The organism is Anoxybacillus sp. B2M1 (assembly GCF_001634265.1).
Taxonomy (GTDB): domain Bacteria; phylum Bacillota; class Bacilli; order Bacillales; family Anoxybacillaceae; genus Anoxybacteroides; species Anoxybacteroides rupiense.
Window position 1 is genome coordinate 748012 of sequence record NZ_CP015435.1, and the last position, 230686, is coordinate 978697.

The 230686-nt window shown below is 42.7% G+C and carries 209 protein-coding genes, 8 pseudogenes and 3 riboswitches (1 of these 220 cut by a window edge); of the genes and pseudogenes, 66 read left to right on the plus strand and 151 right to left on the minus strand.

Annotated elements, in window-relative coordinates; translation table 11 throughout:
• On the plus strand, nucleotides 1–1126 hold the 3' portion of the coding sequence (locus GFC28_RS03625; protein WP_172798637.1) for an Nramp family divalent metal transporter. The gene continues 230 nt to the left of window position 1, outside the view; 1126 of the gene's 1356 nt are visible here — the last part of the coding sequence; its start codon lies beyond the left edge, outside the window; it ends in the stop codon at nucleotides 1124–1126.
• A 477-nt stretch (nucleotides 1127–1603) separates the two neighbouring features.
• Here GFC28_RS03625 and GFC28_RS03630 read toward each other — a convergent pair whose 3' ends face one another.
• Nucleotides 1604–1918, minus strand: a complete 315-nt coding sequence (locus tag GFC28_RS03630) for a hypothetical protein (RefSeq protein ID WP_044742456.1) — start codon at nucleotides 1916–1918, stop codon at nucleotides 1604–1606.
• A gap of 634 nt (nucleotides 1919–2552) precedes the next feature.
• Between GFC28_RS03630 and GFC28_RS03635 the strand changes: the two genes are divergently transcribed.
• Nucleotides 2553–4130: a Vga family ABC-F type ribosomal protection protein gene (locus tag GFC28_RS03635; protein ID WP_044742455.1), complete on the plus strand. Its 1578-nt coding sequence runs from the start codon at nucleotides 2553–2555 to the stop codon at nucleotides 4128–4130.
• A gap of 198 nt (nucleotides 4131–4328) precedes the next feature.
• Here GFC28_RS03635 and GFC28_RS20225 read toward each other — a convergent pair.
• Together GFC28_RS20225 and GFC28_RS19180 are read right to left on the minus strand one after the other, a co-directional pair.
• Nucleotides 4329–6069: pseudogene (locus GFC28_RS20225) on the minus strand (ABC transporter ATP-binding protein).
• Complete coding sequence (locus tag GFC28_RS19180) at nucleotides 6056–6205, minus strand: hypothetical protein (RefSeq protein ID WP_156487506.1); 150 nt, start codon at nucleotides 6203–6205, stop codon at nucleotides 6056–6058. The pseudogene GFC28_RS20225 and the gene GFC28_RS19180 overlap by 14 nt, the downstream one beginning before the upstream one ends.
• Before the next feature lie 576 nt (nucleotides 6206–6781).
• On the opposite strand from GFC28_RS19180, the gene GFC28_RS03645 reads away from it, so the two are divergent.
• On the plus strand, nucleotides 6782–7534 hold the full coding sequence (locus GFC28_RS03645) for a YqcI/YcgG family protein (RefSeq protein WP_044742454.1): 753 nt from the start codon (nucleotides 6782–6784) through the stop codon (nucleotides 7532–7534).
• Nucleotides 7535–7536: 2 nt separating this feature from the next.
• Entirely contained in the window at nucleotides 7537–8172 is a 636-nt protein-coding gene (locus tag GFC28_RS03650; protein WP_044742453.1) for a LysE family translocator, read from the plus strand.
• Between the two features lie 84 nt (nucleotides 8173–8256).
• On the opposite strand, the gene GFC28_RS03655 is transcribed toward GFC28_RS03650, so the two are convergent.
• Both GFC28_RS03655 and GFC28_RS03660 read right to left on the minus strand, forming a co-directional pair.
• Nucleotides 8257–8610, minus strand: coding sequence for a MerR family transcriptional regulator (locus tag GFC28_RS03655; RefSeq protein ID WP_052660934.1), 354 nt, complete (start codon nucleotides 8608–8610; stop codon nucleotides 8257–8259).
• A gap of 247 nt (nucleotides 8611–8857) precedes the next feature.
• A complete protein-coding gene (locus tag GFC28_RS03660; RefSeq protein WP_044742452.1) occupies nucleotides 8858–9304 on the minus strand; it encodes a carboxymuconolactone decarboxylase family protein in 447 nt (148 codons plus the stop codon).
• 122 nt (nucleotides 9305–9426) lie between these two features.
• Here GFC28_RS03660 and GFC28_RS03665 point away from each other — a divergent pair, with 122 nt between their 5' ends.
• Both GFC28_RS03665 and GFC28_RS03670 read left to right on the plus strand, forming a co-directional pair.
• Complete coding sequence (locus GFC28_RS03665; protein WP_044742451.1) at nucleotides 9427–9894, plus strand: Lrp/AsnC family transcriptional regulator; 468 nt, start codon at nucleotides 9427–9429, stop codon at nucleotides 9892–9894.
• Nucleotides 9895–9983: 89 nt separating this feature from the next.
• A complete protein-coding gene (locus tag GFC28_RS03670) occupies nucleotides 9984–10427 on the plus strand; it encodes a PH domain-containing protein (protein ID WP_044742450.1) in 444 nt (147 codons plus the stop codon).
• Between the two features lie 129 nt (nucleotides 10428–10556).
• On the opposite strand, the pseudogene GFC28_RS18705 reads toward GFC28_RS03670, so the two are convergent.
• The 3 genes and pseudogenes from GFC28_RS18705 to modB form a co-directional block, all read right to left on the minus strand.
• Nucleotides 10557–10830, minus strand: a pseudogene (locus GFC28_RS18705) (cytochrome P450); the annotation flags it as partial.
• A 474-nt stretch (nucleotides 10831–11304) separates the two neighbouring features.
• A complete protein-coding gene (locus GFC28_RS03675; protein ID WP_044741786.1) occupies nucleotides 11305–11970 on the minus strand; it encodes an ATP-binding cassette domain-containing protein in 666 nt (221 codons plus the stop codon).
• 53 nt (nucleotides 11971–12023) lie between these two features.
• Nucleotides 12024–12698: a molybdate ABC transporter permease subunit gene (gene modB, locus GFC28_RS03680; protein WP_044741787.1), complete on the minus strand. Its 675-nt coding sequence runs from the start codon at nucleotides 12696–12698 to the stop codon at nucleotides 12024–12026.
• 286 nt (nucleotides 12699–12984) lie between these two features.
• Here modB and GFC28_RS03685 point away from each other — a divergent pair, with 286 nt between their 5' ends.
• Both GFC28_RS03685 and modA read left to right on the plus strand, forming a co-directional pair.
• The gene (locus GFC28_RS03685) at nucleotides 12985–13920 is read left to right on the plus strand and encodes a helix-turn-helix transcriptional regulator (RefSeq protein WP_044741788.1); all 936 of its coding nucleotides are present in this window, start codon (nucleotides 12985–12987) and stop codon (nucleotides 13918–13920) included.
• A gap of 203 nt (nucleotides 13921–14123) precedes the next feature.
• Complete coding sequence (gene modA, locus GFC28_RS03690; RefSeq protein ID WP_369818763.1) at nucleotides 14124–14924, plus strand: molybdate ABC transporter substrate-binding protein; 801 nt, start codon at nucleotides 14124–14126, stop codon at nucleotides 14922–14924.
• Between the two features lie 358 nt (nucleotides 14925–15282).
• On the opposite strand, the gene GFC28_RS03695 is transcribed toward modA, so the two are convergent.
• Complete coding sequence (locus GFC28_RS03695) at nucleotides 15283–17322, minus strand: molybdopterin oxidoreductase family protein (protein ID WP_044741791.1); 2040 nt, start codon at nucleotides 17320–17322, stop codon at nucleotides 15283–15285.
• 384 nt (nucleotides 17323–17706) lie between these two features.
• Here GFC28_RS03695 and GFC28_RS03700 point away from each other — a divergent pair, with 384 nt between their 5' ends.
• The 5 genes from GFC28_RS03700 to GFC28_RS03720 all read left to right on the plus strand — a co-directional run bounded on the left by GFC28_RS03700 (nucleotide 17707) and on the right by GFC28_RS03720 (nucleotide 24185).
• Nucleotides 17707–18414, plus strand: coding sequence for a GNAT family N-acetyltransferase (locus GFC28_RS03700; protein ID WP_044741792.1), 708 nt, complete (start codon nucleotides 17707–17709; stop codon nucleotides 18412–18414).
• Nucleotides 18415–18673: 259 nt separating this feature from the next.
• A complete protein-coding gene (locus GFC28_RS03705) occupies nucleotides 18674–19189 on the plus strand; it encodes a hypothetical protein (RefSeq protein WP_044741793.1) in 516 nt (171 codons plus the stop codon).
• 620 nt (nucleotides 19190–19809) lie between these two features.
• Entirely contained in the window at nucleotides 19810–22023 is a 2214-nt protein-coding gene (gene katG, locus GFC28_RS03710; protein ID WP_044741794.1) for a catalase/peroxidase HPI, read from the plus strand.
• Nucleotides 22024–22327: 304 nt separating this feature from the next.
• Nucleotides 22328–23593 carry an MFS transporter gene (locus GFC28_RS03715; protein WP_231883438.1) on the plus strand — a complete coding sequence of 422 codons (1266 nt, stop codon included), beginning with the start codon at nucleotides 22328–22330 and terminating at the stop codon, nucleotides 23591–23593.
• Nucleotides 23586–24185, plus strand: coding sequence for a TetR/AcrR family transcriptional regulator (locus GFC28_RS03720; RefSeq protein ID WP_044741795.1), 600 nt, complete (start codon nucleotides 23586–23588; stop codon nucleotides 24183–24185). The genes GFC28_RS03715 and GFC28_RS03720 overlap by 8 nt, the downstream gene beginning before the upstream one ends.
• Before the next feature lie 352 nt (nucleotides 24186–24537).
• Here GFC28_RS03720 and GFC28_RS03730 read toward each other — a convergent pair whose 3' ends face one another.
• Nucleotides 24538–26751, minus strand: a complete 2214-nt coding sequence (locus GFC28_RS03730) for an MMPL family transporter (protein WP_044741797.1) — start codon at nucleotides 26749–26751, stop codon at nucleotides 24538–24540.
• A 126-nt stretch (nucleotides 26752–26877) separates the two neighbouring features.
• Between GFC28_RS03730 and GFC28_RS03735 the strand changes: the two genes are divergently transcribed.
• The 19 genes and pseudogenes from GFC28_RS03735 (at nucleotide 26878) to GFC28_RS03825 (ending at nucleotide 43040) form a co-directional block, all read left to right on the plus strand.
• Nucleotides 26878–27492 (plus strand): TetR/AcrR family transcriptional regulator, encoded by a 615-nt coding sequence (locus GFC28_RS03735; RefSeq protein ID WP_044741798.1) that lies wholly within the window; start codon nucleotides 26878–26880, stop codon nucleotides 27490–27492.
• A 49-nt stretch (nucleotides 27493–27541) separates the two neighbouring features.
• Complete coding sequence (locus tag GFC28_RS03740) at nucleotides 27542–27895, plus strand: DUF2200 domain-containing protein (RefSeq protein WP_044741799.1); 354 nt, start codon at nucleotides 27542–27544, stop codon at nucleotides 27893–27895.
• Between the two features lie 259 nt (nucleotides 27896–28154).
• A pseudogene (locus tag GFC28_RS03745) lies at nucleotides 28155–28634 on the plus strand (anti-sigma factor C-terminal domain-containing protein).
• A 19-nt stretch (nucleotides 28635–28653) separates the two neighbouring features.
• Nucleotides 28654–28917: a hypothetical protein gene (locus GFC28_RS03750; RefSeq protein ID WP_044741800.1), complete on the plus strand. Its 264-nt coding sequence runs from the start codon at nucleotides 28654–28656 to the stop codon at nucleotides 28915–28917.
• A gap of 292 nt (nucleotides 28918–29209) precedes the next feature.
• The gene (locus GFC28_RS03755) at nucleotides 29210–29557 is read left to right on the plus strand and encodes an ArsR/SmtB family transcription factor (RefSeq protein ID WP_044741801.1); all 348 of its coding nucleotides are present in this window, start codon (nucleotides 29210–29212) and stop codon (nucleotides 29555–29557) included.
• Nucleotides 29558–29582: 25 nt separating this feature from the next.
• A complete protein-coding gene (arsB, locus tag GFC28_RS03760; protein ID WP_044741802.1) occupies nucleotides 29583–30644 on the plus strand; it encodes an ACR3 family arsenite efflux transporter in 1062 nt (353 codons plus the stop codon).
• Nucleotides 30645–30665: 21 nt separating this feature from the next.
• Nucleotides 30666–31088 (plus strand): arsenate reductase (thioredoxin), encoded by a 423-nt coding sequence (gene arsC / locus GFC28_RS03765; protein ID WP_044741803.1) that lies wholly within the window; start codon nucleotides 30666–30668, stop codon nucleotides 31086–31088.
• A 136-nt stretch (nucleotides 31089–31224) separates the two neighbouring features.
• Nucleotides 31225–31671: a MarR family winged helix-turn-helix transcriptional regulator gene (locus GFC28_RS03770; protein ID WP_044741804.1), complete on the plus strand. Its 447-nt coding sequence runs from the start codon at nucleotides 31225–31227 to the stop codon at nucleotides 31669–31671.
• 81 nt (nucleotides 31672–31752) lie between these two features.
• The gene (locus tag GFC28_RS03775; RefSeq protein ID WP_044741805.1) at nucleotides 31753–32619 is read left to right on the plus strand and encodes a permease; all 867 of its coding nucleotides are present in this window, start codon (nucleotides 31753–31755) and stop codon (nucleotides 32617–32619) included.
• Between the two features lie 13 nt (nucleotides 32620–32632).
• Nucleotides 32633–32791: a hypothetical protein gene (locus GFC28_RS19185; protein ID WP_156487507.1), complete on the plus strand. Its 159-nt coding sequence runs from the start codon at nucleotides 32633–32635 to the stop codon at nucleotides 32789–32791.
• A gap of 644 nt (nucleotides 32792–33435) precedes the next feature.
• A complete protein-coding gene (locus GFC28_RS03785; RefSeq protein ID WP_066329438.1) occupies nucleotides 33436–34590 on the plus strand; it encodes an S-layer homology domain-containing protein in 1155 nt (384 codons plus the stop codon).
• 346 nt (nucleotides 34591–34936) lie between these two features.
• On the plus strand, nucleotides 34937–35971 hold the full coding sequence (locus GFC28_RS03790; RefSeq protein WP_044746792.1) for a DUF3231 family protein: 1035 nt from the start codon (nucleotides 34937–34939) through the stop codon (nucleotides 35969–35971).
• Nucleotides 35972–36305: 334 nt separating this feature from the next.
• A complete protein-coding gene (locus GFC28_RS19680; RefSeq protein ID WP_231883437.1) occupies nucleotides 36306–36443 on the plus strand; it encodes a hypothetical protein in 138 nt (45 codons plus the stop codon).
• Between the two features lie 353 nt (nucleotides 36444–36796).
• A complete protein-coding gene (locus GFC28_RS03800) occupies nucleotides 36797–38932 on the plus strand; it encodes an alpha-amylase family glycosyl hydrolase (RefSeq protein ID WP_044746791.1) in 2136 nt (711 codons plus the stop codon).
• A gap of 511 nt (nucleotides 38933–39443) precedes the next feature.
• A pseudogene (locus GFC28_RS03805) lies at nucleotides 39444–40040 on the plus strand (Type 1 glutamine amidotransferase-like domain-containing protein).
• Nucleotides 40041–40295: 255 nt separating this feature from the next.
• A complete protein-coding gene (locus GFC28_RS03810) occupies nucleotides 40296–40985 on the plus strand; it encodes a M15 family metallopeptidase (protein ID WP_044746790.1) in 690 nt (229 codons plus the stop codon).
• Nucleotides 40986–41116: 131 nt separating this feature from the next.
• Nucleotides 41117–41569, plus strand: a complete 453-nt coding sequence (locus GFC28_RS03815) for a GNAT family N-acetyltransferase (RefSeq protein WP_044746789.1) — start codon at nucleotides 41117–41119, stop codon at nucleotides 41567–41569.
• 215 nt (nucleotides 41570–41784) lie between these two features.
• A pseudogene (locus tag GFC28_RS03820) lies at nucleotides 41785–42304 on the plus strand (GNAT family N-acetyltransferase).
• A 163-nt stretch (nucleotides 42305–42467) separates the two neighbouring features.
• Nucleotides 42468–43040 (plus strand): GNAT family N-acetyltransferase, encoded by a 573-nt coding sequence (locus GFC28_RS03825; RefSeq protein WP_044746788.1) that lies wholly within the window; start codon nucleotides 42468–42470, stop codon nucleotides 43038–43040.
• Between the two features lie 1241 nt (nucleotides 43041–44281).
• Here GFC28_RS03825 and GFC28_RS03835 read toward each other — a convergent pair.
• The 9 genes from GFC28_RS03835 to hmpA all read right to left on the minus strand — a co-directional run bounded on the left by GFC28_RS03835 (nucleotide 44282) and on the right by hmpA (nucleotide 53351).
• Nucleotides 44282–44476: a hypothetical protein gene (locus GFC28_RS03835; protein ID WP_044742125.1), complete on the minus strand. Its 195-nt coding sequence runs from the start codon at nucleotides 44474–44476 to the stop codon at nucleotides 44282–44284.
• Between the two features lie 98 nt (nucleotides 44477–44574).
• Entirely contained in the window at nucleotides 44575–45180 is a 606-nt protein-coding gene (locus tag GFC28_RS03840) for a DUF3298 and DUF4163 domain-containing protein (protein WP_044742126.1), read from the minus strand.
• Between the two features lie 174 nt (nucleotides 45181–45354).
• Complete coding sequence (locus GFC28_RS03845) at nucleotides 45355–46599, minus strand: DHH family phosphoesterase (protein WP_044742127.1); 1245 nt, start codon at nucleotides 46597–46599, stop codon at nucleotides 45355–45357.
• Between the two features lie 29 nt (nucleotides 46600–46628).
• Nucleotides 46629–48551 carry a vWA domain-containing protein gene (locus GFC28_RS03850; protein ID WP_044742128.1) on the minus strand — a complete coding sequence of 641 codons (1923 nt, stop codon included), beginning with the start codon at nucleotides 48549–48551 and terminating at the stop codon, nucleotides 46629–46631.
• Between the two features lie 10 nt (nucleotides 48552–48561).
• Nucleotides 48562–49440, minus strand: coding sequence for an ATP-binding protein (locus tag GFC28_RS03855; protein ID WP_082063521.1), 879 nt, complete (start codon nucleotides 49438–49440; stop codon nucleotides 48562–48564).
• 138 nt (nucleotides 49441–49578) lie between these two features.
• Nucleotides 49579–49953: a replication termination protein gene (locus GFC28_RS03860; protein ID WP_044742130.1), complete on the minus strand. Its 375-nt coding sequence runs from the start codon at nucleotides 49951–49953 to the stop codon at nucleotides 49579–49581.
• 161 nt (nucleotides 49954–50114) lie between these two features.
• Nucleotides 50115–51017, minus strand: coding sequence for a formyltetrahydrofolate deformylase (purU, locus tag GFC28_RS03865; protein WP_044742131.1), 903 nt, complete (start codon nucleotides 51015–51017; stop codon nucleotides 50115–50117).
• A 67-nt stretch (nucleotides 51018–51084) separates the two neighbouring features.
• A complete protein-coding gene (gene msrA / locus GFC28_RS03870) occupies nucleotides 51085–52035 on the minus strand; it encodes a peptide-methionine (S)-S-oxide reductase MsrA (protein WP_044742132.1) in 951 nt (316 codons plus the stop codon).
• 77 nt (nucleotides 52036–52112) lie between these two features.
• On the minus strand, nucleotides 52113–53351 hold the full coding sequence (gene hmpA, locus GFC28_RS03875) for an NO-inducible flavohemoprotein (RefSeq protein ID WP_044742133.1): 1239 nt from the start codon (nucleotides 53349–53351) through the stop codon (nucleotides 52113–52115).
• 175 nt (nucleotides 53352–53526) lie between these two features.
• Between hmpA and GFC28_RS03880 the strand changes: the two genes are divergently transcribed.
• The 3 genes from GFC28_RS03880 to speE all read left to right on the plus strand — a co-directional run bounded on the left by GFC28_RS03880 (nucleotide 53527) and on the right by speE (nucleotide 55296).
• Nucleotides 53527–53967, plus strand: coding sequence for an Rrf2 family transcriptional regulator (locus tag GFC28_RS03880; protein WP_044742134.1), 441 nt, complete (start codon nucleotides 53527–53529; stop codon nucleotides 53965–53967).
• 216 nt (nucleotides 53968–54183) lie between these two features.
• Complete coding sequence (locus GFC28_RS19190) at nucleotides 54184–54333, plus strand: hypothetical protein (protein ID WP_156487508.1); 150 nt, start codon at nucleotides 54184–54186, stop codon at nucleotides 54331–54333.
• Nucleotides 54334–54429: 96 nt separating this feature from the next.
• Complete coding sequence (gene speE, locus GFC28_RS03885; protein ID WP_044742135.1) at nucleotides 54430–55296, plus strand: polyamine aminopropyltransferase; 867 nt, start codon at nucleotides 54430–54432, stop codon at nucleotides 55294–55296.
• 162 nt (nucleotides 55297–55458) lie between these two features.
• Here the strand turns inward: speE and GFC28_RS03890 are convergent, their stop codons facing one another.
• The 13 genes from GFC28_RS03890 to GFC28_RS03950 all read right to left on the minus strand — a co-directional run bounded on the left by GFC28_RS03890 (nucleotide 55459) and on the right by GFC28_RS03950 (nucleotide 71876).
• Entirely contained in the window at nucleotides 55459–56622 is a 1164-nt protein-coding gene (locus GFC28_RS03890) for an acyl-CoA dehydrogenase family protein (RefSeq protein ID WP_044742136.1), read from the minus strand.
• Between the two features lie 139 nt (nucleotides 56623–56761).
• The gene (locus tag GFC28_RS03895; RefSeq protein ID WP_044742137.1) at nucleotides 56762–58261 is read right to left on the minus strand and encodes an aminotransferase class V-fold PLP-dependent enzyme; all 1500 of its coding nucleotides are present in this window, start codon (nucleotides 58259–58261) and stop codon (nucleotides 56762–56764) included.
• A 95-nt stretch (nucleotides 58262–58356) separates the two neighbouring features.
• Nucleotides 58357–58788 (minus strand): acyl-CoA thioesterase, encoded by a 432-nt coding sequence (locus GFC28_RS03900; RefSeq protein WP_044742138.1) that lies wholly within the window; start codon nucleotides 58786–58788, stop codon nucleotides 58357–58359.
• Nucleotides 58789–59065: 277 nt separating this feature from the next.
• A complete protein-coding gene (locus GFC28_RS03905) occupies nucleotides 59066–60475 on the minus strand; it encodes a Na+/H+ antiporter NhaC family protein (protein WP_044742149.1) in 1410 nt (469 codons plus the stop codon).
• Between the two features lie 123 nt (nucleotides 60476–60598).
• Nucleotides 60599–61333 (minus strand): trehalose operon repressor, encoded by a 735-nt coding sequence (gene treR / locus GFC28_RS03910; protein WP_044742150.1) that lies wholly within the window; start codon nucleotides 61331–61333, stop codon nucleotides 60599–60601.
• Nucleotides 61334–61356: 23 nt separating this feature from the next.
• Complete coding sequence (treC, locus tag GFC28_RS03915) at nucleotides 61357–63042, minus strand: alpha,alpha-phosphotrehalase (protein WP_044742139.1); 1686 nt, start codon at nucleotides 63040–63042, stop codon at nucleotides 61357–61359.
• Nucleotides 63043–63159: 117 nt separating this feature from the next.
• Nucleotides 63160–64575, minus strand: coding sequence for a PTS system trehalose-specific EIIBC component (gene treP, locus GFC28_RS03920; RefSeq protein WP_044742140.1), 1416 nt, complete (start codon nucleotides 64573–64575; stop codon nucleotides 63160–63162).
• Nucleotides 64576–64609: 34 nt separating this feature from the next.
• The gene (locus tag GFC28_RS03925; RefSeq protein ID WP_044742141.1) at nucleotides 64610–65095 is read right to left on the minus strand and encodes a PTS sugar transporter subunit IIA; all 486 of its coding nucleotides are present in this window, start codon (nucleotides 65093–65095) and stop codon (nucleotides 64610–64612) included.
• 528 nt (nucleotides 65096–65623) lie between these two features.
• Complete coding sequence (locus tag GFC28_RS03930) at nucleotides 65624–66124, minus strand: PTS sugar transporter subunit IIA (protein ID WP_044742142.1); 501 nt, start codon at nucleotides 66122–66124, stop codon at nucleotides 65624–65626.
• A gap of 337 nt (nucleotides 66125–66461) precedes the next feature.
• On the minus strand, nucleotides 66462–66830 hold the full coding sequence (locus GFC28_RS03935) for a PilZ domain-containing protein (protein WP_044742143.1): 369 nt from the start codon (nucleotides 66828–66830) through the stop codon (nucleotides 66462–66464).
• Nucleotides 66831–66891: 61 nt separating this feature from the next.
• Nucleotides 66892–69321, minus strand: a complete 2430-nt coding sequence (parC, locus tag GFC28_RS03940; RefSeq protein WP_044742144.1) for a DNA topoisomerase IV subunit A — start codon at nucleotides 69319–69321, stop codon at nucleotides 66892–66894.
• Nucleotides 69318–71297: a DNA topoisomerase IV subunit B gene (parE, locus tag GFC28_RS03945; protein ID WP_044742145.1), complete on the minus strand. Its 1980-nt coding sequence runs from the start codon at nucleotides 71295–71297 to the stop codon at nucleotides 69318–69320. Before parE ends, parC begins: the two co-directional genes overlap by 4 nt.
• Nucleotides 71298–71456: 159 nt before the next feature.
• A complete protein-coding gene (locus GFC28_RS03950) occupies nucleotides 71457–71876 on the minus strand; it encodes a CoA-binding protein (RefSeq protein WP_044742146.1) in 420 nt (139 codons plus the stop codon).
• 321 nt (nucleotides 71877–72197) lie between these two features.
• Between GFC28_RS03950 and GFC28_RS03955 the strand changes: the two genes are divergently transcribed.
• Nucleotides 72198–72722, plus strand: a complete 525-nt coding sequence (locus GFC28_RS03955) for a DinB family protein (RefSeq protein ID WP_044742147.1) — start codon at nucleotides 72198–72200, stop codon at nucleotides 72720–72722.
• Nucleotides 72723–73004: 282 nt separating this feature from the next.
• Here GFC28_RS03955 and GFC28_RS03960 read toward each other — a convergent pair whose 3' ends face one another.
• From GFC28_RS03960 to GFC28_RS03975, 3 genes are all read right to left on the minus strand, one after another.
• On the minus strand, nucleotides 73005–73448 hold the full coding sequence (locus tag GFC28_RS03960; RefSeq protein ID WP_044742148.1) for a GNAT family N-acetyltransferase: 444 nt from the start codon (nucleotides 73446–73448) through the stop codon (nucleotides 73005–73007).
• A gap of 1277 nt (nucleotides 73449–74725) precedes the next feature.
• Nucleotides 74726–75571, minus strand: a complete 846-nt coding sequence (locus tag GFC28_RS03970; protein WP_044743504.1) for a TIGR03943 family putative permease subunit — start codon at nucleotides 75569–75571, stop codon at nucleotides 74726–74728.
• 14 nt (nucleotides 75572–75585) lie between these two features.
• Nucleotides 75586–76587 (minus strand): permease, encoded by a 1002-nt coding sequence (locus GFC28_RS03975; protein WP_044743512.1) that lies wholly within the window; start codon nucleotides 76585–76587, stop codon nucleotides 75586–75588.
• A 406-nt stretch (nucleotides 76588–76993) separates the two neighbouring features.
• Between GFC28_RS03975 and GFC28_RS03980 the strand changes: the two genes are divergently transcribed.
• Nucleotides 76994–78175, plus strand: a complete 1182-nt coding sequence (locus tag GFC28_RS03980; protein WP_044743503.1) for a GTP-binding protein — start codon at nucleotides 76994–76996, stop codon at nucleotides 78173–78175.
• A gap of 247 nt (nucleotides 78176–78422) precedes the next feature.
• Here GFC28_RS03980 and GFC28_RS19685 read toward each other — a convergent pair whose 3' ends face one another.
• On the minus strand, nucleotides 78423–78512 hold the full coding sequence (locus GFC28_RS19685; RefSeq protein WP_231734645.1) for a putative holin-like toxin: 90 nt from the start codon (nucleotides 78510–78512) through the stop codon (nucleotides 78423–78425).
• Nucleotides 78513–79068: 556 nt separating this feature from the next.
• On the opposite strand from GFC28_RS19685, the gene ylbJ reads away from it, so the two are divergent.
• Together ylbJ and GFC28_RS03990 are read left to right on the plus strand one after the other, a co-directional pair.
• Entirely contained in the window at nucleotides 79069–80271 is a 1203-nt protein-coding gene (gene ylbJ, locus GFC28_RS03985) for a sporulation integral membrane protein YlbJ (protein WP_044743502.1), read from the plus strand.
• A 559-nt stretch (nucleotides 80272–80830) separates the two neighbouring features.
• The gene (locus tag GFC28_RS03990; RefSeq protein WP_063504914.1) at nucleotides 80831–81346 is read left to right on the plus strand and encodes a VanZ family protein; all 516 of its coding nucleotides are present in this window, start codon (nucleotides 80831–80833) and stop codon (nucleotides 81344–81346) included.
• A gap of 392 nt (nucleotides 81347–81738) precedes the next feature.
• On the opposite strand, the gene GFC28_RS04000 is transcribed toward GFC28_RS03990, so the two are convergent.
• The 3 genes from GFC28_RS04000 to GFC28_RS04010 all read right to left on the minus strand — a co-directional run bounded on the left by GFC28_RS04000 (nucleotide 81739) and on the right by GFC28_RS04010 (nucleotide 83435).
• Entirely contained in the window at nucleotides 81739–81999 is a 261-nt protein-coding gene (locus GFC28_RS04000) for a hypothetical protein (protein ID WP_044743500.1), read from the minus strand.
• 175 nt (nucleotides 82000–82174) lie between these two features.
• Nucleotides 82175–82555 (minus strand): hypothetical protein, encoded by a 381-nt coding sequence (locus tag GFC28_RS04005; protein ID WP_044743499.1) that lies wholly within the window; start codon nucleotides 82553–82555, stop codon nucleotides 82175–82177.
• Between the two features lie 115 nt (nucleotides 82556–82670).
• Complete coding sequence (locus GFC28_RS04010) at nucleotides 82671–83435, minus strand: DUF1189 domain-containing protein (RefSeq protein ID WP_044743498.1); 765 nt, start codon at nucleotides 83433–83435, stop codon at nucleotides 82671–82673.
• Between the two features lie 508 nt (nucleotides 83436–83943).
• On the opposite strand from GFC28_RS04010, the gene GFC28_RS04015 reads away from it, so the two are divergent.
• A complete protein-coding gene (locus GFC28_RS04015) occupies nucleotides 83944–84234 on the plus strand; it encodes a YqzG/YhdC family protein (protein ID WP_044743510.1) in 291 nt (96 codons plus the stop codon).
• A gap of 171 nt (nucleotides 84235–84405) precedes the next feature.
• Here GFC28_RS04015 and GFC28_RS04020 read toward each other — a convergent pair whose 3' ends face one another.
• Nucleotides 84406–84663 (minus strand): cupin domain-containing protein, encoded by a 258-nt coding sequence (locus GFC28_RS04020; RefSeq protein ID WP_231883436.1) that lies wholly within the window; start codon nucleotides 84661–84663, stop codon nucleotides 84406–84408.
• 38 nt (nucleotides 84664–84701) lie between these two features.
• Nucleotides 84702–85271 carry an RNA polymerase sigma factor gene (locus GFC28_RS04025; protein WP_044743497.1) on the minus strand — a complete coding sequence of 190 codons (570 nt, stop codon included), beginning with the start codon at nucleotides 85269–85271 and terminating at the stop codon, nucleotides 84702–84704.
• 426 nt (nucleotides 85272–85697) lie between these two features.
• On the opposite strand from GFC28_RS04025, the gene GFC28_RS04030 reads away from it, so the two are divergent.
• The gene (locus tag GFC28_RS04030; RefSeq protein WP_044743496.1) at nucleotides 85698–86180 is read left to right on the plus strand and encodes a GyrI-like domain-containing protein; all 483 of its coding nucleotides are present in this window, start codon (nucleotides 85698–85700) and stop codon (nucleotides 86178–86180) included.
• An 81-nt stretch (nucleotides 86181–86261) separates the two neighbouring features.
• Complete coding sequence (locus GFC28_RS04035; RefSeq protein ID WP_172798638.1) at nucleotides 86262–86486, plus strand: DUF3892 domain-containing protein; 225 nt, start codon at nucleotides 86262–86264, stop codon at nucleotides 86484–86486.
• A gap of 184 nt (nucleotides 86487–86670) precedes the next feature.
• Here the strand turns inward: GFC28_RS04035 and GFC28_RS04040 are convergent, their stop codons facing one another.
• The 5 genes from GFC28_RS04040 to GFC28_RS04060 all read right to left on the minus strand — a co-directional run bounded on the left by GFC28_RS04040 (nucleotide 86671) and on the right by GFC28_RS04060 (nucleotide 89714).
• Nucleotides 86671–87201 carry a YcxB family protein gene (locus GFC28_RS04040; RefSeq protein WP_044743494.1) on the minus strand — a complete coding sequence of 177 codons (531 nt, stop codon included), beginning with the start codon at nucleotides 87199–87201 and terminating at the stop codon, nucleotides 86671–86673.
• A gap of 51 nt (nucleotides 87202–87252) precedes the next feature.
• On the minus strand, nucleotides 87253–87837 hold the full coding sequence (locus GFC28_RS04045) for a nucleotidyltransferase family protein (protein ID WP_044743493.1): 585 nt from the start codon (nucleotides 87835–87837) through the stop codon (nucleotides 87253–87255).
• Nucleotides 87837–88301 carry a YjdJ family protein gene (locus GFC28_RS04050; RefSeq protein ID WP_063504915.1) on the minus strand — a complete coding sequence of 155 codons (465 nt, stop codon included), beginning with the start codon at nucleotides 88299–88301 and terminating at the stop codon, nucleotides 87837–87839. The genes GFC28_RS04045 and GFC28_RS04050 overlap by 1 nt, the downstream gene beginning before the upstream one ends.
• A 479-nt stretch (nucleotides 88302–88780) precedes the next feature.
• Nucleotides 88781–89281 carry a GNAT family N-acetyltransferase gene (locus tag GFC28_RS04055; RefSeq protein WP_044743491.1) on the minus strand — a complete coding sequence of 167 codons (501 nt, stop codon included), beginning with the start codon at nucleotides 89279–89281 and terminating at the stop codon, nucleotides 88781–88783.
• A complete protein-coding gene (locus tag GFC28_RS04060; RefSeq protein ID WP_044743490.1) occupies nucleotides 89253–89714 on the minus strand; it encodes a GNAT family N-acetyltransferase in 462 nt (153 codons plus the stop codon). The genes GFC28_RS04055 and GFC28_RS04060 overlap by 29 nt, the downstream gene beginning before the upstream one ends.
• 316 nt (nucleotides 89715–90030) lie before the next feature.
• On the opposite strand from GFC28_RS04060, the gene GFC28_RS04065 reads away from it, so the two are divergent.
• Nucleotides 90031–90642, plus strand: coding sequence for a molybdopterin-dependent oxidoreductase (locus GFC28_RS04065; protein WP_044743489.1), 612 nt, complete (start codon nucleotides 90031–90033; stop codon nucleotides 90640–90642).
• Nucleotides 90643–90680: 38 nt separating this feature from the next.
• On the opposite strand, the gene GFC28_RS04070 is transcribed toward GFC28_RS04065, so the two are convergent.
• Complete coding sequence (locus tag GFC28_RS04070; protein WP_044743488.1) at nucleotides 90681–91259, minus strand: ECF transporter S component; 579 nt, start codon at nucleotides 91257–91259, stop codon at nucleotides 90681–90683.
• A 148-nt stretch (nucleotides 91260–91407) separates the two neighbouring features.
• A riboswitch (FMN riboswitch) is annotated at nucleotides 91408–91542 on the minus strand.
• Nucleotides 91543–91859: 317 nt separating this feature from the next.
• Here GFC28_RS04070 and pepT point away from each other — a divergent pair.
• From pepT to GFC28_RS04095, 5 genes are all read left to right on the plus strand, one after another.
• Nucleotides 91860–93092: a peptidase T gene (gene pepT / locus GFC28_RS04075; RefSeq protein ID WP_044743487.1), complete on the plus strand. Its 1233-nt coding sequence runs from the start codon at nucleotides 91860–91862 to the stop codon at nucleotides 93090–93092.
• Between the two features lie 148 nt (nucleotides 93093–93240).
• A complete protein-coding gene (locus GFC28_RS04080) occupies nucleotides 93241–93471 on the plus strand; it encodes a DUF2339 domain-containing protein (protein ID WP_044743486.1) in 231 nt (76 codons plus the stop codon).
• Nucleotides 93472–93724: 253 nt separating this feature from the next.
• Complete coding sequence (locus tag GFC28_RS04085; RefSeq protein ID WP_044743485.1) at nucleotides 93725–94345, plus strand: DUF2238 domain-containing protein; 621 nt, start codon at nucleotides 93725–93727, stop codon at nucleotides 94343–94345.
• A 109-nt stretch (nucleotides 94346–94454) separates the two neighbouring features.
• Nucleotides 94455–95039 carry a glycerol-3-phosphate 1-O-acyltransferase PlsY gene (gene plsY / locus GFC28_RS04090; RefSeq protein ID WP_044743509.1) on the plus strand — a complete coding sequence of 195 codons (585 nt, stop codon included), beginning with the start codon at nucleotides 94455–94457 and terminating at the stop codon, nucleotides 95037–95039.
• A 124-nt stretch (nucleotides 95040–95163) separates the two neighbouring features.
• The gene (locus tag GFC28_RS04095) at nucleotides 95164–96528 is read left to right on the plus strand and encodes an RsmF rRNA methyltransferase first C-terminal domain-containing protein (protein WP_082063650.1); all 1365 of its coding nucleotides are present in this window, start codon (nucleotides 95164–95166) and stop codon (nucleotides 96526–96528) included.
• A 344-nt stretch (nucleotides 96529–96872) separates the two neighbouring features.
• Here GFC28_RS04095 and GFC28_RS04100 read toward each other — a convergent pair whose 3' ends face one another.
• The 15 genes and pseudogenes from GFC28_RS04100 to GFC28_RS04170 all read right to left on the minus strand — a co-directional run bounded on the left by GFC28_RS04100 (nucleotide 96873) and on the right by GFC28_RS04170 (nucleotide 108342).
• Nucleotides 96873–97436 carry a YpmS family protein gene (locus tag GFC28_RS04100; protein ID WP_044743484.1) on the minus strand — a complete coding sequence of 188 codons (564 nt, stop codon included), beginning with the start codon at nucleotides 97434–97436 and terminating at the stop codon, nucleotides 96873–96875.
• A complete protein-coding gene (locus GFC28_RS04105) occupies nucleotides 97433–98209 on the minus strand; it encodes an SGNH/GDSL hydrolase family protein (RefSeq protein WP_044743483.1) in 777 nt (258 codons plus the stop codon). Before GFC28_RS04105 ends, GFC28_RS04100 begins: the two co-directional genes overlap by 4 nt.
• Before the next feature lie 65 nt (nucleotides 98210–98274).
• On the minus strand, nucleotides 98275–98853 hold the full coding sequence (locus GFC28_RS04110; protein WP_044743482.1) for an SCO family protein: 579 nt from the start codon (nucleotides 98851–98853) through the stop codon (nucleotides 98275–98277).
• A 54-nt stretch (nucleotides 98854–98907) separates the two neighbouring features.
• The gene (locus tag GFC28_RS04115) at nucleotides 98908–99750 is read right to left on the minus strand and encodes a DegV family protein (protein ID WP_044743481.1); all 843 of its coding nucleotides are present in this window, start codon (nucleotides 99748–99750) and stop codon (nucleotides 98908–98910) included.
• A 118-nt stretch (nucleotides 99751–99868) separates the two neighbouring features.
• Nucleotides 99869–100120: a YpmP family protein gene (locus GFC28_RS04120; protein ID WP_044743480.1), complete on the minus strand. Its 252-nt coding sequence runs from the start codon at nucleotides 100118–100120 to the stop codon at nucleotides 99869–99871.
• A 277-nt stretch (nucleotides 100121–100397) separates the two neighbouring features.
• Nucleotides 100398–101669: a threonine ammonia-lyase IlvA gene (gene ilvA / locus GFC28_RS04125; RefSeq protein ID WP_044743479.1), complete on the minus strand. Its 1272-nt coding sequence runs from the start codon at nucleotides 101667–101669 to the stop codon at nucleotides 100398–100400.
• Between the two features lie 99 nt (nucleotides 101670–101768).
• Nucleotides 101769–102215, minus strand: coding sequence for a YndM family protein (locus GFC28_RS04130; RefSeq protein WP_044743478.1), 447 nt, complete (start codon nucleotides 102213–102215; stop codon nucleotides 101769–101771).
• A gap of 245 nt (nucleotides 102216–102460) precedes the next feature.
• Nucleotides 102461–102982 carry a dihydrofolate reductase gene (locus tag GFC28_RS04135; RefSeq protein ID WP_044743477.1) on the minus strand — a complete coding sequence of 174 codons (522 nt, stop codon included), beginning with the start codon at nucleotides 102980–102982 and terminating at the stop codon, nucleotides 102461–102463.
• 12 nt (nucleotides 102983–102994) lie between these two features.
• The gene (thyA, locus tag GFC28_RS04140; RefSeq protein WP_044743476.1) at nucleotides 102995–103789 is read right to left on the minus strand and encodes a thymidylate synthase; all 795 of its coding nucleotides are present in this window, start codon (nucleotides 103787–103789) and stop codon (nucleotides 102995–102997) included.
• Nucleotides 103790–103827: 38 nt separating this feature from the next.
• Entirely contained in the window at nucleotides 103828–104532 is a 705-nt protein-coding gene (locus tag GFC28_RS04145) for an anthrax toxin lethal factor-related metalloendopeptidase (RefSeq protein ID WP_044743475.1), read from the minus strand.
• A 103-nt stretch (nucleotides 104533–104635) separates the two neighbouring features.
• Nucleotides 104636–105820 (minus strand): LL-diaminopimelate aminotransferase, encoded by a 1185-nt coding sequence (locus GFC28_RS04150; RefSeq protein WP_044743474.1) that lies wholly within the window; start codon nucleotides 105818–105820, stop codon nucleotides 104636–104638.
• Nucleotides 105821–106199: 379 nt separating this feature from the next.
• Nucleotides 106200–106331, minus strand: a pseudogene (locus GFC28_RS19690) (YuzL family protein); the annotation flags it as partial.
• Between the two features lie 4 nt (nucleotides 106332–106335).
• A complete protein-coding gene (locus tag GFC28_RS04160; RefSeq protein WP_044743472.1) occupies nucleotides 106336–107157 on the minus strand; it encodes a class I SAM-dependent methyltransferase in 822 nt (273 codons plus the stop codon).
• Nucleotides 107158–107195: 38 nt separating this feature from the next.
• The gene (locus tag GFC28_RS04165; RefSeq protein WP_044743471.1) at nucleotides 107196–107633 is read right to left on the minus strand and encodes a BrxA/BrxB family bacilliredoxin; all 438 of its coding nucleotides are present in this window, start codon (nucleotides 107631–107633) and stop codon (nucleotides 107196–107198) included.
• 310 nt (nucleotides 107634–107943) lie between these two features.
• The gene (locus GFC28_RS04170) at nucleotides 107944–108342 is read right to left on the minus strand and encodes a DUF4183 domain-containing protein (RefSeq protein WP_044743470.1); all 399 of its coding nucleotides are present in this window, start codon (nucleotides 108340–108342) and stop codon (nucleotides 107944–107946) included.
• Between the two features lie 427 nt (nucleotides 108343–108769).
• On the opposite strand from GFC28_RS04170, the gene GFC28_RS19195 reads away from it, so the two are divergent.
• Complete coding sequence (locus GFC28_RS19195; RefSeq protein WP_156450532.1) at nucleotides 108770–108919, plus strand: hypothetical protein; 150 nt, start codon at nucleotides 108770–108772, stop codon at nucleotides 108917–108919.
• Between the two features lie 215 nt (nucleotides 108920–109134).
• Nucleotides 109135–109518: a DUF4183 domain-containing protein gene (locus GFC28_RS04175; RefSeq protein ID WP_044743469.1), complete on the plus strand. Its 384-nt coding sequence runs from the start codon at nucleotides 109135–109137 to the stop codon at nucleotides 109516–109518.
• A gap of 101 nt (nucleotides 109519–109619) precedes the next feature.
• Here the strand turns inward: GFC28_RS04175 and GFC28_RS04180 are convergent, their stop codons facing one another.
• From GFC28_RS04180 to GFC28_RS04200, 5 genes are all read right to left on the minus strand, one after another.
• Nucleotides 109620–110750, minus strand: a complete 1131-nt coding sequence (locus GFC28_RS04180; protein ID WP_044743468.1) for a conserved virulence factor C family protein — start codon at nucleotides 110748–110750, stop codon at nucleotides 109620–109622.
• Nucleotides 110731–111414 carry an HD domain-containing protein gene (locus GFC28_RS04185; protein WP_044743467.1) on the minus strand — a complete coding sequence of 228 codons (684 nt, stop codon included), beginning with the start codon at nucleotides 111412–111414 and terminating at the stop codon, nucleotides 110731–110733. The genes GFC28_RS04180 and GFC28_RS04185 overlap by 20 nt, the downstream gene beginning before the upstream one ends.
• A 54-nt stretch (nucleotides 111415–111468) precedes the next feature.
• Nucleotides 111469–111945 carry a glutathione peroxidase gene (locus GFC28_RS04190; protein ID WP_044743466.1) on the minus strand — a complete coding sequence of 159 codons (477 nt, stop codon included), beginning with the start codon at nucleotides 111943–111945 and terminating at the stop codon, nucleotides 111469–111471.
• Between the two features lie 66 nt (nucleotides 111946–112011).
• A complete protein-coding gene (locus GFC28_RS04195; protein WP_044743465.1) occupies nucleotides 112012–112527 on the minus strand; it encodes a hypothetical protein in 516 nt (171 codons plus the stop codon).
• Nucleotides 112528–112695: 168 nt separating this feature from the next.
• The gene (locus GFC28_RS04200; RefSeq protein WP_044743464.1) at nucleotides 112696–114384 is read right to left on the minus strand and encodes a formate--tetrahydrofolate ligase; all 1689 of its coding nucleotides are present in this window, start codon (nucleotides 114382–114384) and stop codon (nucleotides 112696–112698) included.
• A 144-nt stretch (nucleotides 114385–114528) separates the two neighbouring features.
• Between GFC28_RS04200 and metA the strand changes: the two genes are divergently transcribed.
• The 3 genes from metA (at nucleotide 114529) to crcB (GFC28_RS04215) (ending at nucleotide 116837) form a co-directional block, all read left to right on the plus strand.
• The gene (metA, locus tag GFC28_RS04205) at nucleotides 114529–115437 is read left to right on the plus strand and encodes a homoserine O-acetyltransferase MetA (protein WP_044743463.1); all 909 of its coding nucleotides are present in this window, start codon (nucleotides 114529–114531) and stop codon (nucleotides 115435–115437) included.
• Nucleotides 115438–115946: 509 nt separating this feature from the next.
• Nucleotides 115947–116006: riboswitch (Fluoride riboswitch) on the plus strand.
• 52 nt (nucleotides 116007–116058) lie between these two features.
• Nucleotides 116059–116475, plus strand: a complete 417-nt coding sequence (crcB, locus tag GFC28_RS04210; protein ID WP_044743507.1) for a fluoride efflux transporter CrcB — start codon at nucleotides 116059–116061, stop codon at nucleotides 116473–116475.
• Nucleotides 116475–116837: a fluoride efflux transporter CrcB gene (gene crcB / locus GFC28_RS04215; RefSeq protein WP_044743462.1), complete on the plus strand. Its 363-nt coding sequence runs from the start codon at nucleotides 116475–116477 to the stop codon at nucleotides 116835–116837. The genes crcB (GFC28_RS04210) and crcB (GFC28_RS04215) overlap by 1 nt, the downstream gene beginning before the upstream one ends.
• Nucleotides 116838–117419: 582 nt before the next feature.
• On the opposite strand, the gene GFC28_RS04220 is transcribed toward crcB (GFC28_RS04215), so the two are convergent.
• The 23 genes from GFC28_RS04220 to GFC28_RS04330 all read right to left on the minus strand — a co-directional run bounded on the left by GFC28_RS04220 (nucleotide 117420) and on the right by GFC28_RS04330 (nucleotide 138767).
• A complete protein-coding gene (locus GFC28_RS04220; protein ID WP_044743461.1) occupies nucleotides 117420–118103 on the minus strand; it encodes a class I SAM-dependent methyltransferase in 684 nt (227 codons plus the stop codon).
• Nucleotides 118104–118277: 174 nt separating this feature from the next.
• On the minus strand, nucleotides 118278–118817 hold the full coding sequence (gene cobO / locus GFC28_RS04225; RefSeq protein ID WP_044743460.1) for a cob(I)yrinic acid a,c-diamide adenosyltransferase: 540 nt from the start codon (nucleotides 118815–118817) through the stop codon (nucleotides 118278–118280).
• A complete protein-coding gene (cobA, locus tag GFC28_RS04230; protein WP_044743459.1) occupies nucleotides 118804–119580 on the minus strand; it encodes a uroporphyrinogen-III C-methyltransferase in 777 nt (258 codons plus the stop codon). Before cobA ends, cobO begins: the two co-directional genes overlap by 14 nt.
• Nucleotides 119577–120614, minus strand: a complete 1038-nt coding sequence (gene cobT, locus GFC28_RS04235) for a nicotinate-nucleotide--dimethylbenzimidazole phosphoribosyltransferase (protein WP_044743458.1) — start codon at nucleotides 120612–120614, stop codon at nucleotides 119577–119579. The genes cobA and cobT overlap by 4 nt, the downstream gene beginning before the upstream one ends.
• Before the next feature lie 5 nt (nucleotides 120615–120619).
• Complete coding sequence (locus GFC28_RS04240; protein ID WP_044743457.1) at nucleotides 120620–122125, minus strand: cobyric acid synthase; 1506 nt, start codon at nucleotides 122123–122125, stop codon at nucleotides 120620–120622.
• Nucleotides 122118–123476, minus strand: a complete 1359-nt coding sequence (locus GFC28_RS04245) for a cobyrinic acid a,c-diamide synthase CobB (RefSeq protein ID WP_044743456.1) — start codon at nucleotides 123474–123476, stop codon at nucleotides 122118–122120. Before GFC28_RS04245 ends, GFC28_RS04240 begins: the two co-directional genes overlap by 8 nt.
• The gene (locus GFC28_RS04250) at nucleotides 123461–124558 is read right to left on the minus strand and encodes a cobalt-precorrin 5A hydrolase (protein WP_044743455.1); all 1098 of its coding nucleotides are present in this window, start codon (nucleotides 124556–124558) and stop codon (nucleotides 123461–123463) included. Before GFC28_RS04250 ends, GFC28_RS04245 begins: the two co-directional genes overlap by 16 nt.
• Before the next feature lies 1 nt (nucleotide 124559).
• A complete protein-coding gene (cobM, locus tag GFC28_RS04255) occupies nucleotides 124560–125330 on the minus strand; it encodes a precorrin-4 C(11)-methyltransferase (protein WP_044743454.1) in 771 nt (256 codons plus the stop codon).
• Nucleotides 125327–126028, minus strand: a complete 702-nt coding sequence (cobI, locus tag GFC28_RS04260; protein WP_044743453.1) for a precorrin-2 C(20)-methyltransferase — start codon at nucleotides 126026–126028, stop codon at nucleotides 125327–125329. Before cobI ends, cobM begins: the two co-directional genes overlap by 4 nt.
• Nucleotides 126025–127233, minus strand: a complete 1209-nt coding sequence (locus GFC28_RS04265; RefSeq protein ID WP_044743452.1) for a bifunctional cobalt-precorrin-7 (C(5))-methyltransferase/cobalt-precorrin-6B (C(15))-methyltransferase — start codon at nucleotides 127231–127233, stop codon at nucleotides 126025–126027. Before GFC28_RS04265 ends, cobI begins: the two co-directional genes overlap by 4 nt.
• Nucleotides 127220–128314, minus strand: a complete 1095-nt coding sequence (locus tag GFC28_RS04270) for a cobalt-precorrin-5B (C(1))-methyltransferase (RefSeq protein ID WP_044743451.1) — start codon at nucleotides 128312–128314, stop codon at nucleotides 127220–127222. Before GFC28_RS04270 ends, GFC28_RS04265 begins: the two co-directional genes overlap by 14 nt.
• A gap of 4 nt (nucleotides 128315–128318) precedes the next feature.
• Nucleotides 128319–128966, minus strand: coding sequence for a precorrin-8X methylmutase (locus GFC28_RS04275; protein ID WP_044743450.1), 648 nt, complete (start codon nucleotides 128964–128966; stop codon nucleotides 128319–128321).
• 18 nt (nucleotides 128967–128984) lie between these two features.
• The gene (gene cobK, locus GFC28_RS04280; RefSeq protein WP_044743449.1) at nucleotides 128985–129755 is read right to left on the minus strand and encodes a precorrin-6A reductase; all 771 of its coding nucleotides are present in this window, start codon (nucleotides 129753–129755) and stop codon (nucleotides 128985–128987) included.
• Nucleotides 129756–129766: 11 nt separating this feature from the next.
• Nucleotides 129767–130597 carry a sirohydrochlorin chelatase gene (locus GFC28_RS04285; RefSeq protein WP_044743448.1) on the minus strand — a complete coding sequence of 277 codons (831 nt, stop codon included), beginning with the start codon at nucleotides 130595–130597 and terminating at the stop codon, nucleotides 129767–129769.
• Between the two features lie 12 nt (nucleotides 130598–130609).
• Nucleotides 130610–132175: a precorrin-3B C(17)-methyltransferase gene (gene cobJ / locus GFC28_RS04290; RefSeq protein ID WP_044743447.1), complete on the minus strand. Its 1566-nt coding sequence runs from the start codon at nucleotides 132173–132175 to the stop codon at nucleotides 130610–130612.
• 259 nt (nucleotides 132176–132434) lie between these two features.
• Nucleotides 132435–133271 (minus strand): energy-coupling factor ABC transporter ATP-binding protein, encoded by an 837-nt coding sequence (locus tag GFC28_RS04295; protein WP_044743446.1) that lies wholly within the window; start codon nucleotides 133269–133271, stop codon nucleotides 132435–132437.
• Between the two features lie 16 nt (nucleotides 133272–133287).
• A complete protein-coding gene (cbiQ, locus tag GFC28_RS04300; RefSeq protein WP_044743445.1) occupies nucleotides 133288–134001 on the minus strand; it encodes a cobalt ECF transporter T component CbiQ in 714 nt (237 codons plus the stop codon).
• Nucleotides 133998–134282, minus strand: a complete 285-nt coding sequence (locus GFC28_RS04305) for an energy-coupling factor ABC transporter substrate-binding protein (RefSeq protein ID WP_044743444.1) — start codon at nucleotides 134280–134282, stop codon at nucleotides 133998–134000. The genes cbiQ and GFC28_RS04305 overlap by 4 nt, the downstream gene beginning before the upstream one ends.
• Before the next feature lie 3 nt (nucleotides 134283–134285).
• Nucleotides 134286–135026, minus strand: a complete 741-nt coding sequence (locus GFC28_RS04310; protein WP_044743443.1) for an energy-coupling factor ABC transporter permease — start codon at nucleotides 135024–135026, stop codon at nucleotides 134286–134288.
• Entirely contained in the window at nucleotides 135023–135412 is a 390-nt protein-coding gene (locus GFC28_RS04315; protein ID WP_044743442.1) for a (2Fe-2S) ferredoxin domain-containing protein, read from the minus strand. Before GFC28_RS04315 ends, GFC28_RS04310 begins: the two co-directional genes overlap by 4 nt.
• 130 nt (nucleotides 135413–135542) lie before the next feature.
• Nucleotides 135543–135733, minus strand: a riboswitch (cobalamin riboswitch).
• Between the two features lie 64 nt (nucleotides 135734–135797).
• Nucleotides 135798–136277, minus strand: coding sequence for a ribonuclease E activity regulator RraA (rraA, locus tag GFC28_RS04320; RefSeq protein ID WP_044743441.1), 480 nt, complete (start codon nucleotides 136275–136277; stop codon nucleotides 135798–135800).
• A gap of 485 nt (nucleotides 136278–136762) precedes the next feature.
• Nucleotides 136763–138439 (minus strand): 2-polyprenylphenol 6-hydroxylase, encoded by a 1677-nt coding sequence (gene ubiB / locus GFC28_RS04325; protein ID WP_044743440.1) that lies wholly within the window; start codon nucleotides 138437–138439, stop codon nucleotides 136763–136765.
• A gap of 37 nt (nucleotides 138440–138476) precedes the next feature.
• Nucleotides 138477–138767, minus strand: coding sequence for a phasin family protein (locus GFC28_RS04330; protein WP_044743439.1), 291 nt, complete (start codon nucleotides 138765–138767; stop codon nucleotides 138477–138479).
• 397 nt (nucleotides 138768–139164) lie between these two features.
• Between GFC28_RS04330 and GFC28_RS04335 the strand changes: the two genes are divergently transcribed.
• Nucleotides 139165–139599: a GNAT family N-acetyltransferase gene (locus GFC28_RS04335; protein WP_044743438.1), complete on the plus strand. Its 435-nt coding sequence runs from the start codon at nucleotides 139165–139167 to the stop codon at nucleotides 139597–139599.
• Between the two features lie 144 nt (nucleotides 139600–139743).
• On the opposite strand, the gene GFC28_RS04340 is transcribed toward GFC28_RS04335, so the two are convergent.
• Nucleotides 139744–141888, minus strand: coding sequence for a DNA topoisomerase III (locus GFC28_RS04340; RefSeq protein ID WP_044743437.1), 2145 nt, complete (start codon nucleotides 141886–141888; stop codon nucleotides 139744–139746).
• A 244-nt stretch (nucleotides 141889–142132) separates the two neighbouring features.
• Between GFC28_RS04340 and pepF the strand changes: the two genes are divergently transcribed.
• Complete coding sequence (gene pepF, locus GFC28_RS04345; RefSeq protein WP_044743436.1) at nucleotides 142133–143998, plus strand: oligoendopeptidase F; 1866 nt, start codon at nucleotides 142133–142135, stop codon at nucleotides 143996–143998.
• 42 nt (nucleotides 143999–144040) lie between these two features.
• Here pepF and yidC read toward each other — a convergent pair whose 3' ends face one another.
• The 3 genes from yidC to GFC28_RS04360 form a co-directional block, all read right to left on the minus strand.
• Nucleotides 144041–144799, minus strand: coding sequence for a membrane protein insertase YidC (gene yidC, locus GFC28_RS04350; protein WP_044743435.1), 759 nt, complete (start codon nucleotides 144797–144799; stop codon nucleotides 144041–144043).
• Nucleotides 144800–144826: 27 nt separating this feature from the next.
• On the minus strand, nucleotides 144827–145099 hold the full coding sequence (locus GFC28_RS04355; protein WP_044743434.1) for a hypothetical protein: 273 nt from the start codon (nucleotides 145097–145099) through the stop codon (nucleotides 144827–144829).
• 84 nt (nucleotides 145100–145183) lie between these two features.
• Nucleotides 145184–145702, minus strand: coding sequence for a metal-dependent hydrolase (locus GFC28_RS04360; RefSeq protein ID WP_044743433.1), 519 nt, complete (start codon nucleotides 145700–145702; stop codon nucleotides 145184–145186).
• A 304-nt stretch (nucleotides 145703–146006) separates the two neighbouring features.
• On the opposite strand from GFC28_RS04360, the gene GFC28_RS04365 reads away from it, so the two are divergent.
• A complete protein-coding gene (locus tag GFC28_RS04365) occupies nucleotides 146007–146360 on the plus strand; it encodes a hypothetical protein (RefSeq protein WP_044743432.1) in 354 nt (117 codons plus the stop codon).
• A gap of 73 nt (nucleotides 146361–146433) precedes the next feature.
• On the opposite strand, the gene GFC28_RS04370 is transcribed toward GFC28_RS04365, so the two are convergent.
• Both GFC28_RS04370 and GFC28_RS04375 read right to left on the minus strand, forming a co-directional pair.
• Complete coding sequence (locus GFC28_RS04370) at nucleotides 146434–147231, minus strand: uroporphyrinogen-III synthase (protein WP_044743431.1); 798 nt, start codon at nucleotides 147229–147231, stop codon at nucleotides 146434–146436.
• Nucleotides 147232–147711: 480 nt separating this feature from the next.
• Nucleotides 147712–147960 (minus strand): hypothetical protein, encoded by a 249-nt coding sequence (locus GFC28_RS04375; RefSeq protein WP_044743430.1) that lies wholly within the window; start codon nucleotides 147958–147960, stop codon nucleotides 147712–147714.
• Between the two features lie 246 nt (nucleotides 147961–148206).
• On the opposite strand from GFC28_RS04375, the gene GFC28_RS04380 reads away from it, so the two are divergent.
• The 3 genes from GFC28_RS04380 (at nucleotide 148207) to GFC28_RS04390 (ending at nucleotide 151453) form a co-directional block, all read left to right on the plus strand.
• A complete protein-coding gene (locus GFC28_RS04380; protein WP_044743429.1) occupies nucleotides 148207–149493 on the plus strand; it encodes an ATP-binding protein in 1287 nt (428 codons plus the stop codon).
• A 122-nt stretch (nucleotides 149494–149615) separates the two neighbouring features.
• Nucleotides 149616–150368 carry a type I methionyl aminopeptidase gene (gene map, locus GFC28_RS04385; RefSeq protein WP_044743428.1) on the plus strand — a complete coding sequence of 251 codons (753 nt, stop codon included), beginning with the start codon at nucleotides 149616–149618 and terminating at the stop codon, nucleotides 150366–150368.
• 161 nt (nucleotides 150369–150529) lie between these two features.
• A complete protein-coding gene (locus GFC28_RS04390) occupies nucleotides 150530–151453 on the plus strand; it encodes an MBL fold metallo-hydrolase (protein ID WP_044743427.1) in 924 nt (307 codons plus the stop codon).
• Nucleotides 151454–151531: 78 nt separating this feature from the next.
• On the opposite strand, the gene GFC28_RS04395 is transcribed toward GFC28_RS04390, so the two are convergent.
• Both GFC28_RS04395 and GFC28_RS04400 read right to left on the minus strand, forming a co-directional pair.
• Nucleotides 151532–152386, minus strand: coding sequence for a TIGR03943 family putative permease subunit (locus tag GFC28_RS04395; protein ID WP_044743426.1), 855 nt, complete (start codon nucleotides 152384–152386; stop codon nucleotides 151532–151534).
• A 209-nt stretch (nucleotides 152387–152595) separates the two neighbouring features.
• On the minus strand, nucleotides 152596–153459 hold the full coding sequence (locus tag GFC28_RS04400; protein ID WP_044743425.1) for a permease: 864 nt from the start codon (nucleotides 153457–153459) through the stop codon (nucleotides 152596–152598).
• Between the two features lie 368 nt (nucleotides 153460–153827).
• Between GFC28_RS04400 and GFC28_RS04405 the strand changes: the two genes are divergently transcribed.
• Complete coding sequence (locus tag GFC28_RS04405) at nucleotides 153828–154079, plus strand: hypothetical protein (protein WP_044743424.1); 252 nt, start codon at nucleotides 153828–153830, stop codon at nucleotides 154077–154079.
• 251 nt (nucleotides 154080–154330) lie between these two features.
• Here GFC28_RS04405 and GFC28_RS04410 read toward each other — a convergent pair whose 3' ends face one another.
• The 8 genes from GFC28_RS04410 to GFC28_RS04445 form a co-directional block, all read right to left on the minus strand.
• Complete coding sequence (locus GFC28_RS04410; RefSeq protein WP_044743423.1) at nucleotides 154331–156193, minus strand: PTS fructose transporter subunit IIABC; 1863 nt, start codon at nucleotides 156191–156193, stop codon at nucleotides 154331–154333.
• Between the two features lie 15 nt (nucleotides 156194–156208).
• Nucleotides 156209–157120 (minus strand): 1-phosphofructokinase, encoded by a 912-nt coding sequence (pfkB, locus tag GFC28_RS04415; RefSeq protein WP_044743422.1) that lies wholly within the window; start codon nucleotides 157118–157120, stop codon nucleotides 156209–156211.
• Entirely contained in the window at nucleotides 157117–157869 is a 753-nt protein-coding gene (locus tag GFC28_RS04420) for a DeoR/GlpR family DNA-binding transcription regulator (protein ID WP_044743421.1), read from the minus strand. Before GFC28_RS04420 ends, pfkB begins: the two co-directional genes overlap by 4 nt.
• Nucleotides 157870–158123: 254 nt before the next feature.
• On the minus strand, nucleotides 158124–159959 hold the full coding sequence (locus GFC28_RS04425; protein WP_044743506.1) for a diguanylate cyclase: 1836 nt from the start codon (nucleotides 159957–159959) through the stop codon (nucleotides 158124–158126).
• A gap of 157 nt (nucleotides 159960–160116) precedes the next feature.
• Entirely contained in the window at nucleotides 160117–160698 is a 582-nt protein-coding gene (locus GFC28_RS04430; protein ID WP_044746831.1) for a DUF5317 domain-containing protein, read from the minus strand.
• Between the two features lie 702 nt (nucleotides 160699–161400).
• Nucleotides 161401–162360: an endonuclease I family protein gene (locus tag GFC28_RS04435; protein ID WP_082063882.1), complete on the minus strand. Its 960-nt coding sequence runs from the start codon at nucleotides 162358–162360 to the stop codon at nucleotides 161401–161403.
• Between the two features lie 552 nt (nucleotides 162361–162912).
• A complete protein-coding gene (locus GFC28_RS04440) occupies nucleotides 162913–164382 on the minus strand; it encodes a Na+/H+ antiporter NhaC family protein (protein ID WP_044746832.1) in 1470 nt (489 codons plus the stop codon).
• Nucleotides 164383–164477: 95 nt separating this feature from the next.
• Complete coding sequence (locus GFC28_RS04445; protein WP_044746833.1) at nucleotides 164478–164777, minus strand: MerR family transcriptional regulator; 300 nt, start codon at nucleotides 164775–164777, stop codon at nucleotides 164478–164480.
• A 300-nt stretch (nucleotides 164778–165077) separates the two neighbouring features.
• Between GFC28_RS04445 and GFC28_RS20085 the strand changes: the two genes are divergently transcribed.
• A complete protein-coding gene (locus GFC28_RS20085) occupies nucleotides 165078–165263 on the plus strand; it encodes a hypothetical protein (RefSeq protein WP_172798624.1) in 186 nt (61 codons plus the stop codon).
• 171 nt (nucleotides 165264–165434) lie between these two features.
• Here GFC28_RS20085 and GFC28_RS04455 read toward each other — a convergent pair whose 3' ends face one another.
• The 4 genes from GFC28_RS04455 to GFC28_RS04470 all read right to left on the minus strand — a co-directional run bounded on the left by GFC28_RS04455 (nucleotide 165435) and on the right by GFC28_RS04470 (nucleotide 170124).
• Nucleotides 165435–166166 (minus strand): LytR/AlgR family response regulator transcription factor, encoded by a 732-nt coding sequence (locus GFC28_RS04455; RefSeq protein WP_044746835.1) that lies wholly within the window; start codon nucleotides 166164–166166, stop codon nucleotides 165435–165437.
• Nucleotides 166132–167913: a sensor histidine kinase gene (locus tag GFC28_RS04460; RefSeq protein WP_044746836.1), complete on the minus strand. Its 1782-nt coding sequence runs from the start codon at nucleotides 167911–167913 to the stop codon at nucleotides 166132–166134. Before GFC28_RS04460 ends, GFC28_RS04455 begins: the two co-directional genes overlap by 35 nt.
• Nucleotides 167914–168135: 222 nt before the next feature.
• Complete coding sequence (locus GFC28_RS04465; protein WP_044746839.1) at nucleotides 168136–169188, minus strand: NAD(P)H-dependent flavin oxidoreductase; 1053 nt, start codon at nucleotides 169186–169188, stop codon at nucleotides 168136–168138.
• Nucleotides 169189–169359: 171 nt separating this feature from the next.
• Complete coding sequence (locus GFC28_RS04470) at nucleotides 169360–170124, minus strand: enoyl-CoA hydratase (RefSeq protein ID WP_044746837.1); 765 nt, start codon at nucleotides 170122–170124, stop codon at nucleotides 169360–169362.
• A 308-nt stretch (nucleotides 170125–170432) separates the two neighbouring features.
• On the opposite strand from GFC28_RS04470, the pseudogene GFC28_RS04475 reads away from it, so the two are divergent.
• The 3 genes and pseudogenes from GFC28_RS04475 to GFC28_RS04485 all read left to right on the plus strand — a co-directional run.
• Nucleotides 170433–171119, plus strand: a pseudogene (locus tag GFC28_RS04475) (MFS transporter); the annotation flags it as partial.
• Nucleotides 171120–172153: 1034 nt separating this feature from the next.
• A complete protein-coding gene (locus GFC28_RS04480) occupies nucleotides 172154–172798 on the plus strand; it encodes a YczE/YyaS/YitT family protein (protein WP_156487510.1) in 645 nt (214 codons plus the stop codon).
• Nucleotides 172799–172859: 61 nt separating this feature from the next.
• Nucleotides 172860–173444 carry a TetR/AcrR family transcriptional regulator gene (locus GFC28_RS04485; protein WP_044745387.1) on the plus strand — a complete coding sequence of 195 codons (585 nt, stop codon included), beginning with the start codon at nucleotides 172860–172862 and terminating at the stop codon, nucleotides 173442–173444.
• A 372-nt stretch (nucleotides 173445–173816) separates the two neighbouring features.
• Here GFC28_RS04485 and xylB read toward each other — a convergent pair whose 3' ends face one another.
• The 22 genes and pseudogenes from xylB to GFC28_RS04595 form a co-directional block, all read right to left on the minus strand.
• Nucleotides 173817–175316 (minus strand): xylulokinase, encoded by a 1500-nt coding sequence (gene xylB / locus GFC28_RS04490; protein ID WP_044745388.1) that lies wholly within the window; start codon nucleotides 175314–175316, stop codon nucleotides 173817–173819.
• Nucleotides 175317–175332: 16 nt separating this feature from the next.
• On the minus strand, nucleotides 175333–176667 hold the full coding sequence (xylA, locus tag GFC28_RS04495) for a xylose isomerase (RefSeq protein WP_044745389.1): 1335 nt from the start codon (nucleotides 176665–176667) through the stop codon (nucleotides 175333–175335).
• 473 nt (nucleotides 176668–177140) lie between these two features.
• A complete protein-coding gene (locus GFC28_RS04500; protein WP_044745390.1) occupies nucleotides 177141–178619 on the minus strand; it encodes a glycoside hydrolase family 5 protein in 1479 nt (492 codons plus the stop codon).
• A 38-nt stretch (nucleotides 178620–178657) separates the two neighbouring features.
• The gene (locus GFC28_RS04505) at nucleotides 178658–179323 is read right to left on the minus strand and encodes an SGNH/GDSL hydrolase family protein (RefSeq protein ID WP_044745391.1); all 666 of its coding nucleotides are present in this window, start codon (nucleotides 179321–179323) and stop codon (nucleotides 178658–178660) included.
• 50 nt (nucleotides 179324–179373) lie between these two features.
• Nucleotides 179374–180168, minus strand: coding sequence for a Nif3-like dinuclear metal center hexameric protein (locus tag GFC28_RS04510; RefSeq protein WP_044745392.1), 795 nt, complete (start codon nucleotides 180166–180168; stop codon nucleotides 179374–179376).
• A gap of 295 nt (nucleotides 180169–180463) precedes the next feature.
• Entirely contained in the window at nucleotides 180464–181105 is a 642-nt protein-coding gene (locus tag GFC28_RS04515; RefSeq protein ID WP_044745393.1) for a YesL family protein, read from the minus strand.
• Nucleotides 181106–181255: 150 nt separating this feature from the next.
• Nucleotides 181256–182101: an SDR family oxidoreductase gene (locus GFC28_RS04520; protein WP_044745394.1), complete on the minus strand. Its 846-nt coding sequence runs from the start codon at nucleotides 182099–182101 to the stop codon at nucleotides 181256–181258.
• Nucleotides 182077–183192 (minus strand): mannonate dehydratase, encoded by a 1116-nt coding sequence (gene uxuA / locus GFC28_RS04525; RefSeq protein WP_044745395.1) that lies wholly within the window; start codon nucleotides 183190–183192, stop codon nucleotides 182077–182079. Before uxuA ends, GFC28_RS04520 begins: the two co-directional genes overlap by 25 nt.
• A gap of 17 nt (nucleotides 183193–183209) precedes the next feature.
• Nucleotides 183210–184613, minus strand: a complete 1404-nt coding sequence (gene uxaC, locus GFC28_RS04530) for a glucuronate isomerase (RefSeq protein ID WP_044745396.1) — start codon at nucleotides 184611–184613, stop codon at nucleotides 183210–183212.
• 28 nt (nucleotides 184614–184641) lie between these two features.
• Nucleotides 184642–185343 (minus strand): GntR family transcriptional regulator, encoded by a 702-nt coding sequence (locus GFC28_RS04535; protein ID WP_369815498.1) that lies wholly within the window; start codon nucleotides 185341–185343, stop codon nucleotides 184642–184644.
• A 363-nt stretch (nucleotides 185344–185706) separates the two neighbouring features.
• Nucleotides 185707–187215 carry a GH39 family glycosyl hydrolase gene (locus GFC28_RS04540; RefSeq protein WP_044745397.1) on the minus strand — a complete coding sequence of 503 codons (1509 nt, stop codon included), beginning with the start codon at nucleotides 187213–187215 and terminating at the stop codon, nucleotides 185707–185709.
• Between the two features lie 21 nt (nucleotides 187216–187236).
• A complete protein-coding gene (locus tag GFC28_RS04545) occupies nucleotides 187237–189291 on the minus strand; it encodes an alpha-glucuronidase family glycosyl hydrolase (RefSeq protein ID WP_044745398.1) in 2055 nt (684 codons plus the stop codon).
• Between the two features lie 16 nt (nucleotides 189292–189307).
• Complete coding sequence (locus tag GFC28_RS04550; RefSeq protein WP_044745399.1) at nucleotides 189308–190198, minus strand: carbohydrate ABC transporter permease; 891 nt, start codon at nucleotides 190196–190198, stop codon at nucleotides 189308–189310.
• Between the two features lie 13 nt (nucleotides 190199–190211).
• Nucleotides 190212–191159 carry an ABC transporter permease gene (locus GFC28_RS04555; RefSeq protein ID WP_044745400.1) on the minus strand — a complete coding sequence of 316 codons (948 nt, stop codon included), beginning with the start codon at nucleotides 191157–191159 and terminating at the stop codon, nucleotides 190212–190214.
• 128 nt (nucleotides 191160–191287) lie between these two features.
• Nucleotides 191288–192931: an extracellular solute-binding protein gene (locus tag GFC28_RS04560; protein WP_044745401.1), complete on the minus strand. Its 1644-nt coding sequence runs from the start codon at nucleotides 192929–192931 to the stop codon at nucleotides 191288–191290.
• Nucleotides 192932–193312: 381 nt separating this feature from the next.
• Nucleotides 193313–194009, minus strand: a pseudogene (locus GFC28_RS04565) (endo-1,4-beta-xylanase); the annotation flags it as partial.
• Nucleotides 193987–196110 (minus strand): glycoside hydrolase family 52 protein, encoded by a 2124-nt coding sequence (locus GFC28_RS04570; protein ID WP_044745402.1) that lies wholly within the window; start codon nucleotides 196108–196110, stop codon nucleotides 193987–193989. The gene GFC28_RS04570 and the pseudogene GFC28_RS04565, both read right to left, overlap by 23 nt.
• 281 nt (nucleotides 196111–196391) lie before the next feature.
• Nucleotides 196392–197201, minus strand: a complete 810-nt coding sequence (locus tag GFC28_RS04575) for a carbohydrate ABC transporter permease (RefSeq protein ID WP_044745486.1) — start codon at nucleotides 197199–197201, stop codon at nucleotides 196392–196394.
• 80 nt (nucleotides 197202–197281) lie between these two features.
• The gene (locus GFC28_RS04580) at nucleotides 197282–198160 is read right to left on the minus strand and encodes a carbohydrate ABC transporter permease (RefSeq protein ID WP_044745403.1); all 879 of its coding nucleotides are present in this window, start codon (nucleotides 198158–198160) and stop codon (nucleotides 197282–197284) included.
• 76 nt (nucleotides 198161–198236) lie between these two features.
• Entirely contained in the window at nucleotides 198237–199556 is a 1320-nt protein-coding gene (locus GFC28_RS04585) for an extracellular solute-binding protein (RefSeq protein WP_044745487.1), read from the minus strand.
• A gap of 83 nt (nucleotides 199557–199639) precedes the next feature.
• Nucleotides 199640–200422: a response regulator transcription factor gene (locus GFC28_RS04590; RefSeq protein WP_082063780.1), complete on the minus strand. Its 783-nt coding sequence runs from the start codon at nucleotides 200420–200422 to the stop codon at nucleotides 199640–199642.
• The gene (locus GFC28_RS04595; RefSeq protein WP_044745405.1) at nucleotides 200422–202167 is read right to left on the minus strand and encodes a sensor histidine kinase; all 1746 of its coding nucleotides are present in this window, start codon (nucleotides 202165–202167) and stop codon (nucleotides 200422–200424) included. The genes GFC28_RS04590 and GFC28_RS04595 overlap by 1 nt, the downstream gene beginning before the upstream one ends.
• Nucleotides 202168–202586: 419 nt before the next feature.
• Between GFC28_RS04595 and GFC28_RS04600 the strand changes: the two genes are divergently transcribed.
• Complete coding sequence (locus GFC28_RS04600; protein ID WP_335340434.1) at nucleotides 202587–203786, plus strand: ROK family protein; 1200 nt, start codon at nucleotides 202587–202589, stop codon at nucleotides 203784–203786.
• Between the two features lie 88 nt (nucleotides 203787–203874).
• On the opposite strand, the gene GFC28_RS04605 is transcribed toward GFC28_RS04600, so the two are convergent.
• The 19 genes from GFC28_RS04605 to GFC28_RS04700 all read right to left on the minus strand — a co-directional run bounded on the left by GFC28_RS04605 (nucleotide 203875) and on the right by GFC28_RS04700 (nucleotide 228917).
• The gene (locus tag GFC28_RS04605) at nucleotides 203875–204858 is read right to left on the minus strand and encodes an aldo/keto reductase (RefSeq protein ID WP_044745407.1); all 984 of its coding nucleotides are present in this window, start codon (nucleotides 204856–204858) and stop codon (nucleotides 203875–203877) included.
• Nucleotides 204859–204891: 33 nt separating this feature from the next.
• A complete protein-coding gene (locus tag GFC28_RS04610; RefSeq protein ID WP_044745408.1) occupies nucleotides 204892–205941 on the minus strand; it encodes an aldose epimerase family protein in 1050 nt (349 codons plus the stop codon).
• A gap of 45 nt (nucleotides 205942–205986) precedes the next feature.
• Complete coding sequence (locus GFC28_RS04615) at nucleotides 205987–206985, minus strand: Gfo/Idh/MocA family protein (protein WP_044745409.1); 999 nt, start codon at nucleotides 206983–206985, stop codon at nucleotides 205987–205989.
• A 273-nt stretch (nucleotides 206986–207258) separates the two neighbouring features.
• Nucleotides 207259–208242 carry an ABC transporter permease gene (locus GFC28_RS04620; protein WP_044745410.1) on the minus strand — a complete coding sequence of 328 codons (984 nt, stop codon included), beginning with the start codon at nucleotides 208240–208242 and terminating at the stop codon, nucleotides 207259–207261.
• Complete coding sequence (locus GFC28_RS04625; RefSeq protein ID WP_236782862.1) at nucleotides 208239–209798, minus strand: sugar ABC transporter ATP-binding protein; 1560 nt, start codon at nucleotides 209796–209798, stop codon at nucleotides 208239–208241. The genes GFC28_RS04620 and GFC28_RS04625 overlap by 4 nt, the downstream gene beginning before the upstream one ends.
• Before the next feature lie 20 nt (nucleotides 209799–209818).
• A complete protein-coding gene (locus GFC28_RS04630; protein ID WP_044745412.1) occupies nucleotides 209819–210787 on the minus strand; it encodes a substrate-binding domain-containing protein in 969 nt (322 codons plus the stop codon).
• A gap of 81 nt (nucleotides 210788–210868) precedes the next feature.
• Nucleotides 210869–211384 (minus strand): D-lyxose/D-mannose family sugar isomerase, encoded by a 516-nt coding sequence (locus GFC28_RS04635; protein WP_044745413.1) that lies wholly within the window; start codon nucleotides 211382–211384, stop codon nucleotides 210869–210871.
• Nucleotides 211385–211786: 402 nt separating this feature from the next.
• Nucleotides 211787–213277 (minus strand): L-arabinose isomerase, encoded by a 1491-nt coding sequence (gene araA / locus GFC28_RS04640; protein WP_044745414.1) that lies wholly within the window; start codon nucleotides 213275–213277, stop codon nucleotides 211787–211789.
• Between the two features lie 20 nt (nucleotides 213278–213297).
• Nucleotides 213298–214983 carry a ribulokinase gene (locus GFC28_RS04645; protein ID WP_156487563.1) on the minus strand — a complete coding sequence of 562 codons (1686 nt, stop codon included), beginning with the start codon at nucleotides 214981–214983 and terminating at the stop codon, nucleotides 213298–213300.
• Between the two features lie 10 nt (nucleotides 214984–214993).
• On the minus strand, nucleotides 214994–215680 hold the full coding sequence (gene araD, locus GFC28_RS04650) for an L-ribulose-5-phosphate 4-epimerase (RefSeq protein ID WP_044745415.1): 687 nt from the start codon (nucleotides 215678–215680) through the stop codon (nucleotides 214994–214996).
• Nucleotides 215681–215772: 92 nt separating this feature from the next.
• Nucleotides 215773–216867 carry a GntR family transcriptional regulator gene (locus tag GFC28_RS04655; RefSeq protein ID WP_044745416.1) on the minus strand — a complete coding sequence of 365 codons (1095 nt, stop codon included), beginning with the start codon at nucleotides 216865–216867 and terminating at the stop codon, nucleotides 215773–215775.
• A 218-nt stretch (nucleotides 216868–217085) separates the two neighbouring features.
• Nucleotides 217086–218306, minus strand: coding sequence for a multiple monosaccharide ABC transporter permease (mmsB, locus tag GFC28_RS04660; RefSeq protein ID WP_044745417.1), 1221 nt, complete (start codon nucleotides 218304–218306; stop codon nucleotides 217086–217088).
• 5 nt (nucleotides 218307–218311) lie between these two features.
• Nucleotides 218312–219847 carry a multiple monosaccharide ABC transporter ATP-binding protein gene (mmsA, locus tag GFC28_RS04665; protein WP_044745418.1) on the minus strand — a complete coding sequence of 512 codons (1536 nt, stop codon included), beginning with the start codon at nucleotides 219845–219847 and terminating at the stop codon, nucleotides 218312–218314.
• Between the two features lie 72 nt (nucleotides 219848–219919).
• A complete protein-coding gene (gene chvE, locus GFC28_RS04670; RefSeq protein ID WP_044745419.1) occupies nucleotides 219920–220996 on the minus strand; it encodes a multiple monosaccharide ABC transporter substrate-binding protein in 1077 nt (358 codons plus the stop codon).
• A 185-nt stretch (nucleotides 220997–221181) separates the two neighbouring features.
• Complete coding sequence (locus GFC28_RS04675; RefSeq protein WP_044745420.1) at nucleotides 221182–222405, minus strand: response regulator transcription factor; 1224 nt, start codon at nucleotides 222403–222405, stop codon at nucleotides 221182–221184.
• A 12-nt stretch (nucleotides 222406–222417) separates the two neighbouring features.
• Nucleotides 222418–224217, minus strand: a complete 1800-nt coding sequence (locus GFC28_RS04680) for a cache domain-containing sensor histidine kinase (RefSeq protein WP_044745489.1) — start codon at nucleotides 224215–224217, stop codon at nucleotides 222418–222420.
• Nucleotides 224218–224263: 46 nt separating this feature from the next.
• Complete coding sequence (locus GFC28_RS04685) at nucleotides 224264–225268, minus strand: substrate-binding domain-containing protein (RefSeq protein ID WP_044745421.1); 1005 nt, start codon at nucleotides 225266–225268, stop codon at nucleotides 224264–224266.
• A 1039-nt stretch (nucleotides 225269–226307) separates the two neighbouring features.
• Nucleotides 226308–227186 carry an AraC family transcriptional regulator gene (locus tag GFC28_RS04690; RefSeq protein ID WP_044745422.1) on the minus strand — a complete coding sequence of 293 codons (879 nt, stop codon included), beginning with the start codon at nucleotides 227184–227186 and terminating at the stop codon, nucleotides 226308–226310.
• Between the two features lie 291 nt (nucleotides 227187–227477).
• Nucleotides 227478–228917, minus strand: a complete 1440-nt coding sequence (locus GFC28_RS04700) for an aldehyde dehydrogenase family protein (protein ID WP_044745424.1) — start codon at nucleotides 228915–228917, stop codon at nucleotides 227478–227480.
• Nucleotides 228918–229310: 393 nt separating this feature from the next.
• On the opposite strand from GFC28_RS04700, the gene GFC28_RS04705 reads away from it, so the two are divergent.
• On the plus strand, nucleotides 229311–230615 hold the full coding sequence (locus GFC28_RS04705) for a globin-coupled sensor protein (RefSeq protein WP_044745425.1): 1305 nt from the start codon (nucleotides 229311–229313) through the stop codon (nucleotides 230613–230615).
• Nucleotides 230616–230686: the final 71 nt, after the last annotated feature.

Sequence of the window (230686 nt, forward strand, 5' to 3'; positions counted from 1 at the left end):
GCTTCTTTCCGTCATTTTACTTTCTAATTTAATGGCAATCTTGCTTCAAGCCTTAGCCGGGAAGCTTGGAATTGTAACAGGAAGAGATTTAGCACAAGCCTGCCGCGATCATTATAGCAAACCTGCTGCGATCGTATTGTGGATATTATGCGAGTTGGCTATTGCGGCATGCGATCTAGCAGAGGTCATCGGTTCAGCCATCGCGCTGAATTTATTGTTTGGTCTTCCATTAATATATGGAGTCCTGATCACCGCCGTGGATGTACTGGTCGTACTGATTTTGCAAAATAAAGGGTTTCGTTATATCGAAACATTGGTGATCGTTTTAATTGGAACGATTGGCGCTTGCTTTGCAACAGAAATCTTTCTTTCCAAGCCGGATGTCAGCGGTATATTGAAGGGATTTGTTCCAAGTGCCGAAATCATCCACAATCCATCGATGCTTTATATCGCAATTGGTATTTTAGGTGCGACCGTCATGCCGCATAATCTATATTTACATTCTTCCATTGTACAAACGCGCCAATATGAGCAAACACATGCAGGAAAACGGCAAGCCATTCAATATGCTACATGGGATTCGACCATTGCCTTGTTTTTTGCTTTATTTATTAATGCCGCCATTCTCATTGTTTCAGCTGCTACCTTTCATCAAGCAGGAATGAAAGAGGTGGCAGAAATCAGTGATGCTTATCATTTGCTTGCGCCGCTGCTCGGAACGACGATGGGAAGCATTTTGTTTGGAGTTGCTTTGTTAGCTTCTGGACAAAACTCGACATTAACAGGAACGTTAGCGGGACAAATTGTGATGGAAGGCTTTCTCAACATTCGTCTTCCTGGTTGGTTAAGAAGACTTATTACCCGATTGATCGCGATTATCCCAGCTGTGATCGTTACAGCTCTTTATGGTGAAAGCGGAACGGCTCAATTGCTTATTTTCAGTCAAGTGATTCTCTCTTTGCAGCTTTCTTTTGCCGTTGTCCCTCTTGTCCAATTTACAAGCGATAAAAAGAAAATGGGGGAATTTGCAAACCCATTATGGCTCAAGGCTCTTGCTTGGGCCGTAGCGATCATCATTATCGGCTTAAACGGATACTTGCTGTTTCAAACGTTCTTCGGAGCGTAACTCACGTACATAAAGCGATGGAACAGGGAGTTTTCCATCATGGCTGCGATGAGACTATCACAAGAATAAGGTTTGCAAAAACAGGGAAACTCTTTCTCCATTGTTTCCATCTATCGATGAAAAGCCGAAAACGTGCAGCTGCACAGTTAATCGGCTTTTCATCATTTAATGCAACTTTGAACCCTGTTTGAAGTCGAATGATAGAGGCAAACTGGTGATGTGTGATCATTTGAGAGTGAATGTTTAGCCTTTTTCGCTTGACACATTCTCATATTCCTTGATACAAAATAACGGATATGAAATGTGGAAAAGCGCTTTGGCGGTTGAAGCGGGAAAAGATTCCAGTAGTCGGACGCTATTGAGAAGAAAGCAGTGGCTAATGCAAAGTAGAAGCTGATTTTATGCTCCGTTTGTGTTTCACGGTACCATTCGTTTGCAAGAGTCCGCACAGAGAACCGTTCAATAGGCGGAATGAAATTAGTATATGTTGAGGACATTTTTGACTCGCTTTATTTCTTTTTTGTTTTCAAACAACTCTTCCACGAGAATTTTTTGCCCGTTCGCTACATCAGTCAGCTGTTTATCCATCTGGACAATCTTTTGCTCAACTTGGCTGAGCCGCTCATTGATTTCCGTCAGCTGATGATTTGTTTGTTCAAAGCGTTGATCCATTTGTTCAAACCGTTGATCCATTTGTTCAAACCGTTGATTGGTTTCTTCCTCATGATTTTTTAGCTGCTCCGCCAGCTCTTTAATCGCTTGCAAAATCATTTCATTTGTAATTTCCGCCATGAATATGCTCCTTTCTTCGTTTTCAGTATCTTGATTATTATAACATATTCCCGTCATTTCAACATGAATCTATTGACATGACAATCAGGCGATCAATGGTGTCTCTCATAGGCTTATTGCGTCTTAACAATTTAACTAGCTTAAGAATCCCAGATAAGCTCAGCAAACATCCAGCCAGTACCGTTTCAAATCCGGAAACGGACAAATTAGTTCGATCTGATTGATGAATTTGCGGGGTGTATGCTGGAATCGATCCTCCTGATGATGGAAGAACATCACTCTTCGTTTATGTATAAGAGAGCCCGTTTGGATATACAACATTTGACAATGATTAAGATATTGTTTAAAATCAAGGTGAATCAATACGAACGGAAGGGTGAATCGACGAACATGAAGTGCTAATCCTATTTTGAAAAGACGTTAATTGAAGGCATTCTTTAGCGGAAGACGATTTCTGTTTTCTTTGTGTTGCCTTCAGTTAAAGTTTTCAGAATAGGATTGCATTTCTATCGTTTGTTGCACCCAAATAGAGTGTGCCTCTTTTTGGTGTCTGACGATGTCTATGCCTCCTATTCTGGAAACGGATAGGGGGCCTTTTTGTCCCCACAAAACACAGAAAAATGGGGATGATGATATGATTCTTTTAGAAGCATTGAATGTGAAGCACTATGTAAAAGACCGATTATTGTTTGAGATCGAACGATTAGCCATTTATGAAAATGACCGAATTGGCTTAGTTGGCAAGAATGGCAGCGGAAAAACGACATTGTTGAACATATTAGCGAAAAAGATTTCTCCAGAACAAGGGAGCGTGTTATGTCGCGCTCAATGCGGGCTTTTGCCGCAGCTCAAAAGAATCGATGCGATCAAAAGCGGGGGAGAAGTCACACAGTCATACATGAATGCCCTCTTTTCAAAAGCGCCGAAGCTCTTATTGGCGGATGAACCAACAACCCATCTGGATCGAGAGCATATTGAATGGCTGGAAAAGAAACTAAGCCAATGGAAGGGAGCTTTTGTCATTGTATCCCATGATCGGGCCTTTCTTGATGCCCTTTGCACAACCATTTGGGAAATGGACGAAGGAAAGATCAAAGAATATAAAGGCAATTACAGCGATTACTTAGAACAAAAAGAGTTGGAACGCCGCAGACAGCAATCCGCTTATGAACAGTATGAAAAAAAGAAACAAGCGTTAGAAAGAGCATTGGAATTAAAAAAACAAAAAGCAGAAAGAGCAACAAAAGCTCCCAAAAAGGTGAGCCGATCAGAAGCAAACATCATGGGTGCCAAACCATACTTTGCCAAAAAACAAAAGAAGCTGCAAAAAACAGCCAAAGCGATGGAGACCCGATTAGAAAAGCTGGAAAAAGTGGAAAAAATAAAGGAAACGGCTCCTATCAAAATGAGTTTGCCTCATGAAGACACCTTTCAAGATCGCATCATCATTCGCGTTGAGGAGGTTACGGGTGTCATTGGCCAACGTGTTTTATGGGAAAAAACCAGTTTTCATGTACGCGGCGGAGATAAACTGGCAGTGATCGGTCCGAATGGGAGCGGAAAAACGACACTTCTAAAAAAAATGATTCATCGGGATGACGGGATTGTCATTTCGCCAATCGTGAAAATCGGATATTTTAGTCAAAACTTAGATATTTTAGAGGTTGAGAAGTCGATTTTGGAGAATGTACAATCCACTTCCAAACAAGAGGAAACGCTGATTCGTACCATTCTTGCAAGATTGCATTTTTTCAGAGATGATGTGTATAAGCCAGTAGGAGTTTTGAGTGGCGGCGAACGGGTAAAAGTAGCGCTGGCCAAATTATTTGTCAGTGATGTGAATACACTCATTTTAGATGAACCGACGAATTTTCTCGATATTGAAGCAGCTCGTGCATTGGAATCGCTGCTACAAGAATATAAAGGAACCGTCATCTTCGCCTCGCACGACCGCCGATTCATTGAAAATGTCGCGACAAAAATGCTGGTCATCAAGGACAAAGTCATTCAATGGTTTGATGGCACCTATCAACAATATGAACAACATGTCCGTCAAAAAGATCGCCATGCGGATACGCAAGCAGATCAACGGCTCTTACTTGAAACGAAAATGTCAGAGGTGCTCAGCCGACTAAGTATGGAGCCAAGTGAAGAACTCGAGAAGGAATTTCAGTTGCTTTTAGAGAAAAAACGGAAGTTGGATCAGGCGTAGACAAATGGTACAGACGGGCGGTCCATAGATGGAAAAATGCTCATCACAGATTTACGACTTTGCATAAAAAGAAGCTTGGCATACCAAGCTTCTTTTTTGCGCGTTGTTGCGATCGTGCAGTCGAGGAGGGGCGAGAAACTATTGGAACAACATGGAGGCGAACTTGTGACCATGCTTGTCTTTTCGGAATGCTTCCTACTAACCTTGCAAAAATTGATGGTGGACAAGCTTCTGATACAAAGGATGGGTGGCTAGTAATAATTCGTGGCTTCCTTGCCCGGTAATCGAACCGTCTTCGACGACGAAGATGGTGTCTGCCCCGGTGACCGTCGACAGCCGATGGGCGATGACTAATGTCGTGCGGCCTTTCATCACATTTTTTAGCGCCTCCTGTACGAGCGCTTCCGATTCCCCGTCCAAATTGGAAGTGGCCTCGTCCAAGAGCAGAAGTTTAGGGTTTCGCAAAATGGCCCGGGCGATCGCGATTCGTTGTTTTTGTCCACCGGAAAGTTTAATGCCCCGCTCCCCGACGGCGGTTTCATAACCATCCGGGAATTGCTGGATGAACTCATGGGCATGGGCCAAACGGGCGGCTTCTTCTATTTTGCTATATTCTGGTTTGTTTTTTAAACCATAGCAAATATTTTCTTGAATCGTTCCAGCTAAAATCGGCGTCTCTTGGGAAACATAGCCAATCGCTTGCCGCCACGCGCGCAAATCCGTCTCGCCAATCGGAACATCCCCTAGTAAAATCCTGCCCTCATCCGGTTGGTAAAAGCGCTCGATGAGGGAGAAGATTGTCGTTTTCCCTCCGCCACTCGGCCCGACAAACGCGTATGTTTTCCCGGATTCAATCGTAAAATTGATTTGTTTCAATACAGGCTTATCTTTTTGATAAGAAAAGGAAACGCGCTCGAAGGTAAGCGGCTGGTTCCAATCAAGTTTTGTTTGCCGACCGGAAAGCTCTGGCTGTTCCCGAAACATTTCATTGAGCCGTGCTGTCGCGCCCAAAGCTTTTTGGAAATGTGTGAAAAAGGAAGCCATTGAGGTAAACGGCATGACAATCTGGAAAATATAAATCATCATTGCGACTAATGTTCCCGCTGTCAACTCTCCTGATGCGACCCGCGCGCCGCCATAACCGACGATGATGACGACAACGAGCATCATGACGGTAGCAATCATCGGCGAGATAAATGCGTAAATTTTCGCTCCTTCAAGCCGAAATTCATGACATTTTTAATTTCGCGGCGCCCTTTTTGTGATTCGGCTTGTTGACCATTATAAGACTTTACGAGACGAATGTCTTGCAAAATTCTTCCGAGATGGCCGGAAAATTTGGCGAGTTCATCTTGTGTGCGCAACGAAATTTGATACATCTTTCTTCCTAAGGGCATGACGACAAGCATCGTGATGGGAACGGCCAAAAGGATAAACAACGTGATGCGCCAATCCAAGATCAGCAGCAAGATTACCGAACCAACGACGGAAACCGCGCCGCTAAAAAAAGTGACAAGATGATCGGAAATGAGCGTTTTGATAACCGCCGTGTCTTGCGTAATCCGACTCATCGTTTCCCCGATTCATGGCGGTCAAAAAAGGGGAGAGACAATTCAAGAACGTGCTCCCATAATTTGCTGCGGATTTCGGCGACCATCGCTTCACCGACGTAGGCCATCAGATAAAACGAAAAACCGCCTGCCGCTGTCTGGACGAGAAAAGCGGCCAACAAGAATACGATTGACTGCCATTCGATTCCGCCATCGGCTAGCAAATCGATCAAGTCGCGAGTGAAAAGCGGGATGACTAAACCGGCACCGCTTTCCAACAAGGCAAGCACAAGCGCAAACAAGATAAGAGGTTTGTTCAGCCGTCCTTGTTTCAGTAAATGAAAAAGTTGTGCGGGCTTTCCTTTTGCATGATCCTTAGTTTCTTTCATCCTTCTTTTTCCTTTCCTCTTTTTCAAATTTTTCATACCGTTTCATATAGTACTCCATCGCTTCTTGCAGCCATTGTTCCTCTTCCTTAGAAAAGGGGAGAGGAGTTAACTCGTGCCACTTTTTTTCAAACTCCATCGGTTCTGTCGCCTTTTCGTCCAGCTTCTCGATCTCTTTAATGCTTCAGCAATGTTATTTTTGGTTTAAAAGGAACTCCAGGATATTTGCAAGAATATCGTCTTAAATGTTCAAGCACTCTAATATCATTCTTTTTTAATTCGTTTTGGTATTTTTGTTTATAGTATTTGACTGCTTTATTTAATTCTTGAACACTCTCAAAGGTTTGTCAATTAGTGGATGTTTCTTCATTTGATATGATGGTGATTGCTTGTTTTCTCATTTCTTCGTCTCCTTCTAATTTTCCGGAAACGAAAAAGGACACGCCGCCATCGCTTGGCAAACACGTCCTAAATATTCTAAAATGTTCTAAATTCCACCCTTGCGCAACTCACTGTTTCCAATGTACAATATGAATATAAAAACAGTAATAAAAACCGTAGTTAATGCAGGGTTCTCACGAAGTGTTTGCCGTAGGGTGGTTACGGCGCACTCTTAAACACAAAAATATTGTAAAATAGTATAAATTTTTAAATAATTGGCATTATTTTATTATTATCACCATACACACGGTTGATAAAATAGGGGGGGAGCTTAATGATTAAAATTAGTTCACTTTTGGATCAAGAAAAAATCAAAGAGGGAATGGAAAAAGGTATTCTAAAGGAATGGATGATTACCACCTATTCTGATTTTCGAAACTCGTTACTTGATGATTCTGCTCCATATCCTTGTTATTTTGCAGTAGAAGCAGAAAAAAATGGGCTTATTCGTTATATATTTGCTGAATCGGCTTACGATACGCATGAATTATTAAATATTAGAGACGGAGTTTATGAATACATAAAAAGCTACAAATCTATAGGTAAAAGAACGACACTAGTTATCTTTTTTAAACCTTCAGAAAATGAATTGCGAGCAGAAGACTATAAAAAAAAATTTTGGAATGTTGTTAAATTTTTGAATGAAAATGATCCGGAACCTTGGCCTTCCGAAATTCCAAAAGATCCAAATCATCCTGAATGGGAGTTTTGTTTTGGAGGAGAACCTATCTTTTTAGTTTGCCGGGCGCCGTTTTATTCGGATAGGAAAAGTAGATTTACTGCTAATGGGCTTGAAATTACGATGCAACCTCGTGGTACACTTGACGATATTACGGCTGATACGAAATTGGGTCAACAAGTAAGAAAAGTAATTCGAGAACGATTGAAAAATTATGATAAAATAGATGCACATCCTGACATTGGTAATTATGGTGACCCAACTAACAGAGAATGGAAGCAATACGTACTACCAGAAACCAATGAGGAAAGTGTAGTAAGATGTCCAATCACAAGGAGAACGGTTTAATTATGAATATTTTCAGTTACATCATTCTCGGTCTTTCGCTTTCTATACCCGTTGGCCCCATTAATATAGAAATGATAAAAAGGGGTATAAAGAACGGATTTTGGCATTCTTGGGCGGTCGGTTTAGGAGGAATGTCAGCAGACATAGTACTAATGTTTTTAATCTATTTTGGCGTATCTACTTACTTGACTACGCCAATAGCCCAGTTAATCATGTGGATTTTCGGATTCCTCATACTAGTCTACTTGGGATATGAAAGTATAAGAGATGCATTTAAAGAAGTCCATATATCCAATGAAATACAAAAAGAAAGTATATCGAAGTCTTTTTTATCAGGATTTTTAATCGCTATCTCTAATCCTCTCAATATTATTTTCTGGATAGGTATTTATGGCTCTGTTCTTACAACTACTCTAAATACTGTAAGTCAAGAACAGTCTTTCCTTTATAGTAGTGCTATTTTTATTGGAATTGCTCTTTGGGATCTAACCGTTGCCACATCAGTCCATTTCGGACGCAAATTTACGAATCAGCGTTTCTTAAAATGGTTATCAGTCATTGCAGGAGTGATTTTAATAGGATTTGGCATAAATTTTGGTTATCGAGCAATCAAAAGCTTGCTGCTTATTATAAGTTAGCAAAAAATGAGCAGGCTTAATTGTCAATTACTTTGATGGTTTGATGTCCAAATTAAATAATGACCGTTTTAAAGCTTATAAAAACTATATAGAATGATATATAGAGTTCACATAGAAAACTGAAATAATTTGTCCCCATCGTTTTATCAGGCATCGCCTGATTCCACACCTTTGGTGGGGGCAAAAACTCCTTGTTTCTTTTAAAGAAAGGTCGTATGTCGGCTGGTCAATATATTGGCGAATTTCATCCAAACGGAGCCCGATAAACTTTAAGCTCATAATTTTATATAGACGGACAATATCTTCTTCCGTATACATACGATGCCCGGATGAGGGGGCTTTTGCCGGTTGCAGCAGGCCGATTTCGTCATAATATCGCAATGTTCGGATCGATACCCCTGTTTTTTTAGCGATTTCGCTGATCGAATAAGTTTTCATCCCCTAGTCTCCTTTTCTGTCGGCTTTTTCTTTATCATACATCGTAACGTAACGGGAGGTTCAAGGGTAAAAAATTGGTGTCAGGATTATGATAATTCTGTAGAATTGATCATTGTCTTTAAACGGCTTTTTCAAGTTGTCCCCCTGGTGTTGGCAAAAAAAAAAGCAGGGAGATCTGGGAAAAGAGATGGAAGAAAATTGAGGAATATGCTTTTGTGTGCAAAAAAAGCAGGGAGATCCTGCTTTTTCAGTTTGTTGAATGGCTGTTATCATTATTCGTTTTTTCTTCCGGTTTAAGCCCCATAATGGCGCCAAAATATTGCGAGGCCGTTGTAAAACAAATAAATGCGCATAGTTCGCTAATTTCCGCATCGCTAAAATCTTTTTTTAAGACGGAAAAGAGCGAGTCCCCGATTTGTCCTTGTTGTTGGACAAACACCTCCGCAAATCCGATAGCCAGTGATGTTTTTTCATCAAATAAATGCGGTTCGGGCTTTCCTTTTGCTTTGCAGTACTCACAACCATTGTTTTGAGCAAGCATGCGTCGCACTTGTTCTTTCAATTGGGAAGAAAGAAGACCATCTTTTTCAAGTTCTTCGCCTAGCCGTCTCCAAGCTTCCATAATTGTTGGATTGTGGCCGAGCAGTCGTTGAAATGGGGTTTCTCCGTGGTTGGCGAATGAAATTCTAGCCATTGATATCCTCCTTTCGTTTTCTTTTATTTTAAAGGATTTTGACGAAAAAAGGCATTTGATATAAAATGTAATTTTGATAGATACTATTCGTTTGAAACATAAAGTAATAAGGAGGTTTACAATTGAAAATAGATGAAATTGATCTGCAAATTATAGCGGAATTGAAAAAAGATGCACGTTTGTCCATGAGAGAGTTAGGAAGGAAAGTCCGCTTATCGCCTCCTTCGGTTACCGAAAGAGTGAAAAGATTAGAGGAACATGGAGTGATTGAGGGATACACCATTCAAATCAATCGCAAAAAACTGGGATTTACGATCGACTGTATGATGGAAGTGACGATCAAAAACGGGGAATATAAGCGATTCAAAGAGTTTATTGAACAGTACCCAACCGCATTATCTTGTTATCGTATTGCCGGACGAGCATGCTATATGGTGATGCTGACGGTAAGTCGATTAGAGGAAATCGAAGAGTTTATTAATGACATTTCTGCCTTTGCCACCACTCTTACCCATATCATCTTCTCGGAAGTGAAAATAAACAATCATTTAGAAGCACGCACTCCTTTACTGGATTCGGATGAGAAATAAGATATAATTAGATTGAATCGCTTAAATGAATAGATCCATACAAAACCTTCGCTCAGACAGAAGGATAGTCGTTAGGAGGTATATAATCAATGACTTTCCGTTCAAAAATCGACGCTTATTTTATAACATTTATCGTGATTGCTATTCTCTTTATCGGCATCGTCACAATCGCTCCTTTAATCATAGATAAAGAAATCACAACATCGACTATAGTTATCATGCTATCCATCTTTTTGTTTTCAGTTGGTTTCTTATTATGGTCCATATTTTCTATTAAATATATTTTTTACGAAGACTATCTTCTAGTAAAAGGAGGACCCTTCAAAAGCAAAATTGCCTATCAAGAAATCACCAAAATTGCGCCAACGAAAGATATTTTTACAGGATATAGATTGTTAACCTCTAAAAACGGTATTGAAATATTTTATAAATCAGCCACTCTTGGAAGTGTGAAAATTTCACCTGAAGAAACGGAACGATTTATGTCTGAAATCAGAAAGCGTTGTCCCCATATACAAATTTCAAGCCTCTAACCACGTAGACTCTTTTCCATCAAAAAAAGAGAGGGATTAGACTCCCTCTCTTTTGGATATCTTCCCGGTTAATAAAATGCTTTAGCATGCTTGCAAGCAAGGGTGAACTTATAGGACGAAACGCCATTCTTATTGATAAACCTTCATTGGCAGATAAGTTAAGGACTGTCCCGGGGCAGAAGCCGTCAAATTTTTTTCTAATTCATATCCTTCCACTGGCTCGATATGTGAAAATCTTTCTAAGAAGGTTTCTAGAGCCATTTTCATTTCAAGTCGCGCCAATGGGGCTCCTAAACAGAAGTGTGGCCCATTCCCGAATGTTAAATGTCTTTTATATTTGAACGGTGAATGTCTAGAGAAAAAGGGGTTCAAACACGCTTTCATCAAAGTTGGCCGCGCTCACTAACGTTTTTCATCGAGAAACCTCCCGTCTCTAGACGAAGGATGATTCCTGATGATAAGAGGGGAGGTTTTCTCATGATTTAACATTCTTCAGTCGAGAAGTCTCCCACTTCTAAATCTTGCGAAGCTTGATGAAAGTGGGAGATGAATCGACTTCGGACAAGGACAGGCTTTTGCCTGTTCAATTGTCTGACCCTGTGGTAAAATAAACCTATGTCGTTCTTTCATAACTGGATATAGGAGGTTGCATGGAGAAAATAAAATGCGAAAACCAAGCTGATCCTTCCATGCGTAAAATATCCAAGGTACAAAAGAACTCCGAATTGTCGGACATCTAGGGTTGGAACGACCCGAAGTCACGCTCAGGGAGACGAAAGGCGGCTTTCGTCGTGGAACTGAGAAGCTCCCACTTCAAGCTTTAGCTAAGTGGTGAGTAGTTCACGAGATGGATCTTTTAGAATATGAGAAAGCATTTTCAGTTTGTTGAGGATGAATAAGTCAGGGAAAGGTCCGCTTTCATTTTATCGTCATGAATTTTTCCTTCATGTAAATATAAGATTCGATCCCCTAATTTTTTTGCTTCCTCATTATGGTGTGTTACGAGTATAATAGGAATCCTCCAATGTTTATGGATACGTAATAATTCCTCATGGCCTTTTAACCTTGTTTGTTCATCTAAAGCAGAAAAAGGTTCGTCTAAAAGCAAAGCATCCGGCTCGGTGGCGATGGCTCGAGCAATAGCGACCCGTTGTTTTTCACCACCTGAAATCTCAGATGGATAGCTGTCTCTAAGATGATCAATTCGCAGCTCTTTCATTAATTCTTTTGCAAAGCTTTCGTTTTTCATACCATAAGCAATATTTTTCCAAACCGTCATATGCGGAAAAAGCGCGTAATCCTGAAATACATAGCCAATATTTCTTTTTTGGATCGGAACAAACACCTTCTTATGTTGAAATAAAATCGTGTCATGGAGCTGGATGATTCCGGAAGTGGGCTTACTGATTCCAGCAATACAATTTAAGATGGTCGTTTTCCCAGATCCAGAAGGGCCAAAAAGGACAACAATCTCATTCGCTACCGAAAAGTTGACATTTAATTCAAAATGGGAGAGTTGTTTTTGGATATCGACGACAAGCATAAGAAAAACTCCTTTGCGCAATACCAATAAGGTTTCGGATTCACGTGCTGATTTTATTTGTGTATATGTTTCATCATGTTCTTTTTGCTCCACCAATTAAGCCATAAAATAGCACTAAAGCCAAGGCAAACGATCATTATCACCCAAAATTTTGCTGCCTCCATATTTCCTGACTCCACGGCAAAATAGATGGCGAGAGGAATGGTGTCGGTAACGTTCGGAATATAGCCTGCGATCATGAGGGTAGCGCCGAATTCTCCTAACGCTCGGGCAAAGGATAAAACGAAGCCAGATAACAAACCCGGCCATGCAAGCGGAAAGGAAATCGTCCAAAATACCCTCCATTTAGAGGCTCCCATCGTATAAGCCGCATTTTCAATATTTTGGTCATACTGCTGGAACGCTGCAGCGGCACTTTGATACATTAAAGGGAAGGATACAACTACAGCTGCAATCACTACACCATACCACGTGAAAACAATCTGGAAATCAAACCAATCAAGCAGTAATCGGCCTATAAACCCGTTTTTACCGAATACATATAATAAACCAAACCCCACAACGGTAGGGGGAAGCACAAGCGGCAATAAAATGACCGCTTCTATCATACTTTTTCCTTTAAAGGAACTACGGCTGATCAATCGCGCCAACACAACCCCGGTAATAAAGACGATCAGCGTTGCGATGGTAGCTGTTTTCAACGAGAGTATAAGCGGAGAGTAATTCATGGTTTCCAGTCACCTTTTAAATATTATCATCAGCTTCGGCGTAGAAGGAATGATATAATAAAACACAAGTTTGTTTCTGCTCTTTCCTTGGACAAGACCGCCATCGTTCATTATTCGGCCGCCAGGGCAGACGAAAAATCAAACGGTCGCTTCATCGAAAAAGAGATACATGACAGATGATCTATATCATCAACTATAAATGATGGTATGGAGGTTATCAATATATTATATAAAATTAAATTTAATTACTTATAATCAAACTTTTCAATGGAGGAGTTAAGTGGTTATGGAAAAAAATCATTCTTATACAACCGAGGAAGTTGCTAACATATTAAAAGTTTCCAAATTAACTGTATACGATTTGGTGAAAAAAGGGCGATTGCCTGCTTATCGTGTCGGACGGCAAATGAGAATCGATCCTTCTGATTTAGAAGAGTATATCAAACGGTCAAAAGGAAAGCTACAGCCATTCCATCATAAAGAAACAACAAGCGACACACAAGAGTATTTGCAAGTAAGGCGATTAGTCATAAGTGGTCAAGATATCAGTTTAGATATTTTGGCTAACTACTTAGAAAAATCCTCGAAAAAGTTTCGTCCGCTGCGTTCTTATACCGGGAGCTTGGAAAGTCTTATTTCCATGTATCAGGGCTATTCAGACATTGTCAGTACACATTTAATAGAAGGTGTTTCTGGTGAATATAATGTTCCCTATATCAATAAGATACTCGTGAATTTTCAGTATATCGTCATTCGACTGCTGGCTAGGAGGGCAGGCTTTTATGTCAAAAAAGGAAATCCATTGAATATAAAGCATTGGGAAGATTTAAGAAAAAAAGATATAAAAATGGTGAACCGTGAAAAAGGAGCTGGCGCTCGAGTTTTACTGGATGAAAGTTTGAAAAAATATCGCATCCCTGTATCTGGAATCAATGGTTACGATGACGAGGTAACCAATCATGTCAGTGTCGCAAGTGCTGTCGCTAAAGGGAGAGCGGATGTCGGCGTCGGAATTGAAAGGGGCGCTAATCTAGTGAAAGAGGTTGATTTCATTCCGCTTGTCAACGAAAAGTATGATTTGGTGATTTTAAAGAATGAGGAGAATCGAGAATTAATAAGTCAAGTGCTGCAAATTTTAAGCTCTGACAGCTTTCGAAATGATTTGGAAGCATTAGGCGGCTACGATTTATCACAAACAGGACAGGTGGTTTATGAAACATGAATCGAGTGATATCCAGCCAATTTAAAGCTGGAATAAATGATGGCCAGAGTTCTTTCTCGAAAACTCTGGCTTTTGTTTTCCGTATGATTTCATATTTTTATATTTAGTTATATCTTATATGATTTAATTATATAATGTACAAAATGATTTTAAATAATTATAATTAGTTTTATTGATGACAAATGAAGAAAGGAAGGGGCAGAATCATGAAGCATTCGATTCGCGTGATCATGAGTATGTTTTTGTGTGCTTCTTTCCTCTTTCTTTTTGGTTGTACGAATCAAGAGGAAAAACAGGAAGCGAAGCAGACTGTAAAGCTAACCATCTCAGCAGCATCCAGTTTACAAGACGCGCTGACGGAAATCCAGAAACAGTATGAGAAAGAACACAAAAATATCAAATTATCCTTTAACTTTGGAAGTTCTGGTGCACTACAGCAGCAAATCGAACAAGGAGCGCCAGTTGATTTATTTTTCTCAGCTGCTGAAGATAAATTTCGCCCTCTCGTAGACAAAGGATTGATTAACAAGGAAGAGAGTAAAAATTTGTTAGGAAATGAACTCGTTTTAATCGTTCCGAAAGACAAAGCAGGTACTATAAAAGATTTTCCGTCTTTAGGAGACGGCAACATCAAGCAATTGGCCATCGGGAATCCTGAAACAACTCCAGCAGGCCAATACGGAAAGCAAACATTGTCCAAGTTAAATCTTTGGACAAAATTAGAAGGGAAAATCGTGTATACGAAGGATGTGCGTCAAGTATTATTGTATGTAGAAACAAATACGGTGGATGCGGGGATTGTATTCAAAACGGATGCCCAAATCTCTGATAAAGTAAAAATGGTTGACACAGCAGCTGGTAATACGCATGATCCGATTATTTATCCGGTCGGGATCATAAAGAATACGAAGCATAAAACAGAAGCGACAACTTTCTACCAATACATACAGACAAAAGAGGCTCGCCGAATCTTTGAAAAATATGGATTTAAGATTTTGAAATAAGCGATGTCCCAACAGCGGTTAAGAACACGATAACGCACATGTGTTCAAGATGAATCGATCCATTAACGGCTATTTATTATATCGCATAAGTGATTTTACCAGTTAAGGATAAGTAGAAATTGGAACGGATCACCCATGCAAAGGCAGCATCCTATTGTTTCAACGAACAAAGGCAAGCCATTGACTTGCATCACATCAAAAACAAACAGTCCAAGGAAGAGAGATCCTTAGACTGTTTGTTTTTATTGCGTAAGCAAAAACAAGCAAAAAGATGCATCCTCGATTTCACCCTTTGTGTTTGGTGTGAAAAGAGGGGAGCCATGGTGCACCTATTCACGCCAATAATCCTCTTTTCATCCTAACATTTCTCCACATCGACACGTCCTGAAAAAAAAGTGGCTCCACCGCCCATATCGGCGATCCGATCTGGAGTAAGGGAGTTTACTAAACGCTTCGCTCCTGGAGAATCTGCCCAAAGCCCTTGCGTGACAACGACACCAGGAAGCACATATTCTCCAACAGAAGCTTTCAATATACATTCCCCGCGCTCATTCCACACCCGGACTTGGTCTCCATCCTGAATTCCTTTCGCTAAAGCATCTTGGATATTCATATATAAACGCGGTTCTTTTTCGAAAGAAATGTGTTTTTCGTGATTCGAAAAAGTGGTGTTTAAGAAATTATGATTAGGACCAGGCACAAATAAAAAAGGAAAGTCTCCATCATCAGCAATCGGTGTATAGGTTGGCAACGGTGGATAGCCATGTTGTTCCATTTTTTTTGAATAAAGCTCAATTTTTCCGCTTGGAGTCGGCAGCTTTCCCGGCAGCAACGGTTTGACATTTGCTTTTATATACTGCTTTTCCACCAATGTTTCATAATCGATTCCTTGTAAAAAAGGATGATTTGGGTTATCCAAGGCTTGCCTAATCATTTCCTCTTCGGTTTCGTATAAACACGAATCCTCAAAGCCCATGTTTTTCGCAAGCAATTGGAATACTTCGACATTGGATTTGGCCTCTCCATACCGTTCAATTACAGGCTGCTGGATTTGAATATAATGGTGCCAGTATGAGGTATAAAGATCCGTATTTTCGAATGAAGAGGTGGCAGGAAGCACAATATCTGCATATTTGGCTGTTTCTGTTAAAAATAAGTCATGCACGACGACAAAAAGATCTTCTCTTGCCAATCCTCTCCTTACCTTATTGCTATCCGGGGCGACCACTGCCGGGTTTGTACCATACACGAATAAAGATTTGATCGGCGGATCTTGTTCCAATAATGCCCGGCCGAGCAGATTCATGTTAATGATTCGCGTATCCTTCTTTTGCAGCAAATCCGGGCGCTGCAAGCTCTTTTGATTAAGCGCCAAATAGCCGCTATTGGATTTGATCGCTCCGCCGCCTTTGACAAGCCATTGTCCGGTCAAGGCAGGAAGGCAAGCGATGGTCCGGATACACATGCCTCCATTGTCGTGATGCTGAAGGCCATTGCCAATTCGAATAAAAGAAGGTGTTGTTTGCCCATACCATCTAGCAAGCTGATAAATATCTGCAACAGGAACACCTGTCACTTTGGAAACCGTGATAGGGTCGTATTGGACGACATGCTCACGCAATTCTTCATGTCCGACTGTATATTTCGCCAGAAAGTCATCGTCTACCATATTTTCCATAAACAAAATATGCATCACGCCTAAAGCAAGAGCCGCATCGGTACCCGGCAAAATCGGAATGAACCAATCGGCGAACTGGCCGGTTTGATTTTTATGAACATCAATAACAATGATCTTTGCTCCGTTTTTTCGGGCTTTTTGGGCCAATACCACTTGATGCATGTTCGTGCTGACCGCATTGATTCCCCAGAAGATGATGAGTTTTGCATGAATCGTATCTTCCGGATCTGTTCCAAAGCCGCCTCCCATTGTATATTGAAGTCCTTCTGATCCAGCTGACGAACAAATGGTTCGATCCAACAGAGAGGCGCCCAACCGATGGAAAAACCGCCGATCCATTCCTTCGGCGCTAAGTCTCCCCATATTGCCATAAAAGCTATACGGAAGAATGCTTTCAGGTCCTTCTGTTTCAATCAGCTCTTTCCATTTTGCCGTAATGGTCTCCATCGCTTCGTCCCAGCTGATCCGCGTAAATTTTCCTTCACCTTTAGCCCCTGTACGTTTCAATGGATATTTCAAGCGCTTGGGATCGTAAATTCGTTCGGTCATATTCCGCACTTTATTGCATATATTTCCTTTTGTCACAGGATGATCCGGATCTCCTTGGATTTTCACGATTTTTCCATCTTGCTTATGTACGAGCAACCCGCATTGATCGGGACAATCCAGAGAACAAACGGACGGAAATACACCTGTTGGCTGCTGCACAAATGGTTCCATCTTTTTCTCCTTTCCATTATTCCAGATTGTAAATAAAGCCATGTTTACACATCAGTTAAGATGCTTAATATGATAAAATAATTTGAAAAGGAAGGCAATCATAATCGATAGGCTTTTTAGATCTCTCATTTGTTTTACAGAAAAAATGCAGAAAGCATGAAGGAAAGATTTATAGACGTAATGGAAAAGTGATGAACTTGTATGAAAAAATATGTTTTTAAATACAGAAAATAAGAGATTAAGTGTAGCCATCTTTCGTGTTATAAAGTTTATTGATATCATTATTACGTATTTCCTGACAAAAGCCTCTCGCCTCTAAAAGCGGAAGAACATTCTCTCGATGATTAGAAGGGGATGGATGACAGTCGGCATTAGCCAAAATGATTGAAGAATAAGAACATATGTACTATTGTCCCTTATGACGCTTCTTTAGCTTCTATTGGCATGGTAATCGTTCATGAAGCATACAGGGGAATGGGGCTTGGGAAAATTGTTACACAAATGTGTATAGATACGGTTTCAAAGGATACTACTATTATGCTAATCGCGACGGAACAAGGAAAACCTTTATATGAAAAAATGGGGTTTAGTGCAGTGGATTGTGTCCAAAAATATCTTTGTGATCGTTATATCCCTATTCAATCAAACGATAAAATGGAGATGGAAATACATACTTTTAGTCCAAAAGATTTAGCGCAAATAGTAACATTAGATGAAAGAGCGGTTGGAGCGAAAAGAAAAAAATTCCTTATTAATAGGATTGAACAAGCAAAAGAATGTTTAACTGTAAAAGATAGGGACGGAACCGTGATCGGCTATGGACTTTCGATTCTAGGACCTGTCAATCTTATCTTAGGTCCAATTGTAGCTCCTAATTTTGAAATAGCGTGTTTATTGGTAGATAAATTAGCTCGCAATCATCAAGGAAGAGTAAGAATTGATGTTCCATCAGGACATGAAGAATTTATGTTATTTCTGGAACAGCATGATTTTTATAAAGTAAGCCAGCCTTCAGTCATGATTATAAATTCAAAGCAACTACCCCCACGAAACGGGACGTTATATGGAATCGCAGCACAGGTGTTTGGATGATGTTTATGTAGGGTTACAGCAGATGAATAATGGCCGATTCCATTCTAACTTATCCTAAAAACTAAACGATGGATCGCATCCAAAAAGAAAAACCTAAGAAATCCTCCTAATTGAGGAGGATTTTATGTAGAGTATCCCGAATTAATACATATTCATGTGATTCTAATATTTAAGCCTCAAGATAACACATTCATTAATAGTTGGTATTGAGCGTTGAAAAGTATAAACCATTGGGAGACGTTCAAAGGGGACAAACGAAATGATAACCAAAGCAGAGTTAATCAATCAACCTTATTCAGGGCAATACAAGGAGAAGATATATGATATTTCGAGTCCATGGAACTCTCAAAATTGGAGTTGGATAAAGTTCACAAATGATGATTTAACAGAATGGTGTGGAAACTTTCGAGGGTTTCCGCGAGATGTTGCAGTATCAAATAAGTATAACATCGTTCTTGTTCTCACTTCGGATTATTTATTTAAGCTTGATTGTTTTAGTGAAGAATTAGTCGAATATGAGTCTCATCCCCAATATCGAAGTCTAACTGTAACTCCTTTAGGAGATTTTGTAATAGCTGATTATTATGATATTGAAATTATAAAATCGAATTTAGAAGACAAGATTCCAGTACATAGTCCAATAAAAATGGATAATATCCAGTTTCATGGTTGGTCTAATAATAAATTATCCATAATATGCGATGAATTTCTAACCGGGAACCATCATGTGGAGTTAGAGCTTGATGGCGAGACATTCGAAATAACTTTTAAATGACAACATGAGAAAATATGCAAAAAAACAAACATGATTCAGCACTCCTGCGTAATCAAAAAGAGGAAAGAGAAGCTTTTACTTTTATTTTATTATAATGAACGGAAGAAGAGCGTCTTTCTATTCTCCTTCATTGCTGCTTGTATCTGTTCGAAGTGGTCTATCGTTTTCGATTCCGCATCATCCACCAATGACTTCCCTAACCAATAAAATGATTTATACAATGGAGCGTTTGATGAATAAAACGCACCTCAAAAGACTTGGCCCGCCTTTACAAAAATATCTTAATGATCATGGCCGATCATACTGCGGTTGCGGCTATGGAGGAAAGATTATAAATCACATTAAAATAAATAGCTAAAGAAAAAGAATTGCGGGGCATCATACTTTGTCCATTATGTTGTTCGCATCGATACGTTTTCCCCAGTGACGCTAGATTCGTTAAGGGGAAAGCCAGCATCACTCATAGAAATCATAGTTGTTAAAAATACTGAATCTTTTTTCTTTACTACTAAGTATTAATTTAATATAATTTTAATGTAGTAATCATTATCAATTAAGTTGTTAAAGGATAACAACGAAAACAGATAATGATTGAATTTACGATTGAAAGGAGAAGAGTGATGGAAAACAAAAATCATCACAACGCATCCCAATGCCCGTTTTCTCATGGCAGTGTAACAAGTCATACCTCTAAGAGAACAACAAATAAAGACTGGTGGCCTAACCAGCTGAATTTAAGCATTCTTCACCAACATGACCGAAAAACCAATCCTCATGATGAAGAGTTTGAATACGCACAGGAATTTCAAAAACTAGATTACTATGCATTAAAAGAAGATTTGCGCAAACTCATGACGCAAAGCCAAGATTGGTGGCCAGCTGATTATGGCCATTATGGTCCGCTGTTTATTCGCATGGCCTGGCATTCTGCAGGAACGTACCGCATCGGTGATGGACGAGGCGGCGCTGCTACGGGTTCGCAACGTTTTGCTCCTCTGAACAGTTGGCCGGATAATGTCAACTTAGATAAAGCGCGCCGGCTATTGTGGCCGATCAAGAAGAAATATGGCAACAAAATTTCCTGGGCTGACCTGATCGTATTAGCTGGCAATGTGGCTATTGAATCCATGGGAGGGAAAACGATCGGTTTCGGCGCCGGCCGTGTCGACGTTTGGCATCCGGAAGAAGACGTTTACTGGGGAGCTGAAAAGGAATGGCTTGATGAGAAACGTTACACAGGAGAGCGCGATCTAGAAAATCCGCTTGCGGCTGTTCAGATGGGGCTCATTTATGTCAATCCCGAAGGTCCTGATGGGAAACCAGATCCAATTGCGGCGGCCCGTGACATCCGGGAGACATTCAAACGCATGGGGATGAACGATGAAGAAACAGTTGCGCTTATTGCTGGAGGGCATACGTTTGGCAAGGCGCACGGTGCCGGTGATGCCTCGCACGTAGGTCCTGAACCTGAAGCGGCGCCGATTGAAGCACAAGGATTAGGATGGATCAGTTCCTATGGAAAAGGAAAAGGCCGTGATACGATTACGAGCGGGCTTGAAGGCTCTTGGACCCCAACTCCTACCAAGTGGGATATGTCTTATTTTGATTTGTTGTTTGGATATGAATGGTGGCTGACAAAGAGCCCGGCCGGAGCATGGCAATGGCAAGCTGTGAATCAGGATGAAAAAGACTTAGCCCCAGATGCTGAAGATCCTTCGAAAAAAGTTCCAACGATCATGTTTACAACAGATCTGGCGCTTCGTTTTGATCCGGAATATGAAAAGATTGCCCGCCGGTTCCATCAAAATCCAGATGAATTTGCGGATGCTTTTGCCCGCGCCTGGTTTAAACTGCTTCATAGAGACATGGGACCAAAAACGAGATATCTCGGTCCGGAAGTGCCAAAAGAAGATTTCGTTTGGCAAGATCCGATTCCTGAAGTTGACTATGAATTAACCGATTCCGAAATTGAAGAAATCAAAGCGAAAATTTTGAATTCGGGACTAACCGTCAGCGAGTTGGTGAAAACGGCTTGGGCTTCTGCCAGCACGTTCCGCAACTCTGATAAGCGCGGTGGAGCCAACGGTGCCCGTATTCGCCTTGCTCCCCAAAAAGATTGGGAAGTAAACGAACCGGAACCATTAGCAAAAGTGCTAGCTGTTTATGAAGATATTCAAAGCGAGCTACCTAAAAAGGTAAGCCTTGCCGATTTGATCGTTCTTGGTGGCAGCGCGGCAGTGGAAAAGGCAGCCCGCGATGCCGGCTTTGATGTCACGGTGCCTTTTATTCCAGGACGGGGTGATGCGACACAAGAACAGACAGATGCGGAAAGTTTTGCGGTATTAGAACCAGTTGCAGACGGTTTCCGCAACTATCAAAAGAAGGAATACAGCGTCGGTCCTGAAGAGTTGCTGCTAGACAAGGCGCAGCTGCTGGATCTGACCGCTCCTGAAATGACGGTGTTAATCGGCGGTCTGCGGGTGTTGGGGGCTAATTATCGTGATCTGCCTCATGGCGTATTCACGCACCGCGTTGGCGTGCTGACCAATGATTTCTTTGTTAACTTGGTAGATATGAACAATAAATGGGTACCGGTGGAAGGCGGTATTTATGAAATTCGCGACCGGCAAACAGATGAAGTGCTGTGGACGGCTACCCGGGTGGACCTCATTTTCGGCTCTAACTCGGTGCTCCGTTCCTACTCCGAATTTTACGCCCAAGATGATAATCAAGAAAAATTTGTCCGTGATTTTATTAAAGCTTGGGTCAAAGTGATGAATGCTGACCGCTTTGATATTCATTTAAAAAACGTAAGAGCGTCGGTGCCTGTTTGATCGATTTAAACCCAATCCTATAACAAAATGGGGTGATAGACATTCGTCTATCACCCATAGTTTTGGGAGAAAAACGATTGAACTTGGTTCTTTATACTGTTTCCATACCGGATATGACGTAGGACTATTTTTTCTTTATTGTGGAATCTCGGCCATCTTTAACATTTTTCCTCATATTCATGATGGCCATGCTTTTGTAAACTTGATGGTTTGAAAACGTTTTTGATAGAATATAGAATGAACGTTCAGTATAATAATAATGTATACCGATCACAGTGACAAAATTGACTTGGAGGAACACAAGATGATGGAATTGGCAACAAGGAACAGAGGAGCCATACTCATCCTTATGTTGAACATTTTTTTGGCTTTTGTCGGTGTCGGCCTGGTTATCCCGATTATGCCGACATACATGAACGTGCTTGGGATTTCTGGAACGGTTGTCGGCTTTCTGGTGGCCGTTTTTTCTTTAACCCAATTTTTGGTGGCGCCTTATGCAGGAAGTTGGTCAGACTTATATGGGAGAAAATGGGTGATTGTGATTGGTATGTTGATTTTTGCCGTTTCCGAATTCATTTTTGGTCTGGCCAATGACGCTCTTCTCCTGTTTCTATCGAGAATGTTGGGCGGTGTGTCAGTCGCCTTCATTATGCCAGCTGTCATGGCGTATGTGATTGACATTACCTCAGAAGAAGAGCGGGGCACAGGAATGGGCTGGGTCAATGCGGCTATTTCGACTGGTTTTATCATCGGGCCGGCGATCGGCGGATTTTTGGCGGAATACGGTTTGCGAGTACCTTTCTTCGCAGCAGCCAGCGCCGCCGCTGTTGCTGGCGTTGTTTCGACCATTCTTCCTGAATCGCTCGACAAGAGTAAACGCTTTGACATGATGGCGTCTCAAAAGAAACGAACCAATCAGATGGCACAACTCGCTCGGTCTTACCGCACGCCATACTTTACCGGATTGGTGATTATTTTGATCATCTCGCTTGGAATCTCTCAATATGAAACCGTGCTTGGGCTCTTTGTCGATCACAAGTATGGATATACCCCGAGAGAAATTGCCTGGTTGATCATGATCGGCTCCATCATTGGAGCCGTCGCGCAGTTGACACTCTTTGGACGATTAATCAATTGGATCGGCGAGAAGAAGCTGTCGGCCTATTGTCTATTGCTGATCGTCGTGTTCATGGTGGTGACCCTTTTTTCGTTCCGTTATTGGATGATGGTCACTTCAGTCACTCTTGTCTTTTTAGCAGTTGATTTTGTACGGCCAGCCATCAGCACGTATTTCTCTAGAATCGCAGGTGATGACCAAGGATTTGTGGCTGGAATGAACGCATCGTATACGAGTCTTGGAAATATTGCCGGTCCTTTGCTGGCCGGAGCTTTGTTCGATATTCAAATGAATTCGCCATTTCTAATCGGCAGTCTGATTATGCTGGCTGGTTTTTTGTTGAATTTGTACTGGATTCGCAAGGAGAGGAAAGAGCACCGGCCGGTTCACCAAAGCAACACCAAAACAAAAAACTATTATGATGAAGGTGGCAGGAGGGCATACAATGAATAAAAAGAAGCTGCAGAGCGAACAGACGAAAAAATGCATTGCCGAAGCAGCCCTGCCATTGTTTGCCCAAAAAGGATATAAGGGGACATCTATCGAAGATATCGTCGCGGCAACAGGAAAGAGCAAGGGCAATATTTATTATCACTTCGGCAATAAGGAACAGCTGTTTCAATATTTGTTGGATGAATGGGATCGTGATTGGCGGGAGAAGTGGAAGCAAAAAGAGTCGCAGTGGTCGACGTTTGCCGAAAAGCTTCTCGGATTGGCAGAGCATATTGTTACAAATGATGTAAATCATCCCTTGACAAACGCGATGGATGAATTTCTCAATAGTGAATGGAATAACAGTGAAGTGCAGGAAAGGGTAACGAAGTTCTATTCCGATCAGATTGCTTTTTTTCAAGAGATGATACAGACAGCGATGGACGACGGAGAGCTACAACAGGATCAAGCGCAGATGTTGGCGGTTATTCTTGGAGCGATGATAATGGGATTGGGGGAAATCTCACGGCGTATCCAGTTTCAAGAGGCATTGAAATTATATCACAAAGCGATTGATGTTTTTTTGCATGGAACGTTGACACGCGATTCCTAAGTGAAAACAAAATCAAATGATGAAATGAACAATGTCAATTGTTTAGAGAACGTCGCTAGCTCCGGCGTTCTCTTTTTTATTCGCTGCTTTCCCAACAGACCAACCCTCTCGTTCGATGAAGATCCAAACGGGGACTCACAATAAAATTTCCCTTTCCTCTGTTGAGGCGTCCTTTTGTTTTGCATCGGTTTTTCAATAAGGAATAGGTTGAGGAGAGGGACAAGTGGTATAATAGAAACATTCCTGTGCAGAGGCTTGATCAAAAAAGCTCCCTGAGTGTGATGCAGGGGTGTCGGTAGACAAAACCCCGTCATCACACCAAGAGAATTTGATATGCTTTGGATGGCTGATTTTACTTGGCTCGTGTTTTCAACGAAGATTCCTGCTGTTTTGAACGACTCGGCCAAAATGCCATTTTTCCCATAAGCGCCGTCAAGGAAGGCACCAGCAATGCTCGAACGACAAAAGTATCTAAAAGTACGCCAAGAGCCGTGATTAAACCAAATTGAACAAGGACTTGTATAGGCATGGTGATCAATACAGCGAAGGTGGCCGCTAGGATCAGACCTGCTGATGTAATGACACCGCTCGTTTGTGTCACCCCTTCTTTAATGGCTTCTTTTAACGGCATAGTCTTGGCTTTTTTCCAGATACTCGAAATCATAAAAATATTATAATCTTCGCCAAGAGCAATCAAGAAGACGAAAGCATACAGAGGAATGGCTCCTTGAATCGCTGCTACGCCAAATCCGTAATGAAGGATAATCCAACCCATTCCCAAGGCCGCAACATAAGAAAGTAAAACAGTCAATATTAGATTAATCGTCGTTATGAGCGAGCGCAAGTATGCAAAAAGCAAGACCGCGATCAGACCGATCACAAGGGGAATGATCACGTGGCTGTCCCGATCGGTCCATGATTTCACATCATATTGCTCCGCTGTTTGTCCAGCAAGCCAAATAGAAGGGTCATTCTGTACGGCTCCGCTAGTTTCCAGAGCCTCTGCGGCAATGTTGCGCAGCTCCGGAATAACCTTCATCGCTTCTTGTGAATAAGGGTTTGTGTTAAGAACTAGACGGTATAAAGAGTAGGCGGGATCAATGGTGCTGATTTGACGCTCAGCAACCTCATTCACCGCAGGATGTTCCGCCAGAGTTTTGCTTAGATCGGGACCGTTTTTGACGATCACGGAAACCGGAGCAAGCTCCCCAGGGGAATAGCTCTCGGCTATGCGTTCAAACCCCTCGCGGGAAGGCATATCTTTCGGGAACGATGACAGCAAATCATACGTAAAGGTTATTTGATTGGCGAATGCGGCCAAAAGCCCAAGCGTGATGGTGCAGGCAATGACGACTCTTCGCGGTTTGGTAACGACTAGTTGACCGACAGTGGCACTCAAGGTACGTCTAGCTTTTTTAGGTTTATAATCCTTGCCCTTCTCAACGGCACGCTGCTGCTCTTCTTCTGGTGTCCGAGGAACAAATGGGAAGAAGGCGACGCGTCCGATGATGGCCAGCAACGCCGGCACCAACGTCAGACTGGCAAGCATCATGATCAGAATAGATAAGCTAAACGGCACTGCGAAACGTTCGTATGCACCATATTTAGCTACAAGCAATGCTAGCAAAGCTAGCATCACGGTGAAGCCGCTCATGGCTATGGCACCTGAAGCTTCCCGGAAGGTGCGGCGCAGTGCATGAAAACGATTGCTGTCACGCATCAGCTCTTGCCGGAAGCGGGTAATGAAAAATAGACAATAGTCTGTCCCAGCGCCGAAAAGAAGGACGGTCATGATCGCAAGGCTTTGAGAGTCGACTACAATCCATCCTTTCTTGGCCATCCAGCCCAATAGGGGACTGGTTACAGCATAAGCGAAACCAACACCAATTAACGGGATGATCGCTAAGAGAGGAGAACGGTAGATCAAGAGCAAAACGACTAACACTAACAAGATGGTGGCGATCAATAAAACGAAATCAGCATTCAGAAACAAATCGGTAGCATCCACCGCAATGCCTGCGGGACCGCTAATGCGAAGACTCAATTTGTCCGGCGCGTCCATTGTTGTGGTAAAAGGATCGGTACCAGAAGCTTTCTTGATTCTGTCCTGAAGAGCATGTAAACTCTTTTTAAGCTGCTCCGGCTCCATACTCTCATCAAATATGATCGGCTGAACAAGTGTGCTGCCATCCTCAGAAACCATTTGTTTCAAGGCAGGAGGAGGAAACTGATGCAAGGAAAGCAAGCTTTTTTGGCCTTTCAGCGGTTTTTCTTTGAGCTGTTGAGAAATTTCTGCCATCAGACGAAAATCCTGTTCGTTCAAACCGTCAGGCCGATGCCAAACCACTAAAGCAGGGAGCCCTGACTCCCCAGGGAAATACTTTTCCATGACACGAGCCGCCTGTAAAGAGGAACTGTCTTTATGAAGATTGCCGGCGTTGTTTTGTTTTTGATCACCTGCGGCTGGTAAGGAAACCGAGAGAATGATGGCCATGGCTACCCAGACAATCAGCGTTGCCCAACGTGTTTTCGGTCCGCTAACCAGCGCTCCGATCGAATGAAACATATTACTGTCCTTCCTTTCTTTACGCGTTTTGACACTATTTACGTATCTTTTATGTGGAGATGATATAATTATATATACCAGAAGGTTAATTAATCAAGTTTTATTTTAGAGCGGGAGGGAGCAACTGTGAATCAATCCAGAGAAAAACGTAAACCAGGCCGTCCAAAAGCAACCGAGTCTTCACAAACGATGATACAAATATTGCGGACTGCTTCCGCTTTATTTATGGAACATGGGTTTGAAAAGGTGTCCCTTGAAACCGTAGCTAAAACATGCGGTTTAACCAAAGCAAGTGTTTATTACTATTTCAGTAACAAATCCATGTTATTTACCAAATGTCTGTTGTTTGTGTTAAAGGTTGCACACGATCAAACCGTTGCCATTATGAACGGTCCCGGGACATTGCAGGAACGTCTGCGGGAGGTCGCTATACGCTATATGCAAAATACGTATGTGGATTTTGAAACGATGATGCGTGAAGCCTCGTCGGAGTTATCGGAGGAACAAACTGCAGAAATTCGCAATGCTGAACGGAAGTTGCATGAAGTGCTTGAGCACGCCTTTCAAAAAGCAATGGAAAAGGAGGAGATTGTGCCGTATGATCCTTTCTTGCTTTCCCATCTTTTTGTCGCCATGTTGACCGTTCGCAATCGCCAAGAAGTAATGAATAAGCGCCAAATGGTGGAAGAAGTTGCCTCTGAAATGGTCCGGTTGTTATTTAACGGTCTTTCTCCACGTTAAAAAGACGGTGGTTCTCATATAATAAAAAACGATAGAAAGGGGAGATATTATGGACAAGCATCGGATTTATACAACAAGTGTCGCCAGTGTCTATCCTCACTATGTGACAAAGGCAGAGAAAAAAGGGCGCTCGAAAGAGGAGGTTGATACAATCATTTGTTGGTTGACTGGATACAGCCAGGAAGAGTTAAATACACACTTAGAAAAAAAGACAGACTTTGAAACTTTCTTTACAGAAGCCCCGCACTTGAACCCTTCGCGAACTCTCATCAAAGGTGTGGTCTGCGGTGTCCGGGTGGAAAATATCGAAGAACCCATCATGCGAGAAATCCGCTATTTAGATAAGCTGATTGATGAGCTAGCAAGAGGGAAGGCGATGGAGAAGATTTTACGGAAATCATAATCGAAAACAAGAGCGTGCGTGTGGGAAAGACACATGAAACCAAAGTAGACAGTTGACCAAATGGGTGATCGACATTCGTCGATCACCCATAGCTTTTGGAGGAAAACGATTTAGCTTAATGGCTTCTTTATGCTTGACACGTGATCCTTTTCTGTTTTTCTCTGTTCGATGAAAGGGGATTGCGCACATTTCATTTGGTTAGATTTACATTCACGTTATCTTTGTCTGGTTGTCGTCTTTGCCATTCGGACAGATAGATATGTGCATTCTGTTCTTGACTTTGTGTTCTCCGTTAATCCCTCTTCCATTCTATATTTCTTTGAATCGGTCCTATTCCTTAAAAGAAATCAATGAAAAATTCAAAGGATACCATATCACGTGGCTTGCATTAGATACAGGAGTTGAGAAACAAATGAAGGATGATTTAGATTTTATGCAAACACCTGTCATTGGCTTTCCATACAAAAAAGTGCATGTAGATTCTGTATTCAATCGCTCGTTTACTGATTACGAAGAAGTAGTCAAAGGGCTCGAGCTATTAACCAAAAACGAAAAATAGGCAACACAATTAACGGAATATAAAAACTTAAAGATGGCCGAGCGACTGAAATGGGTGAAAAAGAATAAAGAATTGAAGGTTTATGGAATCGCTATAACAGGAACCGCTAAAGATGTATTATCTTTGGAAAAGATGAAGGAAGTTCATGTGATTCGCTTAGGACAGATCTATTGGCCGTAATAAAGGGAGATGATTAAAAATGAAAATGCTATCCATCCATCTGCTCAATACATTAGTCGCTATATTTTTGCTGATTTTGTTAAATGTGCAAGCGATAGTGGATATCCCTGTTTTTCGTATTCGTTATATTTGGATTTCATTGTTTGGAATGCTTATCTGTTTGTTTGGATGGGTCAAAAATGATCGATTCTATTCTTATTTAGCCGGCGTTCTTCACCTTATTCTCATCGTTTCTTGCATGGGCATCATTTGGTTTGGTTTAGGAATTCATCCCCATCCATAAGAAAACACGTCTTACAGATTCACTTCTGCTTACAAAATATATTAGGGGATTTTTTAACATCATCCATTGAGAAGTCTCTCACCTCTAAGCAAAGTGTAGGTGAGGGAGATTCATATAGCGACAGAAGCAAGAAGACTTCTGTCTTTCTGCTTTTTTATGTTAAAAGTATGTTAAGATTTCTTATCCTCACTTGCTTTATATAAGTATATGCTTATATGATTATATTCAGTGATTAGAGAATGATTTTACGTCTTCTATTTCTACAGCAAGACTTAAAAAGGGAGGAGAGTTGATGAGTGAGACCGCTTGGGAAATCGAAAAAGCAGCGCATATTTTAAAATTGTTAGGCGATAAAACCCGCTTAACCATTGTCGCTATTTTAAAACAGCGGGAATGTTGTGTTTGTGAGCTTCTTGAAGTGTTTAATATGAGCCAGCCATCTGTGAGTCAACATCTTCGTAAGTTGAAGGATGCCGGATTAATCAAAGAGGAGAGAAGGGGACAGTGGATTTACTATTCTCTTCATCCACAAAACAAGGAATATGATTTGATCGAGGCTATTTTACAACATATTCCCGATCAAACCGAGAATATCCGTAGGATCGAAGAAACCAATCCTACGCTTCGTTGCGGCTGTTAATCGATATGAAATGAGGAGAGGAAAGATGAATAATACGAAAAGAAAGCGGCTATCGTTCTTGGATCGATACTTAACGCTTTGGATTTTTCTCGCGATGGCAGCGGGAATGGGGATGGGTTTCTTCTTTCCAGACTTTGTAGAGAAGATGAACCGTTTACAGACGGGAACGACATCCATTCCAATTGCTGTTGGTTTAATTTTAATGATGTATCCTCCGTTAGCTAAAGTTCGTTATGAAGAGATGGGACGCGTATTTAAAGATCTAAAAATATTGGTTTTGTCCCTTATCCAAAATTGGATCATTGGACCAATTTTAATGTTTGTATTGGCCATTGTATTTTTGCCGGATAAGCCTGAATATATGGTCGGACTGATCCTGATTGGCCTGGCTCGTTGTATTGCGATGGTGATCGTCTGGAATGATTTAGCAAAGGGAGATCGAGAGTATGCAGCTGGACTCGTAGCATTTAATTCTGTATTTCAAATGCTCTTTTTCTCGATTTACGCGTATGTGTTTGTAACAATCATTCCAGAATGGCTAGGATTAGAAGGTGTTGGCATTCATATCACGATGATGGAAGTCGCGAAGTCCGTGTTCATTTACTTAGGAATCCCGTTTCTCAGCGGAATGATCACGCGCTTTATCTTGGTACAAGCAAGGGGAAAGCAATGGTACGAAAACGTATTCATTCCAAACATCAGTCCGATTACATTCATTTCACTGTTATATACGATTATCGTCATGTTCTCATTAAAAGGAGAGGTTATTGTCAGCTTGCCATTGGATGTCGTGAGAGTGGCCATTCCATTGCTCATTTACTTTGTGTTGATGTTCTTTGTTTCCTTCTTCTTGGGAAGGAAAATCGGCGCGAGCTACCCTATAACGACAACCCTTGCCTTTACAGCCGGAAGCAATAACTTTGAATTAGCCATTGCCGTCGCTGTTGGTGTATTTGGAATCCATTCGGGCGCAGCCTTTACAGCTGTTATTGGACCGCTTGTGGAAGTGCCGATTATGATCGCGCTGGTCAACGTGGCACTACGGTTTCAACGAAAATACTTCAAAACAGAATCTGTATCATACTAACAACAAAAGGTGGGATAAAAATTGCAAGATAAAAAGACCATTTACTTCTTATGCACAGGAAACTCTTGCCGTAGCCAAATGGCCGAAGGATGGGCCAAAAAATACCTTGGTGATGAATGGGACGTTTATAGTGCAGGTATCGAAGCTCACGGACTTCATCCGAACGCAGTAAAAGCCATGAAAGAAGTAGGAATTGATATTTCTAGCCAAACATCCGACGTCATTGATCCTGAAATTTTAAATCAAGCAGATTTAGTCGTAACATTATGCGGCCATGCAGCCGATCACTGTCCGGTAACACCGCCACATGTGAAGCGCGTACATTGGGGATTTGATGATCCTGCGAAGGCGGAAGGAACCGAGGAAGAAAAATGGACTGTATTTCAGCGTGTTCGCGATGAAATTGGCGCCCGCATCAAAACATTTTCTGAAACAGGAGAATAACACTGAAAAACAGCCGAGAAGAATCTTCTCGGCTGTTTTTATTGAAGTTGATACAGTCAAAAAGCTGCTTTTTTTACATAAAAAAATGTTGCAATTTACAAATAAAATGATATAAATAATGATAGAGGTGAAAAAAATGGAAAACATTAGAGAGCTGTTTCAGGTGATGACACGTCGTTTCGGATTGCTGAATAAAAATTGCTGTTCCATTGATCCTGTAGATATTTCGCTGGCTCAAAGCCATATTCTTTATGAAATTGATAAGCATCATTCTCCTTCCATGCAGCAAATAGCCGATATATTAGCAATGGATATCACAACATTCAGCAGGCAAATTCAAAATTTAGTGAAAATGGGGCTTGTAAAAAAAGAGCCATCCCCTGAAGATAGACGCGTATACACGCTGTCCTTAACAACCCAAGGAAAGTTTATTGCAACAACCATTGATCGAGAAATCAATCAATATTTAGCCGAGGTATTTTCGCATATGACTGAATTTGAGAAAGAAACCGTGATTCGTTCGATTAAATTACTGAATGAATGCATGGCGAAATCGAGCGTTTGTTGTAAACCCTTGTTTTAAGGCAAGTCTAATAAGGCTTGCCAATCATTAAAACAAATATTTGTATTTTGCAAATAAAATAAACGCAATGGGGGAGTGTCCATGAGCATAGCTGCTCTTCAAGATTTTCTTTATATTATGTTTGAATTGACTCTTTTGTTTTTTAGTATTTCATTCATCATTAACTTTTTAGAAGGCTATATCCCTTATGCCAAAATGACATATTTCTTAACAAAGCATCACCCATTATTAGGAGCAGGGATTGCTATAGCATTTGCTTTTATTACGCCGTTTTGCTCCTGTTCAACGATACCGGTTGTTGTATCACTTCTAAATCAGCAAGTCCGTTTTGGGATTGTAATGGTATTTCTATTTGCTTCGCCTGTGCTAGACCCAACCATATTAACCCTCATGGCAACGATACTAGGAGTAAAAGTAGCGCTTGCTTATACGATAATCACCGCTATCATGTCCATTCTCATTGGTTTTGCACTTGAAAAATTCCGATTCGAACATCAAGTGAAACAGGTCATTGTGAAAGGAGAAATGCGCCTTGGCAAAAAGCGCAACATAAAAGAAGCTCTTCAAGAGACGTTTCAGCTCATGAAAAACGTTTATCCATATTTACTTGTTGGCGCAGGCATTGGGGCCATAATTCATGGAGTGGTGCCGTCCGAATGGATTTCGACCTATATGGGAGGTGATAAATGGTGGCTTGTTCCGCTGGCAGCAATCATCGGAATTCCATTGTATATTCGTCTTTCCACAATGATTCCTATTTCACAAATGTTGCTCGCCAAAGGGATGGCATTGGGACCTATCATGGCGTTGATGATTAGTTCAGCCGGTGCAAGCTTGCCAGAGATTACATTATTGCACAGCATCTTTAAAAAGAAGCTTATTGCTGCGTTTATCGGTTCTGTCATAACAATGGCCACATTATCAGGATGGTTATTTTATGTGATATAAGGAGGGATTTTAAATGAACATGTTGAAAGTTCTATTTGGCAAATCTGAAGAAAGCAAAGACTGTTGCGATATCCAAATTGTTGAAGTGAAAGAAACGGAGAAAAATTTGGACAAAAACAAGCAGATGGATCGGGAATGTTGCTCTCCTGCATCTAGCCGTGAGTGCTGCTAATAGGACAAAAAAGCATTCGAGCGACTCGACTTGAAAATCACCTGAAGAAAATATCAGGAGCGTCGAATGGATAGATTTAGAGTGTGCCATGTCATCCAGAAGGAATAATACAAAACAAATAGAGCCATGGCAGGTAAGATTTACATATAATGTAAAATAGATCCTTCTTTTTATCTACATCGCTTATTTAAAATATAGAACTATGTGCTAAATAATCAAAAAACTAGATAAACACCAACTATTAGAAATGGGGGGAGTTACATGAAAAAAATAGTTCCTGTGATTTGCGGCTTAAATCTTATAGTGGGAGGGGGATCGGCTTTCCCAAATATTCAGCAGCCTACACGTGTGTGACCGCTAAATAAAACTGAACAGAATTCGATTGATTAAATTGAACAGTTTTTAACCAGTTAGAAGCGTGCACTTTACATGGAGTGGCGTACATGATAGCCTCGTTTCATGCGGCTGATTCTTGTTGTTGCTCGCTTTTTAGGAAATATCTTGTACGCAGAGGCTCCATGTCAAGTGATAGGGATTACGCTGGAATTTCCAGAAAAGTGTTCACTCTTATTTAGCGAAAACTGTTCAATTTTTCTCGTCGGTTACAACGTGTTGAAGCCGCTCAAATCAAGGCATTTAACGACGTGAATTCGACTTATTGGGCTTTTGAAGAAATTCAATATTTGTTGAATCAAGGGATTGCAGAAGCTCTAAAGGGAAACAACTATTATCCGAATGAGAATATTACACGGGCAAAAGCCGCTAGAATGCTCGTTAAAGCCTTAAAACTAAATATCAACAATCCGAAGTATAAGGATGTTCATTTCCCTGATATGGCCAAAGACCATCCGGATTATGATTATATCCAAGCGGCCGTTAACGAAGGAATTTTCAAAGGGGATGATAGCGGCAAATTCGGTCCGGATAAACCGTTAACTCGCGCGCAAATGGCCAAAGTGCTTGTAGAGGCCTTTCATTTAAAAAGCGACTATCCGGTAGATTTTAAAGACGTGAACGCTAAGTTCTGGGCATATTCCTATATCGATAAGTTGGCCGCAAGCGAGGTCACTAACGGATATATGGATCTGACCTTCAAGCCCAACCATTATGTCACGCGAGCCCAAATGGCAGCGTTCATTTATCGCGCTTTAACGGGTAGTCCTTTTAAGGTGGAAAAATACAAAGATCATCTCTCATTTGAAACCTTCCAAGTGAAAAATGGCGCTTTCTATTTTGACAACATGAACCCAAAATTGCCTGGCAGCAAAATCAATCCGTACATCCAGCGGCAAATTTACAGTGTGGTACAGTCACTGGTAGATACCCGCTATTACACAAAAGTATCCTACAATTCTAGCAACGCGGCAGAGTCGAGAGTGGCGATTCAATTTGGGAGAAATCCCGCTTTTATAGCAAAAGCTAATTATAATTTTTCTTTTCTAATGTGGGACCAAGCCTATCAAAAGCCTCATTATTCTAATCACAGTGATAAAATTGTCATCTCCTTGTTCATCAATCGTCTGTGGGATGACTATCACAATCGGATAAAAGGGGAATACGCCGAAACATACATCAAAGACAAATTAAAAAACAGTTTGGCAGCCTTGTTTGGACAAGGAACAGGGGAAAAGGTATTTGCGTATGTGTACCCTCTTTATCACTCACATCAGGAGTTTTGGATGAATTACAATAGCCTAGAGACTTTCATGAAAAATTTAGGAACTAAAAAAATTGATAACCTTCAAGTAAACGTTGAAGCTTTTCAGTCCGAAATCATTGTTACATTTAGTTATAGATAAGAGGAGAAGAAATGGGTCAAATTCATACAATAAACGAGGAATCGAAAAGCAGAATTGTTATCTAACTTTCCCATCATATATGATCCCTAATTGGTTATTTTTCTTTTATAAACTAAAATCCATGTTTTAAAAAATAAACTTGACAGGAGCAAATAAGCTTCCTGTCTTATTTATTTAGGAATGGCCAAATCGTGCTTAATCCATAATTAAAAGTAGTATGCATAAACGACATGATTTTTATTTATGTTATTTTACAAATCAACGGGAATAATACCACATATGAGAAATCTGTTTCTGTGCATAATAATACATACACGAAACAAAGATTGGTGGAGGGATACAACATATGAACCAGCAGATTGACAATGTAAGCAAACAAACACCCCATTATATAAGGCTAACCGCCCCAGAAATTGCTGCCCTTTGGTCGCAATATCAAAGTGACACAATGGCCGTCTGTGTTTACAAATACATGCTGAATATTGTGAAGGATGCATCTATTCGTCCTATTCTAGAGTTTGCCTTTAAATTAGCAGAAAGTCACATAACAAAAGTAAAGGACTATTTAAGTCAAGATGAGTTCCCGATTCCTCACGGATTTAATGAGGCCGATGTCAATCTGAGTGCTCCTAGGCTGTTTTCAGACGAAATTTGTTTAACTTACACGTACTTAATGGCGGTTAACGGAATGGCTTTGTATGCTGGTGCCATTGCTACAGCGATACGTAAAGATGTAAGGGATTACTTTATTCAATGTGAAGATGAATCGATGGAACTCTTTAATCAGTCCATCGATCTACTATTGCAAAAAGGATTTGTATCAAGGCCCCCATACATCTATCCTCGTAAAGAGGTGGAGTTTATTGAAAGTAAACGTTTTATGGGAAGTTTTCTAGGAGGAAAAAGGCCGCTCAGCTGTATAGAGATTAGCCATGTATATTGGGATTTGAAAAAAATTCAGCTAAGCAAAGCCTTTACGATGGCTTTCGCTCAAGTAGCTCAATCCAAAGAAGTCAGCAAACATTTATGGAGAGGGGTAGAAATTTACACGAAACAAATTGAAGTCATGGAATCCATCTTATCTCAAGAACAGCTCTCTACTCCAAAATCAGAGGAAGCGGAAATTACAAATTCTACTGTTGCCCCTTTTTCTGATCGCTTGATGATGTATCATAAGACACTTTTTGGTTCTACTACCTTATCTCTGTATGGAACAGCGATAGGATCTTGCCAGCGTGCGGACTTATCCCTTCATTATGCAAGGTTCATGGCGGAACTTGCGCAGTATATGGAGGATGCGTTTAGTCTGATGATTAAAAACAAATGGGTGGAACAGCCACCAATGGCGGAGGATAGAGAAGCACTTGCCACAGAACAATAATGAGGAAGAGGATTGTAATCTCAAAAAAGCGAAAGTCACCAAATTAACCATCACGTGATTACTTTTCAAGACGTTCACCATCAGCGGTTGATGTTTTTAGCTTCGTTTATATTTTTAGCCATGCGGAGGTTCCCTTCAAATAGGCAGAAGGGAACTATAATTGTATTTAAAGGGAGATGCTAAAGAAGCAAAAAGTTTGATAAACAAATTAGAACATGAATGAAGTTATATGAATGGTCAAAGTGTATAAAGATATCTTACAAAAATTAAGATTAAAATAATGACATAATGCTTACAAATTTAGCGAAAATGAAAATAAGGAGGGATTTTTAATATGAATATTCGTAGCAAGGAATTGCGCGGCAGGACAAGCAACGTTGAAACGACAGTACCGTCATTAGAAAAATGGGAATCGACTATTGCCGCAAATTTATGTGTAGTCGCTGAAGATGAAGAAGGCATTAAAGGCTAGTGTAAAAGTAAGGTATCAGATCGCTGAGAGGTGAGTGCGTATGTTCGAGATGTGAGCCGGGGAAAGGGAGTTGGAAAACAACTTCTTAAGACGAAATAATAATTCTTGTTCCTTTTTACCTTCCTTGCCACTTACCGTCTTGACAAGAAATAACAGACAGAATATTATAAAAATGACTTCGTTGTTGGTGTTTCAATCTGAGGGCAATGCTTGTTTTCATTGATTGGAGATGGAAACACAACCCCGTCGTATCTTTATTGATATGACGGGGTTTTTATATATTAGGAGGTGAGGTCATCCTTAGCAACTCTACCATTTTAAAAGCTATTATTAAGTATAAGGAGGATCATTGCATGAAAAGATGGCTTTCGGTGGTTTTGAGCATGTCACTTGTATTCAGCGCATTTTTTTTGGTTTCTGATACACAGAAAGTTACCGTTGAAGCAGCTGGAAATCTTAATAAGGTAAACTTTACATCGGATATTGTTTATCAAATTGTGGTAGACCGCTTTGTGGATGGAAATACATCTAATAATCCAAGTGGATCCTTATTTAGCTCAGGATGTACGAATTTACGCAAGTATTGCGGTGGTGATTGGCAAGGTATTATTAACAAAATTAACGATGGATATTTAACAGAAATGGGTGTAACAGCGATATGGATATCCCAACCAGTGGAAAATGTATTTGCTGTTATGAACGATGCCGATGGCTCTACATCATACCACGGTTATTGGGCACGTGACTTTAAAAAGACGAACCCCTTCTTCGGTACCCTAAGTGATTTCCAACGCTTAGTCGATGCCGCACATGCTAAAGGAATAAAAGTAATCATTGACTTTGCACCGAATCATACTTCTCCTGCTTCAGAAACTAATCCTTCTTATATGGAAAATGGTCGTCTTTATGATAACGGTACGTTAATTGGTGGTTACACAAATGATACCAATAGTTATTTCCATCACAATGGCGGAACGACGTTTTCAAACTTAGAGGATGGTATTTATCGGAATTTGTTTGATTTGGCAGACTTTAATCATCAAAATCAATTTATTGATAAATATTTAAAAGATGCGATAAAATTGTGGCTCGATATGGGGATTGACGGTATTCGCATGGATGCGGTTAAGCACATGCCATTCGGCTGGCAAAAATCGTTCATGGATGAGGTTTATGACTATCGTCCTGTCTTTACATTTGGGGAATGGTTTTTGTCAGAAAATGAAGTTGATTCCAATAATCACTTCTTCGCGAATGAAAGTGGAATGAGTTTACTTGATTTTCGTTTCGGACAAAAGCTTCGCCAAGTATTGCGCAATAACAGCGATGATTGGTATGGATTTAACCAAATGATTCAAGATACAGCATCGGCATACGATGAGGTTATCGATCAAGTAACATTCATAGACAATCATGATATGGATCGGTTTATGGTTGACGAGGGAGATCCACGCAAGGTTGATATAGCACTCGCCGTTTTATTGACATCCCGTGGTGTGCCGAATATTTATTATGGTACGGAACAATATATGACTGGAAACGGTGATCCTAATAACCGTAAAATGATGACTTCATTTAATAAAAATACCCGTGCTTATCAAGTAATTCAGAAACTATCTTCCCTTCGACGAAGCAATCCGGCGCTCTCTTATGGCGATACAGAACAGAGATGGATTAATAGTGATGTATACATTTATGAGAGACAGTTTGGAAAAGATGTTGTGTTAGTCGCTGTTAATCGCAGTTTAAGCAAAAGCTATTCGATTACTGGCCTATTTACAGCATTACCATCAGGAACCTATACGGATCAGCTTGGCGCTCTTTTAGACGGAAATACAATTCAAGTCGGTTCAAATGGGGCAGTTAACGCATTTAACTTAGGACCAGGGGAAGTTGGTGTATGGACATATAGTGCAGCAGAAAGTGTGCCAATTATTGGTCATATTGGACCGATGATGGGGCAGGTCGGTCACAAATTAACCATTGACGGTGAAGGATTCGGAACAAATGTTGGTACCGTGAAATTCGGAAACACAGTCGCATCCGTAGTGTCTTGGTCTAACAATCAAATCACTGTAACTGTACCGAATATACCTGCAGGAAAATATAACATTACCGTCCAAACATCCGGAGGGCAAGTGAGCGCTGCCTATGATAATTTTGAAGTATTAACGAATGACCAAGTATCTGTTCGTTTTGTTGTAAACAACGCCAACACAAACTGGGGAGAAAACGTTTATCTTGTCGGTAATGTGCATGAACTTGGCAATTGGAATACAAGCAAAGCAATTGGTCCATTATTTAACCAAGTTATTTACTCCTATCCTACATGGTATGTTGATGTCAGCGTACCAGAAGGAAAGACAATTGAGTTTAAGTTTATTAAAAAAGACGGAAGTGGCAATGTTATTTGGGAAAGCGGTTCCAATCACGTTTATACTACACCTACGAGTACAACAGGAACAGTAAATGTAAACTGGCAGTATTAATTAAGAAAGATATACAATCCTTTGTCCGAAGAATAGCTGAAGCTTCCTTGTATCCTCACAAACATATAAGCAGTAAGGATATCAAAATCCCCTTTAGGCTAACTAAAGGGGAGGTCTTTTATCTTTTCTTCTCTTTTTCATTGGGATAAAACTCATGAAACATCTTCATCAGTAACTCATCGAGATCGAGATTATTTATGTAAACATTAGCAAATGCGTTCTTATTTGTCTATATACAAGATAGTAAAATATGTAAAATTCAGAAACTAAAAAGAACAAAACAGGCTGTTGCTTATAAAGAAAGGGAAGTTAAGTAGCGAATAACTACTTTTATATTTTCAGATTTTAGTTTACATAATATAAAGTGAAACGATAAAAAAATGATAAAAAAGTAAGTTAACTTAATAATCGCGTATAAACTTTGATAATTCGTATAAAAAAATGATAATTACGCCAAAAAATTGGATAAGATTACTAAGATAATAGTTCTTTTTAGAAAGGAAGGAATAAGATGCGGCAAATCATTGTTCTAGGCGGTGGAGGTTTCTCAATGGAACCGGATAACCCGTTATTAGATCTTTACATATTGAAACAAGCAAAGAAAACTACTCCAAAGATTTGTTTTATCCCCACTGCCAGCGGGGATTCAGATCATTATATATATGTTGGTGGGGGAAATACAAGGAACTTATTAGTTTTATGGAAAGAGTGGGGTTTAGATAATATTTTGAGAAAAGCTTGGAACCAAGGGATTGTTTTAGCTGGCATTAGTGCTGGTTCTATATGTTGGTTCGAGGAAGGCGTCACAGATTCATTTGGAGAGTGATTAGAACCAATTAAATGCTTAGGTTTTCTAAAGGGGAGTAATTGTCCGCATTATGATGGAGAGTTAGACAGAAGACCTTCGTATCATAAACTAATTTATTCTGGAGCCATACAAGCTGGTATTGCAGCAGATGATGGAGTTGCCATCCATTATATTGAACAAAACATAAGTAATATAGTTAGTTCTAGACCAAAGGCAAAGGCTTATAAAGTTTATTTGGATAACAAGGTGAGGAAGGTTATAGAGGAAGAGCTTCAAACGAATTTTTTGGGTTCCTATTAAGCCCCTCTATTAAGCCCCTATGGAAAAACAAATTAACTCCAACATCTGTGGTGAAGCCCACTTCATGGGTAGCCAACGGAGCAGTATAGTTCTACGATAGAATTTTCGGAATGTTTTAGAGAATATGGGTTGAATCATATATAATAGAAAATGTTGTCGGTCATATTAAAGATTTAGATTTGTTTGCTGAGAGATTGAACGGAGGAATCTGGAGTTTTTGTAGGTAGCTAAATCATTACAAGAAGGGGATATTTTATGAAAGAATTAAGAAAAATTTTAATGAGTGATCCATTAGTTTCCTCAATGAATGTACATCCTTCTCAAGAACCATTTGTTGACCTTGTTCACTTTGATCCAGATATCGCTGTGGATCCATCTCTTTCTAACAGGAGTCGTTACTTTTCTTTTGTCCGTCTTTCCGTAGCTAATAAACTGTCCTTAGCTAAAAAATTCCTTCCAAAAGGTATCCGTTTTCTCATTAAGGAAGGATACAGGCCTTTACATATTCAACAGCGAGCCTTTGAGCGGGCATTACAACGGGTAAAAGAAAATTCTTCAAATCAAGATTTAGATCATTTAATGGCTGAGGTATCCAAATACGTAGCACCTCTTGATGTAGCACCTCATCCAACAGGTGGTGCAGTAGACTTAACCCTGATTGACTCCAATGGTAGCGAATTGGATCTTGGCACACCATATGATGCCATACCACAAGAAACGGACAACACAACTTTTTTTGATGCAACCAACATCAGCGTACAAGCAATGCAAAATCGCCAGATCCTCGCACACGCTCTTCAGTCTGTTGGTTTTGTTAACTACTTCACGGAATGGTGGCACTGGTCATACGGTGACAGATACTGGGCTGTAATGACTAATGCGGATCATGCCCTTTATCATCCCGTTTCAGAACAAGAATTGTTGAATCTGTTGCAAAAGGCATGACTAGAACATAATCAACCTTTTTATGAATAAACGATTCCATTGGGGTTGCTGTGGCAACTCTTTACTTCTCAAGCTAACGAGGCAGGAATGTTTAAAAGAAATTTATAAAGATACAATGGAGGGGAAAAGAGATGGGGGATTTAGCTATCAGAACAGCTAATCAAGAAGATATTCCGCAACTTTTAAATTTAATGTATCAATACATTGTTGATTTTTATAAAAGACCTAGACCGACTGAAGAGTCACTTAAAGGATTGATACAGCATTTATTGGATAACCCCGCGAATGGAATACAATTTGTTGCAGAACAAGATGGAAAATTATTAGGTTTTACAACCCTGTATTTCTCCTTTAGCACTCTTCAGGTGAAAAGAATGGCTATTTTAAATGACTTGTTTGTGATACCAGAAGCAAGAGGGCAAAAACTAGGCGAGAAACTGTTTCAAACATGCTTGTCTTATATAAGAGAGAATGATTTTGCCTACATGACATGGGAAACTGCAAAGGATAATTTAGTTGCTCAATCTCTTTACAACAAAATGGGTGGTCAATTGTCTGAATGGTTAGTTTATGAAATCAGTTAGTGTATCCAGTAGTTTTTTTATTAAGCTATCCTTTTTCATTCTCCTGATGGTGCCGTATAGATGCGACATGATTGTCTCCCATGGAAGAACTAGTTACCTTCCATCATCTGTGGTGAAGCCTGCTTCATGGTTGGCTAAGGGAGCAGAAAGGTTGAAGGAGCAAGGAATTCATTATCTTAAATCAAATAAAACGTTAAACAAAAGGGGATGGGGAAATGGTTGTTCTTGAAACACAAAGGTTGATATTAAGACAGTATGAAGATGAAGATATTACTCCTCTACATCATATTTTTTCTGACCCAGAAACCATGAAGTTTTATCCAGCTCCCTTTAGTATTGAGCAAACTCAAGACTGGATTAAACGAAATCAAGATAGATATCGGAATGATGGTTATGGATTATGGGCGGTTTGTTTGAAGGAAACGAATGAATTGATAGGTGATTGTGGTCTTGTTAAACAAAAAATAAATGACAGTATTGAGGTGGAGATTGGATATCACATGAATAAAAAAGTATTGGTCAAAGAGATTCGCAACAGAAGCAGCCAAAGCGTGCAAGGAATATGCGTTTTACAAATTGGGTTTAAATAAGCTGATCAGTATTATTGATCCAAGAAATGTTCCATCCATTCGTGTGGCAGAGAAGATTGGTTTCACTAAGGAAAAAGAAGTATTTATTTTCGGTAAGAACCATTATATATACTCGGGGTTAAAGAAAGTAACGAAGGGTTATTGAACTAAGGGTCCGATATTTAAATAAAATATGTACAAAAAAGCTACCTTACATCATAAGGTGGCTTTTTCATTTGGTCGAAAATCAATAATTAACGATAATAAAGTCTTTTATAGAAGGGATAATAGCATGGATTGTTGAATTCTGTAAGATAGGGGGTGGATATATGTTACAAAAGTTGTCGCTGACAGGAAAAAGAATATCTCTGCGCACACCAACACAGGATGATCTGCCAATTCTATATAACCTGATATACGGTGTGGAGAATCCAGAATGGAAAAAGTACGACGCTCCTTATTATCCGCTTGAATTTTGCACCTTTGAAAAGTTTTCTAAGAGAATGAAAGAAAAAATGAATGTTACGGATGTACCAAGTCAAATGATTATAGAATATCAAGGTCAAATTATAGGTATGGTTAGCTATTATTGGGAGGATCAACGTACACGATGGCTTGAAATGGGAATCGTCATATATTCTCCTGAACATTGGAATGGTGGATTTGGAACGGAAGCAATGTCTTTATGGATTGACTATCTCTTTGAAAATCTAACCATCGAGAGAGTGGGTCTGACGACTTGGTCTGGAAATCCACGAATGATAAGATGTGCAGAAAAATTGGGAATGCGATTAGAAGGTAGAATGAGAAAATGCCGCTACTATAATGGTGAATACTATGATTCCATCCGAATGGGTATTCTTCGTGAGGAATGGAATGAGTGTGAACTACTCACCACTTAGCTAAAGCTTGAAGTGGGAGCTTCTCAGTTCCACGACGAAAGCCGCCTTTCGTCTCCCTGAGCGTGACTTCGGGTCGTTCCAACCCTAGATGTCCGACAATTCGGAGTTCTTTTGTACCTTGGATATTTTACGCATGGAAGGATCCGCTTGGTTTTCGCATTTTATTTTCTCCATGCAACCTCCTATATCCAGTTATGAAAGAACGACATAGGTTTATTTTACCACAGGGTCAGACAATTGAACAGGCAAAAGCCTGTCCTTGTCCGAAGTCGATTCATCTCCCACTTTCATCAAGCTTCGCAAGATTTAGAAGTGGGAGACTTCTCGACTGAAGAATGTTAAAAAGAATAATCCCTTATTCAATTCCCATGAAAGAACGAGTTAACTTTTATCATCTGTGGTGAAGATCGCTTTATGTCTGTCTCACAGGACAGGTTGATTAAGTAAAAGGATTTGTAACTTTTGATGATTTTACCGATATTGATGTGTTTTTGCCTTGGGATTTATTAAATCGCGTTAAAGAACGTGGATGGACCGTCAAAATTTACAGAACGAAAGATTTTCATCGGTCTGTCACCGGCTTAACAGTACCAGTCCACTCTATAATTGATCAATTAGGAAATGCAGATGCCATTCTGTTTGCGAGTGGTCCGGGAACAAGAAAGCTTTATTAAAGATGAAAATTACCTCAAAAGACTTAAATTAAATAGTTCGGAGCAATTAATAGGTTCTATGTGTTCAGGAGCTCTCATCGTAGCAGCTCTTGGTTTTTAACGTTGTTGAAGAATCGTTTATTAGGTGGCAGACCTGCTTTTTGTAAGATTTCTTTAAATATCTTATGTAAACCACGCGAATTCAAATTCATCAATGTCTTGTCGAAACAACATAAAAAACACCTCCAGCTGATAATCGGTAAAAAAACAATGATAATTCGTAGACACAAAAAATTATTCGGAACTTAGGTTAACAAGTTCCGAATAATTGATTTTATGGGCACTTGAGGGAAGAAACCCTCTATTTGTGCAGAAATCATTTAGTTTACATAATATAAATTATAGGAAGTTATACGAGAATTATCTCAAATATGAAGTAAACTCATTAAATTGAGACAAAAAAGAAAAATGAAACGTGCAGCGGCTTTCCATGATGATTTCTACACGGATCCACTGCACGTCAATGTCTTTTACGCTGTTGATGTATGGATGCGTTTGAAGCATTGCGATTCAATCCTTCCAAGCGAATTAAGCAATATCGATACTGTGGTAGCGCACACCTTTATATTGAACACGAACGGAAGCCTGTTTTTCTTTTTCATATGCTGCTAAAAGTTTTTTGGCTTTTAAAAACGCTTCCATCATGCCAGCTGCATGAATCGTTTCCTCCCACATCGATCCCTTCGGATGATCTGTATAAAAAATAAATACATACTGTTTCAATAATCTCACCTCCCATCTACTATTATAGAGAAAATCTGTGTCCATTAAAACTAATAAACTGTTACAGTTGTGTTAACTTTTTATCCACCATTTTTACATTAAAGCATTTTTCCTAATGGAGACTGCTCGTTAATGAGCGGTTGAATTTCATACACAGAAATCGGAAAGTAAGGGATTCCATATGCATAGGCGGTTAATTCATACAATTGATAAAAAAGCACAAGAGCCTTATCTGAGATATAAAAGTCTTGATTTGAAGATATCTCCTTAAAAGGCGGATTTAAAAGAAAAATATCCCGCTCTTTAATTTGTTTTGCTACGATACTTGATAATGCCTTAACATAATCGGCTTGAGGTAAAAATAACTCATGAAGGGAATATTTCTTGCCTGTTTTCGTATCAAAGGTCAGACCTTTTACAACGGTCATTCCATGAGCTCCTCCTGAATAAGCATAGTTGCTCATAGTTAAGCTTAACACGCCTCTTTCGTTCGTTTTCAACTCATAGCTTCCTGTGATCTCCGTTAGCGGATTTTGATAAAATCCTTGCTGAACCATTAATTTTTTCATTAACGACGTAATTTCATAATTGATTTTGTGCTCTGCCTCTTTATTTGGCAATCCGTATACAATCGGATAATATAACTCCATTCGCTTTTGTTTTACATGTGCAGTCCGAATTTGGACAGGTATATCTACAACCATATGTGGTTTCCTCCCTTTCCATTATTTATTATTAATATTAAGAAAAAAACGATCTCTTCCGCTCCAAGCTTTTCGTGTTGTGCTACTTCCCTGTTTTCCACCATATTCAATCGCAATAAAAAACGTGTAGCGAAAGCGCCACACGTGAAAAAAGTTGCTGAGATCTTTTCACTCTCAGTTGTGTTGGTTTTTATATTGTTCCACAGCTTCTGTATAGCGGGCCATTACTTCATCCTTTGACCACGATAATTGCTGGCATAAATAATCGATCACCAACGCATCATCCGCTATGCCTGCGGCAAAGCTTCGTTTCATCCATCGTTCCGCTTCTTCAAATGTAGAAAAAGAAACCGCAGGCACTAAAGCAGCTCCCCATACCTTCCATTTTTTCTGCTCATCGCAAAAAGCAGTCAAAAGCCACTGATCTTGATGATTTTTAAAGAAGATTCCCGCAGCATGCTCCTTCTGATTGAAACGGTTTTGTTCAGCATCAAGATAAACCGAAGGAAGCTGAAAAGCAGGTACGGCAAAGCGCAGAAACGCATCCGCATCGGCTGAACAGCCTGAAGCTTTTGGATGACCGCCTCCGCCAAATCTTTGGGCAAATTCTGCGACGTTCACCTCATCATGGATAGTGCGAAAGCCGATATGCTTTGTTCCCGGATTGACCATCGCAATCATATCTAGATGAGGAAGTCGTTTAGATAAAGCATTTCCTAATTCTGATATATACTGTTCTGCAAAAACAATCCCGACACAACGACCTTCAATCCATGTTTGAACGATTTGCTTTTGTTTAAGGCGAATATAGCGTTGGATTTTCTTTTCTTCGATTTGCAGCACAAACGCTTCTAAATCAGTAAACGCAAACGATGACTCCTTTTGTAGTCGTTCGAGCATTTGCCTAACAAACTCATCAATGCCAAGCATAGATAATAAATCATTTAAATGCTTCGCCCGTACATTGTTATTTTCATCCCATTCCCACGTGTCATATTGACGGACAAGTTCAACGAATTCATCCAATATTTCTTTTCTTTCTAATTTTTGTTCCCGGATGAGATATTCATAAAACAAAGAAGTAGCACATGTCTTCTTTCCGCATTCATCTACAGGTACCACCCATCCCCATGGATGTCGATTAAAATGAAGAGCCGTGATGTGATGATCAATCATTTGTACATGCTTGCCGGTTTTAAATCGGTGGTCCAGCATTTCTTCTATCTCATGATTGACAGCTAAATCGGTGATCCATACAAATGCGGAATCATGCTGACGATTCTCAAGAAAACTCCTTACCCGTTCGTTCAAATTTCGATACGAACAGTAGGAAACATCAACCTCGCTTCCAAAGGCAAGAGTAGCTAATAAGCCGCAACCTACCCCATCTAAATCACTGTCAGTAAATAATTTCATCATCAGCGAAACATCCCCCTTATCTTTTTTATTTATACCAAGCTTTTATGCAGTAATTTTTTCAATAGAGGGAACAGAATGTCTGGCAGCTGTTCAACATTCGAGACGATAATGCAATGTTTTCCATAAATATTCTGGATCGTTCGCTGCTGTTCTTCCGTAATTTCTCCATTTGCTAAAAATACATTCAGCACTTCAATTCCTCTTTTTCGTGCCTCAAGCACTGCTTCATGAGTGTCGATAATGCCGTTTTGTTCATAGTGATATGCCGCCGGCTCTCCATCTGAAAACACTAATAAAAATTTTTGTTTCTCCGTACGCCGCAGCAGCTGCTCTGTCATAAGCCGGATGGCAAAACCGTCGCGATTATCCTCTTGAGGCTCAAGCTGAAGAATTTCTGGTCCTGTCTGTTTCTTTAACGATTCGGAAAAGGAGATCACCGTTTGGAAATAATTCGGTTGCTTCGTTTCCATCGCTTCGTTGGAATCTTCCCAAAAGCCGACAACTTCGTGGAACACCCGCACGGATTTTAGTGATTCATGAAATAAAATAATTCCCCGCTTCGTTTCCTCCATCTTATCGTACATGGAGGCGGAACAGTCGACTAAAAGGGTAAAGACCGCGTCCAGTTCCGGAGAAGGGGTTCGCTTTTTATAAAAAAGGCGCGGCTGCTCATCTGTCCAAAGCCGGAGAAGCTTTTTATGCAAGCGGCCAAAGTGCAGATCGGTTCGTGGCAATGCTTGCTTATGCTCTAACGTTTTTTCTATCATTTTTTTCAACTTTTTTTGATAAGCGATAATCTCAAGCTTCTTTTTCTCATATTCTGCCTGTTCTTGGACAGAAGGAGAATGCGGAGTGAGAAAGATCGCTTCCGCATGCCGGTTTTCTTTGCCATAAGCTTCACCGCCGCCGGATTGTCGGGCATCCTGCTTCCTCTCAAGGCTGATTGGTCTTGTGTACTCATTCCGGCTGCTTTTTTGTGCAGAGCCTTGAACCATTCCTAACGCCTGGTCACCATCTTCTCCCGGCCGGCCGCCTTTTCCTAACAAATGGGTCCGAGATCCTTGTTCCAATTCAAACTGCAAAAAGCTTTTTGTCATATCGCTCGTTTCGCGGTGCCACGTCGGCAGCTCTTGATCGTGAATGTCTTCATCCCCGCTTTTTTGCTTATCAAGCACATCGCAGTTGTTTAAACGGCTGCTTCGTTTAAGATCTGCCAATGTCATATGTGCTTCTTCTTGATTATACGCATGCTGCGGCAAATAAAAATACGTGTTTAACATATCATGTTCCAACACATCCTCTAGTGCTTCCGTAAGCAACAAAACGATACGAGCGATGTCTTTCGTGGAAGAAGCATCAAACAAATGGCCGATCGTCTGCCGAATCCATGGGATCATTGGATCGATGCGTTCATGGATGAACGGTACATCCTCAAGCGGGGATGCAGATGTCAAAAGCAAGTACAGCACTGCAAAAAGAGCATCCGTATAGACGCTCTTTGTCAGGTTGGCTTGCGCTTGGCTTTGAAAGTAGCGGCGATACACATCTCGGCGAGTATTAAACCACTTTTTCGTGCCGGGTCGCTCTTTTTTGCAAAGCTCCTCTAGCCGCAAGTCTTCAGCTAGCATCAATAGTTGCTTCGCAAAGCTGGGCATCGATAATCGATTGGTTTTTTGGATAAAGGCTGTCACTGCGTCGATATCGGTATAATAAAGGGTTCCGATGGCGCGAAGGCATACATCCGTTTTTAAGCCATGCAGCTTTTCTGTTTCCGGCCGATTATCCCAAAAATAGCTCACATACAGCTTTCGAGCTGGGAAGTCAACATATGATTGAAAGCCGAACTCAACTTCCCACTCACTTTGTTTTGTCAGCGTCTTCGCTAAATCAGACAGCTGCATGAATAAAAAGGAATCGATTTTTTTATCGTTAAACTGAATGAACCGTTTCATTTTCACACCCTCACTCAAAGAGAGTTTCTGCGATGTTTCTTACAGCCGCCTTTTCACGCTCGTCCTCAAGTTTATCGATAATGGCCCGTTCAATGGCTCTGAGCGGCGGCAAATAGACGGCTAAATCACACGCATCGATTAAAGCGCGGATCGAAGCGGCTTCTTCGGAAATTTGTCCATTTCTTACTTGAGCGATTAAATCAGACGATAGAGTAACAAAACGATGGATTAAAGCTTCGTCTTTCAAAAGGCTCTGTGTCTGTAACACATTTTTCAATGCACCACCTTGAACATATGGAACATCGATGACAACAAAACGGTTTTTCAACGCTTCATTGAGCGGAACCGTTCCCACATATCCCTCATTGATCGCCGCAATGACGCCAAATGTTTTTTCTGCCTTTACTACCTCTCCAGTAAACGGGTTTGTAATCATTTTTCGGTAATCAAGCACACCGTTTAAAATAGGAAGCGTTTCTGGTTTAGCCATATTAATTTCATCAATATACAATAAATGCCCCTTGTTCATCGCTTGGATCACTGGACCAGGGATAAACTCGATCGCTGTTTTTCCATTATGTTCATTAATTGTCTTAAAGCCAAGAAGCGCTTCTGCATCCAAGTCCACCGAACAATTCACACTATGCATCGGCTGTCCGAATAAGTGGGACAGCGTCTCGGCAAGTTTTGTTTTTCCTGCCCCTGTGGGACCTTTTAGCAGCACGTTTTTCCCGAGTGCCAAAGCAATGATCGCATCATACACAATCGTTTCATTTTCGGCTGTATAGCCGCCTTTTCCAATGAGATACGCATCTTTCTCACAAGCAAACTGCTCGTTTCGCTCTTGAATCATTTGCTCAATCATTGGAGGCAATGATAGAACGTTCATGGTGTCTGTCGCCCTTTCTTTATAAATGCATACCATATCATTCTACTAAATGCCAAGCCTAGATGCAAAGAAACCGTAAGTATCGCATAAACACATTATGTAAACAATCAGTGATATGGAGGAGAACAAGTCCTCCTCTCAACTAAAATTATCTTGAATGGCTTTGCGAATCAATGCCTCACAGCGGTCTAATTCGGCTTTTAATTGCCGCTTGTATAGCTTTGCTTTCTCATATCCTCCATCAGCAAAACGGTAATACACTACCTCTTGATACTTCATTCCTTCTTTTTTTTGTTTCATTTGCTTCAAAATTCCGTCCTCAATTAAATCATGAAGCGCTTTATATACTTCGGAGTGGTTCGGCTTATATCCATACGGTTTAAATTCTTGGCGCAGAACATCTAATATTTTGAGGCCATAAAGGCGTTCCTGCTCAGTTAATGTAATTAAGTACAGCTTTAAAAAGGCTCGCTGCTTCAGCAAAAACCCGCTTGACGTCCGCTTTTCCCGCATTTGCCCTCCTCCTTTTGCTTTTCAGGTTGTATTTATATTCATTCCATTTTATTTATAGAAATCCTGCTTTTTTCTTATGTTTTTATTTAGAACATAGTTTATTTTAACATAAAATAAAACGGAACGCCTCGATCATGGGGACATTCCGTTATTGGTCAATATCAAGAAAATACAATGGTTTTATTTTCATGGATGATGACTCTGTCTTCTAAATGCCATTTCAAGGCTCTGGCAAGGACCGTTTTTTCAATAATGCGTCCAACCCGTTTTAAATCTTCTGGATGATAGCGATGATCCACTCTCGCCACATCTTGTTCAATAATCGGTCCTTCATCTAGGTCATCCGTAACATAATGAGAAGTGGCTCCGATCAGTTTCACTCCTCGTCTGTAAGCTTGTTCATATGGTCTGGCGCCAATAAAGGCCGGTAAAAATGAATGATGGATGTTAATAATTTGAAACGGGAATTCCGCTACAAAGGCTGGTGTTAAAATTTGCATATAACGGGCAAGGACAATCGTATCTACCTTATGTTCCTTCAATAACGCGATTTGCTTTCTTTCCGCTTCGTTTTTTCCTTCCTTCGTCACGGGTATGTAATAGTAAGGAATCCCGAGAGCTTCCACGCTCTCGCGCATATGTTCATGGTTGCTTATCACAAAAGCGATATCGGCCAGCAGTTCTCCTGCCTCCCATTCCCATAACAGCTCGAGCAAGCAATGCTCTTCTTTTGAAACAAAAATGGCCATTTTTTTTAAATCGTTATGTAAACTTAAACGCCACTTCATTTCAAATGTCTCAGCAATTTTCGCAAATTCCTTTTCCATTTCTGCTTTCTTTGCCGTCATATCCGGGCAGTCAAATTCAATCCGCAAGAAAAAGGTGCCTCCCTGTGGATCGGTCGAATACTGGCTTGATTCGACAATATTGGCTCCTTGCTCGTATAAAAAGCTCGTCACCGCCGCTACGATGCCAAGCTGATCTGGGCAAGAAATCAATAAACGGGCACGATTTTGATAGTTTTGCAGAAACGTCTGCAAACGACGTTCTCGAAAAATATGCATAAAAAAATCCCCCTCTTTTTTCATTTCTTCTCATCATACAAAAAAACAGTTGGCATGCCAACTGTTTTTACTGAAATAACGATACATATTCGCCATAGCCCTCTTTTTCCAAATCCTCTTTTGGAATAAACCGCAGTGCTGCTGAGTTGATGCAATAGCGCAGTCCAGTTGGCGCCGGTCCGTCATTAAACACATGCCCCAAATGCGAATCGGCTCCGCGGCTGCGCACTTCGGTCCGAATCATGCCGTGGCTTACATCTAGCTCCGTTTGGATATTTTCCGGACGAAGCGGTTGCGTAAAACTTGGCCACCCGCAACCTGAATCAAATTGGTCGAGCGTGCTAAATAACGGCTCTCCCGATACGATATCGACGTAAATCCCTTCGCGTTGGTTATTCCAGTAAGGATTATCAAACGGAGGCTCTGTCGCGTTGCGCTGTGTCACCTCGAACTGAAGCGGCGTCAGTTTTTTTCTTAGCATTTCCTCTCTTTTTTCATCACGCCAATGCTTTTTCAAAAACGCATCTCGGCCGGAACCGACCCGATAAAGCTTATAACGAAGCGGATTTTTTTTATGATAGTTTTGATGGTAATCTTCCGCCGGATAAAATATAGAAGCAGGCAAAATTTGCGTCACAATCGGTTTCGAAAACCGGCCGCTCGCTTCCAGCTCCCGTTTGGATTGCTCGGCTAATTGACGCTGTTGCTCATGATGATAAAAAATGGCCGTACGGTAGGATTCCCCTCGATCGTGAAATTGCCCGCCAGCATCCGTTGGGTCGATTTGCTGCCAATAAATATCCAGCAGTTTTTGATAAGGGAAAATAGCAGGATCAAATGTAATTTGGACAGCTTCGTAATGCCCTGTCGTATGCGTACACACTTCTTCATATGTAGGATTTTCTTTATGACCGCCTGTGTATCCAGATACGACCTTCATAATCCCCGGCTGCTCCTCAAACGGAGACACCATGCACCAAAAGCAGCCGCCAGCAAATGTAGCAAGCTCATATTCCATGTGGACCATCCTCCTTTATTTTTATCATACCAAAATAGGCAGCTTCCTTAAACAAAGAAGCTGCCTTAAACGTCACGCTATTTTGTTAAATCGCCGGCTGGACCGAAAAATTCGTAGTGAATCCTATCATCTGCTATGCCCCATTGTTTCAGTGCATGATAGACGGTTTTCATAAATGGGACGGGTCCGCATACATAAAAGTCGGCATGAGAATCTGGAACCATGGATTGGATCAGTGTCAAATCAACGAATCCTTCCTTCACAAAGTAAGGATTTTCGCGATCATGATTTTCAGGCGTTTGATAGCAAACTCCATATGAAAACGATGGATGTTCCTTCGCTAGGCGTGCAAGGTGAGCATCAAACGCGTGAACACGGCCATTGACAGCAGCATGAATGAACGTTACACATCGCTGTGGCTGTTTCGCTACTAATGTATTCGCCATGCTCAATAGCGGGGTCATGCCGACACCTCCGCTGATCAATACAACCGGTGTTTCTTTTGTCAAATCAAGGGTAAAATCGCCAGCTGGCGCGCTCAGCTCAAGCACGTCGCCTTCCTTCACCGAATCATGCAAATAATGAGACACAATGCCAGCCGGCTGAGCATCCGTTCCTGCTTCCCGCTTGACACTAATGCGGTAATATCCTGTTCCTGGGGCGTCAGACAAACTGTATTGGCGAATATGTGTATACTCTTCTCCAGGAATATGGACTTTCACGCTCACATATTGTCCCGGCAAAAAATCGCTAATGCCCCCGCCGTCTTCCGGTGCAAGATAGAAAGAGGTAATCAATGAGCTTTCTTTGACTTTCTTTTGTACGACGAATCTTCGAAAATCTTTCCATCCCCCTGCTTTCATCGCCGCTTCATCATACAATTGCTCTTCCACTTGAATGAAAACATTGGCGATCACTCCATAAGCCTCTTTCCACGCCTCGATGATCTCATCCGTCGCAGCATCTCCTAACACATCTTTAATTGCTAGCAATAAATGTTTCCCAACAATCGGATAATGCTCTTTTTTTACTCCTAAGCTGCGATGTTTATGGCCAATTTGCTTGACAACTGGCAAGATGGCTTCTAAGCGATCGATATGCTTGGCTGCCGCATAAACAGAAGCAGCGAGCGCTTTTTGCTGACGCCCTTGCTGTTGATGAGCATGGTTAAAGATGTTTAATAGCTCTGGATGATTGGAGAACATCAACTGATAAAATCGTTTCGTAATTTGCTCTCCGTATTTCTCCAACACTGGAACGGTTGATTGAATGATACGGATTGTTTTTTCATCTAGTAAGGAAGCTGTTTGATTCATCGTTCTTTCCCCTCCGCAAAAACATGTATTTTATATACATCTTTATTGAACCATAGGATTTTAGATAAAAGCAATATTTCAAATACATCTTTAACAAAATGTTCATATTCTTCTTTCATTCAAAAAAAGAAAGCAAGTATGGTAAAATGACAATACGAAAGGTGTGTGAAATCTTATGCAATTAACCAACTATACGGAATATGCCCTGCGCGTTCTGCTGTTTTTGGGAACGCTTGAACCCGGGGATAAAACGAATATTAAAGAAATTTCCGAAGCCTACGCGATCTCTGAACATCATTTAAGCAAAATTGTATACGAATTAGGAAAGTATGGATGGATTGAAACCATTCGCGGGCGCAATGGAGGCATTCGCCTTGCCAAAAAACCGGAGGAGATTCGGCTAGGTGCGGTTGTTCGCCAAACGGAGGATAATTTATCACTCGTCGAGTGTTTTGCGGCTCATGGCAATCATTGTGTCATTACTCCTGCTTGCCAACTAAAGCACGTTCTTCACGAAGCATTAGAAGCGTTTTTGCATGTACTGGATTCTTATACATTAGCCGATCTCCTTGCCAATAAGCAACAGCTCCATCAAATATTTCATCGGCTTCCGTAATGCAAATCATAAAGCTTAGCCTTTCATCTCTTCTCGCATGTTTCCGCACCAAAAACCAGTTTCGCTTCCATTGAATTCATTTTCCCTCTCGATTCATATAAGCCGTTCTGTCCTTATGTACAGACGGCTTTTGATATTTTTGTTGCATTTACGGCATACTACGAAAAATACGTGCCTCATACACAAAATAGAGGATCGAAAAAAAGGAGGAGAACGATGAACAAAAAAGGGACTCTACGGCTAATCACACTGCTTGCAGCAACGATGCTTACAAGCTGCAGCGGCGATCAAGAAAAGCAGCAGAAACAAAACCAATCAACAGATTCGACAGGAGGCGGCATGCACTCCTCTGATCATGGACAGTAGCTCTTTATTTCATGTTTTGATATTTGTCACATGAGGCAAAATGTATTACTATTAGAAAGGTGTGAAAAAAACGGAATATGCTTGAAGGAGGTTGCAATGAAACATCTACACGATTCACTACCGCCTTATTTAAAAGTTGAAAATGGAGAGCTGTGGCTTACGGAGGATGATCGTGAAAATTTAAAAATCAGCTATCGCATAAAAGAAGTGATTTTTTCTCAGCAATCGGCTTTTCAGCACGTCATGATTTTGGACTCATACGATTTTGGGCGAATGCTTGTGCTTGATGGTGTTGTACAAACGACATCGATTGACGGACATATTTACAATGAAATGATTTCCCATATTCCGCTACAGCTTCATCCAGCTGCTAAAAAAGTACTGATTATCGGCGGCGGCGACTGCGGCGCTGCAAAAGAAGCGGCCAAATATCAGCAGCTTGAGCAAATTGATATGGTAGAAATTGATGAAGTCGTCGTGCAGTCCTGCAAGGAGCATCTGCCAGCTGTTTCCGGAAACCTTTCTGATCCGCGCGTCCGCTTTATTTATACGGACGGAGTTGCGTTTGTCAAAGAGCGCACGAAAGAATATGATGTCATTATCGTTGATTCATCTGATCCAGTAGGACCGGCTGAGGCGCTATTTTCCCGCGATTTCTACGCTAGCATCCGTCAAGCTCTTAAAGACGATGGGCTGATGGTTTGTCAAAGCCAATCACCTATTTTCCACTTAGACATCTTAAAACAAACACACACCAATATTCGTCAGTTATTTCCGCACGCTGCTGTGTATACAGCGACAGTGCCAACCTATCCAGGCGGACTATGGAGCTTTACGATCGGCTCTAACATTCCGCTTTCACTTCCGGAAAGCGCCGCGGTGCCAACTGATACAAAATATGTAAACGAAGCGGTGCTAAAGCAATGCTTTCAGCTTCCTGAGTTTATGCGAAAAGCACTTTAATTTTAATAGAAGCCGCCTTCCTACTATTTTAGGAAGGCGGCTTTTGTTTTGTTACCTCGGTCTTTATATACTATTCTCTGACTAGTAGCAAGCTAGTTTTTCTGCTGTGTCCGTACCGCAGCAAGCATGTTTTTTCTATTTCTCTTCTTTTTCCTACGAACGTTATTTCAGCGCACGTGTTGCCAGCATGGAAAGGGTGATATCATCAGCCGGCGGGTTATGCAGGCCGGCACGGACATCGCGGTAATAACGCTGTAAGGAATTCGTTGCAAATAAGCTTTGAGCGCCGACAATGCGCATCGACCAATCGACTATACGAACGGCCGCATTCGTAGCCACATATTTCACAGCCGCCAGCTCCTCTTTCATCTCCGGTCGTTTGGCCGGATCGCGATCCCACCTATCAGCGACCGCATACATAAAATGACGCGCTGTCATTAGTTCAAGGTCGATTTCAGCGATTTTCCGCTGCACTTCCGGCACTTCAGCAATCGGATGAGGAAGGCTATTAGGCTTGTATGCTTTTGCAAAATCAACGGCGTCGTTGCGAGCTGCTATCGCAATTCCTAAATAGCATGCCGGGATATGAAGTAGCCAGCCTTGCGCTTTCGCTTTTGTTTTCGGTGTACGAAGAATCTCGACAAGCGCTTCTTCTTCAACCTCGACACGATCTAAAATTAAGTCGTCGCTTCTGGTCCCCCGCATTCCAAGGGTGTTCCATGTTTCTTCGATTTTAAGCCCACACGCCGTCTTAGGAATGAGAAAATGACCGACTTCCCCCGTCTCTTTGATGGTGGCTGAGACAATAAAATAATCGAGCGCAGGAGCCAGCGATGTAAATGTCTTCCGTCCCGAAATCCGCCAGCCGTCTTTTCGTCTTTCAGCCGTTGTCTCCGGTTTTCCGCCACGTGCCGGACTTCCTGTTGCCGCTTCTGAGTGGGCACTGTTCAGCAACACCTTTTTTTCAACAATTTCCTGACAAAGTCGAGCAAAGATCGATGGCGGCCACCTATCTTCTTCAGCTAAACTCATGACAATGCCTAAGTGCCAGCCAAGCGACAATGCTGTAGCCCCATCGCCTTGGGCCAGCATTTCTTGTACTAGTAAAAACTCGTATAATGAACTACCTTCTCCGCCATATTTTTCCGGTACCGTCAGTGCAAGCAATCCAGCTTCTTTTAACTCAGCAAAATTATCAAAGGGAAACGCCGCCTGCTCATCATGCCAAGCTGCGCGCGTCCGAAACTGCTCGGATAGCTGCCGCGCCCGTTCGTACAGCATTTGTTCCCGTTCGGTGCGGAGAAATAAATGGTATAGATGATTCATCTCGGTTTCTCCTTCTTCAATAAATATAGGTTTCTATGTTTTATTGTACCTGTTCTCCGATCGGAATGGAAACCATATGCCATTAATATGTGCCTAGAGTTCTATTCATTCCAGCTTCAAGTTTGTAGAATCGATCCATCTAAAAAGTAAAAAGATGGCGGACATGACGATCGTCTTCACGATGATAAAATTCATTTTTTGCTTCATCATATTCATATGCCGTTTTCAAGCTTTCCTTATGCTGTACAATGTAGCGAATCGCACGAATGATTTGATACATATCATGATTCGTCATAATGGGATGCAAGGAGATGCGCACCCATCCTGGTTTGGCTAACAAGTTTCCCTCCCCCATGCTTTTGACCATGCTTGCAGATTGTTTTTGATCGATCCCAAGCAAATAATGGCCATACGGCCCAGCACATGAACATCCTCCACGTGCTTGGATGCCGAAATAATCATTAAGAAGTTTAACAACTAAATTATAATGCAAGTCTTCGATAATAAAGGAAATGATCCCGAGCCGATCCTCCCGCTCTCCTTCCAGCACATGCACGCTAGGAATGGTTTTTAATGAAGGCAAAAGCAGTCTTATTAACTCCTGTTCTCTTTTTCTGATTGCCTCTATCCCCATTTTTTCCTTCAATTTGATGGCTAGCGCCGCTCGAATCGCTTGCAAAAACGGCGGGGTGCCTCCATCCTCCCGCTCTTCAATATTTGTCACATATTGATATTCTCCCCATGGATTCGTCCATAGCACCGTTCCTCCTCCCGGATGATCTGGAATGCGATTTTGATATAAGCGCCCATCAAAAACTAATATCCCCGCGCTTCCGGGCCCGCCTAAAAACTTATGGGGCGAAAAGTAAATGGCGTCTAATTTTTGCAGCGGATCATCGGGATGCATATTGATCGAGACATATGGAGCTGAAGCGGCAAAATCAACAAAGCAAAGCCCGCCATGCTCATGCATCATTTTGGCAAGGGTGTAATAAGGGGTTTGCAGCCCGGTCACATTGGAGCATGCAGTGAAAGCGCCAATTTTTAAAGAACGGTCCTTATATTGGTGTAATAGCGCTTGCAAATGATGGACATCTACCTCTCCTGTGGCGGTCGGGCGAATCGTGATGACTTCGCCAATTGTCTCCATCCACGACAACAAATTGGAGTGATGCTCCATATGGGTAACAAAAATAACAGGTACTTTACTTTTGGGGAGTTCGATATAGGGACGAAACCGCTCCGGTATACGCAAGCCGAGAAGGCGCTGAAGCTTGTTCACGGCGCTTGTCGTTCCTGCTCCTTCTAATAAAAGGACATCATGGGGACCCGCATTGACATGTCTTTTCATCACATCTTTTGCGTACTGGTATGCTAAGGTCATTTTAGTGCCTGTAATATTCGACTCTGTGTGGGTATTGGCGACATATGGGCCTATTTCCTCCATGATTTTACGTTCGATTGGCGCATATAAGCGGCCGCTTGCTGTCCAATCGGCATAAATCATTCTCTGCTGACCAAATGGAGTGGTAAAGGAAAACTCCGCTCCGATCGTCGCTTGACGAAATGGCTGAAAGTAAGTTTCTAATTCTCCGTGGGAAGTAAACCGTTGACTGCCGATCACTGCCTTAATTTCCATAAGCATACTCCCCCTTCCATTATGTTTATGATACAGTATGTATAAACAGAAAAAGGGGTTCATAAAAACAAGCTGCCTAATAATTAGGCAGCTTGTTATGATTTCAAGTGGTTTTCGATGTCAGACACGCTATATTTCTCGAGTCGGCTGCGCAAATCCTCTGGAATTGGCTCACTTTTTTGCGTCGCAAAATTAAAATAAACACCGACTACCTCTCCAAGCGCAATTAATGTTTGATTGTTCGCGTCTACAATGCGATGAACAAGCGTAAAACTTTTATTTCCGATTTTGGATACATTCGTTTCCACCTTGAGCGTTTGGCCAAAATATGCTTGGTTGATAAAATCGCATTTAGCAGAGGCGACGATAAACTTCCATTCATGAGGATCGGCAGAGCCAAAGCCGAGCTGCTCAAATAAGCGAATTCTCGCCTCCTCTAAATATACAAAATAATTCGTATTGTTAACATGGCCAAGCGCATCTGTTTCTCCAAAACGAACGGTGATATGAGTAATATGCGTAGCCATTTTTCTCCCCCTTTCCCCTATAAAGGCTTATCCATATGCTTTCCTTCATCATAGCGGAAATTTTTGTCTTTGGCAATTATTGTTTGAAAATATTTTTTGATTATTTAGAACATAGTTTAAGAATATAGGGATAAGCTGATAGCTTTTATATTCCCCGAAGCATAAGGGAATGGATCTTGTGTTTTCATTTTTGAACAATAGATCAGTAAACAGAAAGCATTTTTATAAAATAAAATCGTCTTTTCCTATCTATTTATGGAGCGATTGATTCTGCTAATCAGGGCAAAAGCCAAGCGGCGGCCAAATAGCTGAGTAATGAAAGAACACCACACACAAGCGAAATTTTTAATTTATATTTGGCATATTCCATTAAATCCAAATCCATAATGGAAGAAGTTGTTATCGTTGTATCGCCCAGCGGTGAAGCAAAAGCGCCGAATGTGCCGCTAGCAAATACAGCACCTACGGTCATCGGAAGTGAAGCGCCCGTCGCTGCGGCCAGTGTGACACCGAGCGGCATAAACAGGCCCCATGTTCCCCAAGATGTGCCGATAAAATAAGAAATAAACGAACCAAGCGCGAACATCATCGCCGGAACCATTTCTTTTGGCAGCATTCCGCCAAAAGTGGAAGCAATATAGTGCGAAAAGCCCAACTGCTCCGCCGTAGCAGACAGGGCCCATACAAGAATAAGCATACCGATCGGAGCCATTAACTCATTTCCCCCGTCAAAAAGATGATAAATTAATTCATCCAGCTTTTGGCGGCGGAATAAATAAAATAACATGGTCACAATAATGGTCACAAATAGTGACACCACCATCACAAATGTTGCGTCCGCTGCAGTAAAGGCGGCGATCAGGTTGTCAGCTCCCCGCTTTGTGCCATCATACCAAAAGAAAAAAAGCGTGAAGGAAAGGACAAGGAGAAGCGGAAAAAATAAGTGCAGCGGCTCTCCCACTACTAAAGCGAGCTCTTTTTTCAGACCGAGACGATGGAAATAATTCTGTTCGTCTCCTTTTTCCTTTTCTTCTTGGCCGATGCCGATATTTTTAAAAGTAGTCACCACTCCGATCAATAGCGCAATAATGGCAAAAAAATTATAAGGCAAGCTTGCAAGAAAGAGAGAAAACGCATTTTCTTCCATTTGGTTTTGCTTGAGCGCCCCATCTACAACCGATGTCATAAAACCGACAAAAGCCGTTGCCGCTGGAAGCAACACAATGATAGGCTCCGTCGAGACATCAATCATATACGCCATTTTTCGTTTATCGATATGAAACTTGTCGAGCAACGATTTCATAACAGGACCGATCAGCATGATACGAAACATCGGTGTAAAAAACGTAAAGGGAATGGTAAGCCAAATAAACCATAGCAAGCGGCGCCGAGAATGGATTTTTTTGCTGATCCATTGCACAAATCCTTTCATTCCGCCGGTAATCTGCATCATTCCGACTAAGGCGCCAAATAAATAAAGAAAAGCAAGCACTTGGATATGACTCATTTCCGTTGCGGCCTGCAGCGTTGCCTGAACGGCTTGCTCAATCGCTAAAAGGAAATGTTGTTCTAGAAAAAATGCTCCGATCAACAAACCGGCAACGAGTCCCGGCAGAATTTCTCGAAGCCAAATAGCAAGCGGGATGACAATGAGAAACGGCAATAATGAAACCCATGTTCCTTCCAATTTGATATTCACCATCCTTATGTTAGAAGGATAGCCATAAATGCTTTAAACTATTACTTCATTTATTGATTATTTAGCACATAGTTTTATTAAATTGTATTACCGAAAAAAACCCGCACGTGCTTATGGAAGCAAGTGCGGGTGATGAGTACGCCGGGCAAAATCAACAAACCGAAATTTATCGAGTCGATGTCTCGACTCAGTAAACTGAAATAAGCTCGCATCTTCTAAGTAGACAAAATTTTTCACAACGACTACATGTTCATAGCCGTTTAAATCCAAATATTTTTGATCCTCAGCTGTCACTCGGTCAACAAACATTTCTTTTTTGGCAAAGCTAATGCGAAGCTTTAGTTCGTTTTCCACATATTCATAAATTGAATTTTCACAAATGTCGCGAGTCAATATTGGAACAAATTTTTGGCAAAGAAAGTCCTTGTCTAAAATAATTTTCTCTCCTTCAATTTCCCGAGCACGAATCACTTTCCATACTTTTTCCTTATTTTCGGTTTCCAATTGCCGTTTAATATATTCATCAGGCTCAATCAGTTCCAGTTCATGTACGATCGTTCTTGCCGGCTTGTTCATTTTTTGCGCCAATTCCTTAAAGCTGACAAGTCCAGAGACAGGAAAGTCATATTTCCCGACATCTAATACGATGGACCCCTTTCCTTTTATTTTTTGAATATAGCCATGCTCTGACAAAAGATTGAGCGCTTTGCGAATGGTTTCGCGCGATGTTCGATATTGCTGGGACAGTTCATTTTCAGAAGGCAGCTTTTCGTTCGGTTGAAAAGCGCCTTTGCGAATCTGAAGCAAAAGATCGTTGTAAATCGCTAAAAATTTATTTTCCTTCATGGTCATCACCGAATTGTATTGTATCATTTTGTTAAATGATACACAATCGCCTCATATGGACGCAACATAATTTCTTGTACATGCTCAGAGGAGTCATTATAGTTGGAAAGCAAGATGCGGCTTGTATATCCGCTTATATCCAACTCGTCTGGCAAAATAAAGGTCGCTTGGCCGCCAAAAAAGTTGGCTACTACCAGCAGCTTTTCGCCATTTCCATTGCGCGCATAAGCAAAAATTCGCGGATGATCCTCTAGCAATAACTGATAGTTTCCTGTTGTAATAATCTCATAGTTTTTTCGCAATTCAATCAAACGCTTGTAATGATAGAAAATCGATGTCGGATCCTCTAATGCATTTTTTACATTAATTTCTTTAAAATTCGGTGCGACAGAAATCCAAGGAGTTCCAGTTGTAAATCCCGCATGCGGACTATCGTCCCATTGCATCGGTGTCCGTGAATTATCCCGCGATTTGCATTTTAAAATTTCAAGTACTTCTGCTTCTGTTTTTCCTTGCTCCAGTAAAATTTTATACATATTTAAGGTTTCCACATCGCGGTATTCTTCAATTCGCTCGAACTTCGGGTTGGTCATGCCGATTTCTTCCCCTTGATAGATGTAAGGTGTTCCTTGCATCATATGAATAACGGTCGCCAGCATCTTCGCTGATTCTTTATGATAGACTTGATCATCACCATAGCGCGACACGATTCTCGGCTGGTCATGATTACACCAGAAGAGGGCATTCCATCCTCCTCCTTTATTCATTTCCACCTGCCAAGTAGATAAAATTTGTTTTAAAGCCAGAAAATCGAATGGAGCCGCCGCCCATTTCTCACCATTTGGGTAGTCTACCTTTAAATGGTGAAAGTTAAATGTCATATTCAATTCGTTTCGCGCTGGATTGGTATATTGAATACAATGATCAATGGTGGTCGATGACATCTCCCCCACCGTCATAATATCATATTTTGCAAACACTTCCCGATTCATTTCCTGCAAAAACTCATGAATGCGCGGACCGTCTGTATAAAATCGGCGGCCGTCCCCCAACGGCAAGGATTCATCATCATCGAGAAAACGTTGATCTTTCGAAATCAAATTAATGACATCCAAGCGAAAACCGTCGACGCCCTTTTGAAACCAAAAATGCATCATTTCATAAATCGTTTTGCGCAGTTCTTCATTTTCCCAATTCAAGTCCGCCTGAGTGACGTCAAACAAGTGCAGATAATATTGCCCCGTTTTCTCATCATACTCCCAAGCCGATCCGCCAAATTTGGACGTCCAGTTTGTTGGAGGGCTGCCGTCTGGTTTAGGATCCTTCCAAATATAAAAATGACGGTAGCGGTTTTCTTTTGACGAACGCGCCTGCTGAAACCACTCATGATCGGTTGAGGTGTGGTTGACGACCATATCCATAATCACTTTGATACCGCGTTGATGAGCTTCAGCAAGCAGACGCTCGAAGTCCTCCATTGTTCCATAATCTTGATGGACACTAAAATAATCACTAATATCATAGCCGTTATCTCGCTGTGGCGAAGCATAAATAGGCGTCAGCCAAATGACGTCAATCCCTAATGTCTTTAAATAGTCTAATTTTTCGATAATCCCTTGCAAATCTCCTATTCCATTTCCCGTCGTATCTTTAAAGCTCTTCGGATAAATTTGATAAACAACGGCTTTTTTCCACCATGGTTGCTTCAATGAATATCACCTCGTTTATAATTTTGCGACTATCGGGAAAAACGATACCATTGGCGGTCATTCACCAATGGTATGAATCTTTAGTTATTCATATTGATTATTTAGAACATAGTTCTATTAATTATAGTCTTTGCGAATTTTTCCCAACACAAACGTTAGAACAAATGGCAGCACAATCGCGATCGCCATTCCAATGAAAAACGGCGCCCATTTTTGCGGAACGATTGATAAGAAACCAGGAAGACCGCCCACGCCGATGGAAGCTGCGATCACTTTATTGAGTGTGATGAACATTCCGCCAACCGCGGCTCCAATCATCGCTGAAATAAATGGATAACGGAAGCGTAAATTCACTCCAAACATGGCCGGTTCCGTGATTCCTAAATAAGCTGAAACAGCAGATGTGAATGATAACCCTTTCAGTTTCTCATCTTTTGCTAAAAACATCATCGCTAACGCTGCTGAACCTTGAGCGATATTCGAAAGAGCAAGAATCGGCCATAAAAATGTTCCGCCCGTGTTGGTGATCAGCTGCAAATCAACCGGCAAGAACGTATGATGCATCCCCGTGACCACAAGAGGGGCATATAACGCTCCATATAGAAGCCCGCCAATCGCGGGAACATTATGAAACACGGAAACAAATACACTCGTAATTCCGTTGCCGATGGCAAATGTAATCGGCCCGATCGCGATAAACGCTAAAAAGCCGGTAAAAAGCAACGAAAGCGGGGCAACTAGCAGCAATTGAAACGCATCAGGAATTCGTTTGCGCAAAAACAGTTCTGTTTTTGCCAGCACGTATGATGCCACTAACACAGGCAATACTTGCCCCTGGTATCCTACTTTTTGAACATCCAATCCAAACAGATTCCATACAGGAATTTTCCCTTCTTCTTTCGCTGCTCCCCATCCCCATGCGTTTAACAAATCTGGATGAACGAGCATTAAGCCAAGCACAATACCAAGCAATGGACTGCCGCCAAATTTCGTTACCGCTGACCAGCCGATTAAACCTGGCAGAAAGACGAACGCCGTGTTGGCAATTAAGTTAATGATGCTAGCAAAATCGGCCCACTCTTTATGCACTTCCACAAACGATTTATTTTCGTAAAAAATCCCTTGGCCTGTTAGAATGTTATTAATCCCCATCAATAAACCCGCTGTTACAATCGCCGGCAAAATCGGAATAAAGATATCCGCTAATGTTTTAATCGCGCGCTGAAACGGGTTTAGCTTCGCTTCCGCTGCATCTTTAATCTCTTGCTTTGTCGCGCGGCCAATACCCGTCAACTCCACCATTTCGTTGTACACTTTATCAACAAGCCCTTGTCCAATTACGACTTGAAACTGGCCGTTTGCCGAAAAGGAACCTTTGACGAGATCAATACTTTCTAAAGTCTCTTTATCTACTTTGCTCTCATCCTTTAATGCAAATCTTAAGCGGGTGACACAATGTGTTGCCGCCACAATATTCTCTTTTCCTCCAACAGACTCTACAATCTTTTCGACTGATTGTTTGCTGATGCTCATGATGATCCCTCCGTAACCGTTTACAAAATAAGTGCTACTTTGCTACGACAAATAGTAACCAATCCGTTCCTGCCTGCACGTTTTCAAGCGGCTTCTTTTCAAGTGATTGAATAGCATCCATATTGGTAATGACAATCGGTGTGATCGTGCTTGCCGCCTTTTCCTTAACCAACTCCAGGTCAAACGTCAATAAGCGGTCGCCTGCCTTGACTTTGTCGCCGACTTTCACATGTCCAACAAACCCTTCACCATTCATCATGACGGTGTCTAAGCCAACGTGGATTAATAGCTCCAACCCTGCATCTGAGCGAATGCCAATCGCATGCTTTGTATGGAAAAATTGAATCACTTCCCCATTGACCGGCGAAACGACAATCCCCTCTGCAGGATCAATCGCTACTCCATCCCCCATAAGCTTTTGGGAAAACGTTGGGTCAGGAACTTGTTCGATCTCGACTATTTTTCCAGTTAAAGGCGCTACGAGCGTTTCTTCTTTTTTGCGAAACCATTTTTTTAACATCATGAACTCTCCTTTTAACCGCTTTCAAAACTTGTATATACAAGATGTTTTTATTTTAACCTGTATATACAGGTTCGTCAATAAAAAAATCGTCTGTATATCATCATGTTCATTCTCTTTTCACGATATGATTCATCTGCGCAAGGCATAGAGTATTTTTTAAGATAAAGGTGCTTATAGACATCAAGTCCGGATTCATTTTCGGCGGCCGGACGGTTGAATAACCAATCGCTTCTTCTTAAAGCCCTTACAGGAGCAGAAAAAAGAATATGATTCAAGTCTTTATCATGCATACATGATAAAAAAGCAAATCATTGAACCTTTTCCAACCGCCCATATCCAGAGATCATTCGTTTCATCTTTAAAGAGACGTTTATGTACTCTCTCATTCTCACATCGTTCGAATAACAAAATCGATAGAATAGAGCGATTTAGTGAGGGGGATCCAAGAAACTCAACCTACATCCATATATTTTTTACAAAAGTGCAAATATTCAGACTGAACAGACGATAAAAATCCCTCCTGATTTATTTCACACGAAACAGGCATGTTCTTGTGACCATTACCCGCAGCAGCGCGCTTTGTCCTGCGACGCATGTTGGCCGTGAAGCAATTTTCGTAATCTCTGCCTGCTCATGATTGGTGATAATAACTGGCGTTAGAAGGCTAGCCGCTCTTTTTTTGATCGTTTTTAAATGAAATGACAGCAGCAAATCCCCTCTTTTCACCATTTCTCCCCTTTTAACATGGACGGTGAAGCCTTCTCCGTTCAACAGCACCGTCTCCAGCCCTACATGAATCAAAATCTCTACTCCTTTGTTCGATAAAATTCCAATGGCATGTTTGGAACGAAAAATATTAGCCACTCTGCCATCCACTGGAGCAACGACTTGTCCATCGTTTGGCATAATCGCGATGCCGTCTCCTAAAAATTTATGCGAAAACGTGGGATTCGGTACCTCTTCCAGCGGTATAATCCGACCATTCAATGGTGCGAAAATAATCTCTTCCTCTTGCCAAGGTATCATTATGGTTCACCCTTTCATTCATATAAAAATGAACATGTATATACATGCACTTTCTTTAGGCATCATTTTAACCTGTATATACAAGGTAGTCAATCCTATTTTTATTCGGAACGAAAAAACAAAAAAAGCAAGCCACAAAAAGACTTGCTGTTGATGATGATAAAGCCGTGTACACACTAATAAAGCGATTGGCTCATGTTGCGGCACGATGTCTCGCGGGCTTTCTAAGAGCCTTTCTATTTTTTATTTTCGCCAAAAAGTTGGACAGTCTGCCTTATCCTTGACATTAAAATCCCCCCTCCTAACATGAGGATGGGGGGCACACGCCTATTGATTGCTAATCGCTCTGGCGAAGTGTCACATATCGCTTAAGTTCGCGAATCATGATTTCTTCCTGTTCATGTGACAGGTGCAGCTGCAATCCATAAAAGTAACCTCTAAAGTCCCTCTTTTGCCACACGATGATTCCTAATAAATTGAATTCGACATCGTTAAGCATAAATGTCACTTGAATACAGACATCCCGCGGGCGCGGAGGAATGTCAAATACCGTGCGGATCTTCATCCCCTTTGGACTGATATCGTAAATTTCAACAGCTCCTTTTTCGCTGTCCATCTCTTTTCCATCAATATAAGCGATGCGGAATGTGCCCAAAAGCGGCTGTCCGAATTGATAGCGAAAGGCTTCGTTTCGCTTAAATCGCATCGTCGTTCTCCCTCCCGCTCATCCTTCGTCTATCGATTCCATGTCCATTTCTAGCTATCTGTCAGCTTCCGTGATTGAAATCGGTGAGCCACATTTCTTTAACATCTCCTGCTTCTTCATGGTCCACGACAAATTTCCCGCTATTATATCGATCAACCAGCTTCAGCTGCGAAAGATCAAGCACTTCTATTTCTCCTTTTTCCGTCCGCACCACCATTTGGCTTGGGTCGCTTTCCACTATGGCCGCCGCCGCAATTCGGTGAGGGTTCGTTTTTAATTCACGAATCATCACCAATCCCCGCTTAGCGCGCGAAGATTTTTCAAATTCGCCAAGCCCCATCTTTTTCACTGCTCCCCGTTGCGTAGCGATGACAATTTTGGCTTGCTCCGGTGAAAAAATAGGCTGTGCTGCGACAACAAAGTCGTTTTCTTTTAATTGAATGCCCTTCACCCCTGCCGCTCGGACACCGACCGGATTCACTTCCTCTTCGCTAAACCATAGCCCGTATCCTTGGTGAGTCACAAGAAAAAGATCTTGATGTCCGTCCGTCATATAAACATGGACAACCTCATCATGCTCTTTTAAATTCAACGCAACTAACGGTCGGCCATAACGCTGCACTTTATATTGTTGGATCGGCGTTCGTTTGACCATCCCTTGCTTGGTGACAAACATCAGATCATGCGGCTGCTCAAAATCCTGAACGGAAACCGCTGCGATCAGCTCGTCCTCCCGATCGAGCGGGACCATATGGGAAATATGCTGACCAAGCTCCTTCCAACGAATATCCGGCAGCTCATGAACAGGACAATATATATAGCTTCCCTGTCTTGTAAACAAAAGCAGCACATCCGTTGTATTCATCTCAAACTGCGCCAGCAGCCGATCGGATTCTTTCATGCCAAAATCCTGTCCATTAGAGGCTGTGTATGAGCGAAGGCTCGTCCGTTTCACATATCCTTCTTTTGTGACAGTAACGATGACATCTTCCGCCGGAATCATAACTTCCAAATTAATTTTAATTTCTTCAATTTCCTCTTGAATTGCGGTTCTTCGTTCATCAGCATATGTCTTTTTTAATTTTCTTAATTCCGCTTTAATGACGGACAACAGTTTTTTTTCACTGGCCAAAATCGCGCTTAGCTCGCTGATTTTTTTCTCCAGCTCTTCCGCCTCTTGCTTTAGGGCCGTAATATCGGTGTTAGTCAAACGATAAAGCTGAAGGGACACAATCGCTTCTGCCTGAGCTTCCGTGAACGCGTATTGAGCGATTAACCGGTCTTTTGCCTCCCGCTTATCCTTCGAAGCCCGGATTGCCGCGATGATCTCATCCAAAATGGATAATGCTTTCATCAATCCTTCGACGATGTGCTGGCGATCATGGGCTTTTTTCAGCTCATATCGCGAACGATTGGTAACCACTTCCTTTTGATGCTCAATGTAGGCATCCAGCAGCTCAAGCAAGCTCAGCAGCTTCGGACGACGGTTATGAATGGCAACCATATTAAAATTATACGGCACCTGTAAATCCGTATTTTTATATAAATAGTTTAAAATTCCTTCCGCATCTGCCTCTTTCTTTAATTCAACGACAATGCGAAGGCCCGTGCGGTCCGTTTCGTCACGAACATCGGCAATTCCATCAAGCTTTCGGTCAAAACGGAGCTCATCCATTTTTTTGACCAAATTGGCCTTGTTTACTTCATAAGGCAGCTCTGTAATGATAATTTGCTGCTTGCCGCCCTTTGCGGCTTCAATCGTTGCTGTTCCCCGGATCATAATTTTTCCTTTTCCGGTTTCATACGCTTTTTTGATTCCTTCTCTTCCTTGAATGATTCCTCCCGTCGGAAAATCCGGACCGTGAAGAACGGTCATGATCTCATCCACTGTACAATTTGGCTTATCAATTCGCATAATGACAGCATCAATCACTTCTCCTAAATGATGGGGAGGAATTTCAGTAGCATATCCTGCCGAGATTCCGGTCGAACCGTTCACTAATAAATTCGGAAACATCGCCGGCAGAACGACCGGTTCCTCGCTTGTGTCGTCAAAGTTAGGGACAAACTCTACCGTTTGTTTTTCAATATCTCGCAGCAACTCTACGGCAATCGCAGAGAGGCGCGCTTCCGTATAACGCATCGCTGCCGGAGGGTCTCCGTCGATGCTGCCGTTATTTCCGTGCATTTCAATCAAAATGTTGCGCAGCTTCCAATCTTGGCTCATTCGTACCATTGCTTCATAAACAGACGAATCCCCATGTGGATGGAAGTTGCCAATCACGTTGCCGACCGTCTTCGCCGCTTTGCGGAAGCCCTTATCCGCTGTATTGCCGTCGACATACATGGCATACAAGATGCGGCGCTGCACCGGCTTAAGTCCATCGCGAGCATCAGGCAGCGCGCGCTCCTGAATAATATATTTACTGTATCGTCCAAAGCGGTCGCCCAACACATCCTCCAATGGCAAATCCAATAACCGTTCGGTCATCTGACTCCCTCCTCTGCTGCTACGACATGTTCGTTATCTAAAATGTTCAGATCTTCTTCTAAGCCAAATTGGACATTCGCTTCAATCCATTTGCGCCGCGGTTCGACTTTATCTCCCATCAGCGTTGTGACGCGCCGCTCCGCTCTGGCAGCATCATCAATTCGCACGCGAATCAGCGTACGCGTTTCTGGATTCATCGTCGTTTCCCATAGCTGGTCAGCGTTCATTTCGCCAAGACCTTTATAGCGTTGAATCGTGTAGCCTTTGCCGAATTTTTTCACCGCTTCTTTTAATTGCTCATCCGTCCAAGCATATTCTATGATTTCTTTTCTTCCCGCTCCTTTGCTAATTTTATAGAGCGGCGGAAGCGCGATATACACCTTGCCTGCTTCAATTAGCGGCCGCATATAGCGGTAGAAAAATGTAAGAAGCAGCACTTGAATATGGGCGCCGTCGGTGTCGGCATCGGTCATAATAATCACCTTATCGTAGTTGATATCGGCCAAGGAAAAATCGGCTCCCACGCCGCCGCCGATCGCGTGAATGATCGTGTTGATTTCTTCATTTTTAAAAATATCAGCCAGCTTCGCTTTTTCTGTGTTAATGACCTTCCCCCTGAGAGGCAGCACAGCTTGGAAGCGGCGATCTCGTCCTTGCTTCGCGGAGCCGCCTGCCGAATCCCCTTCGACTAAATACAGCTCATTTTTGTTCGGATTGCGCGACTGGGCCGGCGTCAGCTTGCCGCTTAATACCGCTTCTTTTCCTTTTTTCTTTTTTCCGCTTCGCGCTTCCTCGCGTGCCTTGCGCGCTGCTTCTCGCGCTTGGTAAGCCTTTATCGCTTTTTTGACGAGCATCGCACTGATATCCGGATTTTCCTGTAAAAAATAAGTTAAATGCTCGGCGACGATCGCATCGACGGCTGAACGAGCTTCACTCGTTCCAAGCTTTCCCTTTGTCTGGCCTTCAAACTGCAATAAATGCTCGGGGATTCTTACAGAAACAATCGCTGAGAGTCCCTCGCGAATATCGGAACCTTCTAGATTTTTATCTTTTTCTTTTAATAAGCCGGTTTTGCGAGCGTATTCATTAAACACGCGGGTCATGGCTGTTTTGGCGCCCGCTTCATGCGTTCCGCCATCCTTTGTGCGGACGTTATTAACAAATGAAAGCACGTTCTCCGAGTAGCCGTCATTAAATTGAAACGCAAACTCCACCTCGATGCCATTTTGCTGCCCTTCAAAATACACGACTGGATGCAGAGCATCCTTTTCCTCGTTGAGATAAGCAACAAACGCTTCAATTCCGTTTTCATAATGAAATTTCTCTTTTGCGCCGGTCCGCTCATCGATTAGTTCAATTTTCAGTCCTTTTAATAAAAAGGCCGATTCTCTTAGCCGTTCGCTGAGCGTTTCATAATTGAACGACGTCGTGCTAAAGATGCTGGAGTCCGGCTTAAATTGGATCATCGTCCCCGTTTTCGATGTCGTTCCGATTTTCTCCAATGTCGTCACGGGCGTTCCACCGTTTTCAAACCGCTGCCGATAGATAAATCCATCGCGATGAATCGTGACAACAAGCCACTCCGATAAAGCGTTGACGACCGAGGCCCCGACTCCATGCAAACCGCCACTTGTTTTATACCCGCCTTGTCCGAATTTGCCGCCTGCATGCAAGACGGTTAAAATCACTTCCGGAGTCGGCTTGCCAAGCTTATGCATTCCCGTCGGCATTCCCCGGCCTTCGTCAAGCACCGTGATGCTATTATCTTTATGTATTTTGACGAGAATATAGTTTCCGTACCCCGCCAACGCTTCATCAACGGAGTTATCGACAATTTCATATACAAGATGATGCAAGCCGCGGCTGTCGGTGCTGCCGATATACATTCCCGGACGTTTTCTCACCGCTTCAAGCCCTTCAAGCACTTGGATCGCATCATCGTTATATTCATATCGTTGCTGATTTGTCACGAACATACCCCTTTCAAAAACAAGAACGTTTGTTTCTGTTTTATTGTAGCATAAATTTGCAAAACGTCTATGCCTATTTTACCGTTTTCAGCCGAACACGCAAAATTTTTGTCGAAAATGGAAATGACCATCTTTCACAACTAAAGATGGCCGTTTTGATTCCATTCAATTCTTTTTCGTTAAAGCATGTTCTACTTTAATGCAGCGATCCATCACAACTGTATATCCTTTTTCTTTGAGAAATTCATAGGCTTCCTCATTGGCTACACCCAGCTGCCCCCAAAACACATCGGCATCGATTTGTGCAAATTCACGGGCAATTTCCGGCAAATGCTCTGAACGGCGAAACACGTTCACAATATCCACATGCCCGTCAATGTCCTTTAATGATTTAACAGCCGGAATCCCTTCCCATTCATCAATGGTTGGATTGACAGGAATAATCTCATATCCTGCTTCCTTCATCGCTTGAGCGATCATATATGACGTGCGTTCTGGATTATTGGACAGACCTACAACAGCAATGCGCTTTGCTTTTTGCAACATATCGCCGATTTCTTCGCGGCTTGGATTCACGATTGGCATATGTGTTCCCCTTTCGTCTCGTGTCTTGTGTGTACTAATTTCGGCATTGGTCAAAGGAATCCTGCTAGCTCGGACATTTTTCTTTTGACCTCTTTTCATCGGAATTTCTATCATCCATTGTCGCCGGCGAACGAAAAAAATATTCTCAAGGGATTCAGCCGCAAAAACTCGATATAAGCCTATCATCCATTCCATCGTTTTCTGTTTTCATCACATTTTGTTGCGTATCCGTTCTGCTATTCGTCAAGTCTTCGGTCATTCTATTTGCATCATCCGCTGATTATGGTAAGTTATTAATAAATGATGAAAGGAGCTATTTCTATGAACTTTCAGTTACAAGAAGCCATTGAATTACTGCAGCGTACGCCGAAAACATTGGAAAATTTTTTATCCGGATTATCCGCTGGATGGTTGCAATGCCGCGAGGGAGAAGGCACATGGAATGCGACAGAAGTTATCGAGCATCTGATAGAAGCTGAGAAAACGAATTGGATTCCAAGGCTTGAAATCATTCTTCAAGAACACGGAGATAAAACCTTTCCCGTTTTCGACCGATTCAGCCATTTAAAAGAACACTCAGGAGAGACCATCGAAGAAAAGCTGCGTTTATTTCAAGAGTTGCGTGAACAAAATCTCGCCAAGCTAAACCATCTCATCGGCCCAGAAACCGATTTTGAATGGATGGGGATTCATCCAGCTTTTGGTCCTGTAAAGCTGAGAGAACTGCTGTCTACTTGGGCTGTCCATGATTTGACCCACATCGCCCAAATTGTCAGAGTGATGGCCAAAAGATACAAGGAAGATGTCGGACCTTGGATCGAATATTTAGGCATCTTAAAAAAATAGCAAGCCGCACTTAGCTGAAATAAAATCAAAGATTCGTTTTGTTACGGCTCTGCTTTTCGCCGCAGAAGTGTGTTGTCGGATCACAAAAATCGATGCTTGTTTTCATTTCGCGCCAGCTAATGATCTCATGGATGTACTATATTTATGCTATGCTGTCATTTTGAGACATCATCTGGCTATCTCCTCTATCATACGGATTCACTCCAGCCGTTTGTATCTGCAAGCAGCTGAATTCACAATACCCTGACGCTCGGCGAAAAGCAACAGGCAGCCGAAAAGCGGTTAAAGGCTCTTTTTCATCACGATCCGGTCAGCGCGGACGGTGTAGCCGTTTTTTCGATAAAACGCTGCCGCCGCTCCGTAAGCGGATGTTAACAAATAGATGCTTTTGACGTGTTGCTTCTGTAGTTCCTCCTCAAGGACTTGCAGCAGTTGAGAGCCATATCCTTTCCCTTGGGCTTTCTGATCGATGCACAACTCCGCCAGATAAAACGTCATCCCCTGATCGCTCGCTTTGCTGTGACCAGCGATAAAACCAAGGATCGCTTCACGCTGTTTACATACAAATCCGATAAACTTAGGCGTATGCAATAAATCGGTGAGCCGCTCTCGAGCCGCCTCATACGTCCAATTCTCATTCCAAGGCTCACGATGAAACACTCTTATATACAGTTCGATACATTCCTGTAAATGTTCAAATGTCATTGGCACCACAATTTCTTCCATTTACATGTCTCCTTTCTTTGATAGAGAGCGAACATCCAAATTTTCACATTAAATAAAAGCAGCGCTTATGATACCTTTTTTAACATTCTTCAGTCGAGAAGTCTCCCACTTCTAAATCTTGCGAAGCTTGATGAAAGTGGGAGATGAATCGACTTCGGACAAGGACAGGCTTTTGCCTGTTCAATTGTCTGACCCTGTGGTAAAATAAACCTATGTCGTTCTTTCATAACTGGATATAGGAGGTTGCATGGAGAAAATAAAATGCGAAAACCAAGCGGATCCTTCCATGCGTAAAATATCCAAGGTACAAAAGAACTCCGAATTGTCGGACATCTAGGGTTGGAACGACCCGAAGTCACGCTCAGGGAGACGAAAGGCGGCTTTCGTCGTGGAACTGAGAAGCTCCCACTTCAAGCTTTAGCTAAGTGGTGAGTAGTTCACTTTCGTTAAATCCAATCTTGGGTTTGCGCCATAGTAAAAGGGGCCGAATAAAACTTCATCATGTCTTGATCAAAAAAAAATGCTATGTAAAGCGAACAGATCGCTATCGGTAAATGGTCTCCATATCAATCGCGGTGTTTCTAGAATCACCCCGTTCCTCCCCTTTTTTGCTACATAAGCTTTGCTTCAGTAACAGATGATAAAACCGATTCGTTTTATTGTTCTCTTGCTAGCTAGATGAATCGTTACTCGCTCACATAGAAACCCGTGTTGGCTTCTCAAGTTGTAGAAATAGAAAAATATAGAAACCATTTTCTATTCTTAACTACATGATGTATTACATTCATTATCATAAGAAACTGTCCAAAAAGACCTATAAACATATAACCGTTGTTTATCTGCTTGTTATTTTACTAAATTCCAGAAAACAGAGAGAATCAAACTTTTTCCTCTATCTTCCCTTTACAAAATTCGCAGCACCGCCCCCGATTCTCCTGCTTTTTTGTCGCAATTTGCGCTTGCCGGGGAAATAGAACATTTCCTCTTTCGCTTTCCATATATTGTGTCATATGATCTATGCAACGATCCAGAAATAAATGGTAGTATAGAAAATGTACCCATGGTGTTCGTTGGATCCATTTTTTAGATTAACAGATTAAGAAGGGATCATGTTGGGCACACTTTTTTTCGCACTGATCGCCATCGGAGGAGCAGCCTCCTTTGTTGGCACATTAGCGGGCGGCGCGCTGATTACCTCGGGTCTAACGGAGCGGGTGATGAACGCCATCGCTTTTGTTTTGCTGTTATTCGCGCTCACGGTGTCTTTAAAATGGATATCAGTAAGGAGTGCGGTCATAAACATAAGGCTCATCAGGCTGTTGAACTTTTTTCACTGTTTTGATGTTGATACAAGGAAGGATATTTCCTTCATACGTTGTTTGGCCGATGACTCCTTTTACTTCTACCCATTCATCCGGCTTGAGCTCTTTTAGCTGTTCTCCGTTTGATAGCATTCCATAAACGGAAGCATCGGCAACACAGCAAGTAACAGCAAATCGCGCAATGACTGCTTCCCCTTTTGGAAAATCAGGTTCGCGATAGACAAATCCGGTAAGTTGAATCTCTTTCCCAATAAACTCTTGGACATGATTATGAATGATTTCCAGAGTAGCTAAATAGTTTTCATTCGTAAACTCTATCTTTTTCGCAGATTTTAACTTCTTAGCAAGCTGCTGTTTGTCAATGCTTTTTTCGGCTGGCTGCTGTTCGGTCTGTGCTGATTCGGTTAAGGATTGCGTTTGAGCATGCGCTGATGGATCGCTTTGCTTCTGCCCCCCACCCATTTGCACACCGCGCTTGGCAGCGACCGAGCTGTCCAATACTTGACTTGAAAACATTAAACCTGTGATGATGGGCACAATGAATAAAAGATAAATCATCCACGTCTTTAGAGGATGCTTATCCTTATGATGGCCGCATTCACAACCAACCGCATGATCGTGATGATCACTTCGCCAAATTTGAAAAATGCCAAGAATAAACAGTACGCCCATCGCAAAATAAAGGAAAGGAAACATCTTTGGTGCAATAAATTGCTGGATTTGCCCTGTTACGATTAATTTAAACATGACTAACGCAAAGCCCACGAGCAGAACTCCCCGCAAAAAAAGCTGATTATTCAACTTCCTTCACCTCCTCATCCATGGATAAAGATTGTTTGATAGAGCCAAACAACCAAATAAACAACACATGTCAACACGAGAATAAACGCAATGACAAACCGTGTTCGAAAATAAGCAAGCAGCAGCAAGGTATTTTTCAAATCAAGCATGGCTCCATAAATAAGAAACGCTAAAATCGCGCCTGTAGAAAAGGTGTGACTAAACGAAGCAGCCACAAAAGCGTCGGCCTCCGAGCAAAGCGAGAGCAAATAAGCAAAACCCATCATCACAACAGGAGAGATGAGTTCATTGGCTCCAATTTGCAGCAATTCGTTCCGATTAAGAAACGTTTGCAATAAACTGGCTAAAAACGCGCCAATGATTAAATATTTTCCCGTGTCAAAAAATTCTTCGCTGGCATGATGCAACGTTTCTTTCCATTTATTTGTAGAATGAATATGTTCGTGCGAGGAAGAGGCTGTTGGTTTGAGCGGAGTCTTATGTTGAAAAAAGCGGTATAAAAGCAAGCCTACCAACACAGAAACGCAAAAAGCAAGGCCCACGCGAGCAAAAGCGATTTCGCTTTTTTGCTGAAACGCATAGTAGGTCGAGAGGAAAACAATCGGATTGATGATGGGCGCACTCATCAAAAATGTCATGCCAACTGCTGGCGGCATTCCTTTTTTAATCAGCCTTCTTACAATTGGAATAATCGCACACTCACAAACGGGAAAAATGATTCCGAAAAAGGCGGCAGATACAATGGCCACATACGGGTTTTTCGGAAGCCAACGCCGCAGCGTATCCTCTGAAATAAAGGTTTGAATCAAAGCGGATACAAAGACGCCTACTAAAATAAACGGAATCGCTTCTAAAACAATGCTTAAAAACATAGTATGGACAATCGCCCACTCTTTCGGCAATGTAAAATTCATATTCCCCATTCCATAAAAAAAGAATAAATATAAAAATAACAATAAAAGAACAAACGCTAGTCCATCATTGATTGTATGAGACATCTCCTTTTTCACATTCATTTCCTCCATTCATGCTCTCATTTCTTCTTAACAAATCGTAATTTTTCCTATTAACATATATACATAGATTGTCCACAAAAATATGACGATGAAATATCAATTGCTCCGTCAACATTTGTCGCCAAGTGCGCAGATGATCTGATTTCGCTAGTCGGGCGACCGTTGGAAAATTTGAATCGGTTAGCTATAAGTGTCATTTTCTCATCGTATCTCTCTATAATAAAAAACGATGAAAGCGATGAACTGATCTTGAAAAATCTATCCGATCATGGCAGCTCAAAGATAGAATGAACGATATCTATACCTCCCTTTCATTCTCGTAGTTGCTATTTTTCTTATTTTCTTGTATGATTGACGTTGTTAAAACGTAATAATTACGATTTACCAAAGGGAGGAGTTACTTATCATGAAAAAAGTGCCAGTTACTGTATTAAGCGGTTATTTAGGCTCTGGAAAAACCACCTTACTCAATCATATTTTGCATAATCGTGAAAACAAAAAAATTGCCGTTATTGTGAATGATATGAGTGAAGTGAATATCGACGCGGAATTGATTAAACAAGGGGGATTCTCCCGAACAGAAGAAAAGCTTGTTCAATTTCAAAACGGCTGTATTTGTTGTACATTGCGCGATGATTTAATGAAGGAAATAGAAAGATTAGTAGACGCAGGGGGACTTGATTACATCGTCATTGAATCTTCAGGAATCAGCGAGCCGATTCCGGTAGCGCAAACTTTTACCTACATAGATGAAAATTTAGGAATTGATCTCACTAAAAAATGTCGTTTAGATACGATGGTCACCGTTGTCGACGCTAACCGATTTTGGAACGATTTTTCTTCTGGAGAGAGCTTGCTCGATCGCAAGCAAGCTGTCGATGATTCAGATACACGCGAAGTAGCTGATTTGTTAATCGATCAAATCGAATTTGCTAATGTCATTTTGCTTAATAAAATCGATTTAATTCATCCCGAAGAGGCAAAAGAGCTTGAAAAGATGTTAAAAAAACTGAATCCGGAAGCGAAAATCATCCCTACGACATTCGGCCAAGTAGCGTTAGACGAAATTTTAAACACGCATTTATTCGATTTCGAAAGTGCCAGCCAAGCAGCCGGCTGGATCAAAGAGTTGAATGAAGAGCATACTCCAGAAACCGAAGAATATGGCATCTCCTCTTTTGTATATCGGAGAAGACAGCCTTTTCATCCAGAACGGTTTATGAAATGGCTTGAGAATTGGCCAATTGAAGTGATTCGCGCCAAGGGCTTTTTTTGGCTTGCATCAAGAAATGATGTATGCGGCCTTCTATCACAAGCGGGCACATCGATCGTGATCCAAGGAGCGGGCGAATGGGTCGCTGCTTATCCTGAAGCTGAGCGCCAACAAATTTTAATGGAGAACCCTGAACTTCTTGAAAAATGGGATCAAACATATGGCGACCGCATGACCGAGCTCGTCTTTATCGGCATCGAGATGAATCAAGAAGAAATAGAAGATTCGTTAGACCAATGTTTACTTACCGCTCAGGAAATGAGCCAGAATTGGGAAACATTTTTCGATCCCCTCCCTGCATTTGTTGGTTCCTGATAAATGAATAAAGTTCAAATCGTAATATTTACGATTTAACACCAACCGTCTCACCTGCGGCTTCGCACAAAGAGAAATTCCTTGTCATTCCGACACTTTTATGCGTATAATAAACGTATAAAGCATAAAATAAAAATAGGACATTGGCGGCAACCAATGTCCATTCAATACACAGCTGACTGCAAGACGTGCAGCGGCCGAAAACAGGCGGTTGTAACCCACCCTCACTTAAGGCGAGCAGGGTGGGTTATTTTTTGTCTCTCGCTACAGCGATAACAGCTACCATTAATGATGCAAAAGCAATCATTAGCGTCAGTGTATCGGTCACAGATATCATCAGCGGCACCTCCCTTCTCTAAGGGAGTAGGCCGCTCCCACCCTGCATATAGCTGTGCATCTTTATTATAGCATAGATTCATCAATACAGGAATATATGTTCTTGTTTTTTATTCTATTTTTCCTCTTCCCTTTCCTTCTGCTCTTTTTCCTATTTTTTTGATTGCCTCAAACGTTTTCTTATCGATCATACCATACCGTTTCTAGATGGAACGATCATTTCTGAAAACCGACGGGCAAAGGCCCATCTATGTGAACTTGCTTTTGTCAAAACGCTTTCAGGTCCATTGATGGGATTGTCAAACGGTTCATCATTTACGCGTCTGCCCCGCCGAAACATCACATCTTCAAAGATTACGTTTCATCGATAGTGAAAGTTGATCGAACGTCAAAGAGTATTTCTATCCTTTTGCCGGCGGCGGTCACTTCCACGCCCCTTTTCTAACCAAGGTTTGATGGCAGCGGACAAACACGGTGCCATCAGTTCTAATCTACTCTCATCGCAAATAAACTTTATAACAGCAACATTAGCTTATCCATTTGAGGAGGATTGAGAAGTGTCCCGTTCCCGATTCAAAACGATCGTATTAGCCTTAGCAGCTACTTTTATTGCCGTCTCCCTCGTCTCCTTCCCGCAGGAATCCGTCAATGCTTCAAAGCAGGGACTGAAAATCTGGTGGGGGACCGTCTTTCCTTCGCTGCTGCCTTTTTTCATTATCTGTGAATTGCTGATTAATTTTGGGGTTGTAAAATTTATCGGTGTTATACTTGAACCTCTCATGAAGCCCCTATTTAAGGTTCCCGGCGTCGGGGGATTTGTATGGGCGATGGGAATGGTTTCTGGCTTTCCGACAGGCGCAAGACTCACTGTACTATTGCGGCAAGAAAAACAACTCAGTAAAGTGGAGGCAGAAAGGTTGGTCTGTTTTACCAATTCATCCAGTCCGCTTTTTATCATCGGTGCCGTATCCATCTCGTTTTTTCATAATGCACAGCTTGGCGCCGTCTTGATTTTATCGCATTATTTAGGAAACATATGTATTGGCCTTATGATGAGGTTTTACGGAAAGGAGCAGCCACAAGATCCAAAGGAGGCCAGAGACGAAGCACTATTGCGCAGAGCCTTTTCCGCCTTGCATACCACACGTATGAAAGAAAAAAGACCGATTGGCAAGCTGCTCGGGGATGCCGTCATCTCTTCTGTTCATACTTTATTAATGATCGGCGGTTTTATCATTTTGTTTTCTGTCATCAATAGGCTGCTATCGAGTCTACATATTACCCAGTTTTTAGGAGAACTAGTAGCATATGCGCTTCGTTTGTTCCATTTGCCAGAAGCATTGAGCACCCCTCTTATATCCGGCTTATTTGAGATCACGTTAGGCGGGCAAATGACAAGCCAAGTCCAGGGAGTCTCTTTAATGCATAAAGCCATTATTATAAGCTTTATTCTTGCTTTCAGCGGTCTTAGTGTACAAGCTCAAGTCGCCAGCCTTTTAGCACAAAGCGATATCAGCTTTAAGCCTTTTTTCGTTTCTCGCATTATTCACGGATTTTTAGCAGGATTTTTTACTTTTCTTTTATGGGAACCCGTCTATCATGCCAATAGCTCGGCCCATGCTTTGCCGGTTTCCTTATTCGCTCAAGAAGGATGGTTTTACGGCAACTTTTTAACCTTAATGAATATAGGTCCTGCGCTCACCATTATTACCCTAATGATTTATATCATCATTTTTATCAAAAGAATGAAAAATGTCTAAGTGAGCAGCCGATCTCCTTGCGCCCCATCCGCAAGGGGATTTTCTTTGCAAATACCTTTTGGAAAAGAAAGTAATGGATTTTTTCCGATCTCTACAAACTTTTCATGGATCTCTCATTGTAGATAAGGTGCAAAATGAGCTTTGTCTTCCCTTTTTAAGCAGCTGATTTTCCCGATCGAACGGGCTTGAAAACGGTTAGACAAGATAAAAACAGGTGAAGCTAAAAGAAGACCGTAAGCGGACGTGCGAGGCCAGTGACGCGAGATGAAAGCGAAATGATCTGTCTGCATTCATCTCCGACGACAGCCGGGGAGGTAGGCCTACAAACGTTTTCCTCATCTCCATCTTCCTCATTCTATAGCAGCTGCCGCGATTGACCACCAACTATTTCGGGAAATGATTGAAATAAAAACGATGATCATTTAACATGGTAATAAAGCGTACAATGCCGTTGCGCTCCAAGCACAGAAGCAGCTGAAACATAAACATATGGGTGGAAGTGATCAGCACGGTTCAAACGCTAAAAAATAAAACGATGAACTTTAGGAGTCGCAAGTGAATGAAAAAGTTTTTTTATCAAATGTTCGTATGGCTATTTTGTCTCTATTTATTTATTCTCACGAAAATGGTCTTATTTAAATATGTCTCTTGGAAAGAAATGATCTACCATTTCGACTTCAGCGCCATTCAAAACCAATGGCATTCAAGCAACTTTACTCCCCTGAAAACCATTATTTTTTATTTATTCTTTGCCGATGTCAATTTAAACATTAAAATTGAAAACTTAGCTGGAAACATTATCGGTTTTATTCCTTTCGGATGGATGCTTCCATTGCTGTCGACACGCTTTCGCAGCTTTTCTGCTACCATGCTTGCAACCTTGTGTTTAAGCTTTACATACGAAGTGATGCAGCTATTATTTGAATTAGGAAGCTTTGACATCGATGATTTAATTTTAAATACGTTAGGCGGAATGCTTGGCTATAGTTTAAGCCGACTCATTCAGCCAATATGGCACCCAAAAAACATGTGGCTTAAGCAGGCCACAGCTCATCGCAAAGAGGAAAAAGTGTAACATTTTCAGCTGTCAGTTTCCGCGTAATAAATGCCGCCTGTCTATTTTTGAGACGATTTGGCAGCTGGGCCATCCCCATGCCTTCGCTCAACCTTATCAAAAAAAACATACTAAGATTAGTAGGAGTGGAGATAGGTCGTGAAAGCCCCAGAACCTTGAGTTCGTAATAAAAAAACCGGCCTACTTCACTGCCCTTATAAGAATCAGTTTCAGTATGTGGGCTCCTTGAATAAGAAAAGGGAAGCGATAAGGTGAAGGGAAGATATGATCTTCTTTCATTCGCATAAAAGTTGCGTTTTTATCCGTTTTTGAATCGCTGTTACGATCGCCAAAGATTTCATTCTGCTCCTTGCATTTGGCTGGTCGAGATAAAAAATTTTCTCGAATCCGTTTTAAAGTTTTTTCCATTTCTTCCGTTCTGTTCGTTTTTCCTTCCGAATTTTTGGTTCGGATTCCTGTTCGATTTCCTCGGCTAGGATTTCGGCTTTTTCTTCTAATTTTTGAGCGATGGCTTCTAAGTTCTGTTCCGTGATTTCTGGAGCTTCTTTCGCCTCTTTTTGTGCTGTCCCTGCTTCTAATTGGGTTAGTTCTTGAATGCACTGCAGTGTTTCTTGAGTTTTTTCTCTTCCCTTCGCTTCAAATAACTCATCCATGAGGACCCCGTTCGCCTCGGAATTCGTTGATGGTCCGGAAATCTGGTTGTTGCATCGCTGAAAGCCACATAGCGGAATAGTTTCTTTAACGAGCTTTTCGATTCCTCGACAAGAATAAGTCTTTTGAGAATAAGATACAGAACATTTTGGTATTTATTATAAATTCTGCCACCGCCTAATGAAAAAACAATGGTTTATCTGGTATCGCCTCCACCATTTCGTCCACGACACGTGCCACGTGATGTTCGGGTACGAGCGATTCAATATCATAAATCATTTGAACTTGACGGTTGTCATATGGCTTGAAAGTAGGGGCTACATTTCTTTTGGCAGGAGTTTTTCTTCTTTTCCATCTAGAGGCTGTGTGTGATCCTTTCCAGGAGTAATCATTTGATTGCTCATAAAAAATCGTCCTTTCTGTAATGTTGTGTCGCAACTTCATTTTACTAGAAAGGATGATTTTTGTGTCCTTTTTAAATTGAAAAAATGAGGGGCTGTCCAAAAGGTCAGTTACCCTGACTTTTTGGACAGCCCCTATCTTAGGATCATGATTCACGATTCATACCAATCTCCTACCGCAGCTGATTTTTCGAGCAACAGCGCTTCTTTAACAAAGACGAAGCGCGGCTTAGCGGACGGCTCTCATCCCACACAAAAGGGGATCCGATCTATTAAAAAGCCTCTCCCGCTTGTTTTTTGATTTGGTTAATCGCCAGCCAGCTATATACTAACGCGACGATATAATAAATCAATCCCGGTAAACGGAAATGGAACAGCTTAAAGATCAGATCAAGGATGATCGGCAAAGATAATGAATAAATGCTCAAGCTGTATAGCCGGCCAAAAGGCAAGTTCGCTTTTTGTAGCTTAGAAATCATCAGATTGATAATCGCTAAAAATAAAGCGCTGAATATTTTGCCAATGAAAAAGCCGATCCAAGCAATCACTGCCACAATGGGAGCGAGCCATTTTAAATATGGCAAAAAGCCGACCAGATCTTGTTTATCAAACGTTACGCCTTGAAAATCACGAAATAAGAAAACTTGTGTTTGCCCTCCAGCTTGCTTGCTAATCATCCGGTCCTTTAAAATCAGCACTCCCGACGAGTACGGATTTAAACGATCTTCTGTTGTTTGGCCCGTCGTATCGATAATGACAGCGCCATTTTTAGAATCATCCAACACAATCGGCATCGTTCCTTCTACATTCAACTCTCCGTTTTGAAAGGTGAATTCCGGGATTTTGCTTTCTAATGTTCCGGTAAAATGGCCGATGCTTTGATTAAATTGATAGCCGACAATGATGCTATTCAGCGTGCCAAACAAAAGCGCAAATAAAAGCAAATATAAAAAAGCTTTTCCTGCGCCTTGCGCCACCATGTCCGGATAACGTCTGACATCCCCTACGCTATAGCTCAATTTTTTAAAAAAGTTCATTCCTCATGCACTCCTTCGAATTTCATAAATAGACGGCATTCGCTCCAGCTTTAAGGGACAGGGAACCGTATGCTCATGCTTTCCATCAGCTGATCTCCTGTTTGAAACATAGATCACATGCTGCAACACATTCCATATTTTTTAGTTCTCAACCTCGCCGCTTATCTTCCATAATATTAACGTTCAAAACGCAAAAAGGTTTCAATCGATATTGAATTTTTTGTAATAAATGAAAAAGTTCCCTTTACAGACGAGTGAAAACGCGAATCGGACAACAGAATTTTATAAGCAGACAAGCATCTTCTTTCTTTGCCCGCACTATTAAAAACGGAGAGCGATACACATCAAACAGCTGCATCATGAACCGTCATTTTCTTTCTCCGTTTTAGAGAGGATGAATAATCTGACAAGCATCGTGCACGCTAAACATAAAAAAAGAAAGGTTTTATTATATATGAAAAACAGATGGATCACTTTATTCGCTCTCAGTGTCTGGTCAGTTGCGGGGATGGGCATCCAACCGATTGAAATCGTCCATCACGCGATCGCCCAAACCGAAATGCCACCATATGCCAAATGGGGAAGACTCGCTCTTCAAAAAACAAAGGAAAAATATCCAAACGCCCAAATCGTCGACTACCTCCATATTGGCCGCGACCAACAAGCGAATGTGACGACGGAAAAATTTAAGCTATGGCTGAGAACCAACCAGAAAGAATTTGGTGTTTTTGTCAATATCCAATTTAACACCGCAACAGAGCGAGTAATAGGCATTACCTTTCAAGAAACGCCAAGATAAACGGCGCGGTGATTTGACCGCGCCGTTTTCGGTTCACTTGATTCTTATAAATCAAATTACTTACTCGGATGCTTGCGATTGTATGAAATATTCCGGTGTCAAATGTTCAGACTGAACAATCATCGCGGTCATTCCTTGCTCGCTTCCCGATTCGTGCCATTCGCCTTTTTCCTAAAACACCGCCTCTCCACTTTTGACAAACACTTTTTTGCGATCCGCCCCTGTCACCCAGCCTTCCCCCTGTACAACAAGAAACAGCTGCGGCACTGGCGCTTCATGATAGCCGACCACTCCGTTCGGTTCGATGTACATGCAGCCGATGGCGGCAGATTCGGTTAGTTTCGTTATTCTCATATAGCTCGGTAACTTGGAGTTGTATTTTGTCATGGCGGTGCCGGCTTTTTTAGCAAATGTGAATAGTTTCATCATACAAGTCCTCCCAAGGTTCTCTTCGCCTTTTCGAACATTCAACAGATAGAAAGAAAATCCTGCTTCCAATCGACAATCGTTATGTTACTGCCTATTTTTCTTACGGTACTATAAAATTTCGTTTTCACTGTCGATTCCGTTAAGCCAGTGGCAGCAGCAATTTCAGCAAAGGTATATTCACCAAACAATTTAAGACGGAAAATTTGCTGGACAGACGCTTCAAACGTATTCAATACCGCTAAAATCCGCTCAACCTCCTCCTTGTATTCCAGCTTCAATGTAAAATCTTCTTCTTGCCCTAACTCGTGATCGATCTCCGTCACAATTGATTGCTGTTTGTAATATTTTGAGCGATAGTAGTTGATCGTTTGGTAAGTGGCAATTCGATATAACCACGTTCGAAATGACGCCTTTCTCTCGTCATACGAACGGATCGAACGAAGCATGCTGATAAATGCTTCCTGGGTTAGATCCATTGCTAAATCCTTGTTTAATGTCTGCCTGTAAATATAAGCATATAGATCCTTATAATAAAAACTGACAAGCTGGTTAGCGGCATCGCGATCTCCTTTTTTGGCTTTGGTGATCCATTCCTTTATTTTCTCCATTGACTTCTACTCCTACTTCTTTCAAAGGCTAGCCTTTCATTCATATATTCGTTATTTATTAGAAAATAGTTTGAAAGTTTCTCTATTTTATTTCAAATCTAGTACGCTTTGGCGTAACAAAAGCAAGTCACCGCCATGCCTCCGACCTCCGCTCTACTTTTGAATGAACAATAAATTCCATTTATATGTAATATAACATTTAAATAATCCCCCAGTTGTCAAAAAAACGGTCCTCCGTTCTTGTTAAACAGTCGAGCCCCCTTTTTCCCATTCAAATCTGCCATCATTTTTTGCTTCTAAAAACATTTTTTCTAAACAGAAAGATAGGGAGTCATACACGAACATATGTTCTATAATCAAATAGATAGTGGCCATACACAAGCAAGCCTAGAATCGTTTCTTTATCTTGAGATGGGAGGAAAATCAATGAATCACCAAATCATTGAAAAAGATCGTTTTCAAGTAGTGGGAATCAAGCGGACATTTTCGCTAGTCAATGGAGAGAATCATGCAGGGATTGCTAAGATGTGGGAGGAGGTGCATCAAAACAGCACCGTTAAGTTATTATCATCACTGAACAATGGCTCATTAAAAGGCTTGATCGGTGTATGTACCGCACACAGCGATGACCAGTCAGGACAAACGATCGATTATTGGATAGCCGCAGAGTATAATGGCGAGGTGCCTAACGGGCTGTTGGCGTTAGAAATACCCGCTTCTAAATGGGGCATATTTGAGGTGCGCGGATCGATGCCGGAAGCGATACAAAAAGCATGGGAGCAAATTTTTTCAGAATGGTTGCCATCCCAACATTACAAGCTTGCAGGCACGCCGCAATTAGAAGTATATCCGGACGACGATCCAACCAGCCCTGATTTTTATTCCGAAATATGGGTTCGTCTTCAATGAAGAGCGTTTGCTATTGAGGCTGTATGTGCATAAAATGGCTGACAAATCCCCCATACTAAAATGATAGAGGGGGTGAAAGTGATGAGTGAAAAAGTGGTAGCAGTCCGAAAAAATGGCGATGGCTATATTGTTGAGCTCAAGCTATCTTCTGGACGGATTGTCGATTACAAACAGGCACAAGCGATGGCACAAAACGGCGAGATCGAGGGTGTAAACACATTTAGAGGGAAGGACGGCGACTGGCATCTGCGTAGCAATGCCGATGGAGATCCAAGCAACAATCTCGATAACTTGCCGACATTTTAAAATGAAAACGGCCCTGTTTCGAACGGCACTTCGAATGATGAGTCATGATTTCTACGTTTGAGGTGCCGTTCGTTCTTTGGGCCTTTTTAGTAAGGTTATGGAAATGATGGAGTCACTGATATAAAATCGTTGAATAGTCGGCAAGCCATTCGCTTGCCGCTGGGATATGCCCACCGATCATTGATCACTTATTTTCTGATTCAATAGGCTCAAGCTTTGTGTGAAGATATGATCGAATCTCCTCTATGTTTTTCAGCTCTCGCTTTGGAATAATATAAGCGCTGACAGCACTATTATAGAGATAAAAGCTGTTCCGGTCTTCCTTGAAAGCCTTTATGCCTCCCCAGCTTACTTTTGTTTCTCCGTAAGAAGTCGAGTCAACGATTCCTTCTTCTGTCATCACAAGATGATGCTCTCCTAATAACCCTTCATTATTTCCATCTTTCACCATTCTCTTTGCGCTGCGAATAATGGCTCGATCAAAGTAACTCGGATAAAAAATCATCCATAAAACCGCCATAATCGAAAATGTAATCAGCAATCCTAAAAAGGAAGCATGTCCGATTTCAGCAAATACCCAGGCAACCAAAAGAAAAAGAACGGGAGGGATAACTCGCTGAATCGCCAACGTTCTCCGGGCTGCTTTCGAATGCTTGATATGAAACAAATTAAACTGCACATAATCTTCTTCCGTTAACCGATAACGAATTTCCATGATTTTGTCTCCTTCCCTATGCTGCAATAGAAAAATCATTGTCTCGCGTTTTTAAGCATTTTTTAGCGTCACGATTGTTAGCTTGTGCCAAATGCTTGTCCACTTCTTTTTCCGCACTCGTTCTTCATACATTTGAGCCCGTTTTTTTGTTTCATAAAAATATGGAGTTGGCTTGACAAGAAGCTCACAAACATCTTCGACTCCCCAAGGTGCCGCCAAGACGACACCGCTTTTTTCATCAAGCCTTACCCCTAAAACAGTGGCAGTGTCTGGAAATTTGGACATGGCATCGACGGAAGATAAATAAGGAGAGCCGCCATTTATTTCATGCATTCGCGCCTGATTTTTCACCGACCATGGACGATCGGGGAGGAAATGGTACAGCTTCTGTTCCAGCTTCTTTTCTGCCGCTTTCTCCGTATGCTTGCGGTCAAAATAAATGACATCGATATCTGGAAGCGGCGTTCTTTCTTGAAATCCAGGCAGCACATCCCAAATTTTCGCACGGACAAATCTGGCATACACCCACCAATCGGGCAAATTCAGCGACTGTACGGCTCGCAATGTTTCCATCATCCACTCGTCCTTCTGAATCCATTGGATGATATTACGTTCGTTTTTCATCACGGTATCCATTATTTTAGCTCCTCACCTCGCCAACACTTTGCCCGAAGCACAGGCAAAAGAGCCATTGCTGCACTTCCGGCACCCGCAGCCATAAAAAGCATTGTAAAATAATGCCCACCGATCGTCGGGGAATCGGCTACGATCACCCCCAGTATCCAAAATAGCAGACTACCGGCATAAAACAAGCGAAATCTTTTGTTGTTTCTCCGGCATAGCCAATACCCTGTTAGCATCACTATATAAATAATGCTCAATGCCATAAGCAAAGGAAAAGCAGGCTTGAATTTAGCAGCATAAATAAAATGATCGAGCTGTGAAATATCGCTGCTATTGGTGATGGAACCATGCAGCATCTGTGAAAAAAAAGCAGAATACTTCCACTCCCATGGGTTAGACCTTATTTCGCTTCCTTCGTACCAAGAAGCAAGAGTGGAAAAAACAAACACAAAAAAGGCGAGAATATACTGAATCATCCAGCCCACGGCCTTGTTCCCCCCTTGTAAATGGAAATAGGTCGCTAAACAGCACATGTTTGCATCTATTACCATTTAAGCATATATATAGGAAAATAAACAAGATATTTCGATTCATACCACCTCATAAACAAGCTCCTATGTCACAATCGCAAACGTTCCATTCGAATCTCCATAAGAAACCATTACGATTCACATAAGATCCAACGTTTCGCCTAACACGCTATGTCCGATGCTACTCAAATTTTTCAAGAATAAAAAACGTAATAGAATCTCGATTAGTGCTACAGTAAAAAAAGAAAATTGGCCTCCCCAATGCCCCTTAACTCACCGAGTACTTATTGATCGCTAGTGCTCTATCTTGTTTATGTATGCGGTAGTAACGGAGCGTTAAAATGACATCATCAAAATCAAGATAAGCCCTCTCCGTTTTCTGAATTCCCGCTTGCGTTTTGGTTACGTGAAAAGGGAGTGTTCACCTACAGAAGCTTCGCCATATAATATTCATCGACATATTGCCCGTCGATTTTCAGCGAATGGCGTTTGATTCCCTCCTGAACAAATCCCATTTTTTTATAGAGAGAAATCGCGGGGACATTGTCTGTCACAACCGTCAGCTCCAAACGATGGATCCCTTTTGTCCGCGCCCAGCGCTCCAATTCTGTAAATAGCATCGTGCCAATTCCTTTTCCCCGATAGGAAGCATGCAAACCGACAACGATATATACAGTATGACGATTGCGCTTAGCACGTCCGCCTCTTGCCACTAAATAACCGATGAGCTCCCCTTCTTCTGTCTCCGCCAAAAAAATCGCGGCATTTTCTTCATGCTCGATCGCCTCAAGCTGGCGGCGCTGCTCTTTAACCGTAAGAGGCCGTTCCCCCGCTTCAAACAACAAATAGGCTGATTCGCGCTCTACTTGCAAAATCAACGCTGTTAATCGTTCGGCATCATCCACCTTTGCCTGCCGAATGTTCACTCCCATCCCCTCCTTCTAAATAGATCTGTGCCAAATCCATGCTGCGATAACGAGCGAACGCCGTCTTTGCTTTACGAAATCCTGATTGAATATAAAACGGTTCGTTTCCTATCGTCGAAATAAGATGAATGCATGAAATGGCATCAAGCTGTTCGAGCAGATCTTTCATGATCGCTTTTCCAATACCTTTACCTTGATAATCGCGGTGAACGACGACATCATAAATCGCCGCATTGAATACGCCGTCTGACAGAGCGCGGCCAAATCCAACCAGACGGCCGAAGCAAAAGGCAAGCGCTACTATATGACTCGCTTGAAAAACTCGTTGAATGATTGGCTCTGTATGCTTAACCCAGCCAACAGATTCGTAGATTTCTCTCATCTTTGTCCAATTCGCATTTGCGATATCACGCACAATCTGAACATGTTCCATTATTCTCTTACTCCTTGTCCTTACTTGAAGCTCTCTAACTTTCTTTTCATGCCTTTCAATGTCCGGTTTTGCATCCATATGCTAACAAAGAGAAGCACTAACACTCCCGAAACCATAAGCGTAGAAGCAAACGAAAGGAACGAGCACTATATGCGGCGTCAAATCTCCATTCATAGGAACCCTCCTTTTTCATCGCCTTCTGCTTTCCGGAATATTCTACATCATTTGCCAATTTCCTTCCGGTTTGTATTGCATTTTCTCACAAATCTCCGTATGATGGTAAATCATATCATGTTGGAAGAAAGGGTGCAGAACATTGACAAAACAACTGCCTCCAGGGCAATTTGCAACGGAGAAATGGCCGATTCTTCACGAAGGCGATGTATACGAGTTTCATGAGGCTACATGGAAATTCACATTATTCGGCGAGGTGAAAGAAGAGGTTTCTCTTTCTTATCAGCAAGTTATGGAATTGCCAAAAACGATCTCAACCATTGATATGCATTGCGTCACAACATGGTCCAAGTTTGACACGACATTTGAGGGCATTGCTTTTCGCGAATTTTTGCGTTTCGTCGAGCTGAATCCAGACGTCGCTTATGTCAAAGTTTATGGATATTTAAACGGCGATCCCTTCGGCTATTCAGCCAATTTGCCTCTTCATGCTCTCATGAGAGATGACGCGCTTTTTGTGTACCGATGGAAGGACCCTCATCACGATTGGCAAGAGATCTCGCCAAAGCACGGCTATCCGCTGAGGTTCATTCCCCCTGCTTCTTTTTATTTATGGAAAGGGGCGAAATGGGCGACCGGCATCCGTTTTATGAAAACAGATGAGCCTGGCTATTGGGAAGTGAGAGGTTATTCAATGACAGCGAACCCATTTCAAGAGGAGCGGTTTTCCGATTCAACGCTGTCGAAGCTTTAACAAAAAAGCTGCGTTCGTAAACGCAGCCTTTTTGCGGCTCAGATGCGGCTTGCCGCTCGTTTATGCAGCCATGGACGAAGCCGGAGAAAAAGAAGCATAAAAACAACGGTTATAAACACGCCTTTTAAGGCATTAAATGGCAAAATCGCGGAAACAATGAGCGCTTTCGCTTCCGGGGCGCTCATTGCCGGCGAACCGAGAAAAATGGTATAGGCCGGCAGAAAGATATAATAGTTCAATACGCTCATCGCCGTTGCCATCACGATGGTGCCCGCCACCAAACCGATGACCATTCCCTGTTTTGATGCTGCTTTACGATAAATATAATAGGTCGGTAAAATAAACGTTATTCCAGCCATAAAATTCGCAAAATGACCGACTGGAACGCCAGTCGCGCTGCCGACAAGGAAATAGTTGAGCACATTTTTTAATAATTCGACGAGCATCCCAGCAATCGGTCCATACATTAGAGCAGCGACTAATGCTGGAACATCGCTAAAATCAACAAGCAAAAAAGGAGGAAATGGCGGAATCGGGAAATTGAGCAGCATCAATAGATAAGCGATGGCGCTAAACAATCCAATCGCCGCAAAAGCGGATACGTTCATGTTTTTCATGTTGATTCTCCTCTCCTTCTCGTGACTCATCCTCACAAGAAGAAGGCTGCCGACTGACCATAAAAAACCCTTAAGCCTAAACGCTTAAGGGAGAATAGCAGGCATGCGCAAACAGACGTTCAAGCGCAACCGCCGAACGCCGGCAAACCTTCATCTTCTCCCATCCAGACTATAACTGTCGGCTCCGGAATTGCACCGGATCCTGCCTTTCGGCTCGCGGGCTTAGAAGCTTATTCGCTTCATCACCGCCGGTCGGGAATTTCGCCCTGCCCCGAAGATGAATCAATCTAAATTTTATTTATTCCATTTATACTATACATGTTTTGCTGAATATTGTCCATGCATAAAGCTTCGCTTCTTAACGTTAAGGCTTTTATACGCTTTCCACGATCAACCGCCGAGATAACATCATTCATTCGTAAATTCATCTACTCGGCTGCAGAAACAACCCCTGTTCAGAGCTCTTGTCACTCATTCGCATCATAAAGCTTGTATCCGATGATCAATGGTCTAAATCAGGATTCCATTTTTTCTTGAAATAAGCGTTTTATGATAAAATAACATCGGAAAAAGATAGCAAATCATAAGGAGATGGACGATATGAAACAAGAAATCATTGAGCGCTTGACTAGATATGTGAAGGTGAATACCCAATCTGATCCGAACAGCGACACGTGCCCTTCAACTCCAGGTCAGCTCGAACTAGCCAACATGCTGGCAGAAGAGTTAAAAGCGATCGGCATGACAGAGGTGACGGTTGATCAAAATGGCTATGTGATGGCCACACTGCCAGCCAATACAGAGAAAGAAGTGCCGACGATCGGATTTTTGGCACATTTAGATACGGCGACCGAGTTTACGGGGGAAAATGTTCATCCGCAACTGATTGAAAGCTATGACGGAGGCGATATCATCTTAAATCACGAGCTTTCTATTGTTCTTTCGCCCGCCGATTTTCCTGAGCTCGCTGGCTACAAAGGACATACCTTGATCACAACCGATGGAACGACCTTGCTAGGAGCCGACAATAAAGCGGGCATTGCTGAAATTATGACAGCGATGGCGTATCTTATTCAGCATCCAGAAGTGAAGCACGGCGAAATTCGCGTCGCTTTTACACCGGATGAGGAAATCGGCAGAGGTCCGCATAAATTCGATGTGGACGCTTTTCGGGCGAAATACGCTTATACAGTGGACGGAGGACCGCTTGGCGAACTAGAATATGAAAGCTTTAATGCCGCACAAGCGAAAATTATCTTTAAAGGAAAAAACGTGCATCCTAGTACGGCTAAAGGCAAAATGGTCAACTCCATCAAACTGGCCATGGAATTCCATAGCCAGCTGCCAGCTCATGAAGCGCCGGAGCACACTGAAGGCTATGAAGGATTTTATCATCTGTTATCCTTTCAGGGAGATGTCGAAAAAACCACTCTTTCCTATATTATCCGCGATTTCGACCGAAACGCATTCGAAGCACGAAAAACAAAAATAACGGAACTGGCTGCACAGTTTCAAGAAAAATATGGTAAAGAGCGTGTCGAATGGGAAATAAACGATCAGTATTACAATATGAGAGAAAAAATTGAACCAGTGAAAGAAATTGTCGACATTGCATATGAAGCGATGGAAAATCTCGGCATTGAGCCAAAAGTTTCGCCGATCCGTGGCGGCACTGACGGTTCTCAGCTCTCTTACATGGGCTTGCCTACACCAAACATTTTTACAGGCGGAGAAAACTTCCATGGCCGTTATGAGTATATTTCTGTCGATAATATGGTCAAAGCAACGCAAGTCATTATCGAAATTGCGAAACTGTTTGAACAAAAAGCCTAACATCTTACATAAAAAGAAAACAAAAGGGTATTGGCCGCCGGTCATGTCCTTTTGTTTTTTCTATTCGTTCCATATGCCTTAGATTGGGACAGCATGTCGCTCTTTTCGCTCAGACTGCGCAGCTATATTACTTAAAGAACCAATATTGTTGTCATTCAGCTGGGCTGCTTTCGCCGCTGGAAGTGTCGTTTTTGGAACGATTCGCGACAAAAAAGCGATGCGTTTATTAGGAATCGGATTGATTTTTTTAACATTGCTGAAATTGGTATTTATCGATCTGCCGATTGTTTCTTTATGGATGCGCTCTATCCTGTTCATCGGACTTGGCAGCATTGGCGTCATCATTTCACGCCTGTTTTATAGACAGCAAAAACGATAAACAAACAAGCCGCTTCTTGCTGCATAAGCGGCTTTCTTTTTTCTCATACTATTAACGCAATCTTTTAACGTTTAGAGTTAGGGCCGTTGTGCCGACTGACTCCTATCATTCATTGGTCTATAGAATCATCGTGTTGTTTGGCCTCGTTCATATGATCGAAAAAATCCAATACGCTCCTTTTCTGAATCGCTTTGTTCCATTTTCAAATTAGATGGAGCCGGTCGCAACGATACGATGGCAAGGAGGGCATGATATGGCTACATCCCAACATCTAAAAGAACATCTCGTTTTGCTATTCTTGGTGACTGCCGCATTGATATGGTCAGCGGTCAAGCCTGCAAGCTATTTAACATGGCTGCTGGAAGTCAGTCCTGCTATTGCAGGGTTGCTTATTGTGATCCTCCTCTATCGCCGCTTTCGCTTGACCACCCTTTCATATGCTATTATTTCACTTTTGGCCATCAGCATGTTTATCGGGGGGCATTATGTTTATTCCAACGTTCCCTTGTTTAATTGGGTGAAAGACACGTTCGATTTAGAACGCAATCATTATGATCGTTTCGGTCATTTTTTAAAGGGGTTATTTGCCATCGTGCTCAGAGAAATTTTACTACGGAAAACCTCGCTGACACGAGACGGATGGCTATTTTTGATTGTGATGAGCATGATGCTGGCGATTGCCGCATTGTATGAAATCATTGAATGGATAATCGGGCAATTGGCCAAACAGGTAAAGCAAGTGCAAGATTTTCTGGGCACCCAAGGCGACATATGGGATACACAATGGGATATGCTGTTTTGTCTCATCGGCTCCATATTAGCTTGGTTGGCTCTTTCAAAAATCCATGACCAGTTTTTAAAAAAACCCCTTTAGCCCATTCCCGCTTCATACAAATCCCAAATTCTTATCTGGCGTTTTTTTTAATGCATGGTAAAATAAAATCATGCATGAATTTGAAAAAGTAAAGGGTGTATGAAGATTGGTGACAAAGCTATTGATTTTAATCGCCGCTTACCTTCTTGGTTCCATTCCCTCCGCGCTCATTGTCGGAAAAGTCGGGTTTGGCATTGATATTCGCGAGCATGGGAGCGGAAACTTGGGCGGCACAAATACGTTTCGGGTACTCGGTGTCAAAGCAGGATTGATTGTAACGATCAGCGATATTTTAAAAGGAACGCTCGCCGCTAGCTTACCGGTGCTGTTTCATGTAGACATTCATCCGCTCGTTGCCGGAGCACTGGCAGTGCTTGGACATACATACCCGATTTTCGCCGGATTCCGCGGCGGAAAAGCCGTTGCTACTTCGGGGGGAGTCTTGCTAGTTTGTTCGCCATTTTTATTTATCACACTGTTAGTGGTCTTTTTTCTTGTACTATATCTTTCAAAATATGTCTCTCTCTCTTCGATGCTGGCGGGAGTTTACGCGATTATTTATACGATTTTCTTTACTGATGACATTCCGCTGAGGATCGGCGTTACTTTGCTTACTCTCTTTGTTTTTTATCGTCATCGCGCCAACATTAAGCGGATTATAAATAAAACGGAACCAAAAATCAAATGGCTATAAATGCTCACAGGGCTGTCCCATTCACTCGGGCAGCCTCTTTTGCGGATCCTGCGACGATCGGATGATCGCATTCGTTCTTTTTCAAGCAATAGACGCACAAGACCAATGAAAGGAGTTTTATTTGTTGAAATTACCGGAGCCATTTCGCGAAAAAATGAATCGACTCTTACAGGAAGAAGCGCTTCCCTTCTTTCATACATATGAAGAAAACAAAACGAATGGGATTCGTTTGAATCCCCTTAAAATAGAGCGGAGCACCTTTTTAGAACTGATGCCGTTTTCCTTATCACCTGTTCCATTTTGTTCGACCGGCTTTTACTATGATGCTTCGGAACAGCCGGGAAAACATCCGTATCATGCCGCCGGCCTTTATTATATTCAAGAACCAAGCGCCATGTTTGTCGCTGAAGCATTGCGTCCTGAACCGGGAGAAAAAGTGCTTGATCTTTGTGCGGCTCCCGGGGGGAAGACGACACAACTGGCAACTATGATGAACAATACCGGCTTTTTGCTTGCGAATGAGATTCATCCAAAACGCGTCAAAGCACTATCAGAGAATATTGAGCGATTGGGCATCACCAATGCGCTTGTCACAAACGAAACGCCAGAAAAGCTGGCAGAGCGCTTCACAGGATATTTTGATAAAATTTTAGTTGATGCGCCTTGTTCAGGTGAAGGAATGTTTCGGAAGGATGAGGAGGCCATCCGTTATTGGAGCGAAGCGCATGTAGCGCAATGCGCCAGCAAGCAGCGCCACATTTTGTCCTGTGCCTATCGCATGTTAAAAGAAGGAGGCATCCTTGTTTATTCGACATGCACGTTTTCTCCAGAAGAAAACGAGCAAACGATCGAAGCGCTTCTTGCAGAATATGAGGATCTGATTTTATTGCCGATTGATAAAACAGCAGGCATTCAGCCAGGAAGACCGGAATGGACAAATACTCATATGAAAGAAATGGCGAAAACAGCACGGCTTTGGCCACATTATTTAAAAGGAGAAGGACATTTTGTTGCTAAGCTGCAAAAAACAGGAAGATCCAACCAATGGAATGGCAAAACCGCTGCTTCCAACCTTTCCAAATCGGCACAGCGTGACTATCAAGCATTTGAAAAAGAGGTGCTAAAAATCGAAATCACCCACACCATTTATGCATTTCAACAACAGCTATTTGCGCTGCCAAAGGATTGCCCGAATTTTGAGGGATTAAAAGTGGTGCGAGCGGGCTTGCATTTAGGAGAGTTAAAGAAACAGCGCTTTGAGCCGAATCACGCGCTCGCCTTAGCCTTAAAAAAAGAGGAGGTCGCTCATTCGCTCGATTTAAACAGCAGCGACCAAGAGCCGATCATGAAATATTTGCGCGGCGAAACGCTTGAAACAGGCGGAAACCGCGGCTGGACTATGGTCACGATTGACGGCTACCCGCTCGGCTGGGGAAAGGAAGTAAAAGGAACGTTGAAAAATTTTTATCCAAAGGGGCTAAGAATTTAGGGGCTGTAGCTAGTTGGCTTTCGGAAGCCCCTTTTTGATTCATCTGAACCTCCCCTGCCTCCACTCCGTTAAAAGACGGGAAACTTCTCGGTGGATTCTGTAAAAAAATGCGCAAAAAAATCGTCCTTTCTTTGCTCAACAGCATTTTCAGAAAGGACGATTTTTTGATGAGCAAACAAATGAAATGACCACTTGCATTTTCCCGTCCCAGACGGTTTTGAAAACGTCCATGAAACCAAAATGCCGCCAAACCAAGACGAGAATGAAACCAAAATGTTCATCGACAGACAAGCGAAGCAAATCACGCCGCATCAACATATTTGTTAACCGCTTGTCACCTTTTGCTACTTTACTGGAACGGTTAACGCAAACACAATTTTGTCATGCTCTAGATCAAATTCTTTTGCCGTAATGCGATATCCATTTTTTAACTGGGTATTGGCTAAATCAATATAAATTCGGTGAGCATCGGGCTCAATCATGACTTCGTCAGGCAGTTTCGCATGCTTTTGCAAATATGACAGCGTATAGTTCACCGGAAGTTGCCATTGTCCTAATGATAAATCCGGATCTCTTAGTTCTAAATTGCCGCCTTTCACGATTTTAGGCACAAACGAAACCGTTAAATCCACATTTCTGCTAAAAAGCGGGACTTGACTCGCTACATATACACGATCATCAATCCAAACCCGATACGAAAGCAAACTATTTTTTGTTTTTTCTTTCAGATAGTCATTCAGCAAAATATTGACATCTTCTTTTGATGAATGAACGAGAAATGTGGCTCCCTTTACAGCTTTTGGGGCCGGAAGCTTTGTTGAAGACGGCTGAAGAATAAGAAACAGTAAACTTACCACAATGACCATATTGATTGCTAATAATCCAAAAAAAGCGATTTTCCATTTCATTGTTCCATACTCCCTAACAAATGTTCATAGACACGTTCAGCAATTTTTTCATATCCTAATTCATTCGGATGAAATTGATCATCGTAAAGCAAATCATCACGGTTATCGAATAAATCCTTCACATCGACAAAAATCGTTCGATCATATTTGCTTAAAACCGCTTGGCTTCCGCGGTTCCACATATCGATCACCTCATCGATTTCAGGAACGTCTTGAAGCGGGCTTGAGAATGGATTATACACCCCAACAAGAACAATCGTAGCATGTGGATTCAGCGCGCGCAGCGATTGCATGAGCCGGTCTAATTTGGCAGCAAAGCTTTTCTGGTTTTTCTCAAATAAATCATAGGTTAAATCAAACAAATGAGAACGGACAACTTTCATAATATCGTTACCACCGATCGTGATCAACATCATATCGGCTTCCCTTATCTCTTGTTCGTGAGACTGAATGACATCCTTCAATTGTGAAAGACGTAAGCCTCTTTTTCCTAAATTCGTGACCGTAACAGAGCGAACTCCCTTATTATGCAATAATTTTTCTTTGAGATCAAAAACATAGCCGCCCTGATGGTCTTGATCTCCTACTCCTTCCGTTAATGAATCACCAAAAGCCACCACATTCCAATCCCGAGGGATAAAATCCTGGTCGATTATTAAACGGCTCGGAAGACCGATTTGCCGCAATGGAATATTTTCCATTTTCATCGCTTCCGTGGCTGAGCATCCCCCACTTAGAAGCAGTGACAAAAACAGAAGTCCCCATTTTTTCATTTCTTTCACCTTCCTAGAAAAAGGAAAACACGAAGAGGCAAAAATGCCACCACATTTTTGCCTCTTTATGATGATTGCAAAATTTTAATATGCTCTAGAATTTTCTTGTATGGAACGTTGTTCATTCCATTATAATATTGAACCACTTTTCCTTTTTGATCGACTAAATAGAAACTGGTTCCGTGGATGACCTGGCTTTGGTTTGCTGGCTTTTGTACAATCGTTTTAAAATTCTTTTGAGCAAAAGCTTCAATTTCTTGCTGAGTGTATCCCGTCAGCAAATGCCAATGACGAGTGTCAGCATCAAATTTCTCAATATATGCTTTTAATTGCTCCGGATGATCGTTTTCCGGATCCACACTAAAAGAAACAAATTCAACCTCTAATCCCTCTTCTTTGGCCATTCGTTGCAGCTTCGCCATATTGGCCGTCATTGGCGGACATACATCCGCACAGCGAGTAAATATAAAATCAGCTACCCATACTTTCCCTTTTAGGTCTTTTAAGCCAAACGGTTGATTATTCTGATCCGTAAAGGTAAAAGACGCAACCGGCCAGTTTTGGGCATCAGGGATCTTTTTACTGCATGCAGCTGTGAATAACAAAAGTATGCTTATAAGCACAATGGCACTTGTTTTTCTCATCGCTAAATCCACCCGTTTTCATTTCCTCTTTCATTTTACCAAATGTTTCATGATTTATTCAACGTAGTACATAAAACCAATCGCACCTGCACCTGTATGAATCGAAACAATCGGCGTCGTATATACTATGTCAATCTGCTCATAGCCAGTTGCCTCAGCAATAGATTGCCTTAAGCGATTCGCCAACGTCAACGCATCAGCATGGGCAATGCCGATCGCACGAATCGTTTTGCCGGTCGCATCCTCGACCAGCCGTTGTGTGAAATAGCTGACGATCTGCGAATAGCTCCGCGCTTTCATCACAGGCGTATAGATGCCATCCATCAGCGCCGCAATCGGCTTGATGTTCAGCAATGAGCCGAGCAACGCTTTGCCGCGTCCAATTCGGCCCCCCTTCACTAAATGGTCCAACGTGTCAACAGCTATATAGAGATGCGTGCCGCAACGGACTTTTTCAAGATGCTGAATAATATCAGCGCAGCTCTTCCCTTCTGCCGCTTGCTTTGCTGCTTCTATGACCTGGAATCCTAGGGCAAGCGAGATAAATTGCGAGTCAACAACTGTCACATTTGCCTGTGACATGGCCGCTGCCTGTCTTGCCGATTGCACCGTCCCACTTAGCGCGCCAGCCATATGAATCGAAAGGATTTCACATCCATCTTCTCCCAAACGGTTATATAGCTCCAGAAAGCTTCCTATTGAAGGTTGAGAACTTTTCGGCAGCTCGTTTGCTTGGGCCATTTTTTTCATAAATTCTTCTGATGTGATATCCAGACGATCTGTATAGACTTTGTTGTCCATTGTAAAAGTGAGCGGAATCACTTCAATTCCATACCTATTTAATGTTTCAGTAGGAACATCTACTGTCGAATCCGTTACAATTTTGATTTTGCTCATTATTTCACTTCCTAGAGTTAAGCCTCATTGAACATTATACAATGAAACGAGTGAAATGCCTATAATAAATGCAAAAAAAGTTGCTTTGCCAAAGCAAAGCAACTTTTTCATATGATGCTTATGCATTATTTTTTAAAATATCTGTCTTGAAAATTTGTTCATAGACAGGCCATTTCAACACTCTTTTTAAATGATCCCTAAACGAATAAACACAACGTGCTTCCTGAGACCAATAGACTTTTGCTATCAGCGTCTCTAAACGTGATTGAACGATAAAGCGATAGGTGTTATCTTCCTCCAATACTGGAATCTCAATAATTTTTACCTTCTGTCCATAAGCATTCTTGAACTCCAGGCTTTTGAATAGCAAAATATCAATCCTCTTTTTTGACCGATTTACTATTATTATACACGAAATCGGTGTAAAAGTATGTCAGATTGCGCGAAAGATTTATAATTTTTTTAGCGAAAAATAACGAATGACTCATCGTGCTCCACATAACGATATCGACCTGTATCCACATTTGGCCTCAAATGAGCAGACGATCATCTGATTTTGGTAGTCGGACGACCGAACACCGCCGCTTCCAAACACCCCTCTCTCCCCTACACTCTGTTAAGCGGTGGGAGACTTCTCAATGGATATATTAAATAAGTAAATGAAATAAGTTCGGATCTTTATTGACTTCCTGATAAGGGAATCCCTTCTTTTTCATTCTCTCGATGAGCGGAGCATAATCCTCCCGCCGCTTCAGTTCGATTCCCACTAATGCAGGTCCGTTCTCTTTATTATTTTTCTTTGTGTATTCAAACCGCGTAATATCGTCCGTCGGTCCCAGCACTTCATCTAAAAATTCGCGCAATGCTCCAGCACGCTGTGGGAAATTAACGATAAAATAATGCTGCAAGCCTTCATAAATCATGGAACGTTCTTTGATTTCCTGCATCCGATCAATATCGTTGTTTCCTCCGCTAATAACACAAACAACGGTTTTTCCGCGAATTTGCTCTTGATACAAATCCAAAGCGGCGATTGGCAAGGCTCCAGCTGGTTCAACCACGATGGCATTTTCGTTATAAAGCTCTAAAATGGTCGTACACACTTTGCCTTCTGGCACAACGACGATGTCGTCAATCATTTCTCTGCATAACGCAAACGTTTTTTCTCCTACTGTTTTGACTGCTGCTCCATCCACAAATTTATCAATTTCCTCTAAAGTCACAACTTCCCCTTTCTCAAGTGCCGCTTTCATGGATGGAGCTCCGGCTGGTTCGACGCCAATCAGTTTTGTGGCAGACGAGATGCTTTTGATATATGTACCGAGACCTGCCATCAATCCGCCGCCACCAATGCTGGCAAACACAAAATCAATCGGTTCCTCACAGTCATTAAGAATCTCCACTCCGATCGTTCCTTGTCCAGCCATCACATACTCGTCATCAAACGGGTGAATAAACGTTCTCTCTTCTCGCTCAGCGCATTGAACAGCCTCGTTAAAGGAATCGTCAAATGTGTCGCCAACTAAAACAATCTCTACCATCTCTTTTCCGAATAATTGAACTTGTGAAACCTTTTGGCGTGGTGTTGTCGCAGGCATATAAATTTTTCCATGCACACCTAACGCGCGACATGAATAGGCCACTCCTTGAGCGTGATTACCTGCGCTAGCACAAACAATTCCCCGTTTTCGTTCTTCGTCTGTCAGATGCTTCATGCAGTTATAAGCACCGCGAATTTTAAACGAGCGCACAACCTGCAAATCCTCACGCTTTAAATAAACTTGACAGCCATAGCGCTCCGATAGCAATGCATTTCTTTGTAGCGGGGTGTGGTATACGACATCTTTTAGCGTATGATGCGCGATTAAAACATCTTCCACATACACGGCTCCTCGTTTTCGTTTCAATTGCTGTTCCATATTCCCTTGTCCTTTCCATCACTTTTTTAATTTGAAAATTATATCACAAATTTTAAAAAAGGAAAGGGAATTTTCAAAAAATTTATAAAAACAGGGCATTTACTGAGAATCGTCGTTTTGTTTCGGTTCTTCATACTCCTCTGCGAATTCGGTCGCCCATCTTCCTTCATCGAACCAATTTCTTGTTTGCCGCATGGTGCGGTCAGTGAAAAGATGGTTTTCAAGAAACAGATGAAAAAATGCTTCTGCAGCTCCAATCGCCAACGTTGCGAAAAAAGCAACATAAGCCATATTGGCCGTTCGTTCGATTAACCAATAACAAAAAAACCAAATCAGCCCGAATGACAAAACAAGATCAGCAAGCGTTGCCACGAAATTTCCCATTCGCGGTAAAATCAATAAATCGCCAAGTACATATGAAATCACTGTTGCCGCCAATGAAATAAAAAAAATAAGCGAAATCGGCGTATTAAAAATGGTTAAAAACGAAAGCAACACCGTACTCCATAAAACAAATTTGATCACGAATGAAATGATATGCTTCATAACTTCTCCCTCCATTCTCGTTTGGTTATTGTTATCGTTCCTTTTCTACACCCTCTCTATTCAAAATCGGTCAAAAGAAAAACGTGCTTCGCAATAAGCGAAGCACGTTTTTGCGCAGACGGAAACGGACGCGGTAAGTCCTATATCCATCCAATTATGTGTTTTCACCCTTTCTTGTGGTGCCGGACAAAAGAGAAACGAAAACTGAAAAACACGGTTTACGGAGAATCGGGACGCGCATTTTTTCATGTCAAAGACCGGCCATGTTCTGAGTGCGGCCGCTTGCGTTCATAGACGAGAAACGCAAAGTCATACCGGTTTTTTTCGTCCTTTTGGCCTTGCTGGCTTGACACTAGGCACCATTCTCTCTCATCAAACGAAGGGAAGAAGGTATCCCCAGCAAATTGCCCAGCAATCTTTGTGATATAAAGGCGATCAGCCAACGGCAGCGTCGCTCGGAATAACTCAGCTCCTCCGATAATAAAAATCTCTTCATTCTCGCGCTCTGCTGCGATTTTTTGAATATCCGCTACAGAATGAATAACCGTGCAGCCTTCGGGACGAAAAGAATGATTGCGGGTTATAATAATATTTTCTCTTCCTGGCAGCGGCCGGCCAATCGACTCAAACGTTTTTCTGCCCATAATGATGGGATGGCCCATCGTAACGCGCTTAAAATAGGCAAGATCGGCTGGCAAATGCCAAGGCAATTGATTATCCTTCCCAATCACGCGATGGTGATCCATTGCGACAATAAGCGAAATCATCTTCTCTCTCCTTTAGATCGCAACCGATGCTTTAATATGCGGATGCGGATGATAGTCAACAATTTCAAAATCCTCAAACTGATAATTAAAAATAGAGTCCGGCTTCCGCTTAATCACCAGCTTTGGCAACGGTCGCGGCTCTCTTGTTAATTGAAGCCTTGCTTGTTCCAGATGGTTCAAATACAAATGAACATCCCCGCCTGTAAAAATGAGCTCACCAACTTCCAATTCGCATTGTTGGGCGATCATATGCGTCAGCAGGGCATAGCTGGCAATGTTAAACGGCAAGCCAAGAAACGTATCGACAGAACGTTGCTGCCACATGCAAGACAATTTTCCATCCGCCACATAAAATTGAAATGCATAGTGGCAAGGCGGCAATTTCATTTTGTCAATTTCCGCGACATTCCATGCACTAACAAGCAAACGGCGCGAATCAGGATTTGTTTTAATTTGTTCAATGACTTGGCTAATCTGGTCAACCGTTTTGCCGTCCGCTCCTTTCCAAGAACGCCACTGCGCCCCATAGACAGGCCCCAATTCTCCGTTTTCGTCAGCCCATTCATCCCAAATCGTTACGCCATTTTCCTGTAAATAGCGAACATTGGTGTTGCCGCTTAAAAACCACAGCAGCTCATAAATAATGGACCGAATATGTAGCTTTTTCGTTGTTAATAGCGGGAAACCCTGTTGCAAATCAAATCGCAGCTGCCGACCGAATACTGATCGGGTCCCCACTCCTGTTCGGTCTGTTTTTTCAATTCCATTTTCCAAAATATCTTCAAGTAATTGTAAATATTGCTGCATCGTGCTCACCTCATGTTCTATCATAAATGAAAAAGAACTCATTTTCGAGTTCTTTTCGTCAATTGCTGCATAAATTCAGACGTTTTTGGTGCCAATCTCTGCAAATGAGCGCGCGTTTCATCGTTATGATAGTAATAAGCAAACGCTTCCGCAAAATATTCTTCCGGATAATCGAGAAAATAGTACTGACCGGGAAACAGGCGCTCTGCTTCTTCGCGCCAAATCGCCAAAAAATCCGGGGTTTCATGAATGTCGTTCAATACAATATCATCTACAGAATGGGCAAGCTCGTGCAATTCTAAATTGATGGAACCATGCCCTTTTCCTTTGTCACTGTGCCCGATTTTGACGAGCACAAGACGTGAACCGCCCATCCCTGGCACATCATCCCATGTTGAAAGCGCCATATAGCCGCGGGGCACCTTTCCGCGCAATGATCGGGCGGACGGCTCATCCGTCAGCTTTCCATTAAACAGTTTAATATATATCTGTTTATCGGCCATTTTTTGTAATAAATCCCCGTCAATGCGCGCCAGTGTGCTCACCATTTTTTTGGCCTCTACCTGGTTGAATGGCCCATCAGGCAAAATGACCATGTTTCGCAATAGCGAATAAGAGGGAACGTCCATCCCAGCAAGAGAGCTTGCTCTTAATAAAACACCGTACGTATTCGGATATGGCGAAAACGAAAGCAGCGGAATAACAGCTACAACCATTGCCATGAGACCAATCAAACGTTTCATCCAGCTATTTCCCTGCCTTTTCCTGCATGCTATGAAACTAGCAAGCCAACAGACTCTTTTTTTCTACTATAGCACACGAAAACAGCTAGAGAAATGCATAATTTTAGGAAAAAGAGGGAAGATGGAAGATGCCGCTTTGCTTTATGCGGCTAACAGCTTCGGCTAATCTCTCCTCATCTTGAACAAGAGCAATGCGGACAAAACCTTCCCCATTCGGGCCGAATGCATGTCCTGGCGTTACCACAACATGGGCTCGATCCATCAAAGCATAAACAAACTCTAACGATGTCCATCCATCGGGAATTTCTGCCCAAACAAACATGCTTGCTTTTGGCCGTTCAATTTTCCAGCCAATAGAAGAAAGGCCCTCAATTAATAAATCGCGGCGAGATTGATAAATGTTTCGGCTTTCTTCACAAAAAGAAGCTCCTTTTGTCAGAGCTGCGACAGCCGCTTTTTGAACAGGCAAAAACACGCCATAGTCTAGGTTGGATTTAAACTGTGAAAACACCTTGAGAATTTCTGCATTTCCACAGGCATATCCAATTCGGCATCCAGCCATATTATAGCTTTTCGACAGCGAGTTGATCTCAATGCCTACATCCTTCGCTCCAGGAATAGATAGAAAACTAATCGGCTTATGTCCTTCATAATACAGCTCGCTATAGGCGAAATCTGAAACAACGATCACGTTATATCGTTTGGCAAATGCAATGACCTCTTGAAAAAAAGACTCAGTGGCTAACGCCGGAACAGGGTTTCCCGGAAAGTTGACGATCATCATCGCCGCACGTTTTGCCACTTCCTCCGGGATCTCGCGAAGATCTGGAAGAAAGCCATTTTCTTTGCGAAGCGGCATGAAATAAGGCTCTGCTTGGGCCATCGCAATTCCTGTTGCATACGCCGTATAGCCTGGATCAGGAACTAAAATAAAATCACCGGGATCGGCAAACACCATCGGCAAATGAACAAGACCATCCTGAGATCCCATTAAGCAAACGACTTCTTCATTTGGGTTCAGCTGCACTTTATGCTCCGTTTGGTAATAGGAAGCCACCGCATCGTAAAATTCACTCGTTCCTGTTAAAGAATAACCGTATGTATCAGGCTGGCTGGCATAAAAAGCGATGGTTTCTCTTACAAAGGACGGCGGCGGCAAATCGGGACTTCCGATACTTAAATCAATCATATCGAATCCTTGAGCCATCTTTGCTTTTTTATAAGCAATCAACTCACTAAATACAGAAGCGCCGAACGCTTTCATGCGCTCTGAGATTTTCATTTCCATTCTCCAAAAAACCCCTTTCTTTTTCTTGTTTTTTTGATATATATTATGAATATAAGGAATACTCCGAGACAAAGGATTCCACAATACCAGTGTAGCACAATTTAATCACTCTAAAATAGAAAGGGTAGGATAAAAATGAATGCGATTTTTTTCGGATTAAGCTTGCTGACGATTGCTTATTACATTTATAGCTGTTTTGCCGACTCGTAAAAACTCGCAGGGGGGCCTGCGAGTTTTTGTTTTCATGACTATTTGGATATATTTCGACAGTCGGTAACTTGCTTTTGCTGCGATTTAGCATAAACAAAAGACCGAACAGCCCGCCGTTAATGACAAATACGTTCCTATCAGCGGTGTTGTTCGATCGCTCAACCTTCCTATCTATCGCTATTGTTTTTTTGCGAGCAGAATCAAGTTCGTGCGCTCCCGTTTCCGTAGTCGTCGTTCCTTGCCCTTGGATATGCGGAGAGCTTAAACCCGTCTTGGACGAATCTTTTTTTCGTTTTGATATGTTGTCACCTCCGTCCATGAACGTCCCCATCTTTATTTTTCTCTATTCCTTCTGCCAATTCAATCACCGCAAAATGGAACTTAGCCGTTTTACGCGCATAGACCGAAAAGCCGAAACGATGAAACCTTGTGCTCTGCCAATAGTCTTTAAGCACCACGCGCTGCCGCGCCACCCGTTTCGCATGGAAGATGGCCTCTTCCGTCAGTTCTGTATAAAGGGCAAAGGACTTTATGCCTTGAATGCCGTCCGATTCGACAATGGATTGTTCAAACATCGGATCGAAATAAACGACATCAAATGAATGATCCGGAAGGGAACGTAAAAAAGAAAGGTAATCAGCGTGGAACACTTGAATGCGCCTCATCGCCTCATTCATTTGGACGATACCTGAATCCCATTGGCGCAATCCTTGCTGAACTAAATAAGCGATATAACGGTTCCCTTCTGTTCCAACAACAATGCCGTTTTCCCCTGTTACCGTACTGGCTACGATGCTGTCTGAACCGATTCCTACTGTACAATCTAAAAACGACATTCCTGTTTGCAGTTTAGTGGCTTCTAAAAACGGCTCCGTCTCTCCGCGCAATACCCTTTTCACTCGAAACATCGCCGAATTCGGATGAAAAAAGAAAGAGGACGTTCCATCAGACGGATATATTTCTAAACGTTTTTTTCCGACTACCATCACTTCATCGCCGTATTGCATTTGTAAGGCTTCTACCGACATTTTCTGACGCGGCACGTACAGAATATCGAGCTCATCCGCGATTTGTTTTGCCTTGGCGATCATGCTTGGATTCGTTCTTCCTGCAGTCGTAACAATCATACAAACCTCCACCAAATAAGGATGTCTTGAAGACATCCTTATTCGCAGTGCGCTTCTAATGCACTCATAATATTTTCCATGACCGCTTCCATTGAATTTCCTTCAATTTCATGGCGCGGGATGAAATGGACAACCTCTTTTCCCTTAAGCAGCGCCATCGATGGCGAAGAAGGCTCGATTCCCACGAAATACTCGCGCATTTTTGCTGTCGCTTCACGATCCTGACCGGCAAACACCGTCACTAAATGATCCGGTTTTTTCTCACTGCGTAAAATCGCTTGTGTTGCGGCAGGACGCGCCAAGCCAGCCGCACACCCGCAAACCGAATTGACAACGACAAAGGTTGTTCCTTGAACCTGTTCCATAAAGTTCTCCACTTCCTCAGCCGTTGTCAGCTCTTGAAATCCCGCGCGGACAAGCTCATCACGCATCGGTTGAACGAGCTGGCGCATATATTCTTCATATGCCATTGACATTTGAATCCCTCCTAAACATGTCTTCAATGTCAAAAGGATACTATTTCCTTACGAAAAAATCAACGAAAAATACTGCTGTATCGATAGAAGCAAATACGTCTCTAGCCACCAGCAAGTTCACTATGATACTTGATTTTTACATCTTGAAACGGCGTGTAAACGGGATCGGCTCATCAAATTGACATGTTAACATGTGTATGGATATGGAGTTCATGAGTAGTAAAGGTCTCTTCCAACCGTGAGTTTTTACAGACCCCGTTCTGGGTTTCCTCTTTTTGAAGTTAGATTTATATAAACAGCCTTTATTCCATCAATCTTGATGATGCCTTCCTCCTTGTTTAATGGTGACAAATTGCAAAATGATCGGCGTACCTTTAAGTGGAACATCGGCAGAATTTAAAATCAACTTTCCTTCCTGTACTTCATACACGTTTTGCGGCTGTAGCACCCCGTTTATAAACAAATTGATAAAGGATACGTTCTTCGGGTCCAGTATTCCTCGATTTCCGTATTCCTTTAGTTCATCATCATTTGTATAAACCGTTTTGCAGCCATCGGATATCGAATTATATTGATACGTTTCGACTTGCAAAATTTGCGGCGGGATGAGCAAATCTACGCTGAGATGAATCGTTGTAGTTCGATTCACCCAGTCATATACCCTTGGAACAGCAATCACATGCCTCTGATCGTTCTGTTTTTTTCTCATAGATACCACCCAAACTGAAAAATAGATAACCAATCTTTCTCTTTATCAAGCGCTATTTGCCTTTTATGCAAGCGTTTGAAACGCTTGACCTATCAATGGAACGAATAGGATAACCGATTTCCCGGCCAATATGGATGGGAGTCTGTTCTGATCGATATCATTAGACGGCCCTTCAATCAAAAAATGCCAGCGGATCAATCGATCTTTCTGTCAGAAACAGAAGGAAAAACGGCGCATAAACGGGTTGGATTGATTCAGGCATTCGCCTGCTTTTTATATTTTTATGCAGAAAAAAACATAAAGTGAACAAGGAAAGAAGATTATACAAACTAAGATGAACCTCTACTCCATCTCAGTGGATATGTTAATAGATCCGATGAGAAGACGGAATATATCGCTCTCTTTTTTACGGACGGAGGCAAGTCGGTTGCTTGCCTCGATCATGCCAAAGCGTGACCAAGAACAAAACAGCCAGCCACTTCCCGACAAAATTTATCTGTCTGGAAGCGATGTTGTTCAGTCATCCGACCGTCATCATGTCATCATAGGCTCCTTATCTGCTCATTTGCGGAAGTGATGTTGTCACAGCCAATGGGCTGAATCTATTTTTCTTTTTTATTCAAATACATGATAATTGGCTAAATCATTTTACCGTCCTCACTCATATGATAAATCATGAACAGTTAAGCAATAAACATGACCCGCGCAGTTGCTTTCTTTTTTTATGCCTTGCTTACTATGTTGGTTTATTGCTTTCTTAATTAAAAATCAAGAGGAAAGGGGGATATGTTCATGGCTCTTCAACTTATGAAGCTCTTTGTTGGCGCTGCTACGGCCATCACGACCGTGCCGACCAGCACCAAATTTTTCTACGTCGCTGCAGCTGATACAGCAGCAGGAGCTACGCTTACGATTGATGCGGCAGACTTTTTGGATGACAGCGGAAACGCGGTGACAACGCTACCAGCTTTAGCGACCGACAACAGCTATTACACGGTTTATGTGAATGGAGTTTTACAAATGGATGGAATCTCTACCTATACGCCAGGTGGTACTGGGGTGGGATCGCTTGCGATTGACGTGCCGGCGGGCACAGATACTATTCCGGCTGGAACGCCGATTGTGCTCGAAATTGTGCAATTCGCTCCAACCGCAACGACAGACGTTGAAACGTAACTTTTTTATAAAACTATACAATCAAAGCGTGACGGGCCATCCATCACGCTTTGATTCATTTTTGAGATTGATTGTCACTTCTTCATACGACATATAAAATCTCACTTTTCTTGTTTTCTCGTTTCTGTCATCTGTTTCCACACTGACCCTTTTGCTTCTTCGCCACCTTCAATACGCTCAATGGCCATTTTTATTTGCATGCTCACTTCAAATTCCGGATCGTCTTCTGCCGCTTTTAATGCTGGCAAAGCGGATTCATCGCCGGTTTCGTATAGAAACATCGCGGCGCGCCAGCGGACAAGCTTGCTTTCATCCTTTAGCGCTTCAATCATCACCGGAATCGCCTCAGGATCGCCGATATCGGACAAACAGTCGCCAGCCGTACGGCGAACAGACACCGCTTTATCCTTTAACGCCTCATATAAATATGGCAGCACCTTTTTACCGCCAATCATCCCTAAATAAGCAACAGCTAAACGGCGAATCGATACTTTTTCATCCTTCAGCGCTTTTGCCAAAACAGGCAAGTCCGCTTCGCTCGGCTCCGCCATTTGCTCTAAAGCGGCATAGCGCTTGGTCCAATCTGGATGATCGAGCATTTCTTCTGTTACTTTTAGACTGGTACGCCGTTGTGTCTTCGCTTGGTCTCCGCTGCGAAACATTTCCACGATTCGCTCCAGACGCTCAGGCGGATAAGCAGCGGAGAGCTCTTCGATCACTTCAGCTCCAATTTCGTCAAACGTACCATAACGAACTCCTTTTTCCGACCATTTTCTCTCAAGAACTACATTATCAGCATATTTTTGCGCTTCTTTTACAGCGTCCATAAACCGTTCTGGCAAGCCAAACCGCCGCTCCTGCTCTCCATCTGTCAGCTTGACCTGCATAGGCAGACCGTACAGCATTTGGACGTATACCTTTACTTCACCGAAATGCTCATTATGCATACGCGGCCCGGCTTGGGCATCTTCCGCGTCTTCTCCGAACACTTCCCGCACCTTTTGCAAAATTTCTTTCCAATGATACTTAGCGTTTCGTTCAATGGCTAAGAAATCAGCCACATGATAAATCCCTTTTACTCCTTCAATTTGCATAATTTGCTGCAAAAGTGGCGGAGCCGTATGAATATTATCCGCTTTATAATTATGGCTCTTCCCAAATGGAAGCTCCTCATCCAGCAATACTTTCATCGTATTTGGACTTGGGGTTGGTTCAATCGATCGAATCCGCAAAATCGCTCCCTCCTTCATCATGAAAATCCCACTCTTTATAAAATTGCTGTAAAAATTGCTCCATAAATTCATGGCGGCGGATCGCAAGCTTTTTGGCGCTTTTGGTATGCAATAAGCTTTTTAACTTCAATAGTTTTTCATAAAAATGATGAATCGTGCTGCTAGGGCCATGCCGATATTCTTCTTTCGTCATCACATTTCGAACCGGCAGTGTCGGATCATACATGGCCTGCCCGCGATGGCCGGCATACATAAACGTTCTTGCAATTCCAATCGCCCCAATCGCATCGAGCCGGTCGGCATCTTGGACAACCATCGCTTCCAATGTTCGCGGCGCTTCTCCATTTCCTCCTTTATAAGAAACGGTTGAAATCGCCTCGATGACACTGTTTTCTTCTTTTTTCGAGAGTGAGCAGTGTTCCAGCCATTGTCTAACCTTTTTCATTCCCACCTCTTCACTTCCCGCTATCTTTTCATCTGCAAGATCATGAAGCAGCGTGGCCATTTCCACGATAAACACGTCAGCTCCTTCTCTTTTTGCCAGCCAACAGCCAAGGCGGCGAACCCGTTCCATATGCCACCAATCGTGACCGCTTGAGTCATGCTCCAATACAGTTTTTACGTACTTTTCGGTTTCACGAATCATTTGTTCTTTGTTTTTCATCCCATCACCGACAAAAAACCGCCCTTCCCTTAAGGAGAGGCAGCTTATTCCTTTTTATAATAATTTCTCAATTTCCTGTTTTAATTCCGCAGGTCTTGTCTTTGGCGCAAATCGTTCAATAACCGTTCCATCGCGATCAACAAGAAATTTGGTAAAGTTCCACTTAATCGCTTTTGTTCCAAATACCCCTGGCGCTTTCTTTGTTAAATAATCAAACAGCGGATGAGCATATTCTCCGTTCACATCAACCTTTGCAAACATCGGGAACGTCACCCCGTAATTCAGCTCGCAAAATTGAGCAATTTCTTCCTCCGTTCCTGGCTCTTGGTTTCCAAATTGATTACATGGAAACCCGAGAACCACCAATCCCTTATCGCGATATTGGTCGTACAATTCTTGTAGTTCCTTATATTGCGGAGTAAATCCGCATTTGCTCGCCGTATTGACAATCAATAAGATATTTCCCTTGTACTCCGCTAACGTTTTCTCCTCACCATGAATCGTTTTCACTGTGAAATCGTAAATGCTCAATTAGCATCACCCCTCTCTCTTTTATAATAAAAGAACGGAGAGGAACTTTTCCACTCTGGCATTTTATCATTTGGCCAATAATTTCAGTTCGTGAAGAGATTTTAGCATATATGGCAGCATTTCCTGCAAATCATCGATATGGGTTTCATCAATAAGCCGGCCAAATTGCACTTTTATTTCATGGCTGCCTTGTCCGCTTTTATAATCGCGTCGCAAAGTTTGCGAAATGCTCCGATTGCTTCCCCAAATCTTTTGGAGCACTTCTTCCACTAAAGGGCAGACCGTTTCCTCCTGCATTAGTGGCATCGTAAACATAATCGTTAATTTGCACCCTGGAGCCGCTAATGTTTGCAGCAGTTCTCCAGCCATTTGCTCCAAATCCATTGTCAGCTCCACCTTGCACGATACATCCACTCCTAGCTGTCCCCGTAGCTGAAAAGCAATCTCGTACATTCGTGAAAGGTGCGCTAAATCGATGAAATCATGGCGCTCTATCACCGCGATGACGCCTTCTAAATCTAAATCATAAACAGCTCCTTCGATCACTGTTTTCAAATTATCAAACACGGTTGGATCAAACATTCGTGTGTCTCCCTCTTTATGAACTCCATCTTTATTTTTCAGCAGCAAAGTTGAACATGGGCCTCTTTCACTCGAAAGCGAAGGGGATGAGAACAACAGCATTCTCGTCATCAACAAAAAAATACTTCTGTTCGGCAGACGGCCAGCTTCGCCGGATCAGCCACTTAGTTAAAACAGCCCAATCGCTTGTCCGCGCTCATCAATATCCATCTTTAATGCGGCCGGCTCTTTCGGCAGTCCCGGCATCGTCATAACGTCTCCCGTCAAAGCGACAATGAAACCGGCGCCTATCGATGGCTTTAACTCCCTCACCGTAATGGCAAAGCCTGTCGGACGCCCTAATTTTTGTGGATCGTCAGACAGCGAATACTGCGTTTTCGCCATGCACACAGGTAAACGATCCCATCCGTATTCCGCAAATTGAGCCATTTGCTTTTGCGCCTTTGTAGAAAACTCGACCGCTTGGGCTCCGTAAACAGCATGGGCAATTTTGCGAATTTTGTCAGGCAGAGGATCATGGAGATCATATAAAGGAGCAAATTGGTTTGTGCCATGTTCGATCATATCCAGCACTTTTTCCGCTAGCTCCATTCCTCCTTCGCCGCCTTTTTCCCATACTTCTGTTAAAGCAACTGGATAGTGATGGTCGCGGCAAAATGACAGCAGCGTTTCGATTTCTTGATCCGCATCAGTGATAAAGCGATTAAGAGCAACGACAAACGGCAAACCGAAGGCTTGAATGGTTTCGATATGCTTTTGTAAATTGCTTAACCCTCTTCGCAACGCATCCACATTTTCGACTGACAGTTCTTGCTTGGAAACGCCTCCATGCATTTTCAACGCACGAACGGTCGCAACAATAACGACAGCAGCCGGTTCGATTCCTGCGAAGCGAGCTTTAATATGCAAAAACTTTTCCGCGCCTAAATCCGCACCGAATCCTGCCTCTGTTACCACATACTCACCGAGCTTCTGCGCCATTTTCGTCGCAATGATGCTATTGCAGCCATGGGCAATGTTAGCGAACGGACCACCGTGCACCAGTGCTGGTGTATGCTCAGCCGTTTGAACTAAATTCGGTTTAAATGCATCCTTTAAAAGCAGCGTTAACGCTCCCTCAACACCCAAATCACCGACGGTCACCGGTTGCTTATCAACATTATACGCCACCACCATTCGCGACAAACGCTCTTTTAAATCGGTTAAATCTTTGGCTAAACAAAAGACAGCCATAATTTCTGAAGCAACGGTAATATCAAAGCCATCCTCACGCGGCATGCCTTGAGTTGGACCGCCGAGACCGACGATCACGCGGCGGAGGGCGCGGTCATTTAAATCGACCGCTCGCTTCCAAACAATGCGGCGCACGTCAATGCGCAGTTCATTTCCTTGATGAATATGATTGTCGATAAACGCTGCCAAGGCGTTTGTCGCGGTCGTAATCGCATGCAAATCTCCTGTAAAATGAAGATTAATTTCATCCATCGGCAGCACCTGTGAATAACCTCCTCCAGTTGCGCCGCCCTTTACGCCCATCGTCGGCCCAAGCGATGGTTCGCGCATGGCCACAATGGCTTTTTTGCCAAGCTTGTTCAACGCCTGCCCCAACCCTACTGTAACGGTTGATTTCCCTTCTCCGGCAGGAGTCGGGTTAATCGCTGTCACTAAAATCACTTTCCCATCTGGCTTGCTGGCTAACCGTTTCATCACATCAAGCGAGATTTTCGCCTTATAGTGACCATATGGCTCAAACTCCTCCTCTAAAAGACCAAGTTCCTGCGCAATCTCCTGAATGCGCTTTAATTTGATTTCTTTGGCAATTTCAAGATCTGTCTTCCATTTCGTTTTCGTTGTCATCGCTTTTCCTCCATCTATTCAACAGCTTGTTCTATTAGTATTTATTTTATCATTTAGAGAAATGTGAAAAAATTGATTGAACAAAATTCGTAATGTTCTTATAATTAAATTATTTAGAAAAATAAGGAATGGAGGATGAGACGATTGCCTATTAATATTCCCAAAAATCTACCTGCTAAAGAAATATTAGAGCAAGAAAACATTTTCGTGATGGATGAAGAACGGGCTTATTCCCAAGATATCCGCCCGTTGAATATAGCGATTTTAAATTTAATGCCACAAAAAGAAAAAACAGAAACACAGCTATTGCGCCTGCTCGGCAACTCGCCGCTGCAAGTGAATATTACCTTTTTGCATCCGGAAACACATGAAGCAAAAACGACAAGCAAGCATCATCTCGAACAATTTTATACGACCTTTCCTTCGATTCGACATCGCAAATTTGATGGAATGATTATTACCGGAGCTCCTATCGAGCATTTGCCATTTGAAAAGGTGGACTATTGGCGCGAGCTTCGAGACATTATGGAATGGACAACAACCAATGTGACCTCGACCTTGCATATTTGCTGGGGAGCGCAAGCGGGGCTTTATTTCCATTATGGCGTTCCAAAATATCAGCTGCCGCAAAAATGCTTTGGCGTCTTTGAACACTCGATCAAAGCAAAAAATATCAAACTATTACGCGGGTTTGACGATGTATTTCGCGTTCCGCATTCGCGCCATACTGATATTTCGCACAAAGATATCGAAGCCGTTCCAGAGTTGACGATTCTAGCGTCCTCCGATAAAGCAGGAGTATGTCTCGTCGCCTCAAACGATGGCAAACACATTTTTCTAACAGGGCATCCAGAATACGATGCCACTACACTCCAAGAAGAGTACGAGCGGGATCTCTCTAAAGGCCTGCCTATTCAAATTCCGGAATCTTATTTTCCAAATGACGATCCGACCAAACCGCCGTTGAATACATGGCGTGCTCATGCCAATTTGTTATTTGTCAACTGGCTCAATTACTACGTCTATCAAGAAACGCCTTATATTTGGGAGTGATGTTATTCTTTTTTCTTCGTGTTTATCTAATTGAAGAAAAAACTTGATTTAATAGGTTTTTTCCACCTATCTTCCCTTATTGTTTTTATTGTATTTAACTCATTTTCACCTAATTACGTGGTCAAATGCGTGGTCAATGTGGTCACAGAAAAAGCGGGAGCAATCCCGCTTATTTTTTAGATATCATATTTACATAGAATTTCACAAAGAACGTCATATATTTGGGAGTAAGTCGATTCTTTTTCTTTAGATTCGGCTAAATTGAAAGGCTTATCAAATTAATATTTTTCACTTATTTTCCTATCATTCATTTTAATGTACCATCATCCACCGGGAAGTTTCCCCACCTCTTACGGAATGGAGGTGGGGGCATATTCTGCTTACCATTTTTTATCTCTCCGTCTATTCCCCCTGCATAATCCAGCTTATCGTACAAAATGAACGCCAGATCCTTATGTAGGCCTTTCGATCATTGACAGAAGCCGAGCTTCCTTGATATAATCCAAGGTAATTGAAGAGGCGATGGAGTTCGCCGTAATTGCCTTTGAGCTGATGACTCCTACCGGTATGCAAATACTGGTGGAGTCTTTTTTTGTCCAAACTATTGAAGAGGTGGAAAAAATGATTTATATTGTTGTTGGCATCGCTGGCATGATCGGAGCGTTGTCTCGCTATTATTTGGGGCTGTTCGTGGATATATGGTGGCATCACCCATTTCCGTTTGCCACATTGTCCATCAATCTGATCGGCTGCTTTGCAATCAGTTGGATCACCATGTATTTAGCGCGTTTGCATAGACTCCCTTCCGAGCTTATAACAGCCATTAATACCGGATTTATCGGTTCGTTTACAACATTCTCCACATTTAGTGTGGAATCGGTAAGACTCCTTCAACAATCCGAATGGGCCATCGCCCTTAGCTATATTTTCAGCAGTTTAGCAGGAGGGCTTGCAATGTCTTGGCTGGGAGCTCAGACAGGTAATTTCCTTTTTGTTAAATCAACACAAAAGCATCGTTTCGAAGGAGAAAAAAAGTAATGCTCAATCATTCTGCTTTATTAGTAGCGATCGGTGGATTTTTTGGCGCCATTGCCCGATTCAGTATAAACAATTGGTTGAAACGGAGTGGAAGCACCCCTTTTCCAACGGGCACCTTTGTAATCAATTTAGCGGGAGCTTTTCTATTGGGATACATCTTAGGCAAAGAGCTGAATCAAGGCTGGCAGCTGCTATTAGGCACTGGGTTTATGGGAGCTTTCACGACCTTCTCTACATTTAAATTGGAAGCGATTCAGCTGCATGCGAATCGGAAACGGAAAATGTTCCTTCTATACTTAGGCGCAAGTTATCTATTCGGGATGCTTCTCGCCTTTTTAGGCATGAAATTAGGCCAGCGATGACGTCTGCTGGCTGCATGTAAGACTTTAAACTAAAAATTTGTTATAATGTTTAAATGGTTGCTTGTCGACAGTACTATACTGATTCCTTCTACACAGCAAAACTTCTTATATCTCGACAAAAACAGCTAAAGGGTTCGACACAAAAAAAAGAGAAATAAAGAAGAAAGCGATTCAGCACAGAAAAAAGAAAGGGATGACATAGGGATGAGAGCCGAACGAAGAAAACAATGGAAAAGTCATTGGAAAAAGTATAAGCACCTATATAAAGGATCGCGGATGGAACGGCGCAACAAATGGCGAAATAAGTGGGAAGATAAATATATTGCCAGTTAAATAAAAAGCAGGTTGTAGACAAAGTTGATGTTGACGTTGTCTACAACCATTTTAATTTCAAGAGGCTTAACAAACAAGGAGCATAGCCGAGTAAAGACGCAAATCGAACAAGAAACGTTCATGAGCGGATGAATAAGGCCAATGACGCAGCATAAAAGGGTTTGCCCATTAACAAAGGCAAGCCCTTTTATGCTTTTTCATAGTAGATACTCGTGTGGTGCGGTGCCAGAATAAACGACTCACGCCCCTTTAGCGTCGTTTGCGCAACATAAATAGCCACATAAATGTCAGCGCCTGTTTTAACTCTGTCGGCAGACCGGAAACAGCCTCTTCATCCACTTCTTTTTTATACACGCCTTTCCCGTCCACAAGTTCCCAGCCATTCTCTTGCGCCAGTTTTTCAAACTCCCATGGCATCATCGTATTGCAAATGACCGACTTGCCGTATAGACGCTGATAGCTGTTGGCTCGAGGGCCTGCTGTCGGACCAAGCAGCCCGACACATAAATAGTGGCCGCGCTTAATGACCCGTTTCATTTCATTTAACGCTTTTAACGGTTCTTCCGTCCATTCAAGCGAATTAATCGCCATCGCTCCGGAAAACGCTTCATCATCAAAGGGCAAATGAGTCAAATCCCCTTGAATAAACCGAAGCTGCTCATTTTCTCCTCTTATTCTCGCTTTTTCCACCATTTCATACGATAAGTCGATGCCTACCACTCGGTAGCCTGACTGCGCCAACTTCCAGCTTCCATATCCGTCTCCGCATCCTAAATCAATCATTTCGCTCCCAATGGGGATATAGGAGGCAAGAAACGGCAAAATCGTTTTCCTGCTTCCGCGTTCCCACATGTCCTCACTGCTTTTATTCCAAAATTCGGCCCGTTCGTCCCACTGCTTTTTCGCTTCTTCGTGCCATTTAAACATGTTCATGTTCGCTGCTTCCATCTCCTCTAAGTGAAAAAGTGGCTGTAAACCGATTATACATTGATCTTCAATGATTGAGAAGGACCACATGCTTTAGACTAGCATGATAGCAAACTTTATTTTTTCGCTCCCCCCTCTCCCACTTCCACTCTTAGGGTGAGAGACGCGCGGCGGATTAGGTTAAAACTCGATTCCCTTAACAGCGGAAATCCCTTCATGATAATCATGCTTCACCGCTTGCATGTTCGTTACAATATCGGCTAGAGCTATTAATTCCTTTGCGGCTGAGCGCCCCGTAACCACCAGATGAAGATGGGAGGGGCGCATTTTCATCAGCTCGACTACCTCGTCCAAGGAAAGAATATCATCAATAGGAAAACGCTGAATCGCCAGCGCATTATTGAGTTCATCTAAAATCATCAGATCATAGCTTCCCGACATGATTTTTTCCTTGGCAAACCGCCATGCTTCAGCTAATGCTCGACGATGCTCTTCTGGTGTTTTCGTCCATGTGAATCCAGCTCCCATCGCATGTATCTCAATCCCTAATTTTTTCAGCATTATATGCTCTCCATATGTCCGCTCAGGCGATTTAATAAATTGGATGATGGCTACTTTTTTCCCTCTTCCCGCCGCTCGCAGCGCCAGTCCAAGAGCGGCCGTCGTTTTTCCTTTTCCATCACCCGTATACACAATCAGTCTTCCTTTATTTTGTGTCAACGATCTCACCTTCTAATTCAGGAAACCATTGAATGGTTTCCCGCAACTTTACCACTTCTCCGACAAGAATGATCGCTGGATGAGAAATGCCCGCTCCTTCCGCTTTTTCAGCAATATTTTGTAGCGTGCCAACAACCGTGCGCTGCCGCATCGTCGTGCCCCATTCAATAATAGCGACTTTCGTTTCAGGATCCTTTCCATGTTGGATCAGCTGCTGGCAAATATAAGGCAAATTTCCGATCCCCATGTAAAACGCGATCGTGTCGCTCCCATCCGCTAACGCTCTCCAATTTAAGGAATCGGCTCCATGCTTGCTGCGGACATGTCCAGTCACAATGGTAAATGAAGTCGCCAGATGACGATACGTGACCGGAATGCCTGCATAAGCAGCAGCGGCAATGCCTGCGGTAATTCCGGGAATTACTTCAAACGGGATGCCGTGCTTTACTAGCACCTCCGCTTCTTCCCCGCCTCGTCCAAATACAAATGGATCGCCTCCTTTTAGGCGGACCACCATTTTGCCTTGCAGCGCTTTCTCCACAAGCCATTGGTGAATTTGCTCTTGAATGTTGTCATGCTTTCCCGGCTCTTTTCCGGCATATATCAATTGCGCCTCGTTTTTCGCATATTGGAGCAAATCTTGATTAACGAGACGATCATAAATAATGACATCGGCTTTTTGAATACATTCCAATCCATAAACGGTCATCAGCTTCGGATCGCCTGGTCCCGCTCCTACTAAATATACTTTTCCTTTGCTCATGTTTGCTCACCACCTTGCGATACACTCGCTTCTGCAAATGTCGTCATATTCAACATATTCACAGCAAATTGCAGCAACGGAAAGGCCACTGCCGCCCCGCTCCCTTCGCCAAGCCGCATGCTTAAATCAAGGAGCGGCTCTTTTCCTAACAACGTTAATGCCACACGATGGCCCGGTTCTTGCGAGCGATGCCCTGCAATCATATAGTCGGCTGCATAGGGATGAAACAATTTAGCTAGAAGAGCAGCAGTTGTACAAATAAAACCATCAAGTAAAATCGGAATACGCTTTTCCGCCGCGCATAGCATCGCGCCAGCCATTGCCGCTATTTCGAGGCCGCCAATCTTCGCTAGCAGCTCAAGCGGCTGAGAAGGATCCGGGCGATGAAGCCGCAATGCCTGTTCGATGACTTTCGTTTTATGGGCGATCCTATCATCGGAAATACCCGTTCCTTTTCCAACGAGCTGTTCGGCTTTTTGGCCGCTTAATGCCGCTAAAATCGCACTGGCAACGGTTGTATTGGCAATTCCCATTTCCCCGACGATCAAACAGCGAATCCCTTGTTCAATCATCTCATTAGCTTGCTGATAACCGACCAATAAAGCTTGCTTTGCCTCTTCCTGCGTCATCGCTTCTTTTTCGCAAAAATGATTCGTTCCATATTTCACCTTTTGTCGAATAACCCCTTCTCCCGGAATATCGGATGCTACCCCCACATCCACGACAGCAAATAATGCGCCAATTTGTTGGCTAAATGCATTGATCGCCGCCCCACCGCGCACAAAATTCAGCACCATTTGCGCCGTTACTTCTTGCGGAAATGCAGAAACACCTGTTTTGGCTACTCCGTGGTCGGCAGCAAACAGAAGCACACCAGGCGGGGTCACCTGCGGAACATAAGACCCTGTCATTTTGGCAAGCTCAATGACAAGCTGCTCTAAACGTCCAAGGCTGCCAAGCGGTTTGGTAAGCTGGTTGACATGGGCTTCTACCTTTTGTCCTGCTTGTTCATCTAATGCTGGAATATCAAACAATGGGACTACCTCCTTTGAAACTCCTTCATTTTTTGTTCAATTGTCTCGATTCGGATATGGCGCTTGACACAATCTGCTAATCGATCAAAGGCCTGCTCGCGCATCGCTCGATACGAAGGACGGTCATATAAAGGCGGAAGCCCCTTGCTATGCCGGATATGATTTAATAAATGAGCGCGAACGGAATCGTTATGGAAAATATCATGAAAATAAGTCCCCCATACCCGTTCATCCTCTGTCTTGCATCCGTCTGTATGAGCTCCCGTAGCAATCAGCGGAAGATATCCGTCACAAGGTGTTGAATGTCCCATATGAATTTCATATCCGCGTACTTGGAAGCGCTCATTGCCAAGCATCAACACCCCCTCTGAAAGCACGGTTGTTTTTTCTTTCTTCAAGGTCGTATCGATCGGAAGAAAGCATAGTCCTTTCAGCTGCTTCACGGTTGTCTCCACGCCGAATGGATCGCGAATATGCCGGCCAAGCATTTGATAGCCGCCGCAAATTCCAATGATGACGGTATTTCCTTGTTCATAAAGACGATTGATTTCGTCTGCGATGCCCCTTTCTTTTATATATAGCAAATCCTCCATCGTATTTTTGCTTCCCGGCAAAATCAATAGATCCGGCTGACCAATTTCTCTTGCTTTTGTAGCAAAACGAACATGACAATCCGGCTCGCTGAAAAATGGATCGATATCGGTAAAATTCGAGATACGGGGATATTGAACAACGACAATATCAATCTCTTTTTGAGCATTTTTGTATCTAGAAAACTCCGCCAGCTTAACAGAATCTTCTGCATCAATAGGTAAATCCGGCATGTACGGAATGACGCCGAGCACCGGCACATTTGTATAGGCTTCAAACCAATCCAATCCGGGCTGCAAAAGCGCCACATCACCGCGAAATTTATTAATGATCACGCCGATCACTCGTTTGCGGTCGGCTTCTTCTAAAAGCTGCAACGTTCCTACTAAACTTGCAAACACGCCGCCCCGCTCAATATCGCCAATCAAAATGACAGGAGCATTCGCCATGCGAGCAATACGCATATTGACAAGCTCACGATCGTTTAAATTAATTTCAGCCGGACTTCCAGCTCCTTCGATGACGATTCGATCATATTCGGCCATCAACTTCCGCAATGAGCGCTCAACAACTTGCAGCCCCATCGCAAAAAATTCGTTTCGATATGCACTTGCTTTCATGTTTGCATACGGCTTTCCGTGGACCACGATCTGCGACTCATTTTCCCGGCTCGGCTTAATTAAGATGGGATTCATATCTGTAGTTGCCACAATTCCCGCTGCTTCTGCCTGCACTCCTTGTGCGCGGCCAATTTCTTTCCCGTCAATCGTGACATATGAATTGAGCGACATATTTTGCGATTTAAATGGAGCTGTTTTCCATCCTTCCTGGGCAAAAATCCGGCAAAAAGCAGTGGTAATGATGCTTTTGCCTGCATCGGAATGCGTTCCTTGAAACATAATCGGCAGCGCTTTAGGCATGATGCTTCATCCTTTCGCATTGTTGAAGCCAACGCTTTACCATATCAGGACATGATGGAAAATACAGATGAATATAGCCAGCGACAAGATTTCCACACATATAGCCATCCTTCTTCACTCCGCGCAATCCTTTTGCTTCATAAGCAAAATCGCTTTCTGCCAAACGCGTAAAAGTAGAATAATGAAATTCATGACCTCGGGCTGCCGTCCCTTTCGGAAGCAAAAAATGATCTCCTGTTACTTCACGATAACCAAGAGCGGTTAACTTCTCCTGCATGCGCACTCTCCCCGGAATGACACCGACCATCTCATAAAACGTGCGATCTGTCGTTTCAATTCCTTCTGTCAAAAACATAAATCCTCCGCACTCTGCAAGGGTAGGAATTCCTCGTTCAATGGCCTGCTTTACTGATTGCTTCACATGCTCTTGTTTGGATAGCTGTTCGGCAAATTCTTCCGGAAATCCCCCGCCGATATACAAACCGTCTGCATCATCTGGAACCGTTTCTCCAGCCAGCGGTGAAAAAAACATAAGCTTCGCGCCATATGCTTCCAGCATCTCAAGATTTTCTGGATAATAGAAATGAAAGGCAGCATCCTTCGCAACCGCGATCCGCACAGGAAAGACAGCATCACTGGATAAAAAAGAAGGCTTCCCTTCTAATTCGGGAGCTTGAGCTAATTGCAACAGCCGATCAAGATCAATCGTTTGGGCGATTCGCTCGCCAAGCTTTGCAAAAAAATGGTCAAGCTCGCCGCGTTCAATAGATGGTACGAGTCCCAAATGCCGTTCAGGAATATGTAAATCGTCTTGTTTTTGCAAATATCCAATGACCGGAATGCCGCATTCTTGTTCAATCGCGGCCTTGACTAATCGAAAATGCCCTTCGCTGCCCACGCGATTCGCAATGACTCCAGCAATATGCACGCGCTCATCCAACAGCTGAAAGCCGCGGACAACAGCAGCTGCACTGCGTGCCATCCCTGAACAATCCACCACTAACAACACCGGGCTTTTTGTCAATAAGCTGATTTCGGCCGTCGACCCTTCTATCGAAGTCGCTTGTTTGCCATCAAAGAAGCCCATGACACCTTCAATCACGGCAATGTCTGCCCCTTCCGCCCCTTTTTGGCAGACCGCTTTCACAATGTCCTCTCCGCCCATCCAGCTGTCTAAGTTGCGGGATGGACGGCCGGTAACAGCGGCATGATAGGTCGGATCAATATAATCAGGACCGCACTTAAATCCCTGAACCGTATATCCTTTCTTTTTTAGCGCTGCCATCACGCCAATAGTAATGGTTGTTTTGCCGACACCGCTTCCCGTTCCGGCGATCACCATTCTGCGCATTGCCTTTTCTCCTCCTGAAGCAAAGCAACGGAAATCGTTACATTGCCTAATTTTTTCTTCACAAGTGCAAGCGTATCAGCACCGCTGTACAATTTTGCTGCCGGCTCGCTGACACCATACGCTCCCGTATAACGAAAGACCGTTTCCGAAGGTTGTTCGATCTCCACTTGATTAAGCTGTGCGGGAGAATAACAAATAAACTCCCAACCGTATTTTTGCACAATCTTGAGGAGCCCTTCTTCGTCCTTTTTCAAATCAATTGTACAAATCGTTTTCACGCTCTTCCAGGAAAATTGCAGCTCCTTGAGCGTTTCCATAATGACCGCTTCAATCTCCTCGGCAGATGTGCCACGATTGCAGCCAACGCCAAGAACAAGAACCTTTGGACGATATAGCACGCCATTCTGTAAAATCGCTTCTTCATTTTTGGCAAGCAGCCGATGCGTAACAACAAGGGCCGCATCCGGCTTAGCAGCAAGTGCATCTGCAATCGAAGCATAGACGCGAATATTAGACGGTAAAGGCGCATCATATCGCCACCAATTCCGTTCGCCTGATTCTTGAATAATGGCAACATGCTGCTCATTCACCACCGCAGCGCTCACAGGGGTCAGCTTGTCGTCCGACTCCCATACCCAGCCGAATGAGCGGCCGAATAAATCTACAGCGATTGTTTTTTGAACATCGGAAGCGGTTGTGATAACGGGATGGGCATGCAAAAGTTGAGCTACCTCACGAGTTAATTCGTTCGCCCCGCCAAGATGGCCAGATAATACGCTTATGACATGCTCCCCTTTATCATCAATGACAACAACGGCCGGATCTGTTTTTTTATCCTTTAATAGCGGAGCAATCATCCGCACAACCGCGCCAAGCGAAATAATGAGAATCAACCCACGGTATGTAACAAACAGTGAGGGAAGCAAGAGACGCACATTTCCTTCAAATAAATGAATGCCTTTCTCCTCTTCATCGCCTCTGGCAAATTTGCTCGCGTAATATACACGGGCGCCTGGCAGCTGTTCGCCGATTTGGCGCGCGATAGTCACCCCATGCTTCGTAATCGCAACAACAGCGTACATGCTATTTCTCCCCCTGCCTATATCCATGCGTAAACGTCCGATCATAGAGCTTTGAGCGGTACGAACGCTCAGCTATTGCCGAATCAAGCGCCCATCCTGCCAAGATCAGCGCGTGCTTGCGAATGCCGTTGGCACGCATATCTTCATCTAATGTTCCGACTGTTGAACGGACCATTTTTTGATCTGGCCATGTCGCTTTGTACACTACAACGATTGGCGTTTCCTCGCTCCATCCCGCCTCAAGCAGCGCTTTCGTTACCTTTTTCGTCAACGTGGCGCTTAAAAATAACGCTAGCGTACAATGATGTTTCGCTAATTCCTCCAGCTTTTCCTTCTCAGGAACAGGGGTGCGTCCTTCTGCGCGCGTTAAAATCACGGTCTGGGTTAAATCGGGAACGGTAAGTTCAGCATGAGCAGCAGCCGCTGCTGCAAATACAGAGCTGACACCAGGAACGATTTCAACGCCAATCGCTTCTTTTTTTAATTGAACCATTTGTTCAAGCGTTGCTCCATAGATCGACGGATCGCCGGTATGGAGGCGCACCACTTTTTTGCCGCTTTTGACGCGCTCCACCATCAGCTGAACGATCTGTTCTAAGTACATGCCTGCTGTGTGGAAGATTTCCGCTTCCGGTTTAGCTTGCTTAAGTAAGGCATCATTCACAAGCGAATCTGTATAAAAAATCGCATCCGCTTCTTGGAGCAGCTTTTGCCCTTTCACGGTAATCAGCTCTGGATCGCCGGGTCCGGCACCGACAATATACAGCTTCATTTTTTCACCACCATTAACGTTAAGTATTCGAGCTCTACTCCTTCGAGCTGCTCAATATCCCAAATCACTTCTTCGTTTGATGTCACCTTTGTCACCACTGCGGCTTTTTGTGCTAAATCAAGCTCCCGCAACAGCCGCAGCATCATAGGAATGACTTTGGCGACTTTAATAAATACGACACAATCGTGCGTTTCAATCGCTTTTTTCATCTCCTCATAATCATCGCGTGCTGGAATAATGGCGACATGCTCATCGCCATCAGCCAAAGGCAGCTGCAAACGGGCGGCAGCCGCATTGACAGATGAGATGCCCGGGATCACTTCGATACGCACATCCGGATAGTTCGTTTGCATCGTTCTCATAAAATGAATAAATGTGCTATATAAAAATGGATCGCCTTCAGTGACAAACGCAACATTTTTTCCAGCAGCAAGATGCTCCCACACAATCTGAACTGTTTCCTTCCATTTTTCCCGTAAAACGGCGGGATCCTTTGTCATGGGAAACACGAGACCAAGCATTTCTTTTTCGCTTGGGGAAAAATAAGCTTCAATAATTTGCTGAGCATAGCTTTTACTGCCGCGCTGTTTTTTCGGATAGGCGATCACATCCGCTTCTTTTAAACAGCGAAACGCCTTGACTGTCAATAGCTCTGGATCTCCCGGGCCCACCCCGACACCGTACAGCATTCCGATCATTGTTCTTCTTCCTTCCTATAAGCAGAAATAATATAAATAGGGTTTAGAGCATCAAAGCGGGTCAGCTGCAAAATCGGTTTGCTTCTTGATAATTGCGCCAATGTGATATCAGCCTGAAATCCCCGCTGTTTTAGCCCTTCCGCCGCTTCGTGCAATGTTTCGATCGTCACCGCGTTGATCACGATACGTCCGTTTGGCTTAAGCCTCTCGCAGCAAACATCAAGCAGCCGATCCATTTCCCCAGATGTACCGCCGATAAAAATCGCATCGGGATCGGGAAATTCATTGAGATGATCCGGCGCACGGCCGTGAACAAGGGTGAAATCCGTGCGGAATTTCCGCATATTCTGCTGGCAAATATCGATATCATATTCATTTTTTTCAATCGCAAATATCGCTCCCTCGCGTGCGATTTTCGCCGCTTCAATCGCTACAGAGCCCGTGCAGGTTCCAATATCCCAAACAACGCTCGTTTCCCGCAGCTGAAGGGCACTAACGCTTAAAATCCGAATCTCTTTTTTTGTAATTAGCCCTTTTTCTGGCTTGCGCTGCAAAAAGGCTTCATCATCGATTCCAAAAGGCCAAATAGGTCCGGCTTCTTTTTTTTGCAAAATAACAATATTTAAAGGATGAAATTCGGTTTGTGCCATCTCTTCCAATTCAAAAAAGCGGCACCGCTCCTCATCGCTGCCGAGATTTTCCCCTACAAATGCGCGATATTCTGTCATTCCATATGAAAGCAGGTAGCTAGCAATCTCGTTCGGTGAATGCTCTGCATCCGTTAAAATCGCGACTTTATCGCGCCCGTCAATTCGTTGCGCCAGTCCTTTCATGCTCCGACCATGCACGCTGACAACATATGCATCCTGCCAGCTCTCTCCCATCTTCGCAAATGCCCACTGTAGCGAGCTGACAGCTGGATACACTTCAATTGGAAGCTTGCGAGATAAGTAGCTACCGATCCCATAAAAAAGCGGATCGCCCGATGCTAAAATCACGGTGCGCTTTTCTTCCGTGCGCAGCCGTTCGACAAGAGCAGAGAGACCGTTTTTGATCACCAGCTTTTCCCCACGGTAATCGGGAAAAAACGATAGATGGCGTTCTCCCCCGACCAATCGTTCACTATTTTCGATCCATTGTGCATACAAGGACGGCAGACTTTGTTTTCCGTCTGCGCCAATACCGATCAGTTTAATCGGCTGCATCCGCTTGCACCGCCTTTCCTAAAAATTGTCCGCTCATCGTATAAAGAGAGGTTTCCACCACAAGACCGCCACCAACTTCTCTTAAAGCAGAAGCGCAGCAATGCTCACATATTTTTTCAAAAAATGACATGTGTCCTGCTTCATACATTAGATCGCCGACTTGTGAGGCGGTATTGGCTTCCTGAATGGAACGAACAAGTTCAGGAGAAGCCCCCGACGCTTGAGCAATCGATGCTAAGAAATGAAAATCAACAGGAGCGCTTTTTGAATGGACCATCATGACTCCTTGAGCAATTTTCGAAAACTTCCCCATCATTCCAACCATCGATACCGTTTTGATTCCTTGCCTTTTACATTGCTTAAGCGTAAATCCAACGAAATCCCCCATCTCAATAAACGCTTCCTCTGGCAGATGAGAATATTGCTTCATCGCATACTTTTCGCTTCTTCCGCCTGTCGTTATAACGACATGGCGACAACCCGTCGCTTTGGCTACTTCAATCGCCCGAACAATACTGGCTCGATAAGCGGATGTCGAAAAAGGGACAACGATGCCGCGCGTTCCTAAAATGGAAATGCCGCCGATAATGCCAAGCCGGGCATTTAACGTTTTTTTCGCGATTTCTTCTCCTTTTGGAACAGAAATCACGATCCGTATACCGCCAAGCCTTCCGTATTGCTGAAGGACATCTCGCGCGGTCTCGATAATCATTTTGCGCGGCACCGGATTGATAGCTGCCTCTCCGACAGAGACGGGCAACCCCGGCTTCGTTACCCGTCCTACCCCTTCTCCTCCATCTAATTCAATTCGATGATCTTCAATCCAAGAAACGGTTGAAACAATTTCCGCTCCATGCGTCGCATCCGGATCATCTCCTCCATCCTTGATGACAACGGCTGTTGCCCTATTGCCAACCATTTCGCACCGTTGCACTGCAAAAGTGACCCATCGCCCTACAGGCAAATAGATCGTCGTCTCCGTTTGCGGAATGCCGGTAATGAGAGCGGTCAGTGCTGCTTTGGTCGCCGCAGTGGCACAAGCGCCTGTCGTATATCCTTCACGCAATTTTGTTTCTTCCATCTTCTTACCCTCGCTCAGCTAAAATCGAAAGTGCATTCAGCGCCGCTACCGTGACTGTGCTGCCTCCTTTTCGTCCGATATTCGTAATAAATGGAACATCTAACTTTGCAAGCTCCTCTTTCGACTCGGCAGCCGATACGAATCCGACGGGCAAGCCAATTACTAATCCCGGCCGCGCTTCTCCTTCTTTAATGAGCCGAATCAGTTCAAGCAATGCCGTTGGTGCATTTCCAATCGCAAAAATGCCCCCATCGGCTTCTTTGACCGCTTTCCGCATAGCAACGATCGCTCTTGTCGTGTTCAATCGCTTCGCTTCCTCTATCACATCAGGATCAGAAATGTAGACATGCACACTTCCGCCATATTTTTCAATTCTTGCTTTATTCACGCCCACTTGCACCATTTGAACGTCAGCGACTACTTTTTTCCCTGCACGAATCGCTTGAATCCCTGCGCTGATCGCATGCGGATGAAACAGCAGGCTTTTTCCTAATTCAAAATCAGCTGATGCATGAATAACACGTTGAACAATTGGATATTGCTGTTCCGTAAAAGAGTGCTCTCCCATCTCTTCATCAATAATTTGAAAACTGCGTTCTTCAATTTGCTGCGGTTGAATCGTCACAGGACGAAATTCTGTACGAAAGTCCATTGGCAAAACTCCTTTCATTTATAATCGTGGTAAGGTTTCCTTCAGCGCAGCAAGGACGTCGGAAAATTCGGAATAGACCGTGCCATACTGAATCGATGGTCTGCGAATGACAATCGTTTCAATTCCCATTTCTTCAGCAGCGGAGATTTTTTCATCGACAAATCCCACTTTGCCGCTTTCCTTTGTAATCAAAAGTGTGACGCCAAAATGTTTGAAAAGCGCGAGATCTAATTCTTTCGTAAACGGTCCTTGCATCGCTACAATATTTTCTTGAGGAAATTGCAGCATTTCGCACTTTTCCATATTATCCTTGCGCGGAAGCATGCGAGCAATCACACGCACATCCGGCAAACCAAGCAGCTTGTCCGCAAAGATAGGCAGCGTTTTGCTCCCAGTCGTCAGCATAATAACCCCTTTTTTTATTGCTGCTAAATGAGCGGCTTCCTCATAGGTATCAACGAATGTGACACGTTCATACGCCAACGGAACAGATTTTCGTTCATAACGAATATAGGGAACGTTAGCATCCTGAGCCGCTTTTATTGCATTTTTCGAAGCTTCTTCAGCAAATGGATGACTGGCATCAACAATGGCTTGAGCTTTTTTTGTATAAACGAGCTCCGTCAATTGAGCGGCTGTCAAACGGCCGAGGTGAACTGAAATCCCCGCGCTTTCCAATTGCTCGGCTGCGTGCTCTGTGACGACAGTCGCCATCACACGATAGCCCGCTTGCTGAATTTCAAGCGCCAATTCCCGCGCATCGCTTGTACCTGCTAAAACAATAATCATAGCATCTCTCCTTAATGATGATGGTGGTGGTGATGATGGTGATCGGCCATATGCAAGCGATATTGGCATAAATCGCAATTCATCTTCACCGTTTGTCCAAGGGCTTCCTCTAAGCGATCAAGCACAATCGTTTGCAGCTTTGGGTGAAACCCGAAATACCCAGCTAAAGCAAACTGTATTTGCGGATAACGACCGCTAAACTCGGAAACTTTGGCTTCAAGCCTTTTGATAAGAACGCCGGTAAATAGAAAATACGGCAAAATAACAACCTTTTTCGCACCAAGTTTTATACAGCGTTCCACCCCTTCCTCTAAAAGCGGAGCTGTGACCCCCATAAACGCCGGCTCAACGAGCGAGTAGTTCGTTCGTTCCCAAAACAGCCGTGCGATTTTATATAAATCGCTATTGGCATCAGGATCGCTGCCCCCACGTCCAAGCAGCAAAATAGCGGTATCAGGATCAGGAGCTTCCACATTTTCACCAATTTCTTGCAATCTTTCTTTTAAAATAGTCAATGTTTGCTCATGAATGCCAATCGGTCTACCATATATAAAGGTGACATGCGGATATTGCTGTTTCGCTTCATCGATTGCAGCTGGAACATGTAGCTTGGAATGGCCAGCCGCAAGCAAAATAATCGGAATGACGATCACTTCATCTGCTCCTTCTTCAACACAGCGCTTCATTCCCTCCAACATCGTCGGCAAGCCAAACTCTAAAAAACATGTTTCCATATGATAGCGAGCATCCACTTGTGGACGCAAACGCTCCACAAATTGGATGACTTGTTCGTTCCCTTCCGGATCCCGGCTTCCGTGCCCTACAAATAAAATCGCCTTCACTCTTTTCTCCCCCTATTCTCCACACGCCGAAACTTCGATTTTTTGATTGGTGCGAGGTTCTTGGTAAACAAAACCTCCTGCTTTTTTTACTCTTTGGAAAAATTTATGGAATCTTTCATTAGGATGCCCGTGCTCCTTATATTCTTGAATAATTTGCATGACGACAGGAACGATTTGCTCAGGCGGTATCCCTTCTGCCACAAGCTGCCCAGGATGGGCATTTCTCCCAATCGTTTTTCCACCTAAAAATAAATCAAACGCGCCTTTGCGGTAGACAATGCCAATATCTTCTCTTACCGCTCCGTAGCACGCCATTCCACAGCCGTTAATTCCCAGCTTTAGCTCTTTTGGCAGCGCCATTCCTCCCAGCTTTTCGTGCAGCTGTTCAGCGTATGGAATCCCCTCTTTTTTCTCACCATCGCAAAAATCGCATGCTTTAACGGTTAATACGTTGCCAATCGGCATGACAACAAGACCTGCTTCCTTCAATTTTCGAACCATATCATCAGGACGGTCTGTCAACATTTCCAGCTTTAAATAATGATCCGGTGTATACATCATCTTGCCACGGTTCTCGACCATTTCCGCAATCAGCAGCATTTGCTGTGGCGTAAAGGCCTTATTCGCGACTCCCGGACTTACTGCCAGTTCAAAAATCTCCTCGATTGCTCTCGCTTGTTCGTATTGACGAATGGCCACTTTTTGCAGGGCTTCTTCCGCTGTTTTGCGCACACTCTCTGTTTCTTCTGTTTGATCGAGCGCCCACGGCTCGGCCTCCTTGCGCAGCCGTTCGTGCGGTTTTAACCGCTGCTCCAGCTTATCCAAGCTATATTTCCGCTGATATCCGCGCGGCGTAATCATCAGCCCATCATGCACAAATGTCGATGAATTGCCAATAATGACAGTCGTTAGCATACCAATATCATGTTCCAGCATATGTTCTAGATCTGTCATAACCACATTCTGCCGGGTGCGGTATGCGCTTTTCACTAGACCAACAGGGGTTTGTGGAGAACGGTAGCGCAGCAAAATGCGCTGAGCTTCGACAATTTGCCTCGTTCTCCTTCCGCTTTTTGGGTTATAAAGAGCAATGACAAAATCGGCCATCGCCGCTGCTTCAATCCGTTTCTCAATCACCGCCCACGGCGTCAAGTGATCGCTTAAGCTAATGGTACAAGCATCGTGCATAATCGGGGCCCCTAATAGCGCTGCACAGGAATGGATGGCAGAAACTCCCGGAATGATTTCGACTTCTACTCCGCTTTCTTTTGTCCATCCCTTCTCAATTAATACCTCATATACAAGTCCCGCCATGCCATACACACCCGCATCGCCGCTTGAAATGACCGCTACTTTCTTGCCCTGTTCCGCCCATTTCACCGCTTCCTGCGCCCGGCTCACCTCTTCTGTCATACCTGTGCTGATCATCGGTTTTTCTCCTATTAAATCCGCCACAAGCTCGATGTAAGTCTTATAGCCAATCACAATATCACTTTCTTCAATCGCTTGTCGTGCCCGTTTCGTCATGTGGTCGGCACTGCCCGGCCCAAATCCGATGACCAATAATTTTCCTTGCATTGTTTCACCTCTCTCTTTATGATTCAGCCTTCTCCTTTAGCCATGAAGATTTAACAAGGCGGACGGCCGAGATCATGTCAACAAAAGACCAGATAGCACCGCTTTCAAAGGTTGATCATCAATGCTTGACAGCGGCTGGCGGCTCAAGAATTCGGCCATCAAAACTATAAAATGATGCCTCTATCACTCTAGAAGGCTGGGAACCTAGCAAACTGGCTAACCGTTTATGATTTAGTCTGATTTAAAGCATTTAAGAATCTTAAAAAAGCGCGTTCGCGTACCATTCTGCTTTTTCGCCTAATCGTTGCTTCAGCTCGCAAATATCGCGAGGGATTTTTGCGTCTTCGGGAAAAAGGGCGTTCCAAACGGAAGCAAGCAGCGGAATGCCGAGACGGTATTCTTGCAGTATGCTCGGCCGCGCAAACAGCTCTTGAGGCTCCCCGTGCATCACAATTTGCCCTTCATGCATCACAAAAACGATGTCAGCCCATTTCAAAACAAAGTCAAAATCGTGAGTCGCAATGAATACCGTTGTTCCTGCTTGATAAATATCATTGATTTTTTCTACCAATCGCTCTGTTTGTAAGAGATCCAAATAGGCTGTCGGTTCATCTAACACTAGCAAATGCGGCCTCATGGCCATCACCGAAGCAAGAGTCAGCCATTTTTTTTGGCCGAGACTTAAATGGTGGACAGGCTTATCCATCCATGATTGCAGGCCAAATTCACGAACCGTTCTGTCGATTTCCTGATTGATTTCTGCTTCATGTAGCCCCAGCTGATGCAAGCCAAAGGCTAATTCATCTCTCACAACAGGAGCCAAAAGCTGATGTTCTGGATTTTGAAAAACAATGCCTACCTCTCGGCGCCATTGTTGAATCGTTTGGCGCCGGTCATCCATTTTTTGCTCTTTCCAATAGATGCATCCGCGACTGGGGCGCAACAGCCCGTTCATATGCAAAAATAACGTCGTTTTCCCACAGCCATTATGGCCAATAAGCGCATATTTTTTCCCTGTGAAAATCTGAAGAGACACTCCCTTCAGCACTTCTTGGCCATGAGGATATTGGTAATACACCTCTTCTAATCTCAACATCTTTTTTTCCTCTCGATCATCGCATCCATATGAGTACCCCCATTCCGGCAATCGCCTCTACAATATAGCGCTTGCTCCATACACCACACGTTTCGTTTTGAATATAGACAAGCTCATCGGAAAACCCGCGCGCCCGTAATGCGAGCAATAAAGCATGGTAAGCGTCCCATATTTTTTGCCAAAGCTGAAAAATAAGCATGGCGCCATGCCGCCAATGACTGCCGCCGTTGCGGGCTTTCATCGCTGTATATAATTCCTCCGCCGCCTGCTCCAACACAAAGACAAATCGATACATAAAAAATAGTAATTCAATCATAACGGATGGTATTTTCAGTTTTTTTAATACATAGAGCAACTCTGGAAACGGCGTTGTTACTAAAAGGAAAAATAAGCACGACCATGCTGCAATGGAGCGCAGCGATACATCGATTGCTGCCGGAATATTTCCTCGATTCACGGATATGTGCCATGAATCAAGGGAAATAAGCAAAATCGGCCAGCTAATTAAAAGGAAAAGGATGACCATTCCCAACGTTTTTACATATACTTTCCAAGAAACACCTGCATACCCAATCGTCCATATGGCTAGCCAGAAAATAATAAAAAGATGCGTTCCTCTGCTTCCTACCATAGTGTTCAAAAGCAAGAGAAAAGAGAATAAAGTCTTTTGTTCAGGCCGCAGACGGCGCAGACGATTATGATAGGCAATCATGTCAAAATGCCGAATCATTCCGCTTCATCTCTTCGACCGGCTCGACCTTTATAAACGCCGATAATATAGCCAATCACCCCGGCGCCAAGCGCGGCTTGCAAAGAAAATAACAATGTTTCCACTTCCCCGCCCGGCGGTGAAAAGATCGTCTCAAACCAAGGCTTATAATCCGGGACGATCGTTTGAATCGCTTTTTCCGCTTGATCATCTGTACCGCTAAAATCCGAATGGCGAACCAATAGCAAGGGGGCGGCAGCTAATACAAAAGCAAGAACAATAAGCAATAGATTTCGCTTCATCTGCTAGGCTCCTTTCTGAAGTTGATTCAGCTCTCGACTGCTGTAAGTAGATAAAAAGTTCCACACAACAACAGTCAGCAGCCCTTCGGTGATCGCGAGCGGTATTTGCGTAATCGCAAAAATTCCGGCAAATTTAAGAAATGAAGCTACTACTCCTCCTGTTGTATCGGGAAAAGCAAGCGCCAATTGCCATGATGTAACTACATATGTGGCCAAGTCAGAAAGAAAAGCGGCTAAAAAAATGACAAATCGCTGCGAAATGTTATACCTTTTTCCTATACGATACACCCCGTATGCTACTAGCGGACCGCATACCGCCATTGACATCGCGTTCGCTCCTAATGTCGTCAATCCCCCATGCGCCAGTAGTAACGTCTGGAATAACAGAACGATGCTCCCCATCACCGTCATTATTAGTGGACCAAATAAGACGGCCCCGAGCCCGACTCCAGTCGGATGGGAGCTGCTTCCTGTCACCGATGGGATTTTTAACGCCGAAAGTACAAAGGTAAAAGCTCCTGAAAGCGCAATCAACAATTTTAATTCAGGATGGCGCTTTGTGATCTTCATTAGCGATCGCACTCCTGCGATGAAAAACGGCAGAAAAACAATCCACCAAAATAGCGCCCATTTCATCGGCAAAAATCCTTCCATAATATGCATAGCATAGGCTGGTGTGCCGCTATTGACAGTAAAATAAACAACAAGGCCACATAGCAGCAACAGAAACTTCCATTGCTTCATACCCTCTCCTCCTTGATGCTAGCTTTTTTAGTAATGCCAACCGCAGCTGTTGGATGGCACATCGATAATCCATCTTCTCCATACTGATAGGTGACGATATCTTTTAAAGGATCACCATCTTTTAAATGTGTTTGGACAAGCTCTCTTCCTTTATCCGGCGTCACCCCCTTGTACCAAACTCCTTGCGGATACACGATTACTACGCACGCATCATTACAGCGGCCATTGCAGCGCGTTCTCGTTGTGTGTACAGTGCTGTCCAATTCCAGCCGCGCAATTTCATCACGAATGGCGATTGTCACCTCCTCTCCGCCTTTTCGCATGCAGCTGCCGCCGTTACAGATCAATACGTGATGCTTTACTCCAGTTAAATTCCACGTTGTCACACCGATCCTCTCCTTTTTGATGAAATAAAAAAGCACCTCTATCGATAGAGGTGCAGAAAAATGCATACGGCCAATCACAAATGCATATGTATACCATTCCCCCGCACGTCTACCTATAATCCCGTAGGTATCCGGCCGAGCAAATAAGGCAGGTCTCCTGACTTAGAGTCATCGCTTCATTGCGCCTTCCCGAAGTTTCCTTCAGTGACATGATGCAATGAAGCTCCTCATCACAGTGGCGGGTACCGTGACGGCTTTTCACCGTACTTCCCTTTTAAGCCTGTCCCAATAGAGAAAGGCACCTTACTTGCTTTAGCAAACGATTCAATGATTTAGTTGTTCCTCCACAATGATATGATGAATTTTCGAAAAAAGTCAACCATTTTTATTTTTCGAACAGTTTTGTTTTAGCGACAACAACTCCATCGCTATCAACATACACATGCGCGCCCGGCTCCCAACGTACGCCCCCGAATTCAAGAACGCGATCACGCGCCCCTTTCCCTTCTTTTTTGCTTTTGACAGGGCATGTCCCAAGAGCGATTACGCCAAGCGGCATTTGCGCAATTTCAGCTGAATCGCGAATGCAACCATGGACAATCACGCCTGCAAGTCCTCGTTCACAAGCGATTTGTGCCAGACGATCTCCGAGCAATGCACAATTTCGCGAACCTTTTCCATCAACAACTAACACCGTGCCTGCCGGAATGGTTTCTAGCGCTTCGCGAACGAGCACATTGTCCTCGAATACCTCAACAGTGGCAATCGGTCCGGAAAACTCTGTTTTTCCGCCATAAGAATGCAACGGTAATTGGCACACTTGCAGCTCCGACAAAAATTGATCACATAAATCTGCTGTCTTCATTTAATTTCCCTTCCCCCATTTTTCTTTGTCTATTAAATCCTTTTGACATTTTGAAAAAAAATCCTGCAAAATCCGTCAAAAAAAACAGAGGAACGGTGAAATAAGAAGAACTAATATGGTTTCCCGCAAGTGTGGATGATCATTTTACTAAAAATATGGAATGATTGAGCTAGACACAAGCTTTTCCGCCATATGCATGCCCAGTCGGCAAGTCATTTGCTTGCCGACTACGGCAGAAAAGCTGGGAATCAAGTAATGCCAATGGTTTTTATTGGATCATCAGCACACCTGATTGTTTACATAAAATTATTATCGTAACACATTCTAGTCGAGCCTCTGCAGGCAGTCCCTATATAAGCAGGTTTCGACAGCACGCTTTGGCGTGACCGAGACAAGTCAGCGGCCTATCTTCTGGCCGTGGCTCTCCATTTTATACAGCACGAGAATAAAACAAGTGAATCTACCACCAGCGATTAGGTCAACAGCTAAAACCGTCCTGATCTATAAATTAAATATAACAGCCATAAAAACATCAAAGAGGCGATACCAAACCCAATCTCAATCGCTGGAATTTTCCAGAGTAAAGTCGATTGCCTACCTAAAGAAGCGCCAATAATAATCCCTGCCATAATAATGCTGAAGGACAGCAGCACAATACTGAAGGATAAGCGATTGCTAATTTGATCTAATTTTTTTAAAAAAAGCGGCCATTCAGGAATATCCATTTTCAAATGCAGCTTTCCTTGTTTAATAAATGCCGTTAACTCCTTCACGTTCTTAGGGAGATCCAGCAACATTTCTCCATAATTGAACACGCGCTTCCATACTTCTTCGGTTAGATGCTTAGGATGCAATCGCTCCTTTAATAGTTGGCGGCCGAACGGTTCAGCAATATTGAGGATGTTCAGCTCCGGATCTAACTGCTCTGCTACGCCTTCCACTGTTAGCAACGCCTTCCCCAGAAGGGTTAAATCCTTCGGAATGCGAATAGAGTGTTGAAAGGCAACATGAAACAAATCATGAAGCGCCTCGCCAAGACTGATTTGGCTGAGCGGAACATTGTAGTATTTCTCTCTTAATTGTTCGATATCCTCATGCAATCGCGATACATCGACATGCTCAGGAACAAGCCCCATTTGATACAGCGATTTTATAATTCCGTCTGTATTATGACGCATTAAAGCAATCACTAACGAAGAAAAGTGATATTTCATATCTGGCGTCAGACGCCCGGTCATCCCAAAATCAATAAAAGCGATCACCTCCCCCGGCAATACGAATAGATTGCCGGGATGAGGATCTCCATGGAAAAACCCTTCTCTTAAAATTTGCTGCAAAATGGCCTTCGTTAGACGTTCGGCCAAACGTTTCAAGTCATAGCCGCTTTCCTTCAGCCGCTCCAACTCGTTAAGCTTGATGCCTTCCACATATTCCATCGTTAGCACTTTTTTGCTTGAATACTCCCAAAATACTTTTGGAACATAAATGCTAGGATCTTGTTTAAATTGCTGAAAAATTTTATCAGCATTCCTCGCTTCAATCGTATAATCAAGCTCGGCCCGAAGAGATTGCGAGAATTCTTCAACCATATCGCCGATTTGATATTGCGCGGCCCATGAAAGGCGGCGCTCAGCGAGAATCGCTAAATCTTGCAGAATTTCTAAATCCGTTTCAATCATATGGGCGATATTCGGGCGCTGAATTTTAACAGCGACTTGTTCTCCTGAATGCAAGATGGCTCGATGAACTTGTCCAATCGAAGCGGCCGCAATCGGAACCGCCTCGAACTGTTGAAACAATCGATCCACATCACTTCCTAATTCCTCTTGAACTGTTCGTGCGACTTCGGCAAATGAAAAAGGAGAAACTTGATCTTGCAGCTTTTCCAATTCCCGAATAATAGGGCCAGGAATTAAATCCGGACGCGTGCTCGCAATCTGCCCCAGCTTCACGAAAGTTGGACCCAACTCCTGTAACACGAGCCTGATTCGTTCTCCAATTGTTTTTTCATTCTTTTCCTGCGCATCGAAAAATAATCTTTGTGGAAGAGAAAGAAACTGGGAAAACCCGATTTCCTCCGCTACGATCCCAAAGCCATGGCGAATCAAAGCGACAGCGATCTCCCGATAACGACTTACATGACGCATCCTTTTTCCGGCCATTGGTCTGTCTCCTTTTGCAGCTCCAAAATCTTTTTATTTACTCGTTTTTCTGCTCCAAGCGTTGAATTCGTTCTTCTAATTGGCGAATATCCTCTTTTGTAGCTAAATCAAGTTTATCGAGCATTTGTTTAAGCTGCTCACGCACAGCGCGCTGAAACTCCGCTTTCCCTTCTTCCTTTTGCCGAATCCATTGATCAATTACATCTTTTGACTCTTCTAAAGATAATTCTCCTCTTTTCACTAGCTCATCCACCAATTTCTCTGCTTGCTCTTTGCTGACAGACGCCAAACCAAGCCCAAACGCCAACATTTTTCTAATCATATCCATTCTTATCCTTCCTCCTTCATTATGTGTTTTTTACATCTTTTGCATTTCGTGTTTGTTAGCTTCAATGTACCTTTGAATTTCGCTCCTGTCAAACATCTGTGCCTTCTGTTTCACCATAAAATGACGTTGCTTTGAATCCATCATGCCTTTAGCAATAGAAAAGTTCCACCAAACGGGCTATAAACGCCGAATAAATCATCTGATTGAAGGAGTCGGCGGCTCGGTTCGTCCTTGTCACGCAAAGGCATGAAGCTCTTACACCAATAAGAGGGAGGAAACAAAAGCGATATATGATAGACTGCCCAAATCTGTTGTTTTTTTCCTTTTCCCAGTACCCAGCATTGCCTTTTTTCTTAAAATCGCTTATAATTCGTCGAAATAGGGAGGAGGAAACGCTTTGTTTCAAGTCGTTGAATATAAACGAAATGATATGATGATTTCCACTAATCGTGCCCTCATTCAAATGGACCGCGTATGCGAGTTTCTGGCTCAGTCCTATTGGGCCAATCAAAGGGAACGAACAACGATTATCAAATCGATTGAACATTCGCTATGCTTTTCTCTTTTTCACGGCCAGACACAGATTGGATTTGCACGCGTGGTTACTGACGGAGCGACATTCGCCTATTTATGCGATGTTTTTATTGATGAAGCCTATCGCGGCAGAGAGCTTGGCAAGTGGCTGGTAGAATGTGTCCTGCAGCACCCGGATCTTCTCAATATCCGCCGCTTTTTATTAGTGACAAAGGATGCGCATGGTCTTTACCAGCCGTTCGGATTTGAAGTGCTGCATGAGCCAGATCAGTTTATGGAAATCTTTCGCCATTGCTAATGGTTGCTGCTTAAGTTTGCTTTCTACCCGGCACGTGCTCAGCTATGCCGGGTAGAAAAAGAGCAAGCATTTTTTAATATTTTGCAATGAGCCTCCCCCACCTACAATCCGTTAAAGAGACGGGAGACTTCTTGGTGGATAATGTTAAAATAAAAAAGTAATTCTTTTTTCCTGCTCATTCCACACTAAATGGGCATTAAATGTTTGATCCCCTTTTTTAAATCCTTTGATTAAATCTGTCTTTCCGTGCTGCAGAAGCTTTTTTACATTCGTTTGTGAAATCTTTTTACCGAGAATCACCTTTGAGATCGTAAATGAGCATTTTGTTTTCGCATAATGCGCGCAGCCATAAAACTCTCCTTTATCAATGACTGTTCCGCCGCAATACTTGCATGGGCCGATCGGTTTGCCAAGCGTTGCTTTCGATGTTGTACGCTGAATAGAAGCGGTATCGAATCCTGAGAAATTCCAATCCTTCGCCATCGCTGTTGCATCTTCTATGATTTTTATCGACAGCTTTTTTACTTGTTCCATAAATAGGGAAGCAGAGGCTTTTCCTTCGCCAATCTCGCTTAAACGCTGCTCCCATTTTGCGGTCATTTCCGGCGAGGCTAAAATTTTATCCCCAATCGCTTCAATTAAAATTTTCGCTTTGTCAGTAGCATATACTTGATTTTTTTTCACTTCGATATACTTTCGGTTTTTCAACATCGTAATAATGCCAGCCCGTGTCGCTTCCGTACCGAGACCTTCCGTTTTAGCAAGCACTTTTTCTAATTCTTCGTTTTCTAAAAATTTCCCCGCCGTTTTCATCAACGTAATCAATTGACCTTCTGTATACCGCTTTGGCGGCTGCGTTTTGCCTTCTTTCACATCGACTTTTTCCACTTTCCCCCGTTCTCCTTCCGCAAGCGGCGGAAGAGCGGCTACATTCTCTTCGTCATGCTGAAAGAAAACTTTCCGCCATCCTTCCTGAATTTGCTGCTTTCCTTTTGATATGAAAACCGCCCGCCCATCAACAAGCGTCGTCACTGTCGTATAATCAAAAATGGCTTCAGGATAATGGGCAGCAAGCAATCTCCGGACAACTAGATCATAAATATTTCGCTCCTCTTTCGATAACGTTTCAGGATTCACCACCTGCTCAGTTGGAATGATCGCATAATGGTCTGTCACCTTTTTTTCATTTACATAACGTTTATTATGTAAAATACTTGTATTTGGAAGCGGAAAGAAGGATTGATACGCTGCAAACTGGCTTAATTTTTGCAAAATTTCTGGAAACGCTTCCGCTTCCCCTCTTGTTACATATTGTGAATCAGAACGGGGATACGAAACGATTCCTCTTTGATATAGCTTTTGTAAAATATCAAGCGTTTTTTGCGGAGAGAATTGATAAAGTTTGTTGGCCGTTGCTTGCAGCGACGATAAGTTAAATAAAAGCGGCGGCTGAAACGTTTTTCGTTCCGTCTTGATTTCTTTGACTTCCGCTTGTTTATCTTGGCAAAATGCGGCAATTTTATTAGCCAGCTCTTGGTCCTTTAAACGAGAATCCTGCTGTTGCATCCATTTGCCCTCATACTGTTTGCCGTTCATAACAAATGAAGCAACAACCTCCCAAAACGGCTCTGGTTTAAAGCTTTCGATTTCTTTTTCACGCTTGACAATTAAAGCGAGAGTTGGGGTTTGCACCCTTCCAGCTGAAAAAACATCATTCATTCCTTTTTGTTTAAGTAAAATGCTGTAAATGCGAGACGCGTTCATGCCGACAAGCCAATCGGCACAAGCGCGCGCATATGCCTCTTCAAATAGCGGCCATGTTTCTTTTTCATCAAGCAGCCGGCGAAACCCTTCATCAATCGCTTTTGGAGTTAACGAAGAAATCCAAAGACGTTTCATCGGCTTTTTCACACCGCTCATGTGAATGATATTGCGGATGATCAGCTCTCCTTCCCTCCCGGCATCTCCTGCGTGAATAATTTCTATAACCTCCGGTTTTCGCAAGAGCTCCTTCACTATTTGAAACTGCTTCGCCTTGGATTTTTCCACTTCATAGCGAAATTGCTCGGGAATGATCGGCAGCATTTCCAGCTTCCATTGCTTCCACTCCGGCCGATACCGTTCAGGCGGAGCCAGCTGGAGCAAATGGCCGACTGCCCATGTCATATAAGCCCCCTTTGGAAACAACTCGTTTGGTAAAATTTCAAGATAGCCCTGGCGTTTTTTGGTCTGAAAAATCGAGGCCAACGCGATTCCTTGATCTGGTTTTTCCGCGATAATCACTTTCATAGCTTCTCTCTCCTTTAACCGATAAACGACATTTTTCCTATATCAATCAACTTTAAAGATGAACCGAAGGATGTCTTAAAAATCTCCAGTCGGAAAAGTCTCATCACGAACATGACCGTTGAAAAACAGGCCAAACTCCTGCATGCAAAGGTAAACATGCCAAGTTCCATCCATCTCTATCGAGTAAGTTCGCTATTTTTGCACATACTACTATATGGAACCTACAGGAAAGGGAGTGGCAAAAATGAAGCGAATGCTTCTCATCATGCTCACGCTGTGGATGATTATCATTCCGCTCCATCATACACAAGCAGCAAGCAACGCTCAACGTTATACTTGGAATCTCGCCGATATTTATCCATCTGAAGACGATTTCAACAAAGATTACGAAAAAGCAGCCAAAAACATCCCGTTATTATCATCCTATCAAGGAAAGCTTCATAACGAAAGCAATGTGGCCAAACTGTTCGCTCTGCAGGAAAAAACAGCGCGCACGCTTGAAAAGCTCTCTCTTTATGCACATATGAAGCAAGATTTAAATATTGAAGACAAAACAGCAGCCAGTTTAAAGGCGAAGCTAGAGGTGCTTTTTTCTCGTTATCAAGCCGCTACTTCATTTATCGAACCAGAAATTTTATCGCTTCCTAAAAGCAAGCTGAATGATTTTCAAACAAGCAAACAACTAAAAGGATACCGCCGCTATTTTCAAGAGCTGCTGGAGCAAAAAAAGCATACGTTGTCAAAAAAGGAAGAACAACTGCTCGCTAAGCTCTCTCCGATCACAAGCGATGCCGAAAATATTTACAATAACGCTTCACGAGGCGATTATACTCCTCCCGTTATGAAAACGGCAGATGGCCAAACGGTGCAGCTTACAGAAGGCAATTATTTAAAAGCGCTTGAGCACCCTGACCGGGCCTATCGCCAGCAGGCGTTCCAAACATTTTTTAAAAGCTATGAGTCCATCAAAAATACCGCAGCAGCAACATTATATGCTTCTGTTAAGGCGGATGAGCTATATGCCAAAGCACGCCGGTACAAATCAGGCCTTGATGCGGCTCTATCGGCCGATGATGTACCGGAACAAGTGTTCACGAATCTGATCTCAGGAGTCAACCAGCATTTACCGTCGCTGCACCGCTATGTGGAGCTGCGAAAAAACATATTAAAAACAGACCAAATCCATAGCTATGATATGTACGTTCCGCTCGTCTCACAAACAGTGGCCAACCAAATGAGGTTTCCGATTGACAAAGCACAGGCGCTTATACTCGAAGGCTTAAAACCGCTCGGCAAAGAATATATAAAGCAAGTGAAATATGCCTTTGATCATCGTTGGCTTGATGTATATCCTCGCCCTAAAAAATATACAGGCGGATATAACACGGGAGCCTATGATACCCATCCATTTATTTTGTTAAATTATGACCATTCACTAGACCAAACATTGACGATCGCTCATGAGATCGGCCACGCTATGAACTCTGTCTATACAAACCAAACACAACCTTACCGCTATTCAGGGCAATCCATCTTTACGGCAGAAGTGGCTTCGACAGCTAACGAGTGGCTGATGATGGATTATTTCATCAAACAGGCAAAAAACGATGAAGAAAAATTATATTTACTCAATCAACAAATTGATCAAATTCGCGGTACCTTATATACGCAAGTGATGTATTCTGAATTTGAAAAAACGATTCATGATCAGGTGCGGCAGGGCGGTAGCCTAACCGCTGAAGATTTGAATGCGCTTTGGCTTCGTTTGTTGAAAAAATACCACGGCCCTGCTTATGCGGCAGATCCTGAAGCCGGGCTTGGATGGTTGCGCATTCCTCATTTCTATGACGCCTTTTACGTATATAAATATGCAACATCGATTGCCGCATCGTTTGAGCTCGTCAAACAAATGAAGAAAGACCAAACAGGAGAAGCAACAAAGCGCTACTTAACATTTTTAAGCTCCGGAACATCGGATGATCCAATTTCTTTATTAAAAAAAGCCGGAGTGGATATGACTTCTCCGCAACCGTTAAATAGTCTTTTCGCTTACTTCGACTCGCTTGTCAATGAAATGGAACACATTTTGCGAAAACAAGGCAAGATATAGCAAAAACAGACCGCTTCCATACGAATGGAAGCGGTCTGTTCATTACGATGCCTGCTCGTTTGACATTCTTGCTGATTTCAGCTGCATGCGAAAAATCAACGATTGAATAATCGAAAAACAACCGCCGACTACCCAATACAATGATAAAGCGGACGGAACAGAGTTCGCCCCTATAAAAATCATGATCGGCATAATATAGGACATGATGGCCATTTGTGACATTTGCTGCTCCGACATCGTTGGTGACAATTTCATGGAGATGAATGTCGTGAGAGCAGCTAAAATCGGCAAAATCAAATATGGGTCGCGATGCCCGAGCTGTACCCATAAAAATGAATGAAGTGTAATTTCCTGAGTCCGTCGAATCGCATAATACAGTGCCATAAAAATCGGCATTTGAATTAATGCTGGCAGGCAGCCACTCATCGGATTCACTCCGTGCTTTTGATATAGCTGCATCATTTCCTGCTGAAGCTTTTGTTGTGTTTGCATATCTTTGCTTTTATACTTTTCCTGCAATTTTTGGATCTCCGGTCGAAGCTTTTGCATCGCTAACGATGTTCGGAACTGCTTCAGCATGAGCGGAAGCAAACAAAACCGCACCATCAACGTAACAGCAATGATCGCCAGGCCATAGTTTCCGCCAAACCAATCTCCCAATATCAAAAGCAGCTTGGACATCGGATAAACAAAATAATGATCCCAAATTCCTTGGCTATGCTCATTAATCGGAGCATTGCGATTGCAGCCACTTAACACTCCGGCAATCACGAATAACATCAACAGCCATTTTTTCTTCATCATTTAGCCTCCTTGCTTATTCTCTTTTTAGCGAAAAGCAAGGAGACTCCTTCCATCCTCATCGGAAACAGGTGATCGTTCTCTGACTGGAATCTTTCGCTGCCTCCATATAAACAAGCGATACAGCGGCAGCCATATCCATTGATGATCCTGCTGCCGGCTGTGTACCTCCACATCATAAAACTCAAGCTGATGGAGAAACAGCCTATTTTTCCGATATTGAGTCATGTAGCATTTCATCGCTACAAACAAAGCGCTTACTAACGATAAATAGGGCAGCAGATCAAAGGGTGCTTCCATTTCCCCTACCTCATTTCTTTCAGCGTCCTACCTAACATAAACATAACAGATTTGTTTAAGAAAAAAAAGCGAGATGTTCGCCCCTCACCATATTTGCTGAAAAAACGACCGCAGCGATCGCAGCCATTCATGAAACAGCTGATACTGGCTGGCTATGTAGATCAGCAACGAAAAGGAACCATAAAAGAGGACCGTTTCCAAGCGGCTCCCTGTCCGGTATAACGGAATTTTGTATCGTTTATCCTGCAAAGGCCAGAACAGCGGCACTCCCTGAACCGATAAAAAATCCTCTAAAATGTGAAGCAAATAACCCAATACGAGCCCGCTTGCAAAAACCGACGGCGATTCAAGCATAATCATAAGAGCGAGTACAGCCCAAACAAAAAGTGAGTGAGTCATTCCGCGATGGCCGAACGCCTGCTTCACTTTTTGCGCAGCTCCTAATGACCGGCGGCCGACATATGATTTCGGTTCATCAATATCCGGCAGCAAGCTCCCCACTATAATTCCGGCCGTATAGCTGATCGTAAACGGCAAAGAGGTTTGTGAAGCGATTGCCGCTCCAATGCACAACGATGTCACCACATGAGTATGATACCGCAATCAACCATCACCTACAAACACGTTTTCATTGATGATACCACAAAAAAGAATATTTGTTCGTCTCCTCACATTCTAATACGAAAAGCGCCTAATCGCAATAGACGGCAAGAAAATTGGTGAAAAACGTTAGCCATTATCCTAGGTAAATCCCTCTCACCATGATTACTCCTCATACGTGTTTAAACCGGCTTGCTGATGGCCTGTTCATTTTTTCTCATCCACTCTATTTCATTTCCTCGCTTTTTAAAAAAGAAGGCATTTTATTTTTTTAGCACATATATGATGTATATAAGGGAGGGGTGCTATGTTTCCAAACTACAAAGAACTTTATCCTACCTCAGCTATTCCAATGGGGGAAAATGACCGCACCGCTTTTATACAAAATCTTTCTGAAAACAAAAAAACGTTGTTTTCCGCAACCCATTGGGTCATCGCCTTAGAAGGCTCGCCAACGGACCACGCTAGCGAGCTGTATTATTGGACCGTCAAAGTATACCCATCAAACAATGAAAACATATTTTACTACGAATATCCTCATCTCGCCTCACTGCCGCTTTACTCATTTCATGATGCCGAACTGCTTGCTAAAGAAATTGAGCTGCAAATCAAAGCCGACGAGTTATTTACAGAAAAAGAGCCTTTATTAAGATTTATATAGTGTTTAGTTTTTTTCTCTTTTTACATCGCTTTGTGAAAAAGCATACAAAACTTTCTTGTTATTTTCGCCATTCTTAATTAGCACTAAAGTGTTTGGCAAGAGTAATGATCATCGCTCCCATACGCTCCAGCTCTGGAGCAACGATGCGATCAACCCCTTCCTCAGAAAGCGCCTCAGCCGTTACTTTCCCAACGGCACAAGCGACCACATCCCTAGCAAAAGCCCGACGCAGCTGCTCAAGGTCTTTCTTTTCCTTAGCAAAAGAAAAGAAAAAACGCACTTGCATCGCTGTCGTAAAACAAACAGCATCAACCTGCTGGTTCGTCACTTCTTCATATAGCTGCTCAAGAACCGCTTCATCCGGTGCAATATGCTGATAAGGCAACAATTCCGTATAAATGGCGCCCGATTCCTGGAGAAATTGCTTTAATGACGGAGCAGTATCTCCGTATAGTTGGACAACCACACGTTTTTGAGCCAATGAAAATGATTGTAGCGAGCGAATTAATCCTTTCGTCGTTCCGTCATCGCTTTCCGCAATAGGAGCGATTCCGATTCGTTTCAGGGCGGCTGCCGTTTTATAGCCGCGAATAGCAACATTCGCTTGCCGAATCGTCTCCAGCCACTTTTCTTTCATTCCTCCTCGCTCAGCTGCTTCTAATAATGCATCTACTCCAATCCCCGTTGTAAAGATCATCCAACTTGGGCAGCTTACAATCACCTCTTCGATTTCGTGAACAAGCTCTTCTTTTTTAGCAAATACCGTTCCTTGAGCAGGTCGCACAAGCGGAATGCCTCCTTGCTTTTCAATCAACGTTGCCATTTCTTCCAGCTTTCTTGATGCACATAAAGCGACTCGTTTTCCCTTCAATTTTTGCTTCCCCTTCCTTGCAATGATGTTTATTTGCTAGACAAAATCACCATGAACCTTGCCCTATCATTCTTGTAAACTATCTTATGTCGATTTCTTCAGCCGCAAATGGCTTAAGAGCGCAGCCATGCGAGGTCCCTAATGCAGAATACAAAACATTGGTCAACAGTCTCTAAAACGTTTAGAGCTTGATTGACTTGTATATCCATGTAAAAACCAACGGTCAGAGGCGGGAGCATCACTTGCTCACATGAAGATAGATGTTGAAGCATCAACCATACGTTTTGCTCAACTAGCACTGCGGATCCTAATTTAAACGACCATAGACCAAACAACGGCTCGCTTGCTAGCCAAAGGAAATACAGGTTTCAGATTTGTTTCATTTTTCATACACATAGTATATAACAAAAGGAAAAGCGTTGGCCACCTATCCATATAACCTCTAAAAGCGACAAAGAGCGGTCACAGACCGCCCTTTTTTTACAGCATATACATATGTATCAGCTTGCGCCGATCAAACGAACCGTAAATACGTGTTGGCTTGATGGAGATAATATCGTCAAAAGCAATATTCATCAACCGCATTTCTCTGTTGTATACAAATAATTTTTGCGCATCTTGATATAGCTTTACCGGCAAAAATGTTGCTTCTCCATGACGCATCTTGATTTTGACAGGCTGTTTTTGCTGAATCCATTGGATAAGTTGGTTATACTGATCCCCTGTCATAAAACTCCCCCTTTTTCTTTCCATTCCAATAAAATTATATAGAAGAAAATATTGAACAATAAACCAAAAAAAATCAACAAATTTTTGAGCAGTTAAACGAACCTTGTCATTTATGCATCAATGTGTTGAAAAAGCAGGATTTATGTCAAAATAACTCTAATGATTCCCCCTTAACATTTGACAGTTTTTTTGTTTACAATGAAATAGACTAGTACATGCTGTCGAAATGCGAAAGAAGGTGCTTTTATGCTTAATATTTTGAAGGATTTTTTGTTGAATTTATTTTTCATTTTAGCTCCCATTTTCGCCGTTCCGTTATGGCTAGAGGAACGAAAGGTGCCAAAACTGCTTAAAAATCATGTGCTAACCGTTTCGTTTGCTTTAACGACCTTTCTTTGCATGACTTTTCCGATCAGCACCGACACAGAGCGCGATTACAATCTGCACCAAATTCCTCTTTGGCTCGGAAGTTTATATAAAGGACCGCTTGTTGGCTTCATTCTTTGTTTGCTTGCAATTGGATATCACATACTTTTAGGAAAAGAACAATGGATGATTACCGTCATTCCATCCTTTTTTGTGATGTTCGTTAGCATGCTGCTGTCAAAATATTTTTTATCATTGTCTGTTAAGCAGCGTATCTTGCTCACCTTTGTTTTATCCACCTTTTCCGGGATGTTGACCGTCCTATTGGATCAAATGGCGTTCTCATCGCTGCCGTTTTGGTCTTCGTATTTGATTATTCAACCCATTAGCATGGCAACAGCCTGTTATTTAAAAGAAATGCTTTATAAAAACAACTCATTGCGCAAACAAATTATTCGAGCAGAAAAAATGGAAGTCGTTAGCCACTTAGCCGCTTCCATTTCTCATGAGGTGCGCAATCCGCTCACTGCCGCCCGAGGTTTTATGCAGTTGCTTGAGCAGAGCCATTTGCCACCGGAAAAACGAAAGCAGTACATCCAAATTGCCATCGAAGAATTAGATCGGGCGGAGTCGATTATTACGGATTATTTGACATTTGCTAAACCGGCCCCAGAATATGTAGAAAAGCTCAATGTCAAAACAGAAATTGAACGAGTCATTGATTTGCTGCGTCCGCTTGCCAACATGAACAGTGTGGATATTCAAGCATCGTTAATCCCCTTCCATGTAAAAGGAGAACGAGAAAAATTCCAGCAATGTTTATTGAATATTATGAAAAACTCCATTGAAGCAATGCAAAATGGCGGAACACTTGATATTTATGTATCTATTGAGCATGAGCAAATTTTAATCCGTGTGAGTGATACAGGAATCGGCATGACAAAAGAACAAATCGACCGGCTTGGTGAACCTTATTTTACGACGAAAGGCACAAAAGGAACAGGACTTGGCATGATGGTCGTTTATCGCATCGTTGAATCGATGGACGGAACCATTCATATTACAAGCGAAGTTAACAAAGGGACAACCGTATGTATCTATTTCCCATTAGCGCAATCAAGACAAAAGCAGACGGCCAGCGACCAAGAAAATGCTCTAGTCATTTAACCTTTTCCTTCATATACATAATATGAACCGCTCCAGCCTACGCGCTGTCAAGATGAGAGATTTCTCGGCAAATATGTTAAAATAAGAAAGAAAGATGAGAATAAAGGAGAAGCTTATTGACAATGATTCATTTAAAAACAGAACGAGAAATTCAGCTTATGCAGGAAGCCGGAAAATTACTGGCTGCTTGCCATCAAGAAATTGCCAAACTCATTCAGCCAGGAATAACAACAGCAGAAATTGACCATTTTGTTGAGAATTTTTTAGCTCAACATGGAGCTACTCCAGAACAAAAGGGGTATAAAGGCTATCAATATGCCACATGCGCTTCGATCAATGATGAAATATGTCATGGTTTTCCACGCCATGAGCCGCTGAAAAACGGGGATATCGTCACCATTGATTTCGTTGTAAATTTGCATGGAGCGCTTGCTGATTCGGCATGGACATATGCCGTTGGCGAAATCAGCGAGGAGCTGAAATCCTTGTTATTTGTTACGGAACAATCTTTATATAAAGGAATTGAACAGGCTGTAGTCGGAAACCGGATCGGGGATATCGGTTATGCTATCCAAACATATGTGGAAGCACAAGGTTTTTCAGTTGTCCGCGACTTTACGGGTCATGGCATCGGTCCGACCATTCACGAAGAACCGTTCATTCCCCACTTCGGGCAAAAAGGAAAAGGGATGCGCCTAAAAGAGGGCATGGTGATTACGATTGAACCGATGGTAAACACCGGAAAATGGCAGAGCCGCATGGACAAGAACGGCTGGACAGCCAGAACGGTAGACGGATCTTATTCTGCCCAATACGAGCATACAATTGCCATTACGAAAAACGGACCGTTAATTTTGACTACTTGTTCCATATAAAATGAATGGAGGTCCGCCTTTTGCGCGGACCATCTTATTCACTTTTTATTTGCCGTTCGTACAAATCATTTAGATACATCGTGAAAAATGAACCTGTCAAAGCAGCAGGAAGAGAGAATGTGATATGATAGCTCTCAAACGGTTTAAAAAGGAAGGAAAGCATCATGAAGCGATATGAAAATTTAGACCTTATTTCGACTAAAAAAACATTTTCTGACTTTCGTCGATGGCAAAAAGAACGAAAAACCAAACAAAAGGATCTTTCCTATCAAGTTCCACACGTTGATCCGCCTGAATATCAACAGCTTCATGAGAATCAAGCGAATACATTGCTTTCATGGATCGGCCATTCTACCTTTGTTATCCAAATAAATGGAATAACGGTTGTGACAGACCCTGTATGGGCTAAAAGAATGGGGACAGCTAAACGGCTTACTGCTCCGGGAATTGCGATCAACGACATGCCAACTGTCGATGTTGTTCTTATTTCACACGGCCATTACGACCATTTGCATTTTTCCAGCATTCGCAAACTAAAAGGAAATCCTCATTTTTTCGTTCCAGTTGGCCTTGGACGTCTATTCCGCCGAAAAGGATATCAACATGTGACAGAATGCTCTTGGTGGGATACCGTGGAGTATCGAGGAACATTCTTTACCTTTGTGCCCGCACAGCACTGGACAAGAAGAACATTGCTAGATATGAATACCTCCCACTGGGGAGGCTGGATCATCCATACAGATGGACAGCCAACCTTTTATTTTGCCGGTGACAGCGGCTATTTTCGCGGCTTTCGCGAAATTGGTGAACGTTTTTCTATCGACTATGCGCTCCTGCCCATCGGCGCTTATGAACCAGAATGGTTTATGGGGCCGCAGCACGTGACTCCTGAGGAAGCCGTTCAAGCCTTTATGGACTGTCAAGCCAATATATTTATTCCCATGCATTATGGAGCGTTCCGCCTCGCTGATGACACACCGCAGGAAGCGCTTGACCGTCTCGTATCTGAATGGCAAAGGCGCCAGCTCGATCTAGAACGGCTGCGCTGCTTAAAGCTTGGAGAAGTATTGAATTGCTGCGGCTAGCCAGCATAGGCAGACAGCCCTTGCTGCTTAATAAACGGCAAGGGCTGTCTGACGATCATCCATCTCCTATTCCATTTGCTAACGGTCATAGCCGCGAAACACATAGGGCTCTTCCGGTTGTTTCATCGTATGCCAAGATGCTACCTTCACATATGGAATAACAGCATTATACGGCTGGTAATACATAGTGGATAGTTCCCCTTTTATATGAATCCATTCATCATTTTTGAGAGCAGGCGGTTTTGCAAACTCAGCCAGCAGTCCATAGACCCCTGAATCAGCTACACAATGGATGATACCAAATCGCAAAATAAATACTTGGTCCTTATTCGTTGTTTCATCATGGTAAACAAAGCCATCCAATTCAATCTCTTTATCGCTAAACTCACCTGGAAATTGATAAATGGTCTCAATCGCTTTTAAATAGTTTTGGTCATTGAGAATCAGACTGGATTTTTTAGAGAACTGAGCCAAATCCTTTCTCATTAAATCCTCATAGCCGCTTCGATCATAATAAATGCTTGTATCAGGACGCAAAAACTGCCGCTGCACGGTAGGGTCTTCGCTTTGCGTATCAAATCCTGGAATATGAAACCCTTTGGCTTTGACAATGTCTGAATCCAACGTAGCGATGGGAAATGCTAATGCTGAGACGATCGGAAAAATGAAAATAGCATAATTAAGCGCTTTTTTCCACTTCGGCTGCCCCTCTTCATGATGATGGCAGCAATCATCATGACAATGGTGATGATGTGTATGTTTCTCCTTTCGATTTGCGATGATAAATTGAATAACCGTTAGAAAAACAAACAAAAAAATGGCACTAAACGACAAGTAAGAGTAGCGCATATTAATGTATTTGCTTATATCACCAGTGGCATGTAAATGAAAAAAAACAAAAGCAAAGCCAAGTAAAATATATGTGCGCAGCATCGAACCGCCCCCCCTTATTCACCGCTTTTTTATGCTGAACTGCCAGCAAGATATGGCCACCAAGCTGCTTCATCTCATCGATTCAACTATCGCCCTGCTTCCAAGCCATATGGATAGTAAAATTTCCGGATCAGAAAAGTCGTTCTCCTTGATGAATTCCCCTCCACTTACCCTTTGTTTAGAGGCGGGAGACTTCTCGACAGGTTATGTTAAATCAATAATGAGCCGATAAAAACAAAGAGTGTAATATAAGCAATCAGCACAAGCACAAATCGTGTTTTAAACGATTGAAGCAGCATAAGCGTATTCTTAATATCCAACATCGGTCCATATACTAAAAAGGCAGCCAATGCTCCAAAAGAAAATGTATTTTGAAACGACGAAGCAATAAATGCATCCGCTTCAGAGCATAATGAAAGCACAAACGCCAGCGCCATCATCACAAGAGATGCCGTCATTTTCCCATGTCCAATGGCCAGAAGTGTTGATGTTTTGACGTACGTTTGCATAGTAGAAGCGATAAAAGCACCGATAATTAAATATTTCCCTGACGTAAAAAATTCTTCCACCGTATGCTCTAGCGTCCCCATCCATTTTTCCTTCAATGTCCGGGACGGGGAAGCATGGATCACTTCTTGGTTTCGCAGCTGCTCATCTTTATATTGTATCGATAATATGAGTCCAACCATGACGGCCACAATATACGCAAAAACCGCACGATAAATCACCATTTTAAAATTGCTGCCAAAGGCAATATACGTAGAAAACAGGACGATTGGATTAACGACAGGCCCTGTCAACATAAACGGAATGGCAGCATGTAGCGGCACCCCTTTCGTAACTAAACGGCGGGTAATCGGTACAATGCCGCATTCGCATGCTGGAAACAACACGCCAATGAGAGCTGAATACAGGACAGCCAGCACTTTATTTTTCGGAACCCATTTTTTGACCATTTCTTCTGTCACAAACATTTGAATAATGCCCGAAATAAATACACCAATTAATATAAAAGGAATAGACTCTATTAAAATACTAACAAAAATAGTATTAAGCTGTAGAAAGGACTTCATGCGGCCTCTCCTTTTCTTTAATAAAGTTCATAACAGGATCTCCCATTATATCTGTATAAATTATAACTAAAACAATTGAACAAATGGTATCTGTAACAGCCCTCGGTCGAAAGGGTCTCGCGACTTGTTTTTCACCACGCACTTCTGTAACGAAAATGAGTGGAAAAATCGGTTCAACCTTCGTATCCATGCAACTGTGAACATGACCAATTCCAACTATATATTGGCCATTCCATCAACGGATCATGTTGCAATCAGCCGACTGATTCCATCGTTCCAGACGTGCCGTTGCTGTATGCGAAGCATCGATGATCGTTATACTATCATAATACAACTGAACGTTTCAAACTTTCTATATGGAAATACAGATGGAGTTTTCACCAGAAACCCATCTCCTCCATTTTTTCGACAACGGAAGATCAATCGGTAACGGACTTCTGTCACGCCAAAGCGCCACTGAGCGCCGAACAATCAGCCGCATACAAACAAAGCCACTTGCAGGAAGCAGCATCGGTTGCCCGTGGCAATCGGATCATCATATAGAGGTCTATGGCAAAAAATTTATTAATAAAACACCTTATTTGTTGAATATGTTTCCGTTTATCCGCATTGGCCAATAGCGTCTTTTTATGCCGGATGAAACAAATGATCGCTGACGGAAGCCAATCGCCAGAGACTTACCTGTCGCACGAATGTATAGCAAAAGTTCACACAACACCGTTTTCCGACCGATTCCGTCGTTATTGACAAATATACCCTAACAGCAACTTTTTTATTTTAGCACGACTGATCCATCCTTTTCATGAGAATTTCATAAAATTTTCTCATAAAAAAACGAAGCGTTTCCACGCCTCGTTTTCCTATCCATCTTTTATTCTTTCACTTCTTTTTTCCACAGACCAATCATCAAGGCTGTGACGATGGATCCTATTAAAATAGCAAGTATATATAACCATGGACTTCCTTTGACGATCGGAATGACAAAAATTCCGCCATGCGGCGCTGGAAGGCCGATTTTAAACAGCATCGTTAACGCTCCGGCAATCGCCGACCCGACAATAATCGAAGGGATGACACGCACCGGATCGGCGGCTGCAAATGGAATGGCTCCTTCCGTAATAAACGTGGCGCCCATAATATAGCATGTTTTTCCAGCTTCCCGTTCCGCTTTTGTAAATTTACGCTTAAACAATGTCGTGGCCAAGGCCAGACCGAGCGGAGGAACCATCCCTCCTGCCATAATCGCCGCATGTGGAGCGTAATTTCCGGCATCAATCATAGCAAGTCCGAATGTAAAGGCCGCTTTATTAATCGGTCCACCCATATCAATCGCCATCATTCCGCCAAGAATGAGTCCCAATAGTACAAGATTCCCTGTTCCCAGACTGGAAAGCCAATGCTTCATTCCATCATTTAATGCTTTTACTGGATCGACAATTACATACAGCATAATAAACCCAGTGATAAGAATACCAAATAGCGGATAAATCAATACAGGCTTAATGCCTTCAAACGCAGCAGGGAGCTTATGAAAGGCTTTCTTAAGTCCAACCACTAAATATCCGGCTAAAAAGCCTGCGATTAATCCTCCTAAAAATCCAGCCCCGCCATTAGCTGCGATAAATCCGCCAACCATTCCTGGCGCAAATCCTGGGCGATCAGCAATGCTCATGGCAATGAACCCCGCAAGTACAGGAATCATAAGCGCAAAGGCGTTGCCGCTTCCAATATCCATCAATGCCTTGGCTAATGGATGAAACGATGGATCGTTTGGATCAAAGGCTTTGATTCCAAACAGGAAGGAGATCGCAATCAAAATCCCCCCGCCGACCACGAACGGAAGCATGTTTGATACGCCGTTCATCAAATGCTTGTAAAAGCCTGTACGTCCTTTCACATGAGTTGATTCCAGCTTGGCCCCACTTCCTTGATAGACGGGTGCTTCTTGCTTTAAGGCCTGCTCAATCAGCCGTTCCGGTTGGCGGATCGCTTGAGCAACAGGCACTTGCAGCACAGGCTTCCCTCTGAAGCGCTCCATTTCTACTTGCTTATCTGCCGCAACGATAACAGCAGAGGCTTCTTCAATATCTTTCGCTGTTAATTCATTTTTGACACCGCTTGAACCGTTCGTTTCAACTTTGATGTCGATATTCATTTCTTTCGCTTTCGCTTTGAGCGCATCAGCCGCCATATACGTATGGGCAATTCCGGTTGGACAAGCTGTAACCGCTACTATTTTTTTCGCTGAAGCTGGCGCCGTTTCAGGCTCTATCTCTTCTGCCGCTTCTTTTTCTTTGATGACAGAAAGCAGCTCTTCCTTAGTTGAAGCGCTTTCAACACGTGAACGAAATGCGGCATCCATCAGCATGGATGATAGACGGGCGAGCGCTTCCAAATGAGTGTGATCCGCCCCATCCGGAGCAGCAATCATAAAAAATAAATGGCTTGGCTTTCCGTCCAATGCGTCATAATCGATTCCAAGATTAGATCGGCCAAAGGCCACCGCCGGTCTGGCCACCGCGGATGTTTTCGCATGAGGAATGGCAATTCCATCGCCGATTCCCGTCGTACTCTGCGCTTCACGGAGCAAAACCGCCTCTTTAAACGCTTTCAAATCATGCAATACACCTGCTTGCTCTAATGTTTGAGCAAGCTCGTCAATAATTTCCTCCTTTGTTCTCGCCTTCACCTCAAGAACTATCGTTTCCTCTGTTAATAAATCCGTAATTTTCACGATCACACCCTCCTTTTAAATGCGCATGATTTTTACTTGGCCAAGCAACCGCTCGACATTTTCTTTTGTGCATAAGTCCTGCGAAAAAGCGGTAGCGCTTCCGGAGGCGACACTATAAGCAAACGATTCTTCCACACTTTTTCCGCTCGTATAGGCAGCTAGAAAGCCTGCGACCATCGAATCACCAGCGCCAACCGAATTTCTTACCGCTCCCTTCGGCGCTTCAGCAAACAGCGCGGTATCCTTATCAAAAAAGAACGCTCCCTCTCCTGCAAGTGAGACAATGACATGCTTCACACCCCATTCAACTAGGCGGCGTCCATATATGACGGCCTCTCTTTTCGAATGAAAAACCGTATCAAATAATTCCCCTAGCTCGCGATGATTCGGCTTCATTAAAAACGGCTGGTCGTTCATGAGCCTCTTTAGGGCAGGGCCGCTTGTATCCACGACCACTTTTACCTGCGCTTTTTTCGCCACGTCCATGATTTGTTCATAAAAACGCACAGAAAGCGAGGAAGGGATGCTGCCAGCCAGCACGAGAAAATCGTCCGGCCGCAAACATTGAATTTTTTTGAGCATTTCCTTTTGCGAATCAAAGGAAATCGTCGGGCCTTTTCCATTAATTTCAGTTTCTTTTCCCGATTTTAATTTAATATTAATCCGCGTATCTTCCGGCACTTTGACAAAATCAAACTGAATATTTTCGCGCTGTAATTCATGCTCAATAAAGGCTCCTGTAAATCCACCAATAAAGCCTAAAGCCGTATTTGGCACACCAAGACGTCTCAGTACGCGCGATACATTAATTCCTTTTCCGCCTGGAAAGGTCGTTGCACTCACCGCTCGATTCAATTCACCAATTTGGAAATGATCTACTTCGACAATATAGTCAACAGAAGGATTTAGTGTACATGTATAAATCATTTTGTCACAACCTTAACCTCGGTCTTTGCTTCGTATTGTTCCAGCAGTTCTTCATCTAACTCATCTGTAATAATTGTAGCCGCTGGCAAATCGGCAATTTTCGCAAATGTGCTTTCATTTATTTTCGAGTGGTCTGCTAAAACATAGGCTTGCCGGGAAAGCTTAATCGCCATGCTTTTCACCATCGCTTCTTCCGGATCTGGTGTTGTATATCCGTATTCAAAATGGATGCCATTCACACCAATAAAGCATTTGTCAAAGCTATAATTTTCTAATGAATGAAGCGCCCCGCGGCCAATTAGCGCCTTTGTTTTCTTTTTAATCAATCCCCCTAGCAAATAAGTGGGAATATTTTTCTCCAGCAATGCTTCTAAATGAGTGATGCCATTGGTCACAACAACAAGATCTTTGGCATTTAAATGCGGTATCAATTCAAGAGTCGTTGTGCCTGCATCTAAGTAAATGCAATCGCCAGCTTCAACAAAACCCGCAGCATATTGAGCGATCATTCGTTTTTCTTGTATATACTTTTCTGATTTCTCAAGTATGCTCAATTCCTCTCTTTTTTGATGCAAAACAGCAGCTCCTCCATGAACGCGCCGCAATTTTTTCTCCTTCTCCAGCTGGTTTAAATCGCGGCGGATGGTTGATTCGGAAGACGCCGTTGCTTCAACCAGTTCCTGCAATTTCACAATCTTTTTTTCTGCTAATAATTCTAGAATCAGGCGATGTCTTTCCACTGTCAGCACGGTCTCACCTCCCCTTCTGAATCATATCGTTGCTTTCATCATATCGTATGGCGAACGAAAAATCAATCAAAATCAATCAATTTCATTCATAAAAAATCAAAAATTATCTATAAATCAATCAAAAATAATCATTCCCGATAAATACAGCTTGAAGGTCGAACAAAAGGTCTCTAAAAAATAACGGCCGAAGATAAGTCCACATACTCATCTTCGGCCGTCAAAAAACAACACGAACTCTATATTCATATACATGGCTAGCGATTCGTCCGCTCCAAACGCGGCATATATTGCGTTTCGATAAACTGAATAAACTGCTGGGCATAATAAGGGTCAAACTGTGTTCCTGCACAGGCGCGTAGTTCGGCCACAGCTTCTTCAAATGTCTTGGTGGGCTGATACGGGCGCTCTGTTGTCATCGCATCAAAGGAATCGATGATGCATAAGATGCGAGCCAGCTTCGGAATTTCCTCTCCTTTTAATCCATATGGATAGCCTTTTCCATCATATCGTTCATGGTGAAGCTCAACAAGCGGCAGCACATCTTCAAACCGGCGATTCGAAGCTAAAATTTCTTTTCCCCATATCACGTGCTTTTGGATAATTTCCCATTCATGAGGCTCCAGCTTTCCTTTTTTATTTAAAATGTCGCGCGGCACTTCGATCTTTCCGATATCGTGAATAAGCGCTCCTAAAATAAGCGTTTGTTTTTCATGATCGGTTAGATCAAGCCGTTCACTGAATTCAAGCGCATACGTAAAGACCCGCTTGCTGTGACGGTACGTATAGACATCCTTTGACAAAAAAATTCTCAACAGCTGCTCCATGTCCTCCAAATCTTCTTTAAATTCAATTTGGCTCCAACAAATATTTTCCTCGTCATATATTTGTACATTATTCTTGCCTTGCGCTTTTGCATAATACATGGCTTGGTCTGCTTTATGAATTAACTCACCACTGTCATACATTCCTTTTTCATATTCAGCAATTCCACAGGAAAAAGAAAGACAGCGATAAGGAACATATTCAACACCAATAAAATACGTATCATTCACTTTTTTACGCAGCCGATCGAGAAATAAAAAGGCCGCTTCTTTCGTTGTGTTCGGCATTAAAATGGCAAATTCTTCGCCGCCATAACGCGCCACAATATAATTTTTCTCCTTTGTTTCGGCTTGCAATAAATCACCGAAAAACTTCAACAGCTCGTCCCCGCGCAAATGGCCATTGCAGTCGTTATATTTTTTAAAATCATCCAAATCCAGCAACGCGAGGCAAAAAGATTGCGGCAACTTTTTCACATCTGCAAAATGTTCTTTTAACGTTTCTTTAAAAAAACCATGATTGTACAAACCCGTTAAATCATCCCGATTCGCTCGTTCAGCGACGGATTGATATAGCTGCAAAAACTTTCGAAATACAAATGAAAGCAATGTGACTAAAACAGTAAATAAAAACAAACCAAAATATTTTTGTTCTTCTAATAAAATGGCTAAAACCAAAGAAAGCAATAAAGTAACAAAATAACTAATACAAGCTTCTCCTAAAACTCCCAAATTGAAAGTACCTTTGAAAATTTGCCCAGACAGAAAGAAAAATAGAAACATAAACATAATATTCAAGCTAAAATAAACTACTAAACTAATCATGTATGGAAATAAATTGTTGGTATTAATCTCTCCTATTCTTCCACCAAAAAGCAAAAATGTATAATATGCTCCCACCATCATTAAAGAATACATAGAAAAATTAAAAAGATGTTTCCACGAAGCAACTCTTCTTCTTTTATACAATAATTCAATAATAATACTAAAAAGCAAAACATTTAATGTTAAACTAATACCATACAAAAACATTGATGCTAAATAAATAGCTGAATCCATAGAAAATGAGTTATCTTTCGGAGGAAGATGAATAGAAAAATAACTTAATAAAAGAACCGATGAAGACAGCATATAAATTAAAACCCAATCCTCTAAGGATTGAGTAAAAAAACTGCTTTTCCACAAGCATACAAATAAGCCTGCGCCATAAATAATTGCTACATATAGTTTAACTAAATTTTTTTGATGAAAATATTTATTTGAAAACATCTTTAACCACTCTCGTTTTCAAAGGTTTTAAGGAGAAGTATAACACTTCTCCAAACTTGGACTTATGTTAAGCGAAATCCCGATGTCAACGCCACGATAACAGAACCGATGATGAATAGGTTCACAAGCACTTTTTTAACGGTTGCGTTCATCCTGTTCACCTCCCTTCATGGGCGGTTTGATGTGAAGAAGGATTATTCTGTCCATTCACCATAAGATGCTGAACAAAGAGAAACGCTCCTACATTCATGACCACATCGCCGATGCTGATTACTTGCCGGCGCGGATATGGCGGGGAAAGCGGAATAATGTCTCCTAAAAACGGCAAAACAGTGGAAGCGTGAATCGCTTCATGCTTTCCATATATGCCAGCCTTCAAAATTTCAACATACTCCCGCCCAAGCGTTTGTGCAGCTTCAATGGAAACAGGCATCCTTCCGCCGTTGACTGCCATAACAATGAAATTCAAAAACACTCCTGCAAAAATCACCAAAAAACCCGGCTGGTGTCGATTCATCCAGAGAAAAATCAGACCAACTACATAAATCAAAAGAAACAAGACATTGCTAGCTTGACCAATTATATCTATTTTATTTTGCAACATAAAAATACAAATTTCAATCCCTAGTAAAATAGGAAAAAGCCAGCCGCCGCGCAAGTTTATATGGGCAATCCCTTTCAAATTTCCCCCGCGCAATAAACCGATTAATAATGATAAAAGAATACCGTCATAGACCATCTTTTACTCTCCTTTGCCTCTCGCACCTTCCATCAATCGTCAAAATTCGCGCGCATGCCCTATGCCATCTCATTCTCTGAATCTATATACATCCACCTTGCGAAGAACTGGGAAGTCAATGGTTGGAGGCCAGTCCAAGCACTTGCTTTTCTCATGCAAAAATCAGAAAAAATATTTAGAAAATTATTACCCTTTATATCCATTAAATCTATTCTTGTATAAAAATGTAAATAGGAGTTTAGAACTATTTATATCAAGATATCTTTCAATCGCCCTTCTTCTCGTTTCAAACTCTATTATACAGCTTAAAGGCGAAGCGAGGGAAACGAATGTTTTTGGTAATCGGAAGGCGAAGCAGCCGGCTTATCGACCTCACACCTTTCCTTTGCGTCATGCATCTTGATGACGAAAACGGTCGTCCGAATACCCTATCTGATCATTGGCGAGAGAAATGTGGACACATTCCATTCATACCGTTGCACTCGATTACACCACGAAAAGAAAGGTTCATTCCGTTCTCTATCGATCATTTCGCATAACAAATGGCCGAGCGGCACCGCCTTTCACTGCCTGCCAAGCGATGATCTTCGGCCACCTTTCAAAAGGAGAAGGCGTTCCAGCGTCTCCTTTACTTAGAGATAGGATTGTCTTACTTGCTTCTATGTCCCCCTAAATGCCCCTCCCGGAAAAAATAACCACGATTTATATCGCTTTATTTTTTATGAGCTTGATCGGAAATACCATATGCTCTGCTAACTCCGGAACATCAATAAACGGATTGCGATTGCCTTGAATCAGAAAAATGGCTTGATTTCGATGTCTTTCGTAAAGCGTAGCGGGAAACTGTTTGTGCCAGCGAATAAGCAACGGAACATCAATTTTACGGCGGACTCCCTTGGCAATTTGCGTCGGATAGCGCAGTAAAAAATATAACATCGCTCTTGCCACTGTCCCTTTTCCGTATTCCGGTTCAAAAAAGCCATTTTCAGCGACGCCGCAATGATTTTGAATCAGTTCATCAGGTGATTCTGGTTCATAGAAGGGAAAGTCAGCATATGGAAAGTTAGAGCGGACCGTATTGCATTCCGGCTGGCACACAAACAGATGATGCAAATCTCCTTTCATCGGCTCTCGCGCTCCAAACCATGATTGCGGCACAACATGCTCCGTGTTAAATTTAAATTGCTGTTCAATCCCTTTTATCTTTTGTTCGACATTCAATTCACTTTTTCTTATTTTTTTTAACAGCAGCCGGAATTCCTCATATCTCTTTTTAACGATTTCATAATCTCGGACAATCATCGTTTCCGGGGCCTTTTTCTCTCCTGAATAAATGCTTTGAACGGAGCCATCCGGATGAAGATCGACCCATGTATACAAATACTCATCCTTACTGAAAAAATACGGCAATCTCCGCTTATGCGTTTTTGTAATCAGTTCGTGATACTGTACAAACAGGGACAGCTTATCCGCTTGATGCTCAATCTTCCGGTAATATCTCTTAATCGCTTGACCATCTTTTGTTTCATCGTAATAGATCCTTGCATCCGCTTGGATTTGCTGCTGGTTTTCCTTCAATACCATCAACTGCGTATCGCAGTCCTCGCAATTCCACTGTTCAAGCTCCTGAACACTTTTCAACAGGTTCATTTCATTTTCCATCTTCCTCCACCCGCCTTTTAGGAGGTTTATCCGCCGGTTTTTAGGCAAACAACAAGCTTCTCTGTCCCCTGATTGATAAACGGCTGCATATGGATCATCATTCTTTCTCTATATGGTACGTCAATGCTTGCTTTCTTGACCGTGCGCATCTTGTTTGGCTTTCCATTTTACACTAGAACGCCACGGGTCATTTGAATTCACTAGACAATGAGAAGACAACAAGGAAGGGGATGATGATTGATTGTTTCTTCTGTCTACAACTAACGTAGCAGCTAGCTCTCAGGATGAAGCCGATGATGCAACTGGACAAATAAAAGGGTGATTATCTGTATTATATCAAAAAAACCGATTGGCAGATATTCACCATTTGAAAAACTGTCGAGGCATGCCTAGTAAGCAAGGTTCAGTAACTGGAAGCTCTGAAAAAATAGCGGCCGGAGGCAAGTTCAAAAACCTTCCTCCGGCCGTTGAAAAACCGCACGAGATCCATATGAATCAAGTGACCCTTATATAGACTTTTTCACTTAGCCGCTTTTCAGCCATGCTACCAGACTACCGCATAATAAACGACATGACGCTGAATAAAATGACGGCTAGGCCCGCTGCAATAAAAGAAGGAAGCAGCTTCGTGCGCGCATATTCAATCACCGGCAGATCTAAAATGGTACAAAGCGTTACCGTGTTATCGCTAAGCGGGGAAGCAAAAGCGCCAAATGTACCGCTAGCAAATACAGCGCCAATCACTAATAAAATGTTCGTGCCTGATTCATGAGCAAGCGTAACGCCAAGCGGCATTAATAATCCCCACGTTCCCCAAGAGGAGCCGATAAAATAAGAAATCAGCGCACCCAATAAAAACAATACAGGAGCTACAAAATAGTGAGGAATCCAGCCTTTTACATGATCCGTAATATACTGCGAGAATCCCAAGTCCTCAGAAATCGCGGACACCGCCCAAATTAATGAAAGCATAATAATGACAGACATTAACTCATTTCCGCCTTTGACAAAATGAGTGAGCAAATCCGCTAGCTTAAATTTTTGAAATAAAAAGTAGGCCACAGCGACGATGACCGTTATGATTAACGATTCCAGCATGACTCCAAGGGCATCGCTGCGCAGAAAAGCATCAAAAAAGCTGTTTGCTCCTTTCCGTCCGTCCCACCAGCTAAGAAATAACGTTAATACAAGCACAAATGAAAGAGGAATCATTAAATTCCAAGGCCTGATCGGCGTTTCTTTTTCAAATGCCTTTGGACAGGTTTCTAATCCTTCTTCCCCTTGAGCCTCGTTCGGATTGGTTTCCGCCTCGCTTGCCGCTTCAACCATGACCGCCTGATTCCATTTTTTTATGTCGGCCATCGGCTCCGTTTTTTTCGAGTATTTAAAAAAGCTATAATACAGACCAACCACAATAATGGTGAATGAAAAAAAGTTAAAAGGAATGCTTTGGACATAAATGGTGTAGGCTTTTTCATGAATCCCGGCGGTTTTCAGCGCTTTATCAATCACCGACACCATGTATCCGACAAACGCAGTCGCCAGCGGAATCAACGCTACGACAGGATTGGAGGTCACTTCAATTGTAAAACCGATTTGCTGGGACGATAAATGAAGACGTCTTTTCAGCGCTTTCATAATAGGAGCCACTGTCACAATCCGAAAATCAGGATCGCTAAAGGTCACCATCGTCGAAACCCACGTAAGCAGGAGAGCGCTTCTCGCTGTTTTCACCTTTTTGCTCACGAGGTGAACAAAGCCTTTGATTCCTCCTGTATATTTGATCATACTAATTAAGCCAGCAAATACATAAAGGAACATAATAATTCGGATGTTATTCGTTTGCATAAGATTATGAACGACATAAGACAGCATCGTTTTTAAACCGCCAAGCAGCGTTGGCTCTATTAAGTAGCTGCCTAGCATCAGCGCAGCAAACAAACCGGGAATGACTTGCCGCGTCCATATTGATAGTGGAATCACAATTAAAAACGGGAGAAGAGATTTCCAAGAAGGCTCCATCATGAACTGCTCCTTTGTCAATAAATCTTTTACTTTATATGTTAGTATGATTCGTACAGCTAAAATGTATTCTCTTCTCCATTTTGGCTATTGGTTTATCCGCGCAGACGAAAGTGAGCATTCATTTGTCCTTTTAACATTTTTTCTCTAACTTCCTTTGTCAACTCTTTGCGAATTTCTCGGGTCGTAACGCCCTCTTCTCGCTTATCGGCAATATCCATTAATCGTTCTACATCATCAAATGAATATTTGCGCGCTCCCTTTGATCGATCTGGAAAAATGAGCTTTCGTTCCTCATAGTAGCGAATCTGCCGTTGCGAGAGCCCTGTTAACTCACTAACAATTCCGATCGAAATAACCTTTTTGAATTTATAAGAATCTTCTTTATGTGACATGGCGCCCCTCCTATGATAGTTTTTCTAACATTATTATAAAAGTTTTAAGGGAAAACTGTTACCATATTGTTAAAAAAATTAACAATCATTCCGATTTTATGTAAGAAAAACTAACAAAAAGATATGAAATCATTAGCTGAATCATATAAGATGAAAAGAAAAAGGGAGTTGATCATATGGGAGCATTCATGCGGAAAGCCCTGTCGAAACAAAAGCAGTTTTATATTTATGAACTGATGAGGACGGGACAGTTTGTCAATCCCGATCTCCTTTCCCAATGGACCGTAAGCGATCTGCGTCATGAATATGAGAAAAATAAAAGCCGGCGGAAAAGAAACGGAGGGGATGATGTTGAATCGGCAAGCTCTTGAATTAGCTAAAAAAGTCGTAGATTTAGATATAAAACGCGACGAACTGTTTGAACAGCTTATTCTTCTTGTCGGCGATCGAGCGTACGAATTGTTGCGATTCGTACAAAACAGATGACCTTTCATCGCCCCCTGCCTCTCACTCCTTTTCGTTCAGGGGGCCCTATGTACAAAAAAGGAGCATAAAATTAGCTCCTCTTCTTCATCAGCATTTTTTCAATAGCCTTTTATGTCTCGTTTCCATCCCTTGATTTTCCATTTCAAATAAAGTGAACTAAACCAGCTTCCTCTATAATTCCAACCGTTGTCGCAATGCTTTGACATAATTCCGGCTCACCGGAATTTTATCGGCCGTTCCCTCGAGTGACAGCTGATATGCTCCATTAAACCAGGGAGTGAGCTGCGCAATTTTTTCCACATTCACCAAGTAGCTTTTATGCGGCCGGAAAAACAGATTTCCTTTTAGCTTTTGCTCCAAATCCTTTAGCGACACCTTCGTATAATACGTTTTTTGCTTCGTAACAATAAGCGTATCTTTAATTTCTCGACAGCAATACAAAATATCGTGTGGCGAAACATAAACAATCCCGTCGTTTTCCTCGACGGCCAGCTTGCGAACCGCCTCCTCAGAAGCAGCCGGCCTTTCTTTTTCAAATTTGCGAATCAAACGCCATATCGTTTCGCGAATCTGCCCTTCATCAAATGGCTTCAGCAAATAATCGACCGCTTCACATCGGAACGCCTCTACCGCATAATTAGGATAGGCGGTAGCGAACACAATGCTCGGCGGCTGCTTCATGCGCTGCAGCATTTTAGCTAGACTTAATCCGGACATTTCCGCCATTTCAATATCAAGAAAAACCACATCGGGCTCTAATGTAACAATTTTCTCTAATGCGCTTTCTCCGCAATCCGCTTCACCGACAAGTTCGATCTGTTCATATACACAGAGCAGATGCTTTAGCTCTTCGCGGCTCAAAGGCTCATCATCTACGACCATAACCTGAATACGCAACCGCATATCCCACCTTTCTTTCTGTATATGGAACAAGCAATTGAACCGTTGTTCCCTTTCCTTTTTCAGAGGCAAGCGAAAGCTCCGCCTCCTCCCCAAGCAGCGATTTTAAACGCTCATAGACATTATACAATCCGATTCCTGCACCGGATTGGGAAGCAATCGGTGCCTTCAACAATTGCGATAATTGCTCCTCTGTCATTCCTTTTCCATTATCAGAAACGGAGATTTTCACCATACTTCCCTCTGCTTTGACAGAAATAACAATTTCGCTTCCTTTTTTCATATGCTTCAAACCATGCCGCACCGCATTTTCGACAAGCGGCTGCAATGTCATCGTCGGCAGGGTCATTTGCTCATACCCGGCCTCGATTTCATAGCGGACGCGCAATTTATCTTGAAATCTCGCTTCTTCAATCGTCAAATACGCCTGGACATGCCTGATCTCCTCTTCCAGTGTTGACAGCATCTCCGTTGCATCCGCTAAATTTTTGCGAAAATAATACGCTAAAGACACAAGAAGCTGTCTGGCGCGATTCGGATCGATTCGAATACATGAGACAATCGTATTCAACGCATTAAATAAAAAATGCGGGTGCACCTGTGCGTGCAGCGCTTTAATTTTCGCTTCTTTCATAAGCTGATAATATTTTTCTGCTTCGGCAATTTCAAGCTGCAGGCTTAAAAGCGAAGATAGCCCTTTTACAAATTCTACTGCAATCGATGATAGCTCCGCTTCCGAATGAAAATAAAACTTAAGTGTCCCAATGGTTTCATCTTTTCGCTTCAGCGGAGCAATAATGGCTTTATGCAGCGGACAATGCCGGTGGCCGCAAATCACACGATCGCGCACAATTATCATTTCTCCTGTTTCAATCACTCGGCGCGTCATTTCTGTTTGGATCGGCTCGTCAGCCAAGTGGTGGTCACTGCCTGCCCCCACATGGGCAAGAATATGAGTTCGATCCGTAACGGCCACCGCTACGGACGGCACCTCCCGAATAAAAAGCTCGCATATCGCCCTAGCGGACTGCGGAGTCAAGCCGTTTCGCAAATGATGAACGGTTGCTTCCGCCAGACGCATCGCTTTTTCAGCCTGTAGAGCCCCCGCTTTTTCTTCCTCTTGAAAAACATTGCGAATCACTAAAATAAAAATGGCGCTGCCAAGCCCGTTCGCAATAATCATTGGAATTCCGATTTCTTCTACCAAAAGCCACGCACTCGCAAATGGCTTGGCCACCAACAAAATGACAAGCATTTGCAAAGACTCGGCGGCCATTCCCACCATAAGTGCCACACGTGGCGAAAGAGCGTTCGCTCTTTTTTTACGATGATGCACAATCCCAGCAATAGCACCGGCAGCCATCGTAGAAATTCCGCAAGCCACAGCGGTAAATCCACCAAGAAACAACCGGTGAATTCCGGCAATCAGCCCGGCTCCAAGCCCTACTTTCCAGCCGCCGAGAAGACCGGCAATAACAACTCCAATAACACGCGAATTAGCAAGCGCTTCATTCTCTTTTAACGACCATGGCCATTTCATAATTTCAAATGTTTCAACCCGAACGGTCAAGCCTGTATAAGTACCAACAATGCCGAAAATTCCGAAAATGACCATAATAATAAACCGCTGCATCCCGTCTACTTCTTGATGATAAATTAAGCGGCGAAAATATGGAAGACGCGTCAATAAAAAAGCGACCATCACAATAATTCCAAGCCTTTCAACCATGGAAAGACAAAGCTGCCACATCGCTCTCACCTCTATTTTTTATCATATCATGTTTTACACATTTCGCTAGAACTTTTGGTGTTGATATTTACAGAAAAATCAAAAAATATATTCGTTCTACTTTCGCATCAGACAGTGCTCGAATAGCCAAAAAAGCGATAAAAAAACGGGGCTAGAAAATCAGCTTCTCCCCCGCTTTCATGATTGATGAAAAATCATCTATGCTTTCGTAGGCAATCCATTTTACAGATCCAAAACCATCCTTTCCGCCCATGCTTCCTTCAGCTGCTCCCTTAATAGTGAAAGCAGTTCGGCTGCCGGCAGCGCCTTAGCTAGCCGATATCCCTGTCCAGCCCATAATGCCATCGCATGCGGGTCGCCATGCTGGGCAGCAGCTTTGCGCAGCTGTTTAGTCAAATGATGCACCTGCGGATAAGCAGCTGGAGCGGTTGCATCATGTTGAAGGAAAAATCGATTCACAAGACCTCGTGCCGGCCGCCCTGTAAACGCACGGGTAACCGCTGTCGTTTGAAACTGCGGATCAGCAAGCGCTGCCTTGTGCACCGGATGTGCCCCGCTCTCTGGGCAACGCAAAAAAGCGGTTCCCAACTGTGCGGCACATGCTCCTGCCGCCAACACGGAAGCAATATCCCGTCCTGTCATGATTCCCCCTGCTGCAATCAACGGCACCTTGACAACATCGCGAACTTGCTGCAATAAAACCAATAAGCTCGTTTGGTCGTCCGCTTCTTTGCTGTTGCGAAATACGGAACGATGCCCTCCCGCTTCCATTCCTTGCACACAAAGAGCATCCGCTCCCTCTTGTACTGCCTGGATCGCTTCATCCTTTGATGTCACGGTTACAATTATAAAGGAGCCATGAGCTTGTAATGACTCCATCACCTCGCGTGAAGGACAACCAAATGTAAAACTGACGACCGGGACTTTTTCTTCCCTTAAAACCGCAAGCTTCTCCTCCCACTCATCATCGTCCCATTTTTCTGCTTCAAGCGTGATGCCAAAACGTTTCGCTTCTTCCGCTAATTCTGCTTTGTAGCTGACTAATTCCTGCTCGTCTGCTTTATTTTCCCCAGGTACAAATACGTTGACGCCAAATGGAGCAGTGGTCAAGCCCCGAATCTTTTTTATTTCACTTCTCATTTCTTCCGCCGTTTTATAGCCGCCAGCTAAAAAACCGAGCCCTCCGCCATTGGACACTGCAGCGGCCAGCTGTGGAGTTGAGGCCCCGCCTGCCATTGGGGCCTGAATAATAGGAAGCTGAAGCGAGCGCAGCATTCCGTTCATCGGCATCTCCCCCTTTCCGACTGTTGCGCACCCATAAAAAGCTGCATGATGTCATAGATGAATACAGGATAACTATCCGAAATCCAACAACCATTTTGGGATAAATTTTCTTTACAGTCCACCGAAATACTTTGCTTCTGTTGAAAGAACCGTATATATAAGCTACTTTCCGATAAAATTTGGCTTCCGTTTTTCAAGAAAGGCGCGAATCCCTTCACGATGATCTTTTGTTTGCCGCATATGCTGCTGCCATTCTGCTTCAAGCTGCAATACCTTTAATAACTCATTTTTGCCTAAACGGGCATACAACATTTTACTGGCAATCATCGCTTGCAGCGGCTTAACCTGCCATTCGCTGATTTTTTGCTCGATTTGCTCCCCATCTTCCGCTAGCCAATCAACGATGCCAAGCTCATAGGCTTCATGTGCGCTCATTTGTTTTCCTTCCCAAATCAATTGCTTAGCCTTGATTTCACCGATCCGTTTCGCTAAAAAGAAATGACCTCCTCCATCCGGAATCAGCCCAATCCCAATAAAATTCATGGCTAAACGCGCTTCCTTCGCAGCCATCACATAATCGCCCGCTAAAGCCAAGCTTAATCCCAACCCTGCTGCAGGTCCATGAATCGAAGCAATGACGACCTTTGGCAACGTATACAAAGTCACAATAATCTTTTGAATCGTACTCATCACCTTATGAAACGCTTCTGGGTCATCTACATTAAGCATCGTTTTAATATCGCCACCGGCAGAAAACCCTCTTCCTCTGCCGCGAATGACAAGAATGGAGGCTTCACTTTGCTCGACTTGATGCAACGCTTCTAACAGTTCATTTAGCATTTGAACATTGATCGCATTTAATGATTCGGGACGATTGAGCTCTAATAACGCCAAGTTTCCTGAAAAAGAAAGCACGACTGTTTCCATTTTTCTCCCCCTTGTTTGACTCATATGGGTGCGATCATTCATAGCAAGACCGTCTTATTTTCATTTTCTGTAAAACTGCCGGCATGACAGACGGCATGCGGAAAAAAGCTTGAACAATCCACAGCCCTTTTATTTGTATTTCCTCATAGCAAGCAAAATTCCTTTTTTATAAGCCAAAATCCACCCCCTCGCATCTAGTAAAGCCATCATTATGGTCCGTTATCCTCAAAAAAGAGCAGCGGCGTAAAGCCGACACCCCATCCTATAAACAAATAGAGTTTTGAAACGAAAATAAAAATCTAATATACATGTATTTTGGAGCGATCATCACTTTATTGAATGTTGTTTATGGATTCTTTTTTATGCCTGAGAGCCTTGACAAGAATAAAAGACTGAAAGAGATTATCATAGTAAGACTGAACCCATTTACGCAGCTTACAAACATACTTTCCATAAAAAACTTAAATAGGCTGCTTGTCTCCGCGTTCTTGCTTTGGATACCGAACGGATCTTTGCAAGCGGTGTTTTCACAATTTACAATGGATACTTTTAGTTGGAAACCTGCACTAATCGGACTTATGTTTTCCATTATTGGCATCCAAGACATCGTTTCACAAGGTTTCATCATGCCAAAGCTCTTGAAAAAACGCAACGATAAACAGATAGCCATTCTTGGAATGGTTTCAGAGATGATAGGCTACATTCTTATCGCGTTCTATCCTCTATATATCGCCAGAATGTTTATATTCGGTTTTGGCGATTCGATCTTCGGCCCTTCCTTCAATGGGATGCTCTCGAAGTCTGTCGATTTTAGTCAACAAGGAAGGCTCCAAGGTGGCAGCCAATCTATTCAGGCTTTAGCAAGAATAATTGGGCCAATTATTGGAGGGCAAATCTATGTATCACTTGGGCATGCCGCACCCGCTTTTATAGGCATGATCCTTATAGCAGCGGCAATACCCGTTTTGTATAAGGGTACACATGTAAATATGTAAACGACCACGTGCTTTATGGAGGCAATGCCCTACCTTCATTTTCGATGATAGAAAGGAACGCAAATGCGCCATATACATCTTCACGTCGAGACAAAGTCGTCTGAAACGCGAAGCTTTTGGTATCAAATGGTTTTCGAACCATTATACTCTTTTTTCATTGGACACGATAAAGGGAAAATTGTGTTGATGGAACTATACTCAATCTAACTCTTCCACGTTAATACTCCTTGAGTAAGTTCCTTTTATTTTTTCCATAACTGACAACATACTGTTTACTCCAACTAGAATTAGTGAAATTTCCTGTATAATTAAACGTAATATTGCTCCCATTCGACCAACTTCTCCAGAAGTTTTATATATTGATTAAGCGATAATTTCCCATGGTTAAAAAAGTTTTTCAAAATCTTTAATTCATAATAGAAAAGCTCCATTAGCTCGCCATTTGTAACCGACGAGAAAAATTGAACAGTTTTCGCTAAATAAGAGTGAACACTTTTTTGGAAATTCCAGCGTAATCCCTATCACTTGACATGGAGCCTCTGCGTACAAGATATTTCCTAAAAAGCGAGCAACAACAAGAATCAGCCGCATGAAACGAGGCTATCATGTACGCCACTCCATGTAAAGTGCACGCTTCTAACTGGTAAAAAACTGTTCAATTTAATCAATCGAATTCTGTTCAGTTTTATTTAGCGGTCACACCATTCCTTTCTTGAGAGAAAAGTTGCCTGTTTTAAAACAGCGTTCAGAGCGTTTATTGCAAACTCACGAAAACAATCCTCATAAACCCATTTGTCATTGCTAATGTTATAAGCTTCTTCACCTTCATAAATTTCTCCATGACAATTTTCACAATAACGAATAATAACTTCGTCGTTACAAGGGTTATCGAGTTTCCAACTGTAGTCAGCTTCGAGTAATGTTGAACTCCAAACATTTTCTAAACATAGTACTAAAATTTGACATATGATTTATATCATATTATCATGTTGTTAGTTAGTACTAACTAACACATTTAAGAGAGGATGAGGAATGTGCAAAAAGAGATGAAACAATATATAATTTTAATTATAGGATTGCTAGTCATGGGCATAGGCATTGCAATGGTTACGCAAGCTGAACTAGGTACCACTCCGATTGCTAGTATACCGTATGTATTAAGTCTTATTTTTCCTTTAACGATAGGACAATTTACGATCTTCCTCACTGTTTTATTTGTATTAGTCCAAGTAATTATTTTAAGGAAAGATTTTCCCAAATTTCAATACTTACAGCTATTAATTGGTCTTGTGCTAGGTTACTTTATCGACTTGGGTATGTTGATTTTTTCTTATTATCACCCTTCCTTTTATATTGAAAAGCTAATTTTATTAGTTGTAGGGTGTGTCATGATCGCATTAGGAGTGATCCTTCAATTAGCAGCAAATACGATTCTTAACCCTGCAGATGGGATCATAAAAGTTATTTCCATGAAGTACGAACGGAACTTTGGAAGATTGAAAATAGCCTTTGACTCATTCCAAGTAATCATTGCTGCTCTTATTTCGTTTTGGGCATTTGGGGATATACAAGGCATTAGAGAAGGAACGATTATGTCAGCTTTCCTTGTCGGTTTTTTTATTAATAGAATTAGGAGGATACAGCAGTTATATCTAAAAAAAAGACAGCATGTAAAATAGCATTATACCAACTTTCTTTTATATTTTTTGGGTTTATAACGATTGCGAAACGGGTGATGATATGGAAACAAACGAAAAAATTTTAGATTCAGCTATTTCATTAATGGCTTCAAAGGGATATAAAGCTGTCACTATTAAAGAAATAGCAAGACATGCTTCTGTCAGTGAAATGACAGTATACCGCCAATTTGGGAACAAACAAAATATTTTAGACGCCATTATCGCTAAATTTCAATATGCTTCTTTCATAAAAGAACAATTGGAAAAAGAGCTAACATACGAATTAGAACATGATTTATTACTATACTCGACGATTTATCAAAATTATATGATGAAAAACAAACAAATTTACATGATATCTGTTCTCGAGCGAAACACCATGCCTGATCTTCACCTGACTCTTCACAAAAACGTTGAAGAAATTCAGCAGTTTTTATTAGATTACTTTAAGGAAATGCAAAATCGGGGCAAATTGATTAAAGGCAACATCGATTCATTTGTAGCCTTATTTATGCGGTTCAATTATGGTCACTTTGTTTCAGAAACGTTGCTAGGATTTTCAAATATTCCTATTTCAAACGAAGAATTTCTTAAGGATGCTGTCTCTGTTATAGTAACAGGATTAACTCCTAAAGCTTCTAAATAAAATCAAGACGTGGGGCATAGAAGCCCCCAGCCCCCATATACCTCCAAAGGAATTTTTCGTGAGCTTTAATTCGAAAAATTTTCTCGCCGACAAAAGAAAGCAGCAAATAAAAAGTTTTTTCTTTCTACGGAGGATGGGAAAGAAACCAGATGCAGGCGATGCTTGTTTATGCGGCCATGAATTTGATAACTGCCTATGGAGAAAGGGCCCCTCCCTTCTTTTGCATTCGAGTATGCATTTATGTTTGTCGTTTCACCAAGAAAAACAACTACGAAAAATGAAACAAAATAGGTGTAAGACAAAAGTCTTACACCTATTTTGTCAACAGTCTGAAAGAGGGGGTTCCAAGCTGCTTTTGGGACACCCTCTTGCTTATTTTCGAAACTTCTTTAACTGTTCATTGATTTCTTTTGTCTGTGCATAAATTTGCCGATACACATGGAATAGCTCTTGATAGCGCTGAGCTTCGTCCTCTTGAGGCTCAACCAGCTGTTCGACTTGCTTAAACGTAGCTGCACACTCTTCCAGAGACTCAAACCAGCCGCAGCCGCATGCCGCAATCATTGCTGCCCCTAAACCTGGGCCTTGTTCATTTTTCAGCTTTTCAATCGGTGTATGAAAAATATTAGCTTGAATTTGTAGCCACTCATGACTTTTGGCTCCCCCGCCGATGGAAACGATCGACTTCATTTTTTTGCCGCTCCGCTTTATGATCTCCACCGACTCATTTAAAGAAAAAATAATGCCTTCCATCACGGCACGCGCAAAATCCCACTTTGTATGCGATGCATCAATTCCGATAAAAGAGGCGCGAATATGCGCATCGGCATGCGGTGTTCGTTCCCCGACTAAATATGGCGTAAATAACAGTCCATTGGCTCCGATTGGCGATTCTGCTGCTTGGTGAATCACTTCTGAAAACGAGATTTCCGGCATAAATGTTCGTTTTAACCAATCAAAACTATATCCGGCAGCCAAGGTAACGCCCATAATATAATACGAGTTTGGCTTCGCATGGTTAAAATAGTGCACCTTTCCAGCAAAATCTTTGGTCGCCGTTTGCTCATATGCTAAAACAACACCCGATGTGCCGATGCTGCACATCGTTGTTCCTTCTGATAAAATGCCAGCTCCGATCGCTCCACACGCATTATCCGCTCCACCGGCAAACACCTTGACATTCGCGGAAAGCCCGATCTGTTCGGCAATATCGGAAAGCAGTGTGCCTACATAGCTAGTCGATTCCACAAGAGGTGGACACAATCGCTCATCAATGTCCAGAAGCTCGCAAATTTCTCGGCTCCATGCTTTCTTTCGTATATCCAGTAATAACGTGCCAGCAGCATCGGAATACTCCATTGCCATCTGCCCGGTCAGCCGAAAGCGAACATAATCCTTTGGCAACAAAAATGTGTAGGCTTGTTGGTATAACTGAGGCTCGTGCTTTTTCACCCACAATATTTTCGGTAAGGTAAATCCTTCTAACGCGCGATTTTGCGTAATAGATAGCAATCGATCCACTCCGACCCGTTCTTCAATTTCACGACACTCATTTGCCGTTCTTGTATCATTCCAAAGAATGGCCTTTCGCAGCGCCTCGCCTTTCTCATTTAAGAGCACCAATCCGTGCATCTGTCCGGAAAAGCTTAATCCGCATACGGAGCGCGGATCGATATTGGCTGTTTGTACTACTTGTCTTAACGCAACCATCGTTTTTTCAACCCAATCCTCCGGGTTTTGCTCACTATATCCAGATTGCGGCTGATAGAGAGGGTAGGGCTCCGTCCACTCCCCTCTCACCTGCCCGTTTCGGTCAATAAGCAACACTTTTACCGCACTTGTCCCTAAATCAATTCCGATAACGTATTCCATATGGACCTCTCTTTCATTAACGGGATACACTCAACACGCTGACTTCAAGCAAATATTGGTTGAGCAACGTCTTAAGGCGCTCGAGACGGCCGGACGTATTGCGAATCTCACCAAGCTGCAGCGCATATTTTTCTAATTTTTTAAAATCAGCTGTTCCTTCGACAATCTCGCGACCAATGCCTTCCGTATAGCTCTTGTACCGCTCTTCGATCAATTGTTCAAATACGCGATCTTCAAGCAGACGATGGGCCACTTTCAAGCCGATCGCAAAGCTGTCCATGCCGGCGATATGGGCGTAGAACAAATCTTCCGGTTCAAATGATCCTCTTCTCACCTTAGCGTCAAAGTTCAAACCGCCTTTGCCAAGACCGTTGTTTTTCAAAATTTCGTACATGGCTAGAGTAGTAGAATACAAGTCCGTCGGAAACTCATCCGTATCCCAGCCTAATAGCGCATCTCCTTGATTCGCATCGACCGAACCGAGCATGCCGTGAATGCGGGCGACTTGCAATTCGTGCTCAAACGTATGGCCAGCCAATGTTGCATGATTGGCTTCAATGTTGAATTTAAAGTAGTCTTTCAGCCCATATGTTTGCAAAAACGCAAGAGCAGTTGCCACATCGAAGTCGTACTGGTGCTTCGTCGGCTCTTTTGGCTTCGGCTCAATCAAAAATTGTCCATCGAAGCCAATTTCTTTCGCATAGTCCACCGCCATACGTAAGAAACGGGCCAAGTTGTCAAGTTCCAGCTTCATATCGGTATTCAGCAGCGTCTCATAGCCTTCCCGTCCGCCCCAGAAGACGTAGTTTTCCGCTCCGAGCCGTTTGGCAATCTCGAGCCCTTTTTTCACCTTCGCTGCTGCATAAGCGAACACATCGGCGTTGCACGACGTCGCCGCTCCGTGAACAAAGCGCGGATGGCTGAACAAATTCGCCGTATTCCAAAGCAGCTTCGTTTTGCTCGTTTTCATGTACTCTTCGATCATGTCGACAATCTCATCGAGGTTTTTGTACGTTTCAGCAAGCGTATCTCCTTCTGGAGCGATATCGACATCATGGAAGCAGAAAAACGGAACGTTTAACTTTTCAAATAGCTCAAACGCCGCCTCGACGCGTGCTTTCGCCAAATCCATGCCGCTGTAATGGTCCCACGGGCGAATCATATTGCCAGCGCCAAACGGATCCGACCCATTTCCGGTAAAGGTATGCCAATATGCAACCGAAAACCGCAAATGCTCCGCCATCGTCTTGTCGCCGACTTTTTCTTCCGGATTGTAAAACTTAAACGCGAATGGATTGCGTGACTGTGGACCTTCATACGCAATCGAGCCAATATTCGGAAAATAATTCATATTCGAATCCCCCTTAGCGGTTAATTGATATCAACACGCAAGAATCATATTGCTTCAGTTCCATTATAGCGCTTTCATATTTGTTTGTCTATCAGATAAACAAAGTATTCTATCACTCTTTCTTAAAAAGTATGAGCCGACTTCCGTGCAACAAAAGACGGATCGGGATGAAGGTTGCTTCAAATGGTGTTTTGATGTTGAGTGTTTTTTATTTTACTAAATGGCTCATCGCGTGGACGCCTAATTCTGCAGTAGCTTTTCCTCCCCGCTGTTCATTGGCGTCAATCACAGCTGTATCTATGCCTCGGAAGCGGTTTTTACGGCATTTATAATTTTTACCCTAAAACTTTTAACTAAGGCATTTGCACACCGTTATGCAACGTCATCGTGCTTTGCGGATTTTCCAACATGAATCTCCTCAATCCTACCTATGGTTTTGTCAGCAACACAACCATCTCTATTTAACTGGAGGTTTATAAATGGGAAACGGATGGATTCGTGTACTTCGTTAATATCTTCAATAGGCCATGGTTGATTTGGCAATTTTCAAATGCGAACGATTGCATAATATCATCTATTTTTTCCTCCGATAATCCTTTAAACAGTTTTGCATACGTCGGCTGAATTAATGCCCCTGCATAGACGGTTAAAATGGTTTGGGAGAGGCAAGCGATATTATGACTATGAATAATATCAGAATCCCCAATGACTTCTTCCAAATGATCCGCCAATTGTTCCACCGTCTTTCTTGCCTTAAAGCCCGGAAGCCAAATCATCCAATCATCCGTATTTAGTGCATGCTTCAGCTTAATAATCGGAGCGATCCGCTGCATATACTCCGATTCGGGATCCAGTGTGACAAGTCCCATTACCCCGACATCTTTGTAGGTCCATGTCGTCCAATGTGCTCCAAACTCTTCGAACATGCTAATTTGGTCATCCATGGCCCGCAAACGGTCGGGAATTTCATTAGCCGGTCCGTTATACACGGAACCAAATTCCCCTATCCAAAGCGGAACATGATATCTTTCGGCAAACTGGGTGCCTTGATGGTTTTTAAATTCCTGTCTTTGTACGTCTTTATCCCAATATTTGCCCCCCGCAACACGGGCGTTTTTAGCATCCGCCACCCCTGGATATGATCCTGGTCCAAATCCTGCCGCCGTATAGTTATGACTGCTGTAAACAAGATTGTCCGCAAACGGCGCTTCTAAGCCATCAAACAAAACAGAATAACGATCACCTTCAAGAAAAATGATATGATCCGGATCGATATGGCGCACAGCCTCGACCGCTCGCCGGTAAATGCGATTGATCCTCTCCCAATCTGGCTTATAATGGTTGAAAAACGTATGTGGGTAATCTCCATGTGGTGTATTTACGCAAGGTTCATTCATCAAATTATAACCGGCGATAACGGCTCTTCCCTGATAACGGCGTGCGAATTCCTCCCATAATGCGACAAACCGATCTTGGTATGTCCGATCATGCCAAAACAAGCTATGTCGAGTATCATTATCTGAATGCCAGTGAGTATTTTGATACCCTTGAACAGCGTGAAGATCTAAAATAACGTATAGCCCATGCTTCTCACACAAATGGATGATTTTGTCCAATCGTTCAAAACCGCTTTCCTTGTAAGTAAACGGGTGCTCGTCATCCTCAAAATGCCGATAATTCAAAGGCAGACGGATTACATTGGCCCCCCAGCTTTTAATAAATCGAATGTCGTCTTCTCCAAAAAAATAATGCTGCATTCTTTCAAATAAAAACTCCGCTTTTTCTTTTCCAATGACTTCAGCAACCGTATGGCGCAATGCATGCTCCGAACCGGTATAACCGTTAATAAAATCTTCCATGTTCATCCAACCACCGATACAAGTGCCTCTTAACTGTACAGGATTTCCGTTTTGATCGGTAATCTTGTTTTTAGTAACCTTAAGCATTTCCATATTTGCCCTCATCCTTTCTTCAATTTTGATTTACTTTTTCATCGATTATTCGATTTGTCCCAAGCAAAACCAATGGCTTTTAAGAACTCTCTTGCCAAAATCATATGGCCTGCGGTGGATGGATGAACGCGGTCCCAAGCTAAAGCAGCAGGATAAAGGGCCGTTAATACATCATTAAAGGCTGACTGGGTATCGACGAATACACAGTTCGCTTCTTCGGCTATTTTCTTGACAACCAGGCCGTATTGGTCCATTGTCCGGCGCATCGGATCCTGTTCATTTCCTTCTATATAAAATGGCGTCATAAGGATCATTCCTTTTACGAAAGGCTTTGTCTCGATCACAAGGCTACGGAGCGTTTCCTCGTATTCATCTAAGTACACGTGTTTTTCTTTTATGAATGGCAAATCGTATTGCCGCCAAACATCGTTAATTCCAATCATAATCGATACCCAGTCCGGTTTTTGAGCAATGACATCCTCCTGCCACCTTTCCTTTAAATCGCGCACCGTATGGCCGCTTATCCCTTTGTTGACAACCCGGATGCCAAGTTCCGGATAAACCGCTTGCAGGAGGCCATTGATATAAGATACATATCCTGTGCCTAACGCTCCGAATAGTCCTTCTCCCTCTGGCTTGGAGCGGTCACAATCTGTTATAGAATCGCCAATAAATAACAACTTTTCCCCCTTTCTGATCTTCATTTGCTTCTCCCCTTTGAAAATTAAACAAACTTGCTCGACTTAAGCTTCAACTAAACCACCTGAAATATCGGTTTTTCAGAAATAAAATAAATGGGTATATTTGGAAGTATTACTTTCAACCATTCAGCCAGATACTTCATGCCTGGCTCTTCACTTTCTGCGTGCCCAAGCACAATCAAAGCCTTTTGTCTCCCCTGGTGCACAGCATCCCGAACGTATTCCGGAGTTTCCCATTCTGGACCTTCTCCATAAATAATTAAGTCAAGACCCTCTTTTTCAAACAGCGGGATAGATAAAGCCCCTCCACCTCGATACCCGGCCAATAGCCCGATGCGGGTGCATGGGGCTGATAAATCCCCAGAGACACGTACAAATGGAATACCTAGCCTTCTTTTCACGTACTCGGCAATTTCTTTTACAGTCATTTTCGGAATGGTCAAAATGGTTGCGGTTGGTTGATGCTCGGAAACATACGCTTCCCATTCCAAAGCGCGGACTAACCCAACCATAATACCATCCGGCTGATATCGGTGCCAGTAATCATGAAATCGATAGATCGCAACACGAGATTCATGGATCAGGAGACGTTTTTCATCATATACAGGATCATTTTTCAATATTTCTGTATTGTGTGTGTGGCTATAAAATAGCCCTTCATGAGTAATGAGAAGATTTGCCCCCATCGCAACCACCTGTTGAATGACATGACAAGTAGGCATAAAACTAGTCGCGATCCCCTTGACTTTCGTGTTTGGGTCGCCATACACCAGGGTATCCACCGCGTTTGGAATTTTCCCTATCGGTTCCATCAGTTTATTCAACACATTCTGGACAGTTAGCGTCATGACTCTATTCCTTTCCTAGCAGTCTATTTACAATCATTTATTGATTCAAACCTATAATTTTTTTGGAAAACGTTTCCTAATCCTCAAACATAAGCATCTCACCGACAACTACTAACACGAGTATAGATTGGGGGTCTTAGTTCGTTTATCATCCAAACTAATATTATGCTGAATTTTTCTAGGCTTCAAGTATCATGATCTAAAGCCCGCCCATTGAACCGTTATCGACCATACTCAACAGCTTAAAGGCTGCAAAGCAAGCTTTTGCGACAGCCTTCTTTGCTGATAAGACTATTTATTTTTCCTGTTGCCACGCCGCTTGTTTTTCCTCCATTTTGCGGAATGTCCACAAAGCGCTGCCCATCACAATAAGTGAAAAGAGACTGATGCTGAAAAACGGAATAAGCCCTGGGATCGACATAAAAACGATGAGCAATAGCCCTAGGCTGATCAACATGACAAGAGTCATAAACGGATTGGTCATTCCGATTAGAAAGGCGTACTTAATATACTGCCAAAAGCGCAGCTCATAATGCACATAAATCGGGAACACATATAACAATGTCACGACGTAAAAGATAGAAACAATAAACAAAGCAACGGAAAAAGGCAATTGCCACGTTGCTGAAACCTGGGCGATATATAACATATCGATATAGATCATATACGCTACGACCATAAGTAAAAGCCCAATCCGATTCGCCCGCAAAAACTCCTTTTTGTATGTTTGAATAAACGTTTTAAACACAGGAACAGAATCATCATGAAACAAAAGCCACTTCCGCACAATTGTAAACAACGCCACCGTCGCTGGGGCGATACCGAACACGACGGCTCCGAGTGCCGCAAAAAGCAGCCACAAAATATTGATATACGCAAGTCTTGTAATCCACTCACAAATACGGTACAGCTTCCCATCTAAAAGACCGGAACGCATGACGACTCCTCCACCTTTGTCCTTGCTTTCTTTTGAAACTAGTATACCACACTCCAAAAAGAGAAAGGAGGAGCTTCTTGATTCTCCCTTTCTATTACCCTATTTACCAATCAAATTTCATTCCTAGTGCAGGATAAGGCAAAAGCAGATTCATACTCCTGAATAGGCCAAAAAGCCGCCATCGACCGGGACGGTAATTCCAGTGACAAAACCGCTCGTGCGTTCATCGACCAACCAAAGCAGCGTTCCCAACAAATCTTCCGGATTTCCTAGCCGTCGCATCGGGGTATGGGATAAAATTTTCTCCGTTCGTTCGGTATAGGACCCGTCCGGATGTTTCAAAAGATGCTCGTTTTGCTTCGTCAAAAAGAATCCGGGGGCAATGGCATTGACGCGAATTCCAGCTTCAGCAACATGCACTGCCAGCCATTTCGTAAAATTTTCAATTCCGGCTTTCGCCGCGCTGTATGCCGGCACCTTCGTCATCGGCCGCGGTGCGCTCATAGAAGAGATATTAATAACTGTGCCTCCTTTCCTGACCATTTGCTTCAGAAATATTTGCGTCGGAATCACCGTGCCAAGAATATTTAAATCGAACACATACTTAAATCCATCGGCCGTTAAATCAAAAAATGTTAGGATGTTCCGGTTCTCGAGGTCTTGCCGTTCCAACATCTCTTTTGTTGTGATGCCTTGCGGATGATTGCCGCCCGCTCCATTAATGAGGACATCGCACGGTCCATAGACAGACAATATCGTTTCCGCCGCCTGTTTGACACTATCAATATCCAATACATTGCATGAAACAGCCAGCGCCTCGCCACCTTGCTCGGCAATGTCCTGCTGCACCTTTTCCGCCTTTTCCATCGTCCGGTTTAAAATTGCGACTTTCATTCCTTGACGGGCCAACTCTTTTGCCATGCAGCTGCACAGCACTCCGCCGCCTCCTGTTACAACTGCCACTTTTCCTTTTAAATTTGGATGGATGGGGAGCATACGCTTTCTCCTTCCTGTTTTTTCTTTTCATTCTCCAGACTGTCCCAAACGCCCCAAAGATACATAATGCCAAGTGCCCGATCATACAGTCCGTAGCCGGGCCTCGCTTTTTCATTCCAAATCATCCGTCCGTGATCTGGCCGGATATACCCTTGGAAATTCGCCTCGTGCAGCGCCTTGACAATTTCACAGATATTCAATGAACCGTCGCAGCTACGATGAGATGTTTCTTCAAAATTACCATTCTCGTAAATTTGAACATTGCGGACATGGGCAAATGGAACCCTCCCCATGGCCAGAAAATGACGGAAGATTTGCGGAATGTCATTGTTTGGGTTGGCCCCTAGCGAACCGGAACATAATGTCAGTCCATTGGCTGGACTATCAACCATGTTGACGATTTTCTCTAAATTTTCTTGATTCGTTACAATTCGCGGCAGCCCGAATACCGACCAAGGCGGGTCATCAGGGTGCAGCGCCATTTGAATGCCGCATTCCTCAGCGACTGGAATAATTTGTTCTAAAAAATAGTGCAAATGGTCAAACAAATCGTCTTCTGTCACCCCTTTGTACAACTCAAAAAGGCGTTTGATCGTCTTCAACCGTTCCGGTTCCCAGCCGGGCAGCAAAAAGCCGTTTGCTCCGTTTTCAACGCTCCGTACCATTTCTTCCGGGTCAATTTGTTCAATTTTTTCTTTTTCATAGGCAAGGACGGTAGAGCCATCTGGCCTCCTTTTAGCCAAATCCGAACGCGTCCAGTCGAAAATCGGCATGAAGTTGTAACAAACCACTTTGACGTTTGCCTTGGCTAAATGGCGAATCGTTTGTTTGTAATTTTCAATGTACCGCTCTCGTGTCGGCAAGCCTAGCTTAATATCTTCATGGACGTTGACACTCTCAATGACTTCAAGATGAAATCCTTTTTCATGGACGTGCCGCTTTAATTCCAATATATCATCAAGAGGCCAAACCTCTCCGACCGGAATGTGGTAGAGCGCCCCAACGATTCCTTCAACCCCTGGGATTTGTCTAATATCATCCAACGAAACCGTATCATAGTCTTTTCCAAACCAGCGAAACACCATCTTCATTCTCATCTGTCCTCCTTTCATGGTAAAGGAAAGTATTGCTTAGCATTGAAATAGCATATATCTTGGATGATTTTTCCTAATAACGCGTAATCTCGGGGAATCTCCCCTCTTTCGACCCATGAACCGATCAAGTTGCAGACAATTCTTCGAAAATATTCGTGGCGCACATAGGATAAAAAGCTTCTAGAATCGGTCAACATGCCAACAAATGTGCTTAACACCCCCACATTGGCGAGATCCTTTAAATGCGTCACAATGCCATCTTGATGATCGTTAAACCACCAAGCCGCACCAAATTGCACTTTTCCTTTTATCCCTTCTTGCTGAAAGTTGCCGATCGTTGAAGCAACGACATAGTTATAAATTGGGTTTAACGTATACACAATCGTTCTCGGCAATTGCCCTTCTTTGTCTAATGCATTTAAAAAGGCGTTCAACGGCTTCGCAAAGAGAAAATCGTTAATCGAGTCATAACCGGTGTTGGGCCCGAGTTGTCGAAACATTTTCTCGTTTGCATTTCTAATCGAACCGATGTGAAGTTGCATCACCCAGCCGAGTGATTGGTAGAGGCGAGCCAGAAAACATAAAGTGAATGTTTTATATTTTTCTTCTTCCTCCCCGCTGACGGCAAAGCCTTCTTTTCGTTTTTGAAAAATGGCACTTGCTTCATTCCAATCGCACCAAGCATACGGCAGATATTCCAATCCGTGATCGGCCATCCGGCATCCAGCCTCATGGAAATAGCGAACGCGGTTTTCGATAGCTTGCAACAGCTGCTCGTAATGCGTGATCGAAACGCCTGCCGTTTTTCCTAATTCATCAACATAATCTAAAAAAGAGGACCGATTCAGTTCCAAAAGAGCGTCTGGTCGAAACGAAGGCACTACTTTAACAGGAAACGATAGATCTTCGGCGATTTGTTTATGGTATGATAAATCATCAAGCGGATCATCGGTTGTGCCGATCCATTCAACATTGGACTTCAGAATAAAGCCACGGGCTGAAAATCCCTCTTGTTGCAGCAACGTATTGCAATGATTCCATATTTCCCACCATGTCTGTTCGTTCAAAAGGGCATCGACCTGAAAATACCGTTTCAACTCCAAGTGTGTCCAATGATAGAGCGGATTCCCGATACAGTAAGGAACCGTTCGGGCCCAGGCGCGAAATTTTTCCTCAGCCGAAGCTTTTCCAGTAATATACGGTTCCTCAACTCCTAACATCCGCATCGCCCGCCATTTGTAATGGTCCCCTTCGAGCCAAAGCTCAGTCATATCATGAAACCGTCGGTCTTCGGCAATCTCCCTCGCGCTTAAATGGCAGTGATAATCGATGATGGGCAACGTTTTCGCATATTCATGATACAGCGCTTGTGCATGTTTGTTTTGCAGCAAAAAATGATCATGAATGAACGGCTGCACGGTTTCTCCCCTCTCTTTTCTTTGCCAGTTAAACAAAGTAGTGCGGATATTGTTTTTTCAACTGATCCTTTTCAATATCCACAAGCCGCAAATGTTCCTCCATTACTTTCCGGACTTTCTCTGCTTCTTTATCCGCAATCAATTGATAAATTTGCTTGTGATGAGAAATGATAATATCCCAGTCTAAGTCGGAAGACAATCGCAGTACGCGTAAACGGTTGAAATGACTGTTTAAGCTTTGCACCATCTTCCATGAGCGCGACATGCGGCAACCATCAAAAATAAGTTGATGAAACATCTCATCAAGCTCAAAAAGTTCCAAAAAATTCCCTTTTTCCACGCACAGTTCCTGCATCATAATGTTCTTCTCAAGTTGAAACAAATGATCTTGGCGAAATCTCGTGCAAGCTAACGCCGCGACTTCTTTTTCAACCACCTCACGAATGAAACGCCCTTCTTCAACATGTTCCAGATTAATACGCGAAACGATCGTCCCACTCTGTGGAATGATATCGAGCAGCTCTTCCTGCGCCAGTTTTAAAAACGCTTCGCGTACCGGGGTGCGGCTAATATGAAGCTGCTCAGCAATTTCTTTTTCTGAAATTTTCGTTCCTGGTTCAAGCTTCAGACGCAAAATTTTTTCTTTCAGCATGTCATACAACTGATCTCGCGCTGAGCCTCTAATGGAACTTTTGATTTGCTGGCTTTGCTGGGAAGTAAACATCGTCATTGAGTTCTCCCTTTCTTCTATACTAGTATGGTAGAAACCAAACAAATGGTTTTCCTTCATTTTACTCCAATCTGTTCCACCTATCCACCTTTATCCTCCGAATGATCTGTTCTTTTTTCACTCTCCCCTCACGATCAAGACAAGTTCGTCTATTGATTCTAATCCCCGCTGAGTCGTCTCGTACATGTAACAGCTTGCCTCGTTAATCCGCCGCTTGTCGGTGTAAAGGACGCAATCGATTCTCCAATGGCGACAATGTCCATCCCATCCCTATCCCTCCTTTTGTTAACTGTTTTTACCCAAAACCTCATAATCTTTACGTGCATTTAAAGATCATACGTTACGATTTTTAAACCCATAAACTTACGAATACGATGTCATTTGACTGTCATCAAGACCGGAATACGTATACGTGGCATCTTTAATCGGTTCGATTTCGATGAGCGTTACTTCATTTTTCGTCAACAGAAGAGACAAACGAGCCGCACCGTTTTCCGCCCTCAGCCGTTCAGTCGTTACTTTCGGCCGTGCCACTTGACGCAACGTCTCAATTGCTTTCCGGTTTGGAAAGCGGGGCCGGCCCATCTGTTTCCATACTCTCCACGGGTTTCCGTACTCCTCATTAACTGTTTGCCGTTTCATAAATCCATCAGTAAATGGAATGGGAATATCCAGCCGTATTTCTTTGGCCCATCCCTCGCCTTTTTTCATAACTAAATTCCAGAGCACCACCGCGACCGATCCATCTTTCCGCCTAGTCACCATCATCTCTGAGTCACGATACAACAGTTCCTCGCCCAATGCATTAAAAAACGTAAATACATGAAACGTCGGTTTCGGAATCGAATGGAGTGCCACCAAACCGAATCCGCCGTGAAACACCGCTTTTGGTACGTCCATTTCCTCAAACACATCGCTAAACGTCCAATACGAAAACGAATCGACATAATCGCCGCCTTCACTCAAAATACGAGCGATATAGGCAGCATTGAGAGCCGTATCATGAATCGGGTTGATCGGGCTATACGATGTGTTATATTCCGTAATATGAAACGGTAAATTCGGGAACGGGGATTGGTTAATCAATTCGCGCACCGTTTTGAACTGTTCAAGCATATCTTCGGGCGGCTCAAGCTCCTGATAGTAATATTCAAACGTTTTCTTATGCGGCGCCTTCGACGTATAGGCATGTCGACTTACAAAATCAACGGGGATGTGTTTTTCGGCACAAAAATTCAAGAAATCGACAATCCATTCGTCGCTTCCCCCGCAAATAGCGGGGCCTCCGACTTGCAATTGGGGATGCACACTTTTTACCGCTTGTGCCGTCACTTCATATAGCTTAAAATATTCTTGTTTGTCTGCATCCTTCCAAAAATTTACTAAATTCGGCTCATTCCATACTTCAAACGGCCATGTTCTCACTTCCTCCATCCCGTAGCGCTCAACAAAATGGGAAACGACTGCCACAATTAAATCGCGCCACTTGCCATAATCTTTCGGCGGGGTAACATTTCCTTTCCAATAAAAAACGGTTTGCTCTCCTGAAGCGAGCGCGCTCGGCATGAACCCGAGCTCAATAAACGGGCGAATGTTCAAATCCAAATATGAATCAAGAATCCGGTCGATGTACGTAAAGTTGTAGAACGTTCTCATTTCTCCGTCTATTTCTACTTCTCGATAAATCCCGACATCATCGGAAAGCAAGCCATGGCCGCGAATATATTGAAATCCAATTTTCTCTTGGACGAGCTTCAGATGATCTAAATATTCCTTTTGTAAAGCAAGGCCGAGCCGGCCGGTGCCAACACAAAATTTCCAATTCTTCCTGAAGTTCATTCGCCCACCATCCGGCACTTTAACGATTTTCATCCTCTACGCCTCCCCTATTCATCATCGATAAATTTTCCGGCCATATTGGTCATCGATGCCCGATTTGCGATAAAAATACGTATTGATGACATCACGCCATTCCTTTGCATGTTCAATCTGAATCGCAAGCCGTTCCAATACATCCATATACCGTTTTTCATCCATTTTTCCTTTCAGCTGCTCCCACCGTTTTTTGAGCTGTTTGGTCTGCTCTACTCCAGCAAAATGAGTGTTGTAAATATGCTGGATCACCGTTTCACCTGATTTTAAGCGATAGGTATACGGAACATGGTGAAAAAACAGTAGCAGCTCATCAGGACAAGTATCCAATGATTCATACATCGTCGCATTTTCCGGAAAATACTGTGCGGTATAGCCGGTTCCGGTTGCGATCGTCCGATCGACTCCGATTCCTTTGCAGTCAGCATAATGGTACGTTCCCCAATGGGAATATTCATATCCATCCACATTCGGTCCATAATGGTGGCCTGGGTTCACCATCCAGCCGACGCCAAGCGGAGCGGTATAGTTTTCGTAAATGCGCCATGAGTCTAAAAGCATTCCGCTAATTTGCTCAACGAGTTGCGGATCATTCCCAAATGTTTGCACAATCCATTCCTTCGCTATTTCCTCCGCAGACAAATCCGGATTCCAAGCAAGACGCCCAAATCCATATAAATTGGCTTGTGCGAGCGTATGCCCAGTCCAGTTCGAGTCATCGCCAATATTGGATACACCGACCATGCCACTATACCGGTAATCGAATAAAGAACCATCGATCACTTTTTTCACTTCTGATCCTTTCCCTTTGGCATATGTATCAAATTCAAGCACCTCTTTCCATTGAGGAACAAGAAAACATAAATGCTTTTGCTGTCCTGTATATTCTTGGGTGATTTGAACTTCTAGCATTTGGTTCGTTTTCGGCATGGCGCCGAATAAAGGGGAAACGGGTTCCCGCACTTGAAAATCCATCGGGCCGTTTTTAATTTGTAAAATAACGTTCGAATGAAACTGCCCATCTAATGGCTTAAAATGCTCATAAGCGGCTTTTGCCCGATCTGTTGTTCTGTCTCGCCAGTCCTGCTGGCAGTTATAGACAAAACATCTCCAAATCACGACACCTCCGAACGGTTCCAGCGCTTCGGCCAACATATTTGCTCCATCCACATGATTGCGTCCATATGTAAACGGACCGGGGCGGAACTCGGAGTCCGCCTTGACGACAAAACCGCCAAAATCAGGGATATAGCGATAAATTTGTTCAACAGTTTTCTTCCACCATTGCTTTACACTTGGATGAAGCGGATCGGCGGTCGAAAGCCCACCGATTTCAATCGGACTCGCATAGTTAATGCTTAAGAACGTTTGAATGCCGTATATCCGGAAGATATCGGCCACTTCCGCCACTTCAGGTAAAAACTCTTCCGTGATCAAATTCGTTTCTGTTTGATGAACGTTTACATTGTTGATCGAAAGCGCATTAATGCCTATGGAAGCAAGCAGCCGCGCATAATCTTTAATCCGTTGCTTTTGTTTGACAAACTGTCCGTCGGCAAAGAAAATCGATCGTCCCGCATATCCTCGCTCAATACTTCCATCCATATTATCCCAGTGATTGATCATGCGCAATTGATTTCTCGGCTGTTCTACGATTGACAAATGGTAAACATCTTCCTTCATCTCAAGCAAGCGAAGAAAGTGAAACACACCATATAGCGTTCCTTTCTCTGTCTTCCCGGCAATGTAGATGTACGGTAGCCCATCGTGAACATGAGAATAAATAACATAGCCGTCCGGATCATAAACTGCCGTAGCATCACGATCCGGCCATTGCTTCTTTATCTCATCATCATCAAGCGTTCCGAGCCAAATAAAACTCGTTTGTCCAGCTTTCGCCGTTACTTGCGGCTCGATGCCAAACATCGATGCCATTCCGACCTTTAGCTCTTCCACTGCCGCGCGGAAAACCGAGGACTCCCCTTTGGCTACAATCGTTTTAACCAATAATGGACTGTCTTGATATTTATCATTTTTCTCATATCGCAGCCAGCAAGATTCATATTCTTTCGTCATGTCCGCCTATCTCCTCTCATTCTTTTTCTGCCCCTAATACAATCCCCTTAACAAAAAACCTTTGCACAAATGGATAGACGACCAGCATCGGCAACGCCGCGATAAAAATTTGCGCTGCTTTCACGGTCCGTTCAGACAAATTTTTCATTGTTTCGGCATCGACACTCATTTTCGTAAAGTCTTGTTGAACAATGATTGTTTGCAAGAAAGTGGATAACGGATAATGTTTAACATCAGACATGTAAATCATCCCATCAAACCATGAATTCCAATGAAACACCATTGTAAAAAGCGAAATCGTCGCAATAGCTGGAATAGAGATCGGCAAATAAATTTTCCAAAAAATCGTAAAATGATTAGCCCCATCCATCAAAGCGGCTTCTTCAAGCGATTTCGGTACCGATGTCCGGAAAAAGTTAACAAGCAAAATTAAGTTGAACGAACTGACCGCCGATGGCAAAATCAACGCCCAAATGGTATCCATCAATCCAAGTTTCGTCACGACCATATAAGTTGGCACAAGGCCGCCGTGAAACAGCATAGTAAAAACGAAAAACCACATATAAATTTTCCGACCACGAAATGCTTTGTCACTTTTGGATAACGGATAGGCCGCACACAACATGACTGCCATAGAAATGACAGTTCCTAATATAACCCGCAAAAACGAATTCCAGAGCGAGCGCAAAAAGTTTTCATTTCCAATCGTTTTTTCGTACGCATCAACTGTAAAATCGACCGGCCACAGCCCGACAAGATTGGCGGTCGCCGCCGCACTTCCGCTAAAAGAAACGGCTAAAATATGAATCAACGGCAAAATACAAAGCAACGCAATGACGGTTAAAAGAACATAGTTAAAAATGGTAAATATTTTATAGGACAAGCTTTTTTGATAATGATGATGCATATCCTCTCCTCCCTTAAAAGATTTTATAGTTGGCATATTTATAAGCGAGTCGATATCCTGTTACCACTAACATAAAGCTGATAATGGATTTAAATAACCCAACGGCGGTCGCATAACTGAAGTCTCCATTTAAAAGACCAATGCGATAAACGTACGTATCAATAATATCGCCCGTTTTATAAACAAGCGGATTGTACAAGTTTAAAATTTGGTCAAACCCGGCATTTAAAATATTTCCTAACGATAATGTTCCAACAACAATGATAATCGGCAGCATGGAAGGCAGCGTAATGTAAATGGTTTGCTGCCAACGATTCGCACCATCAACGATCGCGGCTTCATACAACGATGGATTGATTGAAGTAAGGGCGGCTAAAAACACGATCGTATTAAATCCGCATTCTTTCCATACATCCGTCACAACAACGACCGTACGAAACCAATCGTTGTCACCGAGGAAAAAAATAGAATCAATTCCAAATAAAGATAACACGCGATTGACCATTCCTCCTTCAGGAGAAAGCATATCAATCAAAATCCCGCCTAAAATTACCCAGGATAAAAAGTGCGGCAAATACACGATCGTCTGGACAGTTCGTTTAAACTTCATCACGTATATTTCGTTAAGGAGCAAAGCAAACGCAAGCGGCACTCCGAGGTTAAAAATGATTTTCAATGTGGAAATAACAAATGTATTCCATATCACTTGACGCGCATCTTCATATTCAAACATCGTTTTAAAATGTTCAAGACCGACCCATGGCGAGCGCAAAAAGCCAAGCCACGGTTCATAATCCTGAAACGCCATCACGAGTCCGACCATTGGAATGTATTGAAAAATAAACACAATGACAATGGCGGGAAGCAGCATCGCATGCAGTTGCCATGTCCCCTTCCATTTTCGTTGTTTCCTTACTTCAACTGCCGCTGTTTGTCCTTTTAAATCCACTGCCGGCTGCATGGTTTCCTCCTCCTTTCGTCTGATCAAAAACATTTTTTCAGAATCGGTTCATACTAAAAAATAGGTGCAGACATTGATTGTGATTTCAACCATTCCAACCATGTCCGCACCGTCACATTCATTCCGCTTTACTTTTCCCCTTTCACCGATTGATACCACTCATTTACTTCTTTTGTCATTTCTTTACCGCCAGACTCTTCCCACTTTTTCACAAACTCGTCAAATGCACTGAGCGGCGCTCGACCATAAATGATGTTAGCGAACGTTTCCCTCTCCATTTTCGTCAAGAATTCCGAACGTTTTTGCATCGTTTTTGTTGGCGGTCCAGTAAACTCATTTTCAATACGGTATTGGTTTTGCTCATTGACGATGGTAGCCGCTTTCATAAAGGAATCGCCTAGGGAGACAATCCGTGTATACTCATAAGCGTTTTTCGGCTGGCGTTTGGTTGTATACAGTTCTTCGACTAAATCGTAAAGCATATACGGGACGGTCGGAATGGCTTCAGTAATAAAATAGGTTCCTGGATCCAATCTTCCACCTGGAATTTCTTTGTCATCATAAACAGCCTTGCCGTCTTTCATGACATAGTCATAGCCTTCAGCCAATCCATATTTAAAATACTTCGAATCGTTATATACATAAGCGAAGGCTTCATCTAAGTACTCAAAAAACTTATCCATATGTTTAAAATCTTTGCTAAATAAGAACATTCCTGTAACGAGCCCTTCACCGCGGCGTCCAATTTTTCCGTCTGGCCCACTTGGCAGCGGATATGGCTCAACCACCGCTCCTGGGTTGTTTTTTAACGCGTCTGTAATCGGCCATCCAGATGCCCATGGAGGCGCAGAGATGATACCGGATTTTCCAGCTACAAAACTTTTAATCGCTGTTTGTTCGTCTAAAATCCCAACTTCTTGATCTAAGTATCCTTTTTCATACCATTCATGTAATTTCTCTAATCCCTTTTTGATCGACGGCTGGACAGAACCATAGACTAAAGAGCCATCTTCACCTTTTGACCATGAACCAGGTTCATAATTGCCGTACGCACCAAAAATAAAACTTCCGTCAGCAAGCCATGTCGCCAAACCATTTTTACTGGCCAGCGTCAAACCAATGGTATCTTTTTTCCCATTTCCGTCAGGATCATTGTTTACGAAAGCATCCATGATTTTTTCAAGGTCTTCAATCGTTTTTGGCGGCTGCAATCCTAATTTGTCGAGCCAATCTTTGCGGATCCAAAGCAATGAATCTGAGCCGTTACCGCCAGAAAAACGCGGAATGCCGTAACGTTTTCCATCAACCGTAGCCGGGTAAAACGCTTCTGGGAACTGATTAAAAATTTCCTTCAACCTCGGAGATGCGTATTTTTCAATCGCCTCATCAATAGGCATTACTTTTCCAGAACGAATCAAATCGTTGATTAATTGTCCGTCCGACACTTTGAATACGTCAGGCAACTTCTGGCCGGACGATAGAGCGAGGCGAATCTTATTATGATATTGCTCATCGTTCGGAGCCGTCCAGAGAGTTTTCCATTTAATCCCCAATTCCTTTTCTGACCATCGTGTGATCGGATTGTTATTCAAATCTTCCCCATTTCGAAATTTTGTGTCATCTTTTAGGGTACGCACAGTTGTAATGGTGACTTTTCCATCTTTCGATTCACTGGAGTCGCCTGATGAAGCTGATTCATTGTCCGTGCACCCCGCAAGCATTCCAGCAGCCAATGCTGTTGCTGCTAAAGTGGCCAAAAACTTTTTTAGCATTTTTCTCCCTCCAATCCTACTTTTCTAGATCCCCCTTGACCGGAAACTGCTATAAAGAAAAACGGTATCCCTCTAATTCAATCCCCCCTTTCACGACTAAAAGTAAGCGATTTCAAAATAAACCTTAACAAGCGATATTCTCTCCCTGCAGAATGTAATCATCAAAAAATTAACATTCTAGTATGTTAGTTTGGCAACAATCTTCCTTAATTACTTCCAAAAGATATAACAGCCAAACGCATAATTTCGCACTGAATGATTATTAGTAATACTAGTATACTAGTTTAATTCCGATTATAAAAGAAAGTCAATCTATATTCAATACCCATCTGTCAAAATTTTTTGATTATTTTTCACAAGAACTTTTCCTACTTCTGGTTACATGGCTGAGCGAATCTCATCCAGCGATGGGCGAGTCAAGCTCCAATAAGCCTGCATACACCGATGCCATGAACTGGAATTCCTCTGGTGCGCAATGACTTGACAAGCGCAAAAATTTTCTCTCGTTTTTCCAGAAAACATTCATTGTAGTCATTGTAAAAAAGCAGGGCATCTGGATCGGCTTCATGTGCATAAAGAAACGCTTGTTCAATAAAATCGGCCCCGATGATTTGCCGCCATTTGGATGAACGCAACAACTCATCCCCTTCGTCGGCGACTGCTTCATTGACGACATCCCAGCCATATACTTTTCCCTTGTAACGCTGAACAACGGTTGAAATATGGGATTTCATCCGCTCAAGCAGCGCATCCCGACTAACAAAACGGCCTTGACTGTCCTGAAGCACCCAATCTGGAGTTTGATTGTGCCATATAAGGTATGCCCGCGGGCCATCATCTGATGGGAATACGCAAACTCAACAATTTGATCGGCTTGTTCAAATGCCAACTCTCCTTCCTTTGGTTGAAGGTGTTCAAACTTCATATGATTTTCCGCTGTCATGCCGTTTACATGGGCGACCAACAGTTGTTTTTGCGCTTCAATAGTAATTGGGTTAACTGCGGCGCCGATGTCAAAATCATTCGCAAACACCTTGTGGAGGGGGACAAACAACTCATGTTCGCTCCCCCTCCTCAAGCCATAAAATGCTCGTCACGCCGCGCGGGTAATATTTGCTGCCGCTAATTTCACCGGCAATTATTTGATCGCTCCAGCTCCAAATCGATAGCTCGGGATGTGTGAGCCATGCTACATGCGCCGCATCGGCTTTCTTTCCTAATTCATCCCATTTCCATCCTAAAAGATGCCGTGCAATAAATTGGCACAAATAAATTTTGCTGAGCCATGAATTGTTACTTGTTGATGAAATTTTCCATCCGCCGTCCGGGAAGAGGCAAACTCCTTCTCGTAACACATAACGCAAATGTTTGCGCAGCGCTTGAATATATCCCCCAAAGCGTCCGTCGTCTTTTAAAGCCTCGTGGCAATTCGTGAAATAAGGGAATACAAGCCCCTCGATGGCCGGAATGATTTTCGAATCATTTCCTTCTCCCATTACGGCCGGAATATACCCGTCATCGGTCACATAGCTGACGATTGTCGCCGCGCATTTTTCCGCCTGCTCCCCAGCCAGTGCGGCTCCTTCTTCCTTGCCGACATCACGGAACAATTTCTCAAGCGCTACATAGGCCGCCCAACATTTGCCCGCCAAATATAAGTTGTTGCGCGCTTGGCCAAGAGAAACATCTAAACTATCATATGTCGTGATTTCCGCTCCCCCCATCGTTCGGCTGCTATCAAGTCCCATTATTCCATTCCGCTTTTGCGGCTGGGGATGATCGCGGCGAATCATGCTTTCCAAGCATTGTTCTAAGATGGGGAGCCGCTGTTGGCGCCATGCCCAATCTTTTGTTTGCTCGATGTATACCGCGGCGCAGAGCACCCAGTTGACGAGTTGTTCGTGCGTCATATGCGAAAAGCAACCGCTGATTCCATATAGCTCATAAGAAGAATACTGAGGGCGGGAAAACGTATTGGCCACTCCCATATCATGAGTGAAGCTGATGCCTCCCGGATATTCTGTTTCCTCTCCCGGAAAGCGGACGCGATCCTCATAGCTATACCGCTCAACATATAAATCAAGCACATTTTTAACTGTCCACGGATTCATTTTCAACTCAAAAAACAGCTGATCTACTGTTAAGTCAAAGGTATTCATCATGCGATATTCGCCTTCATTGACAACCCAAATCGGCTTCCCTTCATGCTCAAGCAGCTGGGTGTTGCCGTAATAACTTCGAATGGCATGAGCCATCATAAATTTTTGATCATCGGACAGCCATTGTTTTTTAACGAGCTCGTTCGAACGGAACGACTGTTCTTTCAACACTTCCACCTGCTCTAACGCATAAAGGCCGACTTCTTCGATATTGTTGAAAAAACGGGTATAGAAATAAGAAGTATCCATTCCCGCCGTTGCATAACCGCCACGGTAGAAACAAACGGCAAATTGATATGTTTTCTTCTCCCCAGCTGGCACATCCGCAATTAATGCGCCGATTTTCCCGAGTCCGAACGTCCAGTTTTCTTCGAGCGGAGTCGTCAAAATATCTTCCATACTAAAATGCAAAGCAGAGCGGACGCCTTCATCTTTTGATACAATCCCAACAATCCGACCTTGGCCAATCCCGCACAGCTCTTGGCACGTTTCATCGATTCGTCTCATCGACGTATACGGATCGGTGCCTTCAAATCCGAAGAATGCCCGTCGCGCTTTTGTTCCGTTTGTATTGTCAATCGTCATCTCGACGATAACGGCTGGGACTAACGCCAGTTTCAGCTCTTCAGCGGTCGCTGTCTTTGGATCCGGCACCTCCTTCACCGGAGAATAAATCGTAAACGTTAAATCTTCCGCTTTCCATGTATCCGTCGCAACGCGAAATTCCCGTTCGATGGCCTCTTTGGCAAACGGAAGAAGAATGTTCGGCTTTTGCGGATTTGGATCGGGATTTTCAATGTCATACCGTTTGCTTTCATCATCTCTCGCTGTTTCTGAAAATGGCAGGATGTAATATAAACCTGGCTCGTTGAGCGATTCTACACCAATAAATACGTTTTGCCGCGGCGGTCGGGCGAGTTCCAAATCCAATCCCCCGCTTTTTCCTGGAAACCCTAACGTAAAACTGGCAAACGCTCCGACGGGCGAATGATGGGCGTTAAAAAATATATTGTTAGGCATTGAGCATTATCTCCTTTCTCCTCGAAATGTACCTTAAAGCTCGAATGTGAAGCATCCACGACCGAGAACAAATCTATAAAACTGGTTTTGTCGAACGGCCAAGATTCAGACAACAGTGATCCATAGCTCCATCAACGAATGTGTGAAGCGCTTCGTTGGCCAATCACTTCTCGATCGCCGAAAAACCACACACTCCCTTTTAAGCGGAAAAGGCTAAAAAGCTTCGTTTGCTTGATCGATCGTTTTCAAGCTATTCGTTCTCTTATGCCATCAAACTCTCTTTATCCCTTAATGGCACCGGCCGTAATCCCTTCCACAATTTTGTCACTGAGAAAAAAGAAAGCGATTAAAATCGGCAAAACACTAATCATCAGCGTGGCACCAATGGCCCCCCAATCGGTCGTATATTGCCCAATAAAGTTTTGAATTCCTACAGTCAAGGTTTTATATTGCTCAGAGCTAATAAATGTATTAACAAACACAAACTCATTCCAGTTGTAAATCAGATTAATAATGGTAGTCGTGACAATGACAGGGGATGTCATCGGCAAAATCACTTGGAAAAACATCCGGTGGACAGAGCATCCGTCAATAATAGCCGATTCCTCCAATTCGCGCGGCAAGGAATGGTAAAATCCAAGCAAAATCATGATCGTAATCGGCAAATTAAACCCGATATTCGTTAAAATGATCGACATTGGATGATCAATTAATTGAAGTTTAGTAAAAAAACCGAATAATGGGATTAGTGTGGAATGCACGGGAATCATCAACCCAACGATAAACATCCCTAGCACCACGTGTTTCAGCTTCCAATTCATGCGCGTTAGCGCGAATGTGGCAAAGCTCGCCAACAAGACCGTAAAAATGACTGATACGGTAGTAATCCAAACACTATTGAAAAAATAACGGCCAATGTCTCCCTCCACCCATACTTTCACATAATTTTCCCAGCGAGGTGGAGACGGAAGCGCCAATAACGGCGTATTAAAAACCTCTTGATTATTTTTAAGCGAAAAGAATAACAGCCAAACAAGAGGAAGGATTTGAAAAATAGCTAAAATGATTAAGATGGCATAAAAAATGGCCATCCCTATTCTTTTCCCCAGGGCTCGAAAGGATGATAACGAAGCTTCCGTTTTTCCTGACACTAGTGCTTCCCCCTTTTGTGCTAATACTGGATTTCTTCATTTGAACGGGTAAGTTTTCTAATCAACCATGTCACTAAAACGCAAATCAGCAGTAATGAAAAAGCGACGGTGCTTCCATATCCGAAATTAAAACTGCGGAATGCCTTCTGGTACATATAAGAAGCGATGACTTCACTCGCGCCGTTTGGCCCCCCGCCCGTCATCACATAGATTAAATCAAAATATTTTAACGAACCGACAACAGCTAACACAATCGTGACTTTAATAACTCCCGCAATTAACGGAAGCTTGATTTTATAGGCGAGCTGCCACGGATTAGCACCGTCGATTACTGCCGCCTCCATAATCGATGCGGGAATGTTTTTTAAAGCAGCATAATAAATCAAAATATAAAATCCGGCATATTGCCATATAATTGGAACAAAAATGGAATATAGGGCAATCGAAGGATCAGCCAGCCAGTTTGGCGGATCATCTATTCCTAGAAACATGAGAAAATGATTTAACATTCCGTTCGATGGGTGATAAATTCGTAACCATAGCTGAGCAATGGCAACTGAAGACAACAGCATCGGAATTAAATAAATTTTTCTTAATAAATGGGCTCCCTTGATTTTTCCTGACAATACGAGAGAAACCGCCAAATAACCGGCGAGGCTGATCACGGAAAACACCGCCAGCAAAAAGGAGTGGTATACGCTTTTCCAAAACATCTTATCTTTTAGCAGCTCTTTATAATTATCGAGCGCGATAAACTCCATACGGCCGATGCCGTCCCATTTCATAAAGCTGTAATAGCCCGTCATCACGATCGGAATGTACACCAATGCCAAAAGCAGCAGCAAAGACGGCAAAATATAAAGCGCAATGATTTTTTTATCGGACATCATTTTATTCATGCTGTCTCCTCCTTTCGCATTGGACAAAAAGGACATATATGACATATGCCCTTTTTGTCGCCCTTCTTTTCCCTCATCATTGCGTCTTAGACAGCACTTCTTGATGCTGTTTAGTGAAGTCTTTCGGTGTCACTTCTTCACCAAATAACGATTGGATTAAATTTAAATGTGTTTGCGCTGCTTCTGGATTCATTTGCACATCGGCAAATAATGTAATATTGCTAGCTTTGTTTAATTCATTGAGCACATCGATATACATTTGCGGCAGATCGACATTAGCCGTGTTCACTTTTGTTGCTGGAATGACACCCGCTTTCGTGACTGACTGCTCGCCCCATTTTTCAACGAAAAATCTTACAAACTTTTTCGCTTCCTCCTTCGCTTTCGAATTTTGCGCTACAAACAATCCGACTCCCGGTCCTCCGACCCAGCTATCCACATTTCCTTTTCCGCCTTCAACAACAGGAAATTTAAAGAATCCGACTTTGTCGCGAAACTCCTTTGGAACATCTTCATTTGTTGTAAACTGCGGCAAATCCCATGTTCCCATTAAATACATGGCTGCTTTTTCATTGGTAAACTCCGCTTTTGCTTCATCATTCGATAAACCGTTAAATCCTTTGATAAACGCTTTCATTTTGACGAGGTTTTGGACTTCTTCCGCCGCTTTGATTAATCCTGGGTCTTCAAATGTGCCGCTTCCGTTTATCGCATTTTTTAACGTGTCAGCGCCGCCGATTCGATCGGCTAAATACATATACCACATCGATCCCGTCCAGCGATCCTTATTGCCTAACGCGATTGGGGCTACGCCATTTTTCACAAGCGTTTGCACCACATGCTTGAACTCTTCATATGTTTTAGGGACTTCTAAATGATATTTCGCAAAAATTTCCTTATTATAGTACACAGGAGTGATGTTAAGCTCCAATGGAAGGGCATACGTTTTGTTGTCAACCGCATATGCTTCTGTTGTCCCGGAAACAAACTGATCTTTAAGACCACCGTCTAAAACATCATCTAAAGGTGCAAATAAATTTCCTTTCACGTATGGCTCTAAAAATCCTGCTGCCCAAGTCATCCCAACATCAGGAAGCTCATTGGAAGCTGCTAATACTTTTAGCTTGTTTTTATATTGTTCGTTTTCGAGAATTTCCGTTTTGACTGTTACATTCGGATTTTCTTTTTCAAATTCTTTAATAATGTCATTAACAATCATATAGTGCTGCTTTGAGCTTCCGGCAGGCCATAGATGCATAAATGTAAGCGTCACTTTTTTCCCGCCTTCGGGTGAAGCTCCATTTTCATTGCTTGAGCTGGAGCTAGAGCAGCCTGTGACGGCTAGTGACAATACTAACATCATGCCGATCAGCCATGAATGCGCTTTCTTTTTCAACAAAGCCATTTCCCCCTTTGAATCTTTTTGGTTTGCTAAGATTATATCATTGGCTGATGGGGAAATAAGGTCACACTCATTGCCTAAAATTCTACTTTTTTTAGATGTTGCTTTCTGAAGCGATAGGGAGTCATTCCTTCAAATTCTTTAAATACTTTAATAAAATATTTCGCTGTTTGATAACCGACAGATTCGGCAATTTCTTCAACAGATAAATCGGTTGCCACTAGCAAGCTCTTGGCTTTCTGTATCCTGCATCTTGTCACATATTCACTAAAGGTCATATCTGTTTCTTCTTTAAATAGGACACTAAAATAGCTTGCATTCAAATGTACATGCCTAGACACATCGCGCAGGCTCAATGGCTGATGCAAATTTTTATGAATGAACTGTATGGCTTCCCTTACGGAAGAGGAGCGGATATGTTCTTGAATTTGAATGACTTGATGATCGATCATCTGTGCCAGCATTTCTGATTTTTTTCGATCTGCCAATATCGCCAGCGCCTGTTCCACCGCCTCAATGAGTTTATGTTTGCTGACCGGTTTGAGAAGATAATTGACCACTCCTAATTTGATTGCTTTTTGGGCATAGGCAAATTCAGAGTAAGCGGAAATAATAATCACAACTGGCTTATGCTTGTGCTCCGCAAAGGCCTCGATCAGCTGAAGCCCAGACATTTGCGGCATGCGGATATCTGTTAAGATTAAATGAACGGGGCGCTGTCTCAGAAGCTCGATTGCTTCATCCCCGCTGGCTGCACAAAGAATCTCGCATGTTCCCATCGCCCAAGCATCCAGCGTTTTTTTCAGTCCGATTCGCGCTCTCGGTTCATCATCGACGACTAAAATCGTCTTTACATCCATCATCTTTGTTCACCACGCTTAGGGATTTTCATAGAAACGTGCGTTCCTTTTCCTAATTCACTATGAATGAACAGCCTTCTATCTTCTCCATAATAAAGCTGCAAGCGCCGATTGACATTGATGATCGCCATGCCGCTCCCTTTCAAAAGCGAAAACTCTTTATCATAGAGACGCTTACAGATCTCTTGAACGGTTTGTTCATCCATTCCATGTCCATTGTCCGTAACTTTAATGATTAAATCAGAGGAATCGCTGTCTTCCTCGATGGTGACCCAAACAAAGCCCGGATCCGCCTTATTGCCGATGCCATGCAAAACAGCATTTTCTACTAGAGGTTGAATCAGTAGCTTAGGAATAGGAATCTCTAAATATTGAAAAGGAACAACCATATTCCATAAAAGGCGGTCTCCCCACCTTAATTTCATGATCTCAAGATAGCGGCGAATATGTTCAATTTCCTCGCGAAGCGTTACCCATTCATCGTTCTTTGAATGGCTAATCGTATAGCGAAACAACTCGGACATATTTAAAACAAATTGCGATAATTCCTCTTCTTCTTTATCGACAAGTGACCAATATAGAGCATCGAGCGTGTTAAAAAGGAAATGAGGGTTAATTTGCGCTTGCAGCGCCTTTAGTTCAGTGCGGCTACGTACCAATTCTTTTTCATAAACAACTTGAATCAAATGATTGATGTTGTCTACTAATGAATTGTACGTATTGTTTAATTCATTAATCTCAATAGTAGAAAAAATAGGCGGACTCGGCTTTAATGTCCCGTTTTTTCCTCGCTTCATGATTTTGGTTAGCCTTAAGATCGGCTTCGTGACTATGGTCGAGAGAATAAAGGAGAAGATGAGAAAAATGAGAAAGCCGATAGCTCCTGAAAGTAGGATCGCATTTTTTAAGATTGAGAGGCCACTTGTCAGCACCTCTACTGGTGTCATCATAACAAGCAACCAACCGGTCAGGGGAGATCGCTGTTTGACCACAATATACTCCTTTCCATCTTGCTTGATCATCCGCTGTTGGGTATGCAAAATAGAAGTAGGATCTCCTTGAAAATTAGAAAAAATAGATTGGAAATCATGATCGACAAGCAGCATATAGCCTTTTTCCTCTGTTTCATTGCTATAAACGTCCGTTAGTTGAAAATAGTCGCGATTCACACGTACTAATAAATACCCTCCTGGAGAAAACCAGCGGTCCATTAAACGAATTTGCCGAATCGCTAAAAAATCTGAAGAGGCTGGATCTCGTCCAATCCAAACAATCCCCCCTTTCGCATCATTCGCTCTTTGAATCGATAAAGCTCCTATGCGATTGACCAAATCCATTTCATTCAGCGGGAACACTCGTTTGTAACGATTCGTATAAAGTTCAAAGGAATGAATACCTTGAGAATACGTTTGGTACGAATTGACGATTTGCATTAAATATTGCCGTTCGCTAAACCCAAGCAAATGGCCTCCAGCCTCTTTTAAAAGCAATTTTTGTACATACGCGTCTGTCGCCACTTGATTGGTCAATGCATCCAGTTGTCCATAAAGCGCTTCCAATCTGCCGTTTGCCTGAATGGCTGTTTGGCGAATTTGCTCCTCGGCATTTTGTTTTAATAACACCGATACGAAATGAAATGTCATCATTCCTACGAATAGCAAGACAAATGTCATGACGAATATAAAAACGATTAGAATTTGATTGCGAAGAGTATTAAATCGATTCAATTTTTCTCTTATCTTCATATTCAGCAAGACACCTACCATTTATGACGCACATATTACATAGATGAAAGATCGCTCGCAGGATCAGAGCAAATTATAGATGTTTGCGACGGCAGGAGACAAATCACAGACTTGTCTCCTACCGTCACACCTGCTTATTGGCGTAGGAAATCGTAACACGAGATGATGCCGCTAACAGAAAGATTCACTCCGTTCTATATCGATGCAGCCCATGGATTCACTCCCCCCGTCGACAGCTTCGTTTTTACAAGCTCACCTATTCTTTCATCCAGCATTTTGCGCAAAAAAATCGTTGTTATTGAACAAGTCTAAATGTTGCGAAATTTAATTTTATTATACCTTTTGTTTGTTTATGTGACAAACAAAGTTTGCCAACCATCTAGAATTGCCGTATAAATTATGATACAGTGGTACATAGGGTGATTCATTTGACAAAAGTAACGGGAAATCCACATCTAATTAAAAAAATTAATAAGTCGCTAGTGCTTGAGATGATAAGAACACAGGGTCCTTTGTCGCGAGCTGATGTAGCACAGCGTTCCGGATTGAATAAAGGGACGGTTTCTTCCTTAGTCAAAGAATTAATCGAGGAAGAGCTCGTATATGAAATAGGCCAAGGAGAATCAAGCGGCGGACGGCGGCCTGTTCTGCTGCTGTTTAATGAAAAAGCTGGCTTCTCGATCGGCATCGATTTAGGGGTTCACTACATTTTGGGAGTGTTAACAGACCTTCAAGGAAACGTCATGGCCCAAAAGCGAGTGTCTTTTCAAAATAAAGGGTATCAAGCGGTATTGGTCCTTATCAAAGAAACCGTTCTCTCTCTGCTTGAACATATGCCAAAGAGCCGCTACGGATTGGTCGGTATCGGAATGGGCGTACCAGGAATTGTTGATAAAGCAGGGACGGTGCTGTTTGCTCCGAATTTATCGTGGAAGGATATCCCTTTAAAACAGGAAATGGAGGCTGTCTTTCATGTTCCTGTCGTCATTGATAATGAAGCCAATGCGGGAGCATATGGAGAAAAACGCCTCGGCGCAGGACAAGAATTCGACCACATTCTTTATGTGAGCGCTGGCATTGGCATCGGTGTTGGTTTGGTGCTTAACGGTGAGCTTTATCGAGGAACGAACGGCTTCGCAGGAGAAAGCGGCCATATGACGATTGACATCGACGGACCCGTTTGCCGCTGCGGAAATAAAGGATGCTGGGAGCTGTACGCCTCAGAACAAGCCATTTTGGAAAAAGCCAAACAGCAGAATGTTATTTCTGAAACAAAAGAAGTTTCTTTGGAGACTTTATTAAGCTTGGCCAAGCAAAATGATCAAAAAGCCATTCAGTTATTTGCTGAAATTGGCCGCTATTTAGCGATTGGAATCAATAACCTTCTCAATACCTTTAATCCACAGCAAATCATCATCGGCAACCGCCTTTCGATGGCAAAACAGTGGATTAAGCCGGCGATTCAGCAAGCGCTCTCTTCTCGCACCTTGCCGTTTCAGCCAACCCATTTAAGCCTTCATTTTTCTAAGCTATCCATTGATTCAACGGCACTAGGAATGGCTTTGTTTGCCATTGAAGATTTTTTGAAAAAAGGAGAAAAAATACAAGTATTTCTATAACCAGCTCTCATCGACCGTTGAGAAGCAAGTGACGAGCTGATAACAAACAAGGGGATCCCATAACAGGCTGGGATCCCCTTTCTTTTAGTTAATACGCCCCTCGAATAAACGGATGCACTTCGTTTCGATAAAACTCGGCTAATTTTTCCTTTTCCTCTGGGCTAAAAGAAGGAACCATGGCAGCTTGCAAATTGTCCTCCACCTGTTTGATCGTCTTAAATCCTGGAATGACGCATGTAATTGAGTCATGATCTAAAATCCAGCGAAGGGCTGCTCTTGTCATATTTCCCCGGCCATTGGCAATCCACTCTAGCTGTTCGCTGAGCTCTACCCCTTTATGGAACTCAAGGCCGGCAAATGTTTCTCCGACATTGAAATGCTCGCCATTTCGATTAAAGTGGCGATGGTCACCTTCTGCAAACGTTGTCGTTTTTGTAAATTTTCCTGTCAGCAATCCGCTGGCCAGCGGCAGCCGCGCCAATATGCCTACTCCCTGCTCTTTCGCCTGTGGAAGCAGCTTTTCTAAAGGCTTTTGCCGGAAAATATTAAAAATGACTTGCAGCGCTTTGACGTTCGGATTGGCCAAACAAACGAGCCCTTCCTCCACCGTCTCAACACTGACGCCGTAATAACGGATCTTCCCTTCTTGCTGCAATTGATCAAGCACTTCAAACACACGCCCATCCTTCAGCACTTCCAGCGGCGGGCAATGAATTTGATAGAGATCAATCCGCTCACGCTGCAGGCGCTTTAAGCTTCCTTCACAATACTTGCGCACCTGTTCCGCAGAATATGTGCGGAAATCATGAATATCGCCCGCCCGGCAAAATTTTGTGGCGATGTAGATGTCGTCTGCTTTTCCTTTTGTCGCTTTCGCTAGAAGTTCTTCACTGCGTCCATCTCCATATACATCGGCCGTATCGAAGAAGTTTACACCAGCTGCAATCGCCCGCTGCAACCCTTTTAGTGCCTCTTCTTCATCCGTCTGTCCCCATGATCCGCCAATCGCCCATGTCCCAAAGCTAATTTCACTTACCTCAAGCTCGGTATTTCCTAAACGGCGATACTTCATGCCTTTCTCCCTCCATATGTAAGCATCTATTTTTTAATCAGCTACGCCAATCTTATACTTCGTTACAGAAGAATAGGTATCACCTGCACGCAAGATCGGGCTAGGAAAATGCGGATGATGAACAGCGTCCGGCAACCCTTGTGTTTCTAGGCAAATGCCGAGATATTTCCTTGACGGCACGCCGCCTACATCCAATCCTTCCGGCAACTGGTTCGACGTGTACACAACGACGCCGACTTCATCCGTCTCAACCGTCAATATCCGGCCGCTCTCTCTGTCATAAAGCACAATCTCGTTGTCATGATGCCGATCCAACCAAAACGGGTGGTCATACCCCCCACCAACCAACTCGATTTGCGGATGCCCGGATGCGACAGCCTCTCGTATGCTCTTTCCTTGCCGCAAGTCAAACGGCGTGCCAGTGACATCCAAGACGCGGCCCGTGGGAATCAGCTCCTCATTCAACTCCAGTACGCGCGAGCTTTGGATCATCAACATGTGATCCAAAATATCACGTTTGCCGTTGCCGCTTAAGTTAAAATACGTATGATTGGTCAAACTCAACGGGGTATCCTGATCGGCGACAGCCCGATACGCAATGGTCCATTCGTTCGCATGATTCAGCGTATAAGTGACTTGGACATGCACTTGGCCCGGATATCCTTCTTCACCATCAGGACTCGTATAAGAAAATTGCACTCCGGCCTCATGATCAGCTTCAATGACTTTCGCATCCCAAATCACGCGATGAAATCCATTGATCCCCCCATGTAAATGGTTCCCATTCTCATTTTTATGAAGCGCATAGGTTGTTCCATTCAACTCAAAAGACGCTTGATGGACTCTGCCTGCTACCCGCCCGATGACAGCGCCGAAATACGGTTCATTTTTTATATAAGGAGTAAAGTCATCAAAGCCAAGTACGATATTTTCATAGTTTCCATGACGATCCGGAGCGATTAGTTTCGTAATAATACATCCATAATTAAGGCACGTCACCTCTACGCCGTTGTCATTGATCATCGTAAAAGCGACAATAGGGCGCTCTGACAGCTCTGCCCAATTTTTCTCAATGATTTTCATCGCCGCAGCCCTCCTCCTCTATTAGTAAAAAACGCTCAACACTCATCATGCTAGCGGTACTTTTCGTCCCGTCTCTGCTGATATCCGGCATGCCTCCAGCACTCTAGCCTGCTGAAGCATCGCCTGATGGGAGTAGCTTGGCTGCTTTTCTGTCAAAATACATTCAGAAATGTGTTCAATCTCAAGCACATATTGATCGCCCGCCACTATTTCCTCACGCATTTCGCCAGAAGCGGTTTGCACCACAATCCATCCCTTGCCATCGTGCAAATCGGGCCGATATGCCCGCGGCACGGTCAGTTTCCCCTTTGTTCCAATGATTTCATATTCATTGCGCCAAACGGCTTCAAAACTACAGTCAAATAAAGCATGAACACCATTGTCCATTTTCATCCATCCGCTTGTCGTTACATCAACCGAATACTGGTTGTCATAGCTGGAATGAACGGCTAATTCAACCGGCTCCGCATTTAATAGATAACGAATGGAATGGACGCAGTAGCAGCCAATATCGAACAGGCTTCCGCCGCCTAATTGTGCATTCATCCGGATATTATTTTTGCGTTCCTGAAGATCAAACGAGAAGCCCACTCGAATGGTCTTTATCTCTCCTATTTCACCTGAAGCAAGAATATCTTTCACTCTTTGATGCTGCGGATGAAACTGATACATAAATGCTTCCATCAAAATGACTTGATTCTTTTCACAAGCCGCCACCATATTGCTGACATCTTTCTCACATAAAGCGGCCGGTTTTTCGCACAGCACATGTTTTTTATGTTCTGCTGCTTGAATGGTCCATTCGGCATGCAGACTATTAGGAAGTGGAATATACACAGCATCAATATCAGGATCATGAAGCAAAACTTCATAGCGATCATAAGCCTTTGCAATTCCCAGCTGACGCGCCACTTCATGCGCTTTTCCGCTCTCGCTTGCAATCGCTACCACTTCAGCATTTTGCGAACGCTGAATCGCAGGAATCAACGTTTCTCTTGCAATCGCAGCGGTGCTTAAAATCCCCCAGCGGACTTTGGAACTCATCTTCCTTCACTCCTTTTACTAATCGGTTAAGAGATCAGTTGGCAGTCGCGTAACCAACCCAATACCACACTGCTTGAAATTTCTAAAAATGAATCGTAACGCTTCCATCATAGCAAGGTTCAGTTAGTTTGTACAGAAAACAAACTAATATATTTATCGACAGGTTCTTTCAACAAACAAAACTAAAAGATCTGCAAATAAACGACCCTTCCCCTTGCTTCGTCTGTCTCATTTTTCTGGTTCAGTTCAAAATGCAGATCTTTTTAATTGATATTATTTTGTTTTCTTGCGGCGAACATGGTCAACATAAATAGCAAGAATGATAACGATTCCTTTAATAATTAATTGCCAATAATACTCGACATTCATTAACGTTAAACCATTGCTTAAAATAGACATAAACAAAGCCCCGAACAAGCTTCCAACAACGAGTCCTACTCCACCAACAAGACTGGTTCCCCCTAAAACTACAGCAGCAATAGCGTCAAGTTCGTAGCCTGTACCTGCATTTGGTTGACCTGAATACATGCGGGCCGCTAGGATGACGCCAGCAATACCGGCACAAATACCACTAATTGTATAAACCCATGTCACACGTGATACCACTTTTATACCCGTAAGCCTTGCTGCTTCTTCATTCCCGCCAATCATATAGACATTTCGACCAAAAACTGTGTATTTTAACACAATATGCGAAAGAATATATACAACAATCATAATAATCACAGGAATTGGAATAGGTCCAACATAACCTATGCCAATTTGTTTAAAAAAACTGTTTGCCACTACTAAAGGATATCCACCAGTAATAACATATGCAATGCCGCGCAAATAGGTCATGCTACCAAGCGTTACCATAATCGGCGGCAGTTTTGTAACAGATGTCAATATTCCATTAATATAACCGGCTACCCCACCAACCATGATTCCGGAAAGAACAGCTAGAGGAGCCGGAACAGATGTATTTGCAACCAAATAAGCAGAAACAACACCAGTCAAAGCAATAATAGCTCCAACTGATAAATCAATCCCTCCCGTTAAAATAACAAATGTCATTCCAGCAGCTAAGATAGCATTGATAGAAGTTTGCCTAAATACGTTCATAATATTGGCTTCATCAAGGAATTGCTCATTCATTAAAGCAAAAAACACACAAAGGAGTAATACGATAACAATTATTCCTATTTTATCTAAAAAATAGATATATTTGCTTTTAAAAACATTCAATCGACGATTTATTTGTACTTGGCTATTCATTTTACATATCCCCCTGTTGCATAAGTCATAATGATTTCTTGATGAATCTGCTCTCCTTCTAACTCCCCAACAATTCTTCCTTCATGCATAACATAAACTCGATCAGATAATGCGATAATTTCTGGGAGTTCTGACGAAACGATAACCACACTATATCCTTCTTCTGTTAATCCGAATATAATATCGTAAATTTCCGATTTAGCTCCAACATCAACCCCGCGTGTCGGTTCATCAAGCAAAAGGACTTTAGGAGAAACACTAAGCCAACGAGCAATAATTGCTTTTTGCTGATTTCCCCCACTTAAATGAAGAATCTTTGCTTTTAATGAGGGAGTTTTCACGTTCAATTTGGTTTTATATGTTTCCTCAAGCTCGTTGATGGCTTTTTGACGAATAAAACCAAAAATATTTAATTCAGAAGCTTTTAACACACTTATATTTTCTCCTACTCCTAATTCTAAAAACAACGACTGTTCTTTTCTGCTTTCTGGAACAAGAGCAATTCCTTTTGCGATTGCATCTTTGGGTGATTTATTATAAATTCGTTCACCGTTTAGCTTAATTATTCCATTTGATGCTTTTGTATGACCAAAGATCGCTTGTAATAGCTCTGAACGTCCTGAACCGACAAGCCCTGCTATACCAACTACTTCACCAGGATAAACTTTAAACGTTCCGTCTTTAAGGATTGTGCCATTCTGTAAATGCTCGACCTCTAAAACCGGTTGGAGGGATTTTCTATCGATGGACCGACTCTTCTTTTTCGTTTCAATGGTAACCTCACGACCAACCATCAATTTAACAAGTTCTTTCTCGTTTGTATCTTTTGTGTATAACGTAGCAACATATTGACCATCCCTTAATACCGTGCATCGATCAGAAATTTTAAATATTTCTTCCATTCTATGAGAAATATAGACAATCCCTACTCCTTTTGACTTTAAAAGCTCGATCAAAGCAAATAATTTATCAATCTCTTTATTGGTAAGTGTTGCAGTTGGCTCATCCATGATCATGACATCTGCCTGAATGGATAACGCCCTCGCAATTTCAACAATTTGCTGTTGAGCGACACTTAAAGTGGAAACTAACTTTCTAGTATCCAAGTCGGATCCAATAGATTCAAGAATGGTTTTTGCTTGCTTATGAATGTCGTTCCATGAAATAAAACCAAACCGATTTTTAGGAGTTGGAGCCCCCATTAAAACGTTTTCACCAACTGTTAAATTAGGCGCCAATTTCAACTCTTGGTGGATGATGCTAATTCCTTTTTCTCTTGCTTCTAAAGGGCTGTTCCATTTTACTTTTTTACCTTTATAATAAATATCGCCGCTATCAGGAGCGTAGACGCCGCTAACAATTTTCATTAGCGTCGATTTTCCAGCACCGTTTTCACCCATTAAAGCATGAACTTCCCCTTTTTTTAATGAAAAGTGCACATTGTCTAACGATTTCACTCCTGGAAATTCTTTTGTAATTCCCTTTAGCTCAAGAATAACTTCACGATCACTCATAGATGGCCTCCTTATAAAAACAAGGATATGAAAATTTTTCATATCCTTTTTGTTCAATTTAACTAAAACTCAGGTTTAAACTCATCAACATTGTCAATACTAATAGGATCAACAGGAACAAGATAAGGTTTTTCAGAATCCACTTTTTCTCCAGCGAGTATTTTCTTAGCCAGTTCAATTGCTTTTTCTACTTGCAGGGATGGATGCTGAGCAGAGGTATAGGCGAACGGGCCGTTTTCTTTAATAAGGTTCACTGCATCTTGAGATCCATCAACGCCAGCAAAGAACATTTCCGTACGATTCGCTGCTTTAGCAGCGAGATAAGAGCCAATTGCGATTGGATCGTTTGCACCAAATACTGCATCAATTTTTCCCTTTCCATGTGCAGCCAAAACTCCCTCAAACACATTGGTAGAATCGGCACGATTGTTTTTACCATTTTGTTCAGCCACAATTTTGATATCAGGATAATTTTTCAATACATCTTTAAATCCCTGCACACGATCCATAATTGAAGACATCGGAAGACCATTCATAATTACAACATTTCCCTTTCCATTTAACCGTTTCACAATATATTCTCCTGCTAATTTACCCGCTTCATAGTTATCAGACATAACAGTTGCTGTAGTCCCTCCATCAGCGGCAGCATCAACTGCAATGATTGGAATACCAGCAGCTTTTGCTTGCTCTACAGCACCAGCAATCCCTTTTTTGTCTACTGCGTTAAGCAAAATAAGATCCACATTTTGTGTAATGAAATTTTCTACTTGGCTAATTTGCGTATTTAAGTCAAGGTTGGCACTTTCCACAATAATCTCAAAACCATATTTCTTCGCTTCTTCTTCTAATGCATTCTTATAAGCAACAAAATAGGGATTATCAAGAGTCATAACGGTCATCGCTACTTTCTTTAACTCCTTTGAGGTAGACGATTCACTTCCTCCTGTGTTTTCTTCCTTTGAACCACATCCAACTAAACCAGCAACCAATATCAGAACGGATAATAACGTTAAAAGTTTTTTCTTCATGTTTCACTTCTCCTACCCTTGAATTTTTTATATGGTTTTCAAGAGACGTTTTCTTATTAAGAAACCACCCCCTTAAAATCATTAGACACGTTGAACATTGGGATCTGTAAAAATATCAAACTCGTCTCTACTTGTACTAGAAAACTCAGAAACTATTGCACCTTCATTCCCGGCTTTAAACCAATGCTTAACTCCTGGTGGTATCGTAAACTGTTGCCCTGGATATAAAACGCTTTCACTTTTCGCCGTATAAAATTCTTCTTTTCCTTTTGGAGGCGAAACAAGTGGATTTTTTGTTTCCTCTCCTTCCACAAATAAATGGACAACCCCCCATCGACATCGAAAAGTTTCTTTTTTACCGGGTTCACCATGTATCGGTGGATGTAAATGTTCTGGACATGTTTGATTCGGTAATAAAATTAATTCCTTAGCGCAATATCGCTCGTTGTTCATGTATGTAACTATTTGCAATCCCTCTATCTCAATATTCCCTAATCCTAAATCAGTAATTTCTAAATTGTTTTTTTCTTCTTCTGTTAAAACAATGTTTACTTTTTCTAAAAGTCGTAACACTTTTTCTTTAATTTGTTCTTTCATTGATTAAACCTCCTTTTCATTTATCAATGCTTTCTGTTTGTTTTTAAGGAACGGATATTGTTCTTTTTTCGTTTTGAAAGAAACACGCAATCTCCATTTTCTCCTTATAGTAAAAAATGAATTTCTTAACATTTGATCTTACAAATAAAAATCAACTACATGAAATTGTACGTATAATATTAATTAAATTTTATCATTTATCATGATTTTTTCAATAGAAAATTAAAAAAATTCTATTATTTCTGAATTGTTACGTCGATAATTGATCTAACATATTTCTCTTTTGATATCGATACATCTCCATAATATGTACGTATAACTAAACTCTGCGTTGATATATAAAAAAAGACATGAGAAGCAATTTCCTCCTCCATGTCTTTTGGTTGCGTTCACTTCAACATCTTAGCGATACCGCCATACTACTTCATTCCACATGAGCTCATTTTTGATCGTTTGCGGCGAAGTGCGCTCATCGATAACTACACATTCAATGCCGCTCATTTCTGCAAAATCTTGCAATTGCTCCGTTGTGACGGCAAACGAGAAGCATGTATGGTGAGCACCTCCAGCTAAAATCCACGCTTCTGCGGAATCGCGAAGTGACGGGCGTGGGCTCCATAAAACTCTTGCAACTGGGAGATTAGGCATTTCCTTTTCTATTTTAACCGCATCCACCTCGTTCACAATCAATCGGAAACGATGTCCAAGATCAATTAAGCAAGCATTCACCGCTGATCCCGCATCACCATCAAAAACAAGGCGGGCCGGATCCTCTTTTCCTCCGATCGACAGAGGATGAACTTCAATTCTCGGTTTTGTTGCGGCAATCGTCGGGCACACTTCAAGCATATGGGCGCCGAGAATCATTTCGTTGCCCGGCTCAAAGTGGTACGTGTAATCTTCCATAAATGACGTTCCTTTGCCATTGGCCATCACTTTCATAAGCCGGACAAGCGCAGCTGTTTTCCAGTCTCCCTCGCCGCCGAAACCGTATCCTTCCGCCATAAGCCGCTGAACCGCGAGTCCTGGAAGCTGCTTCATGCCATGCAAATCCTCGAACGTCGTCGTGAAGGCAGTAAAGTTTCCATCTTGCAAAAAGGCCTTTAGCCCAAGTTCAATCCGCGCCTGTTCACGGATCGACTCGCGAACAGGCCCTTCTTGGCAGCCGGCGGGTACAATGTCATACAGCTCCTCGTATTCATCAAGCAGCTCGTTCACTTTTTGTTCGGAAACATCGCGGATGTATTGGACTAAATCCCCAACGCCATAGCCGTTGACCGACCAACCGAATTGGATTTGCGCTCCAACTTTGTCCCCTTCAGTAACTGCTACTTCGCGCATGTTGTCGCCAAAACGGGCCACTTTTAGATTTCGGCTTTCCGCAAAGGCGACAGCCGTCCACATCCATCCTGCCATTCGCTTACGAACATCCTTCTCCTCCCAATGACCAACGATCACTTTCCGGGCGATCCCCATTCTTGCGCCGATAAATCCGTATTCCCGATCACCGTGGGCTGATTGATTTAAGTTCATAAAGTCCATATCAATGCGATCCCATGGAATGTCACGGTTAAATTGAGTGTGGAGATGCAATAGCGGTTTTCTTAGCTGCGACAGACCGCCAATCCACATTTTCGCTGGAGAAAATGTATGCATCCATGTGATCATCCCCGCACAAGCGTCATCGGCATTCGCTTCTATACAAAGCCTACGAATGCCATCTGCCGTTGTAGCAATTGGTTTCAACACTATTTTAAATGGAAGAGCGCTATCCTGATTGAGCCCTTCCGTTATTCTGTTGGCATGAACCTCCACTTGGGATAATGCCTCTTCCCCGTATAAATGTTGGCTTCCTATGACAAACCAAAATTCATATGGACGTAACTGTAGCATCCAACCTCTCCCCTCATTGATTAAACATTGGATTCTTCTAATCTTGCATTTTCTTTCAGCGCTTTTAATCGCTTCATGACATGATTTCCGCCGCGCCCAAAATAGTCATGAAGCTTTACATACTCTTGATAAAGCTGCTCATAAATAGCCACATTTTCCCGTACCGGTTGAAATACTTCATCGCGGACTCTTCCCATTTTTTGCGCCGCCTCTACAATCGATTCATATCCGCCGTTTTCTTTGCCAGCAGCGACGGCTGCAAACATCGCTGCCCCAACAGCCGGGGTGTGCTTGGAAGCTGCCACTTTAATAGGACGATTCGTTACATCGGCATAAATTTGCATAAGCAATTTATTTTTTTGCGGCAATCCGCCACACGCATAAAGCTCCTCCACTTTGACACCGCTTTCAACAAAGGCATCGATGATTTTCCGTGTGCCAAATGCCGTCGCTTCAAGCAAAGCTCGATAAATTTCTTCAGGTTTTGTCAGCAATGTATAGCCAACGATGAGCCCCGTTAAATCGGCATCGACCAGCACCGAACGGTTGCCGTTCCACCAGTCCAAGGCAAGCAGCCCGGTTTCTCCCGGCAGATAGGCAGCAGCCCGCTTTTCGAGCCATTCGTGGACGTTGACCCCTTCTTTTTCCGCCGCTTCTTTGACATATGCCGGAACGCCTTGTTCGACATACCAAGCAAAAATATCACCGACCGCGGATTGTCCTGCTTCATAACCGAGATAGCCAGGGATGATTCCGTCTTCAACGACACCGCACATTCCTTCCACCTGTTTCTCTTCTGTTCCGAGCAGCATATGGCAAATAGAGGTTCCCATCGCCATGACAAGCTTTCCGGGTTCTACCACACCAACTCCAGGTACAGCAGCATGGGCATCGACATTTCCTACGGCGACCGCTGTTCCTGGAAGCAATCCCATCATTGCCGCCATTTCGTTGCTCAATCCGCCTGCTTTAGTTCCGAGAGAAACGATTTCGCCGCGCAGTTTCGTTTCTGTTAAGTGTTCCAGCCGCGGATCAAGCGCTTGGAAAAACTCCTTGCTTGGATAGCCGTCTTGTTTATGCCAAATCGATTTGTAGCCCGCCGTGCAACTGTTCCGCACGATTTGTCCCGTCATCTTGAAAACAACCCAGTCGGTCGCCTCTAAAAAGAGGTCGGTTTGCTCGTAGATGTCCGGTGCTTCGTTCAAAATCTGCCAGATTTTTGCAATCATCCATTCGGATGAAATTTTCCCACCGTATCTCGGCAAAAACGCTTCTCCTCTTTTGGCAGCGATCTCATTTAACTTGTTCGCTTCATCTTGAGCCGCATGATGCTTCCATAATTTGACCCAACTGTGCGGCCGATGCTTAAAGTTCGGTTGGAAACAAAGCGGCTCGCCGAAAGCATCAACCGGTAACATTGTACATGATGTAAAATCAATGCCAACACCAATCACATCCTCAGGACGAACACCCGACTTTTGCAAAACGGCAGGAACCGCCGTAGCTAATACTTCGATATAGTCTCCCGGATGCTGGAGCGCCCAGTCTGGCTCCAGCTTTATATTCGATTCTGGCAGTACTTCATCGATCACTCCATGAGCATATAAAGTAACATGATCGGCGATTTCGTTTCCCTCTAAATCGACAAGGACCGCTCGCCCAGACTCCGTTCCATAATCAATGCCAATCACATATTTCATCACGATATCCCCTCCGTCATTGCCCATAGTAAGCGTTTACTCCATGCTTCCGAAGATAGTGCTGATCTAATAAAGATTGATCTATTGTCTGGACATTTGGATTCAGCTGATATGTTCTCGCTGCCATTTTTGCTACTTCTTCAAGAACGACGGCATGATAAACGGCCTGATTAGGATCTTTTCCCCAAGTAAAGGGGCCATGGCCATGAACGAGCACTCCAGGTACTTGCATCGGATCAAGAGAATGGAACGTCTCCACAATGAGGTTTCCCGTCTCTAGTTCATACGCTCTTTTAATTTCCGCTTGCGTCATTTTTCTCGTGCAAGGAATTTCTCCGTAAAAATAGTCGGCATGTGTCGTTCCTAACGGCGGAATCCCTTTTCCAGCCTGTGCCCAGATCGTCGCCCAAGGAGAGTGCGTATGGACAATGCCGCCAATATGAGGAAACGCTTTGTATAAGACTAAATGCGTAGGAGTATCAGATGAAGGCTTTAAGTTCCCTTCGACAACCTTTCCTTCTAAATCGACAACGACCATATCCTCTTTTGTCATTTTTTCATAAGCGATGCCGCTTGGCTTAATGACCACAAGGCCTTGCTCACGGTCAATCCCGCTGACATTTCCCCATGTAAACGTGACTAATTTCTGTTTGGGAAGCTGTAAATTCGCTTCCCAAACAAGCTGTTTTAACTCGTCAATCATCTCCCCACTCCCTAATAAAAGTGATGTCACCTCCATTATAATTTTGTACGTACAATTTTTCTATAGTTTTTTGAAAATTTTATTCGGATATTTTAAACTCTTTTCGTCGAATCACGAATAATCAGTTCAGGCTGATATACAACATCCTCTATTTCTTCATGTTGCTTTTCAATCATTTTCACGAGCATTTCAGCTGCCCTCACCCCCATGTCCACTTTTGGATGGCGAATGGTGGTCAATTTCACTTCTGTCGCTGTAGCAAATGTCGAATCATCAAAACCAACGATGGAAATGTCGTTAGGGACACTGAGCCCTTGCTGCCGAATGACATCTAATAGTTTGACCGCCAGTTCATCATTGTAGCACACAAACGCAGTTGGCCTTGCTTCTTTAGGCTGCTGCAAAAAAAGGCGTGCTGCTTCTAATGGCTTCGTGTCTCTTTCCTCTGTCATATAAGAGATAAGATGGCCTGTCGTCAGCGGCATGCCATGCTCTTGATGTGCTTGAATAAAGCCTTTGAGTCGATTGACACCTTGCAAATCATCCGTTTTGAAAAACCCTGCAATCCGTCGATGCCCAAGCTGGATTAAGTGATCAGTAAGCAAATAACCACCACGCGCATCATCCATTTTTATGTACGGACAATTCATTTCCAAATATCGCTCGTTAATCATCACGTAAGGGATGTGCAGATTGTTAAGCACTAAATAATAGTTTAAATTAGGGTTCCCTTGGGCGCTTTTTGTCGGTTCGATGATGAGGCCACTTAGCGGCTGCTGAATCATCGCCTCTAAATGTTCCCGTTCCTTATCCTTATTATTGCCTGTGCTGGCTAAAAGCAGCCGATAGCCTTTTTCATAAAGGGCTTCCTCCGCTCCTCGAACAATGTGGGGGAAAATATAATCAGAAATATACGTCGTTAAGATCGCTACCGTTTTAGTGGTTTCTTGTTTTCCTATTGATTTGGGCTTAGAAACAAACGTTCCGCTTCCTTGGATTTTATATAGCCATCCTTCATGCTCAAGTTCCCCCAACGCCTGGCGAACGGTATGGCGGCTTAACTGAAATTGGGTTGCAATTTCATATTCTGTCGGTATTTTTTCATCCGGTTTTAATTTCCCTGACTTTATCCAAGATAAAATTTCATTTTTTAACTGCAAATACTTTGGTATATTTTTATCCTTCATATGTTCACCGCCTTATGACCAAATATCGATTTGCAAATTGGCTCATTCACTATCCAGATTGTCTTGCTTAGTTTCAGCATTCCGTTTCATTTTGCAACGGTCGAAGCATCGGCACCATCTATCATTCATTATAACAGTTTTTATTTGTACGTATATATAACATGGCATTTTTTTCATAATAAAAGAGGGGGCTCCCCCTCTCTTTCACACACTTGTCCCTAAGCTGATTTGTTTTTATTATAAATATCGAAAGCGACAGCCGCGAGCAGCACAAGTCCTTTAATCGCTTGCTGCCAATCAATTCCTAAGCCAAGTAGCGACATCCCATTGTTCATGACGCCCATTACCAAACCACCGATAATCGCTCCGCTTACACTTCCGATTCCCCCGTATGCCGATGCTCCGCCAATAAAACAAGCAGCAATGGCATCTAGTTCAAATAAATTCCCAGCTTTCGGAGTGGCTGCGTTTAAACGGGCAGCAAAAATTAATCCGGATAATGCGGCTAAAACTCCCATATTGACAAATACCCAAAAAGTGACTCTTTTCGTCTTTACACCTGACAGCTGTGCCGCCTTCTCATTGCCGCCGATGGCATATATATGACGGCCAGCAATGGTCTTGTTCGCAATGAAGGAATAGACAGTAATCAAAACGGCTAAAATTAGCAAAATATTAGGAATTCCCTCATAGGTAGCTAGCACGTAAGCAAAAAGATTAATAACCGCCATCACCCCAATTAACTTCGCGATAAACACAGCTTGATGTCCTACTTCAAATCCGTATTTCTTCTGCTCGTTTCTTTTTCTTATTTCAAGCCATAAAAATAGCAGGGACAATAGAGCGGCCAGCACCATTGTGAAAATATGAAGGCTGTCTCCATGAAATACGTCTGGAATAAAGCCAGAGCTTATATTCTGAAACGATTTTGGAAACGGGGCAATGGACTGTCCTTCTAAAATAACCATCGTCAATCCTCTAAATAATAGCATGCCCGCAAGTGTAACAATAAAAGCAGGAATTCTCACATAGGCGATCCAAAAGCCTTGCCACGCTCCAATCAATGCTCCCAGCAGCAAACAAACCAGCACCGTCGCCGTCATGGAAACATGATGTTCAACCATTAAAATACCAGCTAAAGCCCCTACAAAAGCTGCTACCGAGCCAACGGATAAATCAATGTGTCCGGTAATAATGACAAGCATCATGCCGATGGCTAAGATGAGAATATAGCTATTTTGGAGAATTAAGTTGGTTACGTTTAACGGACGCAATAAAATACCGTCTGTTAAAATTTGAAATAAACCGATAATAAGTACAAGTGCTACGACCATGCTGTAGCTGCGAATATTATTTTTGATTGTTTGTGCAAACAGCCTTGTTTTGCTTTCATTTGCGGCTGAATGATGTGAAGACATTTTTTGTGTTGGTACTTGCATGCTGTCTACCCCCTCACCCTTGTTTTGGTCATGAGTTTCATCAAGCCTTCCTGTGTCGCCTCATATCGATCTACTTCCCCGGTTATTCTTCCTTCACTCATCGCATAGATTCGATCACACATGCCAAGAAGCTCTGGCAGCTCCGATGAGATCATTAAGATCCCCTTTCCTTCTTGAGCCAGCTGGTTCATGATCGTATAAATCTCATATTTCGCTCCAATATCAATCCCGCGTGTCGGCTCATCTAAAATCAAAATGTCCGGTTCCGCAAACATCCATTTTCCTAATACAATCTTTTGTTGATTTCCGCCGCTTAGCTTTTCCGCTTTTTGAAAAACACTCGGTGTTTTAATTTTCAATCTGTTTCGGAACTTTTCAGATTCGATGATTTCCAGATTCTCATTGACAATAAACCACTTCGCGATTTTATTTAGACGAGACAAGGTCATATTTTTACGAATATCCTCCATTAAAATCAGACCGTTTCCTTTCCGATCCTCTGTTACATAAGCAATGCCCTGCTCAATGGCCTTGCTAACATTCCGAACATCAATTTCCACGCCATTTTTAAAAATTTGTCCGCTAATTTTTTTTCCATAAGATCGCCCAAAAAGACTCATTGCGAGTTCGGTTCTCCCTGATCCCATCAAACCAGCAATGCCGACAATTTCTCCTTTACGGATATATAAATGAACATCATCAATTACTTTTCGTTCATGCTGAAAAGGATGATAAACGTTCCAATTTTTCACTTCAAATATGACTTCGCCAATTTTTGAGTCCCGTTTGGGATAACGGGCTGTTAAGTCCCTTCCAACCATTCCTTTAATAATCCGATCTTCTGTCACATGATCTTTCTTCATATTTAGCGTTTCGATCGTTTTTCCATCCCGCAAAATCGTAATGGAGTCAGCAACACGTGCGACTTCGTTTAGCTTATGAGAAATAATAATCGCGGATACTCCTTGCTTTTTCAATTCTAATAAGAGATTTAACAAGTTCTCGCTATCAGCCTCATTTAAGGCAGCAGTTGGTTCGTCTAAAATGAGCAATTTCACTTTCTTTGCTAACGCCTTAGCAATTTCCACAAGCTGCTGCTTCCCCACTCCGAGAGTCCCCACTAACGTATGAGGCGATTCATCTAATCCGACTTTACTGAGCAATTCTTTCGTTTTAGCAACCGTTTCATTCCAGTTGATGATCCCTCTTTTTGCCTGCTCATTTCCTAAAAAAATATTCTCTGCAATTGATAAGTACGGAATTAAGGCCAATTCCTGATGAATAATCACAATTCCTAGCTGCTCACTCTGCTTAATATCTTTAAACTTGCATACCTCTCCCTTAAATAAAATCTCTCCATCATACGTTCCGTACGAGTAGACGCCGCTTAACACTTTCATCAACGTTGATTTTCCTGCCCCATTCTCCCCGCAAAGCGCGTGAATTTCACCTTCCCGTACTTTTAAATTCACATTATCAAGCGCTTTCACCCCAGGGAATTCCTTTGTAATCCCCCTCATTTCTAAAATAAACTCGGACATATGTCTTCCTCCTTGCGAGAGAGTACGGATATAAGGGGGATCAATGCCCTTGTATCCGCCTTTCTCTTCGATCTATTTCTCTAAGTCTTCTTTTTTATAATAGCCGCTGTCCACCAATACTTTTTCGTAGTTAGATTGATCCACCGAAACAGGCTCAAGCAAATAGGATGGTACTATCTTTACCCCATTGTTATATGTTTTTGTATCGTTAACCTCTGGTTTTTTTCCTTTTAATACAGCATCCGCCATTTCAACAGCTTTTTTCGCCAGTTCACGTGTATCTTTAAATACTGTTTGCGTTTGCTCACCAGCAATGATCGATTTCACCGACGCTAATTCGGCATCTTGTCCAGTTATAACAGGCATCGGCTTGCTGGTTGTGCCATAGCCAACTCCTTTCAGCGATGAAATGATACCGATGCTAATGCCATCATAAGGTGACAAAACAGCATCCACTTTTTCATTCGTATAATGGGCACTTAGCAAATTGTCCATTCTTGCTTGCGCAGTTGCTCCATCCCATCGTAACGTGGCTGCTTGATCAAATTTTGTTTGACCGCTGCGAACCACCAATTTTCCGGAATCAATATAAGGCTTTAATACAGACATCGCCCCATCAAAAAAGAAATAGGCATTATTATCGTCAGGCGAGCCCGCAAACAGTTCAATGTTAAATGGACCTTTCCCTTCCTTCAATCCTAGTTTTTGTTCGATGTATGTCCCTTGCAATACTCCAACTTTAAAGTTGTCAAATGTCGCATAGTAATCGACATATTTGCTGTTTTTAATCAGACGATCGTAAGAGATGACTTTAATTCCTTGTTTATGCGCCTTTTCAAGAACATCCGTCAATGCCTCGCCGTCAATCGGAGCAATAACTAAAACATTGACTCCTTTTGTAATCATGTTTTCAATTTGCGATACTTGATTTTCAACGACATCTTCGGCGTATTGCAAATCGGTTTTATAACCAAGCTTTCGAAATTCCTTTTCCATATTTTTTCCGTCACTAATCCATCTTTCCGATGATTTCGTCGGCATTGAGATGCCTACAAATCCCGCTTTGCCATCGCCTGCTCCATTTCCACTACATGCAGTCAACGCAAAGGCAAACATAAATAAAATCATGAATGACAACCATTTTTTCATAGCTTTTTTCTCCCCCTTTTATAAAGTGATTGAATAATTACCTAAAATATAGCACCAAGATAATTTTCAGTCTTTTCAATAAAATAACTATTTTTATAAAAATTTGACTTACTTAAAGCGCTTTCAAAAAAAAGAAGAGCTATTAATAGCTCTCACTTAACCAATGGAAACTTACGCGGATCCCTTTATAGTAAATTTTCATGAATTTCTTTAAAAAGGAAGGCCCCCTTACGATATTGATTTGGAGGGATTCCAACTGTTTTCTTGAAAGCTGTGCTAAAATAATGCTGTGTTTCATATCCTACTTGTTCGGAAATTTCATAAATAGGGAGTTCGGTAGAAGTCAATAACTGAATAGCCTTTTTCATTCGGGCTTCTGTTACTAAATTAACAAATGATACTCCAAGCTCTTGTTTCATCATGCGGCTTAAATAAACAGGAGACACGTTTAAAAATTGAGCAACAGATTCCAATGTTAGCTTTGGATTCGAAAAATGCTCTTGAATATATTGTTTGGCGCGGCGCACAATCGGAGAAATATTCGTTTCTTTATAAATTAGTTCTTTACAATGCTGATAGGCCTCAGCTACCTTTCTCATCCCTCCCTCGATGCTTTGTATGTAAACGTTAGTCTGTACATTCAAATATTGTTTCAGTGTTTTTTCAATGGTTCGGATCATCCCTTCATCAATTTGCCCCCAAATACAAGCGACGATAAATCCAGCAGTATCTCGAAACATTACATGACAATCAGTAGACAGCAATTCAGACGCAATGTTTTCGATTGCAAAAAAGAGCAGCTGCTTATCCCGGTCATTGAGCAATGGCTGATGATTAAAAAAATCTTGCCAATAAATCATTGCTAATTGATTCGGGGCAGATGAAGGAAGCTGGAAAAAGGAAAGTTGCGCCATAATTTCTTTCTCTGTCAGCTCGCCATGGATCCATTTTAAACAAAATTGTTGCCGGATGAGCGAAAAGTTTTTTTGAACCTGCTCCGACAGCATCCTGATGTATTCGTTTTGCTTGAACCCTTGTTCCAGCGCTTGTTTTATTTTCATTACGACCTCTCGCAAATGCTGAGGATGAGTCGGCTTCAATATATAATCGTCAACCTGCAAACGAATCGCTTCTTGTGCATAAGTAAATTCATCGTATCCGGTAATAACCACCATTCTGCATGCAGGCAGTTTTTCACGAATCTGCCTCATTAATGTAATGCCATCCATCATTGGCATATTCAAATCAACAAAAAGAACGTGAATCTCATGATATACAGCCAGTTCTAACGCTTCTTCTCCATCCTCAGCTTCCGCGATTATCTCCATGTCAAATTCTCTCCAATTGATTGCCTCTCGTATTCCTTCGCGAATAATCGGTTCATCATCAGCAATTAACACCTTCCACATCTCTCTTTCCTCCTACATCGCTTGTCTAACAATTGGATGGATCATCGTCACGGTCGTTCCTTTTCCTTCTTCACTGTCGATCCATAAACCGTAAGTACTCCCAAAGGTTAATTGCATTCGCGCTTGCACATTCAACATTCCATATCCCTGCACCTTTCCTATCTCCTTTTCTTTGTCACGAGCCGTAAAATCAACCGTTAAGTCTTCACGCAAAGATGACAATAATTCTTTTGACATTCCGACACCATCATCATGAATGCGAATGATCAGCTTTCCATCCTGTTCCTCAGCTTGAATCAAAATATGGCCAGGTCCTCTCCGCTGCTTGATACCGTGATAAATCGCATTTTCTACTATCGGCTGCAAGACAAGCTTTAAAATATATAAATCTTGAACGTTAGAAGCGATGTCAAATGTATAGTTCAACTTGTCTCGATATCTCGTTTTTTGAATGCTTAAATAGCTTTGAATATGTTCCATTTCTTCCGCAAATGAAATGATATCCCTTCCTTTGCTTAATCCGATGCGAAATAGCTTTGACAACGCTTCCACTACTTGGGCTACATCCTCCGCTCCTCTTTTTCTAGCCAGCCAATGAATCGTATCTAACGTATTGTAAAGAAAATGAGGTTTAATATGCGCCTGCAAGCTCCGAAGCTCCGCTTCCCATCTTTGTCGTTCCTTCCACTCTACAAGAGAAATGAATTTTTGGATTTGATCGAGCATTCGATTAAAACTTCTTCCTAACATACCGATTTCATCTGCACGAACACTGTGATAGCGGCTCGTTAAATCGCCTCCCTCTACTTTTTTCATAAATGAGATCAATTGTCTGATCGGTCGTGATAGCGAATGAGCCAAATAGTAAGAAGCGCCGATACCAATAAGACAGACCAAAAATACAAAACAAGTGACATAAAAACGGATTTCCATGATTTCTAACGCTGATTCTTGATTGGAGAAGACCCCAATCGTTGTCCAGCTTGTAAACGGTGAACGCTGATAAATAAATTGCAAATATTGTCCATCTACCTTCTTGCTAAATGTTCCGGAATCCCGATTGCCAAGCCATTGAGCCGGGATATTCGCGATAAGCGGATGGGCAGGTGAATAAATATTTTCGCCGCGATGATCGATAACCATTAAGTATCCTGATTTTCCTAAACGAACACTTTTCACGGCTTCCGCAATAACACGCAGCTTTAGGTCGATTAAAATCACTCCTTCTACCTGCTGAGTTTCTGGATTTAAAACGGCTCTAACAACTGACACCACTTCCTCTCGTTTATAATTCGTGTGTGTTGTTACATTACGTTTCTCCGGGTGGCCAATAATTTTAAAAATGCCTTTATTTTGTACAGCCTCCTGATACCATCCTTCCTCTGTGAGCGGCTTAGCTGAACGGGTATACATTTCGTTGCTGATATACTCTCCTTTATGATTAGCAACAAGAATACCCGCAACTTCAGGATACAATGTTGTTAATCCGCGCAGAAATTGACGAATTCGATATTCATCGCTCGTTTCACCAATTCCTTGCATCCTCTCGTTTCCTTCTAAAAACTTTTTTATTTCTGGATTAAATGCTGTTAAATAGGTAATATTTTGCATATTATTCAAGTAAAACTCGAGCGTTCGATTCACTTGGTTAATCACTTGAAGTGTATTTTGATTAATTTGCCGATCAATAATCCGATCAACTGTCCAACCTGTTACGCTCCCAAGTCCGATGGAGGGAAAAATGATAATGAATAAAAAAAGGAAAATCAGCTTATAGCGAATAGGTACATTATTAATCTGAAAATATTTCATTTGCTTCAATCCTGATCCCTCATTTCTAGCATCCGCATTCTTTCCCTTATTTCGCATAAAAGCTATCCACGTTTTCTTTCGTTACAACTGTAATTCCAGTGTCCATATACGCAGGCAATAAAGGATAGCCAGATGGCAAAGAAGGAGTTAAGCGATGGTGAAGGTGAAATAAAAATTGCAATGACCAATATCCCATATTCCATGTTCCTTGAGCCAATGTGGCTTCTATCATTCCTTGTTTCACCATATCCAATGTTCGTTTATCGGTATCAAAGCTAATAATTTTTACTTTCTTCGCTGTTGCAAACGATGCAACGGCTTCACCCACTCCGACTCCTCCATTGGCCTCGGTAACAAAAATACCTGATAGCTCTGGATATTGTTTTAACAGCTCTAGAGCGGCTTGCTTCGAGGCAAGGGCATCTCCTTTCCCATCCTTTACTGTTACGACTTCCATTTCCGGATATTCTTTATCAATCGTTTCAATAAACCCTTTTGTCCTTTGTTGGTGATTTAACTGATTGGGAAGCGTAATAACCGCTACTTTCCCTTTTTTTCCTAACAGCTCTGCCATTTTATGCGCCGCTGTCACTCCGGCATTATAATTATTCGTTCCTAGGAATGAAAACGCTTTACTAGAAAGAGCATCGGAATCGAATAATACAACTGGAATTCCCTGTTCCACAGCTTTATTAATCGTTCCAGTCAGTTTATTTGGATCTATTGCAGAAATCGCAATGCCAGCTGGTTTTTTGGCAATTACTTGCTCAAGCACCGTCACCTGTTCATTTACGTCATATTGTGTCGCCCCCCGATACTCTACTGAAACATTGAGTGCTTGAGCCGCATCCTCAAATCCCTTTAAACAATTTTTCCAATAGTCAATTCCAGATAAAAAAGTGACCATTACATACGTCTCCTCGATTTTTCCTTGTAAAGTTTGCTCTTCTTGATTAACAGTCCGAATACGGGAAGCTTGCAAATGATAGTTATATACATAAATGAGAAAGACACCGATTAAAAAAACATAAACCAATAACAATTTTTTCATGGCAATCCCCCTGTCTATTGTCACCATAGGATGTTAAAACATGATACAACTTGATTCGTTCCACCCTTTTTCTAAAATTGGATCAGGGTCTAAAAGATAGAAAAAATCCACTTTGAAAATCCAACAGTCGAAAAAAAGATTCTGCCGATTCGAATCGGCTAGAAGTCTAACCTTCTCATTACCCGTGATGCTAGTCGAGCATCAAATGCAACTATACAGATCTAGATTGATGCATGAACACTTGTCCCTCAGCGTGATCAATCCCCCCTTTTCACGTGAGCTTTTAATTCTGATCTCTGGAATCCCTCCTCATATCGTTCAAATTGAAAAATCCAGATAAGTAAGGCGTTTCAATAAGGCAAAAGAACCGTTTGAAACGCTTTATAGTTGAAATTCCAAAAATATATGTCTAGATTAGGAAACTTTCGGTATATTTATATGGTCACAGGCTTTTATAAATGTAGCGATCAGGCGCTAAATAAATCCAAAGCAAAAATATGGTTTCGCATTCGCTTTAATTTGTACGCATCAATAAACAAAATAGAAAATTCGTCCATTTCCGTCTCCTTATAAAACATAAAATCCACATATTTTTTGTTCGTACAATTTTATTGTACCATGAATAGATAATAGTTAACTATTGAATTTCAAATCGTTTACGATGTAGCTTTAGGAAGAAACGTGAAGAATCCTTTTGATTTGGAGGGAGCCATCTCTCAAGCAAACATATTCCGAATCAAAAAAATGAGCTGTTTAGGACAGCTCATTTTTTACATACAACTTACCGATGGCCCAGGCGACGAAATAAAGAGAAATTTGTGGATTTTCCTTCATCATGAAAACGAGTGGTAAAGGTTCGAATGCGTTGCTTTTCCACCGTATTGATGAGGCCGTTGTTTCGGCAGACGCCTGATTAAACTCCCAACGTTAACCTCAAAGCTCTGGAAATACTTTCGCTCATCAATAAAGAAAGCTGACACATTCAACGGTGATAAATTTTCCTCATGAAAATTTATCACCGTTTATTCCCTCACTTCAATTATATGGATTTTTTTGAGATGGGAATCCATATTTCGCTCTTGAAAGTGGGCGAGTGGATATTTTTATTCTCATTCCACAAAATTTCCGGCCCCTCAGCCGCTTCATAATGGGTTGAAGGAAACCATTCAGAATAAATACGTCCCCATCCTTCTTGCAATGCTTGGGGAAAAGGTCCCACTACTTCAAATACAGCCCATGTCGAGGCAGAAACCTCAAGCTTCGTTAGATGATCTGGGCATTCTTTCGTTGTCGCCACGCCAATATAATGGTCCAATTCTCCCTTCTCTTCCATTCTTCCCTCAGAAAAGTTCACAGAGGCGCTAAGCAGCCCTAACGGTTCCACATTTGAAAGCCGCTTCAACTCATTGATTGTGTCATCATCTAAGCTTTTCCACATGGAGGCAATCTCCGGATTGACTCCATGAAAAATCAGCGGAACTCGTCTCATGATGCCAACGATGCGAAACGGTCCTTTTTCTTCAATGCGATAGTTCATTTCATTTCCTCCTCTTACAGATAACTGGAAGGTCATGGACGGATAAGCTTTCAATGAACAGCCGCCATTCCTAGCTTCCGATGGTGTGATCCCATGCAGCCCTTGAAATGCTCGGGCAAATGAATCCGGGGAGCTGTATCCATATTTCAGGGCTATATCAATAATCTTTGCCTTGCTCTCCTTGAGCTCCAAAGCGGCAAGCGTCAGACGTCGGCGCCGGATATATTCGGATAACGGAATCCCCGAAAGAAAAGAAAACATCCTTTTGAAATGGTATTCTGAGCAAAGTGCCAGCTTTGCTGCTTCTTTAAAATCAATTTCTGCCGTCAAATTGGCTTCAATGTACTTCATCGCTTCGTTCATATTCTTAAGCAAATCCATCTTGATGACCTCCTTGACCATAGAATAACAGGAATGAAGGAACGCCGTCCGACATTTCGTGCCCAATCATGCAGGGAGCTTCCCGGATGGATCCATTGTCCCCTTTTCGCTGCAGACACGGCTGATCATGTTCAGAGCCGCCAAAATCGATCGAGCTTCGCTCTTTTTTTCCCATGGTTATAATATGGAAGCCAATACAAGCATTCATTCAAACCTGCTATCAAGCAAGCTGTCCTACCGCTTTTTAAGCAAAAAAACCGTGCCGTCTAAAAGAAGCGGCACGGTTTCTCCTTACTGATTGCGATTGAAAACCACAAGTTTTAACTCTGTCATTTCTTCGATTGCATAGCGGATGCCTTCACGGCCAAATCCGCTTTCTTTGACGCCTCCATATGGCATATGATCCACCCGGAACGTCGGAATATCATTGACAAGCACTCCGCCGACATGCAGCTTTTCTGCTGCTTCCCACGCGACATGGACATTATCTGTATAGATGCCGGCTTGCAAACCGTAACGTGAATCATTGACCAATTCAATCGCTTCATCAATAGATGAAACTTTATTAATCAAAACAATCGGCGCAAACACTTCATAGCACGATACTTTCAACGTAGGCGCTGCATTTAAAATGACCGTCGGCAGCAAAATATTTCCTTGCCGCTCTCCGCCGATTGCTACTGTCGCACCGCTTTGTTTCGCTTCTTCAATCCACTGCAATGACCGCTCGACATCTTGAGGTGTAATCAATGCTGAGACATCTGTACTAGCATCAAGCGGATCGCCGATTTTTAACTGCTGAGCAGCTGCAATAAATTTTTCTACAAATTCGTCATATCGTTTTTCATGAACATAGATGCGCTGAAGGGAAATACACACTTGCCCTTGGAAAGAGAAAGCCCCAAAGACACAGCGCGGGATCATCCGGTCGATGTCTGTTTGTTCATCGACAATGACGGCCGAATTCGATCCAAGCTCCAGCGTCACACGCTTAAGCCCGGCCTTATTGCGAATGCCAATCCCTACCTCTGGGCTTCCCGTAAATGTCACCATACTGACGCGGGGATCCGTGACGATCTGATCGCCTACAGTTCGGCCGCTTCCCGTTACTACATTGAGCGCTCCTTTTGGCAGTCCCGCAGCTTCAAACAGCTCAGCAATCAAATAGGACGAAAGCGGAGTTTGGCTTGCCGGCTTTAATACGACCGTATTTCCGGAGGCAAAGGCCGGTCCGAGCTTGTGCGCAACAAGATTCATTGGGAAGTTAAAAGGAGTGATCGCCCCGATGACTCCAATCGGCTCTCTCGTCGTAAATGCGATTCGGTTTTCCCCACCCGGCGCCGCATCTAACGGGATGGTTTCACCATGAATACGCTTCGCTTCCTCCGCAGCAAATTTATAGGTTTGAATGGTGCGGGCCACTTCCGCTTTTGCCGTTGTCAGCGGCTTCGCAGCTTCTGTCGCGATGATTTGCGCTGCCTCCTCTGAACGCTCCTGCAAAAGTGACGCCACCTTTTCTAAAATAGCCGCTCGTTGGTAGGCTGGCATTTGCTTCATTTTTCCCCGCGCTTCATATGCAGCCGCAATCGCTAAACGAACCTCTTCCTCCGTCGCAGCTGGAATTTCGGCAAGCGCCTCGCCAGAATAAGGAGACCGCAATGTCGTATACGCTCTTGCTTCCACCCACTCCCCATCAATATATAGCTTCTTTTTTTCAAAAGTCGTTTTCATCGTACTCCCACCCTTTCCTTTTGATTGCACAAACGACAGGTTGCCTCTAACACCCTTTCCGTTCTCCTCAATAGCCATAACATGCTAACACAACCACCATTATCTTTATTCGTCTTTTTGACGGAAAAGTCCTGCTGTTGATGATTCTCCACTTCTAAGGATATAGGCAATTTTTAACCTCACATTTTCTCTTTCATCTTTTTATTCACTATTTTCAATAGGTGTTGTACAATTACAATCGAAATAAGTAAACGTTTACTTCTCAAACATCCATTCACCAATCATTGAGTTCATCGGCAGAAAGCCCCGTTTGCTTATTCCTTTCGGATCATGTTTTATAGTATATTTATACTATTTTTACATTTATTATAGTTATAAAGGGAGCGAGCACACATGAGTTTTTCAATTTTTATGAGAAAAAAGGAGCAGCCCGCCAGCACAATCCATATTAATCCAAACGTTCCAACTAGGCTGGTCCGTCTTCAGAATCCTTCTATTAACAAACAAATCGAAATGGTTGCGCTAACCGAACGGGATCTGGCCATACTTCAAGCGTTAAAGCCGTTTATTGAAGAAAAAATCGATGCCATTGTCACCCGCTTCTATGATGTGCTTCAAACAGAGCCTTCACTGCTCGCCATTATTCAACAGCACAGCTCTGTTGAACAATTAAAACAAACGTTAAAGGTCCATGTCATTGAAATGTTCAGCGGAAGAATTGATGATGAGTTCATCGCGAAACGCACGCGCATTGCGATCGCCCATTTGCGTATCCAGCTTCTCCCAAAATGGTATATGTGCGCCTTTCAGCAATTGCTGTTGGCTCTATTAGACGTCATTTCTCCTCATATTTCTGAGCCGCATGCGCTAATGGAAGCCACTCAATCGATAACCAAAGTACTAAGCCTTGAACAGCAAATTGTGTTAGAGGAATATGAAAAAGCAAACGAAAGAAACCGGATGCAAATGGAGCAAATAAAAAATGAAATGAAAGAACAGCTCAAAGCGATGGTTCAAGAGCTTTCTACTGTATCAAGCGAAGTCAGCTCCTCGGCTGATGGATTAACAACTCAAGCCAAGGATATTTTGCAATTTGCTAAAGAAGCCGTTCAAATTGCCGATACGAGCGAACAACAATCGGTCAAAGGCCAAGAAAAACTACAGCGCCAGCAATCAACGATTCGTAATTTTCAACAGATGATGAAAAAAATTCAGACGGAAGTACATAGCCTCCAACAATCAGCTGCGAAGATTGAAAATATCAACAGCCTTGTCACAGCCATCGCCGACCAAACCAATATGCTCTCGCTTAACGCTTCGATTGAGGCTGCCCGGGCCGGAGAGCACGGAAAAGGGTTTGCGGTCGTTGCCAACGAAGTTCGCAACCTTGCCTCGCAAACGAAACAATCGGTTTCGAGTGTAGCGGACATTTTAAACGAGCTCAACTCAAAGGTTCATACGATCTCGCAATCATTGGATGCCATGGCTTCATTAATTGCTGAAGGTACAGATGATATGGAGAAAATCAATCAATTTTTCAATGAGTTTGGCTTGTCCTTAAAGCAAATTCGTGAACAAAATCAACGCATTGATCACGAAATGAAACAATACGTTCATGTTGTGTCAGAAATGAGCCAAGCCATCGCCGATGTCGCTGCATCTGCTGAACAGGTGGAGAAAGTGGCCTGTGATCTGTAGAGAAGCCGGATCGGTGCTACCGAAAGATATCGGTGCGCTCCGCCATCTGGCAGCCAAAGCCCCGATTACCC

Bases quoted from the DNA above. Each gene is read 5' to 3' on its own strand.
- GFC28_RS03630 (WP_044742456.1), bottom strand. From the start codon at position 1,918: ATGGCGGAAATTACAAATGAAATGATTTTGCAAGCGATTAAAGAGCTG.
- GFC28_RS03635 (WP_044742455.1), top strand. From the start codon at position 2,553: ATGATTCTTTTAGAAGCATTGAATGTGAAGCACTATGTAAAAGACCGA.
- GFC28_RS19180 (WP_156487506.1), bottom strand. From the start codon at position 6,205: ATGGAGTTTGAAAAAAAGTGGCACGAGTTAACTCCTCTCCCCTTTTCT.
- GFC28_RS03645 (WP_044742454.1), top strand. From the start codon at position 6,782: ATGATTAAAATTAGTTCACTTTTGGATCAAGAAAAAATCAAAGAGGGA.
- GFC28_RS03650 (WP_044742453.1), top strand. From the start codon at position 7,537: ATGAATATTTTCAGTTACATCATTCTCGGTCTTTCGCTTTCTATACCC.
- GFC28_RS03655 (WP_052660934.1), bottom strand. From the start codon at position 8,610: ATGAAAACTTATTCGATCAGCGAAATCGCTAAAAAAACAGGGGTATCG.
- GFC28_RS03660 (WP_044742452.1), bottom strand. From the start codon at position 9,304: ATGGCTAGAATTTCATTCGCCAACCACGGAGAAACCCCATTTCAACGA.
- GFC28_RS03670 (WP_044742450.1), top strand. From the start codon at position 9,984: ATGACTTTCCGTTCAAAAATCGACGCTTATTTTATAACATTTATCGTG.
- GFC28_RS03675 (WP_044741786.1), bottom strand. From the start codon at position 11,970: ATGCTTGTCGTCGATATCCAAAAACAACTCTCCCATTTTGAATTAAAT.
- modB (WP_044741787.1), bottom strand. From the start codon at position 12,698: ATGAATTACTCTCCGCTTATACTCTCGTTGAAAACAGCTACCATCGCA.
- GFC28_RS03685 (WP_044741788.1), top strand. From the start codon at position 12,985: ATGGAAAAAAATCATTCTTATACAACCGAGGAAGTTGCTAACATATTA.
- GFC28_RS03695 (WP_044741791.1), bottom strand. From the start codon at position 17,322: ATGGAACCATTTGTGCAGCAGCCAACAGGTGTATTTCCGTCCGTTTGT.
- GFC28_RS03705 (WP_044741793.1), top strand. From the start codon at position 18,674: ATGATAACCAAAGCAGAGTTAATCAATCAACCTTATTCAGGGCAATAC.
- katG (WP_044741794.1), top strand. From the start codon at position 19,810: ATGGAAAACAAAAATCATCACAACGCATCCCAATGCCCGTTTTCTCAT.
- GFC28_RS03715 (WP_231883438.1), top strand. From the start codon at position 22,328: ATGATGGAATTGGCAACAAGGAACAGAGGAGCCATACTCATCCTTATG.
- GFC28_RS03720 (WP_044741795.1), top strand. From the start codon at position 23,586: ATGAATAAAAAGAAGCTGCAGAGCGAACAGACGAAAAAATGCATTGCC.
- GFC28_RS03730 (WP_044741797.1), bottom strand. From the start codon at position 26,751: ATGTTTCATTCGATCGGAGCGCTGGTTAGCGGACCGAAAACACGTTGG.
- GFC28_RS03740 (WP_044741799.1), top strand. From the start codon at position 27,542: ATGGACAAGCATCGGATTTATACAACAAGTGTCGCCAGTGTCTATCCT.
- GFC28_RS03750 (WP_044741800.1), top strand. From the start codon at position 28,654: ATGAAAATGCTATCCATCCATCTGCTCAATACATTAGTCGCTATATTT.
- GFC28_RS03755 (WP_044741801.1), top strand. From the start codon at position 29,210: ATGAGTGAGACCGCTTGGGAAATCGAAAAAGCAGCGCATATTTTAAAA.
- arsB (WP_044741802.1), top strand. From the start codon at position 29,583: ATGAATAATACGAAAAGAAAGCGGCTATCGTTCTTGGATCGATACTTA.
- GFC28_RS03770 (WP_044741804.1), top strand. From the start codon at position 31,225: ATGGAAAACATTAGAGAGCTGTTTCAGGTGATGACACGTCGTTTCGGA.
- GFC28_RS03775 (WP_044741805.1), top strand. From the start codon at position 31,753: ATGAGCATAGCTGCTCTTCAAGATTTTCTTTATATTATGTTTGAATTG.
- GFC28_RS19185 (WP_156487507.1), top strand. From the start codon at position 32,633: ATGAACATGTTGAAAGTTCTATTTGGCAAATCTGAAGAAAGCAAAGAC.
- GFC28_RS03790 (WP_044746792.1), top strand. From the start codon at position 34,937: ATGAACCAGCAGATTGACAATGTAAGCAAACAAACACCCCATTATATA.
- GFC28_RS19680 (WP_231883437.1), top strand. From the start codon at position 36,306: ATGAATATTCGTAGCAAGGAATTGCGCGGCAGGACAAGCAACGTTGAA.
- GFC28_RS03800 (WP_044746791.1), top strand. From the start codon at position 36,797: ATGAAAAGATGGCTTTCGGTGGTTTTGAGCATGTCACTTGTATTCAGC.
- GFC28_RS03810 (WP_044746790.1), top strand. From the start codon at position 40,296: ATGAAAGAATTAAGAAAAATTTTAATGAGTGATCCATTAGTTTCCTCA.
- GFC28_RS03815 (WP_044746789.1), top strand. From the start codon at position 41,117: ATGGGGGATTTAGCTATCAGAACAGCTAATCAAGAAGATATTCCGCAA.
- GFC28_RS03825 (WP_044746788.1), top strand. From the start codon at position 42,468: ATGTTACAAAAGTTGTCGCTGACAGGAAAAAGAATATCTCTGCGCACA.
- GFC28_RS03840 (WP_044742126.1), bottom strand. From the start codon at position 45,180: ATGGTTGTAGATATACCTGTCCAAATTCGGACTGCACATGTAAAACAA.
- GFC28_RS03845 (WP_044742127.1), bottom strand. From the start codon at position 46,599: ATGATGAAATTATTTACTGACAGTGATTTAGATGGGGTAGGTTGCGGC.
- GFC28_RS03850 (WP_044742128.1), bottom strand. From the start codon at position 48,551: ATGAAACGGTTCATTCAGTTTAACGATAAAAAAATCGATTCCTTTTTA.
- GFC28_RS03855 (WP_082063521.1), bottom strand. From the start codon at position 49,440: ATGAACGTTCTATCATTGCCTCCAATGATTGAGCAAATGATTCAAGAG.
- GFC28_RS03860 (WP_044742130.1), bottom strand. From the start codon at position 49,953: ATGCGGGAAAAGCGGACGTCAAGCGGGTTTTTGCTGAAGCAGCGAGCC.
- purU (WP_044742131.1), bottom strand. From the start codon at position 51,017: ATGCATATTTTTCGAGAACGTCGTTTGCAGACGTTTCTGCAAAACTAT.
- msrA (WP_044742132.1), bottom strand. From the start codon at position 52,035: ATGGAATATGAGCTTGCTACATTTGCTGGCGGCTGCTTTTGGTGCATG.
- hmpA (WP_044742133.1), bottom strand. From the start codon at position 53,351: ATGAATCAAACAGCTTCCTTACTAGATGAAAAAACAATCCGTATCATT.
- GFC28_RS03880 (WP_044742134.1), top strand. From the start codon at position 53,527: ATGCAATTAACCAACTATACGGAATATGCCCTGCGCGTTCTGCTGTTT.
- GFC28_RS19190 (WP_156487508.1), top strand. From the start codon at position 54,184: ATGAACAAAAAAGGGACTCTACGGCTAATCACACTGCTTGCAGCAACG.
- speE (WP_044742135.1), top strand. From the start codon at position 54,430: ATGAAACATCTACACGATTCACTACCGCCTTATTTAAAAGTTGAAAAT.
- GFC28_RS03890 (WP_044742136.1), bottom strand. From the start codon at position 56,622: ATGAATCATCTATACCATTTATTTCTCCGCACCGAACGGGAACAAATG.
- GFC28_RS03895 (WP_044742137.1), bottom strand. From the start codon at position 58,261: ATGGAAATTAAGGCAGTGATCGGCAGTCAACGGTTTACTTCCCACGGA.
- GFC28_RS03900 (WP_044742138.1), bottom strand. From the start codon at position 58,788: ATGGCTACGCATATTACTCATATCACCGTTCGTTTTGGAGAAACAGAT.
- treR (WP_044742150.1), bottom strand. From the start codon at position 61,333: ATGAAGGAAAATAAATTTTTAGCGATTTACAACGATCTTTTGCTTCAG.
- treP (WP_044742140.1), bottom strand. From the start codon at position 64,575: ATGAGCATCAGCAAACAATCAGTCGAAAAGATTGTAGAGTCTGTTGGA.
- GFC28_RS03925 (WP_044742141.1), bottom strand. From the start codon at position 65,095: ATGTTAAAAAAATGGTTTCGCAAAAAAGAAGAAACGCTCGTAGCGCCT.
- GFC28_RS03930 (WP_044742142.1), bottom strand. From the start codon at position 66,124: ATGATACCTTGGCAAGAGGAAGAGATTATTTTCGCACCATTGAATGGT.
- GFC28_RS03935 (WP_044742143.1), bottom strand. From the start codon at position 66,830: ATGCGATTTAAGCGAAACGAAGCCTTTCGCTATCAATTCGGACAGCCG.
- parC (WP_044742144.1), bottom strand. From the start codon at position 69,321: ATGACCGAACGGTTATTGGATTTGCCATTGGAGGATGTGTTGGGCGAC.
- parE (WP_044742145.1), bottom strand. From the start codon at position 71,297: ATGTTCGTGACAAATCAGCAACGATATGAATATAACGATGATGCGATC.
- GFC28_RS03950 (WP_044742146.1), bottom strand. From the start codon at position 71,876: ATGCCAATCGTGAATCCAAGCCGCGAAGAAATCGGCGATATGTTGCAA.
- GFC28_RS03955 (WP_044742147.1), top strand. From the start codon at position 72,198: ATGAACTTTCAGTTACAAGAAGCCATTGAATTACTGCAGCGTACGCCG.
- GFC28_RS03960 (WP_044742148.1), bottom strand. From the start codon at position 73,448: ATGGAAGAAATTGTGGTGCCAATGACATTTGAACATTTACAGGAATGT.
- GFC28_RS03975 (WP_044743512.1), bottom strand. From the start codon at position 76,587: ATGAATGTGAAAAAGGAGATGTCTCATACAATCAATGATGGACTAGCG.
- GFC28_RS03980 (WP_044743503.1), top strand. From the start codon at position 76,994: ATGAAAAAAGTGCCAGTTACTGTATTAAGCGGTTATTTAGGCTCTGGA.
- GFC28_RS19685 (WP_231734645.1), bottom strand. From the start codon at position 78,512: ATGATATCTGTGACCGATACACTGACGCTAATGATTGCTTTTGCATCA.
- GFC28_RS03990 (WP_063504914.1), top strand. From the start codon at position 80,831: ATGAAAAAGTTTTTTTATCAAATGTTCGTATGGCTATTTTGTCTCTAT.
- GFC28_RS04000 (WP_044743500.1), bottom strand. From the start codon at position 81,999: ATGGATGAGTTATTTGAAGCGAAGGGAAGAGAAAAAACTCAAGAAACA.
- GFC28_RS04010 (WP_044743498.1), bottom strand. From the start codon at position 83,435: ATGAACTTTTTTAAAAAATTGAGCTATAGCGTAGGGGATGTCAGACGT.
- GFC28_RS04015 (WP_044743510.1), top strand. From the start codon at position 83,944: ATGGGCATCCAACCGATTGAAATCGTCCATCACGCGATCGCCCAAACC.
- GFC28_RS04020 (WP_231883436.1), bottom strand. From the start codon at position 84,663: ATGATGAAACTATTCACATTTGCTAAAAAAGCCGGCACCGCCATGACA.
- GFC28_RS04025 (WP_044743497.1), bottom strand. From the start codon at position 85,271: ATGGAGAAAATAAAGGAATGGATCACCAAAGCCAAAAAAGGAGATCGC.
- GFC28_RS04030 (WP_044743496.1), top strand. From the start codon at position 85,698: ATGAATCACCAAATCATTGAAAAAGATCGTTTTCAAGTAGTGGGAATC.
- GFC28_RS04035 (WP_172798638.1), top strand. From the start codon at position 86,262: ATGAGTGAAAAAGTGGTAGCAGTCCGAAAAAATGGCGATGGCTATATT.
- GFC28_RS04040 (WP_044743494.1), bottom strand. From the start codon at position 87,201: ATGGAAATTCGTTATCGGTTAACGGAAGAAGATTATGTGCAGTTTAAT.
- GFC28_RS04045 (WP_044743493.1), bottom strand. From the start codon at position 87,837: ATGGATACCGTGATGAAAAACGAACGTAATATCATCCAATGGATTCAG.
- GFC28_RS04050 (WP_063504915.1), bottom strand. From the start codon at position 88,301: ATGATTCAGTATATTCTCGCCTTTTTTGTGTTTGTTTTTTCCACTCTT.
- GFC28_RS04060 (WP_044743490.1), bottom strand. From the start codon at position 89,714: ATGGAACATGTTCAGATTGTGCGTGATATCGCAAATGCGAATTGGACA.
- GFC28_RS04070 (WP_044743488.1), bottom strand. From the start codon at position 91,259: ATGAAAAACATGAACGTATCCGCTTTTGCGGCGATTGGATTGTTTAGC.
- pepT (WP_044743487.1), top strand. From the start codon at position 91,860: ATGAAACAAGAAATCATTGAGCGCTTGACTAGATATGTGAAGGTGAAT.
- GFC28_RS04085 (WP_044743485.1), top strand. From the start codon at position 93,725: ATGGCTACATCCCAACATCTAAAAGAACATCTCGTTTTGCTATTCTTG.
- GFC28_RS04100 (WP_044743484.1), bottom strand. From the start codon at position 97,436: ATGAAATGGAAAATCGCTTTTTTTGGATTATTAGCAATCAATATGGTC.
- GFC28_RS04105 (WP_044743483.1), bottom strand. From the start codon at position 98,209: ATGAAAAAATGGGGACTTCTGTTTTTGTCACTGCTTCTAAGTGGGGGA.
- GFC28_RS04110 (WP_044743482.1), bottom strand. From the start codon at position 98,853: ATGAGAAAAACAAGTGCCATTGTGCTTATAAGCATACTTTTGTTATTC.
- GFC28_RS04115 (WP_044743481.1), bottom strand. From the start codon at position 99,750: ATGAGCAAAATCAAAATTGTAACGGATTCGACAGTAGATGTTCCTACT.
- ilvA (WP_044743479.1), bottom strand. From the start codon at position 101,669: ATGGAACAGCAATTGAAACGAAAACGAGGAGCCGTGTATGTGGAAGAT.
- GFC28_RS04130 (WP_044743478.1), bottom strand. From the start codon at position 102,215: ATGAAGCATATCATTTCATTCGTGATCAAATTTGTTTTATGGAGTACG.
- GFC28_RS04135 (WP_044743477.1), bottom strand. From the start codon at position 102,982: ATGATTTCGCTTATTGTCGCAATGGATCACCATCGCGTGATTGGGAAG.
- thyA (WP_044743476.1), bottom strand. From the start codon at position 103,789: ATGCAGCAATATTTACAATTACTTGAAGATATTTTGGAAAATGGAATT.
- GFC28_RS04145 (WP_044743475.1), bottom strand. From the start codon at position 104,532: ATGAAACGTTTGATTGGTCTCATGGCAATGGTTGTAGCTGTTATTCCG.
- GFC28_RS04150 (WP_044743474.1), bottom strand. From the start codon at position 105,820: ATGGAAATGAAAATCTCAGAGCGCATGAAAGCGTTCGGCGCTTCTGTA.
- GFC28_RS04160 (WP_044743472.1), bottom strand. From the start codon at position 107,157: ATGATTGTTACGACTGCAGGAAGAACGAATCCAAGCATGATCGCCAAG.
- GFC28_RS04165 (WP_044743471.1), bottom strand. From the start codon at position 107,633: ATGTCAATGGCATATGAAGAATATATGCGCCAGCTCGTTCAACCGATG.
- GFC28_RS04170 (WP_044743470.1), bottom strand. From the start codon at position 108,342: ATGAGAAAAAAACAGAACGATCAGAGGCATGTGATTGCTGTTCCAAGG.
- GFC28_RS04175 (WP_044743469.1), top strand. From the start codon at position 109,135: ATGGCTCTTCAACTTATGAAGCTCTTTGTTGGCGCTGCTACGGCCATC.
- GFC28_RS04185 (WP_044743467.1), bottom strand. From the start codon at position 111,414: ATGAAAAACAAAGAACAAATGATTCGTGAAACCGAAAAGTACGTAAAA.
- GFC28_RS04195 (WP_044743465.1), bottom strand. From the start codon at position 112,527: ATGTTTGATCCAACCGTGTTTGATAATTTGAAAACAGTGATCGAAGGA.
- GFC28_RS04200 (WP_044743464.1), bottom strand. From the start codon at position 114,384: ATGACAACGAAAACGAAATGGAAGACAGATCTTGAAATTGCCAAAGAA.
- crcB (WP_044743507.1), top strand. From the start codon at position 116,059: ATGATTTATATTGTTGTTGGCATCGCTGGCATGATCGGAGCGTTGTCT.
- crcB (WP_044743462.1), top strand. From the start codon at position 116,475: ATGCTCAATCATTCTGCTTTATTAGTAGCGATCGGTGGATTTTTTGGC.
- GFC28_RS04220 (WP_044743461.1), bottom strand. From the start codon at position 118,103: ATGAACATGTTTAAATGGCACGAAGAAGCGAAAAAGCAGTGGGACGAA.
- cobA (WP_044743459.1), bottom strand. From the start codon at position 119,580: ATGAGCAAAGGAAAAGTATATTTAGTAGGAGCGGGACCAGGCGATCCG.
- GFC28_RS04240 (WP_044743457.1), bottom strand. From the start codon at position 122,125: ATGCCTAAAGCGCTGCCGATTATGTTTCAAGGAACGCATTCCGATGCA.
- GFC28_RS04245 (WP_044743456.1), bottom strand. From the start codon at position 123,476: ATGCGCAGAATGGTGATCGCCGGAACGGGAAGCGGTGTCGGCAAAACA.
- GFC28_RS04250 (WP_044743455.1), bottom strand. From the start codon at position 124,558: ATGTACGCTGTTGTTGCGATTACGAAGCATGGGGTGACTATCGCGCGC.
- cobM (WP_044743454.1), bottom strand. From the start codon at position 125,330: ATGAAGCTGTATATTGTCGGTGCCGGACCCGGCGATCCAGAGCTGATT.
- cobI (WP_044743453.1), bottom strand. From the start codon at position 126,028: ATGATCGGAATGCTGTACGGTGTCGGGGTGGGCCCGGGAGATCCAGAG.
- GFC28_RS04265 (WP_044743452.1), bottom strand. From the start codon at position 127,233: ATGCAGCCGATTAAACTGATCGGTATTGGCGCAGACGGAAAACAAAGT.
- GFC28_RS04270 (WP_044743451.1), bottom strand. From the start codon at position 128,314: ATGGAAGAAACAAAATTGCGTGAAGGATATACGACAGGCGCTTGTGCC.
- GFC28_RS04275 (WP_044743450.1), bottom strand. From the start codon at position 128,966: ATGGACTTTCGTACAGAATTTCGTCCTGTGACGATTCAACCGCAGCAA.
- cobK (WP_044743449.1), bottom strand. From the start codon at position 129,755: ATGATTATTGTTTTAGCAGGTACAAGCGATGCGCGGGAATTGGCGCTT.
- cobJ (WP_044743447.1), bottom strand. From the start codon at position 132,175: ATGCAAGGAAAATTATTGGTCATCGGATTTGGGCCGGGCAGTGCCGAC.
- GFC28_RS04295 (WP_044743446.1), bottom strand. From the start codon at position 133,271: ATGTTGAGATTAGAAGAGGTGTATTACCAATATCCTCATGGCCAAGAA.
- cbiQ (WP_044743445.1), bottom strand. From the start codon at position 134,001: ATGATTCGGCATTTTGACATGATTGCCTATCATAATCGTCTGCGCCGT.
- GFC28_RS04305 (WP_044743444.1), bottom strand. From the start codon at position 134,282: ATGAAGCGAAATCTATTGCTTATTGTTCTTGCTTTTGTATTAGCTGCC.
- GFC28_RS04310 (WP_044743443.1), bottom strand. From the start codon at position 135,026: ATGAAGCAATGGAAGTTTCTGTTGCTGCTATGTGGCCTTGTTGTTTAT.
- rraA (WP_044743441.1), bottom strand. From the start codon at position 136,277: ATGAAGACAGCAGATTTATGTGATCAATTTTTGTCGGAGCTGCAAGTG.
- ubiB (WP_044743440.1), bottom strand. From the start codon at position 138,439: ATGGCCGGAAAAAGGATGCGTCATGTAAGTCGTTATCGGGAGATCGCT.
- GFC28_RS04330 (WP_044743439.1), bottom strand. From the start codon at position 138,767: ATGGATATGATTAGAAAAATGTTGGCGTTTGGGCTTGGTTTGGCGTCT.
- GFC28_RS04340 (WP_044743437.1), bottom strand. From the start codon at position 141,888: ATGAAAGTGATTATCGCGGAAAAACCAGATCAAGGAATCGCGTTGGCC.
- pepF (WP_044743436.1), top strand. From the start codon at position 142,133: ATGAAGCGAATGCTTCTCATCATGCTCACGCTGTGGATGATTATCATT.
- yidC (WP_044743435.1), bottom strand. From the start codon at position 144,799: ATGAAGAAAAAATGGCTGTTGATGTTATTCGTGATTGCCGGAGTGTTA.
- GFC28_RS04355 (WP_044743434.1), bottom strand. From the start codon at position 145,099: ATGGAAGCACCCTTTGATCTGCTGCCCTATTTATCGTTAGTAAGCGCT.
- GFC28_RS04365 (WP_044743432.1), top strand. From the start codon at position 146,007: ATGTTTCCAAACTACAAAGAACTTTATCCTACCTCAGCTATTCCAATG.
- GFC28_RS04375 (WP_044743430.1), bottom strand. From the start codon at position 147,960: ATGACAGGGGATCAGTATAACCAACTTATCCAATGGATTCAGCAAAAA.
- GFC28_RS04380 (WP_044743429.1), top strand. From the start codon at position 148,207: ATGCTTAATATTTTGAAGGATTTTTTGTTGAATTTATTTTTCATTTTA.
- map (WP_044743428.1), top strand. From the start codon at position 149,616: ATGATTCATTTAAAAACAGAACGAGAAATTCAGCTTATGCAGGAAGCC.
- GFC28_RS04395 (WP_044743426.1), bottom strand. From the start codon at position 152,386: ATGCTGCGCACATATATTTTACTTGGCTTTGCTTTTGTTTTTTTTCAT.
- GFC28_RS04400 (WP_044743425.1), bottom strand. From the start codon at position 153,459: ATGAAGTCCTTTCTACAGCTTAATACTATTTTTGTTAGTATTTTAATA.
- GFC28_RS04405 (WP_044743424.1), top strand. From the start codon at position 153,828: ATGGAGTTTTCACCAGAAACCCATCTCCTCCATTTTTTCGACAACGGA.
- pfkB (WP_044743422.1), bottom strand. From the start codon at position 157,120: ATGATTTATACATGTACACTAAATCCTTCTGTTGACTATATTGTCGAA.
- GFC28_RS04425 (WP_044743506.1), bottom strand. From the start codon at position 159,959: ATGTTTTCAAATAAATATTTTCATCAAAAAAATTTAGTTAAACTATAT.
- GFC28_RS04430 (WP_044746831.1), bottom strand. From the start codon at position 160,698: ATGGTCTATGACGGTATTCTTTTATCATTATTAATCGGTTTATTGCGC.
- GFC28_RS04435 (WP_082063882.1), bottom strand. From the start codon at position 162,360: ATGGAAAATGAAATGAACCTGTTGAAAAGTGTTCAGGAGCTTGAACAG.
- GFC28_RS04440 (WP_044746832.1), bottom strand. From the start codon at position 164,382: ATGGAGCCTTCTTGGAAATCTCTTCTCCCGTTTTTAATTGTGATTCCA.
- GFC28_RS04445 (WP_044746833.1), bottom strand. From the start codon at position 164,777: ATGTCACATAAAGAAGATTCTTATAAATTCAAAAAGGTTATTTCGATC.
- GFC28_RS20085 (WP_172798624.1), top strand. From the start codon at position 165,078: ATGAATATGAGAAAAATAAAAGCCGGCGGAAAAGAAACGGAGGGGATG.
- GFC28_RS04455 (WP_044746835.1), bottom strand. From the start codon at position 166,166: ATGCGGTTGCGTATTCAGGTTATGGTCGTAGATGATGAGCCTTTGAGC.
- GFC28_RS04460 (WP_044746836.1), bottom strand. From the start codon at position 167,913: ATGTGGCAGCTTTGTCTTTCCATGGTTGAAAGGCTTGGAATTATTGTG.
- GFC28_RS04465 (WP_044746839.1), bottom strand. From the start codon at position 169,188: ATGCTGCGCTCGCTTCAGCTTCCTATTATTCAGGCCCCAATGGCAGGC.
- GFC28_RS04470 (WP_044746837.1), bottom strand. From the start codon at position 170,124: ATGGAAACAGTCGTGCTTTCTTTTTCAGGAAACTTGGCGTTATTAGAG.
- GFC28_RS04485 (WP_044745387.1), top strand. From the start codon at position 172,860: ATGGAAACAAACGAAAAAATTTTAGATTCAGCTATTTCATTAATGGCT.
- xylB (WP_044745388.1), bottom strand. From the start codon at position 175,316: ATGGAATACGTTATCGGAATTGATTTAGGGACAAGTGCGGTAAAAGTG.
- xylA (WP_044745389.1), bottom strand. From the start codon at position 176,667: ATGAATTATTTTCCGAATATTGGCTCGATTGCGTATGAAGGTCCACAG.
- GFC28_RS04500 (WP_044745390.1), bottom strand. From the start codon at position 178,619: ATGGAAATGCTTAAGGTTACTAAAAACAAGATTACCGATCAAAACGGA.
- GFC28_RS04505 (WP_044745391.1), bottom strand. From the start codon at position 179,323: ATGAAGATCAGAAAGGGGGAAAAGTTGTTATTTATTGGCGATTCTATA.
- GFC28_RS04510 (WP_044745392.1), bottom strand. From the start codon at position 180,168: ATGACGCTAACTGTCCAGAATGTGTTGAATAAACTGATGGAACCGATA.
- GFC28_RS04515 (WP_044745393.1), bottom strand. From the start codon at position 181,105: ATGCGTTCCGGTCTTTTAGATGGGAAGCTGTACCGTATTTGTGAGTGG.
- GFC28_RS04520 (WP_044745394.1), bottom strand. From the start codon at position 182,101: ATGCTCCCCATCCATCCAAATTTAAAAGGAAAAGTGGCAGTTGTAACA.
- uxuA (WP_044745395.1), bottom strand. From the start codon at position 183,192: ATGAAGATGGTGTTTCGCTGGTTTGGAAAAGACTATGATACGGTTTCG.
- GFC28_RS04535 (WP_369815498.1), bottom strand. From the start codon at position 185,343: ATGACGATGTTTACTTCCCAGCAAAGCCAGCAAATCAAAAGTTCCATT.
- GFC28_RS04540 (WP_044745397.1), bottom strand. From the start codon at position 187,215: ATGAAAATCGTTAAAGTGCCGGATGGTGGGCGAATGAACTTCAGGAAG.
- GFC28_RS04545 (WP_044745398.1), bottom strand. From the start codon at position 189,291: ATGACGAAAGAATATGAATCTTGCTGGCTGCGATATGAGAAAAATGAT.
- GFC28_RS04550 (WP_044745399.1), bottom strand. From the start codon at position 190,198: ATGCATCATCATTATCAAAAAAGCTTGTCCTATAAAATATTTACCATT.
- GFC28_RS04555 (WP_044745400.1), bottom strand. From the start codon at position 191,159: ATGCAGCCGGCAGTGGATTTAAAAGGACAAACAGCGGCAGTTGAAGTA.
- GFC28_RS04560 (WP_044745401.1), bottom strand. From the start codon at position 192,931: ATGCTAAAAAAGTTTTTGGCCACTTTAGCAGCAACAGCATTGGCTGCT.
- GFC28_RS04570 (WP_044745402.1), bottom strand. From the start codon at position 196,110: ATGCCTAACAATATATTTTTTAACGCCCATCATTCGCCCGTCGGAGCG.
- GFC28_RS04575 (WP_044745486.1), bottom strand. From the start codon at position 197,201: ATGGCCATTTTTTATGCCATCTTAATCATTTTAGCTATTTTTCAAATC.
- GFC28_RS04580 (WP_044745403.1), bottom strand. From the start codon at position 198,160: ATGAATAAAATGATGTCCGATAAAAAAATCATTGCGCTTTATATTTTG.
- GFC28_RS04590 (WP_082063780.1), bottom strand. From the start codon at position 200,422: ATGGATGTAAAGACGATTTTAGTCGTCGATGATGAACCGAGAGCGCGA.
- GFC28_RS04595 (WP_044745405.1), bottom strand. From the start codon at position 202,167: ATGAAGATAAGAGAAAAATTGAATCGATTTAATACTCTTCGCAATCAA.
- GFC28_RS04605 (WP_044745407.1), bottom strand. From the start codon at position 204,858: ATGAAGTATCGCCGTTTAGGAAATACCGAGCTTGAGGTAAGTGAAATT.
- GFC28_RS04610 (WP_044745408.1), bottom strand. From the start codon at position 205,941: ATGAAAATCATTGAGAAAAATTGGGCAGAGCTGTCAGAGCGCCCTATT.
- GFC28_RS04615 (WP_044745409.1), bottom strand. From the start codon at position 206,985: ATGAGTTCCAAAGTCCGCTGGGGGATTTTAAGCACCGCTGCGATTGCA.
- GFC28_RS04620 (WP_044745410.1), bottom strand. From the start codon at position 208,242: ATGAATAGCCAAGTACAAATAAATCGTCGATTGAATGTTTTTAAAAGC.
- GFC28_RS04625 (WP_236782862.1), bottom strand. From the start codon at position 209,798: ATGAAAAATTTTCATATCCTTGTTTTTATAAGGAGGCCATCTATGAGT.
- GFC28_RS04630 (WP_044745412.1), bottom strand. From the start codon at position 210,787: ATGAAGAAAAAACTTTTAACGTTATTATCCGTTCTGATATTGGTTGCT.
- GFC28_RS04635 (WP_044745413.1), bottom strand. From the start codon at position 211,384: ATGAAAGAACAAATTAAAGAAAAAGTGTTACGACTTTTAGAAAAAGTA.
- araA (WP_044745414.1), bottom strand. From the start codon at position 213,277: ATGCTACAGTTACGTCCATATGAATTTTGGTTTGTCATAGGAAGCCAA.
- araD (WP_044745415.1), bottom strand. From the start codon at position 215,680: ATGATTGACGAGTTAAAACAGCTTGTTTGGGAAGCGAATTTACAGCTT.
- GFC28_RS04655 (WP_044745416.1), bottom strand. From the start codon at position 216,867: ATGAAGGATAAAAATATACCAAAGTATTTGCAGTTAAAAAATGAAATT.
- mmsB (WP_044745417.1), bottom strand. From the start codon at position 218,306: ATGCAAGTACCAACACAAAAAATGTCTTCACATCATTCAGCCGCAAAT.
- mmsA (WP_044745418.1), bottom strand. From the start codon at position 219,847: ATGTCCGAGTTTATTTTAGAAATGAGGGGGATTACAAAGGAATTCCCT.
- chvE (WP_044745419.1), bottom strand. From the start codon at position 220,996: ATGAAAAAATGGTTGTCATTCATGATTTTATTTATGTTTGCCTTTGCG.
- GFC28_RS04675 (WP_044745420.1), bottom strand. From the start codon at position 222,405: ATGTGGAAGGTGTTAATTGCTGATGATGAACCGATTATTCGCGAAGGA.
- GFC28_RS04680 (WP_044745489.1), bottom strand. From the start codon at position 224,217: ATGAAATATTTTCAGATTAATAATGTACCTATTCGCTATAAGCTGATT.
- GFC28_RS04685 (WP_044745421.1), bottom strand. From the start codon at position 225,268: ATGAAAAAATTGTTATTGGTTTATGTTTTTTTAATCGGTGTCTTTCTC.
- GFC28_RS04690 (WP_044745422.1), bottom strand. From the start codon at position 227,186: ATGGATTTGCTTAAGAATATGAACGAAGCGATGAAGTACATTGAAGCC.
- GFC28_RS04700 (WP_044745424.1), bottom strand. From the start codon at position 228,917: ATGAAAACGACTTTTGAAAAAAAGAAGCTATATATTGATGGGGAGTGG.
- GFC28_RS04705 (WP_044745425.1), top strand. From the start codon at position 229,311: ATGAGTTTTTCAATTTTTATGAGAAAAAAGGAGCAGCCCGCCAGCACA.